The organism is Rhodoflexus caldus, from assembly GCF_021206925.1.
Classification (GTDB): domain Bacteria; phylum Bacteroidota; class Bacteroidia; order Cytophagales; family Thermoflexibacteraceae; genus Rhodoflexus; species Rhodoflexus caldus.
In genome coordinates, this window is record NZ_JAJPRF010000002.1 from 230,687 (window position 1) to 461,372 (window position 230,686).

Here is a 230,686-nt window from a genome sequence, read left to right on the forward strand (position 1 = left end):
ACAGCCTGCTGAAACAGCATGGCGAAATGCACTTGGACGATTTGGGCTGGCAAAGCGGCCTTGGTGTATCGCAAGCAGCTGTGGCACTGCTCAGCCTTGAATTTCAGGGACTTGTAAAATCTTTACCCGGGAAAAAGTTTGCTATCAGCTAAATAAAAAACCGTTAAAGTCTTGCATAAATCAAGGTTGATATTAACTTTGTATTACAAAGTACTTTTTAATGAACAACAAACAAGATTATATCAACGACCTTGCGCAAATCCGCAGTTTAATGGAGCGTTCTTCGCGCTTTCTGTCGCTTTCGGGCTGGTCGGGAATCATGGCAGGTATATACGCCCTCACAGGCGCATATCTTGCGCACACGCTTTTTCAGTTTCAGCCTAATACACTGGTTTACAGTATACCTGAAAATTTTCAACAAGTTGTTGTCATGGCAATACTTGTTTTGCTGCTCACTTTGATTACGGCTGCTGCTTTATCTTACCGAAAAGCTACCGGTAGGGGAGAGCCGTTTTGGAATATTGCTTTGCGTCGTTTGCTGGAAAATATGGCCGTGCCCTTGGTAGCAGGCGGGCTTGCGATACTTGCCTGCATCAGTAGCGGATTGATAGGTATGCTTGCCCCGCTCACACTGATTTTTTACGGCTTGGCACTGCATGGTGCAAGTAACTTCACCTATCGCGAATTGCGGTTGCTGGGCATTATACAAGTAGTTCTTGGGCTGCTTGCGATGTGGTTTGTAGCATACAGTCTCCTGTTTTGGGCGGTCGGATTCGGCATTATGCACATAGTTTATGGGATTTACATCTATTGGAAGTACGAACGGTGAAAATATTGATAGATGGATTGCATAAAGCCTTTGAAAGCCGAGTCAGGTTGGGCGTTATGGCTGTGCTTGCAGTAAACGAAAGCATGGATTTTAACTCATTAAAGGAATATCTTGACGTTACCGACGGCAATCTGGCAAGCCATCTGAAAGCTCTTGAAAAAGAGGAATTTATCGGTATAGAAAAATCTTTTGTCGGTAGAAAGCCCAATACCCGATATTTTATCACACCGCAGGGGCGTAAGGCTTTTGAAGAACATATCAATGCATTGGAAAAACTGATTCAGTCACAAAAATAAGCAGTTGTGAAAATCGTCAATAAGGGATAAGCACGCAATAAAATTTTCACACAATCACTTTGAATTTCAAAGTACTTTTAACTAATCACATGGAAGAATCTATCAAAAACAATCTGAACAGCCCGCATGAGTTGGAAAAACTATATCGGGAAGATAAAATATCCTTCAAAAGGGCGTTTGACAATGTATATCCTGATATTCAGCATCATATGGTTTCACAGGTGTGGTATGAGCGCTTGCGTTTTGGGCAGGAAAAAATTTCGTGGGGCGTGAAAAATGAATTGCCTTTTGTTATTGTCTTGGCTGCTATTGCCGGAATAGTAGTTAATATACCCGATTGGATAGCCATAATTGATGAAAAGCTGGCCATTGATGACGAATATTTTTATACTCGCCACCTTGGTTTTTTGTTTCTGCCGATGCTCATGGTCTATTTTGCTTGGAAGAAACAATTGCGTTTGCTAAAAAGCATACTGCCGGTGGTCGGAGTAACTCTTTCAGTAGCATATATGAACCTGCTCCCTGATAATTCGGCAAGCGATACGCTTGGACTTGCCTGTATCCATATGCCTTTGCTCATGTGGGCCTTATGGGGCTATTCGTTTATGGGGCAAGATTTAAGAAACTATATTGAGCGAATCAACTTCCTGAGATTCAATGGGGATTTGGTTATTCTTACAACTATTATGTTGCTTGCCGGAGGTATTCTGTCGGGTATAACTTTCGGCTTGTTTAGCCTGATTGATATCAACATAGCGAATTTTTATTTCCCAAACGTAATGAAGTGGGGCATAGTGGCAGCGCCTATTATCGGCAGCTACCTCGTGCAGGCGAATCCGCAGTTGGTCAAGAATGTATCGCCTGTGATTGCTAAGGTTTTTACGCCATTGGTGTTGATAATGCTGGTGGTTTATTTGGCAACAATTGTTTACACGGGTAAAAATCCATACAACGACCGCGATTTTCTAATTATTTTCAATTTATTATTGATTGGCGTAATGGCTATTATTTTGTTTGCCGTTACGGAAACGGCCAAAAACAGCGCTGCCCGATGGAATCACCGGTTGCTTTTCATATTGTCTGTCGTAACGATTGTAATTAATGCAGTAGCCTTATCGGCTATCATTTTCCGAATTTCCGAATGGGGCATTACCCCCAATCGCTTAGCCGTATTAGGCGGCAATTTGCTGATATTGACCAACTTAATAGCAGTGGCTTATTGGCTGATGCATACACTTAAAAATCCGCGTGCACTGGAAAAGGTTGACAACAGCATAGCGGCTTTTTTGCCTGTTTATACTTTGTGGACAATTATCGTAATTTTTATTTTTCCCGTATTGTTTAATTTCAGATAGACCTGTTAAGCAGGTGAGCAGATTAATGCGTTCTTTTTTACCGCAGAGTGCGCAAAAGTTTAACCGCAGTGTACACAAAGAAAAGACTCATCATAAAAGCACTCAGTGCTCTTCGCGTAATACTCAGCGGGCTTTGCGGTAAATTTGAAAGGTGGTTTTAAATTGCTCACTTACTTAAGTACTTACCACACGACCTGACGGTTTTTTTGTCAATAGTCAGGTCGTGTGATGGAGGTTATGCTGCTTCCTCTTTCACATCGGGCAGAACGGGAGAATCCATTTCAATCCGCAGATTGTCAATGATAAACTGCTGACGCTCAGGACTGTTTTTGCCCATGTAATAGGCAAGCAATTTATTGATTGGGGTATCTTTTTTGAGGATAATCGGCTCTAAACGCATATCCTCACCGATAAAACGACCAAATTCATCGGGAGAAATTTCACCTAAACCTTTGAAGCGGGTGATTTCGGGTTTGCCTCCTAATTGCTTGATGGCGGCCTGTTTCTCTTCTTCCGAATAGCAGTAAATGGTTTTTTGTTTGTTTCGCACGCGAAAAAGTGGCGTTTCCAGAATATAAACGTGCCCGTTTTTCACCAAATCAGGAAAAAATTGAAGGAAGAAGGTAAGCAGCAGCAGTCGGATGTGCATACCGTCCACGTCGGCATCGGTTGCAATAACGATTTTGTTATAACGCAATCCTTCTAAGCCGTCTTCAATATTCAGTGCGTGTTGCAACAGGTTAAATTCTTCATTTTCATAGACAATTTTTTTAGTCATGCCAAAGCAGTTGAGCGGCTTACCGCGCAGGCTGAACACTGCTTGGGTCTGCACGTCGCGGGCTTTGGTTAGGCTGCCGCTGGCAGAATCACCCTCGGTAATGAACAGGGTAGAGTCAAATCGGCGCTCGTCTTTTCCTTCGTTAAAGTGCAGGCGACAATCGCGCAGTTTTTTATTGTGCAGGTTAGCTTTTTTAGCCCGCTCATTGGCTAACTTTTTAATGCCCGCAATATCCTTGCGTTCACGTTCGGACTGCAAAATGCGTTTCAACAAGGCATCGGCTACATCAGGATGCTTGTGGAGGTAGTCATCTAACGCTTTGCTGACAAAATCGTTTACAAATTTGCGAATACTGATGCCTTCGGGTGAGATATTTTCGCTGCCAAGTTTGGTTTTGGTTTGCGATTCAAACACAGGCTCTTGTACACGGATGGCAATGGCACCGACAATGGAAGCACGAATATCGGAGGCTTCAAACTGTTTTTTGTAAAAATCGCGGAGGGTTTTCACAACGGCTTCGCGGAAAGCGGCCAGATGCGTACCGCCTTGCGTGGTGTGCTGCCCATTGACAAATGAGTAATACTCTTCCCCGTACTGGCCGGTGTGTGTCATTGCTACTTCTATATCATCACCGCGCAGGTGGATGATGGGGTAGCGCATATCTTCCTCATTGGTTTTGCGGCTGAGGAGGTCGGCCAAACCATTTTTTGAGAAATATTTTTGACCGTTGTAATTAATGGTAAGACCGGCATTCAAGAAGGCATAGTTCCAAATTTGGTCTTCCAAAAACTCGGGGATGAAGTGATAATGCTTGAAAATGGTATTATCGGGCTCAAAAATGACCCTTGTACCGTTTTTTTCTGTGGTTTTAGTAACCTCGTGGTCATGTATCAGTTCACCACAGGCAAATTCTGCCTTTTTTGATTCGCCATCGCGGAACGACTCTACGCTAAAATAGGTAGAAAGTGCATTAACGGCCTTGGTACCCACACCGTTTAACCCCACAGACTTCTGGAATGCACCGCTGTCATATTTGCCGCCCGTGTTAATTTTACTTACGCAGTCAATTACCTTACCCAGCGGAATGCCGCGACCATAATCCCGAACTTCTACGCGCCTGTCGGTGATGGTGATGTCAATTTGCTTGCCATACCCCATCATATGCTCATCAATGCTGTTGTCTATAATTTCCTTGACAAGGACATAGATACCGTCGTCGTGTGCCGAGCCGTCGCCCAATTTACCTATGTACATGCCCGGCCGCAGGCGGATATGTTCGCGCCAGTCTAAGGACTTTATACTGTCTTCGGTATATGCAATTGCTGTTGCCATGTCTTATATCGGTTGAGCACAAACCAATACGGTTTGCTTGCTGCTTTGCAAAGGTAACAAATCAGCTACGTACCGACAAGAAAAATCACTTAAAATTGATTTTTGATTCATAATTATTAACACCTTTGAGTTTGCCGCGCATTGCTTAACTTCGCACCCAAAACTGAAACGTATTCTAATTTATGAGTTTACTTGCTGTAGGCACTGTTGCATTTGATGCCTTAGAAACACCCTTTGGAAAAGCCGATAAAGTCGTTGGCGGTTCTGCCAGCTATATCACGCTGTCAGCCTCATATTTTGCTCCCAAAGTAAATTTAGTGGCAGTCGTAGGCTACGATTTTGACCCTGCGGATATTGCCAATTTTCAAAAGCACGGTATTAATACAGAGGGACTGCAAGTAAAACAAGATAAAAAATCATTTTTTTGGGCAGGCCGCTACCACAACGATATGAATACCCGCGATACGTTGGTAACGGAGCTGAACGTGCTGGAAGATTTTGACCCGATTATTCCCGAAAGTTATCAGGATTGCGAAGTGCTCATGTTGGGCAACCTTACACCATCTATTCAGACAACGGTTATCAATCGTCTGAAAAACAGACCTAAACTGATTGTAATGGATACGATGAACCTCTGGATGAATATTGCCATGGATGAGTTGCGTCATACCCTGACTTTGGTTGATGTGTTGTCTATCAACGATGAGGAAGCGCGCCAACTGACAGGGGAATATTCACTGCGGGTTGCTGCACGTCGCATCCATGAAATGGGGCCTAAGTACGTGATTATCAAGAAAGGAGAGCATGGTGCGTTGCTTTTTGGCGAGAATAAAATGTTTTATGCGCCGGCTTTGCCGTTAGAAGAAGTGTTTGACCCTACCGGCGCAGGGGATACCTTCGCAGGAGGCTTTGTCGGCTACCTTGCCAAAATCAAAGACTACTCGTTTGAGAGCATGAAGCGCGGTATTATTTACGGTTCAGCAATGGCTTCTTTCTGCGTAGAAAAATTCGGCCCCGAGCGCATCATCGGCTTGTCTTACAACGAAATAGAAGAGCGGGCGGCACAATTTCATGAATTGGTGAGAATTGTTTAGTAAGTCATGAGAGAAGATATTGCTTTTAAAAACCAACTGCTTGTATCAGTATTTTGTTACATACTGGCAGTTGGTTTTGTTTTATTCAACATTATTGCCCGAATAGGTTTTACTTTACCTATTCAAGAATATTTTTTGGCAGCAGGTTTAAGTTTTTTCTTATGTAGTTTGGGCATAGGCAGCTTTCTTTTATTAAAAAAAAGTATAGTATTTGAGTTGCCATACTTTACACTAATTATATTATTGAGTATAATTGTTTTATCATTTTTGCCTTCCTATCTCTTTCCTGCCATTGGATACATTATTTCAGCTGTTGGTTGGCTTTCAATGCTATATGTATGTTATCTGGTATGGATAAATTTTAATTATAAATATAATATTTACTTTGTATTGATTGCAAGTTCTTTTACTTTATGGTGTATTACGGCAGTTTATTATCACAGCGGCTATGTTACACCGCTATTTCTTGAAGAACTTTCATTAGGTATTGCTCAAATAGATTTACTTTTTCATTTGAGTATTGCACAAATGATTAAAACTTACGGTATAGTAAGCACTGGCTTAGATGGGATTCCGTATGTAGCTTATCATTTTGGCAGTCACTGGATTTTTACAAGACTCTCCTTGTTATTCAATGCGCCTTTACATCAGGTATACAATATTTTTTATCCTGTATGCTTTATTCCCTTGTTCTATTATTGGCTAATTCAAGCCGCATTAGCCATCAGTTCTTTTTATGGTAGTTCAATAAACTTATCCCTTGAAGAGTCATCAGGTAAGTTGTTTTGGATGATGATGTTTGTGATTTTTGTAGGCTTTTTGACTATTCATGCAGGATATAATTTTGGAATAGATAAATCCTATTTGGTTTCTCAATCCTACCTGTTCAGTTTGATATTTTTGTTTATTATATGTGTCGTATTATTTAGATTGGGAAATACCGGGTTAGGGAATGTAATTATTGCTAAGGCTATCGTTGTCACATTAGTCGTTATTGCATACCTGATGAAAATGTCTGTGGGGTTGATGATGATTCCTTTATTGGGATATCTGCAATTTAGAAAAGATATTTTCTTTAGATGGGATAATATGTTTTTTTGGACTGTAGGATTGCTTTGTGTATTCTTCACTCATAAACTTGTAAGTAGTTCATATCAATTAAATTTTACGCTGTTACATTATTTAAGAAACTTCACAGAAACCTCTTTATGGTATATCACTATACCTATCTACTTTATTATACCGATACTATTCTGTTTGGTACACTATCATCATAGGACAAATCAATCTAAATCAGGGTTGATTCAAATGCTATCTGAAAATAAAATTTTGGATATAGAGTTGGTAGCCATATTTATCTTTATGTCAGTAATACCGGGTTCAATTCTGTTAATACCAGGTAATAGTGCCAACTATTTTTCAGATGTCCCCCGGCAAACAGGTAATGTATTATTATTAGGCAGTACAGTATTACTCTATCAAATCATTAAGGAGTTTTACAAGAGTACATTTTTTAGGTTATTACTACATGGATTTATTATCATTATTACTTTATCGGTGTTTAGTAACATCTTCTATCAAGCACGCTGGGTAGCTTCTAAAAATTTTGATGTTCGCTATGGTTTTACAGGACGAAATGTAAGGATTAGTCAGTCTTACCGTACAATACAACAAAAGTTTCAATCGCGGAAAGAACATGACTATATTGCTGTGCTTGACAGTATGGATCGGCTGCCCATTAGCCAGAAGAGAGCATATATTTTGAGTATACCGCGTACAGATGCTTACTACAAAAGACTCGGTACATTCACCAGCTCATTTGTTGCACCGGCACTATCAGGTATTGCACTCATAAATGGTTTACCGGAAGGTAGTGAAAATAGAGGCGATTATAGTTTCTCCGTTTATGCCAAGCGCAACTTACAGTATATTGACAGTTCTAATAATCCCGACCTTGTGCAAAGATTACAAAAACTTAATATTTCGGATAAAAAAATCATTACTTTGAATACTGATTTTTGAGCTAAATGAACACAAATAAACTTGATATTTCCGTCGTCATTCCTGCCTACAACGAAGACGAATCCCTGCCGGAATTATGTGCGTGGATTGACAGAGTCATGCAGGCAAATCACTTTGCTTATGAAGTGATTATTGTAGACGATGGCAGCACAGACCGTACATGGGAGGTCATTAAGCACATAGGAGAACAGAACTCCCATGTGAGGGGAATTTCCTTCCGGCGCAACTATGGCAAATCTGCTGCGCTGCATGTGGGTTTCAGAGCAGCCCAAGGCAATGTAGTTATCACCATGGATGCTGATATGCAGGACAGCCCCGATGAAATTCCCGAGCTTTACGATATGATTGTCAAAGATAAATTTGACATGGTATCAGGCTGGAAAAAGAAACGATACGACCCGCTTAGCAAAACCATTCCCACCAAACTTTTCAACGCAGCCACACGGCAGGTATCAGGTATTTATTTGCATGATTTTAACTGCGGGCTCAAAGCCTATCGGCAGGCAGTTGTAAAAAATATTGAAGTGTATGGCGAAATGCATCGCTACATACCATTGCTTGCCAAGTGGGCCGGGTTTAAAAAAATAGGAGAGAAGATAGTAGAACATCGCCCCCGAAAATACGGTGTAACCAAGTTTGGTCTGGAACGGTTTATTTACGGCTTTTTGGATTTAATGTCCATTGTCTTTGTGGGTAAATTCCGTAAACGACCGATGCACTTTTTTGGTACTATCGGGCTGCTGGTGTTTTTATTGGGCGGTGGTATTGCATTTTTCCTGACAGTTGAAAAGTTTATCAAGTCGCAGCCGGGTATGCCTCCGCCGCGCGATGTGGTAGACCAACCCTTATTTTTTCTGGCACTGACTGCCGCCATCATCGGTACTCAACTGTTTCTGGCCGGTTTTTTGGCAGAAATGATATCGCTTGCCTCACCCAACAGAAACGATTATGTAATTGCGGAACGCTCCAATTTTGATTCAGCCGGTAGTCATGCTCAGTATTGATAAGGTGTGTATTACGTACCCGAATGCTTCGCAGCCGGCTCTTCGCGAGGTGAGTTTGGAGGTCAGTAGAGGCGAATTAGTAGCCATTATTGGCGAAAGCGGTTGCGGTAAAACAACTTTGCTCAGATTAATAGCGGGCTTGGAGAAACCGCAAAAAGGCAGCATCAGCATAGGGGGGAGGGTAGTGGCTTCTCCCACCGAGTGGCTCAAACCCGAAAAGCGAAAAATCGGCATGGTTTTTCAAGATTATGCGCTTTTCCCACACCTGAATGTTGCAGATAATGTGTGTTTTGGACTTTCAGAGGACAAGTCGCTGCAAAAAAAGCGCATGGGAGAGGTGTTGGAATTAGTTGGCCTGACCGGATACGAAAAGCGATACCCGCATCAATTGTCGGGCGGGCAACAGCAAAGAGTAGCCATTGCTCGTGCACTTGCCCCTCGTCCCGAATTGCTTTTGTTGGATGAGCCTTTCAGCAATCTGGATGAACTGTTGAAAGACCAAGTGCGCGATGAACTGTTTGACTTGCTCAACAATCTGGATATTACAACGCTGTTTGTTACACACGACACGCGCGATACGCTGGCAACTGCTGACCGCATTGCCGTCCTCAAAGAAGGGATGCTTCAGCAATACGGCAAACCGCAAAGTTTATACTACGAACCTGTAAATGAGTACGTTGCCATATTTCTGGGAAAAGCCAACCTCATACCGGTACACGATGGAACAGTTTTGCAATCTCCCTTAGGCAACTTTATCAAACCGCCTCATGTAAACTTTCCTGTTGCCAATATATGTATCAGGCCTGAGAGTATCCACCTCGCGCCGGCATCTCCGTCGCAGGGTGAGGGAGTAGTAAAAAAAATCCGCTTCTTTGGCAGTTATTGCGAATATACCATTGCAGGAGAGGGCTGGCAACTAATTGCCAAAACCCAATTTATCCCTGATATTCAAGTAGATAACCGTGTGTATGTAACTATTACCCAATATGCTTGCCTGCCCTGAAACTTGGCGATAAAATTGCACGTAAGTAAAAAGAAACCATATCACTACTGCCATGAGACTCCTAACAAACACTATTGTATTCATATTTCTTTTGATGGCGGCCTGCCAAACCGTGCCTGTTACAGGTAGAAGGCAACTCAGCCTGATTCCACAGAGTGAACTGCTCGCCATGAGTGCCACCCAATACAGCCAGTTTCTGCAACAAAACCGCCTCTCTACCAATGCACAGGCTACTGCAACCGTTAAACGAGTAGGGCAGCGCATCAAGGAGTCCGTAGAAAAGTACATGGCAGAAATGAACATGTCCGACCGTCTGAACGGTTTCAATTGGGAATTTAATCTGGTTGAGAGCGAGCAGGTTAATGCGTGGTGTATGCCCGGCGGAAAGGTGGTTATCTATACAGGTATATTGCCTGTATGTAAAGATGAAGACGGGCTTGCCGTAGTAATGGGACATGAAATTGCACATGCAATTGCCGGACACGGCGATGAACGGATGAGCCAAAGTGTTTTAGCGATGGTTGGTCAGGTTGGTTTAGCCGTGGCACTCAGTAATAAACCGCGTGAAACCCAAGCAGCATGGATGGCAGCTTACGGCATTGGTACTCAGGTGGGTATCTTGCTACCATTTAGCCGCAAGCAAGAGTCGGAAGCTGATGAAATCGGGTTGATGTTTTCTGCTTATGCAGGCTATGACCCGCGGGAAGCACCTAAATTTTGGGAGCGCATGGCAGCAACCAACCGCAATGCGCCCCCTGAATTTTTATCTACGCACCCATCCAGCCAGACACGTATCAACCACTTAAACTCCTTGATTCCCAAAGCGATGGAGTTCTACAACAAATCGCCTTACAAGGGCAATGCACGTTAAAAAGGCCTATTCATTGGTAATCAATTGAAATTCTACACGGCGATTTTTCTTCCGATTGGCCTCATTGGTATTGGGTACTTTGGGAGAAGATTCGCCGTATCCCTTGGGTTTCAGTTGCTTAGAAGGGACTCCTATATCTAACAAGTAAGCCACTACGCTTTCAGCTCTTTGTTGGGAGAGTTGCAGATTCATGTCATCATTCCCTTGGTCATCTGTATGTGCACCAATTTCAAGCATCAGCTTAGGTTTGGATATGAGTAAGCGGGCTAATTTTTCTAAACCCTTTTTTGCAGCGGGGTTAAGCTCTGTGGAGCCACTGGCAAACGTAAGTTCGCCTAATTGGAAAGGTTCTCCGGTAATATTGTCGTAAATTTTGCCATCATAAATACTCAATCCGCTGAAATCCATTTTTACGGGCAGTTGCGTAGTGAAAACTTCGCTCTGATTCAGTTTCCCGTCGCCAAGCCTTCGCCAACGAACAAAGTAGAGTATCTTATTTTTAGAAATACTACTCCAACTCTCATCCGCGGTAGAATTCAGCGAATCTAAACTGACAGGAAATGTCCACTTGCCGTTGGGTTGCAAGGTAGCGGCATACAAATCCCAGCCGCCAACACTCCCCGAGCGATTGCTTGAAAAAAGCAGCGTTTTTCCATCGTCAAGAATTTTTGGAAAAACATTCATTTCATCAGGATTTTCAGGATTAATGGGGGAGGGCAGCGGCGAAGGTTTCCCCCATGCACCTTTTGCATCTTTTTTTGCGATAAAAATTTTACCGTTATTTTCAAAATACAATGTTTTGCCGTCAGGACTAACGGAGGGGGAGGCCGCCAAATCGTTTTTAATCACCTCCGTGTGCTTATTATTCGCTATGTCATATACCCAGATACCTTTGTCGCGGCTTGGCGCTTCATCACTTTTCGGGTCATATTCGTAGTAAATTTGCTTGCCGTCATAGGTAATGAACGGCGTACCGGCACGAAAAAGATATTTGCCTTTTTTATCTTTCTGCGAGAAGACAGGCATCAACTCAGGTTCGCTGCAAGTAGAGTCCGATAACAATTCGGTGCGAAATAATACGGGTTGTGCTTCCCATTGACGGTCTATTCGCTTGAAAATCAAATATTTACCATCAGGACTCACAGCCAACTCAGATGCAGCCAAAGGTTTTCCCGAATTGGCTATTTTCAGTTGACGAATTTGTGCCTGAGTTGTTAACGCAGTACAAAACAGCATCACGCCAAATATTGCAGTAAATTTCATGGTAATAACTTGTTGAGTAGTTGTTATTGGTTGCAACAAATTTTACGCCTTAAATGATAACCCGATGGATTTCAAACAATTAGGTGCTCATGCAACAACATAAGGCCGAAACTGTAACAGGATGAAATTTGAGCAGATAACCGACAATAGGGCTTTGATTATCATTTAACATAAGATAAGTTATAATACATTTTTTAATATTTTCTTTTATACTAAATTGCGTTCCGCATTCGTTTAAATATTGCATTTACACGGTGCACAACAACCCTATATGACCTGTAAAAAAACTGCATACTTTTTTTTGCTTATTGCTATGGTTGTCTTAGTACGCCACAGAGTTTATGGCGGAGAAACCGATAGCTTGCAAACAGCGCTGCAATCAGCTACTTCTGACAGCGTTAAAGGGTTGATATACTTGCAATTAGCTAAGCGAGCATCATTGGCAGAGCCTGTTAAAGGATTTGAATACCTGAACAAAGGTTTGGATTTAGGAGCATCGGTAGGCCGAATAGTACGTGCCGAACTACAGATGGAACTTGGGAACTATCAGCGTTTAACAGGCGACTATTCAAATGCCATAAAAAACATTCTGGCTGCTTTGGCAATTTTTGAAGACAGGAAGCATACATATGCAAATAATGCAGAAAAAATCAACGTGCGGCGTAAAACAGCCAATTGTTATAATAATCTTGCGATTGCCTATTTTATTTCCGGCAAATCGGATGAAGCCGAACAGATGCTAAAAAAAGCTCTTGCCTTATACGAACAACTCAACGACGACTCTAACGTATCAACCGTATTGAATAATATTGGTGAACTGTATCAAAAGCGCGGCAATCCTAAAACAGCCGAAGAGTATTACAAAAAAGCTTATAATATAGCGCTTTCACAAAACGATTTGCATTTGCAATCGGTTTTGATGAATAACTTTGGCGACACCAATTATAATCTTGGAAAATACTCGCGCGCCATTTATTTCCAAGGACGTGCCCTTAGAATGGCCAACGACCTGAAAGATGTAGAGGGTATCTCCTACTCCTATCTTGCGCTTGCAAAAGCATATCATAAGCTATTCAATTATGACTCTGCACTTTATTGCGGACAACGTGGACTTACCCTTGCAAAGGAAAATAAGATTAACTATCTGATAAAAGACGGGTTGTTTATTTTAAAAGATATCCACTTTTCCGAAGGTGATTTTGAAAAGGCAATGCGCTATGCCGATTCTGTTATATTCTTAATGGATACTATTTACACTCAAGACAAAAATAAATTAATTAACCAAAGTCAGCTTCAATATGAGCTTGGCAGGCAGCAAAGTCAGATAGAACTTTTAGAAAAAGAAAGTATTATTAACAATCAAAAACTGGTTAATGCAGAGTTGAATAAAAATATTGTCTATACAATTCTGGCAGCGGTTATTATCATTGCTTCTATGCTCTTTTATTATTGGCGTGAGCGTCAAATTCAAAATGATAAACTTTCTTATAAAAATCAGGTGCTTGATGCCAAAAATAAAGAATTAAAAATGCTTAATGATACCAAGGACAAGTTGTTTTCTATTATTTCACACGACTTGCGTGCACCATTAAGCGCTTTGAAAAACGTGTTGGATTTAGTGGACTTTAATTTGCTTTCTCCCTCCGATTTTACTCAACTTGCTACCGATGTCAGAAAAAATTTAAAAAATATACTTTACACGCTCAACAACTTACTCGAGTGGTCTTACTCACAGATTAAAACGGGCGATACTATTAACCCTGAAGTTAATGATTTGAAGGAAATTATTCAAGAGACTATTTTCTTTTACGAGGAGGTAGCGCGTCAAAAAGAAATTGATATTATTGCCAACATTAGCGATAAGGCCTTGGCCAAAGCCGATAAAAATCATTTGCGATTTGTGCTTCGCAATTTGCTTAATAATGCAATTAAGTTCTCTTATCCGCGCAGTGAAGTGCTTATAGAAGCTGTTACTCTCCCCGACAACAGGGTTGAAATCGCCGTAAAAGACAAAGGTGCAGGTATTGAAGATACAGTTAAAGAGCAATTATTCTCTCCCAGCGTTCGCTCTGCCAAAGGAACGGCCGGCGAACAGGGCACCGGCCTTGGCTTATTACTTTGTAAAGATTTTATTGAGAAAAACGGCGGAGAAATCTCTGTTGACAGTGAAGTAGGAAAAGGTACAACCTTCAAAATTATTTTGTGGCATCAGTAGGATTAGCGGCGCTTCTCAAAATAATGTAGCCTGTAGCTCCGCTTACTAATGAGGCAAAAAGCACTCCCAACTTTGCCTTTTTAATCAGTTCAACATCGTTGTAAGCAAGCTCGGTGATAAACAATGACATGGTAAAGCCGATTCCGGCCAACAACGCCACTCCCGTCATTTGTTTCCATGTGGTTTGCTGAGGTAGCTCTGCCCAGCCCAATTTAACAAGCAAGCTGCTTGAAAGCATAATGCCGATAAACTTACCGCCAATAAGACCTACTGCTACTGCCAAAGTAAGCGGTGTAAAGAGTTCTTGCCATAAATTGCCACCTAATTCGATACCTGCATTGGCAAGTGCAAAAACAGGCATTACTACATAGGCAACAAGCCCGTGCATACTATGTTCCAGTTTTTGCAGAGGTGTTTCGGCTGCCGCACACGTTTGCTTCATAGCTTCCAGAATGTGCAACTGCTCTGCGGTCAGCAAAGGGTTGTTGTTCGGGTCAGCCGCGCGAAACTTTTGCAGCAATTCTTCCATCTCATCGCTAAACTCCTCTTCATCTACTTTAACGGATGCGGGAATAGCCAATGCTGCCAATACACCTGCAATAGTTGCATGAACGCCCGACAATAAAAACGCCATCCAGAGTCCACCGATACCAAGCAAGCCGTAAATCAGTGTTTTGCGCACACCCATTACATTGGCAATTACCAAAAGTCCCAAAAAACCTATGCCTGTCATCAGGCTCAGAAAATCTATTTTAGAAGTGTAAAAAAAGGCAATAACCAACACTGCTCCAAGGTCATCAGCTATGGCGAGGGCTGTCAGAAATACTTTCAGTGCAATAGGTACGCGATTACCCAGCAAGGACATGATACCCAACGCAAAAGCAATATCGGTTGCCATCGGAATCCCCCACCCTGCCGTTGCCGAAGGGTCGCTATTCAGCACAATAAAAATCAGGGCCGGAATAATCATGCCTCCCAGACCTGCCATTATGGGCAAAACAGCATTTTTCAGATTGGAAAGTTCTCCGCCTACTACTTCCCGTTTCAGTTCAAGTCCAATAACAAAAAAGAAAACAGCCATTAGGCCGTCATTTATCCAGTGATGCAGCGTTTTATTCACCTCAAAGCCGCCAAACGAGATGCCTAACGGAGTTTCCCACAAGTGATGATAAGCATCTTTCCATGCCGAATTAGCCCAAATCATCGCAATTAATGCGCTGATAAACAATATGATACCTGCACTTGACTCATTGCGGATAAACTTATTAATCGGGCGTATCAGGATTTGTGCAATTTTGTTTCCTTTAACCATTACTGTCTGAAAAGTTTAGAGTAGTATTTAATGAAATGGCTAATGGCAATATTGAGCAGTTCCTCCTTCGTGATTTGTCCGTTCGTACCTTCAATGACCTCAGCTTTGGGTGGCTGATTTTCCTGGAACGGCAGCAGACGCGCTCCGGGTACGTACGTCATAACACCTTTGGCTGCATAAAATTTACATTCCAGAAACTGAGACGGATACGGCTGCCACGTAAAACTGTTGGTTTTTTCGGCAAAATGGATTCGGACAATCCAATCTGCACCATTGCCTACTTTATCATCAATAATCAGATAAGAGGTGAATAGCGTAGAAGTACTGCCTGCATCATCAGCTTCGTTTTGTTCAACAATTTTGATTTGCACGTCCTGACGGCGATTGGCCGTGTTAATCGCTCCGACATTTATTTTGTAATTAACATTTCCTTCGCTAACATTGAGTGTAGTCGGGAAAACGGCTAATTGGGGTAAAATAGTTAATTTTTTACCCTTTTGTTTAATTATTTCCACAGGGTCGGCAGTAACCACATGCGGTGCAAAAATTCGATTGTAGTTTACGGCCAAATCTTCTATCACATAGCGCACGGCTGTGGCCATATCAATGGATTGAGGGGTAACATTGTTGGCAACCACTTCGGCATATTCCTGTGTGCGAAACTGCGCAAAAGAGCCTTTGGAAGAACGGAGTACTTTTTTTTGCGCATAGTCAAAGGTAGTTTCCAGCACACTTTCGCGATTAAGCACCCATTTGCCTTTTTCAACAGAAGCACGTAAAACCCTGATAACCAATTTTTTATTGGTAGCTACTTCTCCTGAAATATTAACAAGACTCTGATAAACCAGTCGGTTGTCGGGTTGTGGCGGAACTGTATTAATTTGCAAGACATATGTACCTTTCGGTTTGCTGTCCTTCAATTCATATGCGTATTCATATTCTTGATAAGCAATACTACCGGAGAATTGCGCCCATACAGTGCCCGATAGCAGGTAACAGCAGACAGCAGTCAGCAGGCTGTAAATAACGGGATTAGGTTTCATTGTGAAAAGTTTTGTATTTTACGAAATCAAAATTAACGCACTAAGATATGAAAATTCGGCTTCTTCTGTCTCTTTTGCTGTGGGTAGTGATCAGTTCGTCTGATGCCGCAATGGTTGTTCAACCCTCTGCAACCCCGCTGACTATTGCTCCAAAGGCCAAAGGCAAGTTTATTCACGTTGTATGTGTGTGGTTAAAACCCGATTTAGACCGTCGGGATATCAAAGACTTTGAGAAGGCCATGAGGGAATTGAAAAAAATTAAAACCGTGCGCTCTATGGAAATCGGCAAACCGGCCGGCACCAAGCGCGATGTGGTTGATAACACATACAGCTATATGATGGTGTTCTATTTCAACGATGCAACCGGGCACGACCTGTACCAGATAGACCCTATCCATCAGGACTTTGTGGATAAACACAAGGCAAAGTGGACGCGCATTCAGGTGTATGATGCCTTGGTTGAATAAAATTTTCCTTAAATGGTTTTTTTATATTTCAGTTAAAAGTTTAGTACTTTTGGCCACTCAGAAATCGTTTAACTGCAATTACAAGAAACAACTCTACAACTATTCAACGTTATAACACAATGGAATTCAACGGATTGGAAACCGAATCGGTAGTTGCTGAAGCAATAAAACACATAGCTGCTGACAGGCTTGTATCAACTGCCTCAACGCTTGAAAACATCAACTTATTACTCGTTGATCAGCCACATGCGCTGTCGTTTCCTTGGGCTGATGAAATGACAGATATTCATGACATTTCTGCAGCCAAACGCTCAGCCGATGAGGACGACGACGATGATTTTGAAGACGACGACTTCGAAGATGATGATTTTGACGATGATTTTGAAGACGACTACGATGAGGATGACTTCGAAGACGAGGACATAGAAGAAGATTTCTATGAAGAAGATTTTGATTTGGAAGAAGACTTTGACGACGAAGACTTCGAGGATGACTTTGGTGCAGGCGGTTGGGACGACAAGTTCTAATAACCTTCTCTGCTGATAAAATTCTTTTTACAAGAGTTTCAGGCTTTGTTAAGCTTGAAACTCTCTTTTATTTCAATGATTAGCAAAACTTATTCACAATGAGCCAAAAGCCGGGTATCCCCAAAGGAACACGCGATTTTACACCGGAAGTTCTCCTGAAAAGAAACTATATATTTGATACAATTAAGCGTACTTTTTCCCGATTCGGGTTTGCTCCCATTGAAACGCCCGTAATGGAAAACCTCAGCACGCTAACCGGTAAATACGGAGAGGAAGGCGACCAGTTGCTTTTTAAAGTCCTCAATTCGGGCGATTTTCTTAAAGATTTAGACCGCAACGAAACTGATTATAAAAAGGTAACACCCAAAATCAGTGAGAAAGGTTTGCGCTATGACCTGACCATCCCTTTTGCCCGCTATGTGGTCATGCATCGCAACGATATTGTTTTCCCTTTTAAACGCTACCAAATTCAACCGGTGTGGCGTGCCGACCGCCCCCAAAAAGGACGCTATCGGGAGTTTTATCAGTGCGATGCAGATGTAATCGGTTCAGAATCTTTGCTTTATGAGGCAGAATTATTGCTCATCTACGACGAGGTATTTACTGCCTTGCAGCTTCCGGTACGCATTAAAATGAACAACCGCAAAATTCTGCAAGGGCTTGCAGAAGTAATTGGCCAGCCGGACAAACTGACCGACATTACGGTTGCCATTGACAAATTAGATAAAATCGGAGAAGAGGGCGTACAAAAAGAATTACAGGCGCGTGAAGTTTCCGAACAAGGTATCCGACAAATTATGCAATATTTGAAAATACCTTTTACCGATTTGGAAGCATTCATGCAAAGCAGTGAGGCAGGGAAAAAGGGTATTGAAGAAATCAGAGAGGTGCAGGCTTTTCTTGCAAAAACGCCCTTGAAAAATGAATTGGCAGTGGACGTAACGCTCGCACGCGGACTTAATTATTATACAGGCTGCATTTTTGAGGTGCAGGCACTGGGCGTGCAAATGGGCAGCATCGGCGGCGGTGGCCGATATGACAACCTGACAGGCAGCTTTGGTATGCCGGGGATGTCGGGTGTTGGTATTTCTTTCGGTGCAGAACGTATTTATGACGTGTTGGAAGAGCTGCAACTTTTCCCCGACAGCAGTGGCGCAGGCGTGCAATTGCTGTTTGCCTGTTTTGATAAAGATGCACAGTTTTTTGCAATGCCGCTGCTGCAAAAGGTACGTCAGGCAGGCATTAATGCCGAAGTATATCCCGAGCCGGTTAAAATGAAGAAGCAGTTGGAGTATGCAGACCGCAAGAAAGTTAATCACGTAGCCATTGTAGGTTCTGATGAGATGACTACGGGAGTACTGACTGTCAAAAATTTGCAAAGCGGCGAGCAACAAAAATTAACTATTGAGGCGCTCATTGACTTTTTGAGCGGGCAATAAGCCAAGCAGTTGCTCTGTAAAATAAGGCCACTCGTATTTTTTCTTTTCCTCCGCAATATTTTCCGCAAACTGTTGTTCACGCATGTTGTCATAAAAATCAACAAGAGCGTCAGCAACGGCTTGCGGGCTTATGGCGGTTACATAACCCACCTTGCCGTGAGGAACAATCTCTGAAAGCCCGCCCACATCTGTTACCAATATGGGGCGATTGAAATGATAGGCTATCTGGGTTACTCCGCTCTGGGTGGCAGTCTTGTAAGGTTGCGCCACGATATCGGCAGCACAAAAATAGGCAGCAACTTCTCCCTGTGGTACAAAATGCCAATGAGCACGCACACGACTTTCTAACTGCAATTGCGCAATTTGCTGTTGGTACTTCGCCAAATCTTCGTAGGGTTCGCCTGCAATAATTAACTGAACGTTGCGCGTTTGCAGTCGTTGGTCTGCCATAGCAGCCAGCAGAATATCCAGCCCTTTGTATGCCCTGATTAGGCCGAAAAAAAGCACATAATGTGCGTCTGCCTGTAAACCAAGTTGCCAACGTGCCTGCTGCTTATCAATGGCTTCACCGTAGGAATCATACAAAGGATGCGGGGCATATACGACAGGTTTGACGGGTTCAAAACGCCGCAGGTCGTACATGACCGATTTGGACATGACCAGAAAAGCATCGCAGGCGTGCAGAAAGTAACGGGTCAGTGCGGCATCACCCATCCTTTTTTCATGCGGGATGATATTGTCCGTAATGGCAATGACAGGTACACCTGAGCGGCGTAAAATACGCGCCACAGTCCCCAGACAAGGCGCCATTAGGGGCAACCAAAAGCGAAAAACGGCTAAATCGTATTTTTGAGCGGCATACTTTTTACCTATACGCCACCAGTTAAGCGGATTCAGCGAATGTAGCTCCGTGTGAATGTGCAAATGTGCAGGCGGTTCGTCATTGCTAAACTGCGAAGTACCGGGAAACAGAAAGTCGGGATACTGATAAGCAAAGCTCAGTATTTCCACAGTATGCCCTTCGCTTTGCAATGCCGCTGCCAAACGCTCATTTAATGCGGCAATTCCTCCCCGAAGCGGGTGTGCCGGCCCTACTATCAATATTCGCATGGACAAAATTAGCGCAGGTTGCTAAGTTTTGCTTTCAGCGCGCCAATCAGCTTCCGATAGGTCTCGTCTTTTTGCATCTTCTTATCAACCGCTTTGCAAGCATGCGAAATAGCGCTTTGGTCTTTGCCGCCAAACTGGGAAGCAATTACTTTATTGGAAACATCGCTGAATTGCGCACACAAATACATGGCTATTTGTCGGGGAACTGCCAACTCCGGCTTACGCGATGAAGAAAACAGGTCGCTCACTTTGAGGTAGTAATGCTCGGCAACCATCTGCTGAATTTGTGCTACGCTGAAGCGCTTTTCGCTCAATTCCTCCGCAGTATTGCACAGTTTAGATACGACCGATTTGGCAAGTTCTAGTGTAAGCGCTGACTTGCCGATGGTATAATGCAGCGCAAGAGTCGTTGCCACACTTTCCAAAGTGCGGATATTGTCTGTAACGTGTTGCGCCAAAAAGTCCACCACATCATCGGACACCTGAATCCCTTGTGCATTGAGTTTGGTTTGTACAATAGCAGTACGGGTTTGATAATCAGGCACTTGCAAGTCTATGGTTGCACCCCACTTAAAGCGCGACAATAGGCGATCCATTAACCCTTTGATGTCTTTGGGTGCGCAGTCGCTGGACATGATAATCTGCTTGCCGTTCTGGTGCAAATGATTGAAAATATGGAAAAACTGTTCCTGACTTTTGTCTTTGCCTGCAAAAAACTGCACATCGTCAATAATCAGTGTATCGGCTTTCTGAAACTGTCCGACAAAACGGCGCACTTCGCCCAATTTCAGGGCATCAACAAATTGGGCGATAAAATCTTCCGACGTGATGTACAATATTTGATGGCGCGGATGAAGGCGCTGAATTTCGTTGCCGATTGCCTGAATCAGGTGGGTTTTGCCCAAGCCGACACCCGAATACACCAAAAACGGATTGAACGAGGTAAATCCGGGTTTGCTGGCAACGGACATACCGGCGGCGCGTGCCAAGCGGTTGCACTCGCCTTCTATGAAATTGGAAAAAGTATAACGCGGGTTGAGATTTGAGTCAAATAGTTCTTTGCCTCCGCCTGAAACAACTACTCCCTGCCCCATTGAGTTGCGCAAAGGGCGCTGTGCAGGCGGTGCCTGTATATTTTGAGGAATGTTTAGGGTATAGGGTTGCTTACCATTGTTTTGGTCTACCACAATGGAGTACTCTAACTTGCCTTGCAGCCCCAAAATCTGCACAATGGCACGTTTCAAAATATGCACGTAGTGTTCTTCAAGCCATTCATAGAAAAAATGGTTGGGCACCTGTATAACAAGCACATTGTCGGTCAGTTGAATGGGGACAATGGGTTGAAACCATGTTTGAAATGCCTGCTCGCCAACGGCAGGAATAATCAGCGACAGGCACTGTTGCCATGCTGTTACGTGATCCTGCTGTTTGTTCGCCGCAGTAGTGTTGGGCACCGTCGCTACCGATGGCTTTTTCAGGTCAATCATTGCTTGTTCGTTTTCGTAATTTAAACTGTCAGACACCATTTTCAGAGCGCAAAAAGTATTCAAGGCTTGCTTTTATGCAAGCTCTATAAAGGGTAAACACATCAATTTTGTTATGTCAAAATGCACTGAAAGTGCATTTTGTTAAAGATTAGCAAAAGGTTCTAAATGCCTTTTGCCCCGCTGTATTGAACGACAGGGGAAACAAAAGTGAAGCAAAAAAACTGAAAAAAAAAATTCGGAAAACCCTTGACACGTTCAGAAAGGGCTGCAAGCGAGGTCTCAAAAAAAAATATTTTTCACCCCGAAAGTTTGCATTTTTCCCAAAAATTACTGCTTCCGAAGAGCCAATTTTACAATTTTTGTATGTTGCTCATTTACAAGGTAAAGCATATAAATGCCGTCGGGATAGCCTTCCAGCGATATATTTTGGAAATTCTCGGCGCGCTCCGGTGTTTTTTGCAAAATCAGTCGGCCTTGCAAATCGTACACTGCAACTTGCCGAACATTGCCTTTGATAGTAAAAGTACCGGCCGAAGGGTTCGGATATACTACGGGGTTAAATACATTTAACTGATTTTCGGGTAGGCTTGTAACAAGGTCTTCGGCAAAAACAGGGCGAAGCATAATGCTTCCTTTCAGTCGTGTATTTCGCTCCCATTTGTTGGCAACATTCACCCATATTTCGCTGCCTGAGTCCGTATTTCGGTCAAAGCCGAGGGTGAGCGGCTTATCGCTCAACTGCTCAACACCTATAAAAAACGTGCCTTGCAAAGGAATGCGCCGCGATAGCGGAATCCGAATAAACTTGTTGAGGCTGTCGGAGTAGCTTACGAAAGTATTCTGTACCAGTAAAATAGAATCGCGTGCTCCCCCACCCTGTTCGTCCAATCGTTTCCATATACGCAGGTTGTAGGTTTCGCCCTGCAAATTGGTCAGTATGGGCACGAAATAAATATCTATGTGCGAAATGGCAGCTTGTGTATTGAGCTCGTAGCGATAAGCCAATTTGCCAAATCGTTGATTAAATGATATGGCAAACTCGGCGCTGCCGTCATCGTAGGCGTAAAAATCGTCAAGAACGGTCAATTGGCTCAGCGTATCATTGTTGCGAAAATTGATAGGCGGCACCAAGTCATCACGTTCGCCCGTGTTAAGTCGGAAAGTTGTTTCCAGCAACAATTTGCGCTGATTGAGCGGAAGCACCACAGGCGGCCGTTTACCTACCCCCCTATTTACTGCCCCGACCAGTAAATTGCGGCGAAACTCACCGATGATGGCGGTTGTATCGGCAAGCAAGCCCAAGTCGCGTCCGCTGATTTTATCTTTCAACACCGCATCGTAGGAAAACACATTAAAACGGCGGTCTAAATTGCTGACCGAAAGAAACAGCGAATCCGCAATTTCGGCCTGCGGGTTCTGGATAAACTGCCGCATAGGCATTGCGCTGTAACGTTTCAGAAAGCGACCTTTGATACCGTTTGCTGCAATATCGAGCAGGGAGTTGTCTGCGGCACTTCTATTTTTGTTAATGTAGATATAATCTACATGCCAAGTATCAAATGCTCCGGATTGTCTGCCGTAGCGAACAAAGCGAATACGGAAATTTTTATGCAGAAAATTGCTTGTATTGATAGGCAGGATAACGTAGCGGAAGTCTGATGAAGCCGTTCCGCCATTCTGTTGCCAGCGACGCACCCAATTGTTATTGCGGTCTAAAAAATCTACTGCCAAATAATCCTCTGCATCCGGTCTTTCGCCCAAACCTTCGGCTTGCCAGAAAAAACTCAGAAATACGTTATCCTGAGGACGCAGCGTGTCTAAGTCTATTCGCTTAGAGGTCAGTTGGTCAGTAATACCTACGGCAAACGGATTGGCAAAATCATAAGGTCTCCCATTGGCTGCAATGCCGTCAAAAGTAGCTGCGTTGAACGAAGGCGGGTTGATGGCGATGGTATTATTAACGAAAGTACCGCCGTTGCGCACCCAGCGCGAGGTGTCGGGCTCATCGGGGCGACCTTTGTGGAGGCCGGCCTTGCCGTTAGTGGAAAAATCATCAAAAAAAGGCAATGGCAACCGCGTGGTATCTTCGCCGTTTTCTTCCGTTCTGCCGAAATAGGCAGCATCATAAAGGTAACGATTCTGTTGTGGAGATATTGGAATCAGTTGTAGCTGACCATGAGCCTCTGTAATTATCAGCCATAAGAAAGTTGCCCATAAGATTGCCTTTTGGTGCATGTGCATACTGTAATGAAGGTGTTGTCAGCGTAGATGTGATGCCATAGGCAGCTTAGGAGAATTAATTATTAAAATCTGTCGGCTCGTTGCCTGTAACCCACAGGTCAATAACCTCACCAGTTTTTACCTTTTTACCCGGTTCATAGGTCGGTTTTTGTCGGATAACGATGCCTAACTCGCGCCCACCGGCCGACTCATAGATAATATTTCCTACATCTAAGCCCATTCCGCGCAGCAAAAACTGCACTTCGGCAAGCGGCTTGCCTACCAAATTAGGCAAATCGAAGGAGGTATTGCCAAGCCCATCGCCAACTTCCATATCTATCTTAGAGCCTTTGGGCAGTAAAAATCCTTCTTCCATTTGTTTTTTGGTGATTTCTTTGCCATTATAGAACAGACGCAATACAACATTGGCTGCTATATCGGGCACATATGTAATTTCTCCTTTCTTAAACCCGTAACTTTCCAGCAATTGCTCGGCTTGTTTGAGAGAATTGTCAATAATATTGGGCACTTGCTCCATCGGCGGACGGGTCGCATTGATAACCAAGTGAATGCGGCGATTCACTTTTACTTTGGCATTTTTAGCAGGGTCTTGCGAAATAACAGCCAAAGGCGGCAATTTAGGATTGTAACTTGAGTCTGTTACAATGTAACGCAAATCTCTTTCTTCCAGAAAACTTTCAGCCTGTTGCAAGGTCAGCCCTTCCAAGTCCGGCACGGTAATGCTCTCCCCATGATTGGTTGTCAGCGGCAGATAAACATAGAAAAACATAACGATGAATAGACCCACGACAACCAAAGCGAGCAATAAGTTACTGATAAGAGCAACAGGTGTATTGCTTCGCAAGTCAAACTTGACAATACCTTCTTTCAGTTGTTCTAAAAAAGATTTCCACATGTTGCAAAGCTAAAAACTTGCATCGGTATGGCAAAATCCTGTAAGATTATCTGTGCTTTCGGCTTGCCTCGAGATGGTTTCATTATGTAATTTTGTACTAATAAAAAAGTACCATGAAAAAAATTTTTGAAAATTCTTACGCTGAACTTTACGATATCAGTGAAGAAATTCCGCACACCATCTTCGGGTATTGGAAAGGACTTTGGATGTTAGAAGACACGGAAGCCATGCGCGCACTGCGCTTTCCGTTTGACTATATCAAGGAACATGATATAAAAGTGATGATTACCGACTATCGGTATTTGGATATAGTACCGATTGAAACAGATGAATGGTTGCAACGCGAGTGGTTTCCCACGGTAGTAAAAAACGGACTATTAGCGGAAATTGTGATAGACTCTGCAACCTCTGTTTTTGGCAAACTTTCGGTTGATGTAATGTATGAAAATGTGAATCAGGCCACAGGGCTTTATACACCCATTGTAGGTTCGCTGGAACAGGCGAAAGAATTGGCTCGTAAATTCATAGAGGATTTAAAAAAACGGCAGCAGTAAATTGCTCCAATCTAAAGCAGTCGGTGGTATTTTTGATATGGATTTGCGCTGTTCGTTTACTGTAAAACTCATCAAATCGGTATCCTTAAAGCGCTTATTTGCCGTATCTCATGCCCCCGCCGCGCACGCTGCGCCCCGTAGACATGAAATAGCTGCCACCTCTGTCTCCTTTCATCTCAGCGCTTATTTTTTTATCGTTAAGCCCGGAAACACCAAATCCGTTGGCCGATGCGTAATAAATCACGACAAAAACGATTAAAAAACCGACTAAAAGTACAAATCTTGTAAACTGTGCCATGTGCTGTCAATATTTTATTCAGAAGGTATGATAACAGATGCAATAACGCCACATATTAAAAATATGACGAAGCCGATGATGTAATAGCGACTTAGCATCCAGACTCTATCTACCTCTATTCTTACACCGCTTTCGTAGGCAGAAAGCCACGTTTTAGGCTCTACGTAAAGTTTGATGTAATATTCGCCGACTTTATCAACCTTGTACACTTGTGAAGTTGAGGTTAAGCCTTCATCGCCTTCATCGTAGAAGTCGCCTTCCATCGTGTTTATCACCTCATCCTGCGCATTGCATATTTCTATCCCCACCCAGCCATCGCGGAAACCATTGGAAGAGATTGACAGAATAAATTCTATCATCTCGTCCTGTTTGTCGAGCATAAACCTCTCAGTTGTTGCCACTAATTGCATGGAATCGCTCGAGCTTGTAGCAAAGGTGTAAGGAATAGTGTAGGTTACATCCAGTATTTTTTTAGCACTGAAAGATAGAAAGAAGGCAATAAAGCAAGCAGCCGCCAGCATGAAAAAACTTCTGACAAAGAACCGATAAGTTTTTTTTCGTGCTCTATATTCCTCCTTCTTTCGTTTTACCTCAGGGTTTTGCGAAAAAGCTTCCAACACTTGTGCATAGCTCATGGAAGGTTCGCGCCAGAACTCTATTTCTTGCAGTTCGGTTGAGTCTTTGTAAAAATGCGATTCAACGACAAAAACCGTATTGCCTGCTTTGTATTCGGCAAAGTTGATTTCTTTACCGACCTCTATTTGATAGGTAGATTCGCCCTCAAAGTGGATAATGGTGGCTTTGCCGTATTCGGAAACCCGCGTGCGGTCGCCTGAATAAAAATTTTTAATCCAACCGTCGTTGGTCGGCAGGTTCGGATAGCGGGGCACGAAGGGGTAAGACATGGCAAACCCTTCTTTGTCTTCCACCAAATAAATGAAGCTGTAATATTGGCTCAACAGCAACCACTCGTCAAACTGCCAAGTGCTGTCTTCGTACTTGCCGCTTTCAGCATCCCACTCCTTGTATTGCGTGCGCCAGCGCGTTCTGCCGATGACTTTGTATTTAATCCCGTCAAACTCTGCCTCCATGCCCAACTTAATGAATCGCATGGGCGGAAATTTTGAGGGTTTGGAGAGTTTCAGCAGAATTTTATGGTCTTGCGTTTTGGCTTCCTGTACCGTGCCGCAGTATTGGCAGGCAATAAAATTTGTACGCGGATTGACCACTTGCAATTCGCCGCCGCAACCGCTGCATTTGAATTGCTCTACGCTTTTGATGTATTTCTGCTGCCTGATGGTGCTCATGCGACTGTCAAAATAGGCGGTGAACGCAATGGCAATATAACCAAATTCTTACATAACTTGCTCATCGGTTCAATTCATCTCTTATGTCGTTGATTACCAAAATTGAAATTTTCCGCCTGCAAGTGCCGTTGAAATATCCTTTTGTTATCTCGCTGGGTACCATTCGCGATGCGGATAATATTATTGTCAAAATTCATACAGACGACGGACTTTTCGGGACGGGTGAAGGCTGCCCTTACGTTTACATCGTCGGGGAAACGGCGCAAAGTGCCTTTGCCAACGCGCAGGCAATGGCAAATCTTTGGTTGGGAAAAGATGCTTCTGCCATAGAAAACCGTATCGTTGAACTCAAAAAAATATTTCCGTTTAACTATACGCTCCGCAGTGCTTTTGACATGGCGCTGTACGATTGGTTAGGTAAAAAATGTCAACAACCGCTTTACAAATTGCTCGGGGGGGCTAACGACCGCACCCTTAGCACAGATATGACCGTCGGGATTGCTTCACCCGAAGAGATGGCAGCTACCGCGCTGAAATTCAAGCAGGAAGGCTTCCCCGCCATCAAGTTAAAGTTAGGCACGGGCGTGGCGGAAGACGTAGCCCGCGTGCGTGCCGTGCGTGAGGTCATCGGCTACGACATCCCCATCCGGATTGATGCCAACCAAGGTTGGAATGCCACAACGGCTGTGCAAACTTTGCAACAGTTGGCAGCCTTTCAAATTCAGTTTTGCGAAGAACCCATCTCTCGCGGGCAAGTGCACTATCTGCCACATGTGCGACAAAACAGCCCCATCCCGATTATGGCAGACGAAAGTCTGTTTGACAGCCACGATGCCTTCCGATTGGCAGCAGCCGATGCCTGCGACTATTTTAACATCAAACTTTCCAAGTCGGGCGGTATTTATGAAGCGCTGCGCATTGTTGCCATTGCCGATGCGGCAGGCAAGCAATCGCAAATCGGTTGCATGTCCGAAACGCGCTTGGCACTCACCGCCTTTGCGCACTTGGCATTGGCGCGGAAAAATATTCAGTTTTTTGACATGGATTCGGTGTATATGCTGGCTGCCGACCCCGTACAGGGCGGCATACAGTTCCACGCGGGCGGCAAAATCACAGTCCCCGATGCGGCAGGCTTAGGCGCGGAAATTGCCCCCGAGTGGCTGGCAGGCTGCGCAGAACAGGTGGTGGTGAGGTAAAAAAACAGGGATACAACACATATCGTATCCCTGTCAATCAATATCTCCAACCCAATCAAATCGTCATCACCCAGCCGTGCGTATCGGGTTTGCGACCGCGTTTGATGTCTTCCAGTTCGTTGTATACGCGGTTGCTGAACGGGCGATTATTAACATCAGGCAGTTCGTAGAGTTTGCCCTCGTAGCCGATGGTTTTGATGTGGGCAATCGTAGCGGCTGTGCCTACGCCAAAGGCTTCCTGTACGCTGCCGTTTTGGATACCTTCAATTACTTCGGTAACAGCGGCTTTGCGCTCTTCCACAGGCACGCCCCACTCGCGGGCTAATTGCAAAACGGTTTTGCGCGTGATGCCCGGCAGTACGGTATCGGTTTCAGGGGCAGTAACTATCGTTCCGTTGATGACGAACATAATGTTCATGGAGCCTGCCTCTTCAATGTATTTGTGCTCTTTTGCGTCTGTCCAAAGCACTTGGTCAAAACCTTCCTGATACGCCAACTTGGTCGGGTACATGGCGGCGGCGTAGTTACCCGCAGCTTTGGCAGCACCCGTACCGCCTTCGGCAGCGCGTGTGTAGCGGGTTTCCACTTTCACTTTTACGGGGGCAGAGTAATAAACGCCCGCAGGTGAGCAGAAAATCAGGAATTTGAAAGTTTCGGAAGGGCGCAAACCAATAAAGGCATCGGTGGCAAACATCACGGGACGGATGTAGAGTGAGCAACCCTCGCGGGAAGGAACCCAATCGCGGTCTAAGTTCAGCAGTTCGCGCAGGCCGCCCATGAAAATTTCTTCGGGAATTTCGGGCATACACATGCGCACGGCTGACTTGTTCATGCGCTTAAAGTTCTCGTCGGGACGGAAACACAGCACTTCGCCCGCCGCATTTTTGTAGGCTTTCAAACCTTCAAAAATAGACTGCCCGTAGTGAATGGCAGACAGCGCAGGGCTAATGCTCAAATCCTGATAAGGCATAATACGGACGTTTGTCCATTTGCCGCCGATATAATCGGCAGAAAGCATGTGGTCGGTAAAAGTGCGCCCAAATACAGGATTGTTCAAATCTACTTGCGGCAGCCGCGACTGTGTGGTTCTTTCAATCGCTAAATCAAGGGCAAGTGTGTTTTCCATCATTTATTGAGTTTGAAATTGACAATTAATTAGTTCGTAACAACTGAATGGTTTCCAGCAACTTACGGTGCAACTGCGGCGTACAGGAAGCAACTATTTCTTTGCCGAAAAGAAAGTTTTCGCCATTGTGAAAATCTGAAACAATGCCGCCTGCTTCCTTGACAATTAGGATTCCTGCGGCTACGTCCCAAGGATTGAGATTTTTTTCATAAAAAGCCTCAAACCGTCCGGCGGCTACATAAGCCAAATCTATGGCAGCCGAACCGATGCGCCGAAAGCCGTGCGTTTGTATGAGCAATTGTTTCAAAATAGCCAACGTATGGTCTATTTCCGTAGTATCGTAGGCAAAGCCTGTGGCAATCAGCCCCTTAGCAAGGTCTTTTTCAACCGAAACGCGAAGCCGCTTGTTGCCGCTCCATGCGCCTCTGCCTTTAACGGCGTGGAAACATTCGCCGCTGAAAGCCTCTTCCACAACACCCAGCACCACTTCTTCACCCTGAATCAGCCCGATGCTGACCGCATACGGCGGTACTCCGTGGATAAAATTCGTAGTGCCGTCCAACGGGTCAATTACCCAATTCAAGCCGCCGTGCAGGCGGTTGCCCGTACCCTCTTCGGCGATGAAGCCTGCCTCGGGCAAAAGCTGCGACAAACCCTCTACAATCATCTGCTCCGCCTGTTTGTCCACATAAGAAACAAGGTTATTGCGTCCTTTTTCTTCTACCTGTGTGCGGTCGAAGCGTTCCGACTCGCGGCGGATAAAATCACCTGCCTTGCGGGCAATTTTTACAACAGACTGACAGAGGTTTGTTAGCTCCACTTAGACATTTATTTTCCCCCAAAATTAGCTTTTTTTGCCCAAAAAATGCCCGGTAGCGGCACTTATCGCTTATGAATTCAGCCCGTTTTGAAGAAACGCTGACCTATTTGTACGGCTATCTGCCTATGTTTCAACGCATTGGCGCGGCGGCATTTAAGCCCGATTTGAGCAATACCCTTGCTTTGTGCCAACATTTGGGTAATCCGCACGAACGTTTTCCAAGCATCCACGTGGCAGGCACGAACGGGAAGGGCAGCAGTTCGCACCTGTTGACGGCTATTTTGCAGGCTGCGGGCTATCGCGTGGGCTTGTACACTTCGCCGCACCTCAAAAGTTTTACCGAACGCATCCGCATCAACGGTCAAGAAGCTGATAAACAGTGGATTATTGATTGGGTAGAAAAGCTCAAGCCCTTGATTGAACAAGTCAAGCCCTCGTTTTTTGAAGTAACTGTTGCAATGGCGTTTGATTATTTTGCTCAAAACCGGGTAGATATAGCCGTTGTGGAAGTAGGCTTGGGCGGTCGGCTGGACTCTACGAACATCATCTCTCCCATCCTGTCGCTCATTACCAACATCAGCTACGACCATCAAGCACTGCTGGGCGATACGCTGCCGCAAATTGCCTTTGAAAAAGCGGGTATCATCAAACATCATACACCCGTAATTATCAGCGAAAAACAGGAAGAAGTAAGCGCAGTATTCTGCCAAAAAGCGGCACAGGAACACGCACCGATTTACTTTGCCTCCGACCGCTACCGTGCCGAACATACGGCAGTCGGCACTTTTGACATCATCAAAGAAGGCGATTTGATGATGCCCTGCGTCAAGTGCCAATTGTTGGGTGAATATCAGGCAAAAAATTTGGCAGGCGTGATGCAGGCCGTAGAGTGCTTGCAGGCGCAAGGCTGGAAAATTGATAACCGCGCCATTCGCAAGGGCATTGCCGAAGTGAGCACGCTGACGGGTTTAAAAGGACGCTGGCAAATCATCCGCAATCAGCCGCTTACGGTTTGCGATACCGCTCACAACGAAGGCGGCTTGCGCTATGTAGTGCGTCAAATTGCACATACCCCCCACAAACACCTGCATTTTGTGCTGGGCGTAGTGGCGGATAAATCTTTGGACAAAGTGCTGCCTTTGTTGCCGCGGTCGGCTACGTATTATTTCTGCAAACCCGACCTGCCCCGCGGATTGGCTGCTGAAATCCTGCAAGAGCAAGCAGCGGCGCAGGGTTTACGCGGAAACGTTTATTCCTCTGTTAATCAGGCATATCAGGCGGCTTTGGCGGCAGCGCAACCCGACGATATGGTGTTCATCGGCGGCAGTACCTTCGTTGTGGCAGAAATAGAAGATTTGTAAGGATTTTGTATTTTTGCCTACATATACAATTCCGCTATGCAAACTTCCTCACCGGTGCAAAATAAATTTGAAGAAGTAAAGAAGATTTTTACAGCCTATCTGGAACGTAAAGAGTTGCGCAAAACGCCCGAACGCTTTGCTATTCTGGAAGAAATCTACTCGCGCCACGACCATTTTGATGTAGAATCTCTTTACATCAGCATGAAAAACAAAAACTATCGGGTAAGCCGCGCAACGGTTTACAATACGTTGGATTTGCTGGTGGAATGTGATTTAGTTACCAAACATCAGTTTGGGGGCAATTTGGCGCAGTATGAAAAATCCTACGGCTACCGGCAGCACGACCACCTGATTTGCGTGGACTGCCATCAGGTGCTGGAATTTTGCGACCCTCGCATTCACAACATCCAGAGCATGGTCGGCGAATTGTTGCAGTTCAATATTCAGCATCACTCGTTGGTGCTTTACGGAGCCTGCAAACGAACCGACTGCTCCAACAAGAAAGACAAGGCAACAGGCAATACCAATGGATAATTTTTTTGCACAGGTTACTGATAACCAAATCCTTACAATTGAAATTAAAGGAGATTTACTGGGTCAGGAAAATGAAGCCGATATCATCCGATACGTAGAGCAGCAACTTCCTCAGCATGTGGTTTTTGTGGCAGTTGATATATCCCAAGTTCCTTACATGAACAGTTCCGGGCTTACCATACTGATTCGCCTGCTTACTCGTTTTCGTAACCGCAACGGCGACTTGGTGTTGATTCAACCCTCCGAATCAGTAAAAAAATTGTTGCTGATTACCAAGTTAAATCAAATTTTTCATATTTTTGATACCAAAGAAGCTGCTGTTGCCTATCTGGCAGGTTTGCAAGGAAGCGTTAAGCAAAAGGCCTCATAAAGTAAGTTCCGGCTTTTATTTGCGCCCGAACTTCTCTACATTAGCAGCCTGAAATCAAATTTGTATGGATATTTTACTCGGTTTGCAATGGGGCGATGAGGGCAAAGGCAAAATCGTCGATTTCATTGCACCTGACTATCAAGTAGTTGCACGCTTTCAAGGCGGCCCCAATGCAGGACACACCTTGCACTTTGACGGAATCAAGCACGTTTTACATCAAATTCCTTCCGGTGCTTTTCGTCCTGAAATCAAAAATCTGATAGGTAATGGTGTGGTATTAGACCTGCACACGCTTAAAAACGAAATCCTCAGCCTGACCAAACTCGGCGTGGATTTGACAAGAAATTTGTTCATTTCCAAAAAAGCCCAGTTGATTATTCCGACACATCGCGCATTAGATGCTGCATCGGAAAAACAAAAAGGGGAAAACAAAATCGGCTCAACGCTACGCGGCATCGGCCCTACGTATGCCGATAAAGTTGCACGCGTCGGCCTTCGCGTGGGCGATATTTTACTGCCCGATTTCAAGGAGCGATACAACGCCCTGAAAGCAAGGCATTTAGAACAATTGCGATTCTATGCTTACGAAGTGGATTTGCAAGAGCAGGAAGAGCAATTTTTTGAGGCTGTGGAGTTCATCAAAAGCTACCCACTGGTAGACAGCGAATATTTTATTAACAATGAAATCCGCAAAGGCAGCCGCATTTTGGCAGAAGGTGCACAGGGTTCGCTGTTGGATATTGATTTTGGCTCCTACCCTTTTGTTACCAGTTCTAATACAACCGTTGCAGGTGCTTGCACAGGTTTGGGAGTTGCACCGCATCATATTGGCAAAGTGTTGGGCATTTTCAAGGCTTACTGCACGCGTGTGGGCAGCGGCCCGTTCCCAACCGAGCTTTTTGACGAAACAGGTGAACGACTGCGCCGCATAGGCCACGAATTTGGGGCAACCACAGGCCGCCCGCGTCGTTGCGGTTGGTTAGACTTGCCTGCTCTTAAATATGCAGTCATGATTAACCACGTAACCAACCTGTTGATGATGAAGGCTGATGTGCTGAACGAGTTTGAGGAAATCATGGTGTGTACGCACTATGAACTGCCTGATGGCACTATTACCGACCAACTGCCCTACTGCCTCAACAGCACAAAGGTAACGCCTGTATATCAGCGTTTTACAGGCTGGCAATGCGAACTAACCGATTTGCAATCGTTTGAGGAGTTGCCTGCTGCACTGGCCGATTACATCCGATTCATCGAGCAACAGGTAGGCGTTCCCGTTACACTCCTCTCCTACGGTTCTAACCGCAAGGATACATTGATGCGGGCTTAGGTTACAGGCCGACTGCAATGCAAAGTAAAACCCGACAGGTAGCACTTGTCGGGTTTTACTTTGTAAAAGCCTTGATAATCAGCGTATATCCAGCCCATCGAGCAACTGAATGTAGAACTCAATGCCTTCGCGGATTTCATGCAGCCATATGTACTCGTCGGCGCTGTGCGAACGTGCCGAATCACCGGGGCCTATTTTAATCGTTGTAAAAGGCATCAATGCTTGGTCGGAGGTGGTAGGCGAAGCATAGGTAGTTCTGCCCAGCGATACGCCGCGTTTTACAATCGGATGTTCGGGTGAAATGCCTGATGCGTTTAAGCGAAAAGAACGCTCTTTTACCTCACACTCAACATTTTGGCGGATAATTTCCAAGACCTCTGCATTCCTGTAAACATCTGTGGTGCGAATATCCACAGTAAATGTACACTTTTCGGGTACTACGTTGTGTTGGCTGCCCGCATTGATGATTGTTACGGACATTTTTACGGGGCCTAACAAGGGCGACACTTTGGGGAACTGATAGGTTCGGAACCACTCAATATCCTTTAATGCTTTGTAGAAAGCGTTTTCGCCTTCCTCGCGTGCGGCATGCCCCGCTTTGCCTCTTGCCGTACAGTCTATGACCATAAGGCCTTTTTCGGCAATGGCCAACTGGGTGAGCGTAGGTTCGCCTACAATCCCCAAATCAATCTTTCCCAAGTGTGGTAGCAGGAGTTCTACTCCCCCGCTACCGCTGATTTCTTCTTCGGCAGTAGCAGCCAAAATTAGGTTAAACGTCTGTTTTTCAGGTTGTTGCTGAAACAGATTGTTGTAGTAGATAAATGTGGCAATCAATGACACAAGGCAACCTCCTGCGTCATTGCTGCCAAGCCCGTATAACTTGCCGTCTTTTATGATAGGCTCGAATGGGTCTAAAGTATAACCGGGATTGGGTTTTACCGTGTCGTGGTGTGAGTTGAGCAGAATAACGGGTAAATCATCGCGCCAGTTGGCAGATTTACACCATACGTTATTCGCCAAACGCTGTACGGGAATTTGATAGGCACCAAGAAAATCAACAATTAACTGTGCTGTCAAATCTTCTTCTTTGCTGAAAGAAGGCGTGGCGATAAGTTTTTGGAGTAACTCCGTTGCCTGCGCCGTAAGTGCGGGAATGGTTATCGGAAGTTCTTTTATCATATGCAAATTTATGCTTATACCGATAAATTATCCCACCTCCCGCTTTGCTAACGCATGATTCGCAACCCTGTGGTGCGGCTGTTCTACTTCAATATACCCGACAGAACAGAGTTAAACACGGCCATAATGATACTGAAAACAATAGCCATCAGCCAACCTGCAACCGCAAAACTGTCCATCAATGCATCGGCAATTAATACAATGGCTCCATTAACAACCAATGCAAACAGACCAAGTGTCAGGATGGTAACGGGCAGTGCGAGCAGTTGCAAAATCGGGGCAAGCACCGCGTTCAGTAAGCCCAAAACAATTGCCACAATAAAACTTGCTTCCAACGAGGTTACGGAAATACCCGGCAACCACTGCGAAAGAAAGAAGATAAAAACGCCGTTCAAAACTATTTTGATGATGGTTTTCATGGGCTGCGCTATTGTTTGGCTATTTTAATGGTCGTTCGTCGGTTGGCTTGGTGTTGCGCCTCGGTTTTCGCATTGGGAATTTTGGGTTCGGTTTCGCCGTAACCTTTGGCAATAATATTCTCACGCGGAATGCCTTTGGCCACAATGTAATTTACGGCAGAGGCTGCACGGCGTTGAGAAAGGCGCAGGTTGTACGCGTCTTTACCGCGTGAGTCGGTATGAGAACCCAATTCCAAAACAGTGGTAGGATATTGCTCGAAGTAGTCTTTGAGGAAATCTACAAAATTATCCAGAATGACTGCGGCCTCTGCTGTAATGCGCGAACTGTCGTATTCATATAAAATCTCGATTTCGGGCACATCGGAAGGCTTCAGCGGCCGTTTGGGGTCGCGCGGGGTACGCAATGTGATGAGAATATCTTTGCGAAGCGTTAAGTCCAAATCAAAGTAAACCTTGTTGTGGCGAAGCGGCAGCGTTTTTGGGTCTACACCTTTGCCTTGTGTATTCAATTGCTCATTATCAGACAGATATTGAGGTTTTTGCCCTGTTACCTGATAAATACGGTCAATCTCAATCGGCTTTTCAAACAGGTATTTACCTTGTGCATCGGTGCGGATTGTGTCTATCACGTTGCCGTTGTTGTCTTTCAAGGTAATGAAGGTTTCGGGCAAAATTTCAGGCTGTGCGTTGATGTCCGCTTTACCATAGGCCGTACCGCGCAGATAATAGGCAACAGTTTTGATATCTGCCGAGTCATTGCGGAACATGTAGATGTCGTCATCGCCTTTGGCACCGTCTCCGATGCGATTGCTGGTAAAATAGCCGCTGCTTTTAGAACGGAAAGCAATGCCGAAATCGTCGTAGCTGCTGTTCATCGGCGTGCCTACATTCTTGATTTTCAGCTCTTTGATTGGTCTTTTTAAACTGTCATAACCTACAATGACGGTATCTTGAACGAAAATGTCGAGCCCGCCTAAGCCTGCATGTCCGTTGGAGGCAAAAAACAGGCGGCCATCGGGTGCAATTTGCGGGAAAAGTTCATCGCCGGGCGTGTTGATGGTTCTGCCGAGGTTGCGTGGGCGCGACCATGTGCCGTTGTCGTTCAGGCGGCTACTGTAAATATCAATGCCTCCTTGGCTGCCGTCTTTGCGATTAGAGGCAAAGTACAGTGTTTTTCCGTCGGGGCTGAGTGCGGGGGACGAATCCCATGTCAGTGAATCGCTGACGCGGTCGAGGAACTCGGGGGCTGTCCAATTACCGTCCTGAAAGCGACTGATGAACAGGTTTACTTCGCGGAAAGGCTCTTTCTTCTGCCCGCTGTTTCCTCTGGCAAAAATCATGAAGCGATTTTTGGGGGCAAATGTGATGCCGCCTTCGTTGTGGCCATCCAGATTAAATTCAGGACTGAGGAAAGGGCGCACTTCGCCGCCGCAGGTCATCGTATCGGAAAATACAAATTCGTAGAAATCGCTGAAACCGCCACCGGTAGTTTCAAATACTTTTTCACCGCGACGCGAGCTGGCAAATACCAGATTGCCGTTATAAAATGCAGGTGCGTATTCGGAAGCAGGCGTGTTGATACTTGCGCAATTGGCGATGGTTGTATGGGTTTCCATTGCCAAAATAGCATTTACCTCTGTCAAATTTTTGGCTTCAATTCGCGCTTTGCGAATCAACTCTGCATCGCGGCCGTTTTTGCTGTATTTATCCAGTACGGTGGCAGCATCGGCATACATCTCGTTGGCTTTCAGCGCCATTCCCAAATGAAAATCTATGGTTTCATTGGTAAAGCCGCTGCCGATGGCCGCCTGATAATAGGGCAGTGCCAATCTGTAACGGTTGGAAAGCCGATAACATTCACCAATCAGGAAGTTTATTTCAGCAGCATTGGAGGGCTTGCTTTCCAAAACTTTCTTGTATAGTTGTGCAGCTGTTTCGTATTCAGCCCTTGCAAATTTTGTTTCCGCTTTTTTGATGGTTGAAGTGCAGGATGCTAAAAAAGCAATCAGGCAAATTGCCAACAGGGTTTGTTTTATCATAGTCATTGCGCGTGCATTATTGGTTTGTCAGTTGTTGCAAGGTAATCAGGTGCTCATTACCAGCGTAACCATTTCTATAAGTTTAGTGATTGTTTTTTCTATTCCTTCAAAAACTTGTGCCATGCTGTGACTGCTCAAATAACCTGCCGTGGTAATGATATTGTTTAAATCATCTTCTATAACGTCTTCGGCATCGGCATCCACCACATTTATCCCACGAAGTCTTGCTTGTTGAATCCACTGATTAAGTAATTGATTACCAGTATAATATTGCGGCTGTCCCAAAGTTATTTTTGCTTGTATGTCAATGGTTGCCAATGCGTCGGCCACCCATATGGCAGAGGTTGAGGTAGCGGCAATGGGTTTGCCGGCCTCTGCCATCCGGCAAATTACGTCGGCAATTTCGGCAGGCGCAGGCTCGGTCAGGTCGTGGTAGCTGCCGGGAATGACAAGACCGTCAAATGATTTGACCCGAAACTCTGTCAAAGGTTTAATTTTTCCTCTGGCAATGCGTGCAGATTCAATGAGCATGTTGCGCTTATAGGGCAATTTGTCTTTGGTGATGGGGTTGCACACATCGGACTGATTATCAGGCGCAAAACATTCGTAATCTACGGACAGACGGTCAAGCATCAACAGAGAGAGAACTGCCTCGTGAATACCCGAGCCATCGTATATGCCACAACCTGAAAGCAAAACGCCTATTTTCATGGATTTGCAGGGTTAAACGGAGCCCACAAGCCCCGTAATGTCTCAATTGCAATTTTAATGTTTTGTTTTCTAAATTTAATCATACAAAACCGATTATACATGGCCGATGACCTAAAATCCCTCACAGAACGGGTAAACCTGTTACTCACGCAGGTAGCAGCCATTCAAACAGAACTTGCCGCTATTCAGCAGCAACTGCAAAATGCACCTGTCGGAGCAGCAGACACGGCCGTAAAAGATACGTTATCGGCAGGCAGCGAAGTTGCAAATACAGGCAGTGAACCGCAAATACCTCCGCCGATTGCCAAACCTGTTTTTTACCGCGACGGAAAACAGGTGCTGTCTGATGTAAAAAAAATGCAAACCTATACGGCGGCCTCTGCTACACCCGTTGCTCCTGTCAATTTTGAAAAATTGCTGGGGGCTAATCTTATCAAATACATCGGTATTGCCGTGTTTTTTCTGGGAGTGGCCTATTTTGTGAAATATGCCATTGATAATGAATGGATTAGCGAATCGATGCGGGTGGCAATCGGTATGGGAATCGGAGTGGCACTGATAGGCGGCGGGCATTATCTGTATCGTAACTACCGCACATTTGGGGCAGTAATTGCAGGCGGAGGCATCGCATTGTTGCACTTTTCGGCATATTGGGGCTTTCAGTATTACAACTTGTTTTCCCAAACGGCTGCACTGGCAATGATGGTCGGCTTTACTCTGCTGGCGGTCGCTTTGGCAGTACTCTATCGCATGGAGGCGCTGGCTGTTGTGGCAGTGGTTGGAGGTTTTGCATCGCCTTTTTTGGCAAGTACAGGGCAAGGCAATATGCTGAATCTGTTTGCCTATTTGCTGATTCTCAATATAGGAGTAGCCATTTTATACTACCTCAAAAGTTGGCGGAGCATTACCTATGTGGCATTTACCATGACCGCGGCTCTTTGGATTATCTGGTATGCCACCACCGATGAAATCCCCGTCAAATATTCGCACTTGTCGGTTGGGCTGTTTGCTTTTGCTTTTTACATCGTGTTTTGGATAATGGCAAATTATCAGCTGCTTCGTGCCAAAACAGACCTTACGCTACCCGATGCCACATTCAGCCTGACAAGTACGGCTTGTTTTACAAGCATTTTGTTTTTACTGACAGAAAGTCGGTTTTCAGGAGCTTACAACGGGAGTTTTCTGCTGGTTGCCGCACTGATACAAATCGGTTGGGCAGTGCTTTTCAGGCAGTTGCTGCATCATATTACCCCGACAATCATTGCCACACATTTGTACGGCGGAATGGCAATTCTGCTGGTTACATTGGCTATTCCGGCACAATTCAGCAGCTATTCTATTACCTACGCATGGGCAGCAGAAGCCGTACTTTTGCTGTATTTATCGGGCAGAGAAGGTTTTGAGCGCTTGCAGTTGCCGCTTGCATTGGTCAATCTGTTGGCCATTGGCAGCCTGTTCAACGATTGGGACAATTTCTACTGGCGCTCACTGACCGAGTTTACATACGACGACGCGGGCAATCTGCTGAAAACCTATGTATGGCATTACAAAGTCCTGTTAAACAAGGGATTCGGAGCAACTGTTGCCTTGCTTGCATCCATTGCGGCACAGGCTCTCATCATCCGCCGCACCCGAAAATCTGCCTTTGCGCTTTGGGGCATACAGTCGGACGAAACGGGGCAGCGTTCTTTGGAAGTTTATGCGGTTGTAGGCCTGCTGTTGGGCTTTTTTGGCGGCTATCTTGAAATTGATTTTCACCGTCAAAACCTTCAACTGCCTGTTGAGTGGGTGGACGAAATACAACTGTTATTCAGCACTTTATTTGCGTTTCTGATTATTTTTCTTGCCAAAAAAAGCAACAGGCAGTACTGGATTAACCTAACGGCCTTGATAGGCATAGCAGTCGTGGCATTGTACCCGTTATTTTTGCACTTTTCGGTTCGTAGCCTGCGCAACGAGGCACTGGGCGGACAACTCTCATGGTGGTATTTTACGGCTCATTATGTCCTGCTTGTGTTACATGCCCTGCTCATGGCAGAACTTTTGCGGCAACATTGGCAACTTAAAAACAAGCAAAACATTGCTTTTCAATCACTTATGGTAGGCATATGTGCATGGATACTATTTGTCATCACGTCCGAATATGACCACTGGTATGTTATCAGCCGTTTTGAAACACCCGCGACCATTGCAGAACTTGCCGTAACCTCCCAGCGGCAGGGCTATGCGTTGTTGTGGGGCATTAGTTCGTTTTTTATGTTTCTGGCGGGCTTGTGGCGCAAAAATGTTACGGTTCGGCTGACCGCGCTGGCTTGCTTTGCACTTGCGTTGGGTAAATTTTTCATCGTGGATTTTGTCCATTTAGACAACCTTTCCCGTATAATTTCCTTGACTGCCATCGGGGTTTTGCTGTTAGTCATTGCCTTTTTGTATGAAAAACTGAAACGAATCATTTTTGATAATGAGTGAGCAAGTTACGCCTGAAATAAGTGATGAAGACAGCAAGCTGCATGAGATAGCACCCGCAGCCTCACGTAAAATCCGAAGGTTGAATTGGGGAAAACAACTGCGCCCCGGAAAGCGTGCGAGAACCTATTTTTTGGTTTATTCCATTGAATTGCTGGTCGTGATGATTGGTATTGCCGCAGGTTTTGCCGTTAATAACTACGCCGATCATCAGCGTGAACTGAAATTGGAAGCGGACTATATGGCTAACCTGTACGATGAACTTTCGCTTGACATAGAACATCTGATGCAGGCAGACAGCATTAACAATCTGAAAATAGACGAATTGACCCGCCTGCTGATAATGGTCAAAATGAATGACCGAGAACAGATTGACAGCATCAGCAAACTGATAAAAAAAGCCTCGGAAGAAGTAGTGCTGTTCTATCCTTCCAAAACTACCTACGAATCTATCAAACAGGGCGGGCACGTGAACCTGATACGGGACTTCCAAATTAAAAACCAACTCATAGGGCTTTACGAAAACGAATACGAAAAACTCGCCACCCGACAAAACATTATTTTAACCGATATTCGCGACCGATTGCAGCCCTTTGTAAGTGAGCATTTTGATATCATAGAGTTTCAGCCGCTGAATCAGGAAGCTGTTTTCAGTTATCGCTTTACCAATCTGATTCAGCAAATGATTGAAAATCAGTCGCAAAGCTCACGTTACTACAAAGAATCGCTTGCCAAATGCAGGCAAATGCTGCGACAATTGGAAACTAAAATCAAAAACTGAATGAGTCCGGTTACAGCACCTGAATTGCTAACCTCTGTTATTGAAGCTGATGCAAATGCTATCTGGCATCCTTTTACGCCGTTGTACGGCCTTCGTCCGCCCTTAGAAGTAGTGCGTTCAGAGGGTGCATGGCTGCACACTGCCGACGGCAGGCAGATATTGGATGCCATATCTTCATGGTGGGTCAATCTGCACGGGCACAGCCACCCCTACATTGCGGAAGCCATAGGTAAACAAGCTGCCGAGCTGGCACATGTCATTTTTGCAGGCTTTACACACGCGCCTGCGGCAAGGTTGGCAGAACGACTGCTGACCATACTGCCGCCTAATATGAGTAAAGTTTTCTACTCTGACAATGGCAGCACCGCTACCGAAGTGGCTATGAAAATGGCCTTTCAATATTTCTACAATTTAGGGCAACACAAACCCAAAATTATTGCCATAGACGGGGCTTATCACGGCGATACCTTCGGCGCTATGTCCGTCGGCGACCGCAGCCCTTTCAATGCACCCTTCCAGCCGTACTTGTTTGAAGCGGTATTTATTCCTTTCCCCGACAAGGCCAACGAAGCGGCTGTTTTTGCACAGTTTGCCGATGAGATAGCCACCGGAGAAGTAGGCGCTTTCATATTTGAACCCTTGGTGCAGGGTGCAAGCGGTATGCGCATGTACAGTGCCCAACTTTTAGACCGCATGATAGCCCATGCGCAACAGCACGGCGTTATTTGCATTGCCGATGAGGTAATGACAGGTTTCGGCAGAACGGGCAAGTTGTTTGCAAGCCTGTACCTGAACCATTACCCCGATATCATTTGCCTTTCCAAAGGAATTACGGGCGGTTTTCTGCCCTTAGGTGCAACGGCTTGCACTCAGCGCATACAAGATGCCTACCGCAGCCCTGACCTGATGAAAACCTTTTTCCACGGGCACTCCTACACGGCCAACCCGATTGCCTGTGCTGCTGCCAATGCAAGTCTGGACTTGCTGCTCTCCGAACAATGCAGTGCAGCCATCGCCCGCATCAACCAAAAGCATCTGCAATTTGCGGCTCAGTTAGCACAGGGCAACTATGCGGTGCGCAACGTCCGCGTATTGGGAACCATACTTGCGCTGGAAATAGACCGCACGGGCGAAACTTCCTACTTCCACGAAGCCCGCAACAATCTGTACTATCATTTTTTAGATAAAAACCTGTTAATGAGACCCTTAGGAAATGTGGTATATCTATTGCCACCCTATTGTATAACCGATGAAGAGCTTGCACTCGCCTATCGTGCCATTCTTGAAATCATTTAATTAGCCTATGAAAAAAATTTTTTTAGTTGCTTACTGCCTGATAGCAGCATCTGTTTTCCACGTAAAAGCACAGATTAATCTGTTTTCCATTGAAGATGAAATCAAACTGGGGCAGCAGGTTGCCCAACAGGTAGAATCTGACCCCAAAAACAAGATTTTGGATGAGAAAAAATATGCAGAAGCCTATCGGCATTTGCGCCGCATTACCGATGCCATTCTTAACTCAGGGCAGGTGCGCTACCACAAGGAGTTTCCGTGGCAAGTAAAAATTATTCACAATGACAGCATCCTCAATGCCTTCTGTGCGCCGGGCGGCTATATTTACGTGTACACAGGTATTATCAAATTTCTGGATACGGAAGACCAACTGGCAGGCGTAATGGCGCATGAAATTGCCCATGCCGACCGCCGACACTCAACCAATAACTTGACCAAAATGTACGGTATTGCAGCACTTACCGATATTGTTTTGGGTAAAAACCAAAATCGGCTGACACAGATTGCACAGGGATTAGTGGGTTTGCAATTCAGCCGCAACCATGAGCGGGACGCTGACAATCAGTCTGTTATTTACCTCTGCAATACCGAGTATGAAGCCAACGGTGCAGCGGGCTTCTTTGAAAAAATGCTGCAAATGCGTGCTGCCGAGCCCCCTGCATTTTTAAGCACCCATCCTGCCTCGGCTTCTCGCGTACGCGACATCAACGCAGCAGCACGCGCCAGAAATTGTACAGCCAAAACAAGTCAAAAAAATTATCAAGCCTTTAAAAACAGCCTGCCCAAATAAATATGGCATTACCCTGCAACATGCTATTGTGTTGCAGGGTATAAAAAATTACCACAATGAAAAAATCAACATACTAAGACCACTTACCGGCAAAATCCAGAAACTCTGCCTTCATTTCGCCGAAAAGTTTTTCAAAAGTCTCTAATTTATCACGCTCATCGGCATGGTCGCCAAACAAGCGGCGATGTATCGTGTCGGCTTCTTTCTGCGCCTCTCCTACAAGAAAATCCTCATGCACGCGGATATTGTGTTTTAAAATATCCAATTGCTCTTTGTGGATAATCAACTGGTTTTGAAAATGACTGGCTGATTTGTGAAACTCATCACCGTTATTGCGCTTTGCCAAGTCATCCAGCATAGCCTGCAAGCGGATAATCTCTTGCTCATAATGTCCTAAATGTTGCAGCCATTCGGTATGTTCAGCGTGAAGTTCGTTCAGATGCACTTTGGTATTTGCCATAATTTAAAAAAGTTTGTTTGACAGTTCAAAAGTAGCTGAATCACCATGGGTAAAAGATGACTTTTATCATCTATGCACAATTTTTTTGTGAGCACTGCCCACGGGCTTGGCAATTATGAAAGTATTACCTTGATTTGTAAAAGAACCTATATTCACCAAATTGATATGAAATACACAGAACCAATGCTCAAAGAAGGAGCTATGCAAGGTAAAACCATTCTTGTTACCGGAGGCGGAACAGGATTGGGACGTTCTATGAGCAAATATTTTCTGGAACTCGGCGCTAACGTAGTCATTGCCAGCCGCAAATTGGATGTTTTGCAGGCCGCTGCCGATGAATTACAGGCCGAAACAGGCGGTCAGGTGCTTGCCGTAGAGTGCGACGTGCGCAACTATACCGACGTGGAAAAAACACTTGCTGCCACCTTGAAGCGATTCGGCAGTATCAACGGATTGCTTAACAATGCCGCAGGCAACTTCATTAGCCCTACCGAGCGACTTTCGCACAAGGCCTTTGATACAATTGTAGGGATTGTTTTACAGGGAAGTTACAACTGCACCCTTGCCATTGGCAAGCACTGGATTGAGCAAAAGCAACCGGGCACTATACTCAATATTGTTACAACCTACGCATGGACAGGCTCGGGTTATGTAGTGCCTTCGGCTTGTGCCAAAGCAGGCGTATTGGCTATGACGCGCTCTCTGGCCGTAGAATGGGCAAAGTATAACATCCGCAGTAATGCCATTGCCCCCGGCCCATTCCCTACCAAAGGCGCATGGGACAGGTTGTTCCCGCCTGCCTTACAGGATAAGATGGATGTTTCCAAAAAAGTACCGCTCAAACGCGTAGGCGACCATCAGGAACTGGCCAACCTTGCCGCTTATCTGATGTCCGATTACAGCGCCTACATAAACGGTGAAGTTGTAACCATTGACGGCGGCGAATGGCTCAACGGTGCGGGCGAATTCAACTTCTTGGAGCAGCTCCCCGGCGAGATGTGGGATCAAATTGAGCGCATGGTACGTGGTGCAGGAAAAAGCCAATAATTTTTACCCCATTCCCCTATGCCTGTAGAAATAGAACGCAAATTTTTAGTTAAAAATCAGGATTGGAAAAAGAACGCCGAAGCCAAAGTGTTCCGGCAAGGGTACTTGTGCAATGACAACGGGAAAACGGTGCGTGTACGCATAGCGGGCGAAGATGCCTTTATTACAGTAAAAGGCAATGCACAGTATATTTCAAGAGCTGAATTTGAATATGCTATTCCCGTAGAAGACGCGCTCTACATGCTAAATGCCCTCTGCCAAAGGCCTCTGATTGAGAAAACACGCTATTATGTGCCTTACAAAGGGCTTATGTGGGAAATAGATGAGTTTGAAGGAGATAACAGCGGGTTAATCATTGCAGAAGTAGAACTGACCGATGAAAATCAGGAAGTTCCTTTGCCGCCTTGGGCAGGTGCCGAAGTAACAGGCGATGAGCGCTACTATAACGCCAATCTGGTGCGCAATCCTTACAAGAACTGGAAGTAGTGGCTTAGGCTTTTTTGAGACCACATTCAAAAGCAAAACCTCCGTCGGGGCTTTAAATCTCGGCGGAGGTTTTTGTTCATACATACGCTATTGCACATATGCTGTAATTACAGCATTTCCGAAACCTTAACGGCTGCTGCGCGGCGCGCGGGCGCATAGGAAGCCAGTACCGTAATGGCAAATACCAACACGCTGATACTCAGAAAGTCAGCCCATTTCATTTGCACCGGATAAGCCTGAATAACCGACGACTGAATACCCAGCGATACAAAGCCGAATTGCATTTGCAGAAAGCAAATAACAAAGCCCAGTACCATTCCGCTGAAAGCGCCAATCCATGCAATAAAAAAACCCTCCGTCAGGAAAATGCGGCGAATTATGCCTGCCGAAGCCCCCATAGCTGTTAGCACGGCAATATCATGCTGTTTTTCAATGGCCAACATGCTCAGCGTAAAGAAAATATTGAACGAAGCAATCGCCAGCACGAATGCCAAAGCCACAAAAACAAACAGTTTTTCTATCCGAATGGCACGCATAATACTTTCCTGCTGCTCTTCGCTGTTTTTTACCTGTAAGTTATCGGCATCTATCATGCTGCGGATAGCATGCTGAACGGCGGCAATATCGCTTTTCTTCCAAACTTTTACCTCAATGGAAGTTCGCCTGCCCTTGTACTGCATCAAGTCCTCTGCCCATTCAATCGGGACGAGCACATGATTTTGGTCAAACTGTTGCTCAATGGCAAGTACTCCGCCGGGCAAAATGATGCGCTGTTCAAAGTTTTTGGAAGGGTCGGCCATATTAACCTGCTTGTCTTTGCGGGGATACCAGAAAACCAGCGGCTCCATATCGTCGCCAAGGTCTATTCCCAATTGCAACTGCACCCCTACCCCTATCATCGCACGCGGTGTTTTTTGCTGCCAAAGTGCAAAATTGCCGCCCACCAACTTCTCGCGCAGGGGGTATTGCTGGTCAAAATTAGCGGCCAGCCCTTTTACCTTAACTACTATTTGAGCGTCCTTATAACGCAGCAGCGCATCGTCGGCAATTACCTCAGTAACAGCCTTTACGCCTTCTATGCGGGCAAGGCGGGCAAGTAATACACTATCGGCAGCAAACGACTTGCCTTTGACGGGCGTAATTTCCAAGTCGGCATGATAGGACGAGTAAAGGCTGCGAGTAAAATCTTCAAGCCCGTTAAAAACAGAGAGCACAATCACCATAGCGGCAGTACCTATGGCAACGCCAAACACCGATACAATGGAAATAATATTGATAAAATTTCGCTTTTTCTTCGAGAAAAGATAGCGGCGTGCAATCAGGAGCGCAGTGTTCATGCAAAAAAGCGGGCTATTTGTGCGACCAGACGATTAATTTCTTCTGCGGTATTGAAAGCGTGCAGGCAAATGCGCAAACGCTCGGCACCCGCCGGCACGGTAGGCGCTAAAATAGGCAAGGCAAGGCATTTTTGTTGCATCAACGAGTCGGCAAGGGCTTTGCATCGGTCGTTCCCCGGCACTACCAACGCCTGAATCGGGCTTTGATTGCAAATGAGTTGCACACCTTCGGGCAACCGCAACTCCGCCGCCAGTTCGTGGTAGAGCGCAATAACTTGCCGCAATTGCATATTGAGTTCGGGATGTTGGCCAATATAATCAAAAGCAGCATCAATGCTGACCAGCGTATGGTCGGGCATGGCAGTGCTGTAAATAAACGGTCGGCCAAAGTTCACCAAATAGTCTATCAGCCACTGCTTGCCGACAATGCACGCCCCATGTGCACCAATCGCTTTTCCAAAGGTATAAACTCTTGCCAAAAAATGTTGCTGCAAACCCAATTCACACGCAAGCCCATTGCCGTTTTGCCCGAAAATACCTGTGCTATGCGCCTCATCTATCAGCAAATAAGCGCCGTAACGATTGCATAAGTCCACCATATCGGCCAATACGGCATTATCGCCATCCATAGAATAAACCGACTCCGTGATAACAAATACACAACCTGCCGCATGTGTTTGCCGTGCCGATTGCAGTTTTTGTTCCAAATCGGACAAATTATTGTGCAAAAAGGCCTTTCGGTCGGCAAAACTGAGCCGATAGCCTTCCCGCAGGCTGGCATGTACCAATTCATCGTACAGAATCAAATCGCCTTTTTGTGCCAATGAAGCTATCAGCGCCATGTTGGCCACATAGCCCGAATTGAACAACAATGCTGCCTCTGCCTCAAACACTCGGGCGAGCTTTTGTTCTAACCGCATAGCCAAGGCACTGTTGCCTGAAAGCAAACGCGAGCCGGTAGCTCCCATGCGGGGCTTTTCCAATGCAGAATAGCGTTCGGCAACCACCCGAGCAAGTGCAGGCGATTGCGCCAGCCCCAAATAATCATTGGAAAAAAAATCGGCACCTTCCCGCTCAGGTTTTAACCTTCGGAGATTGCCCTGTTGCTCTCGCTTATTTAGTTGCTCCTGAATACGTTTCTGAATAGACATTACCCAAAATTGCACGATATTTTGTAAATTCGGTAGCATATTTGCCCGTATGAGGGCAAAATGCGTTGCATTGAAACTTTGCAAATACAAATAGAGTTACTCAAATAAAAATTAAACGGAACCCCAATGAAACTACTCAAAATACCATTCGTGCTCATCCTGTCGGTTTGTTGGAGTGTGGCGGCTTATGCTTCCTATATTCTGGTTCCGATGGATAAAGCACAGCAAAACCATCTGAAAGCCTACGGCATTACCTACTGGGTTCTTAAACAAGAAGTAGAAGCGGAGTGGCTGCTCAACTACCGTGGCGGCAGTTTCATGTTCAAATATGCGCAAAAGTTTGAAAACGAACTGATTATACGCGGCGTCAGCTATGAGGTAATTTCCGACGCACAGGCCGTGCGCATCAAAGAAGACATCGCGCATCCCGAAGCCAATATGGACGTGATGAAACTGGAAGTTGCCCCCAAAATTGCCGTTTACTCTCCCAAAACCAAACAGCCGTGGGACGATGCCGTAACCTTAGTGCTCACCTACGCCGAAATTCCCTATGACATCATCTTTGATGAAGAGGTGATGGACGGGATGCTTCCCAAATACGATTGGCTGCACCTTCACCATGAAGACTTCACAGGGCAATACGGAAAATTTTACCGCAACTTCAGCGGTCAGCCTTGGTATCAGGAGCAACAACGCGAATTTGAAGACATTGCCCGTAAGTATGGTTACAAAAAAGTTTCACAACTGAAACTCGCAGTAGTTCGCAAAATCCGCGACTATTGTGCAGGTGGCGGATTTTTATTTGCCATGTGTTCAGCAACCGATACTTACGATATAGCACTTGCTGCTCACAATACAGACATATGCGATGCGGTATATGACGGCGACCCCTACGACCCCGGAGCTAACAACAAGTTAGATTTTTCTCAAACGCTGGCCTTCAAAGATTTCCGCGTGATTTTAGACCCATACGATGTGGAATATTCCAATATTGACAACCAAATGGGCGAACGCGGCCTTACGGAGCGGAACGATTTTTTCCGACTGTTTCAGTTCTCGGCCAAATGGGACCCTGTGCCTACCATGCTTACCCAAAACCACGAAACCAACATTAAAGGATTTATGGGGCAGACAACAGGCTTCAAAAAACGCCTTATCAAATCCGATGTGCTGATTTTGGCCGAGACCAAAAGTTGCGATGAAGCGCGGTATATTCACAACACCTTTGGCAAAGGCACGTGGACATTCTACGGCGGCCATGACCCCGAAGACTACCAGCATTTCGTTGGCGAAGAGCCTACTGACTTGAACCTCCATCCCAACTCACCGGGCTATCGCCTCATACTGAATAACATTCTGTTTCCGGCTGCAAAAAAGAAAAAACAAAAAACCTGATTCAGAATAAGTTTGTAATTTTGAAAATTCAAAACGGAATTAATAATTTGACAGTGCAATTAAACATGCAGTTACTTGCGGTCTTTAAGTTTTAAAGCACGCATTTTATGCATAAACCTATGTAAACTAACACAATACCACACCCCGTACCATGGACTCATTAACTACATTCGGCTATACCAAAGACGGTAAAGTTTTTTTAAAAGGGTATTTTGATTTTCCTGACCGCGAAATCGGACTGGTAAAAGAAAGTGAAGAAGCCAGCCTTCAGTATTTCATTAAGCGTTTTGAGCTTGCCGAAAGTAAAGTAGCAGAACTTGCCGAAGCCATTCAAAACACTACCAACAAAGGTTCTTACCTGATGAAACTTGTTCACATGAGAACCTATTTGGCCGAGTTTAACGGCTTAGGCGATTTTCCTTCGCTGTTTCGCAAGTTAGACGAACTTGAAGCCGAAATCAGGTCTTACATCCACGAAAACCGGATTAAAAATCACGAAATCAAAACCAACCTGCTCAAAGAAGCAGAAGTACTCAGCCAAGGCACCAACTGGAACGTTTTCACCAAGAAGTTCAAAGAACTTAAACTGCGCTGGATTAAGACAGGAAGCACATTCGAGAACGAAGAAGAAAGTTTCAATAAGGCCTTTGACAATTATTACAACACCTTTTTTGAGCGAAAAAATCAGTTCTTTGAACAGCGTAAAGCACTTCTGGAAAGCAGAAGAATACGCTATGAAGAAATTCTTGCAGAAATGGCAAGAATAAATGCCGAAATGCCCGAAAATGCGCAACAAGAAATTACGCGCCTGCAAAAGCAGTGGAAGGTTGTCGGAAAAATCAATGCCCGCTTTTTCAAGGAGCTCACCAAAAAGATGCACGCAGAAGTAAAAATTTTCAACGAAAAATTAAAACGTCTGCAAGAACGCATCAATGCAAACCCCATTGAGCGCAAAAAAGAACTCTGCGAAAAGGTTGAAGGCATGTTGCGCACCGACGAACCATTGCAAATAGCACTGGTAAAAAGCATACAGGCAGAATGGAAGCGATTAGGCAAACTCAAACATCCGATGGACAAAGATTACAATACACGCTTCAAAATAGCATGTAACGAAATCTTTGAAACGTTTTTCCTTGACCAAACTGCCAAAACCAAGTATGAGCATTTCAGCGAGAAAACGCGCTTCGAGCAATTGAAGATAAAAATCCGCTTGTTGAAAGATTCCATCAAAGAAGATGAATTTGTGCTGAACCAGTTGAACGCACGCGACGGTTACTCTGCCAACCGCCGCTCGGGAGACAGCGAAGGAAGTTCCATTGACATGGAAAAGTTGAATCAGATTAACAAACTGAAAACCAAGCAGCGGATACTGAAAAAACTGCAATCGCAGTTGATGTCAAACTACTGATTTTGCCCGATTTTTGCTAAGGAAAAAATACCTGTATCAGGAACATTTCTAATAGTTTTATTGTTACCGTTCACGAAAAACAATTCCATTGCACTATGTATTGGACACTTGAATTAGCCTCTTATCTTGAAGATGCACCTTGGCCTGCAACAAAGGACGAGTTGATTGATTATTCTGTGCGCTCAGGCGCGCCATTGGAAGTAGTAGAAAATCTTCAGGAACTTGAAGATGACGGTCAACCTTACGAAAGCATCGAGGAAATATGGCCTGATTATCCGACAAGAGAAGATTTCCTCTTTAACGATGATGAGTATTAATTAAACAAGCAGTTTCTGCTTTAATTCTTTCATACGGCAGCGGTAGTTCCTACTTCTGCCGTATTTATTATTTTTGCAGCATAAAATTTTAACCAAATTTCAGTTATGGAACTATTGACAACAACCATTGCTATGCCCGATTACGCGCGTGTATGGCTTTACGCATCCGACAGGGCATTTACCCCGCAAGAAGAAGCAGTGATTAATGGTTGGTTGGCCGAATTTACCAAAGGATGGAACAGCCATGGTACAAGTCTTACGGCATCAGCTGCAATACTACATCACCAGATAATTTTATTTAGCGTAGATGAGTCGCAAACACCTCCTTCCGGATGTTCCATAGACAAATCCGTTGCATTACTGCGCCAAATAGAACGCCAAATGGGTGTTAATCTTTTAGACGGCGGGCGTGTTTTCTATCAGCAAAACGAACAACTTAAAGCCGTGCGGCTGCCGCAAATTAAGCAAGAGATTGAATTGCAGCATATCCAAGCCGATACACCCATACTCAACATGCAAGCCAATACGCTTCAAGCCGTGCGCAACAGCTTATTTGTTCCGGCAGCGCAATCTTGGATGGCACGCTATTTCAGATAGCAGCAACCGGCTTATGCAAACAGGTAATAAGCGCTTAATAGGTCAAAAGCAGCATGATTTTCCAAATCATCAAACTGGTAATGATATTGCAGGCCTTTGGGTCTGGAACCGAAACTAACATGAGGAAAGTAGCGCTGCAAGATGGAAAGACGGCCGGCAAATGATGCGCCTATATCTCCCCATAACAACAGCTCCGTTTCGTCTTTATCTAACCCAAGTTGGGTAGTAATAAAAAATACGTAGTAAATAAAATCTTCCGGCGTGTCGAACTGATAGGCATTCAGCAAATGCAAATTACCCGCCCTGAAAAAAGCAGCAATAAGCGTATTGCGATTGACAAGCAGATGTAAATATCTGTAATCTAATTTTTCGGGGATTGAATGCAAACCGTGCAATATGGCATCGCTTACGTGGGCGTATTGTAATTCGCGCAGCGGATAAAGTTCTGCAAGAATGGTTAACGGCTCGATGTTGCAGCCAAAGACATTTACCAAATTAAACGCAGTGTGATGAACAAACGCCGCGCGCATTTGTTCGGGTTTAAAATTACTGTGCAATTGCAGTATTTCCGTGGCTTGGTCTGCCCTGAAAAATTCGGCAGGCACCTGCACAAAAGGATATTCTGCCTCGAGTAATGCTATTTCCTTCCAATAACCCGCACCCAAAAACGGATGCTGGGTAATCAATTGTGGTAAAGTTTCCGAAAGAGGAAAGTTTTTAGATAGGCTGAAACGTTCGTAATACACAAGTATTTTATCGGCAATGTGAAAGGCTACGGCTTCAAAAATACCTGCATGTAACTTAAAACACAGAGCATATTGGTCAATATGCTCTGTGTTGAAAGCCGAGCTGCGCAGTTGCAGCAAAGAGTGAAAAGCGTTATTCTCCAAAATACTGTATGAATTAGTCTTCCCAGTTACCTGTTGTAGATACTTCATCCTGAGCACCGAAACGCAGAAAACGGCGTTTGCGGTTCGGGTGGTCTTCTTTGCGGGTTTTGTCAAAAGGATATGGGTCTACCACTTCTATTACGTCCACTTTTGCACCGCTCTTTTGCGTAAGTTTACCCGCATACATTTTGAACTGTTTGTTGGGGTCATCATAACCCGGAACCCAGCTGAACTTTTCTAAGTTAAAATTAGGATACTTTGATTTGGGGAACAGGTAATCTAATACTTTTTCACGTCTCAGGGTGTCGTAAGTAACGCGAACACTATCGCCCAAATAGGCTTTATCGGGCGGACGCTGAATAATGGTTTCCTTTTTCTCTACAATCGGAATTACACCTTCCGCAATGAAAGAGCGAAGCGTATCCCAACTGCCGGTGTAGCGACCATTTACCAATAAGAACCATTTTTGTACTTCACGGATTTCCTTCAGGCGTTCAATTACGGCCGCTTCTCTTGTTTTAATCTCGCGGTCTTCATCAACCTTATTTTTGATACCCGCATAAAGGAAATAGGCAAGTGCCGCAATAACAGGCACCATCAGAATAGTAAACAATTGAGTCTTCTTCATATCGTTTTAAAAATGGGAAGGAGTTTCTTTCAATCGCAATTATAGCATTTTCGCACAAATCATACTGCACTCTTAGTAAAAAAGATGCTTTTTAGTTGGAAATAGTTAGGGATTGGCATCGGTTGTTATAATTAAGATGCGATTTGCCGCCACGCTAAGGGTAAATATTGAATCAGGTCGCCTGCCTTCATGCCCTCCTGAGAAAGTTCATCGGCGGCTATATCGCCTGCCAGCCCGTGTAAAAAGGCTCCGAGAATTGCGGCTTGGTCTGAGGGGTAGCCTTGTGCAAGCAGTGCCGTTAAAATACCGGTCAGGACATCACCGCTGCCTCCTTTGGCCATGCCCGCATTGCCCGTGGAGTTAAAGTAAGTCAATCCCTCGGGAGTGGTTATGCAGGTATTAGCCCCTTTCAGTAAAACGACACAGGCATGTTTTTTACTCAATGTGAGTTGTATTTCGTGGCGTTTAAAATCATTGACTGCTATCCCTGTCAGGCGTTCAAATTCTTTGGGATGAGGCGTTAGAATGCTTCCCGAAGGTATCATATCCCACCAGCGCGGGTTTTGCGCAAGCAAATTCAAGGCATCGGCATCCCATACCATGGGTAGTTTGATGTTTTGTTGCAATAAATTCTCAATGGCTGATGCTGTCATTTTGTCCTGACCGATACCGGGGCCGATGCCGATGCTGTGGTAAGATTTAATTTCCGACAAGCGATGTATAATCGTATTGCCGGCATCTATTACACACATTGCCTCAGGTACTGCCGTTTGCATGGCTGAAAGCCCGATGGCAGGTACAGCCGCTGTAAGTAAACCTATACCCGAGCGAATGGCAGCATGAGCGGCAAGAATGGCAGCGCCCATTTTTCCTGCACTGCCTGCAATGATGAGCCCGTGTCCGAAGTTCCCTTTGTGCGTGTTTCTGCCGCGCGGCCGATAATATTTTTTTATCATCCCCATATCGGTGCGAAATGTCGCAGTTGCCGCATTCTTCAAAAAATCAGGATGCAAACCAATAGGCACCACCTCCCATTCTCCTGTAAACGAATAGTTTACATCGTACAGAAAACTATGTTTGGGTAATTCAAAGGTAATGGTATAATCGGCATGAAATACCGTCTCCGGATACAAAACAGGCTTGTCGGCAAACATGCCGGATGGTATATCTATGGCAACCCTATACGCTTGTCCTTTGTTAAGATGACCAATAATTTTTGCAATAAATCCTTGCGGCGGCCGATTGAGTCCCGAACCGAAAATGCAATCCACACACACTTCATCGGGTAAGAGTTCGGGTAGTTCGCAGTTGGGTTGGAGCAGTTGAATGGATATGTTACTTATTTGCTGCAATCGCCTCATATTCAGTTCAAAGTCTGCGCTTGGCTTATCCGGCACCGGACAAATCCAAACGGCAACTTCATACTGACCGCTGAGCAAGCGTGCCATTACCAACCCATCACCGCCGTTGTTGCCTCTGCCGCAGAAAAAGTGTATCCGATTGGCCTGTACTTTTTTCTTGTGCAGATGCTTTACCAATGCCTCGGCGGCAGCAGTAGCTGCACGTTCCATCAACTCGGGCGAGCTGATGGGTTCGTGGGCAATTGTATAGGCGTCCGCTTCGCGAATTTGGCGGGCAGTCAGGATTTTCACAGGTTGAGTTCTACTATTTTTCCGAAAGAAAATGAACCCTGTGCTGTTATGCAACTTTTTCCTGTTTTTTTACTCATGATAGCTTCAATAGGTCAATTGTATTGTGAATTTATATAAAATGATGAAACTGATGGCCCTCAAAAGTTGGCAAATGCCGCCCTGAGCCCTTTCAAACGGTAATAGCGGCTATAATTGTTCTGGTGAATTTTGGGAATCATACCTGCATCAATTTAAACAGGACGAGGCATGGGATGAACTTTTTTGCTAAAATTTGCGTTTACCGACATATGCAAAAACAATTGCGCCATATTTTCAGCTTGCTGTTGGCCTTGCAGGTAGTAGTTGCTTCCACCGGAGCAACTTTCTACAAGCACTATTGCGCTGCGGAAGGCGAATTAATAGCGGTTTCTGCATATGCAGCGGCGGATGGCAGTTGCTGTTCCCTACATGACGACCATGGGGACGAACACCGCCAATTGCCTGAGCATGAGCAAGATGGGGGTTGTTGCGACTTGCAGTATGAATTTCGCAAAACAGACAGCGCGCCGCTTGCCGAAAGTCTCAAATTAGCAATTCCTCCCATCGTATTTTCATTACCTGAACATCTTTTCGGTGCGCTGCCGCCTGTTTTTCAAATAAGCTATGCCGTTGATGAACAGGTTGATGCAGGTAATTACTCCCCTCCTGTTTTCCGTACAGGCAAACTGCTGCTGCCTGTGATTCAGCAATTCAGATTGTAGTTAAAAATTGATTGTCTGTTAAAAAAACTGACAACGTTTTTGCGTCTGTCGGGTTTTTTATGTCGCTATTGACAAAAATCAATTTTTAACCATCTGAAAATCATGAAATCGCATATAAAAACCCTATTTCTGACAGTTGTATTGCTGTCATCTGCTTCTTTTATTTTTGCTCAGCAAAAAGTTAAAACCATTCACGGATATGTTGCCGAACAGGTCGGCAAAGAGGAACACGCCCTCATTGGCGCAAGCATTATGTGGTTGGGCACAACGGTTGGCACTGTAACGGATACCAAAGGGCATTTTGCATTAAAATACCCTGCCAATGACCCTAAAGCGCATCTGATTGTGGTAAGTTTTGCCGGTTATAAAACCGATACTGTCGATATTCACAAAGCACATACGCACCAACACGGCAAGGAAACTCATATTGAAATCATACTGCAACCACTCGAGCTGCGCGAAGTAACCGTAACGGCAGGTAAAAATGACGAATTCAGCCCGATTCGCACCGATGTGCTTACCGTCAAAGACTTGCGAAAGGCTGCCTGCTGCAATCTGTCGGAAAGTTTTGAAACACAGGCTTCGGTAGATGTAAGTTTTTCGGATGCGGTTTCGGGTGCTAAACAAATCCACATGTTGGGGCTGGATGGCGTGTATGCGCAAATTTCGTCGGAAAACTTGCCGGCCGTTCGCGGACTGTCTGCACGCAGCGGCATGTATTTTATACCCGGCACTTGGGTGCGCTCTATTGACATCAGCAAAGGTGCGGGAAGTGTGGTAAATGGCTATGAGTCTATTACCGGGCAAATTAATGTGGAGTTAGTCAAACCTTTTGAAGATACGGAACGGCTGTTTTTTAACACCTATGTAAATCAGTTTGGCAGAGCCGAACAAAATATCCACTGGCGCAAAAAAATCAACTCCAAATGGGCTACCGCTACTTTGTTGCACGGCAGCGGACAGCGATTCCGCGAAGATTTCAATGAAGACGGCTTTTTGGATGCTCCGCAATTTTCTCAATTGAATGGTATCAGCCGCTGGCAGTACAACGGCGAGAAAATGGAGGCACAATTTGGTATTAAGGCACTCTACGATGACAAAATGGGCGGACAGTTAGATTTCCGCAAAAATACACCTAGCGTGCGCGGCGGCATCTATGGCTTCCGTTGGGAAAACCAACGCACCGAGTTTTTCAGCAAAACAGGCTTTTTTCTGCCTAAAGAAACAGAAAGTATCGGCATTATTGTAAATGCATCTAACCACAATGTAAAAGGCTTATGGGGCGACTTCCGCTACAACGGCAGGCAGCAATATTTGCTGTTCAACAGCATTTATCAAAACCAATTCGGCGATAACCACATCCTGAAAGCCGGTGTAAGTGCTTCCATGGATAACTATGACGAAACGTATAATAACACCGACCGCATTCGCCATGAGCGCACAGCAGGTGCTTTTGCCGAATACAGTTTTACCATACCTCGCAAATTGGTTGTGGTAGCGGGCTTGCGTTACGACCGGCACAATTTGGCAGGCAACGTAATCACGCCGCGCTTGCACCTGAAATATGACTTCAGCCCACTCACCTCGTTGCGCCTTTCGGCAGGGCGAGGTATGCGCTATGCAAACCCCATTGCCGAAAATATGGGCTACTTGGTCAGCAATCGCCGCCTGAATATTGCGGACAATCTGCGCGCCGAGTTTGCATGGAACATGGGCGGCAGTCTGCATCAAAAATTCCTGATTAACAACCGCAATGGCTCTGTAACAGTAGATGTATTCCGTACAAATTTTGAAAATCAGACAATTGTAGATTTGGACAGCGACCCGCATCAGGTGCAGATATATAACCTCAACGGGCGCTCATTTGCCAATAGTTTTCAGGTACAGGGCGAATACGAAATTGCCGACGGTCTGAGCATTACGGGAGCTTATAAATACTACGATGTTCGCGCACAAATTGGCAATGAGTTGCGGCAAGTACCATTTATCCCACAGCACCGTGCAATGGGCAATGCTGCCTTAGACATTAAGCGCTGGCGCTTTGATTTGACCGTACAATGGTATGGGGCTAAACGCCTGCCCATAGCACCGCTTGTAGGTATGCCAATGCCCGGCGAAGACCATGGCGGACATACGCCTGCGTTAGGTGCTCCCTACTGGCGTGCCTATTCGCCCCATTACTTCTTGATTAACAGCCAAGTAACACGGGTATTCCGCACTTGGGAAGTATATTTAGGCATGGAAAACATGGGCAACTTTATGCAAATGCACCCGATTGTGCAGGCTGACAATCCTTGGGGGCAGCATTTTGATGCAGGCATCATTTGGGCCCCCATCATGGGGCGGATGCTCTACACAGGTGTAAGGATTATGATTGATTAAAAATTCAACAAAAAAGCCGCTCTTTTTTTACAGGAGCGGCTTTGTTATTTCGTGTAAAACTACAAATGCCTAATCTACATAGTCGCCACCTTTAGGTTTAAGGTCACGAATCAAAATGCGGATGAAATCAATCAGTACCCAAATACCTAAGCCGCCCAGCGTGAGCAGTTGCACAACGCCTTGCCAAGTATAACCTAAGTAAAAACGGTGAATGCCCAAGCCACCGAGGAAAAAGCATAGCAGCACTGCTACCAGCCATTTCTTCCCTTCGGCCACATTCTTTTCCATTTTGTCTAATTGCTTTTCCGCTTTTTTGAGTGCTTTGACTTCAGCCTTAGAGAGTTCGCCTGTTTGTGCCTTTGCTTGCAGTTGGTCGCGTACCGCTTGCAATTCTGCCTGTACCGTTGCCGGGTTGTCCGCTTTTTTATCGGAAATTGGAGCAGCAGACATCAGAATGCCACAAGTTACCAGAGCAAACGTAAACAGTTTAAAAAGTCTGTTCATAGAATAATGATATAAAGTTTAGCAAAACGCCTACTCATCGGCTTTTCGGCATCCGCCACCTGATGTTGAGGATTTCGGTGTTATTCCTTTCTTGCGAAAGTTAGCATTTTCCTACAATTGCAAAGAATTTATCAGGTAAATTTCAGATGAATTTATCGGGCGATTTTAAACTTTTACGGAACTGCGCCTCATGGCCAGTACATCATCCAAATATTCGCGGGTATTGCTCAGGCGCGGCACTTTGTGCTGTCCACCGAGTTTTCCGCGTTTTGCCATCCATGCGTAAAAAGTCCCTTTGGGCAGGGCATGGATAACAGGTGCTGTCAAGGCAAGGTCTTTGTAGCGCTTGGCATCGTAGTCGGAGTTGATTTCGCGCAGTTTTTCGTCCAACAGTTGCGTGAAACATTCCAAAGAGTGCAAAGAAGCGTCAAAATTTTCAAACTCTATTGCCCACTCATGGCCGCCTTTGTTGTCTATACCCAAATAAACAGGTGCAGCGGTATAATCATTGACAATCAGTCCGGTTTCTTTGCAGGCATATGCAAGGGCAGTGTCGGCATTCTCTACCACCATTTCTTCACCGAAAGCATTGATAAAATGCTTGGTTCGCCCTGCAATGCGTATGCGGTACGGATTGGTGGAGGTGAAGCGCACTACATCGCCGATTTTGTAGCGCCAAAGCCCCGAATTGGTAGAAATTATCATGGCATAAGACTTGCCAACCTGCACATCTGCCAAACCCACAGTCGGCGGATGGTCGGCTTGCGCAAATTCCAGCGGGATAAATTCGTAGTAAACCCCGTAGTCCAACATGAGCAGCAGGTCTTGGCTGTCGCGTTGGTCTTGGATGCCAAAGAAACCCTCCGAAGCATTATAGGTTTCCATATAGTGCATATCGTCCGCGGGAATCAGTTGGCGGAACAATTCGCGATAGGGCGTAAATGAAACTGCTCCGTGGAAAAAAACTTCCAAATTAGGCCATACTTCACGGATGTGTTGCCTGCCTGTTAGCTCAAGGATGCGTTGGAGCAGTACCACCGTCCATGTGGGAACTCCCGACATGCCCGTAACATTTTCGCCGATGGTGAGTTGGGCAATTTTTTCTACTTTTTCTTCCCATTTATCCATCAAAGCTACTTCAATGCTCGGCGTGCGCAAAAACTCAGCCCATATGGGTAAATTTTTCATAATCAATGCCGAAACATCGCCGCAATAGGTGTTGGGGTTAAAAGGATTCAGTTGATAGCTGCCGCCGATTCCCAAATTTTTACCCAAAAAAGCACGCGTGTTGGGGTAATTATTGACATACAAGCAAAGCATGTCTTTACCGCCTTTGTAATGACATTCCTGCAAATGTTCTTCGGAAACAGGGATATATTTGCTGCGGGCATTGGTCGTTCCCGATGATTTGGAGAACCATGTAAATTCGCCCGGCCAAAGAACATTTTTTTCGCCGCGCAGCACTCGCTCTATCTGCGGGTAAAGGTCTTCATAGGCAGACACAGGCACACGGGCGGCAAATTGCTCGCGGTTGCGGATATCGGCATAGCCATACTTGCGTCCCCAGTCGGTTGCAGCGGCTGTTTTAATCAAATGGCGGAAAATTTCTTGCTGCACATCGTGCGGATGGTTCATAAACCGCTCTATTTGCGGAAAACGACGGCGCATTAACCAAGTAAGAATCGTATTGAACCACTCCATAAATTTACAGGCATTAGATATGGCTGCAAATCTACAAAAAACAAGTATTCCAATTCGTGCGGCCGATTTTTACTCGAAAAACTTGCGCTTAAACTCAAAGCGCTCGCCGAGGTAGGCTTTACGTACCACCGGATTGACTACCAGATTTTCGGGGGTATCGGAAACAAGAATCTTGCCTTCGGAGAGGATATATGCGCGGTCGGTAATGGAAAGCGTTTCGTCCACATTATGGTCGGTAATCAGGATGCCGATATTTTTGGATTTCAGCTTGTAAACGATGTATTGAATTTCCTCGACTGCCAGCGGGTCTACGCCTGCAAAAGGTTCGTCGAGCAGAATGAATTTAGGGCGCACCGAAAGTGCACGTGCAATTTCTGTGCGGCGGCGCTCTCCGCCGGAGAGTACCTTACCCAAATTTTTGCGCACTTTGGTCAGGCTAAACTCCTCAATCAACTCTTCTACGCGCTGCCGCTGTTCGGCTTTGGTCAGATTGGTCATTTCCAGCGGTGCGAGGATGTTTTCTTCTACCGTCAGGTCGCGAAAAACAGAGGCCTCCTGTGCCAAATAGCCAACGCCAAGCCGTGCACGGCGGTACATGGGCAGGTCGGTAATTTCTTGTTCATCCAAATAAATTTTGCCGCTGTTCGGCTTAATCAGCCCTACAATCATGTAGAAAGTAGTCGTTTTGCCCGCTCCGTTTGGCCCCAGTAAGCCTACAATCTCCCCTTGACGTACCTCAACGGATACATCATTCACCACTAATCGCGATTTGTATTTCTTAAAGAGGTGTTCCGAGCGAAGCAGCATAGGTTTACGGGCTAAGTTTACGGTGAATTGTTTAGTTTTGTAACGGCGCAAAGTTAGCTGAATGAACGCCAAACCCACGCGCTTAACGAATTTTAACCGCAAGCAAAGCAGAAATGACACCGCAAGATTTAAACCCCAAACAAACCGCCCTTGTGCTGGTAGATATGCAAAACGATTTTTTCTTCAAAAAAGGTGCTTATCCGCGAAATGGGCTGCATATTCCCGACAGTGCGGGACTTATCCGGCGGTTAGTAACCGTTGCCGACGCACTTCGTCGCGCGGGCGGGCTGATTATTTCTACACAGTTTACCTTGCTGCCCGGTAAGGACGGCGAACCGATGATTTCGGAAGGGCTGAAAAAAGCACGCCCTTTTATCACTAAAGGAGATTTCTGCCCGGGTGATTTTGGTCATCGGCTGGTAGAAGAACTTGCTCCGGCCGACTTTACGGTTGATAAAATCTCATTTTCAGCATTTTATCAAACCTTTCTCGACTTTATTTTGCGCAAGCAAAACATTCGCACGTTGCTCATTGGCGGCATTGTAACCAACAGCGGCGTAGCTGCCACACTCCGCGACGGCCTTTCGCATGGCTATGAGGTGGTGCTGCTCTCCGACGGCTGCGCATCATTCTCCGAAGAAGCACATCAGGATACGCTCAATTCGTTGCGCCACGTAGCACCGTTGATTATTTGCGATGCCATGGCCGATTTGCTGGATACCTATAAGTAAGCAATTTAAAACGACCTTTCAAATTTACCGCAAAGCCCGCTGAGCGTTACGCCAAGCGCGCTGAGTATTTTTATGATGAATCTTTTCTTTGCGCACACTGCGGTTAAACCTTTGCGTTCTCCGCGGTAAAAAAGAACGCAATTCAAAACGCTTTTCTAAATCCGCTGGCAGGGATGGTCTAAGCAAACGCTGTCAGCGGACGAAATCCCTGCCGGCAGTTTAATAACAGACAAAATTTTGCTTAACTATTTGATTGACACATGACTCCACTTCAACGCAAAAACATTGTTTACACGCTGCTGCTGTTCGCGCTGATGGCAGCAGTTTATTTTTACCGTAAAAACAGCAGTAAGGAACAAACTGCCAATAGCCCACTGGTAAAAATCAGCGGCCCTGCAATGGGTTCTACCTACAATATCAGCTATTTGGACGAAAACCGCGCCAATTATCAGGCCGCGATTGACTCTTTGTTGGAAGTTTTCAATCTGTCGCTTTCTACCTATATCCCCGATTCGGAAATCAGCCGATTCAACCGCGAAGACTCTATTATGCCCAAACTGCCGTTTTTTATTCCCGTATTGGAGCGCAGCCGCGAAATTTACCGCGAAACAGAAGGCGCATTTAACCCAACAGTTTATCCGTTAGTACAGGCATGGGGCTTTGGTGCTAAGAAAGGCCTGCCCGAACGCGAACCCAACGTGGACTCTGTTAAGCAATTCATTGATTTCGAAAGCATTGTCGTAACAGGTAATACCATCAAAAAAACCAAAAAAGGTGTTACCATTGAGTTTAATGCCATTGCCCCGGGCTATGGCGCCGATTTGATTGCCCGCTTGCTCGAGCAGCGCGGCATCCAAAATTACATGGTAGAAGTCGGTGGCGAAGTGGTTTGCAAGGGCAAAAACCAACGCGGCGAAACATGGCTGATTGGCATAGACAACCCGCAATACGAAGAAAAAGGCGGCAACCCGATTCAGGCAAAAATTCGCGTGGAAAACATGGCACTTGCCACTAGTGGCAACTATCGCAAGTTCTACGAAAAAGACGGCAAGCGATATGCCCACACGATTGACCCCGTAAGCGGACGACCTGTTCAGCATAACCTATTGAGTGCCACCGTATTGGCAAAAGACTGCATGACAGCCGATGCAATGGCGACGGCCTTTATGGTAATGGGAACGGAAAAGGCCAAAGCCTATGCCGAAAGCCGACAAATGCCCGTGTTGCTGGTATTTGCCGAAGGGGATAAACTGCAAACCTACGTTTCGCCCGCACTACAAAAATTTATTGTAGAATAAAAACTGTCATCCCGCACTCCGTTGCTTAGGGGACATAAAACGAAACGTTGTTTTGTTGAAGGCGTTGTCAGACTGATGGGCTTTTGCTAAATCCCCGTTGGCGGTCAGAGAGCCATCAGCCTATTTGAATAGGAACTTTTGAAACTGCTCAAACTCGAAATCCCAATCCGCATTCCGAAAAGCTCTTTATCTTTGCAACAGAAGGCAGGCTGTCTTATCGCGGCTGCCGCAAGGCAGTTGAGGAAAGTCCGGGCAACACAGAGCACCGTACCACCTAACGGGTGGGGGGCGGCGGCGAAAGTCGCCGTTCACAGACAGTGCCACAGAAAACAAACCGCCCGAAAGCTACGTGTAGCCTTTGGGTAAGGGTGAAAAGGCAGGGTAAGAGCCTACCGGGCAGGCGGTAACGTCTGTTGCATGGTAAACCTTACGGGTTGAAAGGCCAAATAGGCCGGAATGTGGCTTCGGCCACGCGGGCTGCTCGTTCGTAGCGCCTCGGCGCTGTTCCGGTGGGTAGGCCGTTAGAGGCTGTCGGCGACGGCAGTCCCAGATAAATGATAAGACTCGACAGAACCCGGCTTACAGGTCTGCTTTCCCGATATTGTTAAAACCCGACAGGTTGTACAAGCCCTGTCGGGTTTATATTTAAGTAGCAACCATACAACTTCCGTTTTTGAGACTAATTTTACGCTAAAAAAGCCATGAAAAATCTGATATTACTATTCTCCATGCTTGCCTTCTTTCAACTAACTGCTTGTAATTCAGAAGATAAGCAGATAGAAATAGACCGTCAGGTGCGTAAAAAGTTGAGCGTTATAGGAGGCAGCGTAATCACGGAACTCAAACTTACCCCCGAGCCGCAGGAAAACCTCTACTTTGCCGACGCCATGATGGAAAATGGCATGCCCATTCAGGCAATGGTGTTGATTAAAGACGATTCGGTAGCCTTGAAAGAAACCATCAACTCTATCATGTTGCGCCGCCTGAGCAAAGAAATGCAGGAAACCTGCGTCGGTGTTTCGCTGAAACCCATAGAAAACAGCCGCGTACCCAACGAACTGCAAGGCGAAGCAGTATTTAAAAGCGGAGAAAAAATACAACTGTTTGCCCATGAAGAATTCGGCTGGCGACCTGCCAACGATTCAGCTACGCTCGGCTTTTTAACCAAAAAGCAAATGCAAAAAATTTTGTCGGATGCCAAAGACACCATTTCGTTGTTTACCCTTCAAAGAACGGCCGTTGATACCATATACAGCGGTAAGTTTGAAACCTACAAAGGCAAGAAAAAAGAATTTTCTGTAACTTGGAGTCAAACAGGTTTCCGATGGGAAATAAACCAAGCTCAGAAATAATCCGCCGTTTCATTGATTTTATTGCATTACAGCGGCGTTACAGCAAACATACACAAAACGCCTATCTTACTGATTTAGAGCAGTTTGAAAGTTTTTTACAAACCCTTTCAGAAGGTAACAAACAGCAAATCACACAAGCCGACTACCACGATGTACGCGCATGGGTGATTTCTTTATTAGACGACGAACAGGTTACAGCCCGAAGCATTAACCGTAAACTTTCAGCGCTGCGCAGCTTCTATCGGTTTGCCATACAAGAGCAACTGATAGAAGAATCGCCTTTGCGGAAACTGAAAGCACTGAAAGCAGATAAAAAAATCACACCCTTTTTGCCGCAAACCGATGCGCGGCAACTATGGCAAGCACTCACCGAACTACCGGCCGATGAGTTTATCACGGCACGCGAACAGGTGATACTGATTCTGCTATACACCACCGGCATCAGGCTTTCCGAGTTGATTCATCTGAAAATCAGCGATATAGATTTTTCTAATCGGCAGATAAAAGTATGGGGCAAAGGAAGCAAGCAAAGAATTGTGCCACTACTCCCCCAAATATTTGCTTTATTGGAAAATTATATTCAAATTAAATCACAATTATTCGGGGAAGCCATTCACAGCCCGCTTGTCTGCACCGACAAAGGCGAAGAAGCCTACCCCATGCTGATTTACAGAACGGTAAGAAAACATCTGGATATGATTACCACCATTGAACGCCGCAGCCCGCATGTATTGCGACACAGCTACGCCACCCATCTGCTGGATGGCGGCGCTGACCTGAATGCCGTTAAAGAATTGTTGGGTCATAGTAGTCTTGCCGCTACACAGGTGTACACACACACCTCTATTGAAAAACTCCGAAAAGTTTTTGAAGACGCTCATCCTCGTTCGTAACATTTTGTTAATATTGGGCGTATCAACAGACATAAGCCCTCTGTAAACGGGTTTTATTTTTTATTTTCCACTTAAACATTTGTGTATTATGAAACTGCAGATTCATTCCATCCATTTCGATGCTGACATCAAGCTGTTGGATTTTATCCAGAAAAAAGCTGATAAGTTGGACACTTTCTTTGAGCGCATCACCGGTGGTGAAGTTTATCTGCGCTTAGAAAAAGGCGAGCACAGCAGAGAAAACAAAGTAGTGGAAGTTAAATTATTCATTCCGGGTGGAAGCATTTTTGCCAAAGAGCAAAACATCTCTTTCGAAGCCGCAATGGATGAAGCAGTTGAATCCTTGAAAGCACAGTTGAAAAAATACAAGGACAAACTGACTGCAAAGTCATAATTTAGTGTTGGAGTTAAGGGCACTTGGTTGTCCTTAACTCCTAACTCTTGGTTGTCAATGCGTCAGACTTTTTTTGCAGATATTCTTCTCCCCCTCCCGCTTAAAGGCACTTTTACCTACCGCGTGCCCCTTGCTTTGAACGATACCATTGCCGAAGGTACAAGAGTAGTTGTACAATTCGGACAAAAGCGCATCCTAACAGGCATCGTTATCCGCATCCACGAAAATCCGCCGCGCGACTATCAAACCAAAATGATTCTGGATTTGATAGACCGCCAGCCCATTGCTCTTCCTTTGCAGTTGCAATTTTGGGAGTGGGTATCCGACTACTACATCTGCACATGGGGCGAAGTAATGAACGTGGCCGTACCTGCCGGGCTGAAACTCAGCAGCGAGTCGCGCATCCAACTTCATCCGGCCTTGGCGGCAGATGACCTCAACCCTGATAATTTCAGCGAAAAGGAACTGCTGCTGCTGGACGCTCTGCGGCAAAATGAAACCTTGGGCTATGAAGAGGCAGTTAAAATTTCGGGTAACAAACAGATTTACAGCCTGTTAAAATCGCTTTTGCAGAAAGAATGTATCCTGATTTTTGAGGAACTCAAAGAAAAATATAAGCCCAAAACCATCAAAAAAGTTAGGTTACATGCCAATTGGCGCGGCAAAGATGAGGCATCCCTGATTGAACTGTTAGACAGGCTTGCTAAACATACCAAACAAGAGGCCTTGATTCTCAGGTATTTATCGCTGATTCCTTGGCAAGCCGAACCGGAGCAACAACTCAACGGCATTCCCAAAAGCACGCTGCTTACTGCCAATCTGTCGGAAAGTGCATACAAAACACTACTGAAAAATGAAGTGCTGGAAGAGTTTGAAATAATCGTTTCGCGGTTGGAAGAGTTACCGACGGGCGACTTTCAGCTTCCGCAACTCACTGATGCACAAAGCAATGCGCTACAAAAAATCATCTCATTATGGGACAAAAAGCAGGCAGTATTGCTGCACGGCGTTACAGGCTCGGGTAAAACTGAACTCTACATACACTTGATAGACCAAATGTTGCAGTCGGGCAATCAGGTGCTGCTGCTGCTGCCGGAAATTGCTTTAACAACACAAATTGTCGCCCGTTTGCGGCGCGTTTTTGGCAATCGGCTGGGGGTTTACCATTCCCGATTTTCAGACAATGAACGGGTGGAAGTATGGCACGGCATCATGGACGGGCGTTTTGATGTAATTGTTGGGGTTCGCTCCTCTATCTTCCTGCCTTTCAGTCATTTAGGTTTGATTATTATTGATGAGGAGCATGATAGCTCCTACAAGCAATACGACCCTGCACCGCGTTACCACGCCCGCGATGCGGCTATGATGTTGGCGCATATGCACGGTGCAAAAGTGCTACTGGGAACAGCTACGCCATCGCTGGAAAGTTTTTATCATGCAGCCGAAAAACGCTACGGCTACGTGCGGCTGACACAGCGATTCAATGATGCACAACTGCCTGCCATTCAGTTTATTAATACAAAACATGAAAGCAAAGCCAAGCGCATGATAGGCGAATTTGCACCGGTCACATTAGAGGCCATACGTACAACGCTCGAGGCAAAAAAGCAGGTGATTTTGTTTCAGAATCGGCGCGGCTATGCTCCCCACCTCTCCTGCCAGACCTGTAACTGGGTGCCTCATTGCCAAAATTGCGCTGTCAGCCTCACATTTCACATGCACAGCAACGAATTGCGCTGCCACTATTGCGGTTACAGAGAAAACCCGCCGCACACCTGCCGACAGTGCGGCTCGCACGAAATCAAGACAGTGGGGTATGGTACCGAAAAAATAGAGGATACCGTGAAATCGCTTTTTCCCGATGCTGTGGTGCAGCGCATGGACTTAGATACTACTCGCGGAAAATATGGTCTGCAAAATATCATTGAGGATTTTTCTGCTCATAAAATTGACATATTGGTAGGTACGCAAATGGTTACTAAGGGGCTCGATTTTGACCATGTAGCGCTGGTAGTAGTGTTTGACATAGACCGCGCCTTGTACTATCCCGATTTCAGGGCACATGAGCGCGTATTCCAGATATTGACGCAGGTAGCAGGAAGAGCAGGCAGAAAAGCCGCACAGGGAACGGTCATCATTCAAACGGGCAACCCGCACCACCCGATACTCGAGCATGTGGCGGCTCATCATTTTGAAGACTTTTACAAGGATGAACTGCCGCAGCGTCAGCATTACCACTACCCGCCTTTTACCAGACTGATAGAACTGACCGTTAAGGGAGAGTCGGCAGAAGAGGTGGAAAAAGCGGCACAGAACCTTGCCGTGGCATTGCGCAATGGTTTAGGCGGCAACCGCGTGTTAGGGCCGCAAGCTCCCCCTATTGAGCGCATCCGCAATCAATATTTGCGCAACGTGCTCGTCAAAATTGAGCGACAAGGCACTTCACTCAAAGCAATGAAAGCATACATCGGCACGACCATGGACAACCTCATAAAAAACAAGACCTTCAAAGAGTTAAAGGTCGTTGTCGATGTTGACCCCGTGTAAAGCGGGTTTTAATAGACTTTTACTTGGAAAACGTAATCCTGTATTTTTTTCAGTTGAGCCGTCCGCTTTTGGCCTGCAAGTTTGCTTTGCTTGGGCAGGTCAAACATTTCATCCAGTTCGTTTGGTACACTGTCTTTCAAAGTGCGCCAGATGGCTGATGATTTAAGTGCGAAAGCCACACCTTCGGCACCTGAGAGTTTGCCCGAAACCACGCCGATAAGGTTGCCATTGGTATCAAACACGGGGCCTCCGCTGTTGCCCGGGTTCACCGGAATAGAGATTTGATAGGCAACAGAGTCGCCCTCAAAACCCGTGCGGGCGCTTATGCTGCCTTCTCCGTACACAATATCATTTTTCGGATATGCCAGCGTAAAAATTTCTTCGCCCAAATCTACGGTTCCTTTTTTCAGTGTGTAAGGAATTCTGCCAAATTCATGGAAGGTACTGTCTGCTACTTTTAATACGGCAAGGTCAGTTCGTTCATCGCCAAAGGCTAATTCTACTTTGTAGCGCAATCCGGGCTGGGTAGTAGATTCTATGAAAACAGAATCGGCTTTTGCCACCAAGTGATAGCTGGTAATTAAGTGCCCTTTCTCCGAAATGGCAAAGCAAGTACCTTCAAAGCGCTGCGGAGCTGCCGTAGCCCGCGGGATAGCCCGATTCAGCGTGTCTTTGGTACTCTTTATATCGCGTTTGATTTGGTCTAACTCTCGGCGCAACAGTTTGAGATTGCTTTGCTGGCTGCGCTCCATGCTTTTCAGGTAGCCAAGCGTGAAAAGTGTACTCAGTACCGTAATCAGCGCAACACTTGCGGCTACGGCAATTGTCGGCAAATATTTGGAAGTATAAGTGCGCCAAGTGTCCTTATTTTTGTACACTTTCAGTGCCGCCTGCTGTTCAACAGGGTCTATTTCGGCATGGAATCGGTCAAGTTTAGCGCGGAGTTGCCGACGTTCTTTGAGCAAGTCCAAAGGTGTGCGCAATGCCTGATAGTCAGCAATTTGCTGTGCTAACTCAGGATTGGAAGCAATTTCTTTCTCAAAGGCAAGGTACTCCCCTGTCTCCATGTCGCCTTCAACATAGCGTTCTATTTTATCCCACAGTCGGAGTTGCTCTTCGGTATTCATTTCAGTTCTTCTATTAATCTCTTCAACCGATTAAAACACTTGTATTTCTGTGTTTTAGCATTGTCGGCATTCGTATAGCCCATTTTTTCGGCAATATCTGCCATGCTCATTTCGTTGAGGTAGTAATCCTCCAAAATAGTACGACACGGTTCACCCAATCGCTGCATGGCTGCCTCTATCGTTACCAAGCGCGCTTCGTTTTCAATGCTGACGCTGTCCTCTACGAAAGGAATAAATTCCTCCACGTCTTTCAGGTCAGTTTTGATTTTCTTCGCCTGCAATCGTTTCAGCCAATGGTTGCGGCTGACCGAATACAGAAAAGTTTTAATACTGCATCGCAACTGAAAATCAGGCCGTTGCAAACTTTCGTAAAGCACGATAAATGCTTCCTGATAAATATCTTTGGCTTCATCTTCCGTTCCGCTATTGACCAGCACAAGGTGCAACACCATCGGAAAATAAAGTTTGTATATCCTGCTCATAACCGCCTCGTTATTTTCGCGAAGCGCTTTGACAAAGCTCTCTTCGTTAAACAAGGCAGTTTTTTTCATCGCTACTTTCATTAATACGTTTAGATAGGGATAAGTAACCCCCAAAGGAAAAAAATTTTGTAATAATTTTGTCTGAAACCTGTCAAGATGAATCTTCAACGCATCCGACATACAAATATAATCAAACAAAAGGCAGCAGAATTGGGCTTTGATTTTTGCGGTATATCGGCTGCAACTTTTTTGGAGGAAGAGGCGCCGCGGTTAGAAAAATGGCTCAATCGGCACATGCACGGGCAGATGAGTTACATGGAAAATCATTTTGACAAACGTTTAGACCCTCGCCTGCTGGTGCCCGGGGCAAAGTCGGTAGTATCGTTGCTCTACAACTATTATCCCGTCAAAAAAATACTGCACCAAGACGATGAACTGAAAATATCTAAATACGCCTACGGCACTGATTATCACTTTGTTATTAAAGACAAGTTAAAGTCGTTATTAGAGGCTTTGCGTCAGGAAATCGGCGATATTGACGGGCGCGTTTTTGTAGATTCTGCCCCTGTGATGGACAAGGCTTGGGCAGCCCGCAGCGGCGCAGGATGGCTTGGTAAGCACACCAATATCATCAACAGAAAACTGGGCAGTTTTTTCTTTATCGCCGAACTGATTATTGACCTTGATTTAGAGCCTGATGCACCCACCAAAGACTATTGCGGCACCTGCACGCGCTGCATAGATGCCTGCCCGACCGATGCAATTGTTGAACCTTACGTAGTGGACGGAAGTAAATGTATCTCTTACCTGACCATTGAACTGAAAGACAAAATACCCGATGAGTTTGCCGGCAAAATGGACAATTGGATTTTTGGTTGCGATGTGTGCCAAGATGTGTGCCCGTGGAACCGATTTGCTGCCCCGCACCGCGAACCTGCATTTGAGCCGCACCCACATCTGGAACACATGAAAACCTCTGATTGGCAGGAACTTACCGAAGAACTTTTCAATGAGTTGTTCAAAAAATCTGCCGTTAAACGCACCAAACTGACAGGACTTCAGCGCAACGTGGCCTTTGTTACTGAACAAAAATAGTACTTTTGTTTAAACATTACGGGCTTTTACATGCTTCCGAACCTCATCAAAATCAACAAGTACAAACTACATACATTGGGATTGCTGCTTGGCTGGCTGTCGGGCTTTGCGGTATTTGCGCAGGAAATTCAGATAGAAATTCCCAAAACCGAAATTGCGATGAATGAATCGCTGCAAATCAAGATTTCGGTTATCAACGGGAAAGTGAATGATTACAGCAGTTTTCCGACCATTAAAGGATTTACCAAGTCCGATATTTCGTCGGGAGAGAGGCAGGCGCTCATCAGCGGGCGCTTGACCCAAATTTCGCAGTTGGTACAAAACTACCGCCCCGCCAAAGAAGGCACCTACACCATAGCACCGTTCACGCTGACCGTTAATGGCAAACAAGTGAGTTTTCAGGGCGCAACCATTACCGTAACGGCTTCTGCATCAGGCTCTTCAGCCTATGACTTCTGGTCGGCTCCCGATTTGGAACCTGAAATTGAAGTAGTACGCGAAGATGTATTTCTGGCTGTGGCTGCCGACCGCAAGGAGATATATGCAGGCGAAGGCGTAAATGTTATCATTGCTTTTTATGCCTTGCAAAGCAGCCCTTACTTACTGAAATTTCCCGATAACCTTTTTCAGCAACTATCGGCAGTTGTCAAAAAATTGAAGCCTGAAAATTGTTGGGAAGAAAACTTTAACGTTGGTGGTCAAATTATTCCGACAGTTGTTAAAATTAGAGGCAAAGATTACCAGCAATATAAAATCTATCAGTCCAACTATTACCTCAATCAGGCAGGTGAGGTAGAACTACCGCAAATTTCGCTGCCGCTCATCAAACTTCGTCCGGGCAATTACGGGCGCGAAGAGGCCAGAAATTACAGTTCAAAGCCTGTTAAAATCAAGGTTAAGCCTCTGCCGCCTCATCCGCTAAGAGAGAAAGTAGCCGTAGGTCAATTTAAGTTGGAAGAAAAAATCGGCCAAACGACGCTGCAAACAGGCCAAAGTGTCAATTATGACTTTCAAATCAGCGGACAGGGCAATTTTGCCTTCCTCCGCGAACCCGATACACGCCGCACACCTGCTCTTGAAGTGTATCCGCCCAATGTTCAGCAGCAAATTAACCGTGAGAACAGCCGCGTTACGGGCAGCAAAAAGTTTACGTACATGATTATACCCAATGAGCCGGGGGCATACAACATGTCGGACTACTTCCAATGGATTTTTTTCAATACCGAAAAACAGGCTTATGATACGCTAAAGCCGCAAATCAGCATCCGTGTGGAGGGGGAAAGCCGCACAGACAACAGCATCAGCAATACAGGCAGCGGGGCTTACTACGACAACATCTATAAATTAGACAACAGCCTCAGTTCTTTGGAAAGCACCGATATCTGGATATCGGTTATAAGTTTTGTACTTGCCACCTCGGCCATTGTAAGCCTTGTGCTTGTGCTGACAACCGCTTTGAAACGCAAATAATTAAAATGATGAACAAATGTAGATGTATTACATAAGCACTCGGATTTTACCGTTGCACGCTGCCGTTGCACGCTGCCGTTGCACACTGCCGTTGCACGTTGCTGTTGCACGTCGCCGTTGCACGTTGCTGATAGAAGTTCGCCATAAACCGCTCAATTACTACTTATTGCAAACAATCATGCTCATGAAAATACAATACAACGCGCCTGTTGTGCTGACCTTTGCATTTATCTGCACCTTTTTGGTGGCGCTGCAAGGTATGGGAATTAACCTGATGCCACTGTTCAGCGTTTCGGGGACAATGGATGTTACCAATCCGCTGGATTTTTTTCGGCTGTTTTCGCATGTTCTTGGCCATGGGGATTGGGGGCATCTGCTCAATAATCTGACTTTTATTTTGCTGCTGGGGCCTATTCTGGAAGAAAAATACGGCTCCTCGGGTTTGTTGATGATGATGTTCATTACGGCATTCGTAACCGGCGTACTGAATATTTTCTTTTTCTCGTCCGGTTTGTTGGGCGCAAGCGGCATTGTATTTATGATGATTCTGCTAAGTTCTATCGTGAATCTGCAACGCGGGCGCATACCGCTGACGTTTGTGCTGGTGGTTGTGCTGTTTCTTGGAAAAGAGTTTATCAGCATGTTTCAAAATAACAATATTTCGGAATTTGCCCATATCATTGGCGGCATATGTGGTGCTGTTTTCGGGTTTAACTTCCGCCGCCGTCCTACGTATTGATGCAATTTAAGGCCGTCTTTGAGCAAAAGTTATCAGATTTTATTACTGATAATCAACTGTTTACCACAGATGACCCATTGCTGCTTGCCATAAGCGGCGGCGTTGATTCTGTGGTGATGAGTGCGGCACTCTGTCGGTTGGGTTATACAGTAACTTTGGCACATGTCAATTATCAATTGCGGGGCAGCGAATCGGACGGAGACGAACAGTTCGTCAGGCAATTAGCTGAAAATCTGAATGTTAAACTATTTGTTCAACGATTTGACACACAGCAAGAAGCAAAGAACAACAAACAAGGCATTCAGGAAACCGCAAGAAAACTGCGCTATGAGTGGTTTGAAGCACTGCAAAAGCAATACGGCTTTACACATATTTTGACGGCGCATCACCTCGGCGATGCCTTGGAAACAAGCCTGTATCAACTTGCCAAAGGCTGCGGCATTAAAGGCATTCGCGGTATTCCGCTCCGACAGGGGGCAGTAGTACGGCCAATGTTGGCATTCAGCAGAGAGGAAATTGTACAATATGCACATGCCAACCATCTGCAATGGCGCGAGGACAGTTCCAATACAAGCGATTACTACACCCGCAATTTCATCCGTCATCAGATTGTACCCCTACTGGAAAAAATCAATCCCTCAGTTGTTCAGGGCTTTGCAGATACGCACCAACGATTGAGCGATGCCGCTTGGTGGCTTCAATTAGCAATTGCCGATGCCGAAAAACAGGTTGTGCATGAATCCGACGGCATTTTTTACCTGAATATCAAGGCGTTGGAGCAACTCCCCTCACCTCGTTTGTTCCTTTATGAATGTCTTAAAAAATGGGGATTTAACTATGAAACGGCAGTGCTTATCACCAAGCACCTGCACAGCCAAAGCGGCACGCAGTTTCTGTCTAATACCCATCGGGCAGCCATTAATCGCGGGCAAATTGTGATAAGCCCTTTAAGTAGCGACAAGACCTCCGATTCCTCTGTATCCATTCCAAATTTTGGCACTTATAGATTTGATAATCAAAAAGTTATATCCGTGCATTTAAAGCAGCCGAAAGATGTAGCCCTTCATAGCGGCAATCCTGCTGTCGTGTGGGTTGATGCTGCCGCTTTGGTGTTTCCACTAACCATCCGCTATTGGCAGGCAGGCGATAAAATGCAACCGCTGGGCATGCGCGGGAGCAAAAAAATCAGCGATATACTGACCGATTTGAAGATTGCACTGCATGAAAAAAAATCTGCCCGCGTGCTGTGTAATGCACAGGGGCAGATTTTGTGGCTGATTGGTTATCGTCTTTCCGAAATTGCCCGCATATCTGACGATACGGCTGCCGTTGCGGAAATAGCGATTCGTTAGCCTGTACGTACCTGCCTAATTTTTCCGCTGCTGCAAGTACCGAATAAATACTTTCCGAATGTCGGAGCGGATATCGGACTTATCGGTAAAAATCTGCAAATCAGTTATTTGGGGATTATTGGCATTAAAAAATCCCAGATTAAATTCTTTACCACTCACCAAAAAATCGGTACTTGCCAGTGTGTAGGTTTTTGTTTTATCAATCGGTTTGTCGCCGATGAGCCATTCGCCGTTAGTATTTTGCGTGATACCTGCGTGTACCAAATAGCCACCCAAACCTTTATTTTTAAGCCCGCCTTCCAGCACATCTATCAATAGCTCACCCGTAATTTTCATTTTGGAAAGCCCGCCGCCAAAAGGCAGAATGCGCACAATGTCATATTGCGTAATGTTACCTTCTAATTTGTCATCTACGCGGATGGAACCCGTATTGATGATAGCTGCATCTGCCTCGGGGATGGCGGCTTTTACGGCCTCCACAATCAATTTGCTGAGATTGGTTGGTGCGTTACGCACGCTTTTTTCCAAACCGTCCCATGGCTCGCGGGTAACAGTAACCACTTCGGAGGCATTAAATCCCATATCGCTGAAACTTTTTTCTGCAATCTGTTGCCATTTTTGCACGGCTGCGGCTGTTTTAGGCTCATCGGCCAGTGCAGGCGTAATGGCAACCAATCGGGAATTAACCTTCCACTTTTTGGCTTGCGGTGCTACCCGTAAGCGATGCAGATATGCCGTTTTGGCATTGGCATCAGCTTTGGCAATCACCGTTTTACCGACTTTGTAGTACATATTTTCATGGTCGTGGCCACCCATGATGAGCGACAGCCCGGGCAGGCGACGTGCCAACTCCATATCCTGCGCCAACTCCAAGTGTGTGAGTGCTACTACCGCATCGCATTGTGGCGCAAGCAGTTGATACTCTCTCTCGGCAGCAGCATAAAAGTCCTCAAAATCCGCATAGGCTTTATCTACCGGAATGGCAACGGCCAGCATACCTATTTTCAGCTTGTCGGTCTGTAAAATTACCGAAGCAGGCATAGGTTTGCCCCGCTGTACGAACGGAGCCGTTTTACCCTCTTTTTTATGTTTTAAATTTGCAATAATCCATTGGAAATCAGACTCTTCTATGCGCGACAGCAAATCGGCCTCATCAATATCAAACTCATGATTGCCAAAAGTAGCATATTGCACGCCTGCCGCATTCATGGCTTCTATCATCTGTTGGCCTGCAATGCGTCTGCCCTCGTTGCGCAGCGTTCCGATAACCGATGGGCTGACAAAATCGCCGGCATGAACAAAAAAAGTTTGCGGTTGCTTGGCCTTTTCCTGCTGATAGGCCGTAGCTACACGCGCCATGCCTCCTATCGTACCATTGGCCAGCGGTGCGATTTCATAGGTATCATTGATAGCAAAAAACTGCGCTGTATAGTACGTCCGGCAACTGCCCGATAACAAAACGACAAGCAGCAGCAACAGCGGTACAAAGGGGCTTTTTTTCATAGTAACGACACATTAGAGATGAAATAATTCAGCAAAGCTAAAAAAACGCTTATAAAGGATTGGCCGCCAATCTTAATTCAGAAAGAAATATGCTACCTTGCAATCTGTTTACGCATCTTTCTGCTGTTATTATTAGCCAACGCTGATTATATGTTACAACGCCAATTGAATATTCCGGAAACAGAAAAATACGCCCGCCGATTTGCCAATATCGTTTGTAATAATTTTTTCGCTCAAAAAGACCGAATCAGCGGGCAGGAAATTGTAGCACTGCCCATAGAAAAACAGGTCAGCCTGCTGGCAGTCAAAAATATATTTCTGCAATGGCAAAAAGAAACAGCCAATTTGCGCAGTCCTTTTTTTGATTACACATCGGCCGATGTGCAAAAAGCCCTTGCTGCCTTCATGAATGTTGTTTCTAAGCACATCAGCATTGGTAGGAAACACTTTGAACCCTTGCTGGCAGATGCCGTGAAGGAAACATTAGTGCTTACGCTTACTCCCGGCAGCTATTTCAGCGATTTGTTTGCCGAAAAAAGTCAGGCTGTTTCCGCAGAAACGGACATCAAACCATTGCTGAAATATTTTAAAGTCCACCGCCGCATGGCTGATGAGTTAGTACGCCGCATGAGTGCAACCGTCAGCCCGTTGAGCATCCCTTTTGCGCAGGAGTTGGTGCAACAAATTGCCCAACAAAAGGCACTGCTGGACAATGAAGACGAAATCATTGCCTCGCTGAGCAATACCCTGCTACTCGATAAAAACCAACTGGCACAGATTGCCTCTCCCGAAACACCGGAAGACCCGCTGGATTTCAGCAATGACAGCATCAACAGCATGTCTTTTGAAATTTCAAAAATGAGTTTTGGCGTTGAAAACGACGAGCCGCCACACAGTCCGCTGCATACCGAAGACAAAACCATTGTTCAGTCTTTCTTCAAACAAACGGCAAAACCAAGCTCTCAACCTTTTCAGCCGCCCAAGGAAGAACCCAAGTTTACACCTCTCAACAGCAAGTTTACAAGCGAGCCCGAGCAGAAAAAACCATCGCTGAACGAATTGCTGGCACAGCAGCAGACAAAAGCCCCTTCGGTTTCAGACATGTATAAAAATGCCAAAATACAGAGTCTCAACGATTTTATACCGCTGAACCACCGCTACAAATTCATTAACGAACTCTTTGGCGGCAGTACGGCCGATTTCAACGAGGCCATTACCACAATTGACAGTTGTAAAGACTACCATGATGCCATTATGATTGTCAAAGAAAAATACCTGCCCAAATACGGCTGGGATTTTTCCAAAGATGAAGTCAAAGAGTTTTACGAGCTTATCGGACGTAAATTTTAAACCCATATAATCACGCACCAATCCCCGAGGAATTAACATTCCTTGGGGATTTATTGTACCAATACCACTATGAAACTCAAAAGTTTAACTTTCTCACTATGCCTTTTGCTCATGCAATTTTCACTTGCTTCACTGATTTACGGACAACCTGCCATTGACCGCATAGAACCGCCCAACTGGTGGGTAGGCATGAAAAACCGGTCTCTGGAAATTTTGGTTCACGGCAAAAACATCGGCGAAACACAAGTTGCTATGAAGCCCTACGAAGGTGTAGGCCTGATTGAAACCGTGCGGCCGCAAAACAGCAATTACGTCTTCCTGCAATTAGATATTCAACCCAATGCCCGCCCCGGCAATCTTAGTTTCACATTTACAGGCAGCAATGGCACTTCGGCCACTGTCAGCTATGCACTGAAAGCCAAGCAACAGGCAGCCAGCCGCATTCAAGGATTCGGCCCGCAGGACTTAATTTACCTGATTATGCCCGACCGCTTTGCCAATGGCAACCCCGCCATGGACAACATAGAGGGTATGCGCGAAAAAGCCGACCGAACCGCTCCTTTCGGCAGACACGGCGGTGATATTGACGGCATCTTGCAAAAACTTGACTACATCCGCTCGCTGGGCGTAACAGCCCTGTGGCTGAATCCCGTGCTGGAAAATGACATGCCGACTTCTTCCTACCACGGCTATGCCATTACCGATTTTTATCAGGTGGACAAACGTTTTGGCGGCAACGAAAAATACCGTGAACTGATTGAGGCAAGCCACAAGCGCGGTATGAAAATAATCAAAGACATGGTGATGAACCACTGCGGCCTGTATCATTGGTGGATGGACGACCTGCCCTACCCCGATTGGATTAATCAGTTTGGCGAGTTTACGCGCTCTAACTATCGGCTGGCTACTATCTCCGACCCGCACGCCTCCGAATACGACCGCAACCTGATGAACACCGGTTGGTTTGATACCACCATGCCCGACCTGAACCAGCGCAACCCAAAACTTGCCAAGTACCTGATTCAGAATACTTTATGGTGGATTGAGGAGTTTGGCATAGACGGCATCCGCATGGACACCTACCCCTATCCGAACCCCGACTTCATGGCACAGTGGTCGGCTGCTGTGCTGACAGAATATCCGCAGTTCAATATTGTCGGCGAAGTGTGGATACACTCGGCAGCGATGGAGTCCTATTGGGTCAAAGGCACTCAAAATCGCGACGGGTATCGCTCCCCACTGCCCTCTATCACCGATTTTCCCCTGTTTGAGGCCATTGCACCGGCCTTGAACGAACCGACAGGCTGGGGCAGCGGTCTTTCGCGGCTCTACCATGTGCTGGCAGAAGATTTTCTGTACGAAAACCCCAACGAAAATGTCATTTTCCTTGACAACCATGATGTTACCCGTTTTGCCACGGCCGTCGGGCAAGACCTGAACAAGATCAAAATGGGGATAACATTTTTGCTGACCACACGGGGCGTTCCTCAAATTTACTATGGTACGGAACTCATGATGCCCGGCGACGGCGGCTTTCATCCCGACGTTCGCAAGGACTTCCCCGGGGGCTGGCCGGGTGATGCAACGGACGCCTTCACCCCAAAAGGTCGCACCGCCGCACAGAATGAACTTTGGAACTATCTGGCCGCATTGGGCAACTGGCGGAAAAATAAGAGCGTTATCCACACAGGCAAACTGACGCACTTCATCCCTTCCGATAACTGCTACGTTTACTTCCGTCACAACGAAAAAGAGGCGGTGATGGTGGTTCTGCACAACGGCGATGAACCTAAGTTGTTGGATACCAAACCTTTCACCGAAATATTGGGGCGCTTTAAACAAGGCAAAGAGGTAATTGGCGGCAAAATCATTAACGACCTATCAAAACTGGAACTGCCTGCCCACAGTGCCGTGGTTATTGAGTTGAAATAAAAACACATTGGCCATGCCTTTTTTACACGGCATGGCCAATATTGCAAAATACGCACAAGCAGCGATTGATGCTGCTTATTTGGCAAACGGAAAAGCCTTTAGCAGGTACAATCCCGATTTTTTGGAAGCATATTTTAATGATGGTCGGGCATTGTTTTTCAGCACCGTAGAAGAAGAAGCGATTTCATTCATATCTCCGTCGTACAATTTCAATACGATGCGTTGAGCTTTGCTTTCTTCGGGCAGGGCGATTTCAAAAGTATAGGCTATGTCCTGACTAAGGAAACAGGTCATTTGCTGGTCGCTGTCTTGGCGCAAGTTGAAAACGATGGTTTTTTCTTTACCTGCATTCGCTTCTGCTCCGCCGGCTTGCTTTTGTTGTGCAGTAGCCACAGAAATACTCAGAAAGAATGTAACAATTGCAAGGGTTTGCCTCAGATAGCTCATCAGATTAATTGATAGTTTTTATATTCAAACAGCCGCTTGCCTGTAAGTTGTTCCACCTTGGCAAGGATGCGGTTTTTCAGGCTCAGGTTTTTTACCCCCGGGTCTAAATTTACCTCCCAGTCGGCATTATTAATACGGTTTTGCATGACCGAAGGATGCGTTCCCTGAAAAAGTGCAACCGAATCTATGCTGCCGTAGTCATATAACTCATTGGCTTCCAACACATGGCGCGGCATATCCATATCACTCCAATAAGCGTGCAAATCTTGCATTTTAAGTTGTTGTTGGTAAGGATTTTTTACCCATCCGTAATGATAAATATGCGCGTCTATCGGTTTTACTTGCAATTTCCGATTATTGCGGCGGAAGCCTTGCGCGTCTCGATAGGAGCGTATATCTTTCAGGTTGCGAATAATGCGTATTTCGTGGCGATACCAGTTGCGCGAATCGGCTACAAACCGGTATGTGCCGTAGAAATGCGTGTAGTGAAACAGCAGCCCTTCAACGTTGCGGTCATTTGCATACATGGAGGCGGCATCTAAAATAGTACGATGGTATTTTTCATGCACTACTTCATCGGCCTGAATGTAAAACGCCCAGTCGGCATCGGGCGAAACCGCATCAAAGGCCTTGTTTGTCTCGGCGGCCAGCACTCTGCCTCCGGTGCGCAGCGACTCATCCCAAACAGTTTCTATAATCCTGATTTTGTCCGACGGGATACTTCGGATTAAGTCCAGCGTATCATCTTCCGACTTACCGACAGCAACAACCACCTCATCGCATACAGGCAAAATAGAAGTAATAGATTCGACAACCGGGTAATCATACTTAATGGCATTGCGAACAATTGTAAAGCCGCTGATTTTGGGGCGAAAAGGCGAGATACTCATTTAAACAAACGATAAACAAATTGCAAAATAAGACTATTCAATCGGGACAAACTAATTTTGTAAAAAGCAACCTATAAACACACATGAACATTTTGCATGTAATGTGTACGAACTTTTTATCAGGTTCTACCAATTACGTCCTCAGTTTAGTACAAAGGCAGATACAAGAAGGCCATCGCGTATCTATCATTACCGATGACGGCACGTTAGAAACGCAGGCTTCCTTGATTCCTTTCCCTATATCTGACAGGTCATATGCCCAAAGGTTTAAAAACGTTCGGTTCATTCGGCAATTTATTTTAGCCAACGATGTTCATGTGGTGCATACCCATTCGCGAGCATCTAGTTGGGTCAGCTATTTTGCCACACTTGGGCTGAAAACACCGCTTGTTTCTACCATTCACGGCAGGCAGCAACTGCATACATCTGTTAAATTTTTTGATATATACGGCGACCAAGTCATTTCGGTTTGTCCCAATTTGACCAAACATTTGATTGGAGAAGTGGGAATGCAGGCCAATAAAATACACGACATACCCAACGGGGCAGAGTTTGGCCTTATTCCCGAGCTTAGGGCAGATGCCGAAAACAGCTATCCCGTTTATCGCGATATATTGCTCATCGGGCGGCTTAACGGCAGAAAAGGCGAAATTGCCGCACAAATTGCCACCGTGGTTTTCCCTGAATTGCTGGCCAAATACCCCGATATACGCCTGTTTTTGATTGGTGGTGGCTACGAACAACTCGCTACGCCCTATCGCCATGCAATAGATGAACTGAACAGCCGATACAATCAGCGCATCGTAATCACAGGCTTCATTAATGATGTACCTAAGCGAATGCTTGCCGCCCATACCATCATTGGTGCGGGCAGGGTCGGTTTGGGAGCTTTGGCGCTGCAAAAACCACTGTTTGCCATTGGCGAAGCCTGCTACCACGGGCTGATTACCGAACAAAATCTGCAAGAAGCCATTGACTCCAACTACGGCGATATTTTGCCCACCAAAGATTTTCCGGGATTTGATTGGCAACAATTCCGACAAGATTTGGATAAATACCTTGCAGAAGACTCTTATTTGCCTTCCAAAAAAATCAGAGACCATGTAATCAATCTCTACGATGTAGAAAAAGTTTATCAGGCCATTCATCGCGTCTATGAAAAAGCCATTGCTCGCAGGTTATGGCCTGAACCTATCCCCGTGCTGATGTATCACAAAGTGCCGAATGAGCCTATTGAAAGCCGACATAAGATTTTCGTTACCAAAAGTACGCTCCGAAAGCACCTGCAACTCATCAAACTCAGAGGATTGCAACCCATTACTTTCCGTGAGTATCTGGCCTATGCCAAAGGCGAAAAATTGAGTAAAACCGCCCCCAAGCACCCCATTATCCTGACTTTTGACGATGGATACAAGGATAATTACGAAAACATGCTGCCTCTGATGAACGAATTCGGCTACAAAGGTGTCATTTTTCTTTTGGGGGATACACGCATCGGCTACAATTACTGGGATGCAGACAAGGGCGACCACCGCGACGAACTGATGAATGAGCAGCAGCGTGCAGCCTTCATACAGGCCGATTGGGAAATTGGTGCACACACCATGACCCACCCCAACCTGACACAACTCAGCAATACAGAGGCAATGGAAGAAATAATCAACAGCAAAAAAGCCCTTGAAAACGAATCAGGTCAGCCCGTACAGACTTTTGCTTATCCTTTCGGCTTTTATGATACAAAAATTAAACAAATGGCACAGCAGGCGGGATTTGAAATGGCACTTGCAACCGACAAGGGCGGTATGCACATAGAAGACGACCGCTTTGAAGTTTTCCGAACCAGTATTTTCCCGCAAGACACGTGGGTACAGATGTACAAAAAGACTTCCTCGTGGTACAGAAAATACTACAAATGGAAACGCAACATTTAATGATGACCATCACCGAACAATTATGACATATTCTTTTACAAGTTTTCTTTGTGCTCCCGACTCACAAAGCGAAATTACTCAAATAACTAATAATCAAATTATTGCAGCAGACAATACGAGCTATCCGCTGATAGATGGCATACCGGTTATGCTCAAAAAAGAGTTGATGGAAAAAGAGGATGCCACTGTTTTTTTTGAGAACTTCTACCAAAGCACCGAAGAGCCCTGGGACTACAGCGAACGCGCAGCCGAATTGCTTCGCCACGACTATGTAGTGGAACAAGTGGCCAATTTCAGCAAATTGCTGGGGCGCAAAGCAGTTATTTTAGACATTGGTTGCAGTTTGGGACACATTACCGCACGGCTGCACCCCTACGCCGACTTACTGATAGGCATGGATATTTCCATTACTGCCATCAAAAAGGCACGGCAACACTGTTTGCAGGCTGTTGCAGGCCAAAACAACCCTTATCAGTTTGTTGTAGGCAGCGCAACGGAACTGCCTTTCAAGAGCGATTTTTTTGACATAGTAGTTGCCTCCGATGGTTTGCACGGTTGGCATCTTTCCGATGATTTACAGGCAAAAGTAGTCAAAGAAATTTACCGCGTGATGAAGCCTGTTTCCTATGCCGTTTTTACGGACTATCTGCATCCGCGCCTTCATGCTAAAATTGAACCTACCCTGCGCAATGTGCCTTGGCATATTGACCGCATAGAACCGCTTTATGACCGCCTTTGGTATCGCTTTGAAAGCCTACTGAAAGCATTCCGACATACAGGCTGGGCACAAAAAGCACTTGCGGATAAATCTTTTGCGTTATTTTTGAAAGGTGTTGCAAAAAAAATAGGCAAAAGCCAATCCAAACACATAGCCGCCATTGTGCATAAAAAATAGAAAAACATTGAAAATCAGCGTTATACTACCTGTATATAATGCCGAAAAATACGTATCGGCTGCCATTGACAGCATTTTGCAGCAAACCTTCACCGACTTTGAGTTGCTGCTAATAAACGATGCCTCAACCGATAGCAGCCGTGCTATTTTGCAAAATTATGCCGCACAAGACAATCGCATCAGGTTGATTGACAATCCGCAAAATTTGGGGCTGACGGCTACACTGAATAAGGCCATAGACCTTTGCAAGGGCGAGTACATCGCCCGCATGGATGCGGATGACCTCTCGCTGCCGCAACGATTGGAAATACAGGCTGCCTTTTTGGATGCCAACCCCGATATCGGGTTTTGCGGCACGTGGACAGCCATTATGGACGCCGAGGGACAACTGACAGGCGAACAGTGGGTCATGCAACTCACTCCGGAACTTGTTCATGCGCGCATGTACTTTCACAACTGCTTCCTGCATACCAGCGTGATGCTGCGGCGCCAATATGCCCAATTGAAATACGATGCGGCCAACTACCCTATCCAAGAAGATTATGAGTTCTGGACGCGGCTTGTCAAAATAACGAAGGGAGCAGTGATTCCCCAAATTCTGACCTATTACCGCATCCATACGGAAAGCATTACCGCATCAAAGCAAGAAAGAGCACGTCAATTTACCCGTCGGATTGTGCTTCGGGAATTGGAAGGGCTGGGGCTGCAACCATCGCCACAGGAGTTTGACCTGCATTTGTCCATCGGCAATCAGGCCATCAGCCCTGATGAGGCATTTGTAGAAGCAGCCAATCTCTGGCTTTTAAAATTCCGGACAGCTTTTGCCCGACATTATGCCTCGCAACCCGCATTGAAAGAGGCCATGCGCCAACTGTTAGGTAAATTCTGGCTGGCCATTTTGACACAGGAAGGCATCGCTCCGCGAATAACGAAAAAATATGCCTGCGCACCACTTTCCCGACAACTGCTCAGCCTGAATCAGCGGCTGCGGTTGAAAATTAAGCATCTGCTGTAATCTTTCTGAAAATCAGGCGTTAAAATACCGAAGATTTACGCCGTATTCAGTAAATTTACACTTGATGTGTCGCAATAATCATTTCAAGAAATGTCCCGAAAATTAACCCTATTACTACTGCTATTAACCGTATTGCTGCCTCTGTTTGCCCAAAATATGGATGAGGCAGCGCGTGAGCGCACGGCATTTCCGCCTGATTTCTGGCAAAGCAAACAAGGTATTGCATACATCCGAAAAAACGCCCATAAGAACAAAATAACCCTATTGGTACGCTTCCGGCAAGAGCTGACCGCCGCGCAGCACTATCTGCTGGAAACCTATGGCGGCGAAAAAATCGGCTATCGGGGCAACGGCTCCTATCTGATGCGCTTTCCTGCCGAGGTACTTGCCAAAGTACAGGCGTTGCCGTTTGTAGCAGAAATCGTTGATTTTGATGCATTGTCAAAAGCCGCCCCCGAATTTTGGGAGGCTGTACCTGCGGAAGCTAAACAAAGTAAATCCGAGGTTTGGATAGATGTACTGACCGTTCCGCAAAGCACCCGCGAGGATATTGAAAACAACTTGCCCGCAGGTGCACAATTGCTGCATTATTACCCTGATTTTCAATTGGCAAGAATCAATATTGCCAAGAAAAACACCCGAAAACTGCTTGAAAAACCATGGGTTCTTTGGGTTGACTATGTGATGCCTGATGAGTTGAACAATCAATTTGGCGTAACTACCACCCGTGCAGGCAGTTTGCAGTTTCATTTGCCCCAACTGACAGGCAAAGGGGTCAATGTGGGTGTTTGGGACGGCAGCGCATGGATTGGCCCTCATGTAGATTTTGTCAATCGCACCTCGCAGGAAGAGCCGCTGATGGGTGAGCCTTTTAGTTGGCGCGAACATGCCACGCACGTATCGGGAACGCTGGCAAGTGCAGGTTTGCGCTTTATCTATGGGCGAGGGATAGCCCCCGAAGCCAAATTGTTTAACTACAACATTGTATCCACAGGCACGGCGGAAGGTTACATCCCTTTCAAGATGCTCAAAGCCGCTGAGCAGCACGGCATTGTTATTACACAAAATTCCTATGGCCCCTCGCATACGTGCAGTTCAGGCGGCATTCTTTACAGCACTACCAATCGCTCTCAGGATTTAGTGGCTAATGCCTTTCCCGAACTGCTGCACGTATTTGCGGCAGGCAACAACGGCGGTGCCTGCGGCGGGTATTACAATACAGTAAACGGTGCCAAAAACATCATCAGCGTTGCCAGCCTGAACGCAGCCGACCAGCGCATGTGGTTAGCTTTCATGCAAAGTGCAGGAGGCCCTACCCACGACGGTCGCCTGCAACCGCATATTGCCGCACCCGGAGTGGATATATTCTCTACCACACCCGACCATTTTTATGCAAGCAGCGGGTGGAGTGGTACTTCAATGGCTGCCCCTCACGTTTCGGGGATAGCTGCCCTACTCTATCAGCGCTACCGCGAGCTCAACGGAGGGCAAACACCTGCCGCCGCGCTTATCCGTGCCGTACTGCTCAATGGTGCCAATGACTTAGGAAACCCCGGCCCCGATTATGTTTTCGGCTATGGAAAAGTAAATGCCGTAAATGCTGCGGCAGCTATTACGGAAAATCGCTTCCTGACAAATTCGGTAGCTCAAAGTCAAACAAACACCCACTATATCAACGTACCTTCGGGCAGTCGGGAGTTGAAAGTGATGCTTTCATGGAACGACCCCGCTGCGCTCCCCGGTGCATCGCCCTCACTTGTCAATAACCTGAACCTGCAAGCCAAGTCGCCCTCGGGAACGGTTGTGCTGCCATTGGTGCTCAATCCTGCTGCGCCGGCAAATGTAGCCGTGCAAGGCGTTGATAACCGCAATAACAATGAGCAGGTAGTGGTCAGCCTGCCCGAACCCGGTATGTGGGAAATCACCGTAACGGGTGCAACCATTGCCATGGGCAGCGAACAGAGCTATGCCCTCACTTGGCAGTCGGAAGGCGAATTTCTTGCCCTGCGCAACCCTACCACTACCGAGCGCGATATTTCTACCGTTCATTGGGACAGCCGAGGCGTCCCGGGCAATGTAACCGTTGAGTTTTTTGACGGTTCGTCATGGACAACGCTCGGCAGTGTTCCTGCCTCACAAGGAAGATTCAACTGGACGCCGCCTGCCATTGTTACCGACAATGCACGCATCCGCATTTCGGCAACGGGTGAAAGCGGCGCCTTGCTTTCGGAAACCTCGCCCCCCTTGCTGTTTTTGGGAGTACCGAATATTACCCCCAATCCCAATATTACCCCTTATACGGCAGGTAATAATAGCCTGACCTTTTCATGGTCTGCCGCATTGGGAGCCGATGCCTACGAGATTTTATGGCTCAATCTGCAAAAAGGCGCATGGGAAGTCATTGCAACCGTTCCGCCTACTACCACCACCTACACGGTTACGGGACTTGAAAACGGAGTTCGGCACTGGCTGTCGGTAAGAACGCGCAATAACACCCTCAACGCATCGGGCATATTTGCCTATGCGGGTTTTGGTACACCCACGGGCGCAGGCGCAAGTCAAGACATAGAACTTGCACAGGTAACACACCAAATACCCACAGGAGGTTGCCTCGCACCTATGCAGCCGCTGCAAGTACTGATTACCCTCCGCAACAAAGGGACAAATCCTATCCCTGTCGGTACCGTCATACCTGTATCTTACCGCATCAACAACGGCACATGGGTTAGCGAAGACTTTACATTATCGGCAGAATTGGCTGTTAATCAGATGGTTGCCTACACATTTACACAAACATTCACCCCTTTGGCAACCGGAGAGGTAAGCATAGAGGCACAAAATTCGTGGGCAGCCGACTTGATTTTTACCAACAACAGCCGTACAACAACGGTGCAAATTCCGCCTGCACCCCTACCGATTGTCAGCGCAATGCCCGGGCTTAGTTCCTGCACCGTGCCGACATTGGTCAGAATTGACAACATTCCCGACGACGGCTATCAACTGGGAGCTATTGCGTTTGGTACAGAGGACATGAGCGGCGCTACTGAAATTACAATAAGTGATGACGGTGTTTCCGGTGCAGTACCCATCGGCTTTCCTTTCAGATTTTACAACAACTCTTTTGAAAACGTTTACATCAGCGCAGAGGGCTTTATCACCTTCCGCAGCATAGATTTTGACTACATCAACTTCTTGCAACGTGCTATTCCCAATACGCTGTTGGTCAATGATTTTATTGCCTTGGCTTGGAACAACATGAGCTTTGTGGCTGGCAGTAAGATTCGCTACCAAACCTTTGGCACAGCACCGCAGCGCAAGTTTGTGGTAGAGTTTCTGGATATGGCGCAGAAGAACGATAACAGCAAGCGCCTCAGCGGTCAAATTATGCTGTACGAAAGTTTTAACCGCATAGAACTGCACATTGCAAGGCTTGATGCCTCACCTTTGGCAAGCATTATTGCAGGTATTGAAAACCGCGAGGGTACGATAGGCTTTGCGCTGCCAAACATGAACAACCAAAGCATTGCCGGCGATATCATCAATCAGGCATGGGCTTTTACGCCTGTGGTCAATAATTTTACATGGTTAGACAACAGCAGCACCTCTACAGTGCGCCTGTTTACGGCGGCGGGCACTTACCGTTTCCGCTACGAACGCAACGGCTGTGTGATTGAACAAGACGTGGATGTTTGCAACAATGCCGACGTTCCGGCAATTGCATCCATTGCCGATGTTACCACGCCCGAAGATGTAGCAGTCAGCGTACCTGTTGCCATTACCTACGGCACCCTTTCGGAAACCCTGCTGACCATTACCCAAACCGGTGATAATCCCTCGTTAATTCCTGATACCAATTTGGTTTGGGTGGGCACAGGCGCAAGCCGACAGTTACAAATCACCCCCTTACCCAACCAAAACGGAGTTGCGCAAATCACTGTTACTGCTACTGACGGCATTAACACCGCCGCAAGGACTTTTCAGGTTACAGTTACTCCCGTAAATGACCCGCCCATTGTCAGCACGTTCAGTCTTGACTTGTTTGAAAACAGTCTGAGATATTTTAACACGACAATGTTTACCACCCGATACAGCGATGTGGAGGGTTCGCCCATGGCAAGCGTAAAAATCGTAACCCTGCCTGCCAACGGGCAGTTACTGTTCAATGGTACGCCAATTATTACGGGCACCATCATTCCTGCCGCACAATTACCGCTATTGGCATATAAGCCCAATCTTCACTTTTGGGGAACAGACAGTTTTCAATGGGTAGCCTCCGACGGTACCGACTTTGCCGATGTGCCGGCGCTTGTAAACCTGCGGATAAGCAAACGCCCTGAACTCATATTGCCTGTTCCGACTATTGATGCCATTGCCGATGTTACGACACAGGAGGACACCCCCGTTTCTGTTCCGGTGCGCATCAACTACGGCGACCTTTCCGACGAGCTGCTTACTATTCAGGTTTTTGCCGACGACTATACACTTTTACCCGTCAGTTCATTCCGATGGACAGGCAGCAATACTACCCGCCGCCTGATAATTACTCCTGCCGCCAATCGCTTTGGCAGCACACAGGTTACGATTGTTGTCAGCAATGGAAGAAACGGTACCGTCAAGAAATTTAACATACACGTACAGCCTGTAAACGATGCCCCCGTTATCGCTTCTTCGGTTATACGCGTTAAATCGGGACGGGATTTTGCGTTTACCGCCGCCTTTTTTGATTCGCTTTATCGAGATATTGAAAATGAGCCGCTTGCACAAGTGCGCATCACGCAGTTGCCACGAAACGGCCGCCTGCGCATTGGCGAGCGCCCGATAACCGATGCGCCTGTTGTATTAAGCAGAGATTTGACAGGGCGTTTGATTTATGAACCCTCACAAGGTTTCACGGGCGACGACGGTTTTGAATGGCAGGCTTCCGACGGCACCGATTTCAGCAATATGGCACACGTGCGCGTGCAAGTATGGAATACACCGCCGCAAGCAAGTACATTCACAAAACGCATACATTGGCGGCAGACACTAAGCCTGAGCTATGCCGACTGGCTGGCTGCATTTACAGACCCCGACGGCGATTTGCCTGCTGCTGTTCAACTGACGGGCGATGTGCAGCCGCGCCAATGGCAGTATAATAACCGCCCGATAGTTGCAGGCATGTCCTTGCCTTTAGACCGCTCAACTGTCATCGCCTTCCGACCTGAACGGGCTACGGGTACACTGCGCCTTTTCTGGAATGTTTCCGACGGTACGACATGGGCAGACAACTTTGCCGAATTGAATATAATTGTTCGGAATACCCCTCCTTCAATACAGGATTTCAATCTGGAAGGGACAGGGGACATTCGGTTTGCGGCGCGTTCGTTTGAGGCTGCCTATGCCGATGCAGACAATGACCCTATGGAAACGGTGCGCATCACGGCATTGCCACAGTTCGGGCAGTTGCTGTGGCAGGGTTTACCCCTAAGCGAACCCGTAACGCTTGCAATAACACAACTGAATGAACTGCGCTATATACCCCGCAATACGGCGCAACCGCAACCCGACCGCATCGGCTGGCAGGCATCCGACGGCGTGGATGTGTCAAATGCAGCCGTCATTCATTTGAACATTCAGCCTGTTATGCTACCACAGGTAAGTTCGTTCAGCAGAGAAGTAACTGAAAATCAAGCATATTCATTCAGCAGTGCTGACTTTGCAAGCAACTACAACTACCGCAATGAACAACCTGAGTTTATCCGCATCCTTTCGCTCCCTGCCTATGGTACGCTCCGAATAGGCAGCACACCTGTAACAGCAGGCAATACTTACACCATGCGCGAAGCGGCGCAACTCAGCTATCAGCCGTTTAGAGAGTTCATCGGCACAGACGGCTTCCTGTTTACCGCAGGTGTGGGTGCGGTTACAGCCACAACACCTGCCATGGTAACGCTGCAAGTCCATTTAGCACCTATTTCAGCACCGCAAAACTTGCGATTTGCTGTTAATCGCCTGAGTTGGCAACAACCTTTGCAGGGCAATATACGGCAGTACGAAGTGCAGGCGCAAATCATTGGCAGCGAAAACCTTGTGATTCAAACTTTTACTGCCGAGGAGAACTTCGCATTACCCGCCGAGTTGATGCAAGCTAATATTCGCTTTCGGGTGCGGGCATGGGGCTACCACAACAACGCGGGGCCTTTTACCGAATGGCTGAACCGCCCTTCGGAAGTTGTGGCCAATTTACCCGATGTCATTTCAGTACCCCAAATGTTAAAATTATTTCCCAACCCCGCATTGGCATATATTTTTCTGCAATGGCAAAGTATGCCCGGCGCACAAGTCAGGATAACAGACAATTTGGGCAGAGTTTTGCAGGAATGGCAATTACAGGATGCGACAGGCATACAGCGCATTGATATACAAAGTCTTAGTGCAGGTGTGTATCATATGCAAACCCTTTATGCAGGTCAGCGATATGTACATAGCTTTGTGGTTATAAAATAGCTGTACCTGCTTTGCCTTTTGTTTTTACAGCGTGCCGAATCGTTTTTTGGGGCGCGCTTATGATATTATTGCACTTGATATGACAGCAAATCTACGCTACCTACTATTACTACTTGCTTTCTTTACGGTTGCAACCTCTGAACTTTTTGCGCAGCCGCAACCGGACGGCACCCGCGGCATATATTTCAACGGCAGCACTTTTGTGCAAGTGCCGAACGATGCCAGCCTGAACCTAACCAACAATTTTACCATTGAAGCATGGGTAAAGTTGAGTGAAATACCGACGGGCTCTTCCGCACAAACCATCGTGAGCAAACGCGCCACCTCTTTGGGCGGTTATCAGTTCGGTATTACCGATGGCGGAAAACTTCGCCTGTCGCTGCCGGGGACGGCTGTACACATTACTCTCAATAACTACATCACCGATGTTAATCGCTGGTATCATGTGGCTGTGTCTTTCAGCAACATCATTAACGGTGTAAGGTTTTTTGTAAATGGCGCACCGGTAGAGCAACTTGACGGAACGGGGCTTCCCGGCATAGCAACCGACCCTATGCGCATAGGAGCGGACAATATTGGTTCAGGGAGTGATTTTTTTCTCGGACAGATGGACGGGGTGCGGATTTCAAGCTTTGTTCGCTATATCATCGGGTTTACTCCGCCTGTGAATCCGGCACCGGATATTAATACAGTAGCAGTTTACAACTTTGACGAAACGGCGGGACAAACCGTTACAGACCAAAGCATATTAGCCAACAACGGATGGTTAGGCACAAGTGCCGCACCGGAAACAAGCGATGCTATCAGGGCTATTCGCACCATCAATACCAACGACAGCGGCACAGGCAGCCTTCGACAGGCAGTATTGGACGCCAATTTTGATACAGATATCAACTTTCTGGATTTCAGCATTCCAAGCCCTGCACCGTGGGTGATTAACTTGACAAGCAATCTGCCATCTATCAACTCGCGGGTTATTGTGGATGGCACATCGCAGTTAGGCTGGTCGGAGACTTCATTGGTAGAATTAAACGGTGCGGGAATTTCCGTAGCTGATGCTTTGGGCTTTACTCTCGCGGCAGGTAGCGCATCAAGCGAAATTTACGGAATGGAGATTTACGGCTTTACGGCCGGGGCAGACGCGGCAGGCATCAGAATAGGAGCATCGGCCGATAACTGTATCATTGGGGCGGTGGATAAAAGAAACGTACTCCGAGATAATTTATCGGGTATCAACATTTTCGGCAGCATTACGGGGGGCACCATCGCACATAATTACATCGGACTTGATAACACGGGCAGCAGTGCACAAGCCAATACCAACGGCATTTTGATATCGCCTTCCTTAACAGTATCGGGTTTACAGATACTCAATAACGTAATTTCTGCCAATACCAACAATAACATTCGCGCCGTATCGGGCAACAACCTGATTATCAGGGGTAATAAAATTGGCACAAATGCAGCAGGCACAAGTGCTGCTTTTACACAAAATATCGGGATTTTTCTCGGAGGTACTACACTCAATGCAACCATAGGCGGTACGGCACCGACAGAAACCAATATCATTGGCGGGCACAACGGGCAGGGCATCCAATTGCTCGGCGGCGATAATCATACCGTTACGGGCAATCGGATTGGTACAGACCTTGGCGGCACAGCCAACTTTGGCAACGGCACCGGTATAGAAATTACTTTCAGTTCAACGGGAAACACCATCGGCTCGGCGGTGGCAGGCCAAGAAAACATCATTGCATTCAACGGCTTTGGCATCAACATCACCAACACAGGAGCGAATAACAACAACCGCATTACGCGAAACTCATTCTATTGCAACACAGGAGCAGCCATACGATTAGAAGGAGCCGGTTCAAATATCAACAAAACAGCACCTGTCATAACTTCTGCCAGTACAACAACCGTTTCGGGAACGGCAGCTGCCAACGATATTATTGAAATATTCAGAGATAACGCAACCGTTTGCGGTTTTGCCAATCAGGGGCGCGTTTATGTGGCAACCGTAACGGCAGATGCAGGCGGCAACTGGACTTACACAGGTTCATTTCCTGCGGGCAGCCGCATTACCGCAACCGCTACGGATGCAGCTAACAACACTTCGTCATTTTCAACAGCTTTTGCATTGCCCGCACCTTACACTACTATGGGCAGTGTGGTTTGGAATGTGAATGGCAACTGGTCGTTGGACGATGGCGTAACCGATTGCGGATGCAATCCTGCGGGACAAAACAATGTAACCGTCATCCTCCGCCATTTAGCAACCGTATCTAACGCGGGAGATATTGGTGTTAATAACACCATTGAACTGCAAGACAATGCCGAGTTATTCTTACAGGTTGAACCGACCAATCAAATTGCCGAAATCAGAACATCGGGTGCCATAACATCTGTGGCCAATTTGCGATTTGACTATGTGCCTGTGAGCAACAACGTAGTAGCACTCAACAATTTGGATAATACTAACCCGCTTGTGACCGTTATTTTCGGTGGCGGTGATGGTGCCATTCCTGCAAGGTTGGGAACAGAACTAACACCGAAGCCTTACCCTTCGGTAGTTATCTTATCGGGCAATAAAACCATGCAATTTCCTGCCGGGGTTGGTAATTACTTCATCAATGGAAACTTTTTCCTGAGTGGAGGCGCTTCATTAAGTTTTGATGCAGCCACTGCCGGTAATACACTGGAAATCAACGGTTCGCTTGCTACGGTAACAGGTGGCGCTACATTGAACGCCAACGACACAGAGGTTAAACTGATTATCAACTACACACTGCGCAACAGCGGCGGCACCGTCAATGGCTCTGTGGCAGGTTTGGAATTTTCAAACATTTCTACCGCCAACTATCAGCATGACACAAACGGTGGAAATATTCCGCTTGCCAATTGGGGATTAAACTCTTTCTGTAATGTTACGGGCGTAACAAACGTTATGCCCGGCGGTTGGGCGGGACAGACCTTCGGCAATTTGATATGGAACTGTGGCAATCAGAGTACCTATCTGGCTTTTAATGCCGATTTTGAGGTGGCGGGTACGTTCAGCGTTATTACTACGCGCAACCCCTCGTTCCCGTTAGGACTTTCAGTAGCAAGTACAGGCAGCTACACAATGAAAGTCAAAAACTTTGAAATGACTGCTCCAATCAACGATGCCAACTTTTACCCGTATGGTGGGGTGAATCCGGCAGATGTGGGGACGCTGGAAATCACAGGAGATTGCTCAATAACAGGCGGCGGCACGGGCGTATTAAGCAATATCGGTACAAGTCGCCTGCTATTTACGGGAAACACCAACAGCCTGTTGAGTTTCAACCCGGGGCTGACTTTTAACGGTGATGCAAGATGGGTATTTGAAGTGGATAAATCAGGCGGTGCAACAGTTGCTACCGCAAGTGATGTATCTGTTACGGTCAGCGGGTTTGGCACACCTGCCTCTTTCCTGCGACTGACCAACGGCATTTTCAATATTGACAATAACCATTCGGTAAATGTCAGCAATATTGAAGGCAGCGTCGGCATTCTGCAAATGAGCACGAACAGCCGATTGTTTCTGGAACAACACAATCCTTCGTTCAGCAACACGTTCAACGGCACAGTTAGTCTTGACCCTACCAGCCGCATTTTTTATCGTTCGGCCAATGAGCAGCGCATTTTTGTGCCGTCTTCGGGCAACTATGCCAACATCACATTAGATGGTGAAAATAACTCCACACCCGTCAGCAAAAACATAGACGGCAACATACAGGCAGCTTCTGTTGATATTATCAACAATGCCAACCTGAATTTTGAAGCCTCAACCGATGTACTGGTGCGCATCAATGGTGCTTTGACCAATACCCTTGGCCAAAGCACCATTACGCATAACATGGCAGGCTACAACCATACGCTGGAATTGCGGGGAACGGTCAATCAAGCAGATAATTTTGTTGTAACAGGTGCCGGTAACAGCAGCCATGTTATTTACGGCAGAACCGATGACCAACAAGTTTTTGCCTCACCTAATTATGTAGAACTTACCATTGACGGCGGCGGCACAAAAACACTGCAAGGCACCAGCGAAGTGGCCTACAAACTCAACTTGACCAATGGCAAACTACAATTAGGTACATTTGACCTTACCTATAACGGCACTCCCGCGAACCTTTCGGCAAGCAGTGCGGGATGGGTTGCTACCAACGGTTCAGGTAGATTTGTTCAGGGGGCAGCAGGAAGCAACTTGTTATTCCCCGTTGGCAGCGATGTAGCCTATCAGCCCGTGCGCTTGGCAACCGCTGTTGCCGGTTCTTCTGCACGCTTTGGCAACTCTACCCCCGGCCTTCCTGTCGGAAGCGTCGGCTCGTGGTTCATTGATAACCTGACAACCGATACAGACGTACTGATTGAAAATCCGCAGGGCGGTTCCATCATCTGGAACTTATCGGAGATTGGCCGCTACACAACTGCGTGGAATACACTTACTACCGCCTACCCTTCAACGAATGTGTATCAGGCTTTCTTGCCATCCACAGGCACAGTGCAGGAATTGGCAGTGATTGCATCAACGCCCGTAATACCTACACAACCCATAGGCAACAGAGGGCTGTACTTTGACGGTGCAGATGATTACATCAGTGCCGCCCCCATCGTTCTTTCCAACATGACCATGTCGGCATGGATTAAACCTGCTGCATGGGGCGGCGGTATTGTTTCAACCTTGGGAGAAAACGGAAGCGGCAATAACGGCTTTGCATTAGAAGTGGCAACCGATGGTCAGGTGGTTTTCAGTTTTGGAGAAGACGGCAACCGCGACTGGATATTTTCAGGTTTGACCAATGTTGTACCTGTCAATCAGTGGAGTCATGTTGCGGGCACCTACGAAGCGGCAACCAATACCATGCGCCTGTTCGTGAATGGCGTAGAAGTTGCTAACGGTCTTTCATTTCGCACCGCAGGCACTCGCATTGTCAGCATTGGCTCTGTTTTTACTTGGGGCTGGCGTTTCAACGGACAAATTGATGAGGTGCGCATTTTTGACACCGCACTTAATACCCCGCAAATTCAGGTAAACATGGGCAGCGCCGCGGTGAACGGGGCAGCGGCATTCTGGCGATTTGAGGAAGGCACAGGCAGCACTACCGCCGATGCAAGCCCGAACAGCAACACGGCTTCGCTGCCCGCAGCCCCTGAAAATCCCCTCTGGGCACTGCGCGTCATCAATACCGATGCGGCGGGCGCAGGCAGTTTCCGTCAGGTTATCACAGAGGCCAATACGCTTGCAGGACGCAACTACATAGATTTCAGCATCCCCGATACCGACCCCAATTATAGCACAGGTGTATGGACGATTCAATCCTCCGTTGGTGTGCCTGACAACGTGCTTGACGGCAGCATCATTGACGGCTACTCTGCTTTCGGCTCTGCACCGGCCACAACAGGCACGCCTGCAACCATCGTTATACAGTTGCAACAGCCTACCGCAGGCAACACCTTACAACTGGCCGGTACGCAACCTGTAACGGTCAGGGGCTTGTCCATTGCTCAAAGCGTATCTAACGGTTTGGCTGCCTTGTGGCTTTCGGGCACGGCAGGACATATTGTGCAAGGCAATCACATCGGCGTAAATGCAGCAGGCAATGTGCCGTTCCCTGCTGCAACCAGTGGGAGCCTTGTGATACAATCAAGCGCGAACAATATAGTAGGCGGAATTGCACCCGCAGCCCGCAATATAATCAGCGGTGCAGACAACTACGGCATCCGCATAGACGGGTTTACCCCGTCAGCCAATAACCAGATTTTGGGCAATTATATCGGCGTAGCTGCCGATGGCACAACGCCTTTACCCAACGGCAACAGCGGCATCTTTATTAATTCCGCTGCCACAAACAACCTAATCGGCAACGGCGCTCCCACCGGAAGAAACATTATTGCCAATAATATCGGATGGGGTGTAGAAATTACAGGAGTAAGCGTGAACAATACCGTCAGCAACAATCACATCTACGCCAACGTTGCAGGCGGCATTTTGGTACAGGCAGGTTCTAACAACGACAAAGCAGCACCCGTACTTACTACCTTCTCCCCTACGCAGTTATCGGGTACATGCGTAGCAGGTGATATTGTAGAGGTATTTTCCGACAGCCCGCAAACAGGCACAACCAATCAGGGGCGGCAGTTTTTGGGGCAAGCAACTGTTGTAGGTACAACATGGACGCTGAACGGCACTTTTACGGCAGGAACGCGCTACACGGCAACAGCCACAGATGCAACAGGCAGCACTTCTCCTTTCTCGGCAGCACTACCCTTTGATTTTACCACCGCACAGTCGGGCAACTGGAACGACCCTGCCACATGGGCAGGAGGGAATGTTCCGCCTGCGGGTTCCAATATCACGATTGTAAACAGCCACACCGTTACGGCCGATGTCAATGTCAATATCAACAGCCTCATTATTGAGCCCAATGCAGCACTGAATATGAGCAACTTCGCGCTGACCATACCTGCCGTATCTTTGGGCGGTACATTGGACTTGGGCACAGGTGCGCATACGCTGAGTGCAGTTACCGACAACGGCGGAGCGGGGCAACTTATCGCCAATGACAATGCCACTGCCGCAGTCATCGGGTCGCTTACAGGCGATTTTTTTGATGTGGCGGGAAATACCGTCGTTTTTGCAGGTTCGGGCAGCTACACGCTTCCGATTCGCAACTATCCTACATTAAAAGTAACAGGCACGGGTATCCGAACCGTGCCTACGGGCAGCCCGATTGTCGTATCGGGGCACATTGTCAATAATGCAAGCGGCGCGGAGCTCAATATCAATGCAGAGGTTACGTTGCCCATTACAGGCCTTTTACCGCATCTGATACAAGGCACAAGCGGCAACACCCTCAGATTCAACAACAGCCTTACGGCTTTGGGCGATGTACAGGTTACAGGCAATGCCAACTGCGAAGTCAATGGTGTGCTGACCGTTACGGGAGGCTTATTTGAAAATCAGAATCCGCTGTTCAGCATCGGTACGGGAGGCGATATTACAGGCACCGGCACTTTCCGCAATTTGGCTACCGTGCTTTATCAATCGGCCAATACACCTTCCGTCAGTACGCTGAATGTCTCCACTGTTCCCAACCGTTTTATTTATGCCAACGGAACAGCCGCAGTAGCTGCCGTTAATTACGATGTATTGGCCATCAGAGGCAACCGTTTGAGCAATGCGGGCATTATTAGCGCCAATGCGATAGAATTGGACAATGCCGCCACCGCTACTGAATGGACGCTCAACAACGGCTCAACTGTCGTCATTAACGGCAATCTGACATTGGACAATGCCAATGGCGCAATACTTGATTTAGGAACGGGCAATGCAACCGTAGTGGTAAACGGCAACTTGCTGGGTGCTGCCGCCAACTCCGAAATACGCAGCTTCCCGGGAACGGGCAATGCACACTTGCTCGAGTTGAAAGGCGCAATCAACACGGTAGCCCTTTACGATGCTTCGGGCGATGCTACCGTCCGCTACAACGGTGCCAATCAGCAGGTGTTTGGCTCATTTGACTACATGTTCGTGGAAATTACGGGCGGCGGAGTTAAATCTTTGCAGGATGAAGCAAGCATTAACGGGCAGCTGCGTTTGCTCAACGGCAGGCTGCAACTCAACAACCACAACCTGACGCTCGCCAACCCGATTGTAGCCGACCAACTCACGGGCATATTTGCCAACAGTTGGATACAAACCAACGGCAGCGGCAGGCTGATTCGTCAGGGTGCGGGTGCGAATGTGGTGTTCCCCGTGGGAGATGCTACGGCAGCGCGTCCCGTAACCGTGGCTACTACCGCAACAGGCAATACAGAAGTTGCATTTACCAACACCATCAGCCCGACTGTTACGGCCGCCAATATCGCGGCAGGCATGTGGAGCATCAACTCGCCTGCCATTGCAACCAATCTGACCTTTGCCGGTGTTGGCGGAACGGCTAATAGTACTTCTGAAATTTACAGTTCCAACAGCCCGTGGGTGTTAGTGCCTACGCTGCCTGCAAGGCCGCCCTATACCACGGCAAGCCCTGTAACATTCAGCGGCACATCGCAAAACTTTACCGTATTTTCCAATGCCTGTATAACGCCTGTCATTAGCGCGGTGCAGGACGAAAGCGCTTTCCTTTGCTCGCCAACTTTGGGAAGAGTTACCATCCGCCTGCAAGAAGCCTCTGTTACCACAGGTGCGCTGTACGATATAGACCTCAACGGCGACGGCATTTGGGAGCGCACCAATGTTTTGCCGTTGAACACCTCTGTATTGTTGGCGGATAACTTGGCAGCAGGAACCGTTATTAATAACCCAAGGGTACGGGTTGCGGGTTCAAGCTGTGTTTCCGCCCCCTTCCCTTTCAATCTGACCATCAGCAGCAAAAAGCCTGTCATTCTGGCTGCGGAAATTACCCGCCCTATCTCATGCGCCACCTCCGATGGCAAACTATTGCTGCGCATTCGCAACGGTGTTGTCAATGGGTTTTATCACGTAGATTTGAACAACGACGGTATCAACGAATTCAGCAACCTGCGCCTCCGAAGCGACAGCACTATTTCAGTAGAAGGAATCGCTGAAAAAACACCGCTGCCTGCCGTTAAGGTAACTTATGCCATCAGCAGTTGCGCATCAGAGGCGTTGCCGCTGAGCCAAGTAATGCCCGATGCCATCCGCCCTGCGGTGAATTTAGCCGTAACAGGTGAAACGGAAGCCGACCCCGACGAAATCATCGCTATTCGCGTACAAGACATTCAGGCAGGAGTCAGCTATCGCCTGATGCGCGACACCGTACAGATAGGACAACCGCAAAGCGGCACGGCCGGAGCTACCCTTACTTTCAATACCGAACCACTCCTCCGCAACTCTGTCTATCACATCCTTGCCAAAAAAATTGACTCGGGTTGTGAGGTTGAGCTGGAACAGAAAATCAGTATTCGGGTGTATCACGAAGTAACCGATTCGCTCACATTGGTGGCACTTTACAACAGCGCCAACGGTGCAAACTGGCAACCCGTGTGGAATCTACGAACCCCTGTGCGCACATGGCACGGTGTAAGTGTTCGCAAAGGGCGGGTTGTTTCCTTAGGCCTGAACGGTAAAGGGCTGGCAGGCATTATCAATCCTGTTTTGCAGTTACCCCGACTGAACACACTCCATGTGGCTAATAACCGTTTGGAGTTTGATGCTTTTGAGAACGTGCTTCCTGCCTTGACAAATCGTGGAATGGCACTTGTTTTTTCACCGCAAGCACCTGTTAATGAAGAACTTACCATCACAGAGTTTGAAACCAAAACCGTAACGCTGCGCACTACCGCAAGAGGCACGCGTAATACTTACCAATGGTTCAAAGACGGCCGCCCGTTGACAGGCAGTACGGCCTCGGAACTCACCTTGCGCAACCTGAACATACGGGATACGGGCGTTTACCATTGTGAAGTGCGCAACCCCGAAGCGCCCGGATTGGTTATCCAACGCCGCCGCATTACGCTGAATGTGCTGCAATACATGCGCTCACAAACCGATTCGTTAGTGCTGGTAGAGCTTTACCGCACACTCGGCGGCGATAACTGGATTCAGCGTTTTGACTTCCGCAATCCTGTGGCTACTTGGCCGGGTATTCAGACCACCAACGGACGCGTAACGGGTATTAACCTGTCCAACAACAACCTCACAGGTGAAATTCCCGATATTTTCATTGAACTGCGCGGGCTGGGCATTCTGGACGATTTGGAGTACCTCAACCTGTCTAATAACAAAATCACGGGGCGCATTCCCGAATCGCTGACCAACCACCGCAAACTCACCTATTTAGACCTGAGTTTCAATCTTTTAGAAGGAGATATTCCTGCTTATATCGGTGCTTTTGCAGAATTGCGCACCCTTTGGCTGTCGGGCAATCGCTTTACAAGCCTGCCGCGTGAAATTGGGCAGTTGAGCAAGCTCACCAACCTGCTGCTGGACGGCAACCTGCTGGCACAAATCCCCGATGAAATCGGGCAGTTGCGCAACCTGCAAATTCTGCGCATGAGCGGCAACCGCCTGCGTACCGTTCCCTCATCCGTCTCAGGTACTTTTGGCAGCCTGAAAATATTGGGTCTGGCAGACAACAACATAGAGTCGCTTCCTGCTGTTTTTGAAAGCCTGCCTGATGGATTGGAGCAACTGCTGCTGCACAATAACCGCCTGTCGGTTGTACCGCTCAACACTGCCGACCGACCGCGCCTGCAACTGCTTACCATCTATGGCAACCGCATGGACTTTGGCCTCATTGAGCCGCTGATGCTTCGTTTCCGCGACCGTCGGAGTGCGGCAGAAGTGCTCTATGCGCCACAAGCACCCATCGGAACAGCAGGTGAACTGACCGTACAAAACGGACAGGCATTTACCCTGACCATCCGCACAGGAGGCACGGCCAACCGCTACCGATGGTTCAAAGACAATAATCCGGTGGACAATGACTTAAACATTGCAGATTATACCATCGCGCGTTCGCAAGCCGATGATACGGGCAGCTATCGGGTACAAGTTACCAACCCCAACGCCCCCGATTTGACCTTGGTAAGCCTTCCTGTGCAAGTGCAAATAACTTGTGCTACGGCAGCAACTTTTACCATACGTGCACAAGGGGCTACCGAACTCTGCGGTAATGAACCTTTTACCACTGTTTTGCAAGTAACGGGCATGGAAAATGCCGCTGAAATCCGCTGGTTACGCAATGGCAGTCTGCTGGCAGGCGTGCAAGGGCGCAACTTTACCCCGCAAACAGCAGGCAGATATCGCGCAATGGTACGCACCGAAGGCGCTAACTGTTTTGCTGTCAGCAGTAACGAAATTGAGATTCAGATATCGGAAAATATCAGTACGGCACTGACAGTGGCACAAGGCGGCAGGCTGTTTGTACAAGTGGCAGGCAATCCCGCCGTACAGCGCTATGAGTGGTTCCGCAATGGTCAGTTGATAGCCTCCACTATCTCACGTGAGTTTACCGCCGAGCAGGCAGGCAATTACAGCGTCAGCCTGATTACTTCCAACGGTTGTCGCTTTACTTCTGCGGTAGTTGCTGTGGATAATACCATCGTCGGCATAGAAGAGTGGCCGACAGTGGTTCCTTTGCGCTTGTACCCCAACCCTGCCCGCGACCAATTACAGATTCAAAGTTCATTGCTGAAAATAGAAGACTGTAAGGTATTTAATGCACTGGGGCAGCAGCTGTCCGTTCGGGCAGAGAAGCAACTGCCGCATGAGTGGCTGTTAGATATCGGCGGGTTGGTACCCGGTGCTTACTTGCTGCGTTGCCGCACCCAGCAAGGCGACATATGGCTGAAATGGATTAAGGAGTAGGCGGTGGCGTATTTTCTCGCTCAAACTCTTCAATCAGGCAGGTTTTATCTACTATCTGATGAATCATTTCATCCAGTTGGGTGATGCTTATGTGTAATTTGTCCATAACCTCTTTGTTGAAGGGATCATTCAGGTCGTCATAATTAAAAATACTGAGCAAGCCCATGATATTGGCTACAGGCCTTCTGATTTCGTGCGACTGTATGTAGGCAATTTCTTTGAGTACCGCGTTTTGCTTCTCTATGTAGCTCACATACTTTTTAAGGTCTGTGATATCTGCCAGCAAAATGGTAACGCCTATTATCTGCTCTTCTTCGTAAACAGGGTTGTACTCCACACGAAACCAGCGGGAAGGTGCAAATGCTTCATGGAAAAACTCGCGTTCCATTACAAAAGACTTGCCTTGCAACACTTGCTCAAAAATCTGTTCAAAGCCGGCCAGTTCTTCCTTGGTACGGAAATATTGCTTAAAGTTCTCTCCTGCAATTAATTCCCGCCCGTGCAGTATCTGTGCGTTGCGGGCTGCCATCTTGTTGAAAAACAGCAGATTAGCCTGCGTATCCAGAAAAAATATCACCTGTCCGGTATTGTCAAAAATGGCCTTTAACTGTTGCTGTTTGTTTTGCAGGCGATATTGCGAAGAGGCTATCTCTTCCGATTGACTCCGCAACTCCTCGTTTTGCTGTGCCAACTCCTCATTGAGTTCTTGCAGTTGTGCATTGGCTTGTCTTACTTCCTGAACCTTCTCCTCAACTTTCAAGTTCAATTCCGCATTTTGGACTTCCAACTGCGCACTCTGATTCGCAATTTGCTCAATCAGAAAATTGCGGAAATTATGTGCCTGTTGAATTTCGGAGTTGTCCCACCGCACCGCACGATTGCGCACCGTTTCTTCCCACTTCTCAAAGGACTTGCGCGGGCTGAGGCGAAAACCGTCCTCGCCGGGCAATAGCAATACTTTTTCCGCAGGATTGCCGCCCCACGTAATCGTTTGTATGGTTTCGGGTTTAAACCATATGATGTAGCGCTTTTCGTATTGAGAAAGCCGAATGGCAAGTATACCACTGGCAACACTCGCGTGCCTGCCTGCAATGGGGAAATGTTTTTGCAGGCTGTCCGTATAAAATATATTCTCGCCGTGATAAGTGAATAACCATTGAACGATTTCCCGAATAACCTCTTTGGGTGGCAGCAAGCCCGTTCCCATAGAGTTATTCTCCCACCAAATAACAACGCCGGAAGCAGAGTTGAGCTTCAGCAGCAACGAAAGATCATGCAAAAGCCCGTTAATAACGCTGCGCTCGCGGGCAATGTGCTTGATGATTTCCTTTTCGTAGGACTGCACCTGAATATGGTGGCGTTGTGCATTGACATTTTCCACCATTTCAATCTGATATGCCGCAATGCTACCGACATGCTCCAATAATAAACGGAGTTTGCTGTCAATAAATTTTTCATGATAATGGTGGCAAGTCAGCAGCCCCCACAGCTTGTTATTGATGATAATGGAAATCACCAGCGTAGCCTTTACGCCCATATTTTGCAAATACTCCACATGGATGGGAGATACGCTCCTGAGAAATGACTTGGACAAATCCAAAGGCTCTTTTGTCTTTGGATTTATTTGCGGCACTATATCCACCGGCACATAATCTACGTCAGGAATCATTCGCAGCACATTGGTCAAGTAAAGTTTACGTGCTTGTGCCGGTATATCGCTTGCAGGAAAATGATGCCCAAAGAAAGAATACAGCTCAGGCCTGCGCGATTCGGCTATGATTTTCCCGTTCCATTCTTCATCAAACTGGTAAACCATTACCCGGTCATAGGATGTTATCTGGCGGACATTGCGGGCAAGCACATCACACAACTCGTTTACCTGATGGCAGGCTTTCAGGCTCTGCATCAGATGGTTGGTGGCACTGTAATAATCGGTAGATTGTAAATAAAATTTTCGGACTGTTTCGCACTCAATAATGAGCACTCCCTGCTGCCAAATATGGAGCACACTCTGGTAGCTCTTGCCGTTTTGAAACTCCAACTCAATCGGATTGATAAATATGAGTTGGTCTTTTTGCAGAGCAGTCGTAATCTGCAAAAGGGTGTAAGTTGTCAGCAAATCCGACAGCGGTTTGCCTAACGCCGCATCAGGTGTTACACCTATATATTCCTCCGTATTATTGCTGCACTGTGTAACAGTCAGCGTATCCACATCTACCGCCAGTAAAAACCCGAAAGGTTGAATTTTACCGGGTATATGGATAGGCTCACGGTCGCAATTAGATAAGTCTATAACAGTATCAGAAAAGGGCAATTCAGACGCTTCCATCAAAAAAAATTGACAATTATTAGTCTTGTGTCGATACAATAAACTTTTGTAGCAATATAACAAATGACAAGCAAAAAATTCATCTTTCATTCCGCTTTTTGTTTTCTTTTGTATATTTGTATCGCTTACGATATAATCGCAAAAGACAAATGAAAACAACTCTTATGCAAACTGTATTTCGGGTACTGTTAGGTATATTAATGGTATTGCCCGGCGTTGGTCATCTTACTTTCCAACGGCAGGAGTTTTTGGCGCAGGTTCCTCGCTGGCTGCCCAATGACCCTGCTTTTATGGATTTTGTTGTGCTTGCCTCCGGCGTAGTTGAAATTGCGCTTGGGCTGGCTATGATTTTCTGGGAGCGCCGCAAAGTTCAGGTGGGCATTGCGCTGGCTATTTTCTACGTACTGATTTTCCCGGGTAATATTTCGCAGTACACCAACGGCATCAGTGCATTTGGGCTGGATACGGATACCAAGCGATTGGTGCGCTTGTTCTTCCAACCCGTCCTGATTCTGTGGGCTTTGTGGAGTACGGGGGCGCTGCATTATCTGATAAGCAAGCGGCACATGTCAAAAAGGTGATTTGGCATCCAAAGGCTACCTTTGCCGAAAACCGATTAGCAGGCATGGAACACGACGGCACTTCGCTTTATTTGGAAAATCAGTTATGTTTTCCTTTGTATGCCGCTGCAAGGCTCACCAACCAGATTTACACGCCTTTTCTGAAAGCGTTAGACCTCACCTACCCGCAATATCTCGTGCTGCTGGTTTTGTGGCAGTTCGGCAGCCGGTCGGTCCATGAAATTGGTGAGCAACTGCTACTGGAATCAAACACACTGACTCCTCTTTTGAAGAGATTAGAAGAAAAACAAATCGTACAGAGAAGCAGGTCTGCCGATGATGAACGCGTGGTAATGGTTACACTTACGGAAAAAGGGCAACGATTGAAGTCGGATGCCATACACATCCCCGAAAAAATTATCAACTCGTTCCGCAACGATTCCATCAGCACAGAAGAAATTACTGACTTGCAAAAGACCCTGCACAAACTTATTCGCGTACTCGGCGAACAGTTGAAATAATGCCGAAATGCGTGTTAATCAGGTGTGTGGATTATACAAAAGTGCAAGAGGTTTACGAAAAATCGTTTGTATAAATTATTGAAAAACAAATATTTAAAATACCGGCAGGGACTTTGTCCGATGACAGATTTTCTAAGACTGTATCCCTGCCGATAGATGTAGGTAAAGGCAATTTAAACCGCTCAATTACTTACTTCTGCTGTCTGCGCCAAGTGTTGGTATAGCTGCCGTCTAAGGCTTGCTCTACGAACTCGGTTTCTGTGAGTTTGATGATTTTGTTTTTGCGGGGTTCGCCGCCAAGTACTTCGTTGGTGTAGGTGATAATATCGCCTTCAATGCTGATTTTATCGGGTCCGTATTCTTCGCCCACGTTAGACATAGCCTCGTTACCTGTAATGATAAGAGAAGCCCACGTTTCGCTGTCGTTGGGGTCGCCGGTTTCCCAACTGCCTTGCAGCATGTCTAAGTAAGATTTGGCAGGTGCTGCTTCGGTGGCGGCAGTAGCGGTTTCGGTGCTTTCTCCTTGCTTAGCACCGCCGCAGGCTGCGGCAAAAAACATGACGGCAACAGTTGTTGCCCAAAGGGTGATTTTTTTCATGCGTGAATAAAAGTTTGGTTGCAAACTACTTTACTTCAACAAATTTTTTCTGCGAAAAGTCAAAGCGGTATCGCTTTTTGCTGGTTGCTTCATCTTTTGCGTTGCCGTCATCATCTACTTTGGAAACTGTTTCCGTAATGGTGATAACGTTGTCCGAAGCAACAGCGGCATCGGTTGTGTAGGTGTTCATACCGTCTGAGGTACCGCCGCCTACCATAAACTCGCCGACAACTTCTTTGTTGTTTTTATCAAAAACAAGCAAATGTGTAAACTGCTGCCCGCGCAAGCCTAAGATACTGCCCAATACGAAAGTAAAATCATTGACAACTGCGTAGCCGTGTATGTGTGCCTCGTTCACTGCACCCTCTTCGGTAGTGGGTTGGATGAAGGTTTCGGGCGTTTCACGGTAAGGTGTTTCAATGCCCTGATAGTCGCCGTAATTGCTCAACAGGGTTTTCAGGTCGGCGACCTTTTTGGCTTTGGCACGCACTTCCGCCACAAAAGCGGTGTATTGCTTGCCTTCGTCAGAGGTTTCGCTTGTTGCTTCCGATTCCTGAACTACGGCATCAGCGGTTGAGGCAACTGTTTCTGTGTCCATTGTTTCAGCAGCAGTTTCCGCTTGCTTTTTGCCGCAGGCTGTCGTCAGTAGTAAGGCAGCCACGGCAAGGGTGAGAATGGATTGTTTCATATGAGTAAAAAGATTTGGATTATGCTTCAACGGTTTTTTGTTGGTTTTTGGTTGGGAAAAGTTTGCAGGGCACTTGCAGAAATTTAGCCATTTCTGCTGCAATGTAATTCAAACTGAACTCTTCGCCTGTGGCGTACATGTTAGAGATGAGTTTGCGCGCCTTTCCTTGTTTATCTATCACATATAGGGTGAAATAGGTGCTTACTACATTCCCCATTTCCGACCGGGCATGTATCTGCTTATCAGTTACCATCAATCGCTCAATCTCGGAAGTGGCGATTTTCAGCCCGCCCGGCATGGGCAGCGGACCAAAACGAAGGCGCAATTCGGTAGGCGTAAGTGTAAAAACCGACCGATTGACAAAGCCGTACAGTAGCCAGATGAAGTCTCTTGAACTGAGAACGCTTGCTACAATCAACGCGGTTTTTACGCTGTTGTATGCTTCTGCAACCTCAGATGAAAAATAGAATGCAACTACGATAAAGAGATAAATCGCAGCGATACGCATCATTAACACCTGATGGTAGGCGCAGAAAAAGTTAAGGCGGATAGACAATTCAGAACCTCGCCGCTCTACTTTTAGCTTGCCTTGTGCCAGCAATTTGTTTACATCGGTTGCAATAAAGCGATTATAAGCCATTGTGTGATGTCGGTATGGGGGGATGAATATTATTTCTGATGCATCAGCGTCATTATCTCTTCCCCTGTCGGCGCATCAAAATGCAGTTCCAAGCCGCTCCCGTAAACCATTTTTACTTTGATAGAAAAATCTTCAAAACCTTCGGTAGCGCAGCGGATGCTGTTATCTTTTTGTACTTCGCAGGTGAAAACTGCCTTTGTGCCGCCTTCGGTGAGGGTGAAAATAACGCGATTGCCTTGCTGTGCGGTGCTTACCTTAGTTGTGGCAGAACCCTGAAAAGTTTTAGGGTCACGGATTTGCCATTTCATGCCTGCAAAGGCTTCGGCAAGATGCTGCGACAAAGGTTGGCTTTCCGTAATCGGAACGACAGAGGCATCGGCAAGAAAAACAGCCACTTGCTGCGGCACATCGCCTACAAATCGGTCAATATTTTTAGCGCCGTCATTTTCCTTGTGTATAATCAGTTTCACGGGTTGGTTTTGCAGAGTAACTTCTACGGTTTGTTCTGCTTCCTGATATTCAAAAAATGCCGACGGCTTTTGCGAGCGGATAGCGGCTTTTTGCCAATTGCCTTTGGCATCGCTTACGTACACGGAAGTAGCTTCGCCTTTTTGTGTGTCCCAATAAATGTAATAGCCTGTGGCGGTGTTCAAATCATAATACAAGCCGCTGAAATTGATGGAAGAAGGTACTTTTTCGGGCTGTCGGTCGTCGCCGCCTGTTTCTCCTTCAAATGCAGATTCCGTGTCGGGTACGGCGTTTTCAGTAGCGGTACTTTCGCCTGTTTGGCTGTCTTGCTTTTTACCGCATGCAACTGCCAACATCAGCAGCGATGCGGCAAACAGCATGGAAAGAAATTTGTTTTTCATGGGTTGAAAATTTGATAATGATTGTTACGATTTAGAAAATAGGGCTGTCTTGCACCAGCGTAAACAAACGTTGCCCTGCGTTGGTGTCAAATGCAATGCTCCACGTTGCCAGATTGTACGGCATAACGGTGGGTATCATGCTGAAATTAGTATCGCCTTCGGGCTTGCAACTCATGGTAAAGTTGTTATAGACTTCGCAGTGATAAGTGGTCTTTTTGCTGCCTTCGGTAATGGTAAAATCCAAGGTTACTAATTCCATCGCTGTTTTTTTGACGCTTACTTTGGCAGTGGCGGGTTTGCCTGTGGCATCGTCCAACAATACCCATCGGCGATTAGCCAAAGCCTCTGCCCAATCGTAATGCGTAAAAACATCACCTTTGCCAATATCGGACTTCGCATCGGCAATTTGCATGAGCGGATATTGCAGTTTCTCGCCTTGCCATTGCACGTAGAGCAGCGGCAAATCCTGCTCGGATTGCTTAATCAGCGTGAGTCGGTGCGTTTTGCCTTGCAGGCGAACGGTCAGGCTGTGTTCGGCAACGGAATACTCCGCCATATCGTGTGAGGGGGACTCTTTCACGATGTCGCAGGTTTGGTAACTGCCGCCGTTCAACGAATAGCGAACCGCTGTCGGTTTGCCGTTGCGCCACGTAACGTGGAAAACATCAAAGCCTTCGCCGCGCCCGGCATATACGCCGCTGAAATCAAAGGCAGTTGCCTCCGTGTTGTGGTGAACCGCTTCGGCAGCTTCCGTATCGGGGAAATAGTCATTGCTTTGTGCGGTTTCTTCGGTAGCGGCGGTTTTGCCTTTGCAGTTCCACAGCAAGAGGGCAAGCAGGAAAATAGTTAATTGATGTTTCATTTTTGCATCATTTTACTACTGAAAATACGGCTTGCCGTTGGCAGGGAAAAATACGATGCGCTCGTTACATTCGGGACCGTCCCAGAGGTAATGCTTTTCGTTATAGGCTTTCATGTAAGCCATTTTGGCATCATTGCCGACAGGTGCAAGCGGAACAGTCAGGTGCGGGCAGTAAGTCATGCTATATGAGCCGTCTTCATTTTGTCCAAGCAACTCATCTAACGATTTTTTGCCTATCAGCACAAAGGCAGGTTGATTATAGCCGGGCAGCGATTTTTCTAACAAAATATCGTTCAGGACAAAGTGCTCGTCAAGCATCACGCTTTCGCCTTCTTGGGGGACTAAATCCAACACGGTCAGGCGGCTTTCGTTGGCATAGCCGTAGCCTTCTATTATCAGAAAAGCATTTTTTGTCCCTTTGTGCTGCAAGCGAAGCAGATAAGGACATTCCTTGCCGCCAAAAACATTGCTCACAATTACATCGCTTTGCGTAAGGCGCGTGAACCGCTCGGGTTCGCTGATTTTATCGTAACCTTCCGCATAGGTGTGTGCCATGCTTCCCGCGTTGGAATAGTCAATTCGGATTTGTGTGAAAACGCCCGCATCCTGTGGCTGACCGTAGAGCACGATGGTTTCGGGTTTGCCGTCGCCGTCCATGTCGTCCAGCGGATAAGTACCGATGAGGTTTTCAAGGCTTGAATAGTCGGCTGTTGCAACGCTTTCTTCGGCAGTTGTTGTGCCGTCAGACTCGTCGGTGCTTGTTTTGCCCTTGCAGTTCCACAGCAAAAGGGCGAATAAGAAAAGGGTTAGTTTATTTTTCATGGTGGAAGTGGTTACAAATAAAATTTCGGTTGAGTGTTTCGTACTTCTAAATTTTCTGCCGCTAAGTTTTACGCCAAGCGCGCTAAGTGTTCTTCCAACGATATTTCTTTGTGTACTTTGCGATTGAACCTTTGCGAACGTTGCGTTAAATAATGCGTTAGTTAATGCTTACTTAGGCTCTGCCAGCGTACCTAGTGCGTTGCCTTTTTTGTCAAACAGAGAAAGCATCCAGCGGTTGTCTTTCAGCAGGCTGAGTTTGCCGATGAACTCTTTTTGGGTGTACATCACATTGTCGTTACCCATTAGCACGGTCAAATCTTTGTCAAAAGCGCAGTAGAAAACGGCGCGTTGTTCGCCTTCACCAATTGCCAGCTCAAACATGATAGGGTCTTCCATCACACCGAAAGCTATCGGAATATTATCCGCATAAACATCGTGGGTGGGGTCGTAGAACTGCATACGCACACTTTGCATGGCAGTTGCCATCGTAGCGGTTGCAGGGTCTTCGTTGTCAAAAGACATGTTGTCTTCCTGTGCCAAACGAACCAGCGTGCGTTGGTTGTTTTGGCGCAAGGTGTTGAATTGCAGCGTGCATTTGTCTTTGCCTGTATGCGTCAGCGTCATTTCGTAGACTACATTGGGGGCTTTTTCGTGGTAGAGGCGAAGTGCTTTTTGCGGCATCTTATTAGCAGTCGGCTTGTCTTCCTGACGCATGATTTCGTAGCGCAAGTATTTGCCGCCTTTGGGTGCATGATAAACCGCGCTTATCATTCCATCTTTGGCATCGCATTGCACCATAATAACCTCTTGATTATCAGGCAATACATACAAGCCGCCAAATAAAAACGGCTGTTGGGCAAACAGCGGGCTGCTCAACAGCAACACAGCAAAAAAAGTGTACAGCTTTTTCATGGATATTTTTTTGAAAAAGCACAGGCTGCAATAATTTTTGCCAACCTGTGCCGGAAAGTGTATTTTATAGAAAGGGTTGAGTTGTTTATTTAATCCACCACCATTTACGCAGTTTGGTTGCCATGTCGGTCAGCGCAGCAGGCTCATCTTTCGTACCGATAACGGGCACAATTTCATCTATCATGCTATCGGCAGGGGCGGTCAGGTAGTTTAAATACATTTCGTTACCTATAAAAGGTGTGATTGGGCGCACATAATGACCAAATATGTAAATACCGGTGTTAGGGTCTCTTCCGTAGAAGCCAATGGCACTGCCTTCCATATAATCCGGGGTTTCATATTGTGTCAGGCGCTGACCTTTGCAGGCACCTGTTTCTATGCCTTCACGCACGCCTTCCACGCGACATTCGCAATAGTACAGTTCCTGAAGAGTAGTGGTATAAGTATAAACTGTAAAAGTTTTGCCATCAGGTGCAGGAACTATTTTCACACGACTTTTGGGATAGGAACCCGCCATCATCAAAGGAATTGCCATGTGCTGGTTTTCGTCTAACAGAAACTCACCTTTCCTCTTTTCCGCTACCAGATACAGATTCATAAACTCATCTAAGGGATAAGCAAAATGTGTGTCGGTGAGCTTAATAAACGGTGTGGGCGTGCCGTCAAAAATCACACTTTTGCCGTCGGCTGCTACCTGCCAAGTGCCTTGCTGAACGTCGGTATTCTGTATGCGCAGGTTGTAAGAGCCATTGCGGTTAAATTGCATCTGTATCTGTTGGAAAACGAACAAAGCCTTAAACGCTTCGGTCTTTTTTCTTTGCAGTTCCTCGCGTTGTGCGCGTGATAATTGCTGTGCTTCTGCTGCCTTGAACTTCTCTACCAGTGCTACTTCCATAGATTTCAGGTCGGCGACCCAGTTGTCTGAGGTCAGCCAAGCTGCCATTTGCTGCGGTGTTTGCGCCTGTGCGATAGCTGCCAGCCATAACAGGGCAAACACAAAGGTTGATAAAAATGGTACTTTTTTCATTGGGTTAATCATTTGTTTTGATTGATGATACGAAAGTAGGGGCTTACCGCGACTCTTTTTCGGCAAATGAGGATGCGCAACGGCTGTATGAGAATCCGTCAGGTTTGTGTGAGAATTTGATTTTTCGGCTTTTCCATGCGTTGCCTCAGTCATATCCCGCGTTCCCTCAACGGTGCTTTAAGCCTGTCGGGTGCTGTATAGTTTTGCTTCATCAACCAATCATTTGTAAGCACAATGAAAAGTTTCATTAAACAAGTTTTAGTAATCGCTATGGTAGGCGCATGGGCTGTCAATCCCGCCGCTGCGCAATTGAGCAAACTCAAAGAAAAAGTAAAAGGCAAGTCGGGAGAGGCATTGGTAAGCAGTGTACCGGCAGGTGTTGACAAGTTAGACAAGTTCCTAATTAAGGCAACTGAAACACAAGAGAATACACCGCGCCCCATGCTCGGATTTACGGGTTCAACGTTTTTGAGCAAGCAGGTAGTCTATTTCAATGTACTTGACAGAAAAGATATGGCTGCCAAGTTGGGCGTACCATTCTTTGGCACGGTTTACCGCAGTTTTCAGCTGAGCAACGACCAAGAGTGCCCCGAAGACAGCCGCGTGTTCTCGCCCGAAGAAAATACTTACATTTTCTACAAAGGCAAAAGCGACGACAAAAAGCCGGGCAAGACAATACCCAAGCGCATGGGCTATCTCGTATTTTATCCTTATGACAAGCAGATGCCTGAAGTGATGCTGGTACTTGCTCCTGATGCAGATGCTTTGGCCAAATGGCAGGGCGAAGAGGGCAAAAAAGCCATTAAAGACCTTGAAGCCAAAATTTGGGAAGTAGCAGGCGATATGGAAAAAGAAATAGAAAAAGAATTTATCGCCAAATATGCCAAAGAAGTAGAAAGCTACCGCGACAACAACAGTTTCATGGAAAATTCCATTGAAAAGCCGGGCAAGCTGCACTCTGAGGAAGTATTGAAGCAAATCCGCGAAACGCTGCAAGGCTGGGCAAACAATGCCTTCGGGGGCAATACCGAAATGATTGCTGTATCGTTGGTTGGCAACGACTATGTAATTTACCGCAACAACCTGACGGGCGTAGTTACCGGACGCGGCATACAAGGCAAGATGGCCTTTATAGAACCATCCCTGAAAGAACACGGCCTGTTTATGTACTACCCCTTTGATGCGGTACAAAACCACGACGGTAAGAACTTTTCAGGCGGCTGGACAGCGGTAGGTACGTCAAGCACAGTAAGCAGAGTTTGGAAAGAAAAAATTGCGTCATTCCAAAAGTAGTTTACAACCTAAACCTATTCTACTTACAATTCCATCAAACAAAGCTTCGCCGCGTGGGGAAGCCTTTGTTTTTTTACAACGCCTGTAAAACTTTCAGCAGCGCTTCCTTCTTGCGGATGGCCAGCGGCAGTTCGGTGCCGTCTTTGAGTACCACCGCCCCCGCGTCCGATTTTTCAATCCGTTTCAGGTAAGCAAGGTTGAATAGGTACGATTTATGACAGCGGAAGAAACCCTGATTTTCAAGCAGTTGTTCGTATTCTTTTAAAGTTTTGGCAACCATCATTTTCTGCCCGTTATTCAGAAAAAAGGTGGTGTAGTTATCCTCTGCCTGCAAGTACATAATCTCGGCGGTTTCTATGATGTGGATTGCCTCCATGTCTTTAAGCACCAAGCGACGCGCTGCGGCATTGCCTGCTTGCAAGTACTGCATCATGACGGTAATCTGTTGTTGCAACTGCTTGCTTTGAATTGTCTCCCCTGCCCGATTGATGGCAGCCACCAACTCCTCAGGGTCAGTTGGTTTAAGCAAGTAATCTAATGCAGAGATACGAAATGCCTGCAATGCGTAGTTATCAAATGCGGTAATAAAAACCACCTGAAAATCAACACTTTGCAATTGCTGTAACAAATCAAAACCCGTTCCGTCGGGCATGTCTATGTCTAAAAGCACCAAATCGGGGCGTGTTTCCTCAATAAGTACCTTGCCTTTTTGCACATTTTTAGCCTCACCCGAAAAAACAGCTTGCGGACAAAACCTGCCGATGATGTCTTTTACAAAGTTGCGTTGTTGTTTGTCGTCGTCTATCGTTATCCAGCGCATCAGGTAATGTATTTGAGTAGCATCTGCAAAGATGCTGCCGTACCTTGTTCCAAATCTCTGATGTGGAAAATTACCTTAAAGCCTGCTTGTTTTTCCAGCAGGCGGATGCGGTCTTCGGTAATGGTGGTAGCTCTGGAAATATGCTCTTTTCGGCGCAAGTGGCTTGCTGCCTGCCTGCCGATGCCGTTGTCCGTCAGTCTGATGAGCAGTTGCTCGCCCTTGGTTCGGATGTCCAAATGCAATTTGCCGCCTGTGGCAAGCCCGCGCAGCCCGTGTTCAATGGCATTTTCTACTAACGGTTGCAGCAGCATCACAGGGATTTGCACTTCGTCTGCATCTGTTTCATCGTCAATACTTACCTGATAGTCAAAGGGTTGCTCAAAACGAATACGTTGCAGGTCTATGTAGGCTTGCAGCGTTTCCAACTCTTCGGAAAGAACGGTAAATTCCTTTTCGGAACTGTCCAATACGCGGCGCATCAGGCGGGCAAAACGGGCAATGTAGCTGCTGGCAGTGAGGGTTTCCGCTCGATTGACATACTGCTGAATTGCCATGAGTGCATTGAAGAAGAAATGCGGGTTCATTTGTGCCCTGCGCCATCGCTGCTCGGTTTCCAACAATGAAGCCTGCATGGTCAGGCGGCGGTTGCGGTTGTAAATGCCGACAGCGGCCAATATCACAACGGCCAACAAAGCTCCGCTTGCCATCAGCACGTTGCGACGCTGGATTTGAAGTTCCTGTATCTGCGTTTGTTGCGAAAGTTGCGCAATTTCATTCTCTTTTTCGCTCACTTCGTAGCGGGTTTGCAGTTCGGCAATTTGCTTGCTGCGTTCGCTGTTGAATACACTGTCCGAAAGTTGTTTGTGGCGTTTGTACCATTGGTAGGCCTCCCTGAACTTTCCTGCGACAGAGTCCAACTCGGCGTAGGCCAAGTAAACCTGCGCCAGTTCTTTGGTGGCACCGATATTTTGGGCGCTCACTGCTGCGCTGTCGTAGTAATTTTTTGCCTGTTGCAGATTGCCTTGCTGTTTGTGCAAATCGCCGATGTGTTGGTAGGAATGAGTCATCAGATACGGCTCACCAATGGCTTTCTCAATTGCAAGTGCCTGCGTGTAAATATTCAATGCCTCCTTTGTATTGCCTTGCTTTTCGTAAATGCCGCCCAAAAAGTTCAGTGAATAGGATTCTCCCTGCCTGTCGCCAAGTTCCTTTTTTAACGCCAAGGAACGTTCTATGAGTTGTTGAGCCTTGTTAAAATCGCCTGATTGCGCATACAGGTTGCCCAGATTGCCGCTGATAACGGCCATGGCGGGTTTTGCCTGCAACTTTTCAACAATTTGCAGCGCCTGTTCCATGTATTGCAGCACCAGCGGATACTGTTGCAGTTCGTGATAAACGGCAGCCACATTGTTCAGTGCCCGAGCGCGGTTGAGTTGGTCATTTGCTTTGTTGAAGTTTTCGGCAGCCTTAAACAAAAAGTCCAATGCCTCTTTGTGTTGCGAACGGTCGCAGAGGATAGTGCCCAGCCGCATGGATGCCATTGCCTGCTGACCGGCAGAAAGTTTTTGAACCGACAAACGATAGGCCTCTCGCGCTGTTTGCTCTGCGCGGCGGTAATCTCCTTTTTGCTGCTGTGCACTTGCCAATTGCACGAGCACCTCGCACCGCGCAGTGTCTGAAAGTGTGGTTTGGAGCAGTTGTGTCAGGCTATCGGCTACACCCTGCCCCAACAGCGGAGCAACCCACAAAAAACAGAGGCCAAGCAATAGCGGCATTGGTTTGGTTGCAGGGTGTTGAAAGCCGAATGGCCGAATTTGTTTCATTCGTTAATTCATTGATTACTCAACCCTAAAAATCACCTATCAGCGCGGCCACCAATCCTGTCCAGCCACACTGGTGCGATGCGCCCAGCCCGCGCCCTGTATCGCCGTCAAAGTATTCGTAAAACAGAATGTGGTCGCGGAAATTGGGGTCTTGCTGTATGAGCGGATGATTGCCAAATACAACCCGCTCGCCTTTATCGTTTTTGGCAAATAATTTAATCAAGCGCTGCTTCAGGTCATTGGCAATTTCTTTGAGTGTGTGCATACTACCGCTGCCGGTCGGGTACTCAAACTTATGCGAATCGCCGTAGTACTCATGGAATTTGAGCAATGCCTCAACTATCAGGTAATTAATCGGAAACCAAACAGGGCCACGCCAGTTGGAGTTGCCGCCGAACATAGATGAATCCGACTCGCCGGGAACATATTCCACCGTGTACGCTCTATCCTTGAAATAGTACACATAGGGGTGTTTTTCGTGATATTTGGAAAGCGAACGGATACCATAATCAGACAAAAACTCGTTAGGGTCTAACATGCGGCGCAGAATGCACTTCAAGCGGTGGATGCGCAACAGCGACAGCATACGACTTTCGCCGCGTCCCAGTTCGTACCAACGGGAAATAAGGCTTGCCGTAGCAGGTTTGTTGCGCAATACCCACTCTAACCGACGACGAAAATCGGGCAATTTATCTATCAGCTCGGGGGTGAGTACTTCCACTGCCAGAATGGGCATAATGCCTACAATGGAACGCACTTTCAAGCGGTGGCTGCGATGATTGGCAGGATGCAGCACGTCATAATAAAACTCGTCCTCATCGTCCCACAAATCAATGTGCTCAGAACCCATGTTGAACATAGCGGCTGCAATGGCCAAGAAGTGTTCAAAAAATTTGGACGCCATTTCCTGATAGTAGGGCTTGATTTGCGCCAGTTCCAGCGCAATGCGCAACATATTGAGGCAATACATCGCCATCCAACTGGTGGCATCGGCCTGCTCTAAGTAGCCGCCCATGGGCAGGCTGGTACTGCTGCGGTCAAATACCCCGATATTATCCAATCCAAGGAAGCCCCCCTCAAAAAGGTTGTTTCCTTCGCGGTCTTTTTGGTTAATCCACCACGTAAAGTTCATCAACAGTTTTTGAAAAACAATTGACAAAAACTCCGTATCGCCTTGTCCGTTGTTGGCTTTTTTTTCAATATTGTAAACTTTCCACGCCCCCCATGCGTGTACGGGAGGGTTTACATCGCTGAAATGCCACTCATAGGCGGGTATTTGTCCGTTGGGGTGCATGTAGTACTCGCGGAGCATCAGTACCAACTGCCGCTTGGCAAATGCAGGGTCTATCTTGGCAATCGGCACGCAGTGAAAAGCCAAATCCCACGCCGCATACCAAGGATACTCCCATTTGTCGGGCATGGAAATCAGATTGGAATTATACAAGTGTTTCCATTTGTGGTTTCGCCCTTGTTTGCGTTCTTCCGGCAAATTATCGCCATGAATAGGGTCGCCGTTCAGCCACTGCTCCACATTGTAGTAATAGTATTGCTTGTTCCACATCATGCCCGCAAAAGCCTGACGCTGAATATTGAACAGGTCGGTATTGTGGGGTATGTCTTTGTGGATGTCTTCATAAAACAAATCCGCTTCGTATTTGCGCAATTCAAAAATATTGTCAAAATCATGAAAAGGATTTTGTGCAGATGTGATATTATTTAACCGCAGGCGAATGGTATGCGACTTACCGGCAGGAATAATCGTTTGATAGTGCAGCGCCGCTTTGGTGCCTTTCTGTTCCGGATTTTTAAAACGCTTATCGCCCGTAATGATGTAGTCGTTAATGGCATCCTTCGGAAAAGGTCTGTCGGGCTTTACGGCATCTGCCAAATGGCGTAGGCGGCGGTGATTGGTTTCATTTTCACAGAACAAAAGCTCGGGAGAGCCTTCGTAGTGCAAACGCATTTCGCCCAAATTCTTGTGCTGGATGTGCAAATAATTTGCTTCGGGGTCAGCAAAAAGGCTTGGTTTGTATTTCCACTCCCACGTTTCGTAGCCCCACGACCACGTATTGCGGAACCATATGGTCGGCAAAAAATGCAAAATAGCATCTGTATCGCCGCGATTAATGGCTGTTATTTTGATTAAAATATCCTCGGGGTCAGCTTTGGCATATTCAATGAAAATATCAAAGTAGGCGTTGTTGTCAAAAACGCCGGTATCCGTAATCTCATATTCGGTTTCCCGACGGGTGCGGCGCTTGTTTTCTTCCACCAACTGCTCATACGGAAATCGGCTTTGCGGGTATTTATACAGCATTTTCATGTATGAATGCGTCGGTGTGGAGTCTAAATAGTAGTACAACTCTTTCACATCCTCGCCGTGGTTGCCTTCGCCGTTGCCCAATCCGAAAAGCCGTTCTTTGATGATGGTATCTTTGCCGTTCCAAAAAGCGTTGGCAAAGCACACCGTTTGTTTCGTATCCGAAATGCCGCCGATGCCGTCCTCCCCCCAGCGATAGGCTTTGCTGCGTGCCATGTCGTGTGTGATATAGCCCCATGCATAGCCGTGCTGGCTGTAATCTTCACGAACTGTTCCCCACTGTCTTTCAGAGAGATAAGGCCCCCAGCGTTTCCAGCCGGTATTGTTGTGCGTTGCTTTCAGACGAATCGCTTCAGGATTGTTAGCTGTCATTTGTTGAAAGAATGTTTAATACAAATATAGTTGTATGCTCTGCCAATAGGCAATAGTTGCGCATATTTACGGGATTTCCAAACTTTATTTGCAATTGTTGATTATGAAACAATACCGATGGATATGGTTGCCGTTTGTTGTGTTGCTTGCCGCATGGCAAATGCCCGACAGCACCGGCAAAAGGTTACAGGTCCAAATCCTGTTACCCCCCGATACTTCGTGGGTAGAACTGCTGACCTTGGATTCTACCTTTGTGCTGGATGTAAAATATGCCACCACCGACAACTTTACGGGCGACGTCCTGTACGACTGCGGCAAGGTTTTGCTGCGCAAAAAAGTAGCAGAGGATTTGGTAAAAGCTCATCAATTGGTAAAAGCCAAAGGCTACCGCATGAAAATTTACGACGGCTATCGCCCCCTTTCGGTGCAGTGGCGGATGTGGAAAAAAACGCCAAACAAAAACTATGTGGCCGACCCGCGCAAAGGCTCGATGCACAATCGCGGCTGCGCGGTAGATTTAACACTTGTGGATGGGCAAGGCAAGGAACTTGACATGGGCTCTCCGTTTGATTTTTTCGGGAAAGAAGCCCATCTGGACTTTCCGCACAGCCCGCAGGTGATGGAAAACCGCCGCATTTTGCAGGATGCCATGAAAAAGCATAATTTTAGGACGATTAAAACAGAATGGTGGCATTTTTCGCACCGCAACCTATACGCAATCAGTGATTTCCCGATTCCTTGTCAGTGATTTATTAACCTCTTTTTCAGCATGTTACCATTAGTAAAAAAAATTGGTGCCTCGCTTGCCGTATTCAGCCTGTTGGCTTGCGGTACTGCGGAAAATACACAAAACACCGCTGCCACACAAGCAGAACCACACCCTTTTGACAAAAAACTGCCCTTAGACCAAATTAAATTGCCCAAAGGGTTCACCATCAGCGTTTTTGCCGAAGTAAACAACGCCCGATCGATGTGCTTGTCGCCTTCGGGTATCCTCTATGTGGGCAATCGCCAAGGCGATAAAGTTTATGCCGTTATTGACAAAGACAAGGATTTTCGCGCCGATGAGGTGAAAGTAATCGCTTCGGGGCTGGATATGCCCAACGGCGTAGCTTTTCGCAACGGTAGTCTCTATGTGGCAGAAGTAAGCCGTATCCTGCGCTTTGATAACATTGAGGCTAATCTGGACAACCCGCCCAAACCGGTGGTGGTTTACGACCAATTCCCGACTGACAAACACCACGGCTGGAAGTTTATTGCTTTCGGGCCTGACGATAAACTCTACGTGCCCGTTGGTGCGCCTTGCAACATCTGCGAACGCTTGGATAAACCCGTTTACTCTACCATTACCCGCATGAACCCCGATGGTTCGGGCTTTGAGATTTATGCGCATGGTATCCGCAACAGCGTGGGCTTCACTTGGCATCCCGACGACAAACACCTGTGGTTTACCAGCAACGGACGCGATATGATGGGCGACGATATCCCGGGCGATGTGCTGCATCACGTACCGCAAGCAGGTATGCACTTTGGCTACCCCTACTGCCATCAGGGCGACATACCCGACCCCGAATTTGGTAAAAAGCGCCCTTGTTCGGACTTTCCGCCGCCTACGCAGGTGCTCGGCGCACACGTAGCCGCATTGGGCTGCCGATTCTACGACGGCAATATGTTCCCCGATACCTACAAAAAGCACTTGTTTATTGCCGAACACGGTTCATGGAATCGCTCCAAAAAATCAGGCTATCGCATCAGCTTGGTGCGTGTTACGCCCGACAATAAATCGGCAGGTTATGAAACCTTTGCGGAAGGCTGGCTCAACAGCACAACCGACGAAGCATGGGGGCGGCCTGTGGACGTACAACTAATGCCCGACGGCTCTATGCTCGTTTCCGATGACAAGGCCAACGTAATTTATCGCATTGCTTATAAAGGCTGATAAGTAAATCGGGATTTCGGATTTACAAAAATCAGTGAAAAATATTGTCGGCAGCCACTCGCGTGCTTGTACATTCAAAGACCCAAAACTGTCTCAACCATGCTCAATTTTCACGGAAAAAATATCTTAATTATCGGTGCAAGTTCCGGCATCGGCTATGCCATGGCGCATCGGCTGATTGACGCAGGCGCAAATGTTTACTCGGCTTCGCGCAGTTTTCCATCGGGGTTGGATATTGCGGGACACACCATCTACGACGTATTAGACCCTAATGCCAAATTGGAAAATCTTCCGGAGCACTTAGACGGCTTGGCCTATTGCCCGGGCAGTATCACGCTAAAACCTTTTAACCGCCTGACTCCCGAAGACTTTCGCAAAGACTTTGAAATCAACGTTTTGGGTGCCGTAAAAGTCATTCAGGCTACGCTGCCCTATCTGAAAAAAGCACCCGAAGGGGCAGGTATCGTGCTGTTCAGTACGGTTGCCGTTTCGGTGGGGATGGGTTTTCACGCCAGTATTTCCGCTGCCAAAGGTGCCGTTGAAGGGCTCGCCCGCTCGCTGGCGGCAGAGTTAGCACCCGCCAAAATCCGCGTGAACGTTGTTGCGCCTTCGCTGACCAAAACACCATTGGCGCAGCAGTTGCTTTCGTCTCCCGAAAAAGAAGAGGCTTCCGCCAAACGCCATCCCATCGGGCGCATAGGCGAAGCGCAGGATGTGGCGGGAGCTGCTATCTTCCTGCTGTCTCCCGCTGCCGGTTGGATTACCGGACAAATTGTCGGCGTAGATGGCGGCATGGGTACGCTGAAATGATATTCCCGATTCGTTTACCGTAAATGACGCAATGATTTTCTGCCAAAAACAGCAGCCCCATTGCGTCATTTTAAATTCAAAACTACCTCATGGCATTAAACTACATCTGGCTGGCGTTTTTTCTGATTGCTTTTGTTGTTGCGCTCGTAAAGCTCATCTTCTTTGGCGATATGGAAATTTTCCAAAAAATTGTTGCCAATACTTTTGACACCTCTAAAACCGCCTTTGAAATATCGCTGGGGCTGACGGGCGTAATGACCCTTTGGTTAGGGCTGATGCGCATTGGCGAAAAAGGCGGTGCGGTACAAATTTTAGCCCGCTTGGTAAGCCCGTTTTTCCACAAGCTATTCCCTGAACTGCCTAAAAATCATCCCGTTATCGGCTCAATTTTGATGAATTTCTCAGCCAACATGCTGGGGTTAGACAATGCTGCTACTCCGCTCGGCCTGAAAGCCATGCGTGAAATGCAGGAACTCAATACCGACAAAGACACGGCTTCCAATGCACAAATTATGTTTCTGGTGCTGAACACCTCGGGGCTAACCATCATCCCGATTAACATTATGGTATATCGGGCGCAAATGGGGGCGGCTGACCCTTCGGATGTATTTATTCCCATTCTGCTGGCAACTTTCTTCTCGTCGCTCATAGGTTTAATTGCCGTTGCTTTTTATCAGAAAATCAACTTGTTACAGCCTGTTATATTTGCCTATTTAGGCGGTTTGAGCCTTTTTATTGCCGCCGTTATTGCTTATTTCAGCACCCTTCCGCAGGAAAAAATCGGGGTAGTATCTGCCGTAGCAAGCAATGTGATTCTGTTTTCCGTTATCATTGGTTTCTTGCTGCTTGCTTGGCGCAACGGGGTCAATGTGTACGAATCATTCATTGAAGGAGCCAAAGACGGTTTTCAGGTAGCGGTAGGCATTATCCCCTATCTGGTAGCAATTTTGGTAGCGGTAGGCGTTTTTCGCACCTCGGGCGCGATGGACTACCTGATTGAAGGTTTGCAATGGACAGTAGCGGCAGCAGGTTTCAATACCGATTTTGTACCCGCAATGCCTACTGCCTTTATGAAACCTCTCAGCGGAAGCGGAGCGCGCGGCATGATGCTCGACACAATGAAGACCTACGGGGCGGATTCCTTTGCAGGCAGGCTTTCTGCTATGATTCAGGGCTCTACCGAAACCACTTTTTACGTATTGGCTGTTTATTTTGGCTCAGTGAGTATCCGCAAAACCCGTTATGCACTCACCTGCGGACTAATTGCCGATGCGGCAGGTATTCTTGCGGCTATTTTGCTCGCCTATTTGTTTTTTCATTGATTCAATGCTGTACCAATAGCCACAACGTGTATATAAAAGTGCAAGTGATTTGCAGCCCTGCTTGTATAAGTTACTGAAAAACAACCAATTAAAACCAGACAGGTCTAAAAGACCTAACTGGTTTGTGTATAAAGGCTCAAAACAAGTATTTGCAAAAGGTAGTGCTCGCCAACCTCATAAGAAGCGTTATACACATCAAAAGTGAAACTGAAAAGGCATAACAACAGTACTTTTTTGGGTAGAAAAATCGGAAGTTTTAACAGCCATATTCTTAGTTTTGCACAAAAACACTATTATGAAGCTACATGAGTCAAAGTACGTCATTATTGACTGGGAACCCTCAACCTCTATTATCAGCTACATCTACACACCCGATGCAGATGAACGCATGACAGCCGATGATTTCAAGTACAATATGACGGCCTACGGAAACCTCTGCGAACAACATCAACCCGAGCGTTTGTTGATTGACTTGCGCCACCTGCGATTTACCATTACCCCCGATTTGCAGGAATGGACAGCCAAAGAGATAGCACCACGTACAACCAGCCTGCAACGCATGGCCATTCTGGTAAGCAATGACATCTTTGCGCAGGTATCACTGGAACAGTTGATGGAAGAAGAAGGCATTGCCGACAAGTACAGTGCCCCGCGTTACTTTGACAGCGAATCGGAAGCAAAAAACTGGCTGACAGAGTAATTGGTCGTAATCGCGAACTCAGCGCATTCTGTTGCTTCCTCAATGTGCTGAGTTCGGCATAAGCAATTTGGGAAATTCTGAATCGCCAAATTCTCCCGTGCAATTTTGAAAAATCAGCAAGAATAGAACGCTGATAAAGCGACAGGGACAGATTTACACTGTTTTTTTTAGAATTATCCGCGAAAATCCGCCCAAGCCATGTCATCAGCAGGCATGTATCCGATTATCCCCGCCGGCTGAACAGTAACAAACCTAAAAACGTGATAGCTCCATTCACAACCAGCAGTTCAAAGCCAAACTTAAACCCATTGAACCATGCTTCGGAATTGACATTCAGAATGTAACAAATCACAGGTGAGGCCACGCACACAAAAGGTACTGCCCAATCTCGCACTTTGACTTTGGTAAATAAGCCAAATGTGAACAAACCCAGCAACGGGCCGTAGGTGTAGCCTGCAACTTTAAACACCGCATTAATAACGGCATCATCATTAATCCACTTAAAAATCAGGATAATAAAATAAAGCAGTGCGGAAAAACCTACGTGTACCCATAATTTCAAACGGGCTTTTTCGGCTTCATCCGAACGATTTTTAAAATCGAGAAAGTCCACGCAAAAGGCAGTAGTCAGCGATGCCAAAGCCGAATCGGCACTGGCATAAGAGGAAGCCGTGATACCCAACAGGAAAAATACAGCCACCAGCAAACCGAAATGATTTAACGCCAGCATGGGATACAAATTGTCAGTTTTGGCGGGAATCTCAATGCCGCGACTGTTTGCATAGGCGTAGAGCAGTGAGCCTAACGTAAGGAAAAGAAAATTGACAAATATAAGCACCATGCAAAAGGAAAACATGTTTTTCTGTGCATCGCGCAGGTTCTTACAAGTCAAGTTCTTTTGCATCAAATCCTGATCCATGCCCGTCATCGTAATGGCAATAAAAGTTCCTGCTAAAAACTGCTTGAAAAAGTTTTTATCGTCGTTCCAATCCCAGAAAAAGATTTGAGAATACGGACTTTGCTCTACGCTTTTTACTAATCCCGCAAAATCCAGATTCAACTCGCCTGCTATCAGAAAAACACTGACAATCAGTGCACTGACCAAGAAAAAAGTTTGGAGCGTATCGGTAAAAATGATGGTTTTGATACCGCCTTTGAACGTGTAAATCCAGATAAGGGCAATGGTTACCATCACATTAATTTCAAAAGGAACGCCCCAATGCTCAAAAATGCCGAGTTGCAATACCAATGCGGCCAGGTACAACCTAAATGCCGAGCCGATGGAACGCGAGAGGATAAAGAAAAACGAACCGGTTTTATATGACCAAAATCCAAATCTTTCTTCCAGATAGGTGTAAATAGATACCAGATTCAGGCGATAGTAGAGCGGCATCAGCACCAGCGCGATGAACGCATAACCGGGTAAGTAGCCCAGCACCATCTGAAAATAGGAAAACGCATGTTTGCCTACTGCCCCCGGTACGGAAATAAACGTTACCCCCGAAAGAGAAGTACCAATCATGCCGAACGCAACCAAGTACCATGGGGCGGACTTATCGGCCGTGAAAAAGGTATCGGTAGTAGCGCCGCGCGAAGTGTACCAAGCCACAGCCATCAGCATAGAAAAGTAAATAACGATTATTGTTAAGACCAGTATAGGCGACATAATAAAATCGGTGAAAGCGTTGGATACAGTAAAACAAGCGAAAAAATAGCTCCCAAAAAAACAAAAGCCCAAACTTTTGGCAAGATTGGGCTTGGCGGATAAACCAAATCCGATGTTTGACAACTGCAAAACTCGTTATTTATAGACTGCCAACTTGGGCAAGCGGCTGAGCTTAGACTTGTACTGCTCAATGGCATCGAGCAATGCCAATTGCTTTTCACTCGTCAGCGAATGATGCGCCAAAATTCCTTCCAACGACAATATCATAAGCTCCATGCCTCTTTCGGTAGTCATCAGCGATTGCGATTGGAACAGGTAATCGGCGGCGAGCGCAAACTGTTTATTGTTATAGGCCGTTACCGCCCGATTGAAACATTGCAAACCGGCTAACTCCTCAAACGGGATGGCGCGCATAATTTGAAACTCGGAGCGATAGTGAGAGGCTTCCTGCTCACGATAGGCCGCAAACCGACGGATATACTCTTCTTTGCGCCGCGCAACCATCGTCGGAGATGTTACTAATCCGTTAATAGGGTCTGTGGTTTCTATCAGCACCTCTACCCCGTTACCAAGAACTACCGTAAGAAACACATGGATATTGGTTTCATACACAACCGTTTGGAAACCTGCCTGCCGTAAAACGTGAGCAAACACAATTGTTCCGCTGAGGCAGTCATAGTGGCCTGACTGTAAAACATTGGCGAGCGTACTCCCCTGCCTGTAATGTTTGAGATACTTATTGAAAATCCTCCTGAAAATGGTTCGCAATCGCTTTTCTTCCGATTCGGGCAAATCTTTCAATACATTGTCCGAAAGTGCAGCCAAATTGGCCTGTAATTGCGCTGTATCTGCCGATTGCGCCTCACAACGGAAAAATTCAGGTGCAATTTGCGCCTGTGCGAAGGCATACAGCCAAAAGACGATAAAGGATAACAACAGGGTTCTCAACGGCGTAAGGGATTAGCTATGTCATACAATCGTTTTTTTGTAACACAAAATTAACAATTTTGTAACATTAGAACGTTCAAAGTTGCGAATTTGTTGTGTTGAACAACACTTTTTTTATGGTTCGGCGCGTGCCGGAAAGTACGCGGCTAACTATTTAGTTTTCAGGGGATAAAATCATATATTTGCAATGCTTGCAAGCACGCTTTTCATTAACTAATTGATTATCAGACCTTCCATGGGTAAAATCATAGCTATTGCCAACCAAAAGGGCGGTGTGGGCAAAACCACGACAGCCATCAACCTCGCGGCCAGTTTAGCAGCATTGGAATACAAATGCTTAGTAGTAGATGCAGACTCCCAGGCCAACTCTACTTCCGGGCTTGGCTTTAATCCACGCGAAGTGCAAAAAAGCATCTACGATTGCATGATTAATGAAACCCCTGTGAGTGAGGTCATTAAAGAAACTTCGTTTGAGTTTTTAGACCTTATCCCTTCACATATAGACTTGGTAGGTGCTGAAATTGAGATGATTAATATCCCGCGTCGCGAGGAGCGAATGAAAACTGCGCTTGAACCGGTCAAAGACAAATACGATTTTATATTTATAGACTGTTCGCCTTCACTGGGTTTGATAACGGTTAATGCCCTAACGGCTGCCCATTCGGTCATCGTTCCGGTGCAATGCGAATATTTTGCGTTGGAAGGTTTGGGTAAGTTGCTGAATACCATCAAGATTATTCAAACAAGGCTCAATACCGAATTGCAAATTGAAGGCATTTTGCTCACCATGTATGATGTGCGCCTGAAACTTTCCAATCAGGTGGTAGAAGAGGTAAATATGCACTTCAAAAATCTGGTGTTCCAAACCATGATTCCTCGCAATATCCGCCTGAGCGAAGCACCGAGTTACGGGATGCCTGCCATCGCCCACGATGCGGAAAGCAAAGGTGCACTCAGCTATTTGAACTTGGCGCGTGAAATTCTTAACAAAAACGGCATTACTAAGTAACCCATGTCCGACAAGCCACAATTGAAAAAGCGCACCGGTCTGGGCAAAGGACTGAGCGCCTTACTGGAAGACAATACAACCGAACACCTTTCTACCGATGCCATCGCAGAAGTAGTTTCCGTTGGTCGCATCCATGAAATTCCGCTCGAGCAAATTGAGGTAAACCCTTTTCAGCCTCGCACGGAATTTGACCGGACGGCGCTGGAAGAACTTGCCGAATCTATTCGCGTACAGGGAATTATTCAGCCCATCACCGTCCGACAATTAGAACCGGGCAGCTATCAACTGATTTCGGGTGAACGCCGCCTGAAAGCCTCCAAGTTGGCAGGGCTGACACACGTACCGGCCTATATACGCACTGCCAACGACCAGCAGATGCTGGAAATGGCACTGATAGAAAACATTCAGCGCGAAGAGCTCAATGCCATTGAAATCGCGCTCAGCTATCAGCGGTTACTGACCGAATGTAATTTGAAGCAGGAAGAACTCGGCGACCGCGTGGGTAAAAACCGAAGCACCGTTACCAACTATCTGCGCCTGCTGAAACTGCCTCCCGACATTCAGGCAGGGCTGCGCGACCGCAAAATATCCATGGGACATGCCCGTGCGCTTATCAATATCGAGAATATTGACACGCAACTTTCACTGTTTAAGAAAATCGTTGATGAGGAATGGTCTGTCCGCAAAACAGAAGAAGCCGTGAGGTCGCTGCTGACGAAACCCGAAGCCTCGGAAACTGCTAAAAAGGCAGCCCCCCGCATCCATCCGGAAATCATTCAGTTACAAAACAGGCTTTCCAACCGCTACGGTACCCGCGTACAGGTAAGTCGCAATGAGCAAGGCAAAGGTGAAATCAAAATCCCTTTCTTTTCCGACGAAGACCTTAACCGCATATTGGAACTACTGGAACTTTCTTAACGCCAATGATTCAACATAAGGACATACAAAAGCGCCGCTTTGCTGAAAAGTGGCATTTTTATTTGCTGTTGTTCCTGTTCGGCAGCCTCAGCCGATTTGCCGATGCACAAATAACACCTGCCAACGATATCGGCATGGATACCGTGGCGCTCAAAAAGCGGCTGGATTCTTTAACCCGCCTGATAGAAGGCCCGAAACCTATTTCAGAGCCTACGAAAGCAGCCCTGCTTTCGGCAGCCTTGCCGGGGTTGGGTCAAATCTACAACAAGAATTTCTGGTATCTCAAAGTGCCTGCTATTTATGCTGCGGCAGGTGTTCTGGCCTTCACGCTGAATTTTAACCAGCGCAATTACACGGGCTTTCGCGATGCCTACCAATACAGACTTGACAAAAACCCTTTTACAATCCCCGATGCGCGATTCAATACAGGCAATGACGACGGTATCCGCTCGCAACGAGACCGATTCAGGCGCGAACGCGATTATACCATCATTCTCGGTATTGGGTTGTATTTGCTCCAAATAGCAGAAGCCGCCACTACCGCACACCTGAAAACTTTTGATGTATCCGACGACCTTTCCATGCGTTTCAAACCCAGCATAGAGCCTGTTCCGATGCAAGGCGCGCCTGCCTTAGGTATTGGCATTGCTTTCCGATTTGAACGCCCTGTATGGAAAAACTGAACAAATCGGCTTACAAGAGGTTAAGGAGTAAACTGATTAGATAAGCCATGTTCGGACTGTTTTCAAAAAAGAATACCGCTGAAAAGGAAATTGAACGCCTGACCAAACGCTATGCGCAACTCTCGGAGGAGGCCATGCAACTGCAACGCAAAGGCGATATTAAGGCCTTTGCTCTCAAAACACAGGAAGCGGAAGAAGTGATGAAAAAAATAGAAAATCTCAGACAGTCAGGCAGTTAGTCGGTTGCAGCACATCAGCCAGCAATTTGTTTTGAGCATCTAAATGGAAATGCTGCACGGCAAACAGCCTGCCCGCACTGCCAAGAGCGTGCAGTTGTTCGTCATCAGCGGCGGCAAATTCGTAGATACACTGCCTGAGTTGCTGCCAGTTACCTGCTGAGGCCGTCCACCCGCAAGATGCCCGTTGCACAATTTCCGCTGCTTCTCCTTCCCCCGAAAATATGACAGGCAACCCTGCTGCCATTGCCTCATACAACTTGGATGGGACAGTGCCGTACAAACGCTGCTGCTGCGGAATCAGTGCTCCGTCAAAATCGGCCAACAAGGTTGGTATGGCCGTGTAGTCCACCGATTCGTGCAGCTGACAAAACGCCTCATTGGGAGTTCCCGCCAAGGAATTTTGCAAACGGTTGCGCAAAGGCCCATCGCCGAAAATGTGCAACTCAACGCCTAATCGGGCAAAAGGAATGGTTTGGCAAATATCTTCCAACCCCTGCGCCATGCCTATCAGTCCAAAGTAAATCAAGCGGCGCGGTTGATGCATTCGCGGTTTTTTGGTTGTGTATTTTTCGGGCAAAATGCCCACGCGGTAGAGTAAAACCTGTTTTTCAGGTACATACCGCTGAATATAGGCGACCGACTCTTCCGATTGGGCTATGATAATATCCGCCTTTTCGTACAGCAACAACTCGGTTTGCTTTGCCCATCGGAAAAGCAGATTGCTTCGGGAAATTACCCCCATCTGAGCAAGCACATCCGGCCATAAATCGGAAATATTGAGTATCAAGCGCGCCTGATTTTGTCGGGCAAACCACCACCCAAGCAGTGCCAACGGCAGTGGCGGCGATTGCACAATTATCCATTCGGGCGCAAAAGCAGCGACCGTTTTGCTGCGCAACAGCATGAAAAACATGAGTGAAAGCACCGAAAATAGGCGCGGCAATATGCTAACCGAAGCCGAAGGCATTAAAGCGCATCGCCAAACCTCGTAACCCTTAAAAAAATCTTGATGAAATAATTTTCCGCGAAAATGGTTGTCAATCTTCCCTTGCGGATAGTGAGGCAGTGCCGTAAGCACCACTACCTCGTGTCCTGCCTGTACAAGACCATCTACCACTCCTTGCATATGGCGAGGACAAGCCCCCCTGTCAGGAGGAAAACTCGGCGTAATCAGCAGTACTCTCACTAACGGTCAATTTCCCCCAAAACTATGTCAATTGAGCCTAAAACGGCAATTAAATCGGCGATTAGCCCCCCGCGCGCCATCTCTGCAATAACCGAAAGATTGGAAAAAGAGCAAGAGCGGCATTTTACCCGCCAAGGCACATCGCTGGTGGGCTGGCTTCGGAAAAAGAATCCCAATTCTCCTTTGGGAGTTTCCGCACGCGAATAAATTTCCATTTGCTTTTTCACACGCAGATTTTTAGGAACTGCCGCCTGCGGGTCAAAATCACGGGAACGGGCGCAATCTGTGGTCAATCGCTGCAAACATTGTGCAATAATGCCAACGCTTTCGCGACACTCCAACAGCCGCACATAGGTTCTGTCCCAGCAGTCGCCTTGTGTGCCCATCAACCCCTGCCCGATTGGTACATCAAATTCCAATTCGGGGTAAACAGAATAGCCGTCCACTTTGCGCAGGTCATATTTCAGTCCCGATGCCCGCAACATCGGCCCTGTTACGCCGTAGTTAATGGCCGTTTCTAAGGGCAACACGCCAATATTGGCTGTACGTTGAATAAAAATCTTATTTTCAATCAGCAGCCGCTCACATTCTGCCAATTTAGGTCGCAAATATTGTATAAAATCCTGACATCGCTCTTCAAAGCCAAGCGGCAGGTCATAATACAAACCGCCGACCCACATATAATTGTAGAGCATTCGTGCGCCGCAAATCCATTCCAACAAACGAAGTATGTGCTCGCGGTCGCGCATCATCCACAAAAAGGGAGTAAATGCACCCATGTCAATGGCATACGTCCCGATTGCCACGAAGTGAGATGCCAGACGGTTCAGCTCAGCAACCAATACTCTGATAAACTCCACACGACGCGGTATTTTGCCCTCCAAATCGAGCATCTTCTCAACGCCCAGCACATAGGCGTGCTCGCAATTCATGGCAGCCACATAGTCCAGCCTATCTACGAAAGGGATAATCTGGTTGTAGGGCAAATGCTCGGCGTGCTTTTCAAAACAGCGATGCAAATAGCCCAAATGCGGTACTACGTCTATTACGGTTTCACCGTCGGTGAGTACTTCCAGACGCAAAACGCCGTGGGTTGAAGGATGCTGCGGCCCCAAATTAAGAATGAAACGCCCCTCGCCCAGTTCCTCTATCTTGTATTTGGACGGCTCTGAAATCCGCAAATTATCTTCCGCAAAATCGTACGTAATGGCAGGCATAGGTTACAAAATTAACACAGGAATTTGTATAAATTTGATGTCGTTTGCCAAATCACCTGCTATGAAAGTACGCCAAAGTCTGTTCAGGCTTGTATTCCTGATAACTGCCTTGTATTCGCTCAATGCCCACAGCCAGCAAGTAGAAGTGGTTGATGTAGACAAAGTAGAACAACTCATTAAAAATCAGTCAGATACGCTTCATATTGTAAACTTTTGGGCTACGTGGTGCGCACCTTGCGTAAAAGAACTGCCCGATTTTATACGCATCGGTGAAACATTCGGCCATAAAAACGTTCGTTTGTGGTTGATTAGCATGGACTTCCGGTCGTCCCTTGAAACAAAATTGAAGCCTTTTCTTCGCAGTAAAAATATTCAACAGCCTGTCTGGTTATTAAACAATACCGACTATGACCAATGGATTCCGTTGATAGACGGCAACTGGCAGGGCGACATCCCTTTCACCCTGATTTTCAATAATCAACGCAACCAAAGGGTAACGATTAGCGGCGAAACGAACTATCAACGGCTTGAACAACTTTTGGAGGAAATGTTTTAAATTGGTATGAATTTAGAACATACATGTTTGAACCAAACCCTCCGCAAGAAGATGAAAGGTAAAGTTTTACTGCTGACAACCCTATTACTGGGGCTGGCCTCCATGGGATGGACACAGCGCACGGGCGGCCTGCAACCCGGTGATGACGCTTCCGACTTTCGCTTAAAAAATATTGACAGCCAGATGGTTTCATTGGCAGACTACAAGCAGGCAAAAGGCTTTATTATCGTTTTTACCTGCAATCATTGCCCGTTTGCCAAACTGTACGAAGACCGCATTATAGCCCTGCACAATAAATATGCAAGCAAAGGATATCCTGTGGTGGCCATCAACCCGAATGATGCGACCAAACAACCGGAAGATAACTTTGAGATGATGGTGCAACGCGCACAAGAAAAGTCATTCCCTTATGTCTATCTGCAAGACGAAACACAGGAAGTCGCACGCACCTACGGGGCGGCACGCACGCCTCATGTATGGATTTTACAAAAGCAGGATAACAAACTGAAAGTCATGTATGTAGGCGGCATAGACAATAGTCCGGAAGATGCTGCCAACGCCACCGAAAAGTATGTGGAGCGTGCCATTGATGAGTTGCAGGCAGGCCGCGTGGTCAGCAAAGCCACTACAAAGGCCATCGGATGTACCATCAAGTGGCGCGAATAATCACCGCACAGTCAAGGTTTTACAAGTATCGGAGGTGCAGCAAGTTTACCCGTTGCACCTCCGACTCTGATACAGTCGGCCTATTTCAGTTGCATTTCTTCCACAATGCGGGCTATTTTGTCTTTTAATTGCTGCTCTGTGGTATCAAACATTGCCTTGTCGGTCAGTTGGGTATTAACGCTGAAATAGAACTTTATTTTAGGTTCAGTACCCGAAGGACGCGCAGAGATTTTGCAGCCGTCGGCTGTGTAAAACTGCAATACATCACTCTTAGCCAATGTAATAGGCTTTTCTGTTCCATTCAGCAAATCGTATTCTTTTTGCGCTTCATAGTCCAGCATACGGGTTACAGGGCTGCCGTCAATGGTTTTGGGCGGATTGTTGCGCCAGTTTTGCATCATGGCCTTAATTTCTTCGGCACCGCTTTTGCCTTTTTTGGTTAGAGAAACTAATCCTTCATAGAAAAAGCCGTAGTGCATGTAGTTGTCGAGCAGCATATCAAACAAACTCATGCCCTTGTCTTTGGCATAGGCGCATAACTCCGCCAACATTCCGCAGGAAGCAATAGCATCTTTATCGCGCACTGCGTCGCCAATCATATAGCCATAGCTTTCTTCGCCGCCGGCAATAAATTTTTCAACACCTTCTTTTTCGCGAATCAACTGGGCAATGTATTTAAAGCCTGTCAGCGTATTGTAGCACTTAACGCCGTTGGCTTCTGCCATGCGGTCTATCAGCTCGGAGGTTACGATGGTTTTGATAATCATCTGATTACCGTCAATTTTTCCGGCATTTTTCCATGCCTGAATCATATAGCCGATGAGCAGACTGCCTGTTTGGTTGCCGTTGAGTAATACCCATTCTCCCTTATGATTTTTCACACCGATACCCACGCGGTCGGCATCAGGGTCGGTTGCCATTACAATATCCGCATCAATGGCTTTGGCTTTGGCAAGCGCCAGACTCATGGCTTCCTGCTCTTCCGGATTCGGATAAATTACCGTCGGGAAATTGCCGTCGGGTGTTGCCTGCTCTTCTACTATGTGCACATTGGTAAAGCCCATTTTTTCTAACAGCTTAGGCACAAGGGTAATGCCTGTACCGTGGATGGGTGAAAATACGATTTTCAAATCGCGATGGCGGGCAATGGCATCTTTTGATATGGACAGTTTTAGTATCTCGTTCAGATAAACTTCGTCCACATCAGCCCCAATCAGTTGAATATTTTCAGGCTTGCCATTGAAATGAATGGCATCTACCGATGTGATGGCATTAACTTCTGTAATAATGTTCTTGTCGTGCGGAGGCGTTACCTGTGCACCGTCTGTCCAGTAGGCTTTGTAGCCGTTGTATTCTTTGGGGTTATGGGAGGCAGTGAGCACAACGCCGCTATGACATCCCAAATGACGGATGGCAAATGACAGTTCGGGTGTAGGCCGCAGAGATTCAAAGAAGAACACTTTGAAGTCATTGGCAGAGAAAACATCTGCCACTATCTGCGCAAACTCAGGGCTGTTATTGCGGCTGTCATGCGCAATGGCTACTTTAATTTGCTCGTTAGGGAATGTTTTTTTCAGATAGTTGGCCAGCCCTTGTGTGGCTGCACCTACTGTATATTTGTTCATGCGGTTAGACCCTACCCCCATGATGCCGCGAAGGCCGCCTGTACCGAATTCAAGGTCTCGATAAAACGATTCGGTCAGTTCCTCCTCGCTCATTTGGCGAATAGCGGCTTTGGTTGCTTCGTCATAATTTCCTGAAAGCCAAGTGTTTACTTTTTGCTGAATAGTTGCATCCATATTAAAGAAGAGTTTGTTGTGCGTAAGATAACACCCTAAGAGTTACAAAAACTCTTAGGGTGTTCGGGCGTATAAACATACACAAAAGACTTATGCAAGTCAAGCCTGTTTAGCTGTAATCATAAATACTCGGAGGCTTAATTCCTTCCATCCGCAAGCAGATGGTCAATTGCCCACGGTGATGGATGGCTTCTTCCTGCAATACATTCAACATTCGCAACGGATTCATGGTAACGCCAAAAGTGGTGGCGATTGGCTTTACGGCATCTTCCTCGTTCATGGATTCTACAATCTGTTGCAGGTGCGCCTTTACTTTGTTGCCGTAGTCCACAATCTGCGCAGCACTGTGCACATCATCCCCGGAGAACGGAATCAGTTGCAAATCTGCTTTATCCATTTGTCCGGTTTTCATGGAATGCCCCACCATTAATGCGGTTTGGTACACATGGACGGCAATTTGTTTAAAAGACATGTTGTCGGGAGAGGGTTTCATGTCTAACCTCTCATCGGGCATGGCCGCTACAATCTTGTCAAACGATTTGTAGATATTATTAACAAGACGATTGTATGCCTGCTTCACCAATTCAAGTTTTGTCATGGTTGTTAAAGTTAATTTCGGAATTCGGATTTGGTATTTTGGATTGAAGCATCAGCGAAAACGTCCGTAGATTTGCCTAATTAAACTGCAAGCAGATGTAGACCGCGCGTTTTAATTGGCTCAACCGTTTAATAACCGGCAGCGTGTCCGTCTTTGCGGCTTTCAGAAGCTCCGTAATAGACCTTCTTTTCTGCATCGTACATAATGGCCTGATAGCCACCGTATCCGCCGAAACCGAAGCCTACCTGATGTCCCATGCGCATCAATTCGCGAATAGTTTCATACGGGAAGCCGCTTTCAAGTGTAATCTGTCCGCCGCGAGGCATACGCGGGTCTGCACCGGTAGGGTCTGTGCTGCCGATGTGGTCTATTCGGGGCGCATCCCCTGCTTCCTGCAAACCCATGCCAAAGTCAATCAGGTTCATGGCTATCAGCGTATGGCCAATTGGCTGGTAGTCGCCGCCCATAACGCCATAGCTAACCCATGGTTTGCCGTTTTTGGTAATAAAGGCCGGAATAATGGTATGGAACGGGCGCTTGCCGGGTGCGTAGGCATTGGCGTGGTTTTCATCGAGGTTAAACAATTCGCCCCGGTCTTGCAACATGAAGCCTAAACCGGGAGGCACCATGCCGCTGCCCATGCCGCGATAATTACTCTGAATGAATGACACCATGTTGCCTTCTTTGTCGGCAGTAGTCAGGTAGATTGTTTCTTGTGCAAATCCTTCGCCGGCCTGAAAATTATAGCTGGCGCGGTTGGGGTTAATCAGTTTGCGGCGCTCTGCTGCATACTCTTTGCTAATCAACTGTTTTACAGGTATTTTGGCAAATGCAGGGTCAGCATAATAACGTGCGCGGTCTTCAAAAACCAGTTTTTTGGCTTCCGTTACCAAATGAATGTGCTCAGGGCTGCCAAATTGGATTTTGCTGAAATCAAAACCTTCCAAAATATTCAGCATTTGCAATACGGCAATGCCTTGGCCGTTGGGTGGCAATTCCCATACATCATAGCCGCGGTAATTGGTGCTTACGGGTTCTACCCAATCGCTTGTATGAGAGGCCAAATCTTCTACACTCAAAAAACCTCCCTGTTCCTGAATAAATTTGGCCATGGTTTGAGCGATGGCTCCTTTGTAGAAAGCATCGCGACCGCCTTTGGCTATTTGGCGCAAGGTGTTGGCAAGGGCCGGATTTTTGAATACATCGCCTTTTTGGAGGGGTTTACCGCCCGGCATGTAGGTTTCCGTAAAGTTGGGATATTTCGGGTTATTGCCGAATCGAGCAGCCGCCCCTTGCAAATAGTAGGCAATCAATTCGGTTACAGGAAAGCCGTTTTCGGCATAGCTGATGGCAGGGGCTAAGATGTTCTCCATCTTCATTTTGCCGAATCTGCCGTGCAGCATAAACCAACCGTCCACACAACCCGGTACACTTACGGGCAGTGGCCCGTAGGAAGGGATACTTTTATAGCCGTTCTTTTTGAAATATTCCATTGTAAGCCCTTTGGGAGAGCGTCCGCTGGCATTCAAACCGTATAATTTCTGCGTTTTGGCATCCCACACAATGGCGTAAAGGTCGCCGCCGATACCTGAGCCTGTGGGTTCCATCAAGCCGATGGCTGCGTTAGCCGCAATAGCCGCATCAATGGCATTGCCGCCGCTTTTCAGGATGTCCAACCCGACTTGTGTGGCAAGCGGATGACTGGTTGCTACCATGCCGTTTTGTGCAATAACTTCCGAACGGGTGGCAAAAGTTTTCCCTGTAATGCGGTCTTGCGCCTGTACAGGCATGGCAAATGAGGTTGCCAAACAAGAAAAGGTAACTCCCAGTAGTAAGTTTTTCATTTTCATAAGAGAACAAACAACGGTTTTAGGAATGAATTTTTGCAGTAAGTTGTTCGATGATATGTTCTTTTTCCAGAATAATTTTTTGAAGCCTCTGCTGTTCTGCTCTTAGTTTTTCTTCGGCAATAAGTTTTGCCTGCTCCAACTCCTCAAACTGATTGAAAAGTTCGGTTTGCGAGCGCATCATTTCTTCCTGCGTGGCGGTCAGTTCCTCCATGTTCTGACGCATTTCCTCTTCGCGTGAACGAAGGTCTTCGGCCAACATCTGGCTTTGTTCCAACAAGCGGCTGTTCGTTTCAAAATTTTGGATAGACTCTACGGTAGCTGCAAACAGGGTGCATACTTTTTCCATCAAGTCTATCTGATGCTCCTCAAAAGGTCTTACGGAAGCAATTTCCAGCACGCCCAGCGTTTTGTTGTTCAGCTTGATGGGAACATAGGCTGCTGCAGTTGGCTCTATATCGCCAATACCTGCCGGAATCGTGAAAAAGTTTTGGGGAGTGGTTCGGATAACAATTGTTTCTCCTTCCAGATAACACTGTCCGCACAACCCTTCACCCGGAGCGATGGTTTTTTGTAAACTCTTATCGCGGCCGTAGGCATAAGCAGCCGTCAGAGCCAAGTGGTGCTTTTCTTCGCCTGCATTTTGCGCCAGATAAATCCCCCCTACTTGTGCATGTAGCTCGGCAACCATCAATTGCAGGAAGCTGCGTGCGTGCATCTGAGCCGTCTTGGTATTGTCGCGCAGCAACTCGGAGAATCGGGCGGTAGTCTCGTTAGCCCAATTGCGCTTGCTGTCTCTGATGGCCAATTCGCGAAGAGCATCGCGCATTTTTAAAAGCGACGACGAATAGTGGTCGTCATCATTAAATTTCTCTAAATCAACATCATATTTGCCCTGACCAAGTGCATCTACAAAATGAACGGTTTGGACGAGTTTGTCCGTAATTTGGTCTGATATTTTATCCAATATTTTCAATTCGTTGCGCAACAAATCCGTGTTGTCTTTCACAAGTTTTCCCGTCAAAATATTGCGGAGTTTGTTGTACACTTTGCCGATGGAAAAATTTACACGCCGCGTGAGCAGATACCAGAATAAAACGATTATGGTTAATGTGATGAAGAAAATAATGGTGTTCAGATCACCGGAGGTGCTAATCATAGTACTTTGTTCTTCCAATAATACCAGCCTCCTGTCATCTACATAGTTTTTACCCAAATTGAAATAAAGCAATTTGAGCAATGCGGGCTCAATCTCATCCTCGATTTTGCTCAGGTAAATCTCCTCATAAATTTGCTTGCGCTGTTCATAGCTTATGGAATCCGCATCGGCCTTTGCAAACATTTGCAAACCCTTATTCTCGAAGTCCTGAATAATAATCGCAAGCGAATCGGTAACGATTTTACTTTCAACCAAATCAAGCGAATCAAAGTTGAGCGCAATACTCTTTTGCAAATCGGTCATATTCAGAATATTACGCTTGAAACGTGCCTGCCACGACTGCCTGTCATCTTGCATGAATCCTTGCATCAAATGCATCAGCGACAACTTGGCACTGTTAAATTCTGTCTCGATGTCTTTCAGGTTTGCTCTGATATTATTCAGCAGGCGCAACTGGTTTGCCTGTGTTTGTAAAGTGGCAGTAGAAAAAATGACAATGCCAAACCTGATGATATTAAACGTTAGCAGCAGCGTAAATACAAGGTTTAGTTGCCCCTTAAAACTTGCCAGATTGAAGAAGCGCATAAATGATTTGCTGATTAAGGCCTTAAATCTAAGCCTAAAATTGGATATTTGCTCACTTGAAGTAAAACTGAACAAAATTATGTCCTACATAGTAGTAACCGGTGCGGCAGGTTTCATCGGCAGTTGCTTGATTGCGGAGTTGAATCGGGCAGGCCATGACAGCATTGTTGCCGTTGACCTTTTTGATAATCCGGAAAAAAATAAAAACCTGATAGGCAAGCAGATATCTCATCGCATTGAAAGAACCGTTTTCCCCGAATGGCTGACCGTAAATGCTGCTCATATTAGTTGCGTGTATCACATAGGTGCTCGGACAGATACCACCGAGTTTAATTACCGCATTCTGGAACAACTCAATGTTACTTACAGCCAGCAATTGTGGCGGATATGCGCAAAACACGATATTCCGTTGGTTTATGCTTCCTCGGCTGCCACCTACGGCTTAGGCGAAATCGGCTACAAAGACGACGAAAATATTATCAACCAATTAAAGCCACTCAATCCCTACGGAGATTCTAAAAACAATTTTGACAAATGGGCAATTGCACAGCCTGAAAAACCATCTTTTTGGTACGGTTTGAAGTTTTTCAATGTGTACGGCCCTAACGAATATCATAAAGGCCGCATGGCTTCGGTAATTTTTCATGCCTACAACCAAATCAGACAAACAGGTGGCATGAAACTGTTTCGCTCGCACAACCCGCAATACAAAGACGGCGAACAGCTGCGCGACTTTATTTACGTGAAAGATGTTATCAATATTTGCCGTTTTCTAATGGACAACAAGCCTAAATCGGGGCTTTACAACGTAGGCACAGGCAAAGCACGCACCTTTTTGGATTTGGCAAAAGCAACCTTTGCGGCAATGAACGTACCTGAAAACATCAGCTTCATTGATACACCCGAAGATATCCGCGACAAGTACCAATATTTTACCCAAGCCGATATGACCAAACTGTTATCCGTAGGCTACTCACAGCCGTTTTACAGTCTCGAGGCGGGTGTAACAGAGTACGTGCAGGAATTTTTAATGAAAAACCGTTACTTTTAGTCATCAAATTAACCTACAAACATATGCCGATAGCACAGGTAAACGGAACAGAAATTTACTACGAAATACACGGCAACGGCCCGGAGACCATTGTTTTCTCGCACGGTTTGCTTTGGAGCGGGGAAATGTTTCGCGAACAGGTACGCCACCTGAAAGACCGCTACACCTGCATCACTTACGACCACCGCGGGCAAGGGCGCAGCGCCGACAGCAAGACACCGTTTGACATGGAGACCCTCTACAACGATGCCGTAGCACTGTTGTTGCACCTCCAATGCACACCGTGTCATTTTGCGGGGCTTTCTATGGGAGGATTTATTGCCATGCGTTTGGCAGCCCGCCGCCCCGACCTGCTCAAAAGTTGCATTCTGATGGAAACTTCTGCCGACGAAGAACCGAACAAATTCAAATACACGCTGCTCAATACCATTGTCAAATTATTTGGCGTAAAGGCTGTTACGTCCAAAGTGATGCCCATTATGTTCGGGCAGTCGTTCCTCAAAGACCCACAAAAAGCAGGGCTTCGTGCCGAATGGACGGACAAACTGGAAGCCAACAGAAAAAGCATTACCCGCTCCGTGGAGGCTGTTATCAGCAGGCGCGCTGTTTTTGACGAGTTGAAGCGCATTCAGTTGCCCGTACTGATTTTGGTAGGCGATGAAGACGTTGCTACCGTACCGGAGAAAGCAGAACGCATCAAAAGTCAGATTCCGCAAGCAAAACTCTACCGCATACCCGCTGCCGGTCATACATCAACCGTAGAAGCGCCCGAAGAGGTAAATCGCCGATTGGATGAGTTTCTGCAAAACCTCTGACCATGTTTTGCGTACAAACCATTAAACTTAAACTTTACGCAAAATGTCTGCTATCATTAATTTTTTGGTTTATGCTGCGGCTGTTTACATAACGGCCTTTATTGTGCCGGGTATCAAAATCAAGAGTTTTGGCACGGCCGTTATTGCGGGGCTTCTGCTCATTTTAGCACGATACACCATCGAGCCCATTCTCGTACTGCTTACGCTCCCCGTAACAATACTCACGCTTGGGCTTTTCCTGATTGTGATTAACGCATTTATTGTCCAAATTGTGGCTGCCGTTTTGGATGATTTCAAGGTAGAAGGGTTTATTCCCGCCATCATTTACAGCATCGCACTTTCGGTAGTAGGCACCGTTTTACAGTGGATTTTCCAATAAAAAATTAACGGCGGCAACATGGATAAAAGTCTGTGTTGCCGCCTGAATCATTTGTCCGACAGCCATTTTTTGCGTAATTTCGCAGGTAATTTTTATCTGAGAACGCATGTTGGAAACAACCCAAGCTACTGAACCCATTGCTAAATCACAAGCCAATTACTCAGCCGACAACATTCAGGTTTTAGAAGGCTTAGAAGCCGTTCGCAAACGCCCTGCCATGTACATTGGCGACATTGGCGTAAAGGGATTGCATCACTTAGTATGGGAAGTGGTGGACAACTCAATAGACGAAGCACTGGCAGGTCATTGCGACACCATCCATGTTACGATTCATACAGACAACTCCATTTCCGTATTGGATAACGGGCGCGGTATCCCAACCGATATTCACCCAAAAGAAGGACGTTCGGCACTGGAAGTAGTAATGACCGTGCTGCACGCCGGCGGTAAATTTGACAAAGATTCTTACAAAGTATCGGGCGGCTTGCACGGTGTAGGTGTATCCTGCGTAAACGCCTTGTCTAAATACCTGAAAGTTAATGTATATCGCGACGGGAAGATATTTGAACAAGAGTACAGCTATGGCAACCCGCACTATCCCGTAAGAGAAGTCGGCACTACCAACCAACGCGGTACACGCGTGCACTTCCTGCCCGATGACAGCATATTTACCTCTAAGGTTTACAAATACGAAACAATTGCCACCCGTCTGCGCGAATTGGCATTCCTCAATTCGGGTATTCGCATTTTTCTGACCGATGAACGCGAAGTAAATGAAGACGGTTCTTTCCTCAGCGAAGAGTTCTACTCCGAGCAAGGGCTGATTGAGTTTATTCAGTACATCGAAGGCACACGCCAACAACTTATTCCACGCCCCATTTACATGGAAAGCGACAAAGGCGGCATTCCCGTGCAAGTTGTGCTGACATATAACACCGATTATGCCGAAAATATATTTTCGTATGTAAATAATATCAACACACACGAAGGAGGTACGCACGTCGCCGGTTTCCGCCGCGCACTTACCCGCAGTATCAAAGGTTATGCAGACCGCAACGGATTGCTTGAAAAAGCCAAAGTAGAAGTTACGGGCGATGACTTCCGCGAAGGATTGAGCGCCATTATTTCCGTGAAGGTAGCCGAGCCCCAATTTGAAGGACAAACCAAAACCAAATTGGGTAACTCCGAAGTTGCGGGCGCGGTAGATACCATCGTAGGGGAAATGATTAACCGCTATCTCGAGGAAAACCCCAAAGAAGCTAAAAACCTGATAGACAAAGTTATTAATGCAGCGCGTGCGCGTGAGGCAGCACGTAAAGCCCGCGAAGCCGTGCAGCGCAAAAGTGTACTTGGCGGCACAGGGCTGCCCGGTAAACTTGCCGATTGCTCCGAGCGCGACCCTGCCCTTTGCGAACTCTATTTAGTCGAAGGCGACTCGGCGGGCGGCTCAGCCAAGCAAGGTCGCGACCGCAACTTTCAGGCAATTCTGCCGCTGCGCGGTAAAATCCTCAACGTAGAAAAGGCTCAGGAGCATAAAATCTACGACAACGAAGAAATCAAAAACATCATTACAGCCCTCGGCATCAGTTTTGGGAAAGACGGCGACGAAAAAGCGCTGAACCTCGAGAAATTGCGCTATCATAAAATTATCATTATGACTGACGCCGATATAGACGGCAGCCACATCAGAACGCTGATTCTGACCTTCTTCTTCCGCTACATGAAAGACCTGATTGACAAGGGACATTTGTACATTGCACAGCCGCCCCTGTATTTGGTTAAAAAAGGTAAGCAGGAGGTTTATTGCTGGACAGACGACCAACGCGACCGTGCCGTGCTGGAACTTGGCGGCGGAAAAGCAGACAGCGTAAACATACAACGCTACAAAGGTTTGGGTGAGATGAACCCCGAGCAACTCTGGGAAACAACCATGAACCCCGAAAAAAGAAGCCTGAAGCGCGTAGATATTGAATCAGCAGCAGAGTGCGACCACCTGTTCTCTATGCTGATGGGTGATGAAGTAGCTCCACGCCGTGCATTTATTGAGAAAAATGCCAAGTATGCGCGCGTAGATATCTAAAAAAAATCCACATACATCCGATATTCAGCCCTTGTCGTTCACATGAATACGCCAAGGGCTGTTTAATTGTAAAAAAATTGTGCTTATGGAAGCTACACTTGAACAACTCAAATTTCCCGTCGGAAAATTTCAGGCACCTGAAGTTTTTACCACAGACCTACTGCAACAAAACATGCAAGAACTTGCCACACTGCCGCAAAAACTCAAAGAAGCCGTTGCAGGCTGGTCGGAAGAACAGTTAGACACTCCCTATCGCCCGGGAGGCTGGACAATCCGTCAGGTAATTCACCACTTGGCAGACAGCCACATGAACGGACTAAGTCGCATCAAATTGGCACTGACAGAGGAAAACCCAACCGTTAAACCTTACCATGAAGACCTATGGGCGGAATTGGCAGACAGTAAGCTCATGCCTGTTGAGCCTGCCTTGCAAATTATAGAAGGTGTTCATGCCAAATGGGTGATGTTACTTCAACACATGCACAGCGAACAGTGGCAGCGCGTATTTACGCATTTACGCATCCGCAATATGGTAAAACCTTTACCATCGCTTACCAAACAGCTATGTATGCATGGCATGGCAAACACCGTTTGGCACATATCACACAACTAAAAAGCCGCATGGGTTGGTAGTTGTCATTGGTCTAAATAAAAAACTTTTTGTTGGTTTTTTTAAACACAGATAACGCGGATTTGTTTACATGAACACCTTCATTAGTGTTTACCTGTATCATACATAAACCTGACAGTTCTCTAAAACCTGTCAGGTTTTAATCACCTGTTTTTCAGCAACTTATACAATCAGGTTTGCAAATCGCTTGCACTTTTATCCTTCAAAATCATGGCACATCAGGTAATGCGTTTGAGCTTGCCTCACTGCTTACATGCAGTAAATCAGCCACCACTTGCGGATAGTGCTCATACTCCAACGCATGAATCCGCGCCGCAAGTGTGTCGGGGGTATCGGTTGGGTAAACAGGACATTCCGCCTGCCTGATAATCTGCCCTTCGTCGTAGTGTTCGTTCACGTAGTGAATGGTGATACCCGAAACCTGCTCGCCTGCTGCTATTACGGCCTCATGTACCTTTGCACCATACATGCCCTTTCCGCCAAATTTGGGCAGCAAGGCCGGATGAATGTTGATGATGCGCTGCGGAAATTGCGCAACAATTGCAGCAGGCATCAGCCACAGAAAACCCGCTAATACTATCAAATCGGTTTTTTCATCAAGGAGTCGCCGCAATATTTTGTCCGATTCATAGAAATCGTGGCGATTGAATACTACTGTCGGTACTTGCAAAGCGGCCGCCCGTGCCAGCACACCTGCATGGGGCTTGTTACAGTAAACAACAAACCGCAGGTTCGGAATGTGTTGAAATTTTTTGATGATATTTTCGGCGTTAGTACCGCTTCCGGAAGCAAATAAAGCAACAGTAGGCATGAAAAAGATGTAAATTTTTTATTGATAAACAGCCCCCCACAAAACAACTGCCATTCCGACTATCATCAGCAGTTTTAAGCGCGTGGCAAGCGCGGCAAAATGATTAACCGCCTTAGCGGATTGCAATTGCCACGCGAAAATACAAAACAGTGCCGAAAGGAACAGCCATGCGAACATGATTAGCCCTCCTTCTTTCATGGCGGCCATAGCTCCGCAGGCTGCAATTATCAACAAAGCCGTTGCCGATGCCACTCTTTTAGCAGCAGGTACACCAAGCACTACGGGCAATGTGCGGCAATTGGCAAGCCTGTCTCCCTCCGCATCTTCCAAGCATTTGACCTGTTCGCGCAGGAAATGGGTAAGCCCTGCAAAAACCATCAACTCGTAGAGCGCATTATTCACTTCGTTGCACAGCAAACGGAGGGAAAAAAAGGAGGCTGCACTCAACAATGCTACTGTCAGATTGCCTATCACGGGTGTGCATTTGAGTTTTCGTGCATATGCTATCAGCGCAAGCGCACTTCCCATTGTCAGCCACAAAAGCCGTTGGTTCATCAGGGAAAACAGCAAGCCACTGATAAACAGCGCAATAGCTATTACAATAGCCTGATGGACAGAGAATTTTCCGGCAGGTAACGGTCGTTGGGGTTTATTGATGCAGTCAATTGTAAGGTCGGCGCAATCGTTAATTACGTAGCCACCCGCAGCAGTACACACCACTGCCATTACCCAGCCAACAACCGCAAACGGCGATAATGCACAATTGCCGACCAACAGCCAATAAGCAGCCAAAAGCGAAACAGCCAGCAGTAAAAGGTTAGATAAGCGAACGAGACGGAAAAAGGCAGCCACGATACGGGTATATGAGGGATATAAATACAACAAGAGGGCGGCTTGCACCGACCCTCCTGTTTCTTTCAACCAGCTATGAAAAGAAATATCTAAAGCACGGCTCTAAATATTTACTGCCTGCGCAAAACTATTCTTTCTTACAAAAGAAAAGAGCGTTTTAACATTTTTTAACAAAACAACAAACTTAGACTTTTGTTATTTGCGCCTGCGGGAAAATGTCTTACTGTTACCTGTTCCTTTGGCAGTGGATTTTGACTTGCCAACGGGTTTGGATTTACTGCCGGGCTTTCGCTGTGTCGGTTTGTTCTTTTTCTCATGGAATGCCCCCTGAAAATCAGGGTTTTCACGGCGCTTTTGGCGGTCTATTTCCCGCGCCATTGCCTGCTGTTCCTCAAAACCTGTCGGCTCTATCTTTACCTCGGCGGGCAGTTCCATTACAGGGATGGTTTGACGAATGAGTTTTTGTATTTTCTCTATGTGATATACCTCTGCCTCGGTACAGAAAGTAATGGCAATACCTTCCTCCCCTGCCCTGCCCGTCCGACCGATACGATGTACGTAGTCCTCATAGATAATCGGCACATCAAAATTGATTACATGGCTTACTTCGCTTACATCAATGCCGCGTGCTGCCACATCGGTAGCAACCAAAATGCGCACGCCCCCCTCTTTAAAAGCTTGCATGGCATTGATGCGCGTATTTTGCCCTTTGTTGGCATGAATGATACGCACAAAAGGCGTTATTTTTCTGGAAATAAACTTGCCGATATTTTCGGCATTTTCTTTGGTGCGGCAAAATATAATTGCGCGGGTGATTTGCGTTTCGTCTGCCAGCAGATGCCCCAATAAATTGACTTTGGTTTTTAGGTTGGGCACAAAATACAGTTGCTGTGCCACTGTCTGGGCAGCTGTTGCCTGTGGTGCTATCTCCACGCGGATGGGGGCTTCCAGAAATTCTTCGGAGAGACGCACTACCTTGTCGGGCATGGTAGCAGAAAACAACAGGTTTTGCCGCTTGCGTGGGATGATTTCCAGCAACTTGCGGATTTGCGGCATAAAACCCATGTCCATTAACTTATCGGCTTCATCTAAAATAAAGCACTTTAACTCTTTGAGTACCAGCTCGCCTGTGCGGTACACATCCATAAACCGCCCGGGTGTGGCAATAATCACATCCGTTCCGGCTTTGACGGCATCTACCTGTGCTTTCATACCTATACCGCCATACAATGCCGTGCATCGCAAATCGGTATAGGCCGATAAGCGTTTAAAATGTTCGGCAATTTGCATGACCAACTCACGCGTGGGCGCAATAATCAGCGCACGGGGGAAGTCGGTTTGCGCATATTTTAACCGCATGAGCAACGGCAGCAGATAAGCGGCTGTTTTGCCTGTCCCCGTCTGCGCAATACCCAGCACGTCATGCCCCTCCAATGCCAGCGGAATGGCTTTTTCCTGAATGGGCGTGGGTGTTTCCCATCCCAAATCCTGAATAGCGCTGAACAGTTGTTTATTGAGCTTAAATGCCGCAAATCCGGTTGTTTCTTCCATGCCTGTTTTGTTCACTTATTCAACGTTCGCAACCTCCTTGGCCACTAATGCCAGCACCTCGGCATTGGCCTGCTCAATGTGCTGCAAATCGGCCTCGCTCAGGGCTGTGGAAACAAACAGGCTTTCATATTGCGAAGGTGCCAGATACACACCGCGCTCCAGCATCTCGCGGAAATATTTGCCAAATAGTTGTGTATCAGATGTTTTGGCACTTTCAAAGTCAGTAACGGGCTTATCGGTAAAAAACAGGCTGTACATAGAGCCGATTTCATTGATGGTGAAGTTCAGCCCGTTGGCTGCCAATGCTTTGCGGATGCCGTCGGTAATGCGGCTTGTGTTTTGGGCAACCTGCGTATAGACTTCGGGGTGCTCGTTCAGGTAATTCAGCATGGCCATACCTGCACTCATGGCAATTGGGTTGCCTGAAAGTGTGCCTGCCTGATAAACTTTACCGGCAGGTGAAACACAATCCATGATTTCCTTTTTGCCGCCGTAAGCACCCACAGGCAAGCCGCCACCAATGATTTTGCCCATAGTAGTCATGTCGGGGCGGATGCCGAACAGTTCCTGTGCGCCACCTTTGGAAAGACGGAAGCCCGTCATTACTTCGTCAAAAATATAAACAATGCCATGCTTGTCGCAAAGGGTACGCAGACCTTCCAGAAAGCCTTTTTGAGGCAGCACACAACCCATATTGCCTACCACCGGCTCAATGATGATGGCTGCAATTTGGTTGGGGTTCGCATCAATCAGTGATTCTACTGCCGCAAGGTCGTTGTAGGGTGCCGTAAGTGTGTCATTGGCAACGCCTTGCGTAACGCCCGGGCTGTCGGGTGCGCCCATCGTAACCGCACCGCTGCCTGCCGCTATCAGGAAACTATCGCCGTGCCCGTGATAGCAGCCTTCAAATTTGATGATTTTATTGCGGCCTGTATAACCTCTGGCCACGCGAATGGCAGACATACAAGCCTCGGTGCCGCTGTTTACCATGCGCACCTTTTCTACGGAAGGCACCATGCTGCAAATCAGTTCTGCCATTTCCACCTCGCGGCGCGTGGGTGCACCAAAAGAGAACGAACTTTCTACGGCTTTTATCACCGCTTCCTGAATCATGGGGTTGGCATGCCCCAAAATCATAGGCCCCCACGAGTTGATAAGTTCTATGTAACGATTGCCGTCTTCATCAAAAAGATAGGCACCCTTAGCAGATTTAATAAACACAGGATTGCCGCCCACTGCACGAAAAGCACGCACGGGTGAGTTCACCCCTCCCGGGATATATTGCAATGCCTGTTGAAAGAGCTCATGGCTGATTGTATGATTCATAGTACGGTTAATTTAGATTAGTTTTTCGGCATATGATAAACAAGAAAAAATTAGCGCAATATGTCAAAATACTCTTACTGATAACATGTTTGACTTGCCCGACTGTTTAAATCATATACCACACATTGTTTGTTTTTTTGATTACTTGCTCTGCGGGAATCGCATCCTGTAAGTATGCTTTACATCCCCTTTGCTGATTTTGGTCAGTTTTCCCTGAATCAATCGCTTTTTCAGCGGGTTGATATGGTCAATAAACAGCACTCCCTGAATATGGTCGTACTCGTGCTGAATCACACGGGCTTTCATGCCGTCGTAGGTTTCCTCGTGCAGTTCCCAATTCTCGTCGTAGTAGCGGATGCGCACCTGTGCTTGTCGCTGTACTTCCTCGCGAATGGAAGGAATGCTCAGGCAACCTTCTTCAAAGCCCCATTTGTCGCCCGTTTCTTCCAAAATGGTCGGATTGATGAAAACTTTTTTAAAATCTTTTATTTCCTCATCATCCGTTCCGCTGCCATCTACCACAAACAGGCGCAGCGAAAGCCCGATTTGCGGTGCTGCAAGTCCGATACCCTCCGCATTGTGCATCGTATCAAACATATCAGCGATGAGTTTAGGCAGGTCTTTGGGGTTCTCTTTGGTCAGTTCGGCTGCTACTTTGCGCAGCACGGGGTCGCCATAGGCTACAATCGGATAAATCATAATATTGTATTCTTTTTTTGTTCCATGTAAGATTGCAGGATGATGGCAGCGCTCACTTTGTCTAAATTGCCCTGCTTCTCCATGCGGTCTTTTTTCTTGCTTCCGGCAGCTATCATACTTTGCATCGCCATCACAGAAGTAAACCTTTCGTCCACCTCGGCCAGCGGCATATCGGGGAATCGTTTGCGGAAGGCTTTGATAAAGCCTCTGACCATAAAAGTGGTGCCTGTATCGTTATTATTCAGCTTTTTAGGCATTCCGATAATAACTTCATCCACCGGCTCGGCAGTCATATATTTTGCCAGAAAATCCATTAACTGAGCGGTAGGAATGGTTTCCAGAGGAGAGGCAATCAGTTGCATCGGGTCGCTCACTGCGATACCCGTCCGCTTGCTGCCATAGTCAATAGCTAATATTCTACCCAATTTTTTTACGAAATTGCACTGCAAAGGTAACGAAAAACGCACAAACCCATGAGAATAGATTTCTGCAAGTATCAGGGAACAGGCAATGACTTTGTCATGATTGATAACAGAGGCCGGTGGTTTCCTGCCGAAGACGAGCAATTGGTAGCACAACTCTGCCACCGCCGTTTCGGTATTGGTGCCGACGGGCTTATTTTGGTACAAGAACACACCGATTATCCCTTTGAAATGGTTTATTTCAATGCCGACGGACGACGCGGCAGCCTTTGTGGCAACGGAGGCCGCTGTACGGTTGCTTTTGCGCATCGGTTGGGGCTAATAGGTAACAATACGCGGTTTATGGCAGCCGACGGCCTGCATGAGGCACGGATAGATGAGCAGCAACTCGTTTGGTTGCAAATGGCTGATGTTCAAAATATCACCCCTTGGAGCGACAACTATTTTCTCAATACAGGTTCTCCGCACGTAGTGCAGTTTGAGCAGACCATTGCCGATTTTCCCGTATATGAAAAAGGCAAGGCAATACGTTATCTGCCGGACTTCGCACCGGGCGGTACTAATGTCAATTTTGTTGAAATTCAATCAGATAATAAACTCTACGTGCGCACCTACGAACGCGGCGTGGAAGATGAAACCTATTCTTGCGGTACAGGAGTAACAGCCGCGGCATTGGCTTACAGCGCTTCGTGTAAACAACCCACAGGTGAGCAACAGGTTGTTGATATCAGAACGCCGGGCGGCAATTTGAAAGTGGCATTTCGTCATTTGCCCGAATCTTTTTCCGATATTTGGCTGATAGGGCCTGCCGAATATGTTTTCAGTGGAACAATTGAGCGATAAAATACTGACAACCTTCTGCCGATTGAACAGGCTGTTCTTGTACAGCGCTATTATACTCATTATCTGGGCAGACAGTGAAGTAAAAGCACAAAGCAACAACGTCAATTTAGACAGCCTGTTTCGGGTAATAGCTACCAATAATCCCGATGCGCAAATGGCTGTATTGGTGCCTGTTTGGGAACAGCGCGCCGAGTTTTCGGTAGCGCAATCCGAGTCTATCATGCGGGCAATAGAGGGGCTGTACAACAGAACCGGCGAAACTTCTTCTAAGATACTGTATTACAGAGCCAAAGCGCTTTCGTCTTATTACCGCAATCAACTGTCGGAGGCCTTTCATGCCTGCGAAAAGGTAATGGAATTGCCGATACACACGGCACAAGACAGCCTCAGCCTGATACAAACGCTTTTTGTGCGCGGTATAGCCTATCATGCCAGAGGCGAATTAGGAAATGCTGCCAAAGACTTTAACACCGCCCTCCGATTAGCCCACGGACGCAGAGCTTGGGACAAAAGCAAGCAACTGAATACACTGATTGCAAAGTTGTACCTTTTTGGAGGCTTGATAGACATCCAACGCAATGACTTACCTGCCGCCGAGCAAAAATTCACGGATACAAGACTGATTTTCAGAAAATTAAACGATAAGATAGGAGTTGCGCTTGCCGATGCCTACACGGGCAATCTGTACATCAAACAAAAGAATTACGTCCGTGCGGAAGCACTTTTGAGAAGCAGCCTGAATACTTTTTTGAAAGCTCAGGCCTATCACCAAACCGCACGGGTCTATTCGTACTTTGGCCACATGGAAATGGAGCGCGGAACGGTAGATGATGCCTTGTTGTGGTACAATAAGTGCATTCAAATAGACAGCAGCAACCACAAATTGATTTCCTTACAAGACCATTATTTAGATGTAGCCCGTGCCCTGTTGGAAAACAGCAATTACGAAGCCGCCAAGCAATATATCAACGAAGCCAAGCAAGTAGCATCTGCTACCGACAACCAATATGCGCTTATGCTTGCCTATGATATGGAAGCCGAGCTTTACTATGCAACCGGTAATTTTCGGAAGGCCTACGAAAGCCAGCAAATCGGCAATACGCACCGCGACAAGGTGTATGACGAACAGCTACTCACCGAAATTGCCAAAAGCAAAACAGAATCCGCACAGGCAAAAGAGACAGACAGCCTCCGAATAGTGAGTATTACCAAACAAAATGAGGCAGCAGCAGAAAAAGCCCTCAACGAGCGGCTTTCCTTGTATCTTCGCCTGCTTGTGGTGGCTGCCGTTATAATTTCAATACTACTTGTCGGACTTGTTAAGACAAACAAAAAACTGAAACAGAAAAACATAGAACTGAACAATAAAAACACGCGACTTGACCAAGCATTGATTGACTTAGAACTTACGCAGAAACAATATGCCCAATCCGAAAAATTGGCAGCGCTGGGTAAACTTTCAGGCGGCATAGCGCACGAAATACTCAACCCGATGAACTACATCAATAACGGCACGCAACAGTTGGAAAAAGGTATCAAACGACTGATTGCAGCCAATGAAGAATACCGCCGCATGTTAAGCCAATTTATACCGGAAAAAGACACTGCCCATCATTCCCGCGAACAAGAATATGCCTCATTGCAAGCCGAGGTTTACATGTTTCTGGATATCATCAAATCAGGTGTCAATAAAATTTTAGGGATTGTAGAAAGCATCAGGCAACTCAAACCGCCCGAATTTAAAAGCGCAGATATCCACAACACCATAGAAAACGCTTTGCACATGCTTTCCGCGCAATATGAGGATATTGAGGTGGAGCGTCGGTACGAAAAAAAATGCCCTCAGGTGATGGCTGACCACTTGCAGTTAGAACGGGTATTTACCAACATCATCGGTAATGCCTTCCAAGCAATACGAATAGCCAAACGAATGCACGGGAAAATAACCATTACCACTGATTTTTTTTCATTAGAAAAAGAAAATGACAAATTATTTGTCAGAGTAGAAATACAAGATAATGGCATCGGTATGACCGATAAAGTAAAACAACAAATTTACGAGCCTTTTTTTACTACCAAAGAAGCGGGCAGCGGCATGGGCTTGGGGCTTTACATCACCAAACAAATTCTTGATTTGCATCAGGCCAAAATAGACATCATATCCGAACAAAATGTGGGCACCAATTTTATCATAGCCCTGCCTGTAAGTGGCTTGAATTAGAGAAAATTTCGTATAATTGTTTCCAAACTAAACTGCAAATACACCCTTATGGATGTAAGTGACCCTTATAAAATTCTTTATCTGGACGACGAGCTGAACAACCTCATTATTTTCAGGTCGCAGTTTCAGGAAGAGTTTGAAGTTTACACCGCACAGACCGTACAAGCTGCTTTAGATATTTTACAGCAGCACGAAATAGAACTGATTATTACCGACCAACGGATGCCCGGCATTACCGGCATTGAGTTTTTGCGCAGCATCCACCATATCTATCCTCGTATTACCAAAATAATTTTGACCGGTTTTGTAGATATTGAAGAAGTAAAAATTGCCATTAACGAACTTGGCATTGCAGGATATATCAACAAACCGTGGGAAGAGCTTTCACTCCGTCTGCTGATGCTGAAGGCCTGCGAATCTTACCGCAACGCACGCGAAATACGGCTTTTGACCGAACGCTTGGAGCAACGCGTACAAGAGCGCACCGAAGAGTTGAACAGAAAAACCCGAATCCTTGAAATCCAAAACGAGTTACTTACCGAGGTCAATAATGAAAAAAACAGCATCATTTCATTTATAGCACACGACCTGAAAGGGCCTCTGAACCGCATTGAAGGGCTGATTACTATTATGGTAAATTCTACGGAAATTACCGAAGAACAACAAGAATACTTCCGCCTGATAATGGAATGTATAAACGACGGCAAGATGCTGATTCGCAACTTGTTGGATGCCAAAGAAATGGAAGAAAACACCAAAGAAGATTTTTATCCGGTTGATGTACATGAACTGATAGACAAAGTTTTTGCAGCCTATGAAAAACAAAGTACACAAAAACAAATCCGTATGCATTTGGAAAACAACTTGGAATCGGCCGTTATCCATGGCAATGCAGACTATGTCATGCGTATCATGGAAAACCTGATTTCCAATGCTATTAAGTTTTCACCCATCGGAAAAAATGTTTTTATCAGACTACAAGACCTTGATAAACATTTGGCAATAGAAGTACAGGACGAAGGCCCCGGTTTTACCGAACACGACATAAAAAATCTTTACAAGTCGTTTAAAAAACTTAGCGCACAACCCACAGCTGGGGAAAGTTCCACCGGGTTGGGGCTTGCCGTAGTCAAGTCGTTGGTTACCAAAATGAACGGCCAAATTGCACTGTACAGCGAACCCGGACAAGGGGCACGCTTTATGTTAACCCTTCCTAAACACCGGTAATTGCAATCGCCTGCAAATGAATTTAGTTATTTAATCGTTTGGCAATAATTATCGGCAAATCAACTACAAAATGGCAGCCTATTTGTAATGCTTGCATATTATGGAAGATGACAGTTGCTATTTTCGTAGTTTTTTAGCTGCCTTGCTGATTTGTATTGCACCCCTCGCCTTTGGACAAAGCCATACATCTCGGCCTTCGCCGCTGTTCTATAACCGCTTGGCCGAAACCTACATAGACTCGCTGCCGATGCGCTCGCTGCAATACGCCGAGCAGGCGTATTATTTGGCTAAAGCCCGCCAAGACAACCATGCCATTTACAGAGCTTTGAGCAATATTGTAGCCGCACATTGGAAACTCAACAATCGCGAACAACACAAGTACTACTCCGTTTTGCTGTTTGAAGCGCACAAACAGCTACGAAAAAACCGTCAATCAACACCTTGGGACAAAATGCTCGCCTTGCAAAAAGAAGCGGACAGCATACAGATGCAACTCACAGAAGAGCGTTACAGGCAAGCACTTGCACAGTCGGAAAGTGCCAACTATTTGCTACAAACTTGGCTGATATTTGTAGCTCTGCTGAGCGTCGTCGTTCTGTTTTTCTGGTGGCGCACACAGCGCACAAACACCTTGTTGGAACAACAAAAACAGGAAATTGTGCATCAAAACCAACAATTGCAGGAGCAAAACGAATGCCTGCATCAACTGGGAATAGAACGGAATGAGTTTATCCATATGCTTTCGCACGATTTGCGCACGCCTTTCAATACCATTTACGGCTTGCTGCGCCTTATTGAAATAGATGGCGCGCCCAACAGCCGACAGCAGGAATACATCACACAAATAGATACCACTATTAAACGTGCCAACGTGCTCATTAAAGAGATATTGGAGGCAAGTCTTTACGAACAAGCCGATGTCCAAACTCTCAAAACCGAAGCAGTAACCGTGCATCAGGTAGTAGAACAGGTAATAACAGATTTTAAAAGTTTGGCCGAAAGCAAAAACATAGAAATTGTATTTAACAAACCCTCTGCTGATTTGAGCATCCACGCAGACCAACAAGCACTTGTACGAATTTTAGAAAATCTGCTTTCCAATGCCATCAAGTACTCCCCTACTGACCGCAAAGTCATTGTAGAAATAAAGCCACAGCAAGAGAGTTGCCATATTTCGGTGCAGGATTTCGGCCCCGGCTTTACGGAAGAAGACAAAAAGAAGATGTTCAAAAAATTTCAGCGACTCAGTGCCCGACCAACGGCAGGTGAACCTTCTACGGGTTTGGGGCTTTCAATTGTCAAAAAACTCACCGAACAAATGAAGGGAACCGTAACATGTGAAAGTGTGCAAGGTAAAGGGGCAAAATTTACAGTCAGTTTTCCCCTAATACCCGAAAAGCAATCGCTTACCCATACGATGTTGTAATTTTTGTAAAAAATTGCAACTTGCGGCTATGGATATGATTAATCGTCTCATAGATTCAGCTGTTGCTGCCAATCGTTTGTTGGCACAGGTGCCGCAAACAGTGATTGCCCAATTTTTACAAGCACTTGCCGAAGCTACGGAAAAAGCAACGGATGTTATTCTGGCAGCCAATGCGGAAGACCTATCCCGAATGTCGCCCGATAACCCCAAATACGACCGTTTGTTGCTATCCCCCGAGCGCATAGCCAATATTGCCAATGAAATACGCCATGTAGCCAATCTGCCCTCACCCGTAGGGCGAGTGATAGAAGAAAAAACACTTCCTAATCAACTTTTTTTGCAAAAAGTAAGTGTACCTCTGGGAGTGGTAGGTATTATTTACGAAGCGCGCCCCAACGTAACGTTAGACGTAACGGCTTTGTGTTTGCGTGCCGGTAATACAGTCCTTCTCAAAGGCGGCAGCGATTCGCAAGCAACCAATGAGGCCATCGTCGGAGTAATTCGGGAGGTACTGTACCAATTGAAATTACCTATTGATGCCGTAACGCTTCTGCCCCCTTCACGCGAAGCTGCCGAAAAACTTTTGTTGGCTGAGGGAAAAGTAGATGTGATTATCCCGCGTGGCAGCCGACAACTGATTGATTTTGTGCGAAGAAATTCCCGCGTGCCTGTCATAGAAACAGGGGCAGGCATTGTCCATACATACATTGATGCAAGCGCAGATATTGAAAAAGCAGCCAATATTATTTACAACGCAAAAACCCGACGGGTCAGTGTTTGTAACGCACTGGATTGCCTGCTTATCCATCGGGCTGTTTTGCCACAACTGCGCCATATGATACAACCACTTGCAAAGAAAAATGTAGAAATTTTTGCAGATATAGAATCCATGTTTTATCTGCAAGTTGGTTATCCGCGTCATCTGTTGAAATTTGCCGAACCCCAACACTTCGGTACAGAGTTTTTAGACTACAAAATGAGCATCCGCACTGTAAGCAACCTCGATGAGGCGCTCGAGCACATAGCCCGTTATTCATCCAAACACAGCGAGGCCATTGTGGCAGAAGACGCGGAAACCATAGAACGATTCCTCAACGTTGTGGATGCCGCCGCTGTTTACGCCAATGCCTCTACCGCTTTTACCGACGGAGCACAATTTGGCATGGGGGCAGAAATAGGCATCAGTACGCAAAAATTACATGCCAGAGGCCCCATGGCACTACCGGAACTAACCAGCTACAAATGGAAAATTAGGGGGAACGGACAGGTGCGCCCGTAAACCAGACAAGTAAACAGACATTTCAGGTTGAAAAAAATCAGCAAATTTGCATATATGCTTGCCTGTTATGGGTTGCAAAACATACAGCAAGAAGGGTCGGCATATTGTTCGCTGCTATTCAGCACCTCCTCGCGGTACTGACAAGTCGGGCATTCCATCCAATACCCTTTGGCCTCTTGCGTAGGCAGCCCACACCAGTTGCACGGTAAGCCCTGTATGCTGGCGCCTCTCCCAAATCCGGGGCGGCGGCAATGCGGGCACAATGTCATCAAACGTTCCGCCAAATCGGTAGCAGCTGCGGCAATTGCCCGACAGCGCGTCGGGTTATGCATGGCGCGCATGTCTGTTTCTATCTGCACCACAGGCTGTTGCGCCAATGCCTGACTTACTGCAAAAGTCAGGGTTTCATAATCATGAATACCTTTGACTATCGGGTTTCCGCGCACAATGATACCATGCGAGGGGAAACCCGCACTGTCGGCAAATTCCAATGCTGCCTCAACTGAATCAACTTTTTGGGAAGAAAAGTTAGTGGCAGAGGTCAGATGCTGCCCACAAACCTCTATGCCAAGCTTCGTATCTTTCAGCATCACTATTTCTACGTTGGCGGCAACAAAAGGAATGCTCGGGTGCGGCCCGAATGCCCCTTCGCTTGCTATCCCGATACTTAGACCGGTTTGCTCTATTGCTGCCATGCACTTCATCCGTGCCGTTTCTGTCTGGCTGCCCTTGCGCTCTGTTTCACCGGTGAAAGTACCAAAAGAGTCTGTATCTACCGATGCCACCCGAATTTGTAAACCGGTGTTGTATTGTTCAAAAATTGGTGCAATAATTTTTTCCTTGGCATGGATGGTTGCCAATGCTGCCGTGCGATTTTGAAATAAAGTATGCGTCATTTTTTTGACGAATGGGTTGATTCGGAATGTGCAGGGTTTTGTACTGCCAAAAACCATTCCAAGGGCAAAGTAACCATAAATTCGGTTTGCCCGGGTCGGCTGCATACTAATTCTATGGCACCGCCAAGTTTATTGGCAGCTACTTGTGCAACATAAAGCCCCATGCCTGCACCTTTCATCAAATTAACGCCTTTGTAGCTGTTTTTGAACAAGTGCGGGATAGACTCTTTGGGTATACCGATTCCATTGTCGTTTACTCTGATAATCAGATTGTCATTTTTTTGAACAGCGGCAATGCGTATGTAAGAATTGCGGTAGGATGAATCGCGATAGGTAATCGCATTTTCCAATAAACTTCGCAAAATAATATTTATCAGCGATGAATCCGATGAAATATTTAACTGCGGAGAAACTTCTATCAGCACAGTAATATCAATTCGTTTATCTAATTGTACCTCTTCTATTGCACGACTGACAAGTTCCAATACATTTATCGGATGAATATCAGGAACTTTATTTTTCAAACTATTGAAAATCAAAAGTTTATACATAGAGTACTCCATCCTTGCCGCTGCGTTGGCTACCAATTCAAAATATGCCAATGCATTCAGGTCGCCAATTTTTTTTTCTGTTTTTACCAACTTGCACAGCCCCATAATTTGGGTAAGCGGTGCCCGCAAATCCTGTGCGGCGCGATAAGTAAACGAATCCAACTCTTCCAATGAAAGCAACAACTCGTTTTCCATCTGTTTCTGCGTGCTGATGTCTGCCATGGCCAACATTACAATAGTCGTATTTCCTACTGCCAAAGGTTCTATCCAAACCTTTAAGTCTATGATTTTCCGATTGGCGGTAACTTGCTGCCAATTTTCGGACACCGATTTGTAGCGGTTCATCAATACGCGATTGAGTATGTAAGCTACACGGTTCTCTTCCCACTCGGGACACAGTTGCACAATGGTTTTGTTCAGTAATTGATTTTTTGAGTAGCCGTATATTTTAGAGGCAGCCTTATTTGCGTCTGCAATACTTCCCTTTTCATCCAATATTAACACGCCAACAGGCAGGTTATCAAGGATTTTGGCAAAGAGCGAATCGCTATTCAATTGTGCAGTGGCATAATCATTGGACTCAACATTATTACTTTTTACGATAAAAAACACAAAAAAGAACCCTAATATTACATATAAAATTTCCAATATCACCACATACCTGTCTACCATGTGATAGCCGGTAAGCCTTGATAAAAGGCTAAAAAAGAGAAAAGTAAAGACTGCAAAGATGGAAGGATAGAGGACAAATTGTGATTTTTTATCCATTTTAATAACTTATGTAATATTTTACGAAAGTATAAAATCATTTTGATTATGCAAACTTTTTGCGCCCGCATACGGAAACTTGCATAATTTTGTCGCTTTAAGGTTAAGCAAAAGTGGAACTCAATACTTTCTGGATTATCGCAGTAGCAACCATAGGTTTTTTTGTGCTGTTGCAACTTATATTACAAGGAATCTGGTTTGGTAAACTTGCATTTTTTAAGCCTACCGCATCGCAACCCGTCCGGTATGAAGGCATATCTGTTATTGTGGTAGCTCGCAACGAGCATGACAACCTGACACATCTGCTGCCTATTCTTTTAGAGCAAGATTATCCTGCTCCATACGAAATTATTGTGGTGGACGACCACTCTACCGACGACACATTCTGGCTCTTAAAAACAGCCGCACAGGCCTTTGATAATCTGAAAACAGTTACCATTAATCACACCCCGGCAGGTATTCATCCTAAAAAATATGCCATCACGCTGGCCGTGAAAGCCGCAACCTATGAGAGGTTGGTACTTACAGATGCAGATTGTCGCCCCTGTTCGGCCAAGTGGCTGGCCGCCATAGCTGCAAATTTTGACAATAAACAAATTGTGCTGGGCTACTCTCCATACATGGAACGCAAAGGGTTTTTGAACCGCCTAATTCGCTTCGAGACTTTATATACCGCCATGCAATACATTTCCTCTGCGCTGTGGGGGCATCCCTACATGGGGGTTGGCCGCAATCTGTCATATACCAAAAGCCTGTTTCTCGACAACAAAGGCTTTCACAAATTTCAGCGGGTAGTCGGAGGCGATGACGACCTGTTGGTCAATGCCCTTGCCACTGCGCAGAATACGTCAGTTGCCATCGGAGCGGATACACTTGTGTATTCGCTGCCTAAAACCACTTGGCGCGGATGGTGGCAGCAAAAACGCCGCCACCTCTCGGTAGGCAAATACTATCATTGGAAAGACAGGTTGTGGCTGGGATTGAACACCATGTTAGGAATAACAACACACATACTGATTTACGGCGGGCTGATAACAAGCCTTCTGTGGCAACAATGGCTGCCTGCAGGCATCATTGCAGGTATTATGTTGCTGCGGTGGGGTTTCTTAGGAACAATTACCTATCTTTGTGCAAGACAACTTGGCGATAGATTTAGCATTATTTGGTGGCCTTTATTAGACTTTTCCTATATAGTTTATTACTTTACGGCAGGCTTATCCGTACTGATTAGCAAAAAAGTAGAATGGAAGTGAATAATTTCACAAATAACGACAGCAACAACGAACAAGAACAAGACAACGAACGGTTGTTTTCAACCAAAGCGCTTGCCGATTTTAAGCTGATAGACCGTGCTATTAATGGCGATGAAAAGGCTTATGCAGAACTGATGCGCCGTTATAAAAAGCCCGTTTATCATACTTTGCTGAAAATGGTACGCAACTCCGACGACGCTGACGACCTTACGATAGAAGCCTTCGCCAAAGCATTCAAAAATCTGCCCAAGTTCAAAAAAGAATACACTTTCAGTACATGGTTGTTCCGCATCGCTACCAACAATTGCATTGACTTCATCCGCCGCAAAAAACTGGAAACTACCAGCATCAGCACCGGTTATTCGGATGAAAACGGAGACCCTATTGATATAGACATCCGCGATGAAAACCTCAATCCGCAGGAAAGCGCCATTAACGTACAAAAAATAGAAATTGTGCGCACAATGGTAACGTTGCTGCCCGATAAATACCAGCAGTTGGTACAACTACGCTACTTTGACGAACTTTCCTACGAAGAAATAGCACAACAACTCAACGCCCCCTTGGGTACGGTGAAAGCACAACTTCACCGCGCAAGAGAGTTGCTGTACGATATTGCAAGGGCTAAAAAAGACATGATTTAATGAATCGCAAATTAACCTTATGGGGCTTATGGATTTTTTCTGTAAGCCTTTTTTACCTGCTTTGTCCGCCCGCATCGGCTCAAACATCGCCCAAACGCGAATTTAGGGCTGTATGGATTGCTACGGTTGCCAATATAGATTGGCCTTCGGCCAAAGGGCTGCCCACTGTACGTCAGCAAGATGAGTTTATCAACTTGCTGGACTTCCACAGGCGCACAGGCATGAATGCGGCAATCGTTCAGGTGCGCCCTGCCACCGATGCGTTCTATTTCAGTGCACAGGAAATGTGGTCGGAGTGGCTCACCGGCAAGCAAGGCCTCATGCCCGAGCCTTACTACGACCCGCTCCAATTCATGATTGCCGAAACCCATCGGCGGGGCATGGAGTTTCATGCGTGGATAAATCCCTATCGCGCCCAATTTGAAGGCGATTCGCTGCGGGTACACCCCGAGCACATCACCCGCCGCAAACCGGAGTGGTTCGTAACTTACGGAAAATCCAAAGTATTCAACCCGGGCATCCCCGAAGTGCGGCAGTACATTACCGATATCGTAGCCGATATTGTGCGCCGCTACGATGTAGATGCCATCCACTTTGACGATTACTTTTATCCTTACCAAATTCAGGGGCAGGTTTTCAACGATTCGGCTACTTACAGGCAATACGGCAAATCCTTTGCAAAAATAGACGACTGGCGACGCGATAATGTCAATCGGCTTGTAGAGGCTATCTCACTGCAAATCAGGCATATAAAACCCTATGTAAAATTTGGCATCAGCCCGTTTGGGGTTTGGCGCAACCGCTCGCAAGACCCGCGCGGCTCTGCAACACAAGGGGGGCAAACCTGTTACGACCATTTGTATGCCGATATTCGCCTGTGGTTAGAAAAAGGCTGGATTGACTACGTAGCCCCGCAAGCCTATTTCAGCATTGAGTTTGACAAAGTTCCTTACAAAACACTGGTAGATTGGTGGGCAGATAACAGCTTCGGCAGGCATGTGTACGTAGGGCACGCCCCCTACAAAATCGCTCCCGACGGCAACGACCCGCATTGGGCAAAACCCACCCAAATACCTGAGCAAGTGCGGTACAACCGCCGTAAAAACGGCAAAGTACACGGCAGCATTTATTTCAGTTCCAAATCGCTGGTGCGCAACCCCAATGGTGTCGCCGATTCGCTCCGAACCAATTTCTACAAGCACACAGCGCTGTTGCCGCTTATGCCATGGAAAAAAGGCAGCCCTCCCCCACCGCCTTCGGGTTTGGAAGTATTACCCTCCAAAAAAGGGGCGCTGCTGCGTTGGAATCCGCCCCCTAAACTTACGGCAACCGAAAATACGGCAAAGTACCACGCCATTTATCGGGTAAAAGCCAATGAACCATTTGATTTGAACAATCCCGCGCAGATGATTGCGCTAACCGGTACGGAAGGCTTCTTTTTAGATGACACTTTTCCTGCCGACGGCGAATATCGGTATGCAGTAACCGCACTGAGCCGTATGCACCACGAAAGCACGGCCGTATATTCGCATGCTATCAGGCTTCGCGCGCCCGGTGCATGGACAGACTTTGTGATTACACTTATCAATACCTATCGGCAAGCACCCAAAAACGGCAAAAAGCAGTAAAAAACTAAGCCATCCCGAGTTGCAGGATGGCTTTTACTGTATAGTGAAACAAATGGCTATTATTTAGTTCAGTTTGAACTTGATAGGGAGTGTAACACGTTGCGCAACAGGCTCGCCTTTATTGATAGCGGGTTTCCATTTTTCGCCTTGTTTTACTACACGCACCGCCTCTTCGTCGCAACCATAGCCAATGCCTTTGCCGGGTTGCACCCGCACATCTTCAAGGCTGCCGTCTTTTTTTACAACAAACTCAACAAATACCTGCCCTTCCGCATTGTGCTTTTTGGCCTCTTCGGGATATTGCAGCGATGTTTTAATATAGCGGTAATAAGAAGGATAGCCACTGGCCGGTTCTGCGGGCTGGTCGGCTACAACTACCACCTCCTCGTCCACTTTCTTAGGCTTTTCTGTTTTTACGACAGGCTTCTTTTCTTCCGCTTTTTTTACGGGTTCTTCTTTTTTGGGTTCGGGTTTTGGTTCAGGTTGTGCAACTTCCTGCTTCGGAGGCTCTGTTGCAGGAGTGCTCGCCGAAGTTACCGCAGGTTTCACCTCCTCAACAACAGGCTGCTCCTCTGTTTTCGTTTCCTGTTTTGCAGGCTCTTGACATGCCCACATTAAACATGCCCCTGCCACTATGGCATAATTGTACCAATGTGTAAATCTGGTTTTCATAGAATCTTTAACAAATGATGTACGAAAATTATATGTTATGATTAGTGGTATGTGAGATAATTAGGAAGAAATTTTGTCAATCAATTGCTGACTATTTCTTTACAATAAGGGGCTACGGTGAGTGTTACAATTTAAGTGCCAAACAAATAACAAACAAATCTTAACTTTGGCACATGAAGCAACGCGGATTAATTATGCGCTCAACCGGCTCATGGTACGACGTTCGGGATGAGCAAGGCAATAGGTACAAAGGCAGGCTGCGCGGGAAGCACAAACTACACGGCAACAAAGTAACCAATCCGGTTGCGGTAGGCGACTATGTGGAGTTTGTTATTGAAGATACAACCGAGGGGACTGTACTTATTACTGATATACTGCCCCGTGAAAACTATATCAGCCGCAAGTCGCCGCACAAAATGGCTTTTGCCCACATTATCGCCGCCAACATAGACCAAGCGCTGCTTATGGCAACGGTAGCGCTGCCCCGCACCTCTACCGGATTTATTGACCGTTTTTTGGTTTCGGCCGAATCGTTCCGTATCCCTGTTACCATCTTATTCAATAAATCCGACCTTTTAGACGAGGAAGCGCTTGCCTATCAGCAAGAATTGATGGAAACCTATGAGAAAATCGGCTATCAATGTTTAGCGATTTCGGCTTTGCACGGCAACAACCTGTCGCCCGTGAAAGAACTGCTTGCCGGAAAAAAAACACTCATCGCCGGGCATTCCGGCACAGGCAAATCCACGCTGTTGAATAGTTTAAATCCTCAATTAAACCTTCGCACATCTGCCATTTCGGAGTTTGCGGGCAAGGGCGTACACACTACCACCTTCGCCGAAATGTTTGAGTTAGCCCCCGAAACCTTTCTGATTGATACACCCGGTATCAAAGAACTTGGTTTGGCCGATATGGAAAATGAGCCTATTGCTCATTATTTCCCCGAAATGCGTGCCTGCCTCGGCATGTGCCGCTACCCAGACTGCAAACACATACAAGAGCCTGACTGTGAGGTGGTTAAACGTGTCAAGTCAGGAGAAATCGCTCATTCGCGTTACCTGAGCTATCTCAGTATGTTGGAAAATGAGGATAACAGGCGTTAATCGTTGCACCATTTTTGCAAATCAACTCCCTGATATGTTAACTTGCATCGTAATTCTTTAAATCATTCAACTAAATCATCAAATTATGAAGCATCTGAAATCGTGGCGTTTCGCTCTGGGAAGCCTGATTATTGCTGCACTTGCCGCTTGCTCAGGGGGAGGCAGTGCCGAATATGACAAACTCAAACAAGAAAACGAGGAATTAGTTGCCAAAATTCGCAAAGACAGCCTTTACATTGCCGGTTTAAATTCGGAAATGGACGAATTATATGCGAACTTGGATACCATGCGCGCACGCGAAGAACGCATCCGACAAGCCGCTGCCAAAATGCGCGCCGGCAGTATGAGCGGCCGTGAAGGTTCTCTGACCATTGACCAAAGTTTTGCCGAGCTGGAACGACTCAACAAAGAAAACCAGCAAAAAATTGCACAGTTGCAAAGCAAATTGTCTAAGGCAGGTAAAGAAAATGCTTTCCTGCAAAAAATGGTAGATGAACTCCAAAAGTCCATTCAGGATAAAGACAATCAAATTAAAGACTTGCAAATTACCATTGCATCTTTGCAAGAGGAAGTGGCAGGTTTGAAGTCGCAGTATGCTGCCAAAGCCGAAGAACAAGAGCGCACACAAGCAGCCCTTGTTGAAACCCAAAATGAGCTATACAGCGTTTTCTATGCCATCGGCACTCGCAAAGAATTGGAAAACAGAGGCGTAATTGATGCAAAAGGCTTATTCAACAAAAATAAAGACCTGAATGCCAATATTGATGAATCTAAATTCACCAAATTGGACAGCAGAACTGCTACTGAGATTGAAATCGGTAATTATAAGGCTAAAAGAGTAGAGTTAGTGCCTGCACGGAGCTCTTCCAGCTATCAGTTGGTGGAATCCGGCAACTCCGTAACGCTGAAAATCACAGACCCCAAAACTTTCTGGAAAACCAAGTTTGTTGCCATCGTAGTAAAGTAATCGTTATCATTTACCAAAAGCCGCCTGTATTCACTTGCAGGCGGCTTTTTTGTCATTAAAACGCTTTTTTTATTCAAAAAAATGAAACAAATTGCATAGTATGGGTATTAAAGGACATAAGCCTTTGCATATATGACCGATGACGAGATTATAGCCGCGCTTCAAAGCAATAATGAAACAGCCCGCAACAATGCCATGCGCCAACTGCTTGGGCTGCCCTATCGCAATATGATACGAAGTTTTCTTTTGAAAAATAGCGGCGACGAATCGCACGTTGATGAACTGCATCAGACGGCCTTGTTGGAACTATTTGACCAAGTTCAACGGGGAAGATATCAGAAAAAAAACAATGCCTCATTAAAAACATATATTTACTCCATTGTACGCAACCATTGGCTGAAAGACTTACAACGCCGTGGAAAACGCTACATTACCATTGAGGATACGGAGCAACTACCAATAATTGACATCCTTGCGGATACTGTTTCATGGCAAGGAATGCAGCAGGCAACAGAAATGCTGGATAAACTACTTGCAGAATTTAGTCAAATAGCTGCCGATTGTGCGAAACTTTTAAAGGATACTTTTTATTATAATTTAGGAGATGGCGAAATTGCGCCACGTTACAATATAGCCAGTGTAACAACAGTACGCACCAGAAGACTGCGCTGTTTGGCTAAACTCCGTACGATGTGCGAAAAGCGTGGGCTGAGTTTTTCATCATTTGTAACCACTGCCTATGAAGCCTGATGATAATACAATAGAAAAAATACATGATTACCTCTGCGGCGTATTGGATGCTGAGAAAAAAATGCAATTTGAAAAAGAATTGCAGGAAAACGCCTCCTTGCGGGAAGAGGTTGCCACGCAGAAGGAAATTATTCATGCTGTAGAAAATACCCATCATTACCTCTCCGGCATAATGGATACGGAGGAAAAAATGCAATTTGACAAAAAATTGCAGACAGATGCCTCCTTGCGGGAAGAAGTTAATATGCAGCAGGAAATCATTTATGCTGTCCGCCGCATGGCAATGGCAGAGCAGTTACGCCTGTTGCAGCAGGAAGTTTTAAAAGAAGAAGGTGTACAAGAGCACAAGCAAGGCAACCAAGACGCCAAAATTATCCCTATTCGCCCGTATGCCCGCATCATCAGAATCGGGCTGGCTGTCGCAGGGATTGCCGCTGTACTTGTGCTTGGTTTTTGGATAACTCCGCTATTGCAAAACTATCTGTTCCCCGAACCGACCGTTGCAGTTGCCATTCCTCAACAATCGGAGTTTGTAAGCCCTATCAAGGGGCTGGAAGTGCCCGCTGAAATGCTTGAATTAGAAGCAGAAAAAGGCAAGACTTTCCGATTGCCGAGCGGTACGCAAATTAACGTACCACCCAATGCTTTCACCGATGAGAAGGGCACCAAAGTATCGGGGAAGGTACAAATCGTTTACAGGGAATATCATGACGGGCTAGAAGTGCTGGCAAGTGGTATTCCGCTGGAAATGGAAGAAAAACACATGGAAACCGTCGGCATGTTTGAAATCAGAGGCTACCGCAACGGCGAACCCCTGACCCTCAACGGCAGCATAGACGTACAACTTGCCTCATTTACCGATTCCCCCGGCTACAGCCATTTTCATCTGGCAAGCCACCGCACCGACGAAAGTACGGGGCAGCCCATTGTGCAGTGGCAGCAAATAACAGGTCTTTCCGAACTTATCATCAATGCGCGCAAACAAGCATACTTTGATTCGCTGAAAAAAGTTTATTACGAACAAGCCGAAGCTCATGCCAAAACCGCTTTTGAGAACCAACAACTGAAAGCGCTGGAAAGCACCGTAAGCGGGTGGCAACTCAAAGCGGTGAAAAGCAACGTAATTATGAGTTGGCTCAATACGCAAGGCATGGAATACATAGGCTTCCAACCTGAGTATCAAGACCCAGACAGTGAGGAAATGTCATGGGTGAAAGCTGCCAAATGGCAAAAAGCCAATGCGGCTGTTGCCTCTTTTATGCCAATGGCGCAGGTAAGTATCCCCTCTATCACCGGTAATTTTGTCGAAGTCCGTTTCAGTAATGATGCTAAAAAGCTGATAATCAAAACAGCTAACAGCACACTCCTCTACCATTACAACGGGCAGCTAATCGGCAAAATTGCCATGAAAGATGCCGTGTTTACCTCTGACGGTGAACACATCATCGGCCTTTCCGATAAAAAAGAACTGCTTTGTTACCGCACTTCCGATGGCGCTTTTGTAACACAATACGGGCAACTCATTCCGACCAACAGCCGCGAATATGACCCTAAAATTAACAACAGTGAGCGCGCCATTACCACCTATGTAGGGCAGGTTATGGACTATGACATCTCTCCCGACGGCCAGCGCGTCGTTACCATTCATACCGATGAAAGCGCTGTACTGTGGGAAATTGGCGGGAAAATGATTAGCCGCCGCAAAGGACTCCCTAAAAGTTGGGTTACGGAGATTATGTTTACCAATCGGAACGGCACGGAAATGATTGGCAAAATGCACGACGGCACTATTCTCCGTATGAATGACCAATGGCAATCGTTGGGCAGAAGCAATAGTTTCTCGCGTCCTCCCGACTATGACGGCGGTTTGTCGGAGAAAAAATGGACTATGACACTCAGTAACCAAACCCTCAAACAACCCGATATAGACTTAGACCGCTTGAACAACAACAGCCGCATGGTGTATAAAAATGTAGCACAACACGCTTTCTATATCAACCGCAAACAACAGGACACATGGCAAGCTGTTGATACACTATATGTCGCAGGCATTGAGCGCGCATCGGCATATACCATCGCCCCCGATGGCCAGCGAATAGCTCTGCTATTGGGCAAAGACAAGTTGCAGATATGGCAAAAAACCGACACAGACAAGCAGATTTACCGTCTTTCGTTAGAAGGGGCATCGTTTGAAGCAGGCAGCAAAATTTTAGATGCGCCACAGGTGCATTTTTATACATATGTACAGCCCGGAGGCCGCCCGCAATTACGCAAACAACCACGGTTGGCAACTTTTGAAGAGTTGCGCCGACGCAATCTGAAAGTAGCCGACCAAAAACTGCAATTTGCCCGCGAACAACACACCGAAGAGGCAGACTATCTGCGGGTTTTCCATGTTACCAAATTTGGCATTTATCATGTAACGCGCCCGTTTGAAGAAGTAAAAGTGGCATACAGCCACCTGATATTCTCTGCCGAAAACAGCAGCGGCACAATGAAGTTGTTCCAATTGGCAGGTGCAGAACGAACAGTTATCATTCCTTTGGGCGAGTTTTCGCTGAACAACCCATCGCCCGTAACTTTTGACGCATCGGGCGGTCATTTGGTGGGCGTACTACCCGGCGGCACGGTGTTGGTATTCTCAGCAAGGGATTTTGCAGACTGGCTGCGCGAAAACACCGCACAGGAAAACACCACTCCTCAGTTGGTATTTAAGCGGATAGACCCATCGGAAGTGAACTATCGGAAATTGAAACAGATACTCGAACAATCCTGATATGCTGCAAAAAAGAACAATCTATTGGGCAGCTATCGGATGGCTGGCGCTGCTATGTCTGGGTTTGGGCGTTGCAGCCCTTTATACAAAGCCCAAACCGCCGCTGAAGCCTCTGGCAGATGCTCTTTTACTCACCGATTTTTGCCTGACCACCGAAGCACGCTATCTGCGGCACTTCAACACTTTTGAGCCGATAGCACCCTTCCAGGATTTACCGGGCTATCATGAACACGCGCCTGCTTCTCCTTTTATTTACCCGATGATACAACAGCAGATTCGGGCAAAGTAATTGTGTAGGTTTTGCCTTTGGGCACTACCAATTTGTAATCGGAACTGTTAATCCACGGATTGTAGATTTTCAGGATTTTGTAATTAATGCCCATATCCAGCGCAAACTGCGGCAAGTCGTTGATAGTGCTGTCAATCGTTACGGTACGCACGCCGTCAAGCGGTTGGTACTTATCGGCATCTTCTACAAAAAAGCCGTATGCCTGCGGATTTTCAATAATCAATTTCAGTGCGATAATCCGCATCACATAGCGATAAGTTTCCCGATTCAGGTATAAATCGTAAAAATTGCTGACCTTTTGTGCCTTTACTGCATTGTCTAAACCTGTTACACCGCGGTTATACGAAGCCGCCGCAAGTGTCCAGTTGCCAAAACGTTTGTAAGCATCTTTCAGGTAGCGACAGGCCGCATAGGTGGAGGCTATGGGGTCTTTGCGCATATCTACATATTCACTGACTTCAAGGTTATAGGAAGGAGCAGTTGTTTTCATAAACTGCCAAAAGCCTACTGCCCCTACGCCCGACTGCGCGTGCTCGTCCAACTCGCTTTCGGCTACGGCCAAATAGAAAAAATCTTCCGGTACGCCTTCTTCTTTCAAAATACGGCTAATCTCTTTGCGCCAGCGGCCCTCGCGCTTCAAAATCAGGATGGTGGCTGAGTGTTTATAGGAGTTCTGAATCAACTCACGCTCTATGCGCTCCCGCACATCGGGGTCATTCATAGGCACTTGTTCGCCTGCAAAAGTCAGTTGCTCGGGCAAGGGGAAAGTGCTGATATACTGCTTCTTAACGGTTTTCAGTGAGTCTGTCCCCATAACGTTGCTTTTTTCCGATGAATCGGACATCAACAGCGAGCCACTGCCCAGAAACAATATTGTACAAACACTTCCTACCCCTAAAAGAAACTTAGCGCCAAACAACATGCTTTCAAAAAAGGTTAAATACTTGCCTTAAATTTAACGACGTTTCTATGAGAAACGTGCAACAAAACAACAAAAAATGAATAAACTCATGCACAATTCCTTTGGTTATTTATTTTGCTTCGTGCTTTCTTTCTTTGGGTTAGCCTGCGAAGCACAGAAAAAAGACAAAAAACAATCCATTGCTATGACAACCAACGTAAATACAGATACCGCTACTTTTGGGGCAGGCTGTTTTTGGTGCGTAGAAGCCGTTTTCCAACGTTTGGAAGGGGTTTTACACGTAGAATCGGGCTATGCAGGCGGCCATGTCAAGAACCCGACCTACGAGCAGGTATGCGAAAAAAATACCGGCCACGCCGAGGTGTGCCAAATCGTTTACGACCCTGCCAAAATCAGCTACGACGAATTGCTGGAAGTATTCTGGAAAACACACGACCCGACTACGCTCAACCGTCAGGGCAACGACGTTGGGCCGCAGTACCGCTCGGTCATATTCTATCATAACGAAAAGCAAAAGGAATTAGCGGAAAAATACAAAGCAGCATTGGAAGCCGAAAAAGTTTTTGACAAGCCTATTGTAACGGAAATAACCGCACTCAACGGCAATTATTACAAAGCAGAGGCCTATCATCAAAACTATTACAACAATAATCCCTATCAGGGTTACTGCGCTTTCGTGATTGCGCCCAAAATAGAAAAAATGCAAAAAGTGTTTAAGCACAAATTGAAGAAATAAGCCTATTGCACTTGCTCATTTCTGCGCCGCGCTTTTTGACCTGCATCAAAAAAACGCGGCGTTTCTTTTTTTACCTTTGTAAAAAACAGAAATAGAGATGAAAAAACTACTGATACTGCTTGCCGTGCACCTGCCGTGGGTTGCCTTTGCCCAAAAACAGGTGCAAAAACAACTGCAAAATCAGTTCATCATGGTCAAATCCGGCGATACCATCCATTTAGACAAAGGCTTTTTTGAGTTGGAAGGCACTCTCTGGCTGGACGATAAGCAAGATGTAGTCATCAAGGGCAAGGGCAAAGATGCTACTGTTTTATCGTTCAAAAATCAAACCTCGGGCGCAGAAGGTATTAAAATTACCAACAGCCGCAATATCACTATTGAAGGCCTGACGGTTCTGGATGCCAAAGGCGATGCTATCAAAGTGCAGCAAACCGAAGGTATTACTTTCCGCCACACAAAAACGGGCTGGTCGGGTAAACCTAAAAAGACAAACGGTGGCTATGGATTCTATCCTGTAAACTGCCAAAAGGTGCTGATTGAACACTGCGAGGCCGTTGGTGCTTCCGATGCAGGCATTTACGTAGGGCAGTCAAAAGAAATCATTGTGCGCAACTGCAAAGCATGGCACAATGTGGCAGGCATTGAAATTGAAAACTCACTGCACGCAGATGTGTATGACAATGAGGCGTTTAACAATACCGGCGGCATACTCGTATTTGACCTTCCCGATTTGGTACAAAAGAAAGGCGGATTTGTGCGGGTTTACAACAACAAAGTTTACGAAAACAACTATCCCAACTTTGCACCCAAAGGGAACATCGTAGCCAAAGTACCGCAAGGGACAGGTCTGCTGATTTTAGCCACTAACAATGTGGAAGTTTTCAATAATCGCTTTGTCAATAATATCTCCATTGGCACAGGTATCATCAGCTACCATATGACCGAAGAAACCATCAAAGACAAAGAGTATTATCCTTTCCCCGATAAAATTCACATTCATAACAATTATTTTGAACGTCCGATGGTGCGAGCCACCTCTAAGGGACGAATGGGCATGATGTTCCGTTTCAAACTGAAATTCGGAAAAGACGTGCCACATATTTTGTTTGACGGCATCCATGATGAGCAGCGTACCGAAAAAATACAACTCTGCATCCGCAATAATACCAACCAGTCTTTCGCGGATATAGATGCTGCCAATGATTTTAAAAATATCAGTCGTGTACTCGCCAAATACAACTGTGAGCTTCCAGCATTGAAACCGGTAACACTTGCTACTTCCCGATGAAAAAGTATTTGTTTTACACCGCTTGTGCCGTATTCATTGCCGCCTTAGTGGGAGCCGGGCAACGCTTCCCGAAAAAATACAAAAACAGCCTGTCTGAATACGGCTTTTTTACGGGGGCACTCGCCCGATTGCAACCCGCTGCCAATGTGCTGCCTTACGATTTAAACACACCGCTTTTCACGGATTATGCCCACAAACAGCGGTTCATGTATATCCCCGAAGGTAAACAGGCAGTTTATAACGACTCTGCCGTGCTCTCTTTCCCCGTAGGAACGGTCTTGATTAAAAACTTTTTCTATTATCAGGATGAACGCAAGCCCGAGAATGGCCGCCGAATACTGGAAACACGCCTGCTGATTCACGAAGAAAACGGGTGGACTGCCATACCCTACGTATGGAATGACGAACAAACGGATGCGTTTTTAGAACCTGCGGGCGAAACCAAATCCGTTACATGGCGCGACAGCAAAGGCACTAAGCAAACCATCAGCAACTATCAGATACCTAATATCAACCAATGCAAGGGTTGCCACATTTCGGGGAAAAGCCTCATGCCAATAGGGCCTTCCGCAAGGCAGTTGAACGGTTTGTATCCCTATGCAGAAGGCACTGAAAATCAGTTAGTAAAACTCTCTCAACTCCATAAACTCAGCAATCTCCCCGATTTGGAAAAAGTACCCCGATTGGTGAATTGGCAAGATGCCTCTGCCTCTCTGGATGCGCGGGCGCGCGCTTGGTTAGACATCAACTGTGGGCATTGCCACAATCCGAAAGGCCCTGCCAGCACCTCAGGGCTGCTGCTGGACATCCACAACACCGACCCTAAGGCACTGGGTATTATGAAAACGCCCGTAGCTGCAGGCAAAGGCTCGGGGGGGCTGCTGTATGACATTGTGCCGCGTCAGCCCGACAAGTCCATCCTGATATATCGTATGCAAAGCACCGACCCCGGCCAAATGATGCCCGAACTGGGGCGCACGGTTGTGCATCGCGAAGGGCTGGAACTCATCCGCGAGTGGATTCGGCAAATGCCTGCGCAGTAGATAGGCTGCTTAAAACACCTTACTTTGAGACTTTGAGTGCAAGAACATAAATATGCAAAGTTTGCTTTATCTCAGAAGATAAAATAACCGGCAGAACAAAGTCTAAGAAAACTTTGTTCTTGTGTAAACTTAAAATTTTGATAGCAATGGTAGAATTTAAGATACAGTTAGACGAAAGTATTGTCCAGACTTTTGGCTACAAACAAGTAGAGAGTTATTTGCAAGACTTTGTAAAAAAAATGTTGCTCAAAGCAGCAGCACAGGACGTTTTAGAAGACCTCAAAACAATAGATTTGCAAAACGACAAAGAATGGCAAACAGCACGCCATTTGGCTTGGCAACAAGAAAAACATAAATACTTGATTTCCCAATGACAGATTTTGTTATTGACGCCAACGTATTGATGACTATTCTGATAAGTGGGAAGGCAGGTTATAGACCTATTCTGACTTTCAATAATTTTATCTTACCCGACTTCGCACTGATAGAGGTAGAAAGATATAAAGATGTTTTGAAAGCCAAGACAAAAATGTCTAAATCGCAATTTACACAATGGACTTATTTTGTATTTGCTCAACTTACTATCTTGCCTCAATACATCTTGTAGCAAAGTATTTTGGCCAAGTTAGAACGATTACTTGAAAAAAAATTGACTTGAAAGACATTAGTTATGTAGCCTTAGCAATGCAGTTAGATTTACCCCTTTTAACAAGAGACAATCCCCTTTATGAGAGCTTATAAAAGCAAATATTTAGAAAAGTGATGTTGTTTGAAGATTTTTTGAGAAATTTTTGACAAAAAAGGCAATATACACATTATACTTGGGGCAACCCGCTACAATGTAGGCTAATGAACTAATTTAGACTTTTTTGCTTTCTATTGCAGCGGTGAATTGATTACTATTCACAAATATTTTTTGTTTTTTTGCTCTTGCAATATCAACACATCTATCCCTTACATCTTCCAATCCACACTTCTGCGGGCAAACTGTCAATTTTTCCTTCCAGAAAATCAGCAAAAACGGCAGCAAAATAGGGCGCAAGCGATACGCCTTTTGCACCAAGTCCGTTAAAAACCCCAATGCGTGGTTGCTGCGGATGCATACCGATAAAAGGACGGCGGTCATATGTAGCAGGGCGAATACCTGCCGAGCGACCAATAAGCTCCCATGAAGCATCGGTCAGTTTAGCAAGTTTTCCTGTGAGTTCGTCCCATGCTTTTTGTGTAGGTTCCAAACTCAAATCTTGTTGATGATAAGTTGCGCCGATACGGCAGATATTTTCTGCCTGCGGTAAAATCCAGCAACCACGATTGACAATTTCCTTGTATTGTTCATCGGTAAATTTTACCTGTAAGGTTTCCCCTTTCACAGGGCGGAAAGGCAAACTGAACAGACCACGGGCAGCCTCCTGCCAACCCCTGCAAAAAATCAGATAGTCGGCTTCAATCTCCTGAAAATAGACTTTATCTGCTACTGCGCGTATATCTTCCTCAGCGACTTCACATTCGCGGTAGATACCTGCTGCCAGCCACACCGACCGGGCAGCCGATAAAAGCAAGGGCAAATTCACATATCCGCAATTTTTAAGCATAATACCGCCAAAATCATCTTTAATTTTACTGCCGTAAGCGTCAGGTTGAACGACTTTATCAACATATCCTGCAAATTTTTCATCGGAAGTTTCTGCTAAAACCTCATTCTGCTGTGCCATGGACTCAAAAGGGCGGTACATGGGCAGCGGATGAAAAAAATGCGCGTTGAAATCGCGCTCCATTGCAGGATAAAATTCATGCAAAAACGGAAAAAGGCGGTCGGCAAGCCATGTTTTGGTCATGCGATAGCCCGTAACAGGGTTGAACAATCCCGCGGCCACTTTAGATGCCGTTTGCGGTTGGTTGTTATCGGCGATATGTACCGTGTGTCCGCGCTTGAGCAGCGTATAGGCAAGCGTTGTACCTGCGATGCCCTGCCCAACAATGAAGTAGTGTGCCATTTTTCCCTACCTTTGCGAAAATAAAACGAATCAACGTGCAATATTACAGTACAAAGCGCCAAGTGCCGCCGGTCAGCCTTGGCGAAGCCATATTAAAAGGTTTACCGGATGATAATGGGCTGTTCATGCCTGAGCAATTACCTCCACTCCCTGCTGAATTTATTGACAAATTGCCGCATCTTTCGCTGGAAGAAGCGGCACTGGGCTTTGCGGAAACACTTCTGAAAGAAGACCTGCCTGCCGATGTGCTGCGCGATATGGTACACAAAACACTGGGATTTGATGCCCCCGTAGTTTGGTTAGCTCCGCACACAGGCATTCTGGAACTGTTTCACGGCCCTACGTTGGCTTTTAAAGATTTCGGGGCGCGTTTTATGGCACAGGCCATGTCCTATTTCCTGCCCAAAGGAGACAAACCGCTGCACATTTTGGTTGCCACTTCGGGCGATACGGGTAGCGCCGTTGCACATGGTTTTTTGGGCATTCCCGATATTACGGTAGCTGTTTTGTACCCCAAAGGCAAGGTCAGCAATTTTCAGGAAAGGCAGTTTGCTACGCTGGGACAAAACATTACGGCCATTGAAATTGACGGTACATTTGACGACTGCCAAGCCCTTGTAAAACAGGCCTTTTTAGACGAAGAATTAAACAAACATTTCAGGCTTTCATCTGCCAATTCCATTAATATTTCAAGGCTGATTCCGCAGGCTTTTTACTATGTGTACGCCTACGCACAGGCCGCGCGCCAATACGGCAATCAGCCCGTTTACTTTGTAGTTCCCAGCGGAAACTTTGGCAACCTGACGGCAGGCATGTTTGCTCGCCAAATGGGGCTGCCCATTGCAGGTTTTGTGGCGGCAACCAATGCCAACGATATTGTACCAAAGTATCTGCAAAGAGGCGAATACATGCCACGCCCTTCGGTTGCTACCATCTCTAATGCAATGGATGTAGGAAACCCGAGCAACTTTGCACGGCTGGCCGATATGTTCCCGACATGGGGAGAGATGAAAAAACACCTGTACGGCTATGCTTTCAGCGACGAGGCAACGCGGGCAGCCATGCAGGAAGTGAAACAAAAATACAACTACGTAATAGACCCGCACGGCGCAGTAGGTTATCTGGCTTGGGAGCAGTTCCGCAAAGAACATGCACCTGAAAATGCAGTAGGCATTGTGCTTGAAACAGCACATCCTGCCAAGTTTGGCGAAGTGGTGGAATCCGTTTTGGGTGAAGCCCCTGCCATTCCTGAAAGACTGCGCCACTTGATGGAAATGCCCAAGTTATCCATTCCGTTGTCAAAAGATTATGCCTCTTTCAAATCATTTTTGATGCGGCATTACCCCAATTAAAACTCTTTAACAATGGTTTTTACATCCGAATAGGTCGGATTCCGTAAATGATTTGTAGTTTCGCAAACCTTAAAGGGCTACTTGCGCCCGAATTATTGCAAATATGATGACATATAAAAAGCTGAATGACCTTGCAGGCTGGATAATCTTTCTGATAGCAGCCGTTGTATATGGCCTCACGGTTGAAGACACCGCCAGTTTTTGGGACTGCGGCGAATTTATTGCCGTTTCTTACAAACTAATGGTACCTCACCCGCCGGGAGCGCCACTTTTCCTGATGCTGGGGCGCGTGTTTTCATTCCTTGCCTTCGGAGATAAACTACAAGTAGCATTTTGGATTAACATGCTCTCCGCGCTGAGCAGTGCATTTACCATTTTGTTCATGTTTTGGTCTATCACCTTGTTAGGCCGCAAGCTGATGGGGCTGCGTCCGACGGACGAACCCACGGGCGTACAAACATTCGGCATATTAGCTGCCGGTGCGGTTGGTTCGTTGGCATACACGTTCTCCGACTCTTTCTGGTTTTCAGCTGCCGAAGCAGAAGTTTATGCCATGTCATCATTCTTTACGGCAGTCGTATTTTGGGCAATGCTCAAATGGGATACCCTCTCCGATGAAGCCGATGAAAACCGCTGGCTCATCCTGATTGCCTACATCATGGGGCTTTCTATCGGAGTGCACTTGCTGAACTTGGTTACTATCCCCGCGCTGGGGCTCATTTACTACTTCAAAAAATATCCCACACCTACCAATATCGGCATTTTCACCACGCTTGCTGTCAGCCTTTTCATTATCGGCATTGTGATGGTGGGTGTTATTCCGGGGCTGCCTTCCATTGCCGGAGGTTTTGAAATATTCTTTGTCAATACGCTGGGGCTGCCATTCGGTTCAGGTGCGTTGTTTTTCTTTTTTGCCATTATTGGCGCGTTGGTATGGGGTATCCGCTACTCCATCCGCAAGGAAAACGCCCTGCTGAACACCGCGCTGCTTGGTTTTACTTTCATTCTGATAGGCTACTCCTCTTACGCACTGGTCATTATCCGCTCAAACTTCAATCCGCCGATTGATGAAAACGACCCGTCGGATGTAATGAGTTTCGTTTCCTACCTGAAACGCGAACAGTACGGCGACCGCCCGCTGCTCTACGGTCGTACTTTTGTTTCGGAGCGCGAGTCGGTAGAACAGGGCGAACCCATTTACCGCAAAGGGAAAGACAAGTACGAGATTTACGACTATAAAATGGAAATCAAGTACAACAAGGAAGTTTTGTTCCCGCGGATGTACAGCAACGGCGAAGACCATCCCGAACTGTACCGCCAATGGGCAGGTATGCGCCCCGACAAAGACCCTACCCTGTTTGACCATATCTACTACATGATTCGCTATCAAATCGGGCATATGTACTTCCGCTACTTCCTGTGGAACTTTGCCGGACGCGACGGCGACGAAAAAGAAGCCGGTTGGCTGCTGCCATGGTCGCCCTCCAAAGATTTGCCGGAAGAAGTCGCCAATAACAAAGCCCGCGATAACTTCTACATGCTGCCGCTTATTCTGGGCATTGTAGGGCTGTTGTATCAACTGAAAAAAGACGAAAAGAACTTTGCCGTAGTCGGTATGCTGTTCATTTTGACAGGCGTTGCTCTGGTAGTGTACATGAACTCTCCGCCTGTTGAACCCCGAGAGCGCGATTATATCTACGTAGGTTCATTCTATGCCTTTGCCATGTGGATTGGCTTCGGTGTGCTTGCTATTGCCGACGGACTGATGCGCTTCATTAAAAATCCATTGCCTGCCACTGCCATTGCAACCGTTGTTTCCATGACAGTGCCTACCATCATGGGCGCAAAAGGTTGGGATAACCACGACCGTTCAGGCCGCTACCACTCCGTTGACCAAGCACGCAATATGCTGGCAAGCTGTGCGCCGAACGCCATTTTATTCACAGGCGGCGACAATGACACTTTCCCGCTGTGGTACGTTCAAGAGGTGGAAGGTTTCCGTACCGATGTGCGGGTAATCGTACTCAGCTACTTCAACACCGATTGGTACATTGAGCAAATGCGCCGCAAGGTTTACGAATCGGACGCTCTGCCGTTCAGTTTAACCTACGATAACTACAAAAGCGGTGTAAACGATTTTGTGCCTTATGTAGAAAATCCCGCGCTCAAAGCCAATGCCATCAACCTGAAAAGTTATTTGCAATTGGTAAAAGAAAATAATCCTGCCATTCAAGTAGCCTTGCAGGGTGGCGGCTCTACGGCTGCACTGCCTGCCAAAAAAATGTATATAGATGTGGACAGTGCCGCCATTGCCCAAAAGCCGTGGATTCCGAAAGGCAAAGCCGACAAAGTAGTAAAACGCATGGAGTTCAGCCTGCGCAACGGTGCGGGAGCACTCTACAAAGGCGATTTGATGCTGCTTGACCTGATTGTCAGCAATAACTGGGAGCGCCCGATTTACTTCAACAACACCTCTGCCAACACCATTGCTTTGGAACTGCGCGAATGGCTGCAAATGGAAGGCCTCACCTACCGCCTCATGCCTCTGCGTGCCAATAACCGCGGCGATGTGGGCGAAGTGAACAAAGAGGTGATGTACGAAAACATGAAGAAATTCCAGTTCCGCGGCTTTGATAACGAAAAAGTCTATCACGACGAAGAATACAGAAAGTTTGCGGCCAATACACGCAATGCCTTCTATCGTCTGGCGCTGCAATTCTATCTGGACAAGGAAAACGACAAAGCCAAGGAAGTGCTGGACAACAGCCTGCGCCTCATACCGGACAAGAGTATTCCTTACGACTACTATATCCCGCGCTACATCAAACTGTATTATGCGCTCAAAGAGTATGACAAAGGCAACCAACTGGCAGAATTGGTCGGCAAACGTGCCAAAGACAATCTGGCATACATTGTCCGCTACGACTTGGACGATTTCCAGAACTCATCGCTGAAAGACCGCAGCATGATTATGATTAACCAACTGCGCGACCTTTACGCTGAATCAGCCGAGCGTGAGAAAAATATTGCCGAAAACTTCGCCGCTGCCAACGACAGTTCTATTACCCAAGCCGATATTGACAAAGCAAAGGAACGTCAGGCATTTTTCAATAAGAAGTTTGAAGAATACGAAAAAATCTTCAATGACTATTACGACCGTCTGTATGGCAAGTAGTCGGAGAAAAAACAGCCCGCATCTCTGCCATAGAATGTGCAAAAGCAAAATCCCGACAGGTGTAACGCCCGTCGGGATTTTTAGTATTGCTGCAATGAGTTTGAGCGGCCTAGCAAATTACCTTGTCAGCAAATTTGGATAAGAGCAATTTCAGTTGCTCCACGCAAAATTAATGCACCTCAAATACCAACTCCGGCTCGGTTACTTCCATGTAGCCATTGTCGTTAATGTGAGTCATCTGTACGGCTTTCAATTCTCCGATAAGCAGCGGGTCATACTTGGCCGCCACCCGCACGTAGTTTTCCGTAAAGCCGTGCATCATACCGTCCTCTATATCATTTTCAAACAATACAACTGCCTGTTTGCCAATATTTTGCTCATAAAAATGACGGCGTTTTTTATCGGAAAGGATGTGCAACATTCGCGAACGCTCGGCACGCACCTTTTCCGATACTCGCCCTTGCATCGTAGCAGCGGGTGTATTCACACGCTCCGAATAGGTGAATACGTGCAGGTAAGAAACATCCAACTCATTGAGGAATCGGTAAGTATCCAGAAAATCTTCATCCGTTTCACCGGGAAAGCCGACAATGACATCTACGCCAATGCAACAGTCAGGCATCAACTCCTTAATTTTAGTTACGCGGTCGGCATAGAGTTCGCGGCGATAGCGACGGCGCATTAGCCCCAGTATTTTGTTACTGCCCGACTGCAACGGGATATGAAAGTGCGGCACAAATTTTTTGGATTGTGCTACAAAAGAGATGATTTCATCGGAAAGCAAGTTGGGCTCAATGGAAGAAATTCGGAATCGGTCGATGCCTTCCACCTCATCCAAACGTCGAATCAGGTCAATAAATCGGTATTGACGTTCACCGTTGATAAGGCCGTAATCGCCCGTGTTTACGCCGGTCAGCACAATTTCGCGCACTTCGCCCGATTCGGCAATTTCGCGGGCTTTTGCCAAAATATTTTCGGGCGTATCGCTGCGGCTTGCACCGCGAGCCAATGGAATGGTACAAAACGAACAACTGTAATCGCAACCGTCCTGCACTTTCAGGAATGTGCGGGTGCGGTCGCCGTAAGAATAGGCAGCATTAAAGTGCTCATTGGCGCGATGAACCTCTCCCGCAAAAATCTGCGGCGTTTCAGGGCGCACAAAGCCATCGAGCAGGTCGAGTAGGCGAAATTTTTCTGCCGCACCAAGTACAGCATCCACACCGGGAATTTCGGCAATTTCACGCGGTTTAAGTTGTGCATAGCAACCAATAATGGCCACATAACCTTCCGGTGAAATCTTACGGGCTTCCTTTACTATTTTCCGACATTTTTTATCAGCATTTTCAGTAACAGAGCAAGTGTTGATAATAAAAATATCAGGAGTTTCGGTAAAATCTACTTTTGAATAGCCGCGCTGCTCAAACAAACGGGCAATCGTGGAAGTTTCCGAGTAATTCAATTTGCATCCCAGCGTGTAGAAAGCCACCTTTTTCATGTTGCAAATTTCGGTAATAATTTGTAGTTTTGCATAAATCAGTTCAATAATAACGGTTTCCGCGAGCGGCAGGCCGTTATTATTTTTTTCTATTGATGTGTGTTTAACAACTAATTGAGTAAGGACATGCCAACGTATTACACTGCCGAAGGCTTGCAAAAGCTGAAGGACGAATTGCATGAATTGCGCACCAAAGGGCGTGCGGAAATTGCCCGCCAAATAGCAGAAGCGCGGGACAAAGGAGATTTGAGCGAAAATGCCGAATATGATGCAGCAAAAGATGCTCAGGGCTTGCTGGAATTGAAAATATCAAAACTGGAAGAATTGGTAGCACAAGCACGTGTTGTGGACGAATCTATGATTGACACCTCGAAAGTTTCCATTTTATCGAAGGTGAAAATCCGCAACAAGGCCAACGGTCAGCAGGTAGAATACATGCTTGTAGCCGAAGAAGAAGCAGACCTGAAACAGGGCAAAATATCGGTAAAATCGCCCATTGGACAAGGTTTGCTTGGCAAAAAGCAAGGTGAATTGGCAGAAATTACAACGCCTCGCGGTAAAATGGAGTTTGAAATTCTTGAAATCAGCCGCTAAAAGTGAACAGCCTGATTAAATACTTCTTTCGGGGGCTGCTGTTGGTCGTACCTATTGTGCTGACAGTAGCCACCCTTGTTTTTATTTTTAACTGGCTGGATGGCATGTTGCCCTTGCGTATCCGCGGGCTGGGTTTCTTCATCATTGTTTTTGGAATTACCTTTCTGGGACTGCTGACTTCCAAACTCAAACTGCTGCAACCCTTGGTGCGATGGTTTGAAGATACCCTCTCCGACTTGCCGGTTGTAGGTTTATTATACAGTTCCTTTAAGGAGCTGGTATCGGGCATTGTGGGCGAACAACAAAAGTTTACCCATCCGGTAATGGTGCGCTTAAATGCTGAAAATGAGGTGTTTCGCATTGGCTTTATTACGCAGCACGACCTAACGCATGTAGGAATAGACGACTTGGTAGCCGTATTTTTTCCACATTCCTACAATATTTCCGGCAACCTCTACTTGGTACCGCGTAAAAATATTCAACCATTGCCTACACAAGGCGCAGAAACGATGCGCTTTCTCATGTCGGGTGGAGTCGTAGAACTGAACCATAAAGATACGGAACAGACAGACGCTTAACACCGTATGAACAGCGACTTTACACCTATTAAGCATTGGGCAGAAGACGACCGCCCGCGCGAGAAATTACTCCACAAAGGACGCGCAGCACTTTCCGATGCAGAATTAATTGCTATTTTACTGGGTACGGGAACAACCTCGCTTTCGGCCGTAGATTTAGCCAAGCAAATACTATCCGCTGCTGACAATAATTTATACAATTTGGCGCGGTTTTCCATTAAAGACCTGCAAAAATTCAAAGGCATTGGCGAAGCAAAGGCAATAACCATTGCCGCTGCGCTGGAATTGGGCAGACGGCGCAAAGAAACCGAAGTTCCCAAGCGGGTACGCATCCGCTCCTCGCGCGATTGCTACGAAGCTATCCGACCGCATTTGGCTGATATTCAGCATGAAGAGTTTTGGATACTCCTGCTCAGTCGTGCCAATGAAATTATGCAAAAAGTCAATATCAGCAGCGGTGGCGTATCAGGCACTGTCGTTGACCCGAAAATCATCTTTAAAACAGCACTTGAACACACGGCAAGCGGGCTCATACTGGTGCATAACCATCCCTCGGGCAATTTAACCCCCAGCCAAGCCGATATTGACCTGACCGCAAAACTAATCGCCGCCGGAAAAGTGCTGGAAATAACGGTTCTTGACCACTTGATTTATACCGACAACGGCTATTTCAGTTTTATGGACGAGGGGATGATGCACTGATTAAACCGTTTCCCACAACATACCCACTATCAGGCGTTCCAATTGAGGCTCCGCATTGCGAGCGGCAGCCAGCACGTCTTCCAAAGTTATTTTTTGTATTTTTCCGGGGCTACACAGGTCTGTAATCACAGAAACGGCAAATACGGGCAAGTGCATATGGCGTGCCGCAATCACTTCGGGGACAGTGGACATACCGACAGCATCTGCCCCTATGATGCTCAACATGCGGTATTCGGCAGGTGTTTCCAAGTTAGGCCCCGGCACGCTTGCATAAACACCTTTTTGCAGTTTAATGCCTTCTCTTGCCGCAATTTTTTCGGCCAGTGCAATCAGTTGCGGGTCATAGGCCTCGCTCATATCGGGAAAACGTTCGCCTAAAGCCGGAATATTGGTGCCTCGCAGCGGATTATCGGGCTGCAAGTTGATGTGGTCGCTGATGAGCATGAGGTCGCTCAGGGCAAAGTCGGGATGTAAACCTCCGGCCGCATTGGATACAAACAACTGCCTGATTCCCAGTAGCTTCATTACGCGAACGGGAAAAACAACCTGTTGCATGGTGTAGCCCTCGTAGTAGTGCAACCGCCCTTGCATCATCACGACGGGATGCCCTGCAATTGTGCCGAACAACAGCCGCCCGGGATGTCCTTCCACCGTAGAAATCGGAAAATGAGGAATTTGTGTATAACTGATGCTGTGCTCAATACGCATGGCCTGCGCCAAACCGCTTAAACCCGTGCCGCTGATAATGCCTGTGGTGCAAGGCGCATCGGTAATGCTGCGGATGTAGCCTGCTGCTTCTTCAATTTGCTGAAATGTCATGTGGTTTTGTGTATTTTTGTGCGATTTGTCGCCTGCTTCCCATGAAAAAAATTTTGTTCAACAATATTACGATAATTGATGAAAACTCAACTTTTCATCGCCAAAAAACCAATGTACTGATTGCCAACGGAGATATTGCGGCCATAGGCAGTTCGGTAGAAGCAGGCGATGCGGAAGTGATAGCCGCCGAAGGGCTGATGGTTTCTCCGGGCTGGGTAGATATGCGCAGCCTGAGCGGGCAACCCGGCTACGAACACCGCGAAGCGCTGCAAAGCCTTGCGGCAGTAGCGGCAGCCGGTGGCTTTACCGATGTGGCGCTGCTGCCCAATACCAACCCCGTTATGCAAACGGCTGATGCAGTGGCTGCCGTCAAAAACTTTCGCAGCGAGTTTCCTGTTGCATTTCACCCCATTGCCGCTGCCTCTGTGGATGCCAAAGGCGAAGAAATGAGCGAATTGATCGATTTGCACCATGCAGGTGCTGTTGCATTTTCCGACGGCATCTATACCACTTACAAAACAAGCCTGATAATCAAGATTTTACTGTATATCAAACAGTTTGACGGATTGTTTATCAATGTGCCCAATGAAAAAAGTCTGGCAGAGTACGGGCAAATGCACGAGGGTGTGCAAAGTACTTTGCTCGGATTGAAAGGTATCCCCCATTTGGCAGAGGAAATGGGCATCCATCAACTCCTGCAACTGCTGAATTATACAGGTGGAAAATTGCACTTTTCCTGTATCAGTTCTGCGGAAGGCGTAAACCTTGTTCGCCAAGCCAAAGCACAAGGTTTTGCCGTTACGGCCGATGTAGCCAGCTACCATTTGGCATTTACTGATGAAGACCTGCATGGTTTTGATACCAACTTAAAGGTAATGCCGCCGCTGCGAACGGCCGCCGACCGCGCTGCGCTCATAGAAGGACTGGCAGACGGTACAATAGATGCACTCGTGGCTAACCACTTGCCGTTGGATACCGAAGCCAAGGCGCTTGAATTTGACCTTGCCGACTTTGGTATGATTAATTTGCAAACAAGTTTTGCCGTGGCTAATACTTTCGGCAAATTTTCGCCGGAAAAAATAGTGGAACTGCTGGCAGTTAATCCCCGCCGCATTTTAGGGCTTCCTCCAATGGCCATACAACCCAACGTCCCTGCGCATCTGACCATTTTTCACCCATCGGAAACGTGGACGTTTGACCAAAGTACCAACCGCTCGCTGTCGGCCAACTCTCCGTTTTTCGGGCAAACCTTCATCGGCCGCGTGTATGGAACGGTAAGAGACGGCAAATGGCACCAATAAGCGCACACGCGGGAATAATCGTTTTTTTTGATTATAGGCAGAATTTGAAAACCTACTGTTGAATAATTTTACACATGCCGCTAATTTCAGGCGGATGGCTTGATTTTTTTCAGATACTCCAACTAAGTGAGTGAGCAAATTAGAACGTACTACATTGCTTGACGTTTAATCCACCACAAGAATACAAATACACAAGATTTTGTGTTCTTGTGCGTTTGTGGTAAATATAGGTATGTGCGCAAAATTGACCACTTACTTAATATCACAGGCTTCATAAAAATTGCTGTTGCGGGTGGTTATCGCATGGTGAACGGGGTTGCCGTAGATGGGTATAACAACTCTGATTTCAGTAGCCCGACAGCTTCCGTGTCGTTTAAATTTTAAATTTGGCCTCTTCGGACAGCGTATCAAACAGTAAGAACCGATTACACCTCATCAAAAAAGCCACCCCGCAGGATGGCTTTTTTTTGATGTATGTACTGTGTATGAATGACTTAGTTACCACGACCGCCGCGACCACCGGCAGAGCGCTCATATCCACCGCCGCTGCTACCACCATAGCTACCTCCGAAACCACTGCTTCTGCCGCTGTTCAGGCTTCCACTGTTGTAGTTTGAGTTGCGGAAACCATCGCTATTGTAGCCTGACTGACGGTATTCATAGTTGGATGAACGACCCGTAGCCCACTCACTCTGACCCGCATAGCCGGAAGAACGACCGGAGTTATACTCATTGGTAGTGTATGCGCCACGGCCGGCACTTGAATTGTCAAAGCTACCGTAGCGGCTGCTTCGTACAGTGTTTTCTTCTGTTCTGCCGCCGCGTGCGTATTCGTCGGCGCGGGCGCGCACAGGTGTATAAACGCCGCTGCGGTCTGTACGAGCACCGTATTGTACGTTGTTCATCGCCGTTCTGTCAATCACTACCACACCCGGGCGGAAATAAGGATTCCAGAAACTGTTCATGCCCCAAGCATTACCCCAGAACGGGTCCCACATCATCATGCGGTTCATCATCCAAGGGTCGTTCCAGCCCATCATCATCGGGTTCATGCCCCATGGCGACATCATACTTGTACCCCAGAAAGGGTCCCACATCATCATGCGGTTCATCATCCAAGGGTCATTCCAGCCCATCATCATCGGGTTCATACCCCACATATTCATGCGCGCGGTCATGAAAGGCGACATTCCCCAAAAAGCAGCGTTACCGAACGACATATTCCAGCCGTTGTTCCAAAAACCACCGGTTGCAGGCGCATTCCAGTTGCGGTAAGCACCGGCAAACGCATTGTTTTGATTATAGTCTTTGCGGAAATACGGCAATACAGAAATATTGCCTCCTTGGGCATTTTCTCTAAACTCAGGGTTTGCAAACTTTGATTTTACAGGATCATTGGCAAACGCTGTATTAGCACTTCCTAAAACTGTCGGTTGAGTTAAAACGGCATTGGAATAAGCCACTTTTCCTCTGTCTTTAGGAGTAAAATATACATCGTCATACTCTTGCGCCATCAGCCAATGGCTGCTGCCCGCAAGGCAGATGGTTGTTAAAGCAATCATGAACTTCTTCATAAGCACGGAAGTTTAATCGGTTGTATTAGTGTGTACGTAAAATTAAACATTGCAGATGCAATATCACATACTTTTAACAATTTTCATGCGTATGTTTGTTCTGGATTTAACAAAGTTTTCAGTGAAAAAGTATTTAACCGAACAACACGAAGAATTTGCCAATGCACTGACACACGGCTTGGGGGCATTGCTAAGCCTGATTGGCAGTTGGTTGTTGATTGAAAAAGCACTGACTGTTCAAAATCAGCGCCTGTTGCTCAGTTTTATTATCTACGGAGGAGGCATTTTCTTTCTCTTTCTTGCATCAACGCTCTATCATAGTTTCAAGCACGAAGCCGTTAAAAAGCGATTGCAGGTAATTGACCATATCGGAATTTATCTGATGATTGCAGGAACTTACACCCCCTTTGCCATGATTACCATTGACCGATGGTGGGGCGATTTGCTGCTGTGGATGGTTTGGGGAATTGCATTGGTTGGCATTGTCTTTAAAATTTTCTTTACAGGTAAATTTAAAATACTTTCCACAGCTATTTATTTAGGCATGGGATGGTTGGCAGTCATAGCGGCTAAACCTATGTACGAAGCCATTCCTTTGAACGGTATCTTGTTGATTGTTGCAGGCGGCCTCTTGTTCTCTGCCGGCACAATTTTCTACCTGTGGGAAAAACTTCGCTTTAATCACGCCATCTGGCATTTATTCGTATTGGGCGGCGGCATTTGCCACTTTTTCGCCATCTTTTTTTACAGCTATCCGCAATAATGAAATCTTACCCCTTTACCGTAGTTTACGAAGATAACCACCTACTGGTGGTCAATAAACAGAGCGGCATACCTTCGCAAGGCGACCTTACGGGTGATTTGGCAATTACAGATTATGCAAAAGAGTATTTGAGAGATAAATACAACAAACCCGGCAATATTTTTTGCGGATTGGTACATCGTTTAGACCGTCCTGTCAGCGGGCTGATGGTTCTTGCCAAAACATCAAAAGCATTGGCACGTATGAACGAAATTTTCCGCAGCCGACAGGTACAAAAAATCTACCTTGCCATCAGCAGCCGCAAACCTGAAAACGAAAACGGCAAATTGGTGCATTGGCTTACCAAAAACCCGAAAACCAATATCAGCCGTGCCCATGCGCAGGAGGTAAAAAACAGCGACCGCGCCGAGCTCGATTATCAGTTAGTTGCTGTCATTGGCGACAAGTCACTTATTGAGGTTAGACCGCTTACCGGGCGGGGACATCAAATTCGGGTACAGCTATCGGCTATGGGATGCCCTATTTGGGGCGATGCTAAGTACGGTTCAAAAGTGCAAGATAGCCCCGGAACCATTTGCCTTCATGCTTACCGCATCAGTTTTGAGCATCCGGTGCAAAAAACGCAGGTAACATTTACCGCACCGCCGCCTTTTGAACGGCCTGTATGGAAACTATTTCAGGGGGTAATCGGCTAATCGGTCAGCAAATTATTGTCCTGCCTGTAACGGCGGCGCGTTTCTATTTTCTGCTTTTCGCGCTGGATAATCAAAGCGGCAATATTGAGTGCTACCGTATCCGATGTGCCCGAGTGAATGGCCTGACGCAACATGCGCTCGCTGATGTCCATCCGATAAGCGGCAGCAAACAGCCGATGACGGTCGTTGTCTAAGAGGTAGCGTACTAAATCTGTCAGTTTGCCGAGCAATATTTCCTCGCTTGTAGCAGCAAAAAGCGGTTGAAGTTCGCGGCTGTCAATATCCAAATGTTGCCCCAAAAGGGTGCAAACCTCTTCCAGTTCGTTCATTTCGGTTTAAAGTAGGTGATAGATGCCCTGAAGTTGTAAAAAATCGGCCAAGGTTTGGCAGTTATGAAAAAGATTGTGGCAGGTTTCAGGCGGTAATTGCCGGATTTCATCCCATGTGAGCCACTCTACGTGGTCTATCCGTTGCTTGTCTGAGGGCAACTCGGGGTCTGTGCCTATTTGCAGGCTGCCGGAAATAATTTTTACACTGAAAAAAAATTCAATTGCATGAAGCGGCGGCTTAATCACCTGATTGGCACAAATAAAACGCTCAATGGCTATCTGTAAGCCTGTTTCTTCGGCAAACTCTCTGCAAAGCGCATCTTCCAGCGTTTCGCCGAATTGCACGCCGCCACCCGGAGGCAGCCAAAAATGGCCTGCCGCACCAAAGTTTTGAAGCCTGAGCAACAAGATACGGTCATTCTCTACGCAAATACCGCCGACTCGCACACGCACCCTGCCGCTGTATGCCGACAAATCAGTCATTGGCTGCCACGTCCTTACCTACCATTCGCAATACTTCTTCCGGCACTTTTTCAAAGTCCATTACAATGAAGCCGTCCAAAGCGTTATTAAAATTAGGGTCTACATTAAAGCCGATAATTTTTGCATTGAGTTGCAAGATGTACTTTTTCAGCAGTACAGGCAACTTGCTGTGCGATGATTCTATAGCAGAGATTAACAAATCCAACTCTTTGATATCCTGAAACTTAGGCAATAAAAGTGCCTCTGAACCATCTTTGAGTTTAGGTTCAAACTTGCGGCGCGGCTTCACATATTTGGCAAGTTCGTAGTCAAAATAATTATCCTTGATTACCTTAACAACCAACTCTTTTGCCAAGTGCGAAAAAGTATTGCTGATGCTGACGGGGCCGATGAGATAGCGATATTCGGGGAATCTGCGCAGAATAATGAGTACGCCTTTCCAAAGCAACATGAGCGATACGTGCTTGCGCTGGTAGTCCTTCACGATAAAGGAGCGCCCCATTTCAATGGATTTTTTGAGCACAAAGGCAAATTTTTTGTCAATTTTAAACAAGGTGCTCAAATAAAAGCCTTTGATTTTGAATTTTGCGTACAGTTCTTTGCCTTTGCCCATCCGATACGCACCCACAATGCGCTTTGCCTCGTTGTCCCAAATGAACAAGTGGTGGTAATGCACATCGTACTCGTCAATATCAATGCTGTGGTTGGTGCCTTCGCCTTCCTCGCGGAAGGTAATTTCGCGCAGGCGGCCTATTTCGCGCAGTACATTGGGAATGACTGTTGCTTCCGAAAAAAAAACCTCGTAATTGCCGTGCGTAGTCAGCAGGTCTGTTGCGCGTATTTGCGCAATATCTGCTTCCAGCAACTCAACGGCAACGGGCGGAACAATGGGCTCTGGCTCTGCCACGCGCTTAAACGGATTTCGAAAAAACGGTTTGAGTTTCAGCGAAGAACCCAGTGCATAGGTGCGTGCACGCAAATATCGCAGCATCTGGTCGCTATCTTCAAAACTGCTCAGCTCGCTGTACGGAATAGGCTTGCCTATACGCACTTGAATTTTGTTTTCCGTTTTGTTAAGCATTTCGGAAGGCAGCCGCGCAGTTCTCAGATTAGGATGTATGATACCTAAAATATTGAAAAACACACTGTTATGCCCTGAAAAATATACAGGCACCACATCTACTTTGGCTTTCTGAATAATTTTGCCTACCAGCGGATGCCACTGCTTGTCGGTGATTTTTTTGCTGTCGGGCTGATAAGCGGAAACTTCACCCGCCGGAAAAATACCGACCGGACTGTTCTGCTTGATATGCTCTAAAACCGTTTTAACCCCCGTAATATTGACTTGTTTGTTCTTAGCACTGTCAAAAGGATTGACAGGAATGAAATAATGTTGGATAGGCTCAAAAGCATTGAGCAGGTAATTGGCCATCAAGCGGAAATCGGGGCGTATTTTATTGAAAATAGACATCAGAATCAGGCCGTCTATGCCGCCGTAGGGGTGATTGGCAACGACAATAAAAGGCCCCGTGCGGGGAATATTGGCCTCCTCTCCCTCTATGATTTCATATTTGACCTGAAACATTTCCAGCCCCCTGTCCACAAAGCCTACGCCGTCAAAACGGGCTGCCTCGTTATAGACCTCATTAATCTTGTCTAATTTGAGCAATTTCATCAAAGGCTTAGCCAACAACTGCAATTGCAGTTTGTCTAAATTCAGCGAGCGCGCAAATTCTTCAGGACTGATGAGTGTTCTATTTGGCATATGTTAAGTTAATATGTTTACATTTTCTACAAGCAACGGCAAACGTTTACATCAAACGCTTGATAATATTTTCAACCGTAATTCCTTCGGCTTCGGCTTTGAAGTTACGGACGATGCGATGGCGTAATACAGGTATGGCAACTGCCTGAACATCTTCTATATCGGGCGAATATTTGCCGTTGAGCAGTGCATTGCATTTGGCTGCCAAAATGAGATTTTGCGAAGCACGCGGCCCTGCACCCCATTCCAGATAATCGTTGGCTGTTGCAGCTGCCAGTTCTTTACCGGGGCGGGTTTTATGCACCAGTTTTACCGCATACTCTACCACATTGTCGGCAACGGGTACTTTGCGCACCAATTGCTGGAAGGCGATAATTTCGTTGGCATGGAGCACCGGCGAAATTTCATTGACCTTATTGGAAGTTGTGTTTTTAACAATTTCCAGCTCGGCATGATACGTTGGATAATCTAACCAGATATTGAACATGAATCGGTCTAACTGCGCTTCGGGCAGCGGATAAGTTCCTTCTTGCTCAATGGGGTTCTGGGTGGCCAACACAAAGAACGGGCGGTCTAAGGTATGAGACTGTCCGGCAACGGTTACGGCATACTCCTGCATGGATTCCAGCAAAGCCGCCTGCGTTTTGGGTGGCGTTCGGTTAATTTCGTCTGCCAGAATAACATTGGCGAAGATAGGGCCTCTGATAAATCGGAAATTTCGGTCTTTATCCAGCGTCTCCGCTCCCAGAATATCGGAAGGCATCAGGTCGGGCGTAAACTGAATACGGTTGAACTTTAAATCCAACGCTTTGGCAAGCGTTTGGATAAGGAGCGTTTTGGCAAGCCCCGGTACGCCTACCAACAGGCAGTGCCCCTGACAAAAAATGGCAGTTACCAACAAGCGAATTACTTCATCCTGCCCGATAATGACTTTGGTGATTTCTGCATTCAGTTTCTGAAAAGCTCCATGAAGAGCCTCAGCGGCGGCAACATCTGACGTGAACTTAACTTCCGACATTGGTGTGTTTTGTTTTATGAATTGGTTAGCTGTGAAAGACTACAAGTTAGAGAAAATTTTAAAAACCTTCTAACAGTTTGCAGCGGTCATATTCAGGGTCTATGTCAATAAACAACTGACTTTTGGTGCGATTAAACCATTTTGACAGCACCTTATTGCGCTCCTCTTGCAGGGCTGCTGCCTGAATTTTCTGATAATCCATTTCCAAATTGAGTTGATGCGGCGGAATACGGCTTTTGAAGTACAAAATGCGCACGGCGTTTTTACCGTCATCGGTGCGGAAACGCAACGGACGCGTAATGCTGCCGACTTTCATGGTGTCTAATGTCATAAACATTGAGTATTCCAGCTCGTCTTTGGAAAGGTGAGTGCTCTTGGTTTCCGGATTTTGCAGAATACCGCCCGAGGCTTTGGTAGATTTGTCGTCTGAATTGGCAAGTGCAACTTTCTCAAAAGGTTGTTTGCCGCTCAAAATAATTGTACGCAGGCTGTCCAAATATTTTTCCGCATCTTTGATATCCTGTTCGGTAGGCTCGGGGCGTATCAGGATGTGGCGCGAGTTGTAGCGATTACCACGGCGCTCTATCAACTGTATCATGTGAATACCAAATTCGGACTCAACAGGCTCTGAAATTTCGCCCGGCTCTAAGCTCAGCGCCATTGCTTCGTAGGGGGGCACAAGTTCTCCCCTACCATGGAAACCCAACTCGCCGCCGCGGGAAGCCGAACCAAGGTCTTCGGAATAGGTGCTTGCCAGTTCTTCAAAACGTGCTTTACCTGAAAGAATCTGCTTTTTTAAGTCCTGCAGTTTGGCTTTTACTTTGTCTTTTTCCGATTTGCTTACCACAGGATAACGAACAATCACTCCCACTTCTACTTCGGCCGGCAAGTAGGGCAAACTATCCTTAGGGATGCTGTGAAAGTATCGCTTTACCTGACGGGGCGTAACTTCCACATCCTTAGTGATTTCGTTCTGCATTTTGTTAACAATCATATTCTCCTGAATAGTAGGGCGGAGTTCTTCTTTAAACTGTGCGATGGTTTTATTGTACGCCTGTTCTATTTTCTGCAAACTGCCGAACTGCTGCTCAAAATAGGCCATGCGGCGGTCTAAATTATTATTCACTTCCACATCGCTTACCATAACAGAGTCTATCTCTGCTTTGGCTACCAACATTTTGTTAATCAGCAATTGTTGTAGTATCTGGCACTTGGCTTCGGGCGGTAGTTGTTGCTGGGTGTTTTCTATCGCCGATTGATAGGCCTTTTCCAAGTCGGATTTAAGTATGATATAATCATTGACCTTTACGATAATTTTATCAACAATTATCCCGTCCGACTGGGCAAAAAGCGGCAGCGTCAGGACAAATGCAAGCAACGAGGTAATCAAATTTTTGCGCATCATGAGCACAGTTTTAATCGTTTTATTTGAAAAGATGAATAATCGGGTTGCGGGTTGCTTTTAGTCAGCAGTAATTTTGTAATTATTGCTCCGTTTGGCTTTTTCTAACAAAGATACTTCCAATTGGTGTTGCAAACTCATTTTTCGCTGATTCAGTAGAATATCGCGTATTTGTTCTTTCACAAATTCAAGAGGTGAGGTTTGGTCTGCCATTTTGTACTCAAAAATTTTCAACATGTAAAAATATTCACCATCGGTGGCGGTTGCATAATGCTGTGTTGCCAAAAACTGCACCTCATTTTTTATTTCGTTGCGCAAAGGCGTGTTGCGGATGAGGTCTGCCAACGGTATCCATGTCGTATCGCTTATCACAGGGTTTTGCGTGTAGCTGAAAGCATACGAGCGCAACTGCTCCCAATCGGAGGGGTTTCGGCTGCGCAACCACGCATATGCTTTTGCCTTATCGGGTGTTTGGTCGCTTATTTTGAACAACAACCCTTTGACAATGTTCTGTTTCAATTCAAAATTTGCCTTATTGGCCTCGTAATAAGCGCGAATTTGGTGGTCGGTAATCAGCGTATCCAAATTTTCGGCAATGTATTGCTGCAAAAAAGCATGTGTAATTAGCTGATACTTATACTCCATTACACGGCGTTCTATTTCGTCGAGGTTCAGGTTGGCATTGGTTACGGCCTCATGGTAAAGTAATTGTGTTTTCGCCCATGTTTGCACGTAGCTTTCTACAATACGCAAGCTGTCTTCGGGCGTTGCAGCATCCGACACAATGCTTTGAATATCAGATGGCATCAAATAAGTGTCATATACTTTTGCAATGGGTTGCTCTGCCTCAGTCCGGTCAATGCCACATGCGGTAAGGCACATCCAAATGCCTGCGAGAAAAATTCTGCTCATAGTCATCGGGCAAATTTACATGAGATTCACCAGATTTTACGGCCGATGCGAAAGTCATTGCAGGAATCGGAAATGCTGCCAAAGGTTTTGTATATTTGAACATTGATGCGCTTACATTTGCATCTGCAATTGACAACAGATGATTAATCCCAACGGAACAGTGAAACAACAGGCTTGGTTGCCGGCTTCGCGCATTATGCACGCTGACAAGTTGCTTCGGCAAATAGTGGTGCATACGCCTTTGCAATACAACGCCAATTTGTCCGAAAAATACCAAGCGAATATTTGGCTGAAACGCGAGGACTTGCAAGTAGTGCGTTCCTATAAACTGCGCGGCGCCTACAACAAAATCAGCAGCCTGAGCAGAGAAGAGTTAGACAGAGGAGTGGTTTGCGCCAGTGCGGGCAATCATGCGCAAGGCGTTGCTTTTTCGTGCAAACTCCTGAAAATTAAGGGAACTATTTTTATGCCTACCCCTACGCCTCTGCAAAAAATAAAACAAGTCAAGTTTTTTGGCAGAGAGTATGTAGAAATTGTGCTCACGGGCGATACTTTTGATGATGCCTACAAAGAAGCCGTTAAATATTGCGATGAGCACAACAGCGTGTTTATCCATCCTTTTGACGATGAAAAAGTAATTGCCGGACAAGGAACCGTAGGCGTAGAAATTCTGGAAGATGCGGAAGAAAATATTGACATACTGTTCGTTCCCATTGGCGGCGGCGGACTAATAGCCGGTGTCGGCAGTTATTTTAAACAACTCAGCCCAAGCACCCAAATCATTGGCGTTGAACCACTTGGCGCGCCGGGCATGAAAGTATCCATGGAAAAAGGCGAGGTGGTATCGCTTGAAAAAATAGACAAGTTTGTAGACGGAGCAGCCGTGCAGCGTGTCGGCAATATTACCTTTGAAATTTGCAAGGAAGTTATTTCGGACATAACGTTGGTGCCCGAAGGTAAGGTGTGCTCTACCATTCTGCAACTTTACAACGAAGATGCCATTGTGGTTGAGCCTGCCGGCGCATTGTCTATTGCAGCACTGGACTATCACAGAGATACCATCAAGGGCAAAAATGTGGTTTGCATTGTCAGCGGCAGCAACAACGACATCACCCGAATGGAAGAAATCAAAGAACGCTCGTTGCTGTTTGAGGGACTGAAACACTACTTCATCATCAGTTTTCCGCAACGCTCGGGTGCACTGCGCGAATTTGTGGTGAACGTGCTGGGGCCTAACGATAACATTGTACATTTTGAATACACCAAAAAGAACAACCGCGACCGTGCACCTGCCCTGATAGGCATAGAAGTGAATCATCCGGACGACTATGAAAAGTTGGTGCAAAGGATGCATGAACGCAACGTCGGCTTTGAACACTTGAACGAACGCCCTGAACTTTTTTCTATTCTGATTTGAGCAGAAGAGACCTTGTTTTTTTGCGTGATACCGCATGGCTGACCCTGAGTGCTTTCGGTGGCCCCCAGGCGCATGTCGCATTGTTTTTAAAAATATTGGTAGAAAAAAGACGCTACCTGACCGAGGGCGAACTGATGGAGATTAACGCACTGTGTCAGCTATTGCCCGGCCCGTCTTCTACGCAAACCCTCACGGCAATTGCCTACAAAAGAGGGGGGCTTTTGTTGGCATTGCTTTGCCTTGCCATATGGCTGCTGCCTGCCTTCGGGCTGGTAACTTCTTTTGCACTAATGCTTATTTTTTGGCAGGGTGAACAAAAAAATCTGAATTTGTGGGCTTACACGCAACTTATGCAGCCCATTGCTGTGGGTTTGGTAGCCCATGCGGGTTTTGTGATTGTTCGCAAGTTGGTGCAAACCCGCGAGGCAGTGTTAATTACGCTTATGGCTGCCGTTGCAGCTTATTTTTTGCGTACTCCTTTTTTGCTACCGGTACTGATGGTGCTTTCCGGCCTTGCTACCTCGCTGAAATACAGGGACTTTGTGCGAGAAGAAAAAACGGCTTTAAACATCCAATGGAAATACCTCATCATCTTTGCCGTGCTGTTTATCGGGATAGCTGCCTTAGGAGGTATTACCCGCTCGCTCCCCATTCGTTTGTTGGAAAATTTTTACCGCAACGGCACATTGGTTTTTGGAGGCGGGCAGGTGCTGGTGCCGGTTTTATACAACGAATTTGTGGAATTTAAGCACTACCTGTCTTCTTCAGAGTTTCTTTCAGGATACGCCCTTTTGCAGGTAGTACCCGGCCCTGTATTTTCGTTTTCGGGATATATTGGTGCGCTGACCATGCGCGGCGAAGGCATTGGCGGCATGATTTTGGGCAGCCTGATGGCTACCATCGGGATTAATCTGCCCGGCACGCTGTTTATATTTTTTGCCTATCCGTTTTGGGAGCAACTCAAAAAGTACCGCCCCGTAAGAGCCTCGCTGGAAGGCATTAATGCGGCAAGCGCGGGATTGGTTATTGCTGCCGTTTTCTTGCTGTGGGAGCCAATGGCGCACACAAGCCTTAATATAGGTGTAGCTGTTGTTACTTTCTTACTGTTGCAATTTACGCACATCTCTGCGCCCCTTATTGTGCTCGGAGGCATTCTGGCAGGCTGGGTAATGGTACGCCTCTAACCTACCCGAGTACCCATGAAATCGGGGCTGTCTAAGCGGTTCAACGCATCCGCATGGGCAATAATCACCTCTTTAATCCCTTTCTCCACGGCAGAAAGTGCATTTTCCAATTTAGGAATCATACCTGCCGATATAGTGCCGTCGGCCTTGTACTGTTCAAACAATGAGCGGTTGATGCGTGGAATCACACTTTCCTCATCGTCGGGGTTAGTAAGCACGCCTTTTTTCTCAAAGCAATACATCAAACGCGTGGGAAAATGCGGTGCCAAAGCTGTTGCAATAGCCGCCGCCATTGTATCGGCATTGGTGTTGAGCAGTTGCCCTTCGCCATCGTGGGTAATAGGAGCAATTACAGGGACAGCACAATCTTCAATTATGCGCACCAGCATCAACTGATTGACTTTTTTAACATCACCTACCCAGCCGTAATCTACCCCGTTTTTAGGGGGGCGCTTTTCGGCAGTTACCAAGTTTATATCAGCACCTATCAAGCCCAAAGCATTGCATTTTCTTGCCTGCAAAGCCGCAACAATCTGCTTGTTTACCAACCCGCCGTAAACCATTGTAATTACTTCCAGCGTTTCCGCATCGGTAATTCGCCTGCCCTCGTGCATTTGTACAGGTATGCCAAGCCTTTCGGAAAAGCGCGTTGCAATTTTGCCGCCTCCGTGAATCAGTATTTTGAACCCCTCGAGTGCCGCAAAATCCGTTAAAAAATCTGCCAATTTCTGAGGGTCATCTATGATGTTACCCCCGATTTTTACAACCGTCAGCATAACATGTTCTTTTCGGTGCAATTTGAGAAATTTGTAACGGATATAGACTAACCGCCATGTACTTTTTTTACCCCGGCCCCGCCAAATTGCACCCCATGGTGCAGCAATGGACAACGGAAATATTTAAAGAAGGCCTTACCAGCCGCAACCATCGCAGTGCCGAAATTATCGCTTGTTACCGCAAGGCAGTAGAAGGTTTGCAAAAAAAACTATCTATTCCGCCCGATTATACCGTTGTATTTACCTCATCGGCCACCGAGTGCTGGGAAATACTTGCCCAATCGTTTCCCAAAGATACTTTTACGCATGTTTTTAACGGTGCTTTTGGGGCTAAGTGGGCAGGCATCAGCCAAAAACTGGGTAATACTGTCCACTCCATCCGCTATTCGCCCGAAGCCCCCCTGCCCGACCGCGAACTGCCGGCTTCCGACTGGATTTGTCTAACTCATTGCGAAACTTCCAACGGGACTTATATTTCTGAAAATCTGATAGTTAGCCTGAAAAAACAATATCCCGAACGACTTGTTGCAATAGACGCTACCTCCTCGCTGGGCGGCATCTGTATCCCTTGGGAAGCAACGGACTACGTGTTTGCATCGGTGCAAAAATGCTTGGGGTTGCCTTCGGGTATGGCAGTGCTTGTCTGCTCGCCGCAGGCAACCGAACGCGCTTTGCAACAAAATGTTACCACACATTACAACAGCCTTGCCAACAGTTTGCCGCTTGCGCAACAGTACCAAACCACGCACACGCCCAACATTCTGGACATTTGCCTGCTGATGAAGCTCATGGAAAGTATAGAACCTATTCAATTGATAGACAGTCAATTACAAGAAAGAGCCGCGCAGTTGTACGCATGGTTGGAACAAGAGGGATTTGCATTACTGATTCGCAATGCTGCCGTGCGCAGCCCGACCGTTATTACGATACAGGCCGCCGAGCATGAAATAGCACACATAAAGTCGGCAGCATCGCAAAGCGGCTTTGTTTTGGGCAACGGCTATGGCGAGTGGAAAAACACCACCTTCCGCATTGCCAACTTTCCGGCCATTACCAACCAAGAAGTGATGGCGCTTCAGGAATTTCTGCTTACTTTTCAAGCCGCAAAACAGTAACTACAATGAAATTTATCTGCATTGGCCGCAATTATGCGGCACACATTGAAGAATTGAAAAATGAGCGCAACGAAGAACCCGTGGTATTTCTGAAACCCGACACAGCGCTGCTGAAAGACAATCAGCCCTTCTATTTGCCCGATTTTTCAACCGATGTTCACCATGAAGTTGAAATTTTGCTGAAAATCAGCAAGGAAGGCAAATATATTGAGCCGAAATTTGCACATAACTACTTTGAAGAAATCGGGCTGGGTATAGACTTCACCGCCCGCGACTTGCAGTCAAAACTGAAAGCCAAAGGTTTACCTTGGGAAATTTCCAAAGCCTTCAACCACTCGGCCGTAGTGTCGCATTTCGTGCCGGCAAGCAACTACCCCGACCTGAAAAATCTGAATTTCAGCTTAGAGGTAAACGGCCAAATCCGTCAGCAAGGCAATACCTCTATGATGCTGTTCGATTTTGCCACCATTATCAGCTACGTATCCAAATTCTTCACGCTGAAAAAAGGCGATATTATCTTCACAGGAACACCCGCAGGAGTAGCCCCCGTAGCCATCGGCGACCGATTGAAGGGCTATATTGAACAGGAACTGTTCTTCGATTTTGAAGTGAAATAAATTTTACTGCGATTCTTCGGGTGAAATAGCTGCCAGCAGCTGTTTCACCTCTTCTACTTTGGCGGCCTTGCCGAGTTTATCGAATGAAACAATGAGGTTGCGCAACATCCGACGGACAATATCAATGTTTTCGCAAGGCTCATAAAACGAAGGGCGAAGCGGCAATTGCAACTGATGCAGGTAGCTTTCTATGTCTTTGCGGCTGTATATGCGCCCCCTGTTGAAGGCGTTGATATAGAAAGAAGAATTTTCATCCAAGCGGTACATGAGGATGAACAAGTTAGGCATATTGACGCCGTAGATAGGCATCCCTAACTTGCGGGCAATCAGCATGTAAGCCACACAAAGGCTGATAGGGTTTCCTTTTCGCGTCTCCAATACTTGGTTGAACATAGAGTTACTGACGGCAGTAAAGTTGGTTGTATTGGAAGTAAACCGGAAACGGGTGAAAAAGATGTGATTAAACTCTCGCACTTGGTCTATGGGGTGCATATCGGATTTGAAAGACAGCCATGCCTCTACGTAGAGTTGCTGAATGGTATTTTGCAGGGTCGCCAGTTGAAGGTCGGGGTATTCGTAGCGTGCTATCAACCACAAACCTGTTATCAAATCGCAGTCTTCGTTTTGCCACTTGCGAAAAGCGTTTAACAATTCCTCAAAGTGCGCCTGATGCATCATCTCTTCGATGTATTGCTGCTCATCGGCCTGCAAAACGCTCCGCCAATCTGTTTCCATCAGCAGCCTTGCCGACTGTTTTAACTCCCTGATTTTTTGTTCTACGTGGAGTCGTATTTCAGGGTCGTCATCATCGCGAAGAGAAATAAGAGCTTTCAGTTCGTTTGGGTTTAGCATAAAAACTACATTTTTTTCCGAGCCGCCGTTTTTAAAAGTAAGTTTTCCAGCAAAACCTCTAAGGGTTTAAGCGCAATGGCCACCGTAATTTTCAGCATAATAAGCCCAGAAGCACCAAAAATTTTTGCTCCTTCCTGCAACTGGGGGTCTATTACCAATTCGGAAATAATGAAAAATAAAGCTGCGAGCATTAAAACGATTGTGGTTGCCCGTTTGCCGACGCGCTCTTTGGTGAGCATATCCAGCGTTTGGGTGAGTTCGTCGTTTTTGCGGGCAATGCTTTCGTTAGCCTTGTTGAGTTTGTTTTGCAACCTGTCGCTAACGGATGTGAGCAACTTTACCTCGCCGAGCAACTGCGCATAGCTTTGTGCTAACAACTCATACTCTTTCACCCAAGAGTGCTCGGGAAGCATATCGGGCTTTGCGAGCAGTTCTTTGGCGTTACGAAGTATTTCATTTTCCTTTTCAAATACCTGATATTTTTCAGGCTGTTTGCTCATAATTCCAAAAGGGTGATTATGGCAAAATTATAACAAAAAAGCCGCTTTTCAGCGGCCTTTTTATCAGTTTTCAATAACACTCATGATAATCGGAATGTCGATGAGTTCTTTAAAATCTTCACCCGATTCCTGCATATCTTCGTCATCTTCTTCGTAGAACCAATTGATGACCACTTCGCCATCGGTAACTTTTTCTAAGCGACGGAAAATTTCAACCAAACACTTGGAAGAACTTGTATTGAAGTACTCTAACTTGATATCAAAACTGGTTTTGGGGCAAGGTTTTTTTACATACTCGTCTAACCACTCAAACAGCGGCTTGTAAAACTCTATTGAATTTTCGGGTATAGAACGCCCGGACATCAGGAATTTACCTGTGCTCACATCAAAACTCAGTTTAGGGGTTTTTGAGGTTTCTTCCAGAAAAAAGTTTTCCATATCTTCTACTTAGCTTAGGCTGCGGCCGGTAAAGCTGCAGGAATTTTGACCATGAGACTAAAGAACGAAAGATGATTATTACATAAACGAAACTCATAAAAGAGTTTCCCGCCCGATTTGCGTGCTATCTCTATTAATCCAAGGCCGGCGCCTCCTTTCTCGGATATAACGCCATTGCCAAGCGTTTCCATATAAACCTGTTTCAATTTTTCCGACGAAAGCGAATTAATCAGGTCTATTTTAGCTTTTAAAGCAGGCATTTCTTCGTTCAGAATGTAATTTCCGGCGATAATATAATAATCTCCCTGAGCTTTGGCAAGCACAAATGTAACGCTTTCCTCGTCAGAAAAATCATCAATAGAGATATGTCCGTAATGATGATAAATATTTTGCAGTATTTCCACCAAAATATGGAAAACCCGCTTCTTAATGTTTGATTTTGGCTCAACTTCGGCCAGCTTAGCCTGTACAACATCCATGAGATTATTGAGCAAATCGCCATTGGCATTGCCCTTGTAAGACATGAGGATGTCTTCCGCTTGAAATTGTTCGTAAAAATTTTGAACGTTCAATGCTTTATTTGTTTAAGCTCAGGCCGGTGCTGCCGGAAATGTTTTTTGACTTATCGCGAAAGTTATCGGCTAATTCTTATCTGCAAAGCTAATACCTTTTTGAGAAATTTTAATTTTTCCGGCTTTGAACAAATTGCCTATCAACGCTTTGAATGTTTTTTTACTCATTTGGAAAGCCTGATAGATTTCTTCCGGTGCTGTTTTGTCGTGATAAGGCAAAAATCCGCCTGCTTGCTCCAATGCATCCAAAATCAGTTGCTGTTGGTTTTTGATACCTGCAAAGCCCTGCTTACGCAAACTCAAATCTATTTTATTGTCTTCTCTGATTTTTTTGACAAATCCGATGCGCTTATCGCCTATTGCAAGGGGCTCAAACAGTTCTGAATGGTATAAAATACCTGCATACTGATTGTTAATTATACACATGTAGCCCAAGTCGGTTTTTTCGTAGACCAAAAGCGAAACCTGCTCGCCTTCGCGCAGATTGGGCTTACCTTTGTCAAGAAATCCGCCAATTTTTCCGATACCTATCAGCCTGCCTGTTCGAGGGTCGGTACTTACGCGAACGACATGTACTTGCCCTTTGCGCATGGGGCGGTGTTGCTCTTTCAGCGGCACAAACAAATCTTTCTCGAGCCCCCAGTCCAGAAATGCACCGAAATCGGTGGTGTGCGTAACCCACAAGCAGGCAAATTCGCCTAACTGTGCATAGGGCTGCAAAGTGGTAGCTATGGGGCGGTCTTCCGAGTCGTGATAAACAAATACTTTGATGTAATCATCGGGCTGCAAACCTTCGGGCATGTATTTTTTAGGCAACAACAACTCGCCCAAGGGAGTGTCTAAATATGCCCCAAAATCTACTAACTTTACTACGCGGAAAGTAGAAAATTTGCCGATGATATTTTCAGATGTAGCTGACATGCCGTAAAGGTAAGCATAACTTTTTCAATGAAAACGCGAATTTGCCCTAACCATTTTTTTCCGCCGTCGTATAAGCATTTAAAACTTAGTGTAATTTTTACACTTTTATTATCCCTAATCCCATGAAAAACCTGCAAAACAAGATTTATAACGGCTCGCTCACCTTGCTGACCGACCTGTATCAAATCACGATGGCATACGGCTATTGGAAATCGCAAATGACTGAACGTGAGGCTGTTTTCAATTTATTTTTCCGCAAAAATCCGTTTAACGGCGGCTATACCATCGCCGGCGGGTTGTCGTATGCCATCGACTTTTTGGAAAATTTCCACTTTGACGACAGCGATATTGCCTACTTGGCTACTCTGACAGGTGCAGACGGGAAGCCTCTTTTCGAGCAGGGATTTTTGGACTACCTCGCGCAGATGCATTTTACCTGTGATGTGGATGCCATCCCCGAAGGAACAGTCGTATTTCCGCAAGAGCCGCTGTTGCGCATCAAAGGGCCACTGATTCAGGGACAATTGGTAGAAACTGCCCTGTTGAATATTATCAATTTCCAAAGCCTGATTGCAACTAAGGCAGCGCGCGTATGTCAGGCAGCCAATGGCGAGCCGGTGCTGGAATTTGGGTTGCGACGCGCACAAGGGATAGACGGCGGGCTTGCGGCAAGTCGTGCAGCCTATATCGGCGGCTGTACGGCCACTTCCAACGTGCTGGCCGGCAAACTTTTTGACATTCCGGTGCGAGGTACACATGCGCACAGTTGGGTTATGTCGTTCCCCGACGAAAAAACGGCGTTTAATGCCTACGCCAAAGCCATGCCCAACAACTGCGTATTTCTGGTTGATACTTACGATACACTTGAAGGCGTTAAACATGCCATAGAGGTAGGTAAGGAGTTGAAAGCGCAAGGCTACCATCTGGCAGGTATCCGCTTAGATTCGGGCGACCTTGCTTACCTGAGCATCAAAGCGCGCCAAATGCTGGACGATGCAGGCTTTATAGACACTAACATTGTGGCCAGCAACGATTTGGACGAAAATATTGTTACCAGCCTTAAACAGCAGGAAGCCAAAGTGAACGTATGGGGTATCGGCACCAAACTCGTTACGGCTTTTGACCAACCCGCACTTGGCGGCGTGTATAAAATTACAGCCATCAAAAACGAACACGGGCAGTGGGACTACAAGCTCAAACTTTCCGAACAGGCCATTAAAATATCTAACCCCGGCCTGTTGCAGGTGCAAAGGTTTTACGATGACGACGGCCTCTGCGCGGCAGACATGATTTACGATGAAGAAAGTTTCCATCCTGAGCAACAACAACAAGCCACGATTGTAGACCCCTTAGACCTTACACGGCGCAAAATTGTGCATGTAGAAAGCAAGCACCTGTTGCTGCTGAAACCTATCTTCAAGAACGGCCGCAAGTGCTACGAATCACCTGATATTCATAGTATTAGGGCATATGCAAAGCAGCAATTGGAAACACTTCACCCGACCATCCGCCGCTTTACCAACCCGCATCAGTACCCCGTCGGGTTAGAAAAAGGCTTGTATGAACTGAAAACCAATCTAATTTTGAAGTTGCGTCATTTAGCATAAAAACTCATGGAAAATCCTGTTATTATTTTTGGAGCAAGCGGCATAGGCCGAGTGGCATTAGATATTTTTCAAAGCAACGATATCATTGTTTACTGCCTGTTGGATGATGACACCAAACTGCACGGGCAAGAAATCAACGCGGTCAGCGTTGCCGGTGCAACAGACAACGAAGAGTACATCCGCATGATTGGGGACAAGTGCGAGGCATTTATTGCCACCGACGACAACAGGCTGCGCAAGTCGCTGGTGAAAACATTAGTGGACAAACGCAAAAAAATGCCTGTCAATGCGATTCATCAACAGGCATTTATAGAAACCTCTGCAACTATCGGGCACGGCAATTTGATTGCCATGCGTGCATCCGTGGGAAGTTTCGTACAAATAGGCAGCCACTGCATCATCAACGCGGGCGCAGTGATAGACTATCAAACCACTATCGGCGATTTTGTACAAATAGGAGCAGGAAGCATCATCAACGGCAACGTAACAATCAAAGATGGTGCATTTATCGGCTCCGGCGTTACGATTGTTTCAGGAGTTACCATCGGTAAAAATGCACGCATCGGGGCGGGTTCGGTAGTTATTGGCAACGTTGCCGATGGGGAAACCGTATTTGGCGTACCTGCTCAAAAAGTATAAGGTTATTTTTTTTCGGGATAGAATGCTACATCGTCAAAAACGGCTACACCGCTTCCATAATAGCCGTCGGCTGAGTGTACGCCAAACCCGATGCGATATTTACCCGGTTTGAGATTAATCATATAGGTAATGGTGTTGCCGGTAGCAAGGTCGTTGTTAATGTGTCTGCCGGCACCGCCGTAATTTTCCACAAAGCCATTGCTGTAAAGTTTCAACACTTCTTTGTCCAAAATAAATACGGGGTAATCGCCCGCGCCTGTGTCGCCCAACGAAGCATAGCTTAACAGTTTAAAGGTCAGCGTTCCTGTTCTACCGACTTCTATATCCTGATAGGCATACACTGTTGAAGGAGTTGTATTGGGCACTGCATCGTCATCGTCTTTATTGGGGCCTGAGACAATCAGTTGGCCGGTAACAATTTCTACTTTACCATTGCCTACTATATGATTGAACCATCCTTTATTGGAATCAAATTTTCCATTTTCTATAACCATGCCACCAGCTTGCGCTTGCGCCAGCAAACGCGAGCTTACCAACAAAACAACAACGAGTGTAAATGTATACTTCATCATACCATCAGAAAAATTGAACTGGTTATACAGTAGTGTAACGAACAAATTTCTATGCAATTGCTTCCAAAAGTAATACTTTTGCATAAAAAAAGGCAAATTGAAAACAAAGGCTTTTTCAAAGAAGAAAGATAAGATTAACATTGTAACGCTGGGTTGCTCTAAAAATTTGGTAGATTCTGAAGTTTTATTAACCCAACTTCGGGGAAATCAATTAGATGCAACACATGAATCGAGCAACGATGACGCTAATGTTATCATTATTAACACTTGCGGCTTTATCGACCGCGCCAAACAGGAGTCTATCGATACCATCCTGCGCTATGCAGAAGCAAAAAATGACGGACTCATTGACAAATTGTATGTAACAGGCTGTCTTTCACAGCGCTATAAAGACCAACTCGAAGAAGAAATTCCGGAAGTAGATGCATATTTCGGCACGATGGAATTGCCCATGCTGCTGAAGCGCTTCAATGCAGACTATAAACACGAGTTGCTTGGCGAAAGGCTGACCACCACTGCCCGCCACTATGCCTACCTGAAAATATCGGAAGGTTGCGACCGCCCCTGCTCATTTTGTGCCATTCCGCTGATGCGAGGCAAACATGTTTCCAAACCTATGGAACAAATTGTGCAGGAAGCCGCCAATCTGGCCAAAAACGGAACGAAAGAAATTATCCTCATCGCTCAGGATTTGACTTATTACGGCCTTGACTTGTATAAAAAACGAGAACTCGCCGACCTGCTGCGCCGTCTGTCAGACTTGAACGGCATCGACTGGATTCGTTTGCAATATGCCTACCCCTCGGGTTTTCCATTGGAGATTCTGGATGTGATGGCAGAGCGGGAAAATATTTGCAAATATTTGGATATGCCGCTGCAACACGGGTCTTCCGAAATGCTGAAAATCATGCGTCGTGGCATTACCCGTGAAAAAACCGAAGACCTGATTCACACCATCCGCGATAAAGTGCCGGGAATTGCCCTGCGTACCACACTAATTGCCGGGCATCCGGGCGAAACAGAAGCGCACTTTGAAGAAATGGCGGACTTTGTGGAAAGAATGCGCTTTGACCGACTGGGTATATTTACCTATTCGCACGAAGACCAGACGCACTCTTTCACCATGCCCGACGATATCCCGCAGGAAGTGAAGGAAGAACGCGCCGCACAAATCATGGAAATCCAACAACAAATCAGCCATGAGTTGAACATGGAAAAGATCGGCCAAACTTTCAAAGTGCTGTTTGACCGCAAAGAAGGAGGCTATTTTATCGGGCGCACCCAGTACGACTCGCCGGAAGTGGACAACGAAGTGCTGGTAGATGCCCAAGCAAACTATGTCCGCCTTGGCGATTTTGCACCTGTAACCATTACCTCTGCTGCCGAGTTTGACTTGTTCGGCACAGTTGCTGTCTGATAATCATGGAACAGTCCAATAAAAGAACCGAACTTGCTGCCATCGGTGAGTTCGGATTGATTGACCGCATTAAGTCGGGAGTAACCCTGCAAAACAAGAGCAGCATTCTGGGCATCGGAGACGATGCTGCTATTATTGACATCGGCAATGGTTTCTGTCAGGTAATTTCTACCGATTTGCTTGCCGAAGGTATCCATTTTGACCTCTCATTTACACCTTTGCAGCATTTAGGCTACAAGGCGGTTTCGGTGAATGTGTCGGATATTGCGGCTATGAACGCACGCCCCGAACAGATTGTGGTCAGCATAGCATTGAGCAACCGATTTTCGGTAGAAGCCGTTGATGCACTTTATGAAGGCATCATGACAGCCTGCAAAGACTATAAAGTGGACTTGGTAGGTGGTGATACCACAAGCTCACGCAGCGGATTGGTGATTTCCATTACTGCCGTCGGTCGTGCGCCGAAAGAAAAAATCGCTTGTCGCCATACCGCCAAAAAAGGCGATATTATTTGCGTATCGGGCGATTTGGGCGGAGCTTACGTAGGTTTGCAATTACTGCTGCGCGAAAAAGCGGAGTTTTCCGCTAACCCGAACATGCAGCCGCAATTAGAGCCGTTTGCCTACGTAGTCGGCAGGCAGTTGCGCCCCGTTGCCAAAACTTCACTGATTTATGAGTTGGCAGATTTGGGCGTTGTCCCTACGGCAATGATTGACATTTCCGACGGGCTGGCATCTGAACTGCTGCACATTGCCAAAGGCAGTCGTTTGGGTGCAGTTATCTACGAAGACAAAATACCCATTGACCGCCAAACTTACGATGTGGCCGTCAATGAGTTTAAACTCATCCCTTCGGTTTGCGCACTGAACGGCGGCGAAGACTATGAACTGCTCTTCACCATTGCGCAGGAAGACTATGAGAAAATCAAGCTGCACGATGATATTTCATTCATCGGCTACATGACCGATGCATCTGAAGGCTGCCAGATGATAACACGGGCAGGACAAAAAGTACCTGTTACAGCACAAGGCTGGAAGCATTTTTAGCCGAAATACAACTGAAAAAGCGCCATGGATACACAAGGCGCTTTTTTTAATTATGCATTTATTTCACTTTGCAAGGCTTCATCCATTGTTTCGCAGTAACGGATGTCAAAATCTTCAAAGCGAAATTCGGGATGTTCTTTCAAAATATTTTTACGGGCAATTTCAACGGCTTTGCGAAAGAAGGCATCATCCGGCAACAACTTGCGGTAAGCAACCAAGCCATACTGCTTCATTTCCTGCTTCCACTCAACATGATACCATACCATAGATGCCTGATGAAACACTTTAAGGTTACGCTTGTCAAGAATCATTTTTTGCATAGGATTAGCCTTTATATAGTCGCCAATCTGGACAAAAATGTCTTGAAAATCTTTCATCGGTACATAATCGGTTTTAAGTGTGCACACCACAGTTGAAATGTCTGTATGTGCAACTACTTGCGCGTATTTATTATCTGCGAGTATCTGTTGCATGAGAAAAAAATTACGGGTTTAGCCACAAAATTACACTTTATTTTGCCTAATACAGACTTCACTTTCTGGCTAAATAAGATGGTTTGCTTACGCTGTAACTTTAGTAGCAATATCGTAAGAAGCGGCAGTACAACATTTAATCACATATTGGACAGAATCCCACTATATGGTTAATTGCAGGATTCTGTCGCAACCATGTGATCAAAAAACTATTCCTTCATCACACGCAATACAAGCGATTGCGTATCCGAAACAATCTTCATCAGGTATAATCCCGTCGGCAGGTGTCCGAAGTCAAACTCGCGGGTGAAATCTTTGGCTTGTACCTCAAAGGTTTCACTGACGGGTACGCCGCGCAGGTCGTAGAACTGAATCTGAACGTTGGCTTCATCACCCATTTTTACATCCAGCGTAAACTTGCCGCGTGCAGGATTGGGGAATACTCGCGCCTCTACAATGCCTTTGAACGCGGCACTCGGCGGTGCGCCCTGTGCCAGCCCGTCGTTGGGCAGCCTGCCGCCCTGCCGCTTCACGTTGATGCGCTTGGTGCGGGTATGCTCGCAAACGCCGTTGCTTACTTTGAGCGTTACGTCAAACGTTCCTTCGCGGGCGTAGCTGTGCACGGGGTTTTGCGCAGTGCTTTTGTTGCCGTCGCCGAAATCCCACTCGTGGCGGTTGGGCGCGGGATGCGATACGTTGATAAACTGCACCTGCTCCCCTACTCCAACCTCGCTTTGCGACAAGAACTGCGCCTCTATGCTCTGCGGATTGCGGATGATATTAACGGTGCGAACGGTGGTACAGCCTTTATTGCTGACGGCGGTCAGGGTGTATCTGCCTGTTTGCGTGATAGTTACCTTGTTGCCGCTCGCCGTGAAGTTGCCGCCTTCGCGTGTCCATGTATAGCGAACGTCCGCCTGTGCGTTGATTTCCAACTCCAAGCTGTTACCTTCGCAAAGTTGCTGTTCCTGAGGCAGTTGGACTTGCGGTAGCGGGTTTACCTTCACCTCTACCTCATCAGTTGCCGTACATTGCCCGTTGCGAACACGCACGCGATAGACACCTGCCCGCGAAACGGTAATGGTGCGCGTGGTTTCGCCCGTGCTCCATTCGTAGCTCATGCCCGGGTTACCCGCGTCTAAGGTTACGGTTTCGCCCTCGCAAATTTCGCGGTCATCGCCCAAATTGACCTCCAACGGCGGTTCTTCTATCGTGATATTAACCGAAGCGGTTGCCTCGCAGAAACCTTCGCGCATAACGGTTACGGTGTAGATGCCGGAACGGCTCACGCGCAGGGTTTGCCCCGTAGAACCATCCGACCAGCGGAAGCGTGCACCTGCATTGCCTGCATTGAGCGTTACGGGCGTACAAGACACCTGATTAGCCCCCAAATCTACGGTGAGTTTGGGGCGGGTACGCACGATGAAATCTTTCACGCGCACGCAGCCCTCGGCATCGGTCATTTCTACGCGATAACTGCCTGCCTGACGAACGCTGATGCTGCGCACGGTTGCACCCGTGCTCCAACGGTAGATTTGCGCCGCATCGGCTTCCAAAGTTTCGGTATCGCCTTCGCAAAGGGTCAGCTCGGCAACGGGCAGCGTTTCAGGCTCGCGGATGGTAACGGTTACGGAACTTTGCGCTTCGCAAAAGCCCTCGCGCATGACCGTTACGGTGTAAGTGCCGGAACGACTCACGCGCAGGGTTTGCCCCGCAGAACCGTCCGACCAGCGGAAACGTGCACCCGCATTGCCCGCATCCAATACAACGGGTTGGCAAGAGGTGCGGTTTTGTCCTAAATCTACGCTCAGGCGCGGTTTTACATTCAGGCGGATTTCATGGCGGCTTGTGCAGCCTTGCGGCGTAGTGATTTGCACGACATAAACGCCTGCCGTGCGTGCCTGAATGGTTTGCGTAGTTGCGCCCGTGCTCCACAAGTAGCGGCTGCCTGCGTTGCCCGCATCCAATACGGCAGTTTCATCGCCGCAAATTTCCATCTGATTTTCAGGCACTTTTACCTCTTCGGCAAAATTCACTCTCACCGAACGGCGGATGGTGCAGCCGTCTTTGCTGACTTCTACCCAATACGTGCCGCTGCGGCGAACCGTCAGCGTGCGTGCGGCAGAACCGTCCGACCAGCGAAAAGTTGTACCCGGGGCAAAGTTGCGTGCATCCAATACCTCTACCTCGCCAAAGCATTTGTTGATTTCTTCGGGAAACTCAAACGGTTCAGGACCTCCTACGGCAACATCCACCCACGACTCGGCAGAGCAACCGTCTTGGCTGAAAACGGTCAGCATATAGCGCCCGGGTTTGTCCACTTCTATGGCGCGGGTTGTCTCACCCGTGCTCCACAAATAACGCACGGCATTCTGGTTGATGGCAGGCTGCAAGGTCAGCTTTTCGCCGCGGCAGAGGATTTCACGCGACTTAGGAAACTGTAAAAACGGTTGCTTTTTGATGCGGATGAAAACTTCGTCCGTCCGCTGACAGCCACCACCGTCGGTAACGGTTACGGAATATGTGCCTGTTTCGGTTACGCGGATGAAGCGCGTGGTTGCACCCGTGTTCCACAAGTAAGTGCTGCCCGAATTGCCCGCGTCTAAGAATGTTTCGCCGCAAGCCTCACGGTCGGCACCCAAGTTGAGATTAATGGTTGAGAGCAATTGCACATCTACGGTTTCGGTGATTTGGCAGCCCGCGGGCGAAGTAACCGTAACGCTGTAAATGCCCGAAGCAGTTACGTTGATGGTGCGCGTGGTTGCGCCCGTACTCCACAAATAGGTGCTGCCCGGATTTTCGGCATCTAAGGTAAGGTTTGCCGCACACGTGCCAATTACACCGCCAAAACTCAACACGGGTTTAGGATGGATAACCACATTTTGCGTGAACACGTCCATACAGCCAAAGCCGTTGGTTGCCGTCAGCATAACGGTGTAAGTGCCTGCCGTTGCATAGGTCTTCACGGGCGATTCGTCGGTTGAAGTATCACCGTCGCCGAAGTCCCACACATAAGTCGTTCCTGCGGCAAAGGTGTTGGTCGTATTGGTGAACGCAATGGCTTCGGTTTCGCAGCGCAAGGCAGGCACGGTAAAGGCTGCCGCAGGGCGCGGATGAACGGTGATGTTTTGTGCAGTCTGATGCGTACAGCCGTTGATGTCGGTAACGGTCAGGGTTACGGTAAACGTTCCGAAGGCAGCGTAGGTATGCGTGGCATCGTCGTTGCCGCCCAGCGTTACCACAGGCGAACCGTCGCCAAAATCCCACACCGAACTAACCAATGCGTGAACGCCTGTGGAAGTATTAGTAAGGGTCAGCGGACTGTCTTTGCAAATGTTGGCAGCCGTAAAAGCAGCGGTAGGCAGCGGATGCACGGTAAAATTTTGCGTGAAGCTGTGCGTACATCCCGTATTGGAAACAACGGTCAGCGTTACGGGATATGTGCCCGCCAATGCGTACACATGCGTTACGTCGTCCATTGTGTTTGCACCCGTCAGAACGACTAAGGGCGAACCATCGCCAAAATTCCAGCGCGATTCCACAATTTGGGGCATTGCCGCCAAGCCACCCGGGTCGGCAATGGACGAAGTGTTGGTAAACACATACCCCGCGGGGTTGATACACGCCGCCCCGACGGATGTAAACGCCGCCACAGGATTGGGGCGAACCTCTACGTTGTATTCCACAAATTGCGTACAGGCATCGGGCGCATCGGTTGTTACGGTCAGGCGAACGGTGTAAACGCCCGCCGCGGCATAGGTATGGCTTACGGCATTCAGGGCATTTGCACCTGTCAGGGTTTGCGTGTTGCCATCGCCAAAGTTCCAGACCGAAGTAACAATTTGCGGGGCTGTTGCAAAGCCAATCGGCAAAGGAACGGCGGATGTATTGGTAAACGTAGTTGGGGCGGTGTGGCAAACCTGCGTGAAGGTAAAATTCGGCACAGGCTGCGGATGAATGGTGATGTTTTTGGTCAGAACAACGGTGCAACCCGTATTGGAAACTACGGTCAGCGTTACGGCATAAACGCCCGCTGCGGCATAGGTATGGCTCACGGCATCCAAAGCATTTGCGCCCGTCAGCACTTCCAATGGCGAACCGTCGCCAAAATTCCAGCGCGATTCGGTGATTTCGGGTGTTACTGCCAAGCCGCCCGGGTCGGCAATTGCCGAAAAATTCAGGAACTCAATGCCCGCACCCGTAAAGCAAAGGTCGTCTAAGAAAGCAAAATCAGGGACGGGATTGGGGCGCACTTCTACGGTTTGCGTAACGGTATGCGAACAGGCGGCAGGCGAAGTCGGGGCGTTGGAAATGACGGTTAGGGTTACGGTGTAAACGCCCGCTGCGGCATAGGTATGCTGCACCATGTCCAGCGCATTTGCCCCTGTCAGGGTTTGCGTGTTGCCGTCGCCAAAATCCCACACCGAAGTGGCAATTTGCGGCAATACTGCCAGCCCCAAAGGCTGCGCAACGGTGGAAGCGTTGGTAAACGTAGTCGGCGTACCTGCGCACACGTCGGTTTTGGTGAAAGCTGCCACAGGTATGGGGTACACATCTACCACCTGCGTAATTTCGGTGATACAGGCAGGCACGGCGTTGGAAGTCGTGCGCAGCGTAACGTTGTAACGCCCCGCCGTTGCATAGGTATGCGAAACATTGCCCGTTCCCGCTACGATTTGTGAATCGCCGTCCCCAAAAATCCATTCTGACTGCACAATGGCAGGCGTTACCGATAAGCCCGGCGGGTTGGCAATCGTAGAATTGTTGGTAAAAGCCGTTGCCGAACCGTTGCAAACAACGGTTGCCGCAAAGGCAGGCGCAGGATTGGGGCGTACTTCTACGGTTTTTTCCGTGAAAGCCGTACAGCCGTGCGCCGAAGTCATCGTCAGGCGAACGGTGTAAACGCCCGGCGCGGCATAGGTATGATTCACCGCATCCAAGGCATTTGCGCCTGTGTTGGTCAGCGTGTTGCCGTCGCCAAACTGCCAGAAACTTGTGGCAATGCTGACGGGCATCCCGCTTGGCGTTGCGCTTGGGAAACTCAACGGTGAGGTAATTGGCGTGCCCGTAACGGTAAAATTACTTGCCGTACCTGCGCAAACTTCCGTAAAGTTGAAATCGGGAACAGGCAGCGGACGCGCCTCAACGGCTTTTACAGTCTCATCGGTGTAGGTGATGCGGTCAACGCCGCCCGAACGGTACTTGGCAGTCAGCCGCAAACGGACGTTGTACACGCCTGCGGTGGTGTAGGAACGGTTGTGCGTGTCGGCATCGCTTGCTTGGTCGGTCAAGGTGCGGATTTGAGGCGAAGAACCCGCCCCGATGAAATCCCACTCAACGGTGTACACTGCCGAATAGCCCGCTGCGGTTAAGTCCGCCGTAAGGGCGGTGTTCAGGTTAGCCGTTGCAAAGTCATGATTGCCGCCCGTGCAGGCATTGGTTGCCGTAAAGTCAGGCGTAAATCGCGGGAATACGTTCACGGCATAGGTGCGCGAATTGGTACAGCCCCGCGCATTGGTCAGCGTTATGGTATAGAGGAAGCGACCCACGGTTGCAGTATTGACTGCATGGGTTTGCACCAAATTCAAAGTCGGTAAGGTGTGGCTCACGAAAGCACCGCTCCAACGAGCATCAATCAGGTTGGCACCGTTGCCGTCTGCCGCCACGTCGTTATAGACGCGCAGCGTGAGCGGATTTCCCTGAATCACATAAATTTCTACGGTCTGCCCCGTTGTTGCCGATGTGGTCGGTGTTGCAGCATCTGGGTTGTCTGCCAAGCGGGGGGCATTGGCGCAGTTGGCATCGGCAAGCGTCAGGATGGTATTGTTGCCAATGGGTGCGGCAGCTGTACTTTCCAGAAAATTACTTGCCGCATTGGGCGTTCCGCCAAAGTTTTGGAACGTTGCCCCGCCGTCGGGCGAAACAAACAGTGCGTAGTTGTTTTCGTTACCTGCTACCTCATCGTCCACATAACCCAAGCGAACTTGCGCGTTGGCGGCATTGGCAGCATTGAAGCCGAAATAGCGCGCAATACTGCCGTCGGCGGCATTAGCAAAAGCCGTATGCCCGCGCCATATTTGCGTAGTGCCCATGTTAGCACCGCCCGTAGTGATGCCCAAACCCGTTCCGCGCAGGTTCAGCATGATATTGTTCGGGGCGAAAGCGGGTAAGGTCATGCGAAGTAAACCATTACCATAGGCACGACTAAAGTTATTTTCATTGTCCAAAAAACCTCCCTCATCGCTACCCGAAACAAAATTGAGCAAATTCAGGTCAAAGCCGCTCAAGTTTAACCTCCCACCATTGAATGAAAGGCGATTGCGCAAATCTATGGCTCTGCCCAGCGTAACTTCGCCCGAAGGCTTGTTGAGGTCTAATCGGAAGAAATTGATGTTTTGCACCGTTGCGGAAAGCAACTGATTGGCTGCGCCGTTGAGCAAAACCGTTCCTTCGGTGGGGAACAAGCCGTTGGTTGCCTGATGCGAAAGGTTGCCGCCCAGCGAAAGCAAGCCCGTGCTTGGAACGGTAGCGGTATTCAAATTGGTAAAACTGCCCGTAACGCGCAGCGTAGCACCTGCGTCAATGGCAGTTGTGCCGTTGGCAGCATTCTGAAAATCACCGTTGACGTGCAGCAGTGCGCCGTTGCGAACGGTGATATTCGTTCGGTTGTGTATCAATTGGGCAAACAAGGGCGGCGCACTCAGCAACAAAAGCCATAACCAACCCCAATGCCGTAAACTTCGGATGCTCATACCGTAAGGGTTTAAGGTGATATCAGTTGATGCGCATGATGAACGCTAAGGCAAAGTAGGGCGGGCGGTTTTCGTGCGGTGCGCCGCTGCCTGCGGTACTGGTCGTAAAGCTGTGTGAGTGTGCACCGGTGGTGTTACTTTGCACCTGCCCGCGCCATCGGTTGTCGTTGGGGTCTGAGTCGCTGCCGCCGCCGAAGCCCATATCTACGGTGGTTGAGTTGCCCACATAGAACCTTGTGCGCCAGCTAAGCCCTGATGCATCCGTACCTTCGGTCATGTGGAAATGGTCGCCGTCCCAAGAAGTAAAACCCGTGTGGTTGTGTGCGGGCATTTCGGCAGCGGAAAGTGCCACCTGATTTGCCCCGCCGATGTTACCGGGTGCATAGCTGCTACCCGCACCTACGATGAAGCGGTCGCGAAGGTCGGGGGTGCCATTGCTGCCGTCGCACAAAGACCAGCCCGCGGGAATGGACGCAATAGAACCGCTCCACATGATAATGCCGCCGATGGGAACAGTGCCGTTGCCGTTGATAGTGCCGCTGACGTTCACCGTACTTGCCGTAATTGTGCCCGCAGTAGAGAGGTTATTGGCTGTCAGATTGCCGTTGATGAGCGCATTGCCTTGTACTTCCAATCGGTTGGTTGGTGCGGTAGCATTACCGATTCCGACATTGCCGTTGTTGAAACTCCATGCGTCCAATACTATCCATTGCGCACCCGAACGGTACACAAACTTGTTCAGCGTTGTATTGAAAACCAACAAACCGTTGGCAGGCGTGGCAATTACATTGTGGTCGGGTAAGCGGGGCACTAACAGCCCGCGGTCGGCAGCGGTAACATCTAACATGGCAGAGTTATCGGGCGTGGCAGTGCCGATACCTACGTTTTGCGCCCATGCCTGAACAGACAGCAGGGCAATTGCAATCAAGAAAATGCTGAATCGTTTCATACGGCTTCTTACGGGTTTTTATTCGTTGACGGTGGTTTTGAGGGGTTGAGAGTGTGCAACCGCGCCGTTGGCATAGGTGCGCACTTGGTAGTAATAAGTTTGTCCGGGCTTTACGTCTGCATCGGAAAATTTCGCTTCGGTGAGCATTCCGCTGACGGGTCGCCAAGAGGTGTTTTCCTGTTTGCGATAGACAATGAACCCTTGCAAGGTCGGTTCTTTGGGTTTGTTCCAACTCAATTGCAATTGCTTGTTGCGCTTGTCGTAGGCGGCGGTTAAACCGCCTGCTTTCAGTGCTTCGGCGTTGGCATTTGCCGTCAGCGATGCGGCAAGCGGTCGCGCCTGCGGGGAAGTGTTACCGCTGCTGTCTGTGGCAGTGAGCGTATAGCGATAAAGTTTACCTTCCTGCAAGCCCTTGTCGGTAAAAGCAGTTTGCGCGGGGGGCAGCATCGCGCCCAAGGGCACAAAACCCGCCGAATCAACGGCGCGGAAGAGTTGATAACCTTTCAAATCGCTTTCAGCATTGGCAAGCCAACTAAGGGTAAGGCTTTTATCGGCATTAACGGTAAGGGCAGTAAGGACGGGCTGTTCGGGGGCTGTAATGTCGGGCATTCTGCCTTCGGCTGCCTGCGAACCTCTGCTTTCGTTGCCCGAAGAGTCTAAGGCTACCAATCGGTAAATGAACTTGTTGCGGGCAACGGCGGGCAGTTTGTCCACGTAGCTTGTGGCGGTGAGCACGTCGTTGTGAATCAATGCGAACGATTCGGGGCGGTTTTCGTCTATGGTGCGATAAAGCCGATAGCCCAGCAAGTCGGGTTCGGTGTTGGCTTTCCATTTGAGGTGCATTTCACCGCTTCGGGCTTCCAGCGTTAAGCCTTGCGGGGGTGCGGGCGGCTCTTTGTCGGGCAAAATGGCAAAAGTTGTGTCCGAATCGCTGCGGTTGCCTGCGCGGTCAAAGGTTGCAACCTTGTAGAACCACACATCGGCAGCGGGCGGCTCATCTGTAAACACTGTATCGCGGGGCTGTTGCAAACGGTTGTTGATTTTTCGGAAGCCCGTTTGCTCTTTGCGCCCGCGGCGGTAGATGTCGTAACCCGCCACATCGGGCGAAAGCGATGATTGCCAGCGAAGGGCAATTTTGCCGCTCTTCGGGTCTGCCTGCGAAGCCAGCGCACCTGCCGGAACAGGTGGTATGCGGTCTTCGGCACGCACTTCCACCGCGGCGGAAGGCTGCGTTTCCCTGCCGAAAAGGTCTATGCCCACTACCTCATAGGCATAACTTACGCCGTATTGCAGGGTTGTATCGGCATAAAGAAAACCCTGCTTTTGCAAATCGTCCAAGCTGCTCATCAGCGGCAATTCGTTGAGTTTTTTGCGCCCTTCGGCAACCGATGTGCGATAGACGTTCACTGCCAAAAATCGGGAAGGTTCGGCTTTCCATCCCAACTGAAAAATTCTGTCGGTCAAAAGATGGACGATGCCGACGGGCGGGGCTTCCAACACTTCCTCACCCATGGTTACGGCGGGCGACGTATTGAGCACCTTGCCCGATGCGCTGATGACGCGGTATTCATAGCTCTGCCCCGCAACGGCAGTTGCGTCGGTGTACCAATTGCCCAGATAGCGGGCAAAATCGGGGCTTAATACCGATTGAATTGTAATGAATGCACCTGCCAGCGTGGCTAAATCGTCGGCGTTTAGTTTATCGGCTAATTCGCGGTAAGATGCCAGCGCGGAATTGCGGTCAAGGGCTTCTTGGGGCAACGGGACATCGCCTTTTTTAACGGGTTTTGCCGTCAGTTTTTCCCATTGGTTGCGCCCCGCAGGGCTGCGAAACACGTTCACACCTTCGGCAACATACACCGCACGCGGAAACCAGCGAACAATCATGCCGCCTTGGGCAGGGGTGGCAATCACACGGTTATCTTGTGCAAAACTTACGCCTGCAACCGCCATGAGCCACAGGCAAACGGAAAAGATTTTGGCTTTCACGGCGGCTATTGGATTTTATGGGTGAACTGTTGGGTCTCAATGTCAAAGTCAATGCCTACTACGTGCACTTTGCCGCGCAGTTTGCCGCTGACGGAAATTTCATTCTTGAAGCGGGCTATCAAATCGCCTTGGAAAATGACATCCACCAGTCGCAAGTTGCCTTTGCCCACTACAACAAGTTCCCACTCTACGCCTACCGCTGCGCGTGCTGTTGCGCTCAACCGAATGTTATCCAGTCCAAGTTCGGGTTGGAAAATTACTCTGGTACTTGCCATTGCCTGCAAATAGGCGGAAAGGTACGGGCGAATGGCTGCCACTTCGCGAATGCCTATCCACGGCAGTTGCAAGTCTATGCCCGCTTTGAAACCGACCCCTACTTCAAATTCCTTTTCGTTGATGTCCAAAAAGCCTGTCATGGCAACCCCCAAACACATGGGCATCATGTAGGCGGGTCGTTCGCGGCTGCCTATGTTGAGCCGCACATGCTGCGGGCTAAGGTCAATGGCAAAATTGTTTTGTCCACAAACAACGGGGGCATTAAACATGGCGTTGGCTTCCAATCGTATCCGCGTATCGGGCACGGAAATCACGGCTTTTCCGTCAATGGCTGCCACAGAGTAGGTAAACATGCCCGGCAAGCCGACGTTGCCCACCTTGCCGAATATCTTCATGCCAATGATGTAGCCCAAACGCGAATCGCCGGAAACAGGGCGGTCAAACCTGCCGCCGTTGAGTGAAAGCTCTATCATGCCGCCAAACTGCGCAATCATACCCGAGGTGGGCATATCGGAAAATTGCGCCCGCAACATCATGCCGAACCAATTGTCGGGGTCGGGAACGAAGGTCAGGCTGTGCATACTGATGTCTTCGCCGATGTCTTCAAAGCTGCTGCGCTTCATACCGAAGTAGAACACGCCTTCCATGCCTGTGAGGAACAACACCTTCGGCACAACGGGAATACCTTTGGAAAGCATTTCCATCACTTTGGCTTTGGTAGATTTGCCCCCGTTGGCGTTGTTGCCCGCATTTTTGGCTGCATTGGCAACGTTCTGCCCCGCATCAAACAAAGAGTTACCCTTGGGCGAAGGCTTGACAGGGAACAACTGATTGCCCGTTACTTTGAAATAGATTTTTCCCGCCACCCACTTTGCGCCTTCCAGAGCTACGTTGCCTACTGCCTTCGCTGCTGCCCCCGCTTTGGCTTTCAAATAGGCTTTTACGGTAAGTTCCAACTCACCGCGCAGGGCTATGTCGTCGGACGTTTTGACCAAATTTGCCCACAGCAAGGCAAGCCTTCTTTGCTCATGTTCGGTCAGGCGTTTTTCCAATGTGCCGCTGCGGTCGTCCATGCGTTTGATGAAAATCAGCTCATCGTCGGTTTTGACCTTGCGGGCAAGAATCTCTTCCAACTCTTTTTGCATGAGTTGCTTAATGTCTTCGGACGAAAGCGGCACGCCGTATTTTTCCTCTAATTGTTCGGCAATGGCGCTTTCGCGTTGGAAGTCTGCCAAAGCCGCATCCATCAGCGGGGCAACGGCAGCGCGTGATTCTACCTTTCCGCCAACGGCAGCCCCGAACTGAATCAGCCCGAAGGGATATTTATCCTTTGCGCCCGCTATTGCCAAACCGTAGAGTTGAATGGCAAAAGGCAATTCCATTTTGCCGTCTAATGCGCCCATGAAGGCATCGCCGTATATCTGATGCCCGTAGTAGAGTTTCAACATGCCTTCCATGGAAAACAATAGCGGCACGGCAACGCGCATGTACATGGAATCCATCACAATTTTGCCGTCCGCATCGGTTTGTTTGAACATGCCGCCCCTGAAAACGGCAGGCACGGAAGCACTGTTGCCGCTGATGCCTGCGGTGGGTCGGGGGTCTAATCTGTCGGGCGGCATACCCGATGTGCGCGGCGGAATTTCCCGCGCCCTTTCGCGGTCGCTGTCGGAAATGCCCGTATTGGCGCGGGCTAACATCTCTTTAAAATCCATCGCGCTGATAAAGTCGGCGGTCGGAACGCCTTCTTTGCCCGTCGCATTCGCCATCATGACAATTTCGGCACGCACACCAAAGGCATATTGACCCGCCAAGTTTGCTGCCATCACGTGTGTAACGCGGATTTCGTTGCCCGAAGGCAATTTGCCCTTGACTTGATTGGTAAGTGCCACCTGCCCGTTGGGAATACCGAAGCCAATTCGCCCGTCGCCCCAAAGGCGCAAATGCTGCAAGCCGGGCATGGTCAGTTCCAAACTGCGCCATTCGGCATCTAAGGTGAGTTCTAAGCGTTCGTTATCGGCAAAGGCAGCGCGGGCAATCTGCATTTCCACGCGCTGGTCGCCGCCGTCAGGGTTAAAGGCAAAGTAACGCCCCGTCAGGTCTTCTTCCATGTGCCCGGGCTGAATGCCTTGCGAAGTGATGTCGGCAGTATAGTTCAACTCTTGGTCGCCTGCCAGCAGCGGAATGCGGATAAAGCCGCGCAGAGTGCTCTTGGTCAGCACGTTGTCTTCAACGTTGAGTTGTAAGCCGCGCAGGTTGCCGCCAAAGGTGTTGAATAGCGCAGGCAGTTCGTTGTTGAAATCCCGTTGGAAGCGCAGCGTCAGCCCGCCGCCCGTCAGGAAGGCATGGCTTTCGGGCAACGATTGCAGGTCTGTTTCCCAAGCGCGGGGGAAATAGAACTGATTGCTGCCGTCAAACTTTTGCGGGATTTGCAGGCGGTAACTTTCCAAGTAAATGCCTTTCCATGCGGGATTGTCGGCATGGATGCCCGCCGATTTTTCTTCGGACAAATCCACAACCAATTTTTGAGGCAACAACTGCATCAGCGTACCCGGAACGGCTGCCAGCGGACGGTCAAAGGTCAGGTTGTTTTCCAAGTAGAACAGTTGGGCGGCTTGCACAAAGCGCACCGACAGCGACTCATCGGTCGGCGCTTTGAACTTGTTTTCGGGCAGCAGCAAATCGCCGTCCATCTGCAACTCATAGCGGTTGTCTTGGTTGATAATGATGCGGGACGAAACGGCTAAGTTGAGACGGAAACGGTAAGGTTCTGCCAACTCAAAGCGGTTGTTTTCTGCCGCAGCCGTACTTCCCAAAAGTTTAAAATCGTCGTAGCCGAAGCGCGCTTTGGCAAACAGCACTTCCGCCGCTTTGCCGCTTGTAACGGGGTGCGGCAGTGCCCATTTGGTTTCACCTTCTATCTGCAAAAAGTCTTTGGTAAGAATCAGGTTTTGCGGGTAGAAATAGGCTGCGCCGTTTTCGGGCAGCGCGGGGGTGAGTTCTATGCGTTCCCATTTGAGCGGATGCACGATTTCACCGCTTGCCAATACCATGCGTCCCGCGATGTTTTCTAACTTAATGTCCTTAAAATCAAACTCTTCCGAATCGCCCGCCAAGTTGATTTTGATGCTGCCGCGCCCCGAAAGTTTGCTCAAATCGGCATTGGACGTGCTGATGACGGTAACTTCGTGTTTGCCTGCCAAGAATTTTTCCACAACAGGCGGTCCGTTGAAAATCAGTGCGTTACTTTTGGCAATTTCCTGCTCGCCGCTGTATGCCAGCACGTGCCATGCGTAGGCTTTGCCCGATTCGGGTCGCTGCCCGCGCAAGATGTATTCCCAACTGCTACCCGCGGCAGGCGTTTCGGCGGTTTCCTCTTCAAACCATGCAGGATTGACCGCTACGGCACTTGCAGCATCCTGACCGGGCAGAAGTTCTATGGCGCGGAACTTGTAGCGCACCGCCTGCCCCGCAACCAGATTATCGGGCAGCGACCAAGCAAATTTCAACAGGTCGTTTTTACCGAAAGCATGCTGATTGTCAGGCTTTTGTAATGCAATTCTGCCGCCTTCGGGGTAGCCGTACCGAAACCAGCATACCTGACTGATACCGTTGTTTTTGAACAGGTTGCGCCCGTCGCGGTCTGTTGCCTGCACCGTCCAAACGTAGCGCTTGGCAAGTTCCAGCGGCGGGGCACTGATGTTGTAGTTATAGCTGGTGCGCCCCGCAATCGGTTCGGATTCAAAAATCGGGATGGCTTTGCCGTTGTTGATTGCCAACATTGGGTCGGCTTGCGGGTCGGTTACCTCGTAAACTCTCAACACATATTCCGTGTTTGCCTGAATAGCTGCCGTACCGTTGGTCAGTTGCCATTGGAACTGCACGTTTTGCGGCTCTATGGGCTTAACAGAAGTTCCGCAAACGGGCAAAATCGGCGTAGGTTCGTCAATGGTCATCAGCCATGCGTCGTAGCAGCCCGCCCGCGAAAGCACCTGATTGCTGCGGTAGTCTATCACCTCAAAACAGAAACTGTACAGCCCGTCGGGCAGGCGGTCGGTGCGGCGCAGTTCGTCGGCACTCATGCCGCTGATTTGCATGTTGTTCAGGTCTAAATATTGCGAAAGGTCGGCGGCGGTCAGGCGCAAAGGCGTGCCGGGCACAATGGTAAACGGTGCAGCGGGACGAAAATCGGGGCGGGTGCGCAAACTCATGCGGCTGCTTTGAATACTGACGCGCAAATAAAATTCCCACGAAGGTTCGTTAAAGTCGTTAAAAGCGACATTGACGACTAATTTTTCGCCTGCGGGCGACAAATAATCGCTCAAAAGCGTAGAATACGGCGGCTGAACAATCGGATTGACCCGAAACGGAAAGGTTTGCGCCCGTGCCGTTTGTTGCCCTGCCCCTGCCAGAAATACCATGCACAAAATTTGCAGTAATTTGTGCCGTACAAACCGACTCATAGTGTATAACGGTAATAGTTTAAAAGCCGAAGGTATAGTTGTAATTCAACCCGGCACGCAGTTCGGTGAAAGAGGGTGCATTGGCTTGCTTAGAGGCACGGCTCAAATACATCACGTTCAGCCCCAGATTGTGCGAAGTTGCTACGCGATAGTTCATCATGGCACGCAGGTTGAAATTGCCGCTCAGAAGTTCGCCCGCTGCATAAGAGTTCAGCAGGCTGCCCGAAGCATTCAGGCGCATTTTGCGTTTGAGCAAGCCCTTGGCGGCGGTCAGCGTAGGACCTGCCACCAAATTTTCAAAACCCGTGCTGATGTTACGACTGATATTAAAAGAGAGAGCCAAACTTAAATCGGTAGGAACCAGCGTGTACTGATACGAACTCAACCAGTTCCAGAAGGTGGTTTTGGAATTATCGTTATCGTTAGCGCCCTGAAAGTTGAAGTTGCTCATCAGCACGTGGCGGGTGCGTTCGTTGCCCGTGTTGTAGTTGGCACTCATGCCCGCGCTGTTGGTGATTTGCAACAAACTCAACGAATCGGGGTTGATTTGCGTATTGTTGAAGTCTGTGGCAGCCAGCAACACCTTGGTTGCCGAACTGAAATTGGAATAGTTTGCCGAAACATTCAGCTTTTCGTTAGGTGCATAGCTGATGTTAAACGAACCCGAAAGGCGCATCATTTCGTTGGCAAGCCAACGGCTCAAATTGTTGCGCTGAAAGCCGCCGCCCGCGGAAATGTTGATTTTATTGTCCAGCATCCGCCAACCAACCGAAGCCTGCACGTCTTCCAAATCGTTGTTGAGAAAAACTGAACCCGTTGTTTTGTAGTCGGGGTCTATGCGGCGGTAGAGCAACCGCAATTGATATTTGTCTGCCGCATAGGTCGTTTCGGCGTTGAGGGCGGCGTTTACCTGCGTGCTCAAATTCCTTTGCGAAAGCAGCGCGGCAGCCATGCCCTTCAAACCCGAAAAATTAGTACCGTCGTTTTCAAGTCGGATGTCGTTAGTAAATGCACTAAGCGCGTATTCAGCCCGAAAGTTGAGCCGCTTGGTGAGTTGTTGCCGCACTTGCAACCCCAAAATGCCGTTTTCTACGGGTGTCAGTCCTTCGGCAGTAGTCAGCGGCACGGAATTGACGTTATCTTTTGCCTGAAAGTAAATCAAATCTGCCGAGCGGTTTTCCTGTTTGCCGAGCGTGAGTTTTACGCCCTGCCCCCACCGTTCGTAGGCGGGAACGCCGCGCACAATGCCCTCTACCCCGCCTTGCGCAATGGCACGCACAAAACGCCCGTAGAGCGCCGTAACCTTCACGGGCGAATCTTCGGGTGCAACTTGAATACCTGCCCCCAAAAACACGTTGCCCGAAAGTGTGTAAGGTGAAAATTCCAAATTGCGATAGCCCAAATGCGCCGTTACGGACTTGTAGCGCGGGCTTAACCCGAACTGATTAAAAGGCTGTGTAAAACGTCGGTTGAGTTGGCTGAAAGTGGCAGACAGCGGAATATCTACGCCGTAAAGGCTGATATTGAGCGTGCCGTTCAGTTGCCAAAAGAAGGGGTCGCGACGTGCTGCAATACCGCTTGCACTGTACCCCAAAAACGAACCACCCAGCGAACCGCTTACACTGACAGGCTTTTCATTTTTCAGATTTGCTAAATCTTGCCCAAACGCCCGATTTTGCAGAAAAATTACAGCAAAAATGAATATGTAGTAAATTTTTTTCATGCAAATTCTTTAAAGCGTTAGCAAGCGATTTCCACAAATGTAACGCATGTGTAAAGAAAATATTCCATAGAAAAATCGGCTTTAGAACATGTTGTAAGAGTTACAATGTGTTTAAACTTTATTTTGACCTAATCACCGCTCAAACACCTTCAAAACGATATAACAAAAAAGTGAGACCCATAAAAGAGCCTCACTTTTTGAGTGATACAAGCAAATTAATGGCAAAATTAGGCAAATATTACATGGTACAGTTTTTGACGATTCACACCCCGTCTTCTTTCCTTACAACATAATTATTGACATAATCCTCGGCAATTTTTTGGTATTCTTCGGGGTTAATCTTACGCAGTAAGGTATTTTTAGCTTCGGGCATCTGCTCTACGTACAAACTTGTGCTCGGGAAGGCGAACTTAACCCCCATGGCCTCTGCCAAACGGATGATGTGCAGCATCAACTCTTCACGGATAAACAACTCATCTCTGATTTCCGCAACCTTGATAAAAACCTGAAAGCGAATTTGAATGGAAGACTCTGCAAAATCAAAAAGTGTAATCAGTACGTCTTCCGCCTCTATATTGGGATGCGCCACGGCAACAGCCCGTAAGCCTTCTATAAAGGCTTCTATCAGCACGGGCGGTGTGTCGTAAGTAATGCTCAGCATGGTGCGAAAACGGTGTTTTTGTCGCATACCCATGTTTTCCAGCGTCAAATCGGCCAGCCTGCCGTTGGGAATGACCGTTACCGAATTGGCAAAAGTTCTGATTTGGGTGCTTCTAAAGCCGATGTATTCTACCCTGCCGTCCACGCGGTCGCCGATAATCCAATCACCGTTTTTGAAGGGCTTGTCCAAGAATATCATCACCGAACCGAACAGGTTTTTGAGCGTGTCTTGCGCTGCCAAAGCCACTGCCAAACCACCGATGGAAAGACCGGCAATAACCCCTGCCACATTCAGGTTAAAAATGTATTGCAACAAGTAAACGACCGTTACAAAAACAATCAACACGCGCAGGATTCGCTTTAGCAGTAGGCCTAACTGTTCATTGTAATTCCAACCGTTTTTTGCGTAAATTTTCTCTATATAGTAGCCACCTAATTTGACAATGCGATAAATCACAGTAGCAAACTGTATTACCCAAATAACAGTCAGCAAAGGATATACGTACCGCATGTAAAGAATCGGCAATTGCAAAATCGGCAAAAGGGTATTGAGCGCAAACAGAATCAGCGCCATAATCAGCGGTTTCAGTACAGGAGTTAAGTAGGTGTCGGCAAAATCTGCCTGCTCGGCGCGCTTCAGCATAGCAACCGGTACGCGAATAACAAGAAACATCGCCAACCGATACACCAATAAAGTAAGCAACAACAGCACAGCAAGCCCTGCCCATTGCCATGCAGTCAGCAGCAGAAAGGTTTGCGGTGGATTGAATAAATCAATGCCCAACAACGCTTGCGTATCAATGATAAAAACAAGTTCGTACAGTTCAGGAATCAGTTGTATGGTTTCGCGCGAGTAATACCAGTTGTTGCCTACCTTTTCCAGATATATCGGATACCCCAAATGGCTGAACAGGAAATAGGTGTTCGGATTGCTCATGGTAGTATCCCTATGATTGGGATTGTCGGGGATGGCAGCAAAGTCAATATATTTACCCAATCCTTCATAAATTTCCTTCAACATGCGCGCACGCCTGATACGCTCCTTCTCGTTAATTTCATTGCGCAATTCGGGGTGATTGAATGGAGCCGCAGCCGACTTGGTAAAATTTTTTCCCCGCCGTGTTTCGCCAAAACCCAAATTTTTCAAGTGTGTTTCTATGGCTTCCTGTGGCGTAGCCAACTGCACCGACTGCCCCGCTGCCGGCAGGTTCACAATGAGCAACCACAGGATTAAACAATAAAAAGCACACTTAGAACACCTCTGTATTTTTCTCATAAGCGCCTGATAATTGTAGTTTGGGTAACAAAAGTTGAACAAATATAGCAGGGTACTGCTTACTTTTGCAATATGAATACTACACGTCTGATAAGTTTCCTTACCTTGGCGGCATTACTTTTTACAAGTTGCCAAAACAAACGAGGCGGTATCCCTAAAGGAGAAGCAGCGCCTGATTTTGAAACAACTGATTTACAAGGTAATCTGCATAAGCTAAGTGATTTTAAAGGCAAAGTTGTGATGCTGTACTTTTGGGCTGATTGGTGCCCGGCCTGTAAAAAGGAATTTCCCGAAACACAGGAGTACTACCGCAAACTGAAAAGTGATGATTTTGAGCTGATTGCCATCAACGTATCGCAACCGCGCGAGGCTTCCGAGGAATTTCAGCGGAAGTACAAAGCCACATTCCCCATGCTGCTCGATACTGACGGAAAAATTTCCAAACAATACGGCATTGAAGAGCTTCCAACCAATTATTTTATAGACCCTGAGGGCAAAGTAGCCCGTCGAATTGTCGGCTGGATAGGCGAGCCTCAGGTGAAAGTGATGATTAATCAATTGTCAAAAAAATAACATGAAAAACGCAGCTTATTTTTTCATTCTCAGCATTTTTATACTCCTGAGCGCGTGCACAGGCAGCAGCGAAAGCAACGGCAACAATCAATCAGACAGCAATCAACGCTGTGCGCAGTGCGGTATGCCTACGGAAGAGTTTCAAGCATGGCGCGGAAAAATTGTCGGTACTGCCGCCACTAAGCACTTTTGTTCGCCGCGCTGTTTGTTTATTAACAGTCAGGCGCACAGCCTTGCACCTACTGACAGCGTGTTTGTTACCGACTACTACGGGCAAACACTCATAGACGGCCGAAATGCGTATTATGTCATCGGGAGCGATGTCATCGGCCCGATGGGGCACGACCTTGTACCGCTTGCCAGCCAACAGGCCGCCGAAGAATTTATGCAGGAACACAAAGGGCAACAAATTTTGCGTTTCGGGGAGGTAGATGCCGAAACGATTAAAGGGTTGGGTAAATAGGTACAAAAAATAGCATTCCGAGGTCAGGCTCCAAGATTTCAGCCTCTAATGAGCGAGTAAAAGTACAATCTGTAACAATATTTGCGATTATTATGTAATGCATTTTAATTGCTCAACTGCTTAAATTATTTTTACCGGGGTATTAACAGGTCAGCATCCAAATCGCTGTTAATGCTCCGATGGTATTTTTCTGCCATTGACAATCAGAAACTGCCTCCCATGAAACTCCTGCTGATTGAAGACGAGAACAATCTTGCAAAAGACATCAGTACTTACCTCAGTAGCAGCAACATACATTGCGAGTGGGTAAACACACTCAACCTCGCCTTAGAAAAAATTAGCGCTTACGAGTATGACTGCATCCTGTTAGATTTAACACTACCTGATGGAAATGGCATAACCATACTAAAAGAGCTAAAAAAACAACAAAAAAACGAAGGTATCATCATCATTTCTGCCAAAGACACCTTGGAAAGTCGTTTAGAAGGCTTACAATTGGGTGCTGATGATTATCTTACCAAACCGTTCCATATTGCCGAACTTTTGGCAAGGGTTCATGCCGTTATACGCAGAAAGCAATTTGCAGGAAACAACCGTTTAATAATCAATGAGTTAGAAATTGATTTACTGGCAAAGACACTCAAAGTCAATCAAAAAAATATTGACCTGACCAAAAAAGAGTTTGACCTTTTGCTGTATTTGATAGGCAACAAAAACAGAGTTTTACCCAAATCGTCCCTTGCCGAACATCTTTCGGGAGATATGGCAGACATGCTGGATAACCACGATTTTGTATATGCTCACATTAAAAATTTGAAAAAGAAATTAAGTCAAGCAGGAGCCAAAGACTATATAAAAACCATTTACGGAACAGGCTACAAATGGGAAGTATAAATAAACAACCTCAAAAACTTTTACACCAAACCCTCAGAGGCTATGTTGGTTTTGCAGGCTTACTCTTGCTTTTGAGTATTCCATTTGCTTATTTCTTGATGCAAAAACTGCATGTGGACGATATAGACGAAGCCCTGATTTTGCGAAAAAAAGAATTTCAAGCCTATCATTTGCCAAACTTTACCCTTGGCGAAATTCCACAGTGGAACAAATACAACCGCGATATAAAACTTATTGATACCCTGCAAAATCTAACCAAAGACAGCCTTTTGCAACAGCCTTTTCATGATGAACTTGACAATGAAATAGAACCCTATCGTGTACTTTATTCACCCATTCGTATTGAACAAAAAACTTTTACCTTGCTTGTTAGGCAAAATTTGATAGAAAATGAAGACCTGATTTTCAATATTTTGGGCTTGTATGCGGGTTTATTAGTGCTTTTGTTAGCGGGTTTGTTTGGGCTTACCCAATATTTTAGCAGGCAACTTTGGAAAGGTTTTTATGATACTTTACAACAATTAGAAACCTTTGAATTGGGCAAAACCGATGCCCCAACTTTTGAGGAAACACATATTCAGGAATTTGAAAGGCTAAATAGTGTTTTGCAACATTTGATACAAAAAAGCATTGCCGTTTTTGAAAGCCAACAAGAGTTTATAGAAAATGCCTCCCACGAATTACAAACGCCTTTGGCGGTGTTGCAGGCAAAATTGGATACTTTTCTGCAAATGCCCGACCTCAGCCAAGCCCAAATGCAAGCCTTAGACAGCCTTTACGACCTTTTGGCAAGGCTCAACCGACTAAATAAAAACCTACTTTTGCTTTCAAAAATTGACAAACTCTCTTTTCAAAATCTTGAAAATATCAATTTAAAAACACTCATTGAAAAGCAAGTTTCATTTTTTGAAGAACAGGCTTTACAGAAAAATATCCGATTGGAAATTGATGTTCTGGAAAATGTAGAAATAAAAACCAATCATATTTTGATAGAGATTTTTGTGAGTAATCTTTTGCTAAATGCCATAAGACACAATCACAAAAACGGACTTATCAGTATCAGCCTCAAACAAAATGAGTTACAGATTGGCAATACCGGGCAACCTTTTCCCCTGCCTGAAAATAAACTTTTCCGACGTTTCGCCAAAATAGACAGTTCCACACAAGGCAACGGTTTAGGTTTGGCAATTATCAAAAAAATTGCAGATTTATACCGATGGTCAATTACATATGTAATGAAAAATAATTTGCATACTTTCACAATCAACTTTAACAAAAGTTAAAATAATGCCAAAGGATTCCAGAGAATATTTAGCCAACGAAAGAACTTTTTTAGCTTGGGTCAGAACAGGTATTGCCATTATGGCTTTCGGGTTTGTGGTTGTTAAGTTTTCGCTTTTCCTTCGCCAACTTTCCATTATTACCCAGCAGGAAATGCTTATTCACAAAGGCTATTCGTCGGTAATCGGGGCTTTTATCTTGATTGGCGGGGCTGCCGTGATACCTATTGCTTACTTTCGTTTCAAACAGGTAAACAAGCAACTTTCCGAAGGAAGCTATGATGAAAAACACTTCATGCCCACCTTGCTAACCGTCTTATTATCAATAGTTTCCGCCTCACTTTTAGTGTATATCATCATAACTTCCATTTGAAAAAACGAAAATTCAAAATTTCTTCAAAATTGGTTCTCACCTTTGTAGTGTAATTTTTTATTCACTGTAACTATAAACGGTAGAAACCAATGAAAAAAGTCGCAATGTTATTGGTGGCTGTACTGATGAGCACACTCACCTATGCCCAAAAAATGGAAGAACGCAACATTCCACAAGCTGTCAAAACTGCTTTTCAAAAGGCTTTCCCCGATGCCAAAGAGGTAAAATGGGAAAAAGAAAATAGTTTTTTTGAGGCCAATTTTGAAGTGAACGAAACCGACTATTCGGTAATATTTGATGCCAACGGCAACATCATGGAAACCGAAGTAGAAATTGAACCGCATCAGTTGCCCCAAAATATTGCCCACTATTTGGCGCAACACTACAAAGGGCAAAAAATAAAAGAAGCCGCCAAAATCACTGATGCCAAAGGTGTAGTTACCTACGAAGCAGAAATCAAAGACAAAGATTTGATTTTTGACGAAAAGGGCAATTTTATTAAGGAAATTAAAAAGTAATTCGGTTCAAATAATTAACTCAATTTGCTACCTATTCCAATGGAACACAGATTTTACGGATTAGGCAGATTTTCACAGATTAAGTTGTCTAAAATCAGTGTCTTATCTGTTAAATCTGTGTTATCCGTGTTCTAAAAAAGTAAGTGGCAACTTGGGTTAATTCACCCCAAAACTCAAAAAAAAATGAAACACTTATTTCTTATTCTCTCGTTTTTGGCAATGCAGACGGCATTTGCTCAAAACAAAACCACCCTTTCGGGCAACCTCAAAGACAAAGCCACCAAAGACCCTTTGCCTTTTGTAAATGTAGTATTGAAAAATGCCAAAGATAGCGTTTTCGTAACGGGTACGGTAAGCAACGAAAACGGACTTTTCAGCCTCAAAGACCTCAAACAAGGCGAATATGTCTTGGAAGTGTCATACATTGGCTACAATACTTTCCAGAAAGCTGTTTTTGTAGGCAAACTCAATGACTACTTAGACATAGGCACAATAGAACTTGCCGAAAGTACGGAAACTTTACAGGAAATAGTTGTAGAAGGCAAACGAGATGCGGTGCTTGAAACCTTAGACAAAAAGACCTTCAAAATGGATGAAAACCTTAGTCAAGGCGGCGGTTCGGTTTTACAGGCTATGAAAAATTTGCCAAGTCTTACGGTTTCGCAAGACGGAAAAGTGGCTTTGCGGGGGAGCGACAAGGTTACAGTTTTGATTGACGGCAAGCAAACTGCTCTTACAGGTTTTGGCAATCAGGCAGGTTTGGACAATATCCCTGCATCGGCTATAGAACGAATTGAAGTCATCAATAATCCTTCCGCCAAAAACGATGCCAACGGGAGTGCAGGCATTATCAACATCATTTTCAAGAAGAACCAACAAGAAGGGCTAAACGGAAAAGTGGGCTTAATTTCAGGTGTGGGGGCTTTGTGGCAAAAGCAAGCCAACTTGCCTACTATTCGTCCGCAGTATCAAGACAATTACAAACTCAATCCTTCGCTCACTCTCAATTACAGAAAAAAGAAAGTCAATTTGTTTTTTCAAGGCGACCTTGTTTCGCAAAAAGTCTTGAATAAAAATGAGTTTTTTCAACGGATTTATGATGACGGTAGCGTCATTGAACAACAATTTTTGGAAAACCGCACCCAAACCATTGCGACCGTAAAAACAGGCTTAGATTGGAATATTGACGACAACAACACTTTCACGTTTTCGGCACTTTACAACCGAGAAAGCCATATTGATTTGGGC

General features: G+C 46.8%; 193 protein-coding genes and 1 other RNA gene (2 of these 194 cut by a window edge). 109 read left to right on the top strand and 85 right to left on the bottom strand.

From position 1 onward, the window contains the following. From dprA to NDK19_RS03130, 4 genes are all read left to right on the top strand, one after another. Window positions 1-152 carry the 3' portion of a DNA-processing protein DprA gene (gene dprA, locus NDK19_RS03115; protein ID WP_250630375.1) on the top strand. The gene continues 964 nt to the left of window position 1, outside the view, so 152 of the gene's 1,116 nt are visible here — the last part of the coding sequence; its start codon lies off the left edge, out of view; the stop codon is at window positions 150-152. Between the two features lie 68 nt (window positions 153-220). Further along, window positions 221-829: a hypothetical protein gene (locus NDK19_RS03120; protein ID WP_250630376.1), complete on the top strand. Its 609-nt coding sequence runs from the start codon at window positions 221-223 to the stop codon at window positions 827-829. Then, entirely contained in the window at window positions 826-1,125 is a 300-nt protein-coding gene (locus NDK19_RS03125) for a winged helix-turn-helix domain-containing protein (RefSeq protein WP_250630377.1), read from the top strand. Before NDK19_RS03120 ends, NDK19_RS03125 begins: the two co-directional genes overlap by 4 nt. An 89-nt stretch (window positions 1,126-1,214) precedes the next feature. Beyond that, on the top strand, window positions 1,215-2,480 hold the full coding sequence (locus NDK19_RS03130) for a DUF4153 domain-containing protein (protein WP_250630378.1): 1,266 nt from the start codon (window positions 1,215-1,217) through the stop codon (window positions 2,478-2,480). A gap of 235 nt (window positions 2,481-2,715) precedes the next feature. Here NDK19_RS03130 and NDK19_RS03135 read toward each other — a convergent pair whose 3' ends face one another. Beyond that, window positions 2,716-4,590 carry a DNA topoisomerase IV subunit B gene (locus NDK19_RS03135; RefSeq protein WP_250630379.1) on the bottom strand — a complete coding sequence of 625 codons (1,875 nt, stop codon included), beginning with the start codon at window positions 4,588-4,590 and terminating at the stop codon, window positions 2,716-2,718. A gap of 182 nt (window positions 4,591-4,772) precedes the next feature. Between NDK19_RS03135 and NDK19_RS03140 the strand changes: the two genes are divergently transcribed. Genes NDK19_RS03140 through NDK19_RS03160 form a run of 5 tightly spaced genes read left to right on the top strand, consistent with a single transcriptional unit; the run spans window position 4,773 to window position 10,584 of the window. Then, window positions 4,773-5,684: a PfkB family carbohydrate kinase gene (locus NDK19_RS03140; protein ID WP_250630380.1), complete on the top strand. Its 912-nt coding sequence runs from the start codon at window positions 4,773-4,775 to the stop codon at window positions 5,682-5,684. A 6-nt stretch (window positions 5,685-5,690) separates the two neighbouring features. Continuing rightward, window positions 5,691-7,706 (top strand): hypothetical protein, encoded by a 2,016-nt coding sequence (locus NDK19_RS03145; protein ID WP_250630381.1) that lies wholly within the window; start codon window positions 5,691-5,693, stop codon window positions 7,704-7,706. 5 nt (window positions 7,707-7,711) lie between these two features. Continuing rightward, window positions 7,712-8,710 carry a glycosyltransferase family 2 protein gene (locus NDK19_RS03150; RefSeq protein WP_250630382.1) on the top strand — a complete coding sequence of 333 codons (999 nt, stop codon included), beginning with the start codon at window positions 7,712-7,714 and terminating at the stop codon, window positions 8,708-8,710. After that, on the top strand, window positions 8,697-9,713 hold the full coding sequence (locus NDK19_RS03155; protein WP_250630383.1) for an ABC transporter ATP-binding protein: 1,017 nt from the start codon (window positions 8,697-8,699) through the stop codon (window positions 9,711-9,713). The genes NDK19_RS03150 and NDK19_RS03155 overlap by 14 nt, the downstream gene beginning before the upstream one ends. A 52-nt stretch (window positions 9,714-9,765) precedes the next feature. Further along, entirely contained in the window at window positions 9,766-10,584 is an 819-nt protein-coding gene (locus tag NDK19_RS03160) for a M48 family metallopeptidase (RefSeq protein WP_250630384.1), read from the top strand. Window positions 10,585-10,590: 6 nt separating this feature from the next. Here NDK19_RS03160 and NDK19_RS03165 read toward each other — a convergent pair whose 3' ends face one another. Further along, complete coding sequence (locus tag NDK19_RS03165; protein WP_250630385.1) at window positions 10,591-11,847, bottom strand: OmpA family protein; 1,257 nt, start codon at window positions 11,845-11,847, stop codon at window positions 10,591-10,593. A 271-nt stretch (window positions 11,848-12,118) separates the two neighbouring features. On the opposite strand from NDK19_RS03165, the gene NDK19_RS03170 reads away from it, so the two are divergent. Further along, on the top strand, window positions 12,119-14,062 hold the full coding sequence (locus tag NDK19_RS03170) for a tetratricopeptide repeat-containing sensor histidine kinase (RefSeq protein WP_250630386.1): 1,944 nt from the start codon (window positions 12,119-12,121) through the stop codon (window positions 14,060-14,062). On the opposite strand, the gene nhaA is transcribed toward NDK19_RS03170, so the two are convergent. Together nhaA and NDK19_RS03180 are read right to left on the bottom strand one after the other, a co-directional pair. Continuing rightward, window positions 14,043-15,374, bottom strand: a complete 1,332-nt coding sequence (nhaA, locus tag NDK19_RS03175; RefSeq protein ID WP_250630387.1) for a Na+/H+ antiporter NhaA — start codon at window positions 15,372-15,374, stop codon at window positions 14,043-14,045. The genes NDK19_RS03170 and nhaA overlap by 20 nt on opposite strands. Beyond that, the gene (locus NDK19_RS03180) at window positions 15,374-16,417 is read right to left on the bottom strand and encodes a hypothetical protein (RefSeq protein ID WP_250630388.1); all 1,044 of its coding nucleotides are present in this window, start codon (window positions 16,415-16,417) and stop codon (window positions 15,374-15,376) included. The genes nhaA and NDK19_RS03180 overlap by 1 nt, the downstream gene beginning before the upstream one ends. A 47-nt stretch (window positions 16,418-16,464) precedes the next feature. Between NDK19_RS03180 and NDK19_RS03185 the strand changes: the two genes are divergently transcribed. The 3 genes from NDK19_RS03185 (at window position 16,465) to hisS (ending at window position 18,850) form a co-directional block, all read left to right on the top strand. After that, complete coding sequence (locus NDK19_RS03185; RefSeq protein WP_250630389.1) at window positions 16,465-16,884, top strand: Dabb family protein; 420 nt, start codon at window positions 16,465-16,467, stop codon at window positions 16,882-16,884. Window positions 16,885-17,159: 275 nt separating this feature from the next. Further along, a complete protein-coding gene (locus NDK19_RS03190; protein ID WP_250630390.1) occupies window positions 17,160-17,411 on the top strand; it encodes a hypothetical protein in 252 nt (83 codons plus the stop codon). Between the two features lie 98 nt (window positions 17,412-17,509). Beyond that, a complete protein-coding gene (gene hisS / locus NDK19_RS03195) occupies window positions 17,510-18,850 on the top strand; it encodes a histidine--tRNA ligase (protein WP_250630391.1) in 1,341 nt (446 codons plus the stop codon). On the opposite strand, the gene NDK19_RS03200 is transcribed toward hisS, so the two are convergent. The 4 genes from NDK19_RS03200 to NDK19_RS03215 form a co-directional block, all read right to left on the bottom strand. Further along, complete coding sequence (locus NDK19_RS03200; protein WP_250630392.1) at window positions 18,809-19,960, bottom strand: glycosyltransferase; 1,152 nt, start codon at window positions 19,958-19,960, stop codon at window positions 18,809-18,811. The genes hisS and NDK19_RS03200 overlap by 42 nt on opposite strands. Window positions 19,961-19,968: 8 nt before the next feature. Further along, window positions 19,969-21,447 carry a chromosomal replication initiator protein DnaA gene (dnaA, locus tag NDK19_RS03205; protein ID WP_250630393.1) on the bottom strand — a complete coding sequence of 493 codons (1,479 nt, stop codon included), beginning with the start codon at window positions 21,445-21,447 and terminating at the stop codon, window positions 19,969-19,971. A gap of 327 nt (window positions 21,448-21,774) precedes the next feature. Continuing rightward, the gene (locus tag NDK19_RS03210; protein WP_250630394.1) at window positions 21,775-23,682 is read right to left on the bottom strand and encodes a T9SS type A sorting domain-containing protein; all 1,908 of its coding nucleotides are present in this window, start codon (window positions 23,680-23,682) and stop codon (window positions 21,775-21,777) included. Window positions 23,683-23,743: 61 nt separating this feature from the next. Continuing rightward, the gene (locus NDK19_RS03215) at window positions 23,744-24,583 is read right to left on the bottom strand and encodes a PASTA domain-containing protein (RefSeq protein ID WP_250630395.1); all 840 of its coding nucleotides are present in this window, start codon (window positions 24,581-24,583) and stop codon (window positions 23,744-23,746) included. Window positions 24,584-24,696: 113 nt separating this feature from the next. Between NDK19_RS03215 and NDK19_RS03220 the strand changes: the two genes are divergently transcribed. Then, on the top strand, window positions 24,697-25,137 hold the full coding sequence (locus tag NDK19_RS03220; protein WP_250630396.1) for a hypothetical protein: 441 nt from the start codon (window positions 24,697-24,699) through the stop codon (window positions 25,135-25,137). A gap of 94 nt (window positions 25,138-25,231) precedes the next feature. Here NDK19_RS03220 and NDK19_RS03225 read toward each other — a convergent pair whose 3' ends face one another. Together NDK19_RS03225 and NDK19_RS03230 are read right to left on the bottom strand one after the other, a co-directional pair. Further along, window positions 25,232-25,435: a hypothetical protein gene (locus NDK19_RS03225; protein ID WP_250630397.1), complete on the bottom strand. Its 204-nt coding sequence runs from the start codon at window positions 25,433-25,435 to the stop codon at window positions 25,232-25,234. 14 nt (window positions 25,436-25,449) lie between these two features. Next, complete coding sequence (locus NDK19_RS03230) at window positions 25,450-26,742, bottom strand: DUF4178 domain-containing protein (protein WP_250630398.1); 1,293 nt, start codon at window positions 26,740-26,742, stop codon at window positions 25,450-25,452. An 83-nt stretch (window positions 26,743-26,825) separates the two neighbouring features. Between NDK19_RS03230 and NDK19_RS03235 the strand changes: the two genes are divergently transcribed. After that, window positions 26,826-27,938, top strand: a complete 1,113-nt coding sequence (locus tag NDK19_RS03235; protein WP_250630399.1) for a mandelate racemase/muconate lactonizing enzyme family protein — start codon at window positions 26,826-26,828, stop codon at window positions 27,936-27,938. A gap of 55 nt (window positions 27,939-27,993) precedes the next feature. Here NDK19_RS03235 and NDK19_RS03240 read toward each other — a convergent pair whose 3' ends face one another. Continuing rightward, on the bottom strand, window positions 27,994-29,067 hold the full coding sequence (locus NDK19_RS03240) for a branched-chain amino acid aminotransferase (RefSeq protein ID WP_394801671.1): 1,074 nt from the start codon (window positions 29,065-29,067) through the stop codon (window positions 27,994-27,996). A gap of 22 nt (window positions 29,068-29,089) precedes the next feature. Continuing rightward, window positions 29,090-29,884, bottom strand: a complete 795-nt coding sequence (locus NDK19_RS03245; protein ID WP_250630400.1) for an inositol monophosphatase family protein — start codon at window positions 29,882-29,884, stop codon at window positions 29,090-29,092. 71 nt (window positions 29,885-29,955) lie between these two features. Here NDK19_RS03245 and NDK19_RS03250 point away from each other — a divergent pair, with 71 nt between their 5' ends. Genes NDK19_RS03250 through NDK19_RS03265 form a run of 4 tightly spaced genes read left to right on the top strand, consistent with a single transcriptional unit; the run spans window position 29,956 to window position 33,479 of the window. Then, on the top strand, window positions 29,956-31,245 hold the full coding sequence (locus NDK19_RS03250; RefSeq protein WP_250630401.1) for a bifunctional folylpolyglutamate synthase/dihydrofolate synthase: 1,290 nt from the start codon (window positions 29,956-29,958) through the stop codon (window positions 31,243-31,245). A 36-nt stretch (window positions 31,246-31,281) separates the two neighbouring features. Further along, on the top strand, window positions 31,282-31,779 hold the full coding sequence (locus NDK19_RS03255; protein WP_250630402.1) for a Fur family transcriptional regulator: 498 nt from the start codon (window positions 31,282-31,284) through the stop codon (window positions 31,777-31,779). Beyond that, window positions 31,772-32,149, top strand: a complete 378-nt coding sequence (locus NDK19_RS03260) for an STAS domain-containing protein (RefSeq protein WP_250630403.1) — start codon at window positions 31,772-31,774, stop codon at window positions 32,147-32,149. Before NDK19_RS03255 ends, NDK19_RS03260 begins: the two co-directional genes overlap by 8 nt. Before the next feature lie 58 nt (window positions 32,150-32,207). Then, complete coding sequence (locus NDK19_RS03265) at window positions 32,208-33,479, top strand: adenylosuccinate synthase (RefSeq protein WP_250630604.1); 1,272 nt, start codon at window positions 32,208-32,210, stop codon at window positions 33,477-33,479. A gap of 78 nt (window positions 33,480-33,557) precedes the next feature. Here NDK19_RS03265 and NDK19_RS03270 read toward each other — a convergent pair whose 3' ends face one another. The 4 genes from NDK19_RS03270 to NDK19_RS03285 form a co-directional block, all read right to left on the bottom strand. Next, the gene (locus NDK19_RS03270; protein ID WP_250630404.1) at window positions 33,558-34,658 is read right to left on the bottom strand and encodes a M20 family metallo-hydrolase; all 1,101 of its coding nucleotides are present in this window, start codon (window positions 34,656-34,658) and stop codon (window positions 33,558-33,560) included. Window positions 34,659-34,741: 83 nt separating this feature from the next. After that, window positions 34,742-35,077 carry a phage holin family protein gene (locus NDK19_RS03275; RefSeq protein WP_250630405.1) on the bottom strand — a complete coding sequence of 112 codons (336 nt, stop codon included), beginning with the start codon at window positions 35,075-35,077 and terminating at the stop codon, window positions 34,742-34,744. Between the two features lie 8 nt (window positions 35,078-35,085). Beyond that, complete coding sequence (locus NDK19_RS03280; protein WP_250630406.1) at window positions 35,086-36,984, bottom strand: OmpA family protein; 1,899 nt, start codon at window positions 36,982-36,984, stop codon at window positions 35,086-35,088. A 177-nt stretch (window positions 36,985-37,161) separates the two neighbouring features. Further along, window positions 37,162-37,827 carry a type 1 glutamine amidotransferase family protein gene (locus tag NDK19_RS03285; protein WP_250630407.1) on the bottom strand — a complete coding sequence of 222 codons (666 nt, stop codon included), beginning with the start codon at window positions 37,825-37,827 and terminating at the stop codon, window positions 37,162-37,164. 99 nt (window positions 37,828-37,926) lie between these two features. Here NDK19_RS03285 and NDK19_RS03290 point away from each other — a divergent pair, with 99 nt between their 5' ends. From NDK19_RS03290 to NDK19_RS03305, 4 genes are read left to right on the top strand one after another with little or no spacing between them, the layout of a single operon-like run. Next, window positions 37,927-40,296: a DUF2339 domain-containing protein gene (locus NDK19_RS03290; protein ID WP_250630408.1), complete on the top strand. Its 2,370-nt coding sequence runs from the start codon at window positions 37,927-37,929 to the stop codon at window positions 40,294-40,296. Beyond that, on the top strand, window positions 40,289-41,074 hold the full coding sequence (locus NDK19_RS03295) for a hypothetical protein (protein ID WP_250630409.1): 786 nt from the start codon (window positions 40,289-40,291) through the stop codon (window positions 41,072-41,074). The genes NDK19_RS03290 and NDK19_RS03295 overlap by 8 nt, the downstream gene beginning before the upstream one ends. Continuing rightward, the gene (locus tag NDK19_RS03300) at window positions 41,075-42,370 is read left to right on the top strand and encodes an adenosylmethionine--8-amino-7-oxononanoate transaminase (RefSeq protein ID WP_250630410.1); all 1,296 of its coding nucleotides are present in this window, start codon (window positions 41,075-41,077) and stop codon (window positions 42,368-42,370) included. Between the two features lie 7 nt (window positions 42,371-42,377). Then, window positions 42,378-43,157: a M48 family metalloprotease gene (locus NDK19_RS03305; protein WP_250630411.1), complete on the top strand. Its 780-nt coding sequence runs from the start codon at window positions 42,378-42,380 to the stop codon at window positions 43,155-43,157. 73 nt (window positions 43,158-43,230) lie between these two features. Here the strand turns inward: NDK19_RS03305 and NDK19_RS03310 are convergent, their stop codons facing one another. After that, complete coding sequence (locus NDK19_RS03310) at window positions 43,231-43,617, bottom strand: hypothetical protein (protein ID WP_250630412.1); 387 nt, start codon at window positions 43,615-43,617, stop codon at window positions 43,231-43,233. 165 nt (window positions 43,618-43,782) lie between these two features. Here NDK19_RS03310 and NDK19_RS03315 point away from each other — a divergent pair, with 165 nt between their 5' ends. Together NDK19_RS03315 and NDK19_RS03320 are read left to right on the top strand one after the other, a co-directional pair. Further along, complete coding sequence (locus NDK19_RS03315) at window positions 43,783-44,664, top strand: SDR family oxidoreductase (protein WP_250630413.1); 882 nt, start codon at window positions 43,783-43,785, stop codon at window positions 44,662-44,664. 18 nt (window positions 44,665-44,682) lie between these two features. Then, window positions 44,683-45,150 carry a CYTH domain-containing protein gene (locus NDK19_RS03320; RefSeq protein ID WP_250630414.1) on the top strand — a complete coding sequence of 156 codons (468 nt, stop codon included), beginning with the start codon at window positions 44,683-44,685 and terminating at the stop codon, window positions 45,148-45,150. 107 nt (window positions 45,151-45,257) lie between these two features. Here the strand turns inward: NDK19_RS03320 and NDK19_RS03325 are convergent, their stop codons facing one another. Together NDK19_RS03325 and NDK19_RS03330 are read right to left on the bottom strand one after the other, a co-directional pair. Beyond that, window positions 45,258-46,487, bottom strand: a complete 1,230-nt coding sequence (locus NDK19_RS03325) for an FtsX-like permease family protein (protein WP_250630415.1) — start codon at window positions 46,485-46,487, stop codon at window positions 45,258-45,260. Then, window positions 46,484-47,638, bottom strand: a complete 1,155-nt coding sequence (locus NDK19_RS03330) for an aminotransferase class I/II-fold pyridoxal phosphate-dependent enzyme (RefSeq protein ID WP_250630416.1) — start codon at window positions 47,636-47,638, stop codon at window positions 46,484-46,486. Before NDK19_RS03330 ends, NDK19_RS03325 begins: the two co-directional genes overlap by 4 nt. Before the next feature lie 126 nt (window positions 47,639-47,764). Here NDK19_RS03330 and NDK19_RS03335 point away from each other — a divergent pair, with 126 nt between their 5' ends. The 4 genes from NDK19_RS03335 (at window position 47,765) to NDK19_RS03350 (ending at window position 51,355) form a co-directional block, all read left to right on the top strand. After that, window positions 47,765-49,033, top strand: coding sequence for an asparagine synthetase B (locus NDK19_RS03335; protein ID WP_250630417.1), 1,269 nt, complete (start codon window positions 47,765-47,767; stop codon window positions 49,031-49,033). A gap of 151 nt (window positions 49,034-49,184) precedes the next feature. Then, the gene (locus NDK19_RS03340; RefSeq protein ID WP_250630418.1) at window positions 49,185-50,441 is read left to right on the top strand and encodes a DUF349 domain-containing protein; all 1,257 of its coding nucleotides are present in this window, start codon (window positions 49,185-49,187) and stop codon (window positions 50,439-50,441) included. A gap of 95 nt (window positions 50,442-50,536) precedes the next feature. Further along, a complete protein-coding gene (locus NDK19_RS03345; RefSeq protein ID WP_250630419.1) occupies window positions 50,537-50,758 on the top strand; it encodes a DUF2795 domain-containing protein in 222 nt (73 codons plus the stop codon). 105 nt (window positions 50,759-50,863) lie between these two features. Beyond that, window positions 50,864-51,355, top strand: a complete 492-nt coding sequence (locus NDK19_RS03350) for a hypothetical protein (protein ID WP_250630420.1) — start codon at window positions 50,864-50,866, stop codon at window positions 51,353-51,355. Window positions 51,356-51,366: 11 nt separating this feature from the next. Here the strand turns inward: NDK19_RS03350 and NDK19_RS03355 are convergent, their stop codons facing one another. The 3 genes from NDK19_RS03355 to NDK19_RS03365 form a co-directional block, all read right to left on the bottom strand. Continuing rightward, window positions 51,367-52,245 carry a DUF3822 family protein gene (locus NDK19_RS03355; RefSeq protein WP_250630421.1) on the bottom strand — a complete coding sequence of 293 codons (879 nt, stop codon included), beginning with the start codon at window positions 52,243-52,245 and terminating at the stop codon, window positions 51,367-51,369. 13 nt (window positions 52,246-52,258) lie between these two features. Then, window positions 52,259-52,873 (bottom strand): hypothetical protein, encoded by a 615-nt coding sequence (locus NDK19_RS03360; RefSeq protein WP_250630422.1) that lies wholly within the window; start codon window positions 52,871-52,873, stop codon window positions 52,259-52,261. Window positions 52,874-53,004: 131 nt separating this feature from the next. Further along, window positions 53,005-54,525, bottom strand: a complete 1,521-nt coding sequence (locus NDK19_RS03365; RefSeq protein ID WP_250630423.1) for an NAD(P)H-hydrate dehydratase — start codon at window positions 54,523-54,525, stop codon at window positions 53,005-53,007. Between the two features lie 287 nt (window positions 54,526-54,812). Between NDK19_RS03365 and NDK19_RS03370 the strand changes: the two genes are divergently transcribed. Both NDK19_RS03370 and NDK19_RS03375 read left to right on the top strand, forming a co-directional pair. Next, window positions 54,813-55,265 carry an HYC_CC_PP family protein gene (locus NDK19_RS03370; protein ID WP_250630424.1) on the top strand — a complete coding sequence of 151 codons (453 nt, stop codon included), beginning with the start codon at window positions 54,813-54,815 and terminating at the stop codon, window positions 55,263-55,265. Window positions 55,266-55,367: 102 nt separating this feature from the next. Then, window positions 55,368-57,647 carry a TonB-dependent receptor gene (locus NDK19_RS03375; protein WP_250630425.1) on the top strand — a complete coding sequence of 760 codons (2,280 nt, stop codon included), beginning with the start codon at window positions 55,368-55,370 and terminating at the stop codon, window positions 57,645-57,647. 69 nt (window positions 57,648-57,716) lie between these two features. Here NDK19_RS03375 and NDK19_RS03380 read toward each other — a convergent pair whose 3' ends face one another. The 3 genes from NDK19_RS03380 to lptB all read right to left on the bottom strand — a co-directional run bounded on the left by NDK19_RS03380 (window position 57,717) and on the right by lptB (window position 60,659). Next, window positions 57,717-58,151 (bottom strand): TM2 domain-containing protein, encoded by a 435-nt coding sequence (locus NDK19_RS03380; protein ID WP_250630426.1) that lies wholly within the window; start codon window positions 58,149-58,151, stop codon window positions 57,717-57,719. Between the two features lie 165 nt (window positions 58,152-58,316). Beyond that, window positions 58,317-59,852 (bottom strand): GH3 auxin-responsive promoter family protein, encoded by a 1,536-nt coding sequence (locus NDK19_RS03385; protein ID WP_250630427.1) that lies wholly within the window; start codon window positions 59,850-59,852, stop codon window positions 58,317-58,319. Window positions 59,853-59,921: 69 nt separating this feature from the next. Continuing rightward, complete coding sequence (lptB, locus tag NDK19_RS03390) at window positions 59,922-60,659, bottom strand: LPS export ABC transporter ATP-binding protein (RefSeq protein WP_250630428.1); 738 nt, start codon at window positions 60,657-60,659, stop codon at window positions 59,922-59,924. A gap of 113 nt (window positions 60,660-60,772) precedes the next feature. On the opposite strand from lptB, the gene NDK19_RS03395 reads away from it, so the two are divergent. The 7 genes from NDK19_RS03395 to priA all read left to right on the top strand — a co-directional run bounded on the left by NDK19_RS03395 (window position 60,773) and on the right by priA (window position 67,874). After that, complete coding sequence (locus tag NDK19_RS03395; protein ID WP_250630429.1) at window positions 60,773-61,390, top strand: cysteine hydrolase family protein; 618 nt, start codon at window positions 60,773-60,775, stop codon at window positions 61,388-61,390. Between the two features lie 260 nt (window positions 61,391-61,650). Beyond that, window positions 61,651-62,688, top strand: a complete 1,038-nt coding sequence (locus tag NDK19_RS03400) for an FAD:protein FMN transferase (protein WP_250630430.1) — start codon at window positions 61,651-61,653, stop codon at window positions 62,686-62,688. 201 nt (window positions 62,689-62,889) lie between these two features. After that, window positions 62,890-63,286: RNase P RNA component class A (rnpB, locus tag NDK19_RS03405), an RNA gene on the top strand. A gap of 103 nt (window positions 63,287-63,389) precedes the next feature. Beyond that, window positions 63,390-64,040, top strand: a complete 651-nt coding sequence (locus tag NDK19_RS03410; RefSeq protein WP_250630431.1) for a hypothetical protein — start codon at window positions 63,390-63,392, stop codon at window positions 64,038-64,040. After that, window positions 64,013-64,933, top strand: coding sequence for a tyrosine-type recombinase/integrase (locus NDK19_RS03415; RefSeq protein WP_250630432.1), 921 nt, complete (start codon window positions 64,013-64,015; stop codon window positions 64,931-64,933). Before NDK19_RS03410 ends, NDK19_RS03415 begins: the two co-directional genes overlap by 28 nt. Before the next feature lie 88 nt (window positions 64,934-65,021). After that, window positions 65,022-65,327, top strand: coding sequence for a ribosome hibernation-promoting factor, HPF/YfiA family (gene hpf, locus NDK19_RS03420; protein ID WP_250630433.1), 306 nt, complete (start codon window positions 65,022-65,024; stop codon window positions 65,325-65,327). 57 nt (window positions 65,328-65,384) lie between these two features. Continuing rightward, a complete protein-coding gene (gene priA, locus NDK19_RS03425) occupies window positions 65,385-67,874 on the top strand; it encodes a replication restart helicase PriA (RefSeq protein WP_250630434.1) in 2,490 nt (829 codons plus the stop codon). Window positions 67,875-67,882: 8 nt separating this feature from the next. On the opposite strand, the gene NDK19_RS03430 is transcribed toward priA, so the two are convergent. Continuing rightward, window positions 67,883-69,001 (bottom strand): S1 family peptidase, encoded by a 1,119-nt coding sequence (locus NDK19_RS03430; protein WP_250630435.1) that lies wholly within the window; start codon window positions 68,999-69,001, stop codon window positions 67,883-67,885. Continuing rightward, entirely contained in the window at window positions 68,998-69,552 is a 555-nt protein-coding gene (locus tag NDK19_RS03435; RefSeq protein ID WP_250630436.1) for an RNA polymerase sigma factor, read from the bottom strand. The genes NDK19_RS03430 and NDK19_RS03435 overlap by 4 nt, the downstream gene beginning before the upstream one ends. An 87-nt stretch (window positions 69,553-69,639) precedes the next feature. Here NDK19_RS03435 and queG point away from each other — a divergent pair, with 87 nt between their 5' ends. The 4 genes from queG to tilS all read left to right on the top strand — a co-directional run bounded on the left by queG (window position 69,640) and on the right by tilS (window position 74,139). Continuing rightward, complete coding sequence (gene queG / locus NDK19_RS03440) at window positions 69,640-70,578, top strand: tRNA epoxyqueuosine(34) reductase QueG (protein ID WP_250630437.1); 939 nt, start codon at window positions 69,640-69,642, stop codon at window positions 70,576-70,578. Between the two features lie 30 nt (window positions 70,579-70,608). Beyond that, window positions 70,609-72,048, top strand: coding sequence for a BatD family protein (locus NDK19_RS03445; protein ID WP_250630438.1), 1,440 nt, complete (start codon window positions 70,609-70,611; stop codon window positions 72,046-72,048). A gap of 178 nt (window positions 72,049-72,226) precedes the next feature. Beyond that, window positions 72,227-72,787 carry a rhomboid family intramembrane serine protease gene (locus NDK19_RS03450; protein ID WP_250630439.1) on the top strand — a complete coding sequence of 187 codons (561 nt, stop codon included), beginning with the start codon at window positions 72,227-72,229 and terminating at the stop codon, window positions 72,785-72,787. Beyond that, the gene (tilS, locus tag NDK19_RS03455; RefSeq protein ID WP_250630440.1) at window positions 72,787-74,139 is read left to right on the top strand and encodes a tRNA lysidine(34) synthetase TilS; all 1,353 of its coding nucleotides are present in this window, start codon (window positions 72,787-72,789) and stop codon (window positions 74,137-74,139) included. Before NDK19_RS03450 ends, tilS begins: the two co-directional genes overlap by 1 nt. A 15-nt stretch (window positions 74,140-74,154) precedes the next feature. Here tilS and NDK19_RS03460 read toward each other — a convergent pair whose 3' ends face one another. Beyond that, window positions 74,155-75,642, bottom strand: coding sequence for a bifunctional metallophosphatase/5'-nucleotidase (locus tag NDK19_RS03460; RefSeq protein ID WP_250630441.1), 1,488 nt, complete (start codon window positions 75,640-75,642; stop codon window positions 74,155-74,157). A gap of 150 nt (window positions 75,643-75,792) precedes the next feature. Between NDK19_RS03460 and NDK19_RS03465 the strand changes: the two genes are divergently transcribed. Then, complete coding sequence (locus NDK19_RS03465; RefSeq protein WP_250630442.1) at window positions 75,793-76,992, top strand: hypothetical protein; 1,200 nt, start codon at window positions 75,793-75,795, stop codon at window positions 76,990-76,992. A 111-nt stretch (window positions 76,993-77,103) separates the two neighbouring features. Beyond that, window positions 77,104-78,924: a glycoside hydrolase family 13 protein gene (locus NDK19_RS03470; protein WP_250630443.1), complete on the top strand. Its 1,821-nt coding sequence runs from the start codon at window positions 77,104-77,106 to the stop codon at window positions 78,922-78,924. 75 nt (window positions 78,925-78,999) lie between these two features. On the opposite strand, the gene NDK19_RS03475 is transcribed toward NDK19_RS03470, so the two are convergent. After that, on the bottom strand, window positions 79,000-79,371 hold the full coding sequence (locus NDK19_RS03475; RefSeq protein WP_250630444.1) for a hypothetical protein: 372 nt from the start codon (window positions 79,369-79,371) through the stop codon (window positions 79,000-79,002). After that, a complete protein-coding gene (locus NDK19_RS03480) occupies window positions 79,371-80,261 on the bottom strand; it encodes a glycosyltransferase family protein (RefSeq protein WP_250630445.1) in 891 nt (296 codons plus the stop codon). The genes NDK19_RS03475 and NDK19_RS03480 overlap by 1 nt, the downstream gene beginning before the upstream one ends. A gap of 83 nt (window positions 80,262-80,344) precedes the next feature. Here NDK19_RS03480 and NDK19_RS03485 point away from each other — a divergent pair, with 83 nt between their 5' ends. The 5 genes from NDK19_RS03485 to NDK19_RS03505 all read left to right on the top strand — a co-directional run bounded on the left by NDK19_RS03485 (window position 80,345) and on the right by NDK19_RS03505 (window position 101,950). Then, window positions 80,345-82,192 (top strand): polysaccharide deacetylase family protein, encoded by a 1,848-nt coding sequence (locus NDK19_RS03485; RefSeq protein ID WP_250630446.1) that lies wholly within the window; start codon window positions 80,345-80,347, stop codon window positions 82,190-82,192. A 22-nt stretch (window positions 82,193-82,214) separates the two neighbouring features. Next, on the top strand, window positions 82,215-83,087 hold the full coding sequence (locus NDK19_RS03490; protein ID WP_250630447.1) for a methyltransferase domain-containing protein: 873 nt from the start codon (window positions 82,215-82,217) through the stop codon (window positions 83,085-83,087). Window positions 83,088-83,094: 7 nt separating this feature from the next. Continuing rightward, on the top strand, window positions 83,095-84,102 hold the full coding sequence (locus NDK19_RS03495; RefSeq protein WP_250630448.1) for a glycosyltransferase family 2 protein: 1,008 nt from the start codon (window positions 83,095-83,097) through the stop codon (window positions 84,100-84,102). Between the two features lie 90 nt (window positions 84,103-84,192). Beyond that, window positions 84,193-90,588, top strand: coding sequence for a S8 family serine peptidase (locus NDK19_RS03500; RefSeq protein WP_250630449.1), 6,396 nt, complete (start codon window positions 84,193-84,195; stop codon window positions 90,586-90,588). Between the two features lie 79 nt (window positions 90,589-90,667). After that, window positions 90,668-101,950, top strand: coding sequence for a LamG-like jellyroll fold domain-containing protein (locus NDK19_RS03505; RefSeq protein ID WP_250630450.1), 11,283 nt, complete (start codon window positions 90,668-90,670; stop codon window positions 101,948-101,950). Here NDK19_RS03505 and NDK19_RS03510 read toward each other — a convergent pair. After that, window positions 101,940-104,279, bottom strand: a complete 2,340-nt coding sequence (locus NDK19_RS03510) for a GAF domain-containing protein (RefSeq protein ID WP_250630451.1) — start codon at window positions 104,277-104,279, stop codon at window positions 101,940-101,942. The genes NDK19_RS03505 and NDK19_RS03510 overlap by 11 nt on opposite strands. Window positions 104,280-104,443: 164 nt before the next feature. Here NDK19_RS03510 and NDK19_RS03515 point away from each other — a divergent pair, with 164 nt between their 5' ends. Both NDK19_RS03515 and NDK19_RS03520 read left to right on the top strand, forming a co-directional pair. Then, the gene (locus tag NDK19_RS03515; RefSeq protein WP_250630452.1) at window positions 104,444-104,860 is read left to right on the top strand and encodes a DoxX family protein; all 417 of its coding nucleotides are present in this window, start codon (window positions 104,444-104,446) and stop codon (window positions 104,858-104,860) included. Beyond that, window positions 104,857-105,360 carry a MarR family winged helix-turn-helix transcriptional regulator gene (locus tag NDK19_RS03520; RefSeq protein WP_250630453.1) on the top strand — a complete coding sequence of 168 codons (504 nt, stop codon included), beginning with the start codon at window positions 104,857-104,859 and terminating at the stop codon, window positions 105,358-105,360. Before NDK19_RS03515 ends, NDK19_RS03520 begins: the two co-directional genes overlap by 4 nt. 190 nt (window positions 105,361-105,550) lie before the next feature. On the opposite strand, the gene NDK19_RS03525 is transcribed toward NDK19_RS03520, so the two are convergent. From NDK19_RS03525 to NDK19_RS03560, 8 genes are all read right to left on the bottom strand, one after another. Then, entirely contained in the window at window positions 105,551-105,958 is a 408-nt protein-coding gene (locus NDK19_RS03525) for a hypothetical protein (protein WP_250630454.1), read from the bottom strand. Between the two features lie 25 nt (window positions 105,959-105,983). After that, complete coding sequence (locus NDK19_RS03530; protein ID WP_250630455.1) at window positions 105,984-106,646, bottom strand: hypothetical protein; 663 nt, start codon at window positions 106,644-106,646, stop codon at window positions 105,984-105,986. Window positions 106,647-106,665: 19 nt separating this feature from the next. Then, the gene (locus NDK19_RS03535) at window positions 106,666-107,286 is read right to left on the bottom strand and encodes a hypothetical protein (protein ID WP_250630456.1); all 621 of its coding nucleotides are present in this window, start codon (window positions 107,284-107,286) and stop codon (window positions 106,666-106,668) included. A gap of 29 nt (window positions 107,287-107,315) precedes the next feature. Further along, window positions 107,316-108,155, bottom strand: a complete 840-nt coding sequence (locus NDK19_RS03540) for a hypothetical protein (protein WP_250630457.1) — start codon at window positions 108,153-108,155, stop codon at window positions 107,316-107,318. Between the two features lie 31 nt (window positions 108,156-108,186). After that, complete coding sequence (locus NDK19_RS03545) at window positions 108,187-109,017, bottom strand: hypothetical protein (protein WP_250630458.1); 831 nt, start codon at window positions 109,015-109,017, stop codon at window positions 108,187-108,189. A gap of 15 nt (window positions 109,018-109,032) precedes the next feature. Continuing rightward, window positions 109,033-109,839 carry a hypothetical protein gene (locus tag NDK19_RS03550; RefSeq protein ID WP_250630459.1) on the bottom strand — a complete coding sequence of 269 codons (807 nt, stop codon included), beginning with the start codon at window positions 109,837-109,839 and terminating at the stop codon, window positions 109,033-109,035. A 168-nt stretch (window positions 109,840-110,007) separates the two neighbouring features. Further along, the gene (locus NDK19_RS03555) at window positions 110,008-110,751 is read right to left on the bottom strand and encodes a hypothetical protein (RefSeq protein WP_250630460.1); all 744 of its coding nucleotides are present in this window, start codon (window positions 110,749-110,751) and stop codon (window positions 110,008-110,010) included. A gap of 85 nt (window positions 110,752-110,836) precedes the next feature. Then, on the bottom strand, window positions 110,837-111,778 hold the full coding sequence (locus NDK19_RS03560) for a hypothetical protein (RefSeq protein ID WP_250630461.1): 942 nt from the start codon (window positions 111,776-111,778) through the stop codon (window positions 110,837-110,839). A 234-nt stretch (window positions 111,779-112,012) separates the two neighbouring features. On the opposite strand from NDK19_RS03560, the gene NDK19_RS03565 reads away from it, so the two are divergent. After that, window positions 112,013-113,071, top strand: coding sequence for a hypothetical protein (locus NDK19_RS03565; RefSeq protein WP_250630462.1), 1,059 nt, complete (start codon window positions 112,013-112,015; stop codon window positions 113,069-113,071). Between the two features lie 73 nt (window positions 113,072-113,144). Here the strand turns inward: NDK19_RS03565 and NDK19_RS03570 are convergent, their stop codons facing one another. The 3 genes from NDK19_RS03570 to NDK19_RS03580 are packed head-to-tail and all read right to left on the bottom strand — an operon-like array spanning window position 113,145 to window position 118,406. Beyond that, entirely contained in the window at window positions 113,145-113,891 is a 747-nt protein-coding gene (locus NDK19_RS03570; RefSeq protein ID WP_250630463.1) for a LytR/AlgR family response regulator transcription factor, read from the bottom strand. Further along, a complete protein-coding gene (locus tag NDK19_RS03575) occupies window positions 113,891-115,714 on the bottom strand; it encodes a tetratricopeptide repeat protein (RefSeq protein WP_250630464.1) in 1,824 nt (607 codons plus the stop codon). The genes NDK19_RS03570 and NDK19_RS03575 overlap by 1 nt, the downstream gene beginning before the upstream one ends. 25 nt (window positions 115,715-115,739) lie before the next feature. Further along, complete coding sequence (locus NDK19_RS03580) at window positions 115,740-118,406, bottom strand: MGH1-like glycoside hydrolase domain-containing protein (protein WP_250630465.1); 2,667 nt, start codon at window positions 118,404-118,406, stop codon at window positions 115,740-115,742. A 103-nt stretch (window positions 118,407-118,509) separates the two neighbouring features. Between NDK19_RS03580 and NDK19_RS03585 the strand changes: the two genes are divergently transcribed. The 5 genes from NDK19_RS03585 (at window position 118,510) to NDK19_RS03605 (ending at window position 123,177) form a co-directional block, all read left to right on the top strand. Continuing rightward, the gene (locus NDK19_RS03585; RefSeq protein ID WP_250630466.1) at window positions 118,510-119,154 is read left to right on the top strand and encodes a M15 family metallopeptidase; all 645 of its coding nucleotides are present in this window, start codon (window positions 118,510-118,512) and stop codon (window positions 119,152-119,154) included. Between the two features lie 21 nt (window positions 119,155-119,175). After that, on the top strand, window positions 119,176-120,345 hold the full coding sequence (locus NDK19_RS03590) for a PQQ-dependent sugar dehydrogenase (RefSeq protein ID WP_250630467.1): 1,170 nt from the start codon (window positions 119,176-119,178) through the stop codon (window positions 120,343-120,345). A gap of 99 nt (window positions 120,346-120,444) precedes the next feature. Next, on the top strand, window positions 120,445-121,155 hold the full coding sequence (locus tag NDK19_RS03595; RefSeq protein ID WP_250630468.1) for an SDR family NAD(P)-dependent oxidoreductase: 711 nt from the start codon (window positions 120,445-120,447) through the stop codon (window positions 121,153-121,155). Window positions 121,156-121,244: 89 nt separating this feature from the next. Then, entirely contained in the window at window positions 121,245-122,477 is a 1,233-nt protein-coding gene (locus tag NDK19_RS03600) for a nucleoside recognition domain-containing protein (RefSeq protein WP_250630469.1), read from the top strand. A gap of 295 nt (window positions 122,478-122,772) precedes the next feature. Continuing rightward, the gene (locus NDK19_RS03605; RefSeq protein ID WP_250630470.1) at window positions 122,773-123,177 is read left to right on the top strand and encodes a hypothetical protein; all 405 of its coding nucleotides are present in this window, start codon (window positions 122,773-122,775) and stop codon (window positions 123,175-123,177) included. A gap of 223 nt (window positions 123,178-123,400) precedes the next feature. Here the strand turns inward: NDK19_RS03605 and NDK19_RS03610 are convergent, their stop codons facing one another. Both NDK19_RS03610 and NDK19_RS03615 read right to left on the bottom strand, forming a co-directional pair. Beyond that, complete coding sequence (locus NDK19_RS03610) at window positions 123,401-124,843, bottom strand: sodium:solute symporter (RefSeq protein WP_250630471.1); 1,443 nt, start codon at window positions 124,841-124,843, stop codon at window positions 123,401-123,403. Window positions 124,844-124,978: 135 nt separating this feature from the next. Beyond that, window positions 124,979-125,791, bottom strand: a complete 813-nt coding sequence (locus tag NDK19_RS03615; protein WP_250630472.1) for a hypothetical protein — start codon at window positions 125,789-125,791, stop codon at window positions 124,979-124,981. A 235-nt stretch (window positions 125,792-126,026) separates the two neighbouring features. Between NDK19_RS03615 and NDK19_RS03620 the strand changes: the two genes are divergently transcribed. Genes NDK19_RS03620 through NDK19_RS03635 form a run of 4 tightly spaced genes read left to right on the top strand, consistent with a single transcriptional unit; the run spans window position 126,027 to window position 128,640 of the window. Further along, window positions 126,027-126,800: a ParA family protein gene (locus tag NDK19_RS03620; protein WP_250630473.1), complete on the top strand. Its 774-nt coding sequence runs from the start codon at window positions 126,027-126,029 to the stop codon at window positions 126,798-126,800. Window positions 126,801-126,803: 3 nt separating this feature from the next. Further along, entirely contained in the window at window positions 126,804-127,718 is a 915-nt protein-coding gene (locus NDK19_RS03625; protein WP_250630474.1) for a ParB/RepB/Spo0J family partition protein, read from the top strand. A gap of 5 nt (window positions 127,719-127,723) precedes the next feature. Further along, on the top strand, window positions 127,724-128,401 hold the full coding sequence (locus NDK19_RS03630) for a DUF5683 domain-containing protein (protein ID WP_250630475.1): 678 nt from the start codon (window positions 127,724-127,726) through the stop codon (window positions 128,399-128,401). A gap of 47 nt (window positions 128,402-128,448) precedes the next feature. After that, window positions 128,449-128,640 carry a DUF6435 family protein gene (locus NDK19_RS03635; RefSeq protein ID WP_250630476.1) on the top strand — a complete coding sequence of 64 codons (192 nt, stop codon included), beginning with the start codon at window positions 128,449-128,451 and terminating at the stop codon, window positions 128,638-128,640. Here NDK19_RS03635 and NDK19_RS03640 read toward each other — a convergent pair. Together NDK19_RS03640 and NDK19_RS03645 are read right to left on the bottom strand one after the other, a co-directional pair. Next, window positions 128,621-129,826 (bottom strand): glycosyltransferase family 4 protein, encoded by a 1,206-nt coding sequence (locus tag NDK19_RS03640; protein ID WP_250630477.1) that lies wholly within the window; start codon window positions 129,824-129,826, stop codon window positions 128,621-128,623. The genes NDK19_RS03635 and NDK19_RS03640 overlap by 20 nt on opposite strands. After that, a complete protein-coding gene (locus tag NDK19_RS03645) occupies window positions 129,826-131,043 on the bottom strand; it encodes an NADH-quinone oxidoreductase subunit D (protein WP_250630478.1) in 1,218 nt (405 codons plus the stop codon). Before NDK19_RS03645 ends, NDK19_RS03640 begins: the two co-directional genes overlap by 1 nt. A gap of 61 nt (window positions 131,044-131,104) precedes the next feature. On the opposite strand from NDK19_RS03645, the gene NDK19_RS03650 reads away from it, so the two are divergent. Both NDK19_RS03650 and NDK19_RS03655 read left to right on the top strand, forming a co-directional pair. After that, window positions 131,105-131,599, top strand: a complete 495-nt coding sequence (locus NDK19_RS03650) for a TlpA family protein disulfide reductase (RefSeq protein ID WP_250630479.1) — start codon at window positions 131,105-131,107, stop codon at window positions 131,597-131,599. A 51-nt stretch (window positions 131,600-131,650) separates the two neighbouring features. Further along, the gene (locus NDK19_RS03655) at window positions 131,651-132,265 is read left to right on the top strand and encodes a thioredoxin family protein (protein ID WP_250630480.1); all 615 of its coding nucleotides are present in this window, start codon (window positions 131,651-131,653) and stop codon (window positions 132,263-132,265) included. Between the two features lie 80 nt (window positions 132,266-132,345). Here NDK19_RS03655 and NDK19_RS03660 read toward each other — a convergent pair whose 3' ends face one another. From NDK19_RS03660 to NDK19_RS03675, 4 genes are all read right to left on the bottom strand, one after another. Further along, window positions 132,346-134,064, bottom strand: coding sequence for a phospho-sugar mutase (locus NDK19_RS03660; protein ID WP_250630481.1), 1,719 nt, complete (start codon window positions 134,062-134,064; stop codon window positions 132,346-132,348). A 109-nt stretch (window positions 134,065-134,173) separates the two neighbouring features. Then, complete coding sequence (locus tag NDK19_RS03665) at window positions 134,174-134,662, bottom strand: DinB family protein (protein ID WP_250630482.1); 489 nt, start codon at window positions 134,660-134,662, stop codon at window positions 134,174-134,176. A gap of 128 nt (window positions 134,663-134,790) precedes the next feature. Continuing rightward, window positions 134,791-136,506: a gamma-glutamyltransferase gene (gene ggt / locus NDK19_RS03670; protein WP_394801672.1), complete on the bottom strand. Its 1,716-nt coding sequence runs from the start codon at window positions 136,504-136,506 to the stop codon at window positions 134,791-134,793. Between the two features lie 25 nt (window positions 136,507-136,531). After that, window positions 136,532-138,253: a GAF domain-containing protein gene (locus NDK19_RS03675; RefSeq protein ID WP_250630483.1), complete on the bottom strand. Its 1,722-nt coding sequence runs from the start codon at window positions 138,251-138,253 to the stop codon at window positions 136,532-136,534. A 79-nt stretch (window positions 138,254-138,332) separates the two neighbouring features. Between NDK19_RS03675 and rfaD the strand changes: the two genes are divergently transcribed. The 3 genes from rfaD to NDK19_RS03690 are packed head-to-tail and all read left to right on the top strand — an operon-like array spanning window position 138,333 to window position 140,498. Then, entirely contained in the window at window positions 138,333-139,304 is a 972-nt protein-coding gene (gene rfaD, locus NDK19_RS03680; RefSeq protein ID WP_250630484.1) for an ADP-glyceromanno-heptose 6-epimerase, read from the top strand. A 23-nt stretch (window positions 139,305-139,327) separates the two neighbouring features. Further along, on the top strand, window positions 139,328-140,119 hold the full coding sequence (locus NDK19_RS03685; RefSeq protein WP_250630485.1) for an alpha/beta fold hydrolase: 792 nt from the start codon (window positions 139,328-139,330) through the stop codon (window positions 140,117-140,119). Window positions 140,120-140,162: 43 nt separating this feature from the next. Then, a complete protein-coding gene (locus NDK19_RS03690; RefSeq protein ID WP_250630486.1) occupies window positions 140,163-140,498 on the top strand; it encodes a phage holin family protein in 336 nt (111 codons plus the stop codon). On the opposite strand, the gene NDK19_RS16880 is transcribed toward NDK19_RS03690, so the two are convergent. After that, window positions 140,478-140,606, bottom strand: a complete 129-nt coding sequence (locus NDK19_RS16880; RefSeq protein ID WP_262910259.1) for a hypothetical protein — start codon at window positions 140,604-140,606, stop codon at window positions 140,478-140,480. The two genes, NDK19_RS03690 and NDK19_RS16880, sit on opposite strands and share 21 nt — an antisense overlap. Here NDK19_RS16880 and gyrB point away from each other — a divergent pair. Then, window positions 140,605-142,578 carry a DNA topoisomerase (ATP-hydrolyzing) subunit B gene (gyrB, locus tag NDK19_RS03695; RefSeq protein ID WP_262910260.1) on the top strand — a complete coding sequence of 658 codons (1,974 nt, stop codon included), beginning with the start codon at window positions 140,605-140,607 and terminating at the stop codon, window positions 142,576-142,578. The two genes, NDK19_RS16880 and gyrB, sit on opposite strands and share 2 nt — an antisense overlap. Window positions 142,579-142,663: 85 nt before the next feature. Continuing rightward, window positions 142,664-143,191: a YfiT family bacillithiol transferase gene (locus NDK19_RS03700; RefSeq protein ID WP_250630487.1), complete on the top strand. Its 528-nt coding sequence runs from the start codon at window positions 142,664-142,666 to the stop codon at window positions 143,189-143,191. Between the two features lie 226 nt (window positions 143,192-143,417). On the opposite strand, the gene purN is transcribed toward NDK19_RS03700, so the two are convergent. The 6 genes from purN to ruvX form a co-directional block, all read right to left on the bottom strand. Then, complete coding sequence (purN, locus tag NDK19_RS03705; RefSeq protein ID WP_250630488.1) at window positions 143,418-144,020, bottom strand: phosphoribosylglycinamide formyltransferase; 603 nt, start codon at window positions 144,018-144,020, stop codon at window positions 143,418-143,420. A gap of 18 nt (window positions 144,021-144,038) precedes the next feature. After that, window positions 144,039-144,941: a geranylgeranylglycerol-phosphate geranylgeranyltransferase gene (locus NDK19_RS03710; protein WP_250630489.1), complete on the bottom strand. Its 903-nt coding sequence runs from the start codon at window positions 144,939-144,941 to the stop codon at window positions 144,039-144,041. Between the two features lie 126 nt (window positions 144,942-145,067). Beyond that, window positions 145,068-146,423: a DEAD/DEAH box helicase gene (locus NDK19_RS03715; RefSeq protein WP_250630490.1), complete on the bottom strand. Its 1,356-nt coding sequence runs from the start codon at window positions 146,421-146,423 to the stop codon at window positions 145,068-145,070. A 15-nt stretch (window positions 146,424-146,438) separates the two neighbouring features. After that, complete coding sequence (gene hemL, locus NDK19_RS03720; RefSeq protein WP_250630491.1) at window positions 146,439-147,749, bottom strand: glutamate-1-semialdehyde 2,1-aminomutase; 1,311 nt, start codon at window positions 147,747-147,749, stop codon at window positions 146,439-146,441. Between the two features lie 141 nt (window positions 147,750-147,890). Beyond that, complete coding sequence (def, locus tag NDK19_RS03725) at window positions 147,891-148,448, bottom strand: peptide deformylase (RefSeq protein WP_250630492.1); 558 nt, start codon at window positions 148,446-148,448, stop codon at window positions 147,891-147,893. Further along, complete coding sequence (gene ruvX / locus NDK19_RS03730) at window positions 148,445-148,873, bottom strand: Holliday junction resolvase RuvX (RefSeq protein ID WP_250630493.1); 429 nt, start codon at window positions 148,871-148,873, stop codon at window positions 148,445-148,447. The genes def and ruvX overlap by 4 nt, the downstream gene beginning before the upstream one ends. Before the next feature lie 48 nt (window positions 148,874-148,921). Here ruvX and dapF point away from each other — a divergent pair, with 48 nt between their 5' ends. The 5 genes from dapF to NDK19_RS03755 all read left to right on the top strand — a co-directional run bounded on the left by dapF (window position 148,922) and on the right by NDK19_RS03755 (window position 155,866). After that, window positions 148,922-149,713: a diaminopimelate epimerase gene (gene dapF / locus NDK19_RS03735; protein ID WP_250630494.1), complete on the top strand. Its 792-nt coding sequence runs from the start codon at window positions 148,922-148,924 to the stop codon at window positions 149,711-149,713. Further along, entirely contained in the window at window positions 149,685-151,934 is a 2,250-nt protein-coding gene (locus NDK19_RS03740; RefSeq protein WP_250630495.1) for an ATP-binding protein, read from the top strand. Before dapF ends, NDK19_RS03740 begins: the two co-directional genes overlap by 29 nt. Before the next feature lie 48 nt (window positions 151,935-151,982). Then, window positions 151,983-153,161 carry a hybrid sensor histidine kinase/response regulator gene (locus NDK19_RS03745; RefSeq protein ID WP_250630496.1) on the top strand — a complete coding sequence of 393 codons (1,179 nt, stop codon included), beginning with the start codon at window positions 151,983-151,985 and terminating at the stop codon, window positions 153,159-153,161. Window positions 153,162-153,261: 100 nt separating this feature from the next. Next, the gene (locus tag NDK19_RS03750) at window positions 153,262-154,587 is read left to right on the top strand and encodes a sensor histidine kinase (protein ID WP_250630497.1); all 1,326 of its coding nucleotides are present in this window, start codon (window positions 153,262-153,264) and stop codon (window positions 154,585-154,587) included. Window positions 154,588-154,600: 13 nt separating this feature from the next. Continuing rightward, on the top strand, window positions 154,601-155,866 hold the full coding sequence (locus NDK19_RS03755) for a glutamate-5-semialdehyde dehydrogenase (RefSeq protein WP_262910261.1): 1,266 nt from the start codon (window positions 154,601-154,603) through the stop codon (window positions 155,864-155,866). Between the two features lie 65 nt (window positions 155,867-155,931). Here NDK19_RS03755 and NDK19_RS03760 read toward each other — a convergent pair whose 3' ends face one another. Both NDK19_RS03760 and NDK19_RS03765 read right to left on the bottom strand, forming a co-directional pair. Continuing rightward, complete coding sequence (locus NDK19_RS03760) at window positions 155,932-156,762, bottom strand: DUF6671 family protein (RefSeq protein ID WP_250630499.1); 831 nt, start codon at window positions 156,760-156,762, stop codon at window positions 155,932-155,934. Next, on the bottom strand, window positions 156,759-157,985 hold the full coding sequence (locus NDK19_RS03765; protein ID WP_250630500.1) for an ATP-binding protein: 1,227 nt from the start codon (window positions 157,983-157,985) through the stop codon (window positions 156,759-156,761). Before NDK19_RS03765 ends, NDK19_RS03760 begins: the two co-directional genes overlap by 4 nt. A 209-nt stretch (window positions 157,986-158,194) precedes the next feature. Between NDK19_RS03765 and NDK19_RS03770 the strand changes: the two genes are divergently transcribed. The 3 genes from NDK19_RS03770 to NDK19_RS03780 are packed head-to-tail and all read left to right on the top strand — an operon-like array spanning window position 158,195 to window position 161,606. Next, window positions 158,195-159,334, top strand: coding sequence for a glycosyltransferase (locus tag NDK19_RS03770; protein WP_250630501.1), 1,140 nt, complete (start codon window positions 158,195-158,197; stop codon window positions 159,332-159,334). Then, complete coding sequence (locus NDK19_RS03775; protein WP_250630502.1) at window positions 159,331-159,978, top strand: RNA polymerase sigma factor; 648 nt, start codon at window positions 159,331-159,333, stop codon at window positions 159,976-159,978. The genes NDK19_RS03770 and NDK19_RS03775 overlap by 4 nt, the downstream gene beginning before the upstream one ends. Next, complete coding sequence (locus tag NDK19_RS03780; protein WP_250630503.1) at window positions 159,978-161,606, top strand: glycoside hydrolase family 10 protein; 1,629 nt, start codon at window positions 159,978-159,980, stop codon at window positions 161,604-161,606. The genes NDK19_RS03775 and NDK19_RS03780 overlap by 1 nt, the downstream gene beginning before the upstream one ends. Window positions 161,607-161,669: 63 nt before the next feature. On the opposite strand, the gene NDK19_RS03785 is transcribed toward NDK19_RS03780, so the two are convergent. After that, window positions 161,670-162,278, bottom strand: coding sequence for an energy transducer TonB (locus NDK19_RS03785; RefSeq protein ID WP_250630504.1), 609 nt, complete (start codon window positions 162,276-162,278; stop codon window positions 161,670-161,672). A gap of 173 nt (window positions 162,279-162,451) precedes the next feature. On the opposite strand from NDK19_RS03785, the gene rsgA reads away from it, so the two are divergent. The 5 genes from rsgA (at window position 162,452) to NDK19_RS03810 (ending at window position 168,163) form a co-directional block, all read left to right on the top strand. After that, window positions 162,452-163,381 (top strand): ribosome small subunit-dependent GTPase A, encoded by a 930-nt coding sequence (gene rsgA / locus NDK19_RS03790; RefSeq protein ID WP_250630505.1) that lies wholly within the window; start codon window positions 162,452-162,454, stop codon window positions 163,379-163,381. 85 nt (window positions 163,382-163,466) lie between these two features. Then, window positions 163,467-164,348 carry a Cbp1 family collagen-binding glycoprotein adhesin gene (locus tag NDK19_RS03795; RefSeq protein WP_250630506.1) on the top strand — a complete coding sequence of 294 codons (882 nt, stop codon included), beginning with the start codon at window positions 163,467-163,469 and terminating at the stop codon, window positions 164,346-164,348. A gap of 195 nt (window positions 164,349-164,543) precedes the next feature. Next, entirely contained in the window at window positions 164,544-165,098 is a 555-nt protein-coding gene (locus NDK19_RS03800; RefSeq protein WP_250630507.1) for an RNA polymerase sigma factor, read from the top strand. Further along, a complete protein-coding gene (locus NDK19_RS03805; protein ID WP_250630508.1) occupies window positions 165,088-167,874 on the top strand; it encodes an HlyD family secretion protein in 2,787 nt (928 codons plus the stop codon). Before NDK19_RS03800 ends, NDK19_RS03805 begins: the two co-directional genes overlap by 11 nt. 1 nt (window position 167,875) lies before the next feature. Continuing rightward, window positions 167,876-168,163, top strand: a complete 288-nt coding sequence (locus NDK19_RS03810) for a hypothetical protein (RefSeq protein ID WP_250630509.1) — start codon at window positions 167,876-167,878, stop codon at window positions 168,161-168,163. Here the strand turns inward: NDK19_RS03810 and NDK19_RS03815 are convergent. After that, window positions 168,123-169,085 (bottom strand): lytic transglycosylase domain-containing protein, encoded by a 963-nt coding sequence (locus NDK19_RS03815; protein ID WP_250630510.1) that lies wholly within the window; start codon window positions 169,083-169,085, stop codon window positions 168,123-168,125. The two genes, NDK19_RS03810 and NDK19_RS03815, sit on opposite strands and share 41 nt — an antisense overlap. Window positions 169,086-169,269: 184 nt before the next feature. Here NDK19_RS03815 and msrA point away from each other — a divergent pair, with 184 nt between their 5' ends. From msrA to NDK19_RS03840, 5 genes are all read left to right on the top strand, one after another. Then, a complete protein-coding gene (msrA, locus tag NDK19_RS03820; RefSeq protein ID WP_250630607.1) occupies window positions 169,270-169,821 on the top strand; it encodes a peptide-methionine (S)-S-oxide reductase MsrA in 552 nt (183 codons plus the stop codon). Between the two features lie 97 nt (window positions 169,822-169,918). Next, on the top strand, window positions 169,919-171,109 hold the full coding sequence (locus NDK19_RS03825) for a parallel beta-helix domain-containing protein (RefSeq protein WP_250630511.1): 1,191 nt from the start codon (window positions 169,919-169,921) through the stop codon (window positions 171,107-171,109). Next, on the top strand, window positions 171,106-172,152 hold the full coding sequence (locus NDK19_RS03830; protein ID WP_250630512.1) for an SO2930 family diheme c-type cytochrome: 1,047 nt from the start codon (window positions 171,106-171,108) through the stop codon (window positions 172,150-172,152). The genes NDK19_RS03825 and NDK19_RS03830 overlap by 4 nt, the downstream gene beginning before the upstream one ends. A gap of 146 nt (window positions 172,153-172,298) precedes the next feature. Further along, window positions 172,299-172,526: a hypothetical protein gene (locus NDK19_RS03835; protein WP_250630513.1), complete on the top strand. Its 228-nt coding sequence runs from the start codon at window positions 172,299-172,301 to the stop codon at window positions 172,524-172,526. Window positions 172,527-172,555: 29 nt separating this feature from the next. Further along, entirely contained in the window at window positions 172,556-172,759 is a 204-nt protein-coding gene (locus NDK19_RS03840; RefSeq protein WP_250630608.1) for a hypothetical protein, read from the top strand. A gap of 340 nt (window positions 172,760-173,099) precedes the next feature. Here the strand turns inward: NDK19_RS03840 and NDK19_RS03845 are convergent, their stop codons facing one another. Next, entirely contained in the window at window positions 173,100-174,146 is a 1,047-nt protein-coding gene (locus NDK19_RS03845) for an NAD(P)/FAD-dependent oxidoreductase (protein ID WP_250630514.1), read from the bottom strand. Between the two features lie 35 nt (window positions 174,147-174,181). Here NDK19_RS03845 and thrC point away from each other — a divergent pair, with 35 nt between their 5' ends. Then, window positions 174,182-175,498, top strand: a complete 1,317-nt coding sequence (gene thrC, locus NDK19_RS03850) for a threonine synthase (RefSeq protein WP_250630515.1) — start codon at window positions 174,182-174,184, stop codon at window positions 175,496-175,498. A gap of 103 nt (window positions 175,499-175,601) precedes the next feature. Next, the gene (locus tag NDK19_RS03855; protein WP_250630516.1) at window positions 175,602-178,673 is read left to right on the top strand and encodes a glycosyltransferase family 117 protein; all 3,072 of its coding nucleotides are present in this window, start codon (window positions 175,602-175,604) and stop codon (window positions 178,671-178,673) included. Window positions 178,674-178,842: 169 nt separating this feature from the next. On the opposite strand, the gene mtaB is transcribed toward NDK19_RS03855, so the two are convergent. Further along, a complete protein-coding gene (mtaB, locus tag NDK19_RS03860) occupies window positions 178,843-180,168 on the bottom strand; it encodes a tRNA (N(6)-L-threonylcarbamoyladenosine(37)-C(2))-methylthiotransferase MtaB (protein ID WP_250630517.1) in 1,326 nt (441 codons plus the stop codon). A 126-nt stretch (window positions 180,169-180,294) separates the two neighbouring features. Between mtaB and greA the strand changes: the two genes are divergently transcribed. The 3 genes from greA to radC are packed head-to-tail and all read left to right on the top strand — an operon-like array spanning window position 180,295 to window position 182,042. After that, the gene (gene greA / locus NDK19_RS03865; protein ID WP_250630518.1) at window positions 180,295-180,762 is read left to right on the top strand and encodes a transcription elongation factor GreA; all 468 of its coding nucleotides are present in this window, start codon (window positions 180,295-180,297) and stop codon (window positions 180,760-180,762) included. A gap of 2 nt (window positions 180,763-180,764) precedes the next feature. After that, on the top strand, window positions 180,765-181,340 hold the full coding sequence (locus NDK19_RS03870) for a DUF502 domain-containing protein (protein WP_250630519.1): 576 nt from the start codon (window positions 180,765-180,767) through the stop codon (window positions 181,338-181,340). Between the two features lie 6 nt (window positions 181,341-181,346). After that, on the top strand, window positions 181,347-182,042 hold the full coding sequence (radC, locus tag NDK19_RS03875; protein WP_250630520.1) for a RadC family protein: 696 nt from the start codon (window positions 181,347-181,349) through the stop codon (window positions 182,040-182,042). On the opposite strand, the gene NDK19_RS03880 is transcribed toward radC, so the two are convergent. Continuing rightward, complete coding sequence (locus tag NDK19_RS03880; protein ID WP_250630521.1) at window positions 182,043-182,861, bottom strand: purine-nucleoside phosphorylase; 819 nt, start codon at window positions 182,859-182,861, stop codon at window positions 182,043-182,045. A 41-nt stretch (window positions 182,862-182,902) separates the two neighbouring features. Here NDK19_RS03880 and NDK19_RS03885 point away from each other — a divergent pair, with 41 nt between their 5' ends. Next, on the top strand, window positions 182,903-184,162 hold the full coding sequence (locus NDK19_RS03885) for a dihydroorotase (RefSeq protein ID WP_250630522.1): 1,260 nt from the start codon (window positions 182,903-182,905) through the stop codon (window positions 184,160-184,162). Between the two features lie 494 nt (window positions 184,163-184,656). On the opposite strand, the gene NDK19_RS03890 is transcribed toward NDK19_RS03885, so the two are convergent. After that, complete coding sequence (locus NDK19_RS03890) at window positions 184,657-185,736, bottom strand: hypothetical protein (protein WP_250630523.1); 1,080 nt, start codon at window positions 185,734-185,736, stop codon at window positions 184,657-184,659. Between the two features lie 121 nt (window positions 185,737-185,857). Here NDK19_RS03890 and trhA point away from each other — a divergent pair, with 121 nt between their 5' ends. Both trhA and NDK19_RS03900 read left to right on the top strand, forming a co-directional pair. Then, window positions 185,858-186,499, top strand: a complete 642-nt coding sequence (trhA, locus tag NDK19_RS03895) for a PAQR family membrane homeostasis protein TrhA (RefSeq protein ID WP_250630524.1) — start codon at window positions 185,858-185,860, stop codon at window positions 186,497-186,499. Then, window positions 186,499-187,194 (top strand): RluA family pseudouridine synthase, encoded by a 696-nt coding sequence (locus tag NDK19_RS03900; protein WP_250630525.1) that lies wholly within the window; start codon window positions 186,499-186,501, stop codon window positions 187,192-187,194. The genes trhA and NDK19_RS03900 overlap by 1 nt, the downstream gene beginning before the upstream one ends. Here NDK19_RS03900 and NDK19_RS03905 read toward each other — a convergent pair. The 6 genes from NDK19_RS03905 to NDK19_RS03930 are packed head-to-tail and all read right to left on the bottom strand — an operon-like array spanning window position 187,191 to window position 193,103. Next, on the bottom strand, window positions 187,191-187,523 hold the full coding sequence (locus NDK19_RS03905) for a hypothetical protein (RefSeq protein WP_250630526.1): 333 nt from the start codon (window positions 187,521-187,523) through the stop codon (window positions 187,191-187,193). The two genes, NDK19_RS03900 and NDK19_RS03905, sit on opposite strands and share 4 nt — an antisense overlap. Window positions 187,524-187,529: 6 nt before the next feature. Then, window positions 187,530-188,006, bottom strand: a complete 477-nt coding sequence (locus tag NDK19_RS03910; protein WP_250630527.1) for an NUDIX domain-containing protein — start codon at window positions 188,004-188,006, stop codon at window positions 187,530-187,532. Further along, window positions 187,999-189,771 (bottom strand): lysophospholipid acyltransferase family protein, encoded by a 1,773-nt coding sequence (locus NDK19_RS03915; RefSeq protein ID WP_250630528.1) that lies wholly within the window; start codon window positions 189,769-189,771, stop codon window positions 187,999-188,001. Before NDK19_RS03915 ends, NDK19_RS03910 begins: the two co-directional genes overlap by 8 nt. Before the next feature lie 46 nt (window positions 189,772-189,817). Continuing rightward, entirely contained in the window at window positions 189,818-190,789 is a 972-nt protein-coding gene (locus tag NDK19_RS03920; protein WP_250630529.1) for an AAA family ATPase, read from the bottom strand. 58 nt (window positions 190,790-190,847) lie between these two features. Further along, window positions 190,848-192,194, bottom strand: a complete 1,347-nt coding sequence (locus NDK19_RS03925) for a peptidylprolyl isomerase (protein WP_250630530.1) — start codon at window positions 192,192-192,194, stop codon at window positions 190,848-190,850. A gap of 57 nt (window positions 192,195-192,251) precedes the next feature. Continuing rightward, window positions 192,252-193,103, bottom strand: a complete 852-nt coding sequence (locus NDK19_RS03930; protein ID WP_250630531.1) for a peptidyl-prolyl cis-trans isomerase — start codon at window positions 193,101-193,103, stop codon at window positions 192,252-192,254. 196 nt (window positions 193,104-193,299) lie between these two features. On the opposite strand from NDK19_RS03930, the gene ilvA reads away from it, so the two are divergent. Beyond that, window positions 193,300-194,520: a threonine ammonia-lyase gene (gene ilvA / locus NDK19_RS03935; protein WP_250630609.1), complete on the top strand. Its 1,221-nt coding sequence runs from the start codon at window positions 193,300-193,302 to the stop codon at window positions 194,518-194,520. Then, the gene (chrA, locus tag NDK19_RS03940) at window positions 194,517-195,704 is read left to right on the top strand and encodes a chromate efflux transporter (protein ID WP_250630532.1); all 1,188 of its coding nucleotides are present in this window, start codon (window positions 194,517-194,519) and stop codon (window positions 195,702-195,704) included. Before ilvA ends, chrA begins: the two co-directional genes overlap by 4 nt. Here chrA and argB read toward each other — a convergent pair. After that, window positions 195,701-196,480, bottom strand: a complete 780-nt coding sequence (gene argB / locus NDK19_RS03945) for an acetylglutamate kinase (protein ID WP_250630533.1) — start codon at window positions 196,478-196,480, stop codon at window positions 195,701-195,703. The two genes, chrA and argB, sit on opposite strands and share 4 nt — an antisense overlap. 56 nt (window positions 196,481-196,536) lie before the next feature. On the opposite strand from argB, the gene NDK19_RS03950 reads away from it, so the two are divergent. Further along, a complete protein-coding gene (locus NDK19_RS03950) occupies window positions 196,537-197,595 on the top strand; it encodes an aminotransferase class V-fold PLP-dependent enzyme (protein ID WP_250630534.1) in 1,059 nt (352 codons plus the stop codon). 5 nt (window positions 197,596-197,600) lie between these two features. Next, entirely contained in the window at window positions 197,601-198,212 is a 612-nt protein-coding gene (locus NDK19_RS03955; RefSeq protein WP_250630535.1) for a fumarylacetoacetate hydrolase family protein, read from the top strand. Window positions 198,213-198,215: 3 nt separating this feature from the next. On the opposite strand, the gene NDK19_RS03960 is transcribed toward NDK19_RS03955, so the two are convergent. The 5 genes from NDK19_RS03960 to NDK19_RS03980 all read right to left on the bottom strand — a co-directional run bounded on the left by NDK19_RS03960 (window position 198,216) and on the right by NDK19_RS03980 (window position 201,495). After that, entirely contained in the window at window positions 198,216-199,064 is an 849-nt protein-coding gene (locus NDK19_RS03960; RefSeq protein WP_250630536.1) for a transglutaminase-like domain-containing protein, read from the bottom strand. 5 nt (window positions 199,065-199,069) lie between these two features. After that, window positions 199,070-199,564: a hypothetical protein gene (locus NDK19_RS03965; protein WP_250630537.1), complete on the bottom strand. Its 495-nt coding sequence runs from the start codon at window positions 199,562-199,564 to the stop codon at window positions 199,070-199,072. 63 nt (window positions 199,565-199,627) lie between these two features. Continuing rightward, window positions 199,628-200,002, bottom strand: coding sequence for a DUF1987 domain-containing protein (locus NDK19_RS03970; RefSeq protein WP_250630538.1), 375 nt, complete (start codon window positions 200,000-200,002; stop codon window positions 199,628-199,630). 14 nt (window positions 200,003-200,016) lie between these two features. Further along, window positions 200,017-200,574: a SiaB family protein kinase gene (locus NDK19_RS03975; protein ID WP_250630539.1), complete on the bottom strand. Its 558-nt coding sequence runs from the start codon at window positions 200,572-200,574 to the stop codon at window positions 200,017-200,019. Window positions 200,575-200,643: 69 nt separating this feature from the next. Next, the gene (locus tag NDK19_RS03980) at window positions 200,644-201,495 is read right to left on the bottom strand and encodes a CvfB family protein (protein ID WP_250630540.1); all 852 of its coding nucleotides are present in this window, start codon (window positions 201,493-201,495) and stop codon (window positions 200,644-200,646) included. A gap of 122 nt (window positions 201,496-201,617) precedes the next feature. Here NDK19_RS03980 and NDK19_RS03985 point away from each other — a divergent pair, with 122 nt between their 5' ends. Continuing rightward, entirely contained in the window at window positions 201,618-203,102 is a 1,485-nt protein-coding gene (locus NDK19_RS03985; protein WP_250630541.1) for a nicotinate phosphoribosyltransferase, read from the top strand. Between the two features lie 6 nt (window positions 203,103-203,108). Further along, on the top strand, window positions 203,109-203,741 hold the full coding sequence (locus NDK19_RS03990) for a NeuD/PglB/VioB family sugar acetyltransferase (protein WP_250630542.1): 633 nt from the start codon (window positions 203,109-203,111) through the stop codon (window positions 203,739-203,741). Window positions 203,742-203,743: 2 nt separating this feature from the next. Here NDK19_RS03990 and NDK19_RS03995 read toward each other — a convergent pair whose 3' ends face one another. Next, complete coding sequence (locus NDK19_RS03995) at window positions 203,744-204,313, bottom strand: hypothetical protein (RefSeq protein WP_250630543.1); 570 nt, start codon at window positions 204,311-204,313, stop codon at window positions 203,744-203,746. 97 nt (window positions 204,314-204,410) lie between these two features. Between NDK19_RS03995 and rimO the strand changes: the two genes are divergently transcribed. Together rimO and thiL are read left to right on the top strand one after the other, a co-directional pair. Beyond that, entirely contained in the window at window positions 204,411-205,730 is a 1,320-nt protein-coding gene (gene rimO, locus NDK19_RS04000) for a 30S ribosomal protein S12 methylthiotransferase RimO (RefSeq protein ID WP_250630544.1), read from the top strand. A 5-nt stretch (window positions 205,731-205,735) separates the two neighbouring features. After that, a complete protein-coding gene (thiL, locus tag NDK19_RS04005) occupies window positions 205,736-206,776 on the top strand; it encodes a thiamine-phosphate kinase (protein WP_250630545.1) in 1,041 nt (346 codons plus the stop codon). 50 nt (window positions 206,777-206,826) lie between these two features. Here thiL and NDK19_RS04010 read toward each other — a convergent pair whose 3' ends face one another. From NDK19_RS04010 to NDK19_RS04040, 7 genes are all read right to left on the bottom strand, one after another. After that, window positions 206,827-207,249 (bottom strand): hypothetical protein, encoded by a 423-nt coding sequence (locus tag NDK19_RS04010; protein WP_250630546.1) that lies wholly within the window; start codon window positions 207,247-207,249, stop codon window positions 206,827-206,829. 209 nt (window positions 207,250-207,458) lie between these two features. After that, complete coding sequence (locus NDK19_RS04015; protein WP_250630547.1) at window positions 207,459-214,001, bottom strand: PKD domain-containing protein; 6,543 nt, start codon at window positions 213,999-214,001, stop codon at window positions 207,459-207,461. A gap of 22 nt (window positions 214,002-214,023) precedes the next feature. Beyond that, entirely contained in the window at window positions 214,024-214,950 is a 927-nt protein-coding gene (locus tag NDK19_RS04020) for a hypothetical protein (RefSeq protein WP_250630548.1), read from the bottom strand. An 18-nt stretch (window positions 214,951-214,968) separates the two neighbouring features. Further along, entirely contained in the window at window positions 214,969-216,939 is a 1,971-nt protein-coding gene (locus NDK19_RS04025; RefSeq protein WP_250630549.1) for a fibronectin type III domain-containing protein, read from the bottom strand. Between the two features lie 5 nt (window positions 216,940-216,944). Further along, the gene (locus NDK19_RS04030; RefSeq protein ID WP_250630550.1) at window positions 216,945-221,678 is read right to left on the bottom strand and encodes a hypothetical protein; all 4,734 of its coding nucleotides are present in this window, start codon (window positions 221,676-221,678) and stop codon (window positions 216,945-216,947) included. A gap of 19 nt (window positions 221,679-221,697) precedes the next feature. Further along, a complete protein-coding gene (locus NDK19_RS04035; RefSeq protein ID WP_250630551.1) occupies window positions 221,698-223,401 on the bottom strand; it encodes a hypothetical protein in 1,704 nt (567 codons plus the stop codon). A gap of 262 nt (window positions 223,402-223,663) precedes the next feature. Then, a complete protein-coding gene (locus NDK19_RS04040) occupies window positions 223,664-225,274 on the bottom strand; it encodes a mechanosensitive ion channel family protein (protein ID WP_250630552.1) in 1,611 nt (536 codons plus the stop codon). 135 nt (window positions 225,275-225,409) lie between these two features. Here NDK19_RS04040 and NDK19_RS04045 point away from each other — a divergent pair, with 135 nt between their 5' ends. The 7 genes from NDK19_RS04045 to NDK19_RS04075 all read left to right on the top strand — a co-directional run. After that, window positions 225,410-225,910: a peroxiredoxin family protein gene (locus tag NDK19_RS04045; protein WP_250630553.1), complete on the top strand. Its 501-nt coding sequence runs from the start codon at window positions 225,410-225,412 to the stop codon at window positions 225,908-225,910. A gap of 1 nt (window position 225,911) precedes the next feature. Beyond that, entirely contained in the window at window positions 225,912-226,373 is a 462-nt protein-coding gene (locus tag NDK19_RS04050; RefSeq protein ID WP_250630554.1) for a nitrous oxide reductase accessory protein NosL, read from the top strand. A gap of 171 nt (window positions 226,374-226,544) precedes the next feature. Then, window positions 226,545-227,267 carry a response regulator transcription factor gene (locus tag NDK19_RS04055; RefSeq protein ID WP_317207154.1) on the top strand — a complete coding sequence of 241 codons (723 nt, stop codon included), beginning with the start codon at window positions 226,545-226,547 and terminating at the stop codon, window positions 227,265-227,267. After that, window positions 227,255-228,550 carry a sensor histidine kinase gene (locus tag NDK19_RS04060; protein ID WP_449619094.1) on the top strand — a complete coding sequence of 432 codons (1,296 nt, stop codon included), beginning with the start codon at window positions 227,255-227,257 and terminating at the stop codon, window positions 228,548-228,550. Before NDK19_RS04055 ends, NDK19_RS04060 begins: the two co-directional genes overlap by 13 nt. A 4-nt stretch (window positions 228,551-228,554) precedes the next feature. Further along, window positions 228,555-228,920: a YidH family protein gene (locus NDK19_RS04065; protein ID WP_250630556.1), complete on the top strand. Its 366-nt coding sequence runs from the start codon at window positions 228,555-228,557 to the stop codon at window positions 228,918-228,920. Window positions 228,921-229,009: 89 nt separating this feature from the next. Beyond that, window positions 229,010-229,438, top strand: a complete 429-nt coding sequence (locus NDK19_RS04070) for a PepSY-like domain-containing protein (protein WP_250630557.1) — start codon at window positions 229,010-229,012, stop codon at window positions 229,436-229,438. Between the two features lie 183 nt (window positions 229,439-229,621). Further along, window positions 229,622-230,686: the 5' portion of a TonB-dependent receptor domain-containing protein gene (locus NDK19_RS04075; RefSeq protein ID WP_250630558.1), read on the top strand. 1,338 nt of this gene lie beyond the right edge of the window; 1,065 of the gene's 2,403 nt are visible here — the first part of the coding sequence; it begins with the start codon at window positions 229,622-229,624; its stop codon lies beyond the right edge, outside the window.

Coding starts and splice junctions, on each gene's coding strand:
- NDK19_RS03310 (WP_250630412.1), bottom strand. CDS start 43,617: ATGGCAAATACCAAAGTGCATCTGAACGAACTTCACGCTGAACATACC.
- NDK19_RS03620 (WP_250630473.1), top strand. CDS start 126,027: ATGGGTAAAATCATAGCTATTGCCAACCAAAAGGGCGGTGTGGGCAAA.
- NDK19_RS03560 (WP_250630461.1), bottom strand. CDS start 111,778: ATGAAAAAAGTACCATTTTTATCAACCTTTGTGTTTGCCCTGTTATGG.
- NDK19_RS04045 (WP_250630553.1), top strand. CDS start 225,410: ATGAATACTACACGTCTGATAAGTTTCCTTACCTTGGCGGCATTACTT.
- NDK19_RS03590 (WP_250630467.1), top strand. CDS start 119,176: ATGTTACCATTAGTAAAAAAAATTGGTGCCTCGCTTGCCGTATTCAGC.
- NDK19_RS03370 (WP_250630424.1), top strand. CDS start 54,813: ATGCAAAAACAATTGCGCCATATTTTCAGCTTGCTGTTGGCCTTGCAG.
- rfaD (WP_250630484.1), top strand. CDS start 138,333: ATGTCCTACATAGTAGTAACCGGTGCGGCAGGTTTCATCGGCAGTTGC.
- NDK19_RS03185 (WP_250630389.1), top strand. CDS start 16,465: ATGAAAATTCGGCTTCTTCTGTCTCTTTTGCTGTGGGTAGTGATCAGT.
- NDK19_RS03675 (WP_250630483.1), bottom strand. CDS start 138,253: ATGCGCTTCTTCAATCTGGCAAGTTTTAAGGGGCAACTAAACCTTGTA.
- NDK19_RS03885 (WP_250630522.1), top strand. CDS start 182,903: ATGAAAAAAATTTTGTTCAACAATATTACGATAATTGATGAAAACTCA.
- NDK19_RS03210 (WP_250630394.1), bottom strand. CDS start 23,682: ATGCACCAAAAGGCAATCTTATGGGCAACTTTCTTATGGCTGATAATT.
- NDK19_RS03635 (WP_250630476.1), top strand. CDS start 128,449: ATGTTCGGACTGTTTTCAAAAAAGAATACCGCTGAAAAGGAAATTGAA.
- NDK19_RS03490 (WP_250630447.1), top strand. CDS start 82,215: ATGACATATTCTTTTACAAGTTTTCTTTGTGCTCCCGACTCACAAAGC.
- NDK19_RS03690 (WP_250630486.1), top strand. CDS start 140,163: ATGTCTGCTATCATTAATTTTTTGGTTTATGCTGCGGCTGTTTACATA.
- NDK19_RS03745 (WP_250630496.1), top strand. CDS start 151,983: ATGGATGTAAGTGACCCTTATAAAATTCTTTATCTGGACGACGAGCTG.
- purN (WP_250630488.1), bottom strand. CDS start 144,020: ATGCCTACTGTTGCTTTATTTGCTTCCGGAAGCGGTACTAACGCCGAA.
- NDK19_RS03465 (WP_250630442.1), top strand. CDS start 75,793: ATGTTACAACGCCAATTGAATATTCCGGAAACAGAAAAATACGCCCGC.
- NDK19_RS03190 (WP_250630390.1), top strand. CDS start 17,160: ATGACAGATATTCATGACATTTCTGCAGCCAAACGCTCAGCCGATGAG.
- NDK19_RS03825 (WP_250630511.1), top strand. CDS start 169,919: ATGAAAAAACTACTGATACTGCTTGCCGTGCACCTGCCGTGGGTTGCC.
- NDK19_RS03575 (WP_250630464.1), bottom strand. CDS start 115,714: ATGAAACAAATTCGGCCATTCGGCTTTCAACACCCTGCAACCAAACCA.
- NDK19_RS03155 (WP_250630383.1), top strand. CDS start 8,697: ATGCTCAGTATTGATAAGGTGTGTATTACGTACCCGAATGCTTCGCAG.
- NDK19_RS03460 (WP_250630441.1), bottom strand. CDS start 75,642: ATGAAAAAAAGCCCCTTTGTACCGCTGTTGCTGCTGCTTGTCGTTTTG.
- NDK19_RS03375 (WP_250630425.1), top strand. CDS start 55,368: ATGAAATCGCATATAAAAACCCTATTTCTGACAGTTGTATTGCTGTCA.
- NDK19_RS03295 (WP_250630409.1), top strand. CDS start 40,289: ATGAGTGAGCAAGTTACGCCTGAAATAAGTGATGAAGACAGCAAGCTG.
- NDK19_RS03270 (WP_250630404.1), bottom strand. CDS start 34,658: ATGATAAAAGAACTTCCGATAACCATTCCCGCACTTACGGCGCAGGCA.
- NDK19_RS03890 (WP_250630523.1), bottom strand. CDS start 185,736: ATGAAGAAGTTCATGATTGCTTTAACAACCATCTGCCTTGCGGGCAGC.
- NDK19_RS03990 (WP_250630542.1), top strand. CDS start 203,109: ATGGAAAATCCTGTTATTATTTTTGGAGCAAGCGGCATAGGCCGAGTG.
- NDK19_RS03645 (WP_250630478.1), bottom strand. CDS start 131,043: ATGCCTGCCATTACGTACGATTTTGCGGAAGATAATTTGCGGATTTCA.
- NDK19_RS04070 (WP_250630557.1), top strand. CDS start 229,010: ATGAAAAAAGTCGCAATGTTATTGGTGGCTGTACTGATGAGCACACTC.
- NDK19_RS03475 (WP_250630444.1), bottom strand. CDS start 79,371: ATGAGCTATCTGAGGCAAACCCTTGCAATTGTTACATTCTTTCTGAGT.
- hemL (WP_250630491.1), bottom strand. CDS start 147,749: ATGAATCATACAATCAGCCATGAGCTCTTTCAACAGGCATTGCAATAT.
- NDK19_RS03135 (WP_250630379.1), bottom strand. CDS start 4,590: ATGGCAACAGCAATTGCATATACCGAAGACAGTATAAAGTCCTTAGAC.
- NDK19_RS03305 (WP_250630411.1), top strand. CDS start 42,378: ATGAAAAAAATTTTTTTAGTTGCTTACTGCCTGATAGCAGCATCTGTT.
- NDK19_RS03580 (WP_250630465.1), bottom strand. CDS start 118,406: ATGACAGCTAACAATCCTGAAGCGATTCGTCTGAAAGCAACGCACAAC.
- NDK19_RS03760 (WP_250630499.1), bottom strand. CDS start 156,762: ATGACGCATACTTTATTTCAAAATCGCACGGCAGCATTGGCAACCATC.
- NDK19_RS03965 (WP_250630537.1), bottom strand. CDS start 199,564: ATGAGCAAACAGCCTGAAAAATATCAGGTATTTGAAAAGGAAAATGAA.
- argB (WP_250630533.1), bottom strand. CDS start 196,480: ATGCTGACGGTTGTAAAAATCGGGGGTAACATCATAGATGACCCTCAG.
- NDK19_RS03215 (WP_250630395.1), bottom strand. CDS start 24,583: ATGTGGAAATCTTTTTTAGAACAACTGAAAGAAGGTATTGTCAAGTTT.
- NDK19_RS03320 (WP_250630414.1), top strand. CDS start 44,683: ATGCCTGTAGAAATAGAACGCAAATTTTTAGTTAAAAATCAGGATTGG.
- NDK19_RS03240 (WP_394801671.1), bottom strand. CDS start 29,067: ATGATGGAAAACACACTTGCCCTTGATTTAGCGATTGAAAGAACCACA.
- NDK19_RS03650 (WP_250630479.1), top strand. CDS start 131,105: ATGAAAGTACGCCAAAGTCTGTTCAGGCTTGTATTCCTGATAACTGCC.
- NDK19_RS03485 (WP_250630446.1), top strand. CDS start 80,345: ATGAACATTTTGCATGTAATGTGTACGAACTTTTTATCAGGTTCTACC.
- NDK19_RS03925 (WP_250630530.1), bottom strand. CDS start 192,194: ATGATGCGCAAAAATTTGATTACCTCGTTGCTTGCATTTGTCCTGACG.
- NDK19_RS03220 (WP_250630396.1), top strand. CDS start 24,697: ATGAAAAAAATTTTTGAAAATTCTTACGCTGAACTTTACGATATCAGT.
- NDK19_RS03345 (WP_250630419.1), top strand. CDS start 50,537: ATGTATTGGACACTTGAATTAGCCTCTTATCTTGAAGATGCACCTTGG.
- NDK19_RS03765 (WP_250630500.1), bottom strand. CDS start 157,985: ATGGTAGACAGGTATGTGGTGATATTGGAAATTTTATATGTAATATTA.
- NDK19_RS03810 (WP_250630509.1), top strand. CDS start 167,876: ATGCTGCAAAAAAGAACAATCTATTGGGCAGCTATCGGATGGCTGGCG.
- NDK19_RS03510 (WP_250630451.1), bottom strand. CDS start 104,279: ATGGAAGCGTCTGAATTGCCCTTTTCTGATACTGTTATAGACTTATCT.
- NDK19_RS03300 (WP_250630410.1), top strand. CDS start 41,075: ATGAGTCCGGTTACAGCACCTGAATTGCTAACCTCTGTTATTGAAGCT.
- NDK19_RS03200 (WP_250630392.1), bottom strand. CDS start 19,960: ATGCGAATATTGATAGTAGGGCCGGCACACCCGCTTCGGGGAGGAATT.
- NDK19_RS03685 (WP_250630485.1), top strand. CDS start 139,328: ATGCCGATAGCACAGGTAAACGGAACAGAAATTTACTACGAAATACAC.
- NDK19_RS03715 (WP_250630490.1), bottom strand. CDS start 146,423: ATGGAAGAAACAACCGGATTTGCGGCATTTAAGCTCAATAAACAACTG.
- NDK19_RS03415 (WP_250630432.1), top strand. CDS start 64,013: ATGGGAAATAAACCAAGCTCAGAAATAATCCGCCGTTTCATTGATTTT.
- NDK19_RS03140 (WP_250630380.1), top strand. CDS start 4,773: ATGAGTTTACTTGCTGTAGGCACTGTTGCATTTGATGCCTTAGAAACA.
- NDK19_RS03545 (WP_250630458.1), bottom strand. CDS start 109,017: ATGAAACATCAATTAACTATTTTCCTGCTTGCCCTCTTGCTGTGGAAC.
- NDK19_RS04030 (WP_250630550.1), bottom strand. CDS start 221,678: ATGAGTCGGTTTGTACGGCACAAATTACTGCAAATTTTGTGCATGGTA.
- NDK19_RS03505 (WP_250630450.1), top strand. CDS start 90,668: ATGACAGCAAATCTACGCTACCTACTATTACTACTTGCTTTCTTTACG.
- NDK19_RS03285 (WP_250630407.1), bottom strand. CDS start 37,827: ATGAAAATAGGCGTTTTGCTTTCAGGTTGTGGCATATACGATGGCTCG.
- NDK19_RS03450 (WP_250630439.1), top strand. CDS start 72,227: ATGCTCATGAAAATACAATACAACGCGCCTGTTGTGCTGACCTTTGCA.
- NDK19_RS03835 (WP_250630513.1), top strand. CDS start 172,299: ATGGTAGAATTTAAGATACAGTTAGACGAAAGTATTGTCCAGACTTTT.
- dapF (WP_250630494.1), top strand. CDS start 148,922: ATGAGAATAGATTTCTGCAAGTATCAGGGAACAGGCAATGACTTTGTC.
- NDK19_RS03470 (WP_250630443.1), top strand. CDS start 77,104: ATGCAATTTTCACTTGCTTCACTGATTTACGGACAACCTGCCATTGAC.
- NDK19_RS03630 (WP_250630475.1), top strand. CDS start 127,724: ATGATTCAACATAAGGACATACAAAAGCGCCGCTTTGCTGAAAAGTGG.
- NDK19_RS03335 (WP_250630417.1), top strand. CDS start 47,765: ATGAAACTACTCAAAATACCATTCGTGCTCATCCTGTCGGTTTGTTGG.
- NDK19_RS04010 (WP_250630546.1), bottom strand. CDS start 207,249: ATGCAACAGATACTCGCAGATAATAAATACGCGCAAGTAGTTGCACAT.
- NDK19_RS03585 (WP_250630466.1), top strand. CDS start 118,510: ATGAAACAATACCGATGGATATGGTTGCCGTTTGTTGTGTTGCTTGCC.
- NDK19_RS03905 (WP_250630526.1), bottom strand. CDS start 187,523: ATGAACGAACTGGAAGAGGTTTGCACCCTTTTGGGGCAACATTTGGAT.
- NDK19_RS16880 (WP_262910259.1), bottom strand. CDS start 140,606: ATGCGTTCTCAGATAAAAATTACCTGCGAAATTACGCAAAAAATGGCT.
- dnaA (WP_250630393.1), bottom strand. CDS start 21,447: ATGATTGACCTGAAAAAGCCATCGGTAGCGACGGTGCCCAACACTACT.
- NDK19_RS03815 (WP_250630510.1), bottom strand. CDS start 169,085: ATGTTGTTTGGCGCTAAGTTTCTTTTAGGGGTAGGAAGTGTTTGTACA.
- NDK19_RS03535 (WP_250630456.1), bottom strand. CDS start 107,286: ATGGCTTATAATCGCTTTATTGCAACCGATGTAAACAAATTGCTGGCA.
- NDK19_RS03985 (WP_250630541.1), top strand. CDS start 201,618: ATGAAAAACCTGCAAAACAAGATTTATAACGGCTCGCTCACCTTGCTG.
- NDK19_RS03840 (WP_250630608.1), top strand. CDS start 172,556: ATGACTATTCTGATAAGTGGGAAGGCAGGTTATAGACCTATTCTGACT.
- NDK19_RS03515 (WP_250630452.1), top strand. CDS start 104,444: ATGCAAACTGTATTTCGGGTACTGTTAGGTATATTAATGGTATTGCCC.
- NDK19_RS03160 (WP_250630384.1), top strand. CDS start 9,766: ATGAGACTCCTAACAAACACTATTGTATTCATATTTCTTTTGATGGCG.
- NDK19_RS03235 (WP_250630399.1), top strand. CDS start 26,826: ATGTCGTTGATTACCAAAATTGAAATTTTCCGCCTGCAAGTGCCGTTG.
- NDK19_RS03130 (WP_250630378.1), top strand. CDS start 1,215: ATGGAAGAATCTATCAAAAACAATCTGAACAGCCCGCATGAGTTGGAA.
- priA (WP_250630434.1), top strand. CDS start 65,385: ATGCGTCAGACTTTTTTTGCAGATATTCTTCTCCCCCTCCCGCTTAAA.
- NDK19_RS03145 (WP_250630381.1), top strand. CDS start 5,691: ATGAGAGAAGATATTGCTTTTAAAAACCAACTGCTTGTATCAGTATTT.
- nhaA (WP_250630387.1), bottom strand. CDS start 15,374: ATGGTTAAAGGAAACAAAATTGCACAAATCCTGATACGCCCGATTAAT.
- NDK19_RS03350 (WP_250630420.1), top strand. CDS start 50,864: ATGGAACTATTGACAACAACCATTGCTATGCCCGATTACGCGCGTGTA.
- hisS (WP_250630391.1), top strand. CDS start 17,510: ATGAGCCAAAAGCCGGGTATCCCCAAAGGAACACGCGATTTTACACCG.
- NDK19_RS03525 (WP_250630454.1), bottom strand. CDS start 105,958: ATGAAAAAAATCACCCTTTGGGCAACAACTGTTGCCGTCATGTTTTTT.
- NDK19_RS04035 (WP_250630551.1), bottom strand. CDS start 223,401: ATGAAAAAAATTTACTACATATTCATTTTTGCTGTAATTTTTCTGCAA.
- NDK19_RS03290 (WP_250630408.1), top strand. CDS start 37,927: ATGGCCGATGACCTAAAATCCCTCACAGAACGGGTAAACCTGTTACTC.
- NDK19_RS03930 (WP_250630531.1), bottom strand. CDS start 193,103: ATGAGCAGAATTTTTCTCGCAGGCATTTGGATGTGCCTTACCGCATGT.
- NDK19_RS03410 (WP_250630431.1), top strand. CDS start 63,390: ATGAAAAATCTGATATTACTATTCTCCATGCTTGCCTTCTTTCAACTA.
- NDK19_RS03170 (WP_250630386.1), top strand. CDS start 12,119: ATGACCTGTAAAAAAACTGCATACTTTTTTTTGCTTATTGCTATGGTT.
- NDK19_RS03255 (WP_250630402.1), top strand. CDS start 31,282: ATGCAAACTTCCTCACCGGTGCAAAATAAATTTGAAGAAGTAAAGAAG.
- NDK19_RS03665 (WP_250630482.1), bottom strand. CDS start 134,662: ATGACAAAACTTGAATTGGTGAAGCAGGCATACAATCGTCTTGTTAAT.
- NDK19_RS03740 (WP_250630495.1), top strand. CDS start 149,685: ATGTTTTCAGTGGAACAATTGAGCGATAAAATACTGACAACCTTCTGC.
- gyrB (WP_262910260.1), top strand. CDS start 140,605: ATGTTGGAAACAACCCAAGCTACTGAACCCATTGCTAAATCACAAGCC.
- greA (WP_250630518.1), top strand. CDS start 180,295: ATGCCAACGTATTACACTGCCGAAGGCTTGCAAAAGCTGAAGGACGAA.
- NDK19_RS03530 (WP_250630455.1), bottom strand. CDS start 106,646: ATGAAACAATCCATTCTCACCCTTGCCGTGGCTGCCTTACTACTGACG.
- NDK19_RS03750 (WP_250630497.1), top strand. CDS start 153,262: ATGGAAGATGACAGTTGCTATTTTCGTAGTTTTTTAGCTGCCTTGCTG.
- NDK19_RS03610 (WP_250630471.1), bottom strand. CDS start 124,843: ATGTCGCCTATACTGGTCTTAACAATAATCGTTATTTACTTTTCTATG.
- NDK19_RS03120 (WP_250630376.1), top strand. CDS start 221: ATGAACAACAAACAAGATTATATCAACGACCTTGCGCAAATCCGCAGT.
- ilvA (WP_250630609.1), top strand. CDS start 193,300: ATGCACGCTGACAAGTTGCTTCGGCAAATAGTGGTGCATACGCCTTTG.
- hpf (WP_250630433.1), top strand. CDS start 65,022: ATGAAACTGCAGATTCATTCCATCCATTTCGATGCTGACATCAAGCTG.
- NDK19_RS03655 (WP_250630480.1), top strand. CDS start 131,651: ATGAAAGGTAAAGTTTTACTGCTGACAACCCTATTACTGGGGCTGGCC.
- def (WP_250630492.1), bottom strand. CDS start 148,448: ATGATTTATCCGATTGTAGCCTATGGCGACCCCGTGCTGCGCAAAGTA.
- NDK19_RS04015 (WP_250630547.1), bottom strand. CDS start 214,001: ATGAGCATCCGAAGTTTACGGCATTGGGGTTGGTTATGGCTTTTGTTG.
- NDK19_RS03250 (WP_250630401.1), top strand. CDS start 29,956: ATGAATTCAGCCCGTTTTGAAGAAACGCTGACCTATTTGTACGGCTAT.
- NDK19_RS03880 (WP_250630521.1), bottom strand. CDS start 182,861: ATGACATTTCAGCAAATTGAAGAAGCAGCAGGCTACATCCGCAGCATT.
- NDK19_RS03330 (WP_250630416.1), bottom strand. CDS start 47,638: ATGTCTATTCAGAAACGTATTCAGGAGCAACTAAATAAGCGAGAGCAA.
- NDK19_RS03385 (WP_250630427.1), bottom strand. CDS start 59,852: ATGGAGTGGTTCAATACGATTCTTACTTGGTTAATGCGCCGTCGTTTT.
- NDK19_RS03165 (WP_250630385.1), bottom strand. CDS start 11,847: ATGAAATTTACTGCAATATTTGGCGTGATGCTGTTTTGTACTGCGTTA.
- NDK19_RS03380 (WP_250630426.1), bottom strand. CDS start 58,151: ATGAACAGACTTTTTAAACTGTTTACGTTTGCTCTGGTAACTTGTGGC.
- NDK19_RS03400 (WP_250630430.1), top strand. CDS start 61,651: ATGACTCCACTTCAACGCAAAAACATTGTTTACACGCTGCTGCTGTTC.
- NDK19_RS03805 (WP_250630508.1), top strand. CDS start 165,088: ATGAAGCCTGATGATAATACAATAGAAAAAATACATGATTACCTCTGC.
- NDK19_RS04020 (WP_250630548.1), bottom strand. CDS start 214,950: ATGAAACGATTCAGCATTTTCTTGATTGCAATTGCCCTGCTGTCTGTT.
- NDK19_RS03565 (WP_250630462.1), top strand. CDS start 112,013: ATGAAAAGTTTCATTAAACAAGTTTTAGTAATCGCTATGGTAGGCGCA.
- NDK19_RS03600 (WP_250630469.1), top strand. CDS start 121,245: ATGGCATTAAACTACATCTGGCTGGCGTTTTTTCTGATTGCTTTTGTT.
- NDK19_RS03830 (WP_250630512.1), top strand. CDS start 171,106: ATGAAAAAGTATTTGTTTTACACCGCTTGTGCCGTATTCATTGCCGCC.
- NDK19_RS04060 (WP_449619094.1), top strand. CDS start 227,255: ATGGGAAGTATAAATAAACAACCTCAAAAACTTTTACACCAAACCCTC.
- NDK19_RS03845 (WP_250630514.1), bottom strand. CDS start 174,146: ATGGCACACTACTTCATTGTTGGGCAGGGCATCGCAGGTACAACGCTT.
- NDK19_RS03915 (WP_250630528.1), bottom strand. CDS start 189,771: ATGCCAAATAGAACACTCATCAGTCCTGAAGAATTTGCGCGCTCGCTG.
- NDK19_RS03605 (WP_250630470.1), top strand. CDS start 122,773: ATGAAGCTACATGAGTCAAAGTACGTCATTATTGACTGGGAACCCTCA.
- NDK19_RS03920 (WP_250630529.1), bottom strand. CDS start 190,789: ATGTCGGAAGTTAAGTTCACGTCAGATGTTGCCGCCGCTGAGGCTCTT.
- radC (WP_250630520.1), top strand. CDS start 181,347: ATGAACAGCGACTTTACACCTATTAAGCATTGGGCAGAAGACGACCGC.
- NDK19_RS03445 (WP_250630438.1), top strand. CDS start 70,609: ATGCTTCCGAACCTCATCAAAATCAACAAGTACAAACTACATACATTG.
- NDK19_RS04065 (WP_250630556.1), top strand. CDS start 228,555: ATGCCAAAGGATTCCAGAGAATATTTAGCCAACGAAAGAACTTTTTTA.
- NDK19_RS04050 (WP_250630554.1), top strand. CDS start 225,912: ATGAAAAACGCAGCTTATTTTTTCATTCTCAGCATTTTTATACTCCTG.
- NDK19_RS03900 (WP_250630525.1), top strand. CDS start 186,499: ATGAAATCTTACCCCTTTACCGTAGTTTACGAAGATAACCACCTACTG.
- NDK19_RS03230 (WP_250630398.1), bottom strand. CDS start 26,742: ATGAGCACCATCAGGCAGCAGAAATACATCAAAAGCGTAGAGCAATTC.
- NDK19_RS03540 (WP_250630457.1), bottom strand. CDS start 108,155: ATGAAAAACAAATTTCTTTCCATGCTGTTTGCCGCATCGCTGCTGATG.
- queG (WP_250630437.1), top strand. CDS start 69,640: ATGAATCTTCAACGCATCCGACATACAAATATAATCAAACAAAAGGCA.
- NDK19_RS03550 (WP_250630459.1), bottom strand. CDS start 109,839: ATGAAAAATAAACTAACCCTTTTCTTATTCGCCCTTTTGCTGTGGAAC.
- NDK19_RS03980 (WP_250630540.1), bottom strand. CDS start 201,495: ATGTCAGCTACATCTGAAAATATCATCGGCAAATTTTCTACTTTCCGC.
- NDK19_RS03150 (WP_250630382.1), top strand. CDS start 7,712: ATGAACACAAATAAACTTGATATTTCCGTCGTCATTCCTGCCTACAAC.
- ggt (WP_394801672.1), bottom strand. CDS start 136,506: ATGAAAAACTTACTACTGGGAGTTACCTTTTCTTGTTTGGCAACCTCA.
- lptB (WP_250630428.1), bottom strand. CDS start 60,659: ATGCTGCTTCGCTCGGAACACCTCTTTAAGAAATACAAATCGCGATTA.
- NDK19_RS03785 (WP_250630504.1), bottom strand. CDS start 162,278: ATGAAAACCAGATTTACACATTGGTACAATTATGCCATAGTGGCAGGG.
- NDK19_RS03340 (WP_250630418.1), top strand. CDS start 49,185: ATGGACTCATTAACTACATTCGGCTATACCAAAGACGGTAAAGTTTTT.
- NDK19_RS03660 (WP_250630481.1), bottom strand. CDS start 134,064: ATGGATGCAACTATTCAGCAAAAAGTAAACACTTGGCTTTCAGGAAAT.
- NDK19_RS03910 (WP_250630527.1), bottom strand. CDS start 188,006: ATGACTGATTTGTCGGCATACAGCGGCAGGGTGCGTGTGCGAGTCGGC.
- mtaB (WP_250630517.1), bottom strand. CDS start 180,168: ATGAAAAAGGTGGCTTTCTACACGCTGGGATGCAAATTGAATTACTCG.
- NDK19_RS03360 (WP_250630422.1), bottom strand. CDS start 52,873: ATGAAGAAGACTCAATTGTTTACTATTCTGATGGTGCCTGTTATTGCG.
- NDK19_RS03970 (WP_250630538.1), bottom strand. CDS start 200,002: ATGGAAAACTTTTTTCTGGAAGAAACCTCAAAAACCCCTAAACTGAGT.
- NDK19_RS03500 (WP_250630449.1), top strand. CDS start 84,193: ATGTCCCGAAAATTAACCCTATTACTACTGCTATTAACCGTATTGCTG.
- NDK19_RS03595 (WP_250630468.1), top strand. CDS start 120,445: ATGCTCAATTTTCACGGAAAAAATATCTTAATTATCGGTGCAAGTTCC.
- NDK19_RS03960 (WP_250630536.1), bottom strand. CDS start 199,064: ATGCTAAACCCAAACGAACTGAAAGCTCTTATTTCTCTTCGCGATGAT.
- NDK19_RS03625 (WP_250630474.1), top strand. CDS start 126,804: ATGTCCGACAAGCCACAATTGAAAAAGCGCACCGGTCTGGGCAAAGGA.
- NDK19_RS03430 (WP_250630435.1), bottom strand. CDS start 69,001: ATGAATACCGAAGAGCAACTCCGACTGTGGGATAAAATAGAACGCTAT.
- NDK19_RS03800 (WP_250630507.1), top strand. CDS start 164,544: ATGCGCCAACTGCTTGGGCTGCCCTATCGCAATATGATACGAAGTTTT.
- NDK19_RS03555 (WP_250630460.1), bottom strand. CDS start 110,751: ATGAAAAAGCTGTACACTTTTTTTGCTGTGTTGCTGTTGAGCAGCCCG.
- NDK19_RS04055 (WP_317207154.1), top strand. CDS start 226,545: ATGCTCCGATGGTATTTTTCTGCCATTGACAATCAGAAACTGCCTCCC.
- msrA (WP_250630607.1), top strand. CDS start 169,270: ATGACAACCAACGTAAATACAGATACCGCTACTTTTGGGGCAGGCTGT.
- rsgA (WP_250630505.1), top strand. CDS start 162,452: ATGAAGCAACGCGGATTAATTATGCGCTCAACCGGCTCATGGTACGAC.
- thiL (WP_250630545.1), top strand. CDS start 205,736: ATGGAACAGTCCAATAAAAGAACCGAACTTGCTGCCATCGGTGAGTTC.
- NDK19_RS03225 (WP_250630397.1), bottom strand. CDS start 25,435: ATGGCACAGTTTACAAGATTTGTACTTTTAGTCGGTTTTTTAATCGTT.
- tilS (WP_250630440.1), top strand. CDS start 72,787: ATGCAATTTAAGGCCGTCTTTGAGCAAAAGTTATCAGATTTTATTACT.
- NDK19_RS03325 (WP_250630415.1), bottom strand. CDS start 46,487: ATGAACACTGCGCTCCTGATTGCACGCCGCTATCTTTTCTCGAAGAAA.
- NDK19_RS03180 (WP_250630388.1), bottom strand. CDS start 16,417: ATGAAACCTAATCCCGTTATTTACAGCCTGCTGACTGCTGTCTGCTGT.
- NDK19_RS03395 (WP_250630429.1), top strand. CDS start 60,773: ATGACACCGCAAGATTTAAACCCCAAACAAACCGCCCTTGTGCTGGTA.
- NDK19_RS03260 (WP_250630403.1), top strand. CDS start 31,772: ATGGATAATTTTTTTGCACAGGTTACTGATAACCAAATCCTTACAATT.
- NDK19_RS03700 (WP_250630487.1), top strand. CDS start 142,664: ATGGAAGCTACACTTGAACAACTCAAATTTCCCGTCGGAAAATTTCAG.
- NDK19_RS03995 (WP_250630543.1), bottom strand. CDS start 204,313: ATGATGAAGTATACATTTACACTCGTTGTTGTTTTGTTGGTAAGCTCG.
- NDK19_RS03570 (WP_250630463.1), bottom strand. CDS start 113,891: ATGCGCTGGATAACGATAGACGACGACAAACAACAACGCAACTTTGTA.
- NDK19_RS03950 (WP_250630534.1), top strand. CDS start 196,537: ATGTACTTTTTTTACCCCGGCCCCGCCAAATTGCACCCCATGGTGCAG.
- NDK19_RS03855 (WP_250630516.1), top strand. CDS start 175,602: ATGATGACATATAAAAAGCTGAATGACCTTGCAGGCTGGATAATCTTT.
- NDK19_RS03315 (WP_250630413.1), top strand. CDS start 43,783: ATGAAATACACAGAACCAATGCTCAAAGAAGGAGCTATGCAAGGTAAA.
- NDK19_RS03480 (WP_250630445.1), bottom strand. CDS start 80,261: ATGAGTATCTCGCCTTTTCGCCCCAAAATCAGCGGCTTTACAATTGTT.
- NDK19_RS03795 (WP_250630506.1), top strand. CDS start 163,467: ATGAAGCATCTGAAATCGTGGCGTTTCGCTCTGGGAAGCCTGATTATT.
- NDK19_RS03275 (WP_250630405.1), bottom strand. CDS start 35,077: ATGAAAACCATCATCAAAATAGTTTTGAACGGCGTTTTTATCTTCTTT.
- NDK19_RS03955 (WP_250630535.1), top strand. CDS start 197,601: ATGAAATTTATCTGCATTGGCCGCAATTATGCGGCACACATTGAAGAA.
- NDK19_RS03435 (WP_250630436.1), bottom strand. CDS start 69,552: ATGAAAAAAACTGCCTTGTTTAACGAAGAGAGCTTTGTCAAAGCGCTT.
- NDK19_RS03780 (WP_250630503.1), top strand. CDS start 159,978: ATGAATCGCAAATTAACCTTATGGGGCTTATGGATTTTTTCTGTAAGC.